Raw genomic sequence first — 230686 nt, 5'->3', positions numbered from 1 at the left:
CCAAAGCCTCACTGTCTTATCACGGCTCCCTGACGCTATAAGTCCACCGTCTGGTGAAAATCTCACGCTCAACACCCCATCACGATGCCCTCTAAGCGTACGTAACCCAATTCCGTGTTCCACGCTCCACAGCTTCACCGTCCCATCCATGCTCCCCGACGCCAGGAACTGACCTTCGGGCGGCGAAAAATCTACACTAGTCACCTCATCACTATGCCCTTCAAACATATATGGCAACACCTCTCCGGTTTCCACGTCCCACAGCTTCACGCTCCCATCCCATCCCCCCGCCGCCAGGAGCTCGCCATTTGGCGGTGAAAAACTCACACTGGTTACCGCCCAACTATGTCCTTTAAGCGTACGCAACTCATTTTGACTTCCCACGTTCCACAGCTTCACTGTCCCATCTCTGCTCCCTGACGCCAGGGTATTGTTGCCCTCTGGCAGTGAGAAATTCACGCTACTCACTTTGTCACTATGCCCGTCGTCAATCTTACGTAACCTTTCTCCGCTTTTCACTTTCCACAGCTCCAGTGTTTTGTCACGACACCCCGACACTAGAAATTCACCGTCTGCCGAAAAATTTACACTAAGTACCTCATTACTATGCCCTTTGAGCGTATGCAATACTTCCCTGTTTTCCACCCTCCATAGCTTCACGGTCTCATCTGTACTCCCCGACGCCAGGAGCTCGCCGTTTGGAGCCCAGAAATTCACACTCTTCACCCGACCACTATGCCCTTCAAGCGTATGCAACGCTTCTCCACCGTACACGCTCCACAGCCTCACCGTCTTATCATCACTCCCTGACGCTAGGAACTCGCCGTCTGTCGAAAAATCTACGCTCTTCACCCAACCACTATGCCCTTCAAGCGTATGCAACACTTCTCCACTTTCCACGCTCCATAGCTTCACGGTCCCATCCCCGCTCCCCGATGCCAAAAGCCCGCCCTTTGGCGAAAAGTTCACACTATTCACCCATCTACCATGCCCCTTAAACGTACGCGGCTCTTCTTCGCGTTCCACACTCCACAGCCTCACTGTTTTATCACGGCTCCCCGATGCTAGAAACTCACCGTTTGGCGAAAATTTCACACTCAACACCCCATCACTGTGCCCTACAAGCGTACGCCACGCTGTTTCACCTTCATCTCTATACTTCCACAGCTTCACCGTCCTATCCAGACTCCCCGACGCCAGGAATTGGCCTTCTGGCGGCGAAAAATCTACACTCGTCACCCAACTAATATGTCCGTTAAATATGCGCGGCTCTTCTTTGCATTCCACGCTCGACAGCCTCACTGTTTTATCACGACTCCCCGACGCTAGAAACTCACCGTTTGGCGAAAATCTCACACTCAACACCCCATCACTGTGCCCTCTAAGCGTATGTAACCCAATTCCGAGTTCCACGCTCCACAGCTTCACCGTCCCATCTAGGCTTCCCGACGCCAGGAACTGGCCTTCTGGCGGCGAAAAATCTACACTCGTCACTGTACGGCCATGCTGCATAGGCGTATGTATTTGCTCCAAAGTATCTGTTTGATAGAGCTTAACCTCACCACCGAACGTGCCAATAGCCAACTTGTGCCGATGACGTGAATAACAACAGTCATTAACCTCGCTAAGCACCTCTAAACTAGGCCGCTCACCAAAGTTAACCCCTCTCAGAATCGCCCCTCTCAAATTTGCCCCACGCAACCACGCACCTTGGAAGTTAACTTTCCTAAGATCAGCGCCCTGCAACTGCGCACGATCAAAGACCCCGAAACCGAGATCCGCTCTCGGCACTTGAATCTTTTTTAAATCAACACCATTAAATTGCACTCCAGCTTTAACCAAGATCGTGATTGCATTAGCTGCAGCTTTTTTAATTGCTTTGGTTGCAGCTTCCTGACCTGACTCGACCGCGCCTTTCCAAAAATCTGAATCAGTTTTCGAGTGCTCAATCAAAGCGCGGAGTTGTTCTCGGAACTTTGGCTCTGTCTGCGCTCGCTCGACTAAAAAATACAGGATCGATGGGTATTTGATCAGATTCTTGCGAGTTAAAAGGGAGTCATGCAGAGGGGTTTCAACTGCTAAATCCTCTTCTGACTCCGCTTGAGTGTCAATGCTAAGCTGAGAGCTGACTCGGCGAAGCTGGGGTGGTTTTGGTGTAGGCACCATCTCTGAACGACCCACAATATTTTGCGGTTCAAACACAGCACGAGCCACAAAATATTCCAGCAACGATGTATGGAGAAACTGATGCCGCTCTCCACTACGGTTTAATGGCCAGGCATCACGCAGCAGCCGCTTTTCATCTTCTAAGCCGAAAAACTCTTCTTTCCACGTTCCTTTGTCTTCAAAACGGACATACCTAACGATCGGGTTAACCCCCTGCCTTTCATAAAGCTGAACAGCTAGCCCCTTTACAAATGCAATGCCATTCCGAGTAAACCCTTCGTCAAGCAACTCTTCAAAAGCTTTCTTTTCTTGCTCCGAGAATTTTTTTTCATCTAAGAAGCGTTGTTTCGCACGCTCAAACCATTGTTCAACGAACTGGTCATAGAGAGCTACCCGTGTTAAGCGGACATCAGACAAATCTTTTTCCAGATTCACTAAACGCGGCAATACTTTTAGTGCAATCTGCAGCAGAAAAGGATTGCTCACTAATTCTTTTAAGCTGGGAATATTATCTAGCATGTATTTGTAGTGCGCGACTGACCAACCTAGTGGATTGGCTTTCACATAGGCCTCTCGATACGCTGTAATCTCTTTTTCTGCAAATGGCGCAATCACCACTTCCTCTAACAATTTTGGATCATCCGGTTCAAAGCGAGCTCGGTCATCGGCTCCCCAATACCCCGTGCGGCAGCTAATGATTACTTTGCCTTGCCATTGTCCCGCCTGATTGAATTTGTTGCCCTTATATAGATTTTGAGTCTGCTGGCCTTCATCGTAGCTATCTAGAATAAAGACAAATTTGCGATATGCTTTTAATTCTTGAACCTGCAGCTCGCTGAAACCTTCTCTACGCAAATGTTTATCGACCAGCTGATGCACTGGGTTATCAATATCAGGCAATGTAATCAATAGAGGAATACAATCGCCGCCTTTTTCCCATAACTGTGTTTCAAGGAAGCGGGTAAAGATTGATTTACCCCCTCCCGAATCACCTAACAACAATAACACTTGTTTTTTGCTTCCCAGAAATTCGTCAACCTTAGGCTTTAATTCGAAAGTATCGGTCGCGTAAAGACTGGCCTTGCCTTTGGGTGAGACATACAGCGCTTTATCCTCCGGCGGCCACGCTTCCAAGCGCCTTTTTTTCAATATGCGTAAACTAGGTTCAACTTCGGGCTTATGCTGAACACGATCAAGCAGAGTTGGAAAAACAGGTGGCAATGGCTCGGTAAAAAGCGGATAAGGGCTTAGGGGCGCATTTTTACACGCTTGAAAGAAAGCTTGTCTGTCCTCGTCATCTGAATTTTCTAACTGACCTAACAGCTCTTTTGCAGCCTTGTCCACTGGGGAAGCAGCAGCAGACAATTTTCTGATGATCTCAATAATCCGTTTCTTAACACTCGCCGACTTTCCCCATTTCTTATCGTTTTCATAAAGATCGCTCAGAAAATGTAAAGCTCCTTGCCGGGTTTCATCTTTCAAACGGGGATCAGCCGCCAATTGACCTAATCGTTCACTCAGGCCCCATTGAAAGGCTCTATCCTTGGAACAAGGCGCCCGCCGCACCAGTTGCTCAAACTCAGTCAATCGCTGCTGTTTCAGCATTTCATCCGCTCCACGCAGCACTTTATACCAGGCGCGTTTGCGCGTAAATTTTAAGCCCTCTTTAAGGCAATCCGCAAACTCCAGACTGCTATCATATAATTCTCTAAACTGTCCATAAACATTCTCAAATGCATCAAATACTTCACCAATGTCTCCAGCTATTTCTAAAATATCCCCACAGCTTGTTAAGAATTTGTCCAAATCAAAGCCTTTGACTGCGCTTACCAGGCCTGAGACTCCTTTGACGAGCACCCTCCCGCGGCGTATCACAGATTGACACGGGGTTTCATTATCCTCGACATACTTTAGGGCTTCACACGCGTAGGTGGCTTGATAAATCAAATGTGGGTCAACGTCACCTTTTAAACCTTTTAAATAAGCCATTAGGGGCTCACGAAGAGTCTCGCGGTCTAAGCCTTTTAAATTATTATCGGCCATGGCGTCTAACACGAGAGATACCACATAGGTCAAGCGATAAAGGTCCTCGGTACTTTTACCAAACGTTTTATTCAGGCGATCACTTAAGGCTACTAGGATGCTGACTAAATCGCCATTTTCTAAGAAATTTGGTGCTGCACTGCGGATCATCTGAGCTATACCGTCAAGTAAGTCGATCTCTAACAGCGTGCCCTCCCTAACTCCATCAATGAGCTCACCGAGCAATTTTCTAAAGATACCTTTTTTCAGGACAGGGGCTAACATTACGATTTCGGCTACGGTCGCTGCGTCTTTAAGTCTATCGCCATAAAACGCGTCGACAGCATCGATAGCAAGTCTGTATAACCGATCTGCCTCCTCTGTATTTACGGTGCCATCTGACCAGATCCGCTCGTCTGCGTTGAGGTCAAACTCTTGTGGCTCTTCGGCTAACTGTTCCGACGTATTGCACGGTAACACGGCCAGGCAATACGCTAGGTGCTGCATGTTGAGAACGCGGCCATCTACTTCAGGGAGTGGCGCCCTCACTGCCGGCGCAAGTACGGGTGAATTTTTGAGAAAAAATTGTAAGGGAAGGGTATTTATTTCCGCACTGGTACTGGTACTAGCAGTAATATGAGCAGCGGAAGGCTCGGATTGCCTAAGGTGTCCTACGCGGCGGCCCAACCAAGACTTCGTTTCACGTGGGAAAAAATCTTTCAAAATGTCCATGCGCTTCTGCGCATCAGGATGCCCCCAGTCCTCCGCTTTATGATAACTGGCCGACGCCTTGTCAGGTAAATTCGAATCTTTGAATGCATCCCCTCGTTCTAAATAGACGTCAGCAATTCGGGTCCGTAATGTTATATCCGCCTGACTCTCTGGGGCTCGAGCCCTTCTGAAAGCAGATTTCGCGCACGATAGTGTTGTTAGACTGCGCTCGCGGGCCATTTCTGTTAGTACTTCTTTCGCCCGCGTGTATAAATCCAGCGCCACTTCAAAATTCTTCCTCCTCCTTTGATCACGAGCCTGAATTAGATAGAACTCTCCGAGTTTAGATGCAACAGATTCTGGTAAGGACGGGCTCATTATTTTCCCCTACATATAAATCAGATCAGACCTGCATAAGCACGATTAGTATCGCGTTTTGCCACCAGCCATCGACAATGACGACTATGCAAATATTGAATCAGATTCTGCCCTAATACATCAGGCCAGACACAAACAAACTCATTTAAACGTTAGTGGACTGCTTGCCAGAAAGCAAGCAGATCCTTTTTCATTTTTATTGCTGGCTGTGGGGGACTTACCGGTGGATGTTTGCGATACGCAGAGGGACGGTTGCTCCTGCGCCATGGTAATTCATCGAAATTCCTAGAAAACGGCAAACTGTTGTGGTATTTCCGAGTCGTTGTGGATACCAGCTCTCAGCATCAGCAGTACTTCGTCGAGGAATTAGTAGAGAAGCTTTACGGAAAATTAGCCGAACAGCCTGTACTAAACTATCTTTTTTATTCCGCAAAAAAATTAAACTTAGGCCCCTTAAGGGCTTAAAGATCATGTTTATGAGACAATTGCGGAACGGATTTTGTAACTTCTCAATAACCCGGGGCGAACGTCGGCAAACTGCTTAAGCAGAAGCCGTGATGCGTTGTTCGACGAGATGAGGCAGAAAAGGAATTTGATCGCTGCATGAAATACGGTCGGTCAGGTAATCCCAGAACGAGATGCCCAGCTTGCGGCAGGTCTTCTTCAAACTAAAAAAGGTATCGCGACATTGCCGACCGAGTTCGCTTCGGGTACCGCCGCTGATCTTTTGCTTTTTCACATGATCGCGAATGTCGCGTTCACTGTCGTTGGTGTGGAGTGGAACCTCAGGGCGCTCTAACACTAGGCTTGAACCTCGGGCGCTTCTTTTCCCCCTAGAGTACCGCGACTTCATCTTTCAAGTGCGCCTCTTTCTCTAGCAAGTGATGGATGATTTCGACCAACCTCTCACTCCATGCAAGCACTTTCAACATCGTCGGCGTTCGGTCAACTTCGGCGACATACGGCACCACAAGTTCCTTCAACACAGCACTCGTCAAGTTATGGGCTCCTGGCTTTTTTGAGTCGTGCGGCTTTTTGCCTCAGTTGCTCATTTTTCTACTCCAAGCCATTCGCTATTTCTGCCAGCCGTTCAGCCCACGCGAGTACTCCTTGCTCTTTCGGCATGAGTCCTTCTCGTGGGATGTCGGGTAGCTTGAACTGGGTGGGGGAGAACATAAATACGTAGAAAATGAGAGCGATGCGAAAAAACTTAACATTGCCATCTAGCTTTTACAAGCAAAATTCGTTGCGCTCTCAGAGCAAGCTGCTTCACTGATTTTGACAAAGTGTACTGACTAAACCAGGCAACTTTGCATGGCAGTTGCCCCGGGTTATTGAGAAGTTACTAAATTCTTCGTTAATTTGTTGATATTTAAAGAAATTTTCTAGGACTGTTAATCCGCAGGTCCCAGGTTCGAGCCCTGGTCGGGGAGCCAGATTTTAAAAGGTCTACAGCGATGTAGGCCTTTTTTATTTGCTCCGAAATTCATGTTTTTCTAGGTTCCAACTGACACCTTTGCCACTATCTTTCGTCAAAGAACATTCAGTGCAGAAATGGCCCTATTTTGCCCTCCCCAAAAACTTACACTACAGCCATTTATCTTCCCCTTTTGTGTAGAAAAAATACATATACACAAAATAGCACCAGTAAGCTGAACTGGATAATTTCTACTAACACATAAAAACGCAGCGAGGCTTTAGCAATGATCAGATAACCAAACACATGAGCACTGACTTTGAGCACATCGCCGCCCAATTGCCACACCAAAAGATCACGCATCGGCTTAAAGTCAGCCGAAAATAATACACATAATTCATCTGATTTTTCTTTCTCTCAGTTGCCTGAAATATAATTGAAATCTCAGATTAAGTAATGACTAATACATCTAATTAGATCCCCTCTGATAGACACTCATTTAATTCACTAACAATTCCTTACTGTCTACGGCTCCCCTTTGCTTTAACAGCTTCTGATTTACTTCACTTATCCCTTCTATTCCTTCTATTAACGCCCCTCTCACTGTCAAAAAGCTATGCCCCGTACTCCAGTTAAAATATGCGCTATATTTCCCTTTCTCTTCTTTTAATTCCCACTGCCGAACTGACCTATCCTGACTACCTATGCCTAAATAGCCCTGACCATGCAAAACCTCTTTCCAGGCAAGGATTGTCACCGGCCCACTATCCTGAATGAGGATATGACATTCACCTGTTTGCGTCTTCCATAGCCTTACCGTACCGTCTATACTCCCCGACACTAGCTGATCTCCTCGCGGCAAATATATTACGCTATAAACTGAAGCGGTATGCCCTTCTAACTTCTGTAGCGGCGCTCCGCTTTCTACATCCCATAGCCGCACCGTCTTGTCCCAACTCCCCGACGCTAGCTGATCTCCTCGCGGCGAATACGCTATGCTTACGACTTCACTTGTATGCCCTTCTAACTTTTGCAGCAACGCTCCGCTCTTTGCGTCCCACAGCCGTACCGTCTTGTCAGCGCTCCCCGATGCTAGGTGATCTCCTCGCGGCGGATACACTACGCTGTTAACTCCAGCCGTATGTCCCTCTAACTTCTGCAGCGGCGCTCCGCTTTCCGCATCCCACAGGCGGACTGTCTTATCTAGACTTCCTGACGCTAGCTGATCTCCCCGCGGCGAATACGCTACGCTATAAACCATAGCCGTATGCCCCTCTAACTTCTGCAGTGGCGCACCGCTTTCCACATCCCACAGCCGCACCGTCTTGTCAGCACTCCCCGACGCTAGCTGATCTCCTTGCGGCGAATATACTACGCGCAAAACAAAATCTGTATGCCCTTCTAACTTTTGCAGCTGCGTTCCGCTTTTTACATCCCACAAACGCACCGTCTTATCTAAACTTCCCGACGCTAGCTGATCTCTTCGTGGCGAATACGTTACGCCAAAAACTCCAGCGGTATGCCCTTTTAACTTTTGTACCGGCACTCCGCTTCCCACATCCCAAAGGCGTACCGTCTTGTCCCACCCCCCCGAACTTAGCTGATCTCCTCGCGGAGAATACACTACACTATCAACTGCATTCGTATGCCCCTCTAGCTTCTGTTGTAGCGCTCCACTTTCTACATCCCACAGACACACCGTTTTGTCATCACTCCCCGACGCTAGTTGATCTCCTCGTGGGGAATACGCTACGCTAGAAACTCCAGAGACATGCCCTTCTAATTTCCGCAGCAGCGCTCCGCTTTCTACATCCCACAGCCGCACCGTCCAGTCATTACTCCCCGACACTAGCTGATCTCCTCTCGGAGAATACGCTACGCTATAAACCGCAGCCGTATGCCCTTCTAACTTCTGCTGCGGCACTCCGCTTTCTACATCCCACAGCCGCACCATCCTATCACGCCCCCCCGATGCTAGTTGATCTCCTCGCGGCGAATACGCTACGCTCAAAACAAAATCTGTATGCCCTTCTAACTTTTGCAGCAGCGCTCCGCTTTCTACATCCCACAACCGCACCGTCTTGTCAGCATTCCCCGACGCTAACTGATCTCCTCGTGGCGAATACACTACGCTCAGGACTCCATATGCACGAGCTTCTCCTTCTAACCTCTGCAACGGCGCTCCGCTCATTACATCCCACAACCGCACTGTCTCGTCCTCGCCCCCCGAAGCTAGCTGATTTCCTCGAGGCGAATACGCTACGCTCCAAACTGCATCTGTGTGCCCTTCCAAGGTATAAATTTTTTCCCAGTTCGAGGTCTTATATACGTTGACCTGACCGCTCCCAAGCCCTACAGCATAGGTTTGACCATCCGGCGCATAAGCGCAGGAACGCACTGGGCTCTCCTCTTGCAAATATGGCCATTCACCAAACTGCACCCCAGCCATCTGCGCTCCGCTTAAATTCGCTTCTCGCAACCAACTTTTGCGAAGTTTGACCTCACTTAAATCCGCCTTTTCCAACTGCGCTGAATCAAACATGCCATAGCTTAGATCTGCACCAGCGATCCGAATCCCCTTTAAGTCCATTCCCTTAAACGACACCCCTGCCTTAACCAGGACCGTGATTGCATTCGCCGCCCCTCTCTCAAATTGAGTATCTTCCTCCCCTTTAGATTGTTCAACTACGCTTAAAAGCCGGCTTTTTAATTGCGCCTCTTGCCATACACGTTCTGTTAAAAACTGCAATACTGCGGGATCGTTCACGATATTTAATCTATTTAGCCAAGCAATGGGATCCATTCGGCCGCTAGTGCCCAGTTCCTCCCATAGCACTCGCGCCACCAAATAATCCTGGACCGATTTATGGATAAACTCATATTGATCATCTCGGCAAATCAGCGGTGCATTAAAGCGTAATAATTTAATTTTTTCGTTATTGTCACTTAAAAATTTATCTCGCCAATCTTGTGTCACCGCATTAGATTCGTCATAAGAAAGCAGTTCCGAATACGTCACGTGCACCAATCCAGCCTGATACATCTCTATCGCCAAATCTTTGCTGAATTTTGTGCCATGCTTAATAAAAGCTTTATTTAGAAAATGAAATGCCTTCTGTTCTGCGTCAGTTAAGCGAATGCCGCTCAAACGATCTTGCGAACGCTCAAACCAGCTCTCCATAAATTGATCATATAATGCAAGCCGAGTAATATGTTGATTGCTATCCTTGTATTTCTCGGCCAAAGCTGGCAATTCGCTCAAGGACAACTTGAGTAAAAAAGGATTGCGTATCAGCTCTTTGACTTCAGATCGCTCTAAAATTTCTTCATACCCTGAGACTCTCTTTCCCAATTCTGGGTATGTGCTCTTATATTTGTTTACATATTCTTCAATCGATAAATCAGAGAATGGGGCGAGTTGATAAGTTTGAAGCAGATACGCCTGACCTTTTGGGTGAAACTGGCGTTCATATCGGTCGCCCAAATATTCTGGCCTACTAGTAACAATTACTTTGGCTTGCCATTCATCCAGTTCATTTTCAGCATAGAAAAGACGGGTTCGCTCTTTAATCTCATCGTAGCCATCTAGAATAAATATAAAGCGATAGTTCGCTTTTAAATCCATTATCTGGCCCTCTGTAAACCCCTCTTTTTTTAGGTACTCTGAAACAAGATTGGCATTCGGCTCCTTTAAGCTCGATAGCGAAATAAATAATGGGATCGGTGTCTGGCCAGATTTATTAGCTTCCTTGTTATAGGCCTCCCATAAGCTTCGCGCCAAATACCGGTTAAACGTTGATTTACCAGAGCCAGCCACACCCAACAAAAGCAGTACTTTCTTTTCTTTTGAAACTAAGAAATCTCTCACCCTCTCTTCCAGGCTAAAGCGCTCTCTTATATTCGTAATTGAGGTGCATTCTGGCGCAATGTACATTGCCAACGCATCTTTGATTTCTCTGTCTTTTTGCAGGCTTTCTAAATATTTTTTCTGCAACCCCTCAATACCTAAACTAGCTAGTGGTGCATTATTCGGTTGCATCGCCATACATTGCAGTGGCCTCAGGATTTCTCGTAATAATTCAGCATCTGAGCCCGTTGAGTGGTAATGCACTGTAATTTCGTTATGCGAACCAACGGTTGGAATATTAATCAAGCCATAGTTAACTTGCATGACGGATCCCGCTGGCTCATACAACCTATCCGTTGAATCGGTCCGTGCCGCATCCGCAAAAGCCGAAGAGATTTGAGAAAAATATGAAGATAAAGAAGGTTGAGTTTGGTTTGGATTAATCGGCAACATGCTAGTTATTTTCCTCTATAGCTCACATTCCTATCTGTGAGCACATTACTTACTATTGATTAAAGTCCCACTTTCACTGGATAAAGCCCATCCGCCACAAACTACGACAGGGTTAGCAATATCAAAAACTCTGAAAGCGATCTCGCTATTTTGACTTCTATTTAGATTCCCGAATTTGACCGAGAGCCCACCGGAATTGCGCTTGCTGAAATTGCCAAAGTCAACGCCTATAACACCAGCGTCTACTGGCATTGGCGCGAGCGGGTGTTTGGACTGAGAACGTTTTATCAGCAATTGCAGCAAGCTTCGCAATCAATGCTTCCACCAAGTCGTTATAGAGTCCGATCAGGCTTTAGGTGCGGACGTAGGCTCACTGACTTGTGTTGCTCCCTTTTGAATTAACAAGTGAATATTCTCTGAACTTAACCCCTGTACACCTCGAAGCAATAGATCGGTTACAGATAGTTGGTTTTGATGAGAGGTCCAGACTAAGCTGGCTGCCCAGTAATTTACTTTACGTTCTAGTTGAAAAATGCGAAGAACACTCTCGCCACCGATCAAGATTCTGGTCAAGCCTCCGTCTGTCTTTTGCCAAATGATTGAAAAAATAGATCCAACAAAACCTCGAGTTATCACTTGATATTCTGCTGTATCTAATGACTGCAGTTCCACTTTTTTATTCCACCCTCCATATGCTAACCATTTGTTATCTGGCGAGATTGATACACTTAATACTCCGTTCCTACGCGCTACCCCATCTTCTAGCGCTTCCCTATGCCGCCCACCAAATGTTTGACATAACTGCGCGCCTATTTTGTCTAATCCCCACAGTTTCACTGTTCCATCCCAACTACCGGTCGCTAACCACTTGCTATCTGAGGAGATTGACAAGCTCCACACTGGCCCACTGTGTCCAACAAGAGTTTGATACAAACGCAGACCTGTTTTACTTAACATCCACAGCTTCGCTGTTTTATCTTTACTCCCAGACGCTAACCACCTGCCATCTGGTGAGAAAGACATACTTCGCACCAAGTCCCTATGCTCATTAAGCGTTTGATGCAACTGCGCACCTGCACTGGATAATGTCCATAATTTTATTATTCCATCCCAACCACCAGTCGCTAGCCATTTATTATCTGGAGAAATCGATATACTTGACACTCCATCACTATGCGCATCAAGTGTCTGATGCAAACGCGTGCCTGTGCTTATTAGCTCCCATAGCTTAACTGTTTTATCTTCGCTCCCAGATGCTAACCACTTGCCGTCTGGTGAAATCAAAACACTTCGTACCGAATCACCATGATCATTAAACGTTTGATGCAACTGTGCACCTGTACTAGATAATGCCCACAGCTTCACTGTTTTATCCCAGCTACCGGTCGCTAACCATTTGCTATCTGAAGAGATCGACATACTCGACACCAGATCACTATGCCCATCACGCGGACTATGCCCCCTCCATTCCGTACCGGTTACTCTCCAAAATTTAACTGTCTTGTCATCACTCCCAGATACTATCCATCGACGATCTGATGACATTGAGATACACATCACTTTATCGCTATGCCATTCAAAGGTCTGATGCAATAGCGCACCTGTACTGACCAGCTTCCATAGCCTCACCTTATTATCGAAGGCACCGGTCACCAACCATTTACTCTCTGATGAAATTAATACACACTTCACTATACCGTCATGTTTAAGAGTTTGATGCAGCTGTGCTCCTGTGCTGGATAGTGTCCATAACTTTACTGTACTATCCACTCCTCCAGATGCTAGCCATTTGCCGTCTGACGAGAGTGATACACCCAATACTATCTCGCCAAACTCAAGCGTACACTCAAGTTTGGGCATTCGGACCGCCCATAATTTGATAGTTTGATCTTTGCTACCTGAGACAAGCCGTTGGCCATCCGGCGAAAATACAATACTCTGCACCATAGCGTTGTGCCCTTCAAATGTGTATTGAAGTGTGCCCGTATTGATTGACCATAATTTCACACTTTTATCAACACTGCCCGAGGCAAGTAACTGACCATCCGGCGAAAACTCAACACTTAAAACTTCATCGCTATGTCCGTTAAACTTGCGTTCCAACTGACCCGTGCTAACTGACCATAGTTTTACAAGTCCGTCACCGCTACCCGATACCATCCATTGACTATTTGGCGAAAACGCGATGCCGTTTATCCAACGGCGAGAACCAGTAAGCGGCCTCTTTAGGGTATAGCTGGGTTCTAGCGCTTGCGTATCATATAAATAAATGTCACCTCCTCTTGTACCGACCGCCAGCCAGCAATTATCTAGCGAGTAGCAACAAGCCCAAACAGCACTATCCATTTCTAAGGCTGGTTTTTCTCCAAATTCGATACCAGCCAAGTTTGCGTCGGACATATCGGCTCCGCGAAACCAAGCACTGTATGCCCTAACCCCTTTTAAATCCGCCCTTTGCAACTGTGCTGAATCAAATACACCATGACTCAAATCTGCCCCAGGTATCCGGATTCCATTTAAATTCATCTTCCAAAACTGTACCCATGCTCTGACCAGAACCGTCATCGCATTCGCTGCTCCTAAATTCACCGCATTAGAATCTTTAGAGGCTTCTATCCATGCATGGAGGTACGCCTTAAACTGCGGTTTTCCTTTAACCCGCTCAACCAGAAAATCCAAAATAACCGGCTCTTTAACCAACGAAAGCTGATTTAGTACATCTTCTGGATGAGGTTCTATCGCTTCAAAATCAGGCGCGCAAATAGCTCGAGCCACTAAATATTCCTGCATCGACTTATGCGAAAATTCATAGTGCTGCTTCTGCTTCATTTGGAATGGCGCGTTAAAACGCAGTAGTCGAGTCCTCGCCCCTCCCGTAAAAAAAACTTCGTGCACTTCTCGGTTTCGTTTTTTAAAATTGGGGTGATCCTGAGCCGAGGTCAGCCCCGCTTTAGTCAGCTCCACGGCGCAACTTTCTATATAAGTAAAGCCTTGCTGTATAAACCCGCCTTCGCATTCAGAAAGCTCTTGTTTGGCTTCTTCTTCATTCGGTGTTAATGCGATAGCCCCCAAGCGAGTCTGCCAGTTTCCCCACCATTTCTGAAAGTAGTGTTCATAAATCGCACCGAGCGTTAAGGCTTTCTGGTTTGGGTTCATTTCCCCCAGTTCAGGCAGGATTTGCAAGAGCATCCGCAACACAACAGGACGTTCTAGTTCCTTGCTTAAAGTGGTCAACTCGTTAAATGCCTGCTCATACTGTTCTACAGTCCACGGAGGATTGCTTTTGTTGACATAATTCTCAATGTAATTCGACCTTTGCTGGGCAGAGAATGGAGCCATCCTGGCTTCCCAAAGTGCATCAGGCGCTGCTTTTTTAGGGCGGAAATACGCTTGATAATTCGTATCCAGATACTCAGGTCGGCTGGTAATCACAAACTTGGCCTTTTCCCACTGCCATAATTCATTCAAATCATAAAAATTACGGTTCCTTTCCTTGATCTCATCATAGCCATCAAAAATAAAAATACAGCGTTGGTGTAGGTGAGTCCGTAATAATTCAATTTGCTCCGATGCAAAACCTTGGCCCTGCAAAAATTGTTCAATAACCTGCTTATTCGGATTCTCAATGCTTCTCAGTTCGATAAAAAAGACTAGAGGCGGATCGTTTTGGGTTTGGGACAGACGTTGATAATCCTCTAGCTTTTTGAGGGCTAAATGTCGATTAAAGGTCGATTTCCCTGTGCCCGCTACGCCCTGCAATAAAAATACCGTCGCCTCTGAAGCAAAGAATCGTTCTAATTCTGCTTCAAGCTCTACCGTCTCTTCTCCTTGTTGGCCTTTCTTTATACCCTGTACCGGAACATACATCGACAGCACATCCACTTCGCCGCTACGCTCTAAATGGCTTTTATACGTTTGCTTGAATCTATCGGCATCGACGCCGAGTTTGGCAAGAGGTTCGAGTATAGGTTGGAGCGCCTTCCTCTGATTTTCTTGGCTCTTTTCAAAGCTTTGCATTAAAGCTTCTACTACCTTAGGATCTAATGCCCTCGCGTCGAAATTCACTGTAGATTCATTATGCGCACCATAGACTGAGATATTAATCAAGCCATAGCTGTTTTGCGTTACTGATCGTGCCTCTGAAATAGGAAACATGTTGGTCGCTCCTCTCTAATAATTTGTTGATCTGCTGAATACCTCACTACCCACTAAGAATCCAACTTTCGCTGAATAAAACTTCCTGCTCAAAGCTGGCACATAAACAACGCCAAAACTTTCCAAAGTATTCGACTTTTATTCGAAGTTGGTGAGTAGACCGATGGAATTTCACCATCAGACCGGGTTGACCGGAGGCAGTCACTCGCCCCCGGTTCCCACAGAACGTAGCGTGCGGATTTCCCGCACTACGCTCTTTAGCAGTTGATTCACAGCACCGCGATAGCTTGCAGCGCCCGATAGGGAAGATGCAGCTTTGGTCGCATTAATAGAAATCGCTTCTTGATTTCCTGGAATACTTCCCAGGTAATGCCGCCTGCACGGCTCCGGCTGCTTAGCAGCTTACGCCAGTACCGCTCCACCGCTCTATGTACCTTTTAACGCCCGGAAGTTCCCGGTAATACCATAGTAGCCATAGTGGCCGCGTAATACCCGATTGAGCTTTTCAGCTTGTTCCCGAATCGATAAATGCCTCACTTGACGCATCAGGTCTTGCAAACTAACCAGACTACGACGGAGCGAAACTTTTCTGTGCGCATCTCTATCTTGAAATTGCCTTTCAGGTTACGCGTGCAGTACAGGGTGAAGCCCAGAAAGTAAATCGTCTCCGGACGCCGCTTCCCGTGATGGCTTGCGTACCGTTGGGCAAAACGACCAAAGGCAACGAGCTTGGTCTTGGTCGGTTCGAGCGCCAGACCAAATTTCTCCAATCGTTTGCGCAAGGCATTCTGCACACGAAGTGCATCAGACTGATTTTAAATAGTGTAAAAGTGTCCGTCAAAGGTAGTCAACACCACAATGGCGTGAGCAAGCACTTGGATTAAAGACTTTTTATAGACAGCTACAACAAGCGCAGCGCTATTCGCAGATCACGTCAAATATTACGGGTGCTATTCACTGATTTGCGCCTGCCCTGCGCCGCGCTCTCTTAGCAATGCAGCGTTTAAAGGGCTTAAATTGCGTGCATTTTCGATCAATGCATCTGTTACAGTCAGCGTGTCTTGCCTTGAAGTCCAATCTAACGTGATTTTGCCAATTTGGCCTGAGTTATAAAAGACCCGCCAAAGACGAACCGCCTGACCTCCCGTAGCAAGCATGGCTGTGCCATCTGGCGAAATTTGCCACGCAACTACATAGATAGATCCAAAGTCTTGCAGTATTGCTTGGCAATCGCTTGTGCGAACAGACCAGAGCCTTACTGTATTATCCAAACTTCCAGATGCTAACCACTGCCCATCGGCTGAAAACGCGACACTATTCACCGATTCCGTATGCCCAGTATATGTGTGCGCTACAGATCGATCGCCCGAAACAGGCCACGATTTCACCGTAGTATCATAACTCCCAGACGCTAACCACTGGCCATCGCTCGAAAACGCGACACTGTTCACCGCACCTGTATGGCCGGCATACGTATGCGCCAAAGATCTATCGCCTGAGACATGCCACAGCTTCACCGTAGTATCATAACTTCCAGACGCTAACCACAGCCCATCGCTCGAAAACGTGACACTCATTACCCCATGTTGATGCCCGCCATACGTATGCGCGAGAGCTCGAGCGCCGGATACGCCCCACAGCAAAACCGTATTATCGATTGTGCCAAGGGCGATCCATTGGCTGTCGCTCGAAAACGCGATATCAGTCACAAAACTCCAAATAAACTCGCCCGTGTAGGTGTTGGCATAGATGTGCGCGAGAGAGCACGCGCCGGATGTGCTCCATAGTTTCACTGTCTTATCATCACTACTAGACGCGACCCATTGGCCATTAGGCGAAACCGCGACTCTACTCCTCCCCTCATGCCCGACATATACGTGCGCGAGAGTCCGTGCGTTGGATATGCTCCACAGCTTCACCATATTATCTCCGCTATCAAATTGGCCGTCAGACGAAAACGCAACACTATTTATCCAATCTTTATGCCTGTGATACGTATGCACGATGGCTCGAGAGCCGGATAAGCCCCATAGCTTCACTGTCTTATCATCACTACCAGAAGCGATCCACTGGCTATCGTGTGAAAATGCGATACTCTTCACTCTATTTTTATGTCCAATATAGGTATGCACGAGATCTTTTGTGCCGCCTACGCTCCATAGCTTCACTGCCTCATCGTCACTACCAGAGACGACCCACTGACCATCGGGCGAAAATGCGACACTATTCACTCCCCGCTTATGCCCAGCATAGGTGTGCGCTAGAGCCCGGGCGTCGAATACGCTCCATAGCTTCACTGCCTCATCGTCACTACCAGAGGCGACCCACTGGCCATCGGGCGAAAATGCGATACTCTTCACTCTATTCTTATGCCCAGTATAGGTATGCACAAGATCCTTTGTGCCGCCTACACTCCACAGCTTCACCGTCTTATCCCAACTACCAGAGGCGAGCCACTGGCTATCGTGTGAAAACGCGATACTACTCACCCAATTCTTATGCCCAGCATAGGTGTGCTCGAGAGTCCGTGCGCCGGACACACCCCATAGCTTCACTGTCTTATCATCGCTACCGGAGGCGACCCACTGGCTATCGTGTGAAAATGCAACGCCCTTGACTCCGCCCTCATGTCCACGATAGATATGCGCGAGAGCTCGTGTGTCAGATACGCCCCACAGCGCCACAGTACTATCCTTACTGCCAGACGCGAGCCACTGGCCATCACAAGAAAATGCAACACTCATCACCCTCCGATCACCATACGTGTGCACTAGTTCCAAAGTCTCGGTCCCATAAAGGCCAATACCATCGGCATTCGCTACGGCAAGCCAACGACCATCCGGCGAATAACAACAAGCATAAACCTCCTTTTCTATTTTTAAAGTCGGCTTTTCACCCAATTCGATCCCAGCCAAATTCGCCCCATTCAAATTCACCCCTCGTAGCCAGGCACGGTACCAATTTGTCTCTTTTAAATCCGCACCTTTAAATTGCGTAAGGTCGAAGATCCCATAACTTAAATCCGCACCCCGTGCGCGTATCCCGTTGAAATCTTTGCCACTCAGATACACGCCACTTTTCACCAATATCGTCAGCGCATTAGCCGCTCCCACCTCAAGTTCAGGTTCTTCCTTAGAGCGCTCCACTACCTTTAAAAGCCGCTCTTTTAACTCCGTTTCCAGTTGCACCTGCTCCGCTAAGTATTGCAATACAGCAGGATCTTTCACTATATTTATTTGGTTGAACCAAGCTGACTGTTTAAGCTCAACATCTATGCCTAGCTCTTCCCACAGCGCCCGCGCTACAAAATAATCCCGTAAGGATTTATGGATAAACCGATATTCTTTACCTGAATCATCTGCCTTGTTTTGGCATATTAACGGCGCATTTAAGCGCATCAACATTGTCGTTGCATCTTCATTGCTCAGTAATCGCTTGTGCCAATCCGCCTCTGTAGAGGTATCATTTTTTTTCCATCTCGCATGGGTTACAGCCTGATAATGCGTTACCACTTCCCCAGCTTGGTACATTTCTAATGCAAGCTCTTGGCTATATTCCACCCCGAAATCAGCAAATCCTTCCCGCTCCAATTTTTTAAACTCTGCCCTTTCTTTTGAATTAAGCTCAAGTATCTGATCTAGCCTCTGTTGCGAACGGTCAAACCAGCTTTTTACAAATTGATCATAAATTGCAATTCGAGTTAAGCGCTGATTCTCTGTCTGGCCTCTTTGACTCAATTCAGGCAACACGTTCAAGGTTATTTTCAGCAAAAATGGATTACTGACTAACTCTTTTAAGCTTGGCTCTTCTAAGGCTTCTTTGTATCGCTCTGCGCTCCACACCGCGTTGGAATTAGTTTTGCTGTATCGATCAATATACCGCTTTATAGTTTCTTCCGAAAATGGTGCTAACCGATATTCCTGTAACGTGGTACGCTCACCTGGTGAATGAAATTTGTATTGATGGTTTGGCCCTAAGTATTCTGGACGACTGCTGATAATGATTTTTGAGCCTTTCCAGTCATCTAACTCATTATCTTTATAAAATATCTGCTGTCGATGCTCAATCTCGTCAAAACCATCCAGTATTAATACAAATCTATGTTTACTTTGTAATTCTTTGATCTGCTCTTTCGAGAACCCTTGCTTCTCAAAAAAAGCGCTCACTAGATTCCGAACAGGCCCTGACAAGCTAGATAACCCTATAAATACTGGAATTGGCATATTTTTTGACTTACCGCCCTGGAGATAGGCCTCCCACAAGCTAACCGCAAGATCACGGTTAAATGTCGATTTACCTGAACCCGCTTCGCCTAGCAAAAGTAAAACTTTTTTGTCCGAGCTCAAAAAATCTTGAACCTTTCTTTTTAAATCAAAACGAGTTGGATCGTGAAGCTCCATCCCTTCCGGCGCCACATAGTTCGACAACGCATCTTTGATTTCGTTATCTTCCTGTAGGCCTTCCAAATACCTTTTCTGTAACTTTTCAATAGCCGAATCCAGGTTGACCAACGGCTTAATACTAGGCTGCAAGGCAAAAATATGCTGCAGCATTAGCGTTTCTAACAACTTGGAATCTGAGGCGGCTAAATATATATGGTTATTCGCTGTATTATTTGTGCCAATAACTAAGTTATTCATTAAGCCATTACCGATTTGCACCATGCTCTCACTCGAGTCATAGTTTCGTGCTTGCGTACTAGAAAAATACGAAGCTAATTTGGAAAAATACGAAGATAAAGAAGGTTGAGTATTTTGGCTTGGATTAATCGGCAACATGCTGGCTACCCCTTTTTAATAATTTGTATTTAACCTATGTCTGAGTGATTCACCATCGGATAAGAATTCAGCTTTCACTGAATAAAATCTATCGCCCCCAAATTACGACAACATGGGCAATATCAGAAACTCTAAAAATGATCCCGCTGTTTTTACTTCTATCTGGATCCCCGAATTTGACCGAAAACTCGCCGAAATTTCGCTTGCTGAGATTGCCGAAATCAACGCCCATAACGCCAGCGTTTTCTGGCAATGGCGCGAGCAGGCGCTGGGACTTCGAGCCTTTTATCGGCAGTTACAGCAGACTCGACAGTCCATTACAGCGAAGAATTGATATTCCATGTCAGGCAATCAAATGGCCCGGTAAGCTAGGCACAGGTACCGACCTGTATCTGTATCCTTCTCACACTGGCGCAGCAGGCTCCCCAAGCGCACCCTTTTGCTTGAGCAAACGTGCATTCATTGGGCTTAAGTTCTGCGCGCCTTTAATAGACATATCACTTACGATCAGCTTGTTTTGAGAGGAGATCCAATCTAACCTGACTGTCCAATCATTATCTTTTTCGCGTTCTATTTGCAAAATATGAACCGTGCTGCCCTTGCTACCAGCCATTTTCATTTTAATACGCGCTTCTGAAAGCTCTTGCCAAGCTATTGAAGCGATCTTCCCACCACAATCTGAAAAACAACCTGCAGGCGTTAACTCAGGCATTTCCTCACGCTGGTCTGTGTTTATTGACCATATTTTTACTGCCCCATTACGATTTCCCAACGCCAAGAGCTTACCGTCTGGCGAAAAAGTTATACTCTTTATTGCCTTAGTATGCCCTTTCTTAATATGCCCTTCAAGCGTATACAACATTTCTGGGCTTTCTATGTTCCATAGCTTCACTGTATTGTTATTGTCCCCCGATGCCAGCAAATTTTTGTCTGTTGGAGAAAAACTCACACTCGTCACCCATTTGCCATGTTTAAGCGTAGTTTTAGGCTCTTTCTTAACCGGAGTATTCTGCAATTGCAATGTTTTTCTGTCTTCCAGTTCCCATAACTTTACCATCCCATCTTCGCTCCCCGATGCCAGCAAATTGCCATCTGCTGAAAAACTCACGCTCGACACCCATTTATCATGACTAAACTCATACAACTGTGTTTTGTCTTGCACGCGCCATAGCCTCACCGTATTATCATTCCCCCCTGATGCCAGCAAATTGTTGTCTGTTGGAGAAAAACTCACACACCACACCGGCTTTGTATGCCCGTAAAACCCAACCGACTGTGTAGGCGGCAAACCCTGTGTAGGCGACAAACCTTTTACGCTCCACAGCCGTACTGTATTATCATCACCTCCCGACGCCAGGATCTCACTGTCGGACGAAAAAGTCACACAATTCACATGACCCTTATGCCCTTTAAGCGTATCCAACATTTTTCCGTTTTCTACATTCCACAGCTTTATTGTCTTATCATAACTCCCCGATGCTAGGAAATTGCCGTTAGGCGAAAAAGCCACATTATCCACCTGACCATGATGCCCTCCAAGCGCAGGCGATTCTTGCCTACTTTCCACTCTCCACAGCCTTACTGTCCTATCAGCACTCCCTGACGCCAGGAACTGGCCATCTGGCAGTGAAAAAGCCACACTATCCACAAGACTGCCATGCCCTTCAAAGGTATACAATGTTTCTCCGCTTTTCACACTCCACAGCCTCACCGTTCGATCATTACTCCCCGATGCCAGCAAATTGCCGTCTGGCGAAAAACTCACACTCATTACTGCACTAGTATGCCCCTCCAGCTCATGTATACTATGTAACTGTCTTGTGGGTAACTCTTCTCCGCTTTCCTCCACACTCCACAGCCTCACCGTCATATCCTCACTCCCCGACGCCAGGAGGTTGCCCTTGGACGAAAAAGTCACACTACTCACCTTCCCCCCATGCAATTGCCGACACAACGTTAGCTCTTGTCCACGTTCCGTGTCCCACAGCCTCACCGTTTGGTCATCACTTCCCGATGCCAGCAAATTGCCGTCTGGCGAAAAACTCACACTCTTTACTGCATCAGTATGCCCGTCAAGCGTACTCAAACATTCTCCGCTTACGCTCCACAGCTTTATCTTCCCATCCCAGCTTCCCGATGCCAGGGTCTCGTTCTTTAGCGAGAAACTCACACTACTCACTATTCCTTTATGCCCTCGATCGCCGAGCTCCCCACGCTCATACTCCATTTGTTTTCTTTCTACGTTCCACCGCTTTACTGTCGTATCATTACTCCCCGACGCCAAGAACTGGCTGTTGGGCGAAAATTTCACGCTATTTACCCATTCACAGTTAGCTTTAAACAAAGGCCCCGGCTCCAACGTGTCAGTTTTATACAATCGGATCTCACCACCCTGCTTGTCAACTTCATCCCTCGTACCAATAGCCAACCAACGCCCATCTCCGGAATAACAACAGTCAGTAACCCATTTACCCACCTCTAAACTAGGCAGCTCACCAAAGTTAACTCCATTCAGCTTCGCTCTTTCGAAATTAGCCCCACGCAGCCATGTTCCTCGTAAATTAACTTTACGCAAATCAGCTCCTTGCAGTTGGGCATTATCAAAAATCCCGTAGCTTAAATCAGCCCCTGGTACTTTGATACCATTCAAATTTTCTTCCTTAAACTGCACACCCGCTTTGACTAATACTGTCATTGCATTAGCAGCAGCTTTCCAATAATTTTCTTCCGTTTTCGAACGCTCAATGAAAGCTTGTAACTGCTCTTCAAACTTTGGCTCTTTCTCCACTCTCTCGACTAAAAACCGGATAATCGAGTGGTCTTCGATTAACCTCTTTCGAGTTAATGAGGAGTCAGGCAAGGGTATTATTGGTAATGTTGAACACGCTTTAATTGCGTCAGTTTGGCTTTCAAAATTCAAGAAAACATCGAGGCTGTCATAGGAAGACTGAACTTGCGGAATAAGCGTCGCCCCCTGGCGATTCGCTGCGCTCTGCGGCCCAAACACCGCGCGCGCGACAAAATATTCTAGAATCGATTGATGCAAAAACCTATACTGTTGGCCGCTGCGGCGTAAAGGACAGTATTCAAGCAGCAGCCGCACTTCCTTATGCCGAAAGCCCTTTGTTTTGAAAAATGTTTCCCAAGCTCGTTTACTCTCGAAAGTTGTATGATCCATCACCCCTTGATGCAGAGGGTTTTCATACAACTCTACGGCAAGGCACTGGCTAAATTCAATTCCGTACCCTTCGAAATTTTCCCCCAACTCTTGAAAAATAAGTTGCTCACTCTCAGTTAAATGCCTTCGGTCTTCCAAGCGCGCTTTGGCACGGGCAAACCATTCTTGTATAAACAAATCGTATAAATCCAACCGAGTAATACCAGCACCCTGCTTCAGACGATTAACATCTTCCTTCTCCCAGAGCGGCATGATCTCCAAAGCTAACCTTAAAATAAAAGGGTTGTTCACTAATTCATTAAACTTGGGTATTGACTTAATTGTCTCGCCATAACGCTCAATTGACCACCCAAAAGGATGGTCAACCTCGACATACCTCTCAATGTACTGGTCAATTTGGTCTTTCGAAAATGGAGCAACGACCAACTCTTGAAATCCCTCAGGATCTGGTTTCTCATCCTGCCCACGAGGTTGAAATGTAGCTTGATAGTCCTGTCCTAAAGACTCAGTACGACAGCTAATAATGACTTTGGCTCGTGGCCACTCTTCTAAAAATTTATTCATGACATAGAGATTTTGTCGCTGTGAGATTTCATCGTAGCCATCTAAAATAAATACGAAATTTTGCTGTTCATTTTCCTTAAGAGCTTTAATCTGATCTCTTGAAAACCCCTGCCTGCTTAGATATTCGTGAACCAAGTTATACACTGGGTCTTTAATCAGCGGCAGTGAAATAAACAAAGCCATAAGTGGTAAATTTGCCTCACTCGCTTCCTTATGTTTCTCCCAAAACCCGCGCGCTAAATAACGGTTAAAAGTTGATTTTCCTGCACCGGAATCTCCTAGGAGCAATAACACTTTTTTATTCGAGTTCGGTTGTAAAAAATTTTCGACCTCCTTTCTTAGGTCGCCAAAGGGATGAATATCTTGTTGCTTATATTTGCCTTCTGGGGGCACGTAGTAGGAAAGCATCTGCTTGAGCTCTTTATCCTCGAGCTGTTTATTGCGCCACAACTCTAAGCTTTCTTTCGCGTCTAAGCCACCCAATCCCGTTCGTGTGAGCTTTTTAGCTAAGTCAACAAGTTCGGCGTTTAACTTGTTAAATTGCTCATTAATGCTCTTTTCTAAGTCTTCGATGGGTTTGTCTTGGACGGCATTTAAGAGATCTTTTGGAAAATCCTTCTCAACAACTTCAGACCTAGGCAATGCAGGTTCGCCCAACGATGAGAGCATATAGGCTTCATAAATGCTCTTCTTAGTAGGGTCTTTATCCTGGGCTAAATGGACCCAGCACGTACGAGCGGCTTCGCTCACTCTAGGTTGAGTATCACCGGCCAGACGCGCTATACTGCTTAAGACTCCTTGTTTAACACGCTCGCTTGACCCCCAACGCTCATCGTTGAGATAGATATCTTCTAACCAGGCAAACGCCCCCTTCCGAGCATCTTCGTACAAATCCTTCTCATCCTGCTTTGCACCCTCATCGGGCACGGTGCATGCTACCTGCTCCAACTGCAAACTTAGTCCAAACAAAAAATTCGGATTTTGACGAGTACCTACCGAAGCCTGTTGAACAAAAGCATTCAAACTCTGGAATTTTTGAGTTTGAATGAGAAATGCAGTGTGCCGGAGCGCGGTATACCATGGTTTCTTAAATCTAAAATCAAACCCTTCTCGGAAGCCTTCAGCCGCGCTTTTGCCTGCCTCACTCAAGGTCTTGACGGTTTCAACAACTTCTTGGGTTGTTTTAATGAGTTGCCCCAAGCCAGAAAATGCAATGCTAAATTGCTCACATGCATTAACCACATCTCCGGGATTACAAGTGTGCACTGCTTTAGCTAACGCCAAAGCCCCACCTGTAATCGCCATACTGCGCCGCCAAACACTTTGCCAAAGCTTTTCATCATCCGGCACATGCAGCAGAGCTTGACAAGCATAGGTTGCCTGGTAAGCTCGCCGGATATTTGAATCCTTACTCAAATCGTTCAAATATTGATATAAAGGTGTATGCAGCTGTTCACGGTTTAAGCCTTTGACGTTAGCATCGGCCATCGCATCTAACAAGGCGGCCAAAGCACGCAGCAAATTATCAATGTGGTCAGCTTCTTCTAACTCCAGCACGGGAATTGCTTTCTCTGCAGCTTTCTCTGCAGATTTGAGGTAATCCTTCCTCCAACAAGCAGGAAGGATTTTTTTCAAAGACTTGGCGACAGAATTTTTGTCTTTTTCTTCATCTTTTTCTTTGTGGAAAAGTTTTTTTCGCCAAGCGTCCAAGACGCCTAAGATTTGAACGCCATCGTCAGCATTTAATGTACCTGGCTTAGCTTGCTGCAAAATTTGAGCAAGCCCGTCGAGTAACTGGACCTGCAATAGGGTTTCCTTGTCAATGGCATTAATGAAGTGCCCCAACAAAGCTCGAAAAATATCGGCGTCTGACAACTCCGCTAAAGCGACCACTTCACGAACGATATTGGAGCTTCTATCCCCCCTTATAGCAAATTCATTGATAACTCCCCGCGCGCGCAGGAGTAGTAATTCCTTTTTGCGCTGTGTCTCCTCTTTGTCGGAGTGTTCGAGGAGTTCCTGCCACACTGCGACGAGATGGCGGGTGTCATTAAATTTTCCCTTTCCATCCCAATTCTCCTCACTCGGGCCAGCAGGCACTCCCTGTCGATCCTGAATAAAAAAGGAAAAATTGACCCTCCGTTCATCCGTTTTAGTGTGAATCTCGGTACTTGGAGTAAGAGAGAGAGAAATAGCCGAGCTTGAAGAGTTGGTAAGATCCCCCTGTAGTGATGGTACCCGATCCCTTAAGGCCTTTAACTGTTTATGAGCTTCATGCTGAACGTTAGTACTCCCATACTCTATTGCTCTCATATAGTCGCGCTCTGCTCCCTTCGGATCATTATTTGATAAATCCAATATCCTCCCACGCTTTAAAGAAATTGTGCCACGGTAGAATGTTACTTCTTGTTTTTTCTCCAATTGCTCAGTATCTTTGATCCTTTCACAGGCTTTTTCTGCATGGTCACATAAAGTCTTCGCCAACTCGTAATCTTTTTTGTGCTTTTGTGTACGAGCCTCGTTCAAATAAAAATTTACGAGATTAAATGTAGTAGCTGCCGGTAAGACTAGATCCATGATTTTTCCCCACGCCTATAATCAAATCGAAGCTGTGCGAGCGCAACCTGTATCACGTTTCCCCAGCGGCCATCGTCGATAAAGTCTATGTAAAGTTATAATCGGATGCTGCCCTAATACTATTAGGCAGGGCGCAAACAAACGTAACACATATTAAAATGCTAGTAATACTGCTGCTGGAAAACAAGGTTTTTCTTATTTTTATTGCTGGCTGTGAGCAGATGCTTGCGATACACAAAGAGGTTATTGCGCTTGCACCACGATGACCCACCAAAATCTCTGGGTTAACATGAATGGTAAGCTCTGAACACAAATATTACCTCGTCGAAGAAGTAGTGTTGTAGTTCCACGGAAAATTGGCAAAATAGCCTGTACTAAACTAACTTTGCTTGTTCCGCAAAAAAGAGGCTATTCAAGCCCATTAAGGACTAAAGATCATGTTTAAGGGGTAATTGCGGAATGAACTGCACCCTCAAATTTGGAGCGGCGTCCAACTTTTAGGATGCAGTTCACTTCAGGCTAGTAGAGTGAGTACGTAACGACTACCCAGCCGGCATATTTTCAGAAATAACTGGACTCGCCGAAGCTTGATTTCGGCGATTATTTAAATTATCTACGCTCCCTGTTCTGGATAGTGCACTAACAGCAGAGTCAACCGAGTCTCTAGGGCCAAGTTTTTCTACTATTTTTACCGCAGATCTCTCTATGGCTTGTTCCATGGTTGATGCAAGCTGATCTTGAGTGACAAAATTATCCATTTTATCGCTCATACCTTTCATAACTTCTGTGCTATCTATGGAGGGTATTGACAACACCTAACGCCATCCCCGCCGCCGCGAATGCAACCGCTCAAGTCGAATCGGAGGCTCCCGTTGTACTGTCCATATCTTAAACCTCGTGAAAGCAAGAGAGTTAATATCCACGGGTCGTAGAAAAACAAAACCCGCGCCACTGCCTCCCCCTCTTTAGCATTTTCTATGTTTGTAGCTTATATTTAGTTTTATGCGAGTATTGCTCGGTTACAAAACGCTGTGAAGTCTATTTTTTGAGCAGCATGACACCCGAATGAAAGAGGATATCTCAAACAATTACGATGTATGTAACGCACACAAATTAAAAATCATGCAATTAATTATCTACACCCTGTTTTACCCAATGATGGCGTTGCTCTCGCTAATCATCACAGTGTTTGCGCTATTAGCTGTTAACTGGTGGGCTCCTTTATTGGCGGACGACCAGGCAAACCTACCTCGCTGGTTAAAGTGGTTCCAGCCTTTCGATTCTTCGCTCGATGAAGGTTGGAAAGGCGGATATCTCGACCCTTCCTGGGGCGCCACGCCATTTAAGCGATATCTAGCGCGGGTGTATTGGCTCTATCGCAATCCTGCCTATGGCTTTGATTATTGGTTGTTTGGTTTGCCCTTCGAGGCTGCCGAGTGGCGCGTTATCCGCTACATCGAAACACCTACTTTGGTGTTGTTTATTGCTATTGGCAACGGTTTTAACGTCTATTATCATGGGCGCTTAGGTATGCTTAAATTAGGCTGGAAAGCGTGGAATTATTGGCAAGGTTATGGTTGGAGGGAAACACCTTGGGGACCCGTTTGGCGTGTACCGTTATGCTTCACGCTTAGCCCTTTTAAGCGACGCACCAGCGCTTAAGCCAATATAGATCATGACTACGCATGCCTTTGCTAAAATTGCTTGGGTAGCTTAAAAGATTTGTAGTTTGAGGGAGGCACTGAACACAAGGCCGCAACGCGACACTACGTGGGCATAATCAAAGTGAGTGACACGCTTGCGCTCGATTCTCGAAAAACGAATAAGCTATAATATAAAGCTTTCAAGCCAGAATTTTTTATCGCCATAAAGCGATTTTTAGCCAACAAATTTAATGACAACATTATGGAATAAAAAATCGATCGCGATGTTAGAGGCTGAAGCAGCCCTAAGCGACGATGGGAAAAAGAGTGGTACGCATTCCCCCAAGCGGGCCTTGTCTGGATTCGATTTAACCATGCTCGGAATTGGCTGCATTATTGGTGCGGGCATTTTTGTACTGACGGGTCATGCCGCGGCAGTGCATGCTGGGCCGGCGGTGATGCTGTCTTTTATTTTAGGGGCGGTCGTTTGCGCTTTTTCTGGTTTATGTTATGCAGAAATGGCTTCCACTGTACCCGTGGCGGGCAGTGCTTATACCTATGCCTATGCAACCATGGGCGAATTTATTGCCTGGCTTATCGGTTGGGATCTAATTCTTGAATATTGCTTAGGCGCAACGACTGTCGCCATTGGCTGGTCAGGATATGTGGTGGGCTTTTTGCATTCATTAGGCGTGCATATTCCTGATGTGTTAGCAAGAGCGCCACTGGCTTTCGATGCTGCGACCGGCTGGACACGCACGGGCGCACTGATTAATTTACCTGCAGTTCTCATCGTCGCGCTGATCACGCTTTTGCTTATTTTTGGCATTCGAGAGTCGGCGCGCATCAATAGTTTAATGGTGGTAGTGAAGGTCGCCATTATCTTGGCTTTTATCGTGGCAGGGTTTTCTCTGGTCGATACCACAAACTGGATAACGTCCGCTAACCCTAATGGCGACTTCATACCACCGAATAGTGGCCAAGCCGGAGAGTTCGGTTGGAGTGGCATGATACGTGGCGCAGCCGTTGTATTTTTTGCTTACATTGGTTTTGATTCAGTGTCCTGCGTAGCGCAGGAAACCAAAAATCCACGCCGTAATCTGCCGCTTGGATTGTTAACCTCGCTCGTCATCTGCACGACGCTCTATGTACTCGTCGCGTACGTCTTGACGGGAGTGGTTCGCTATGACCAATTAAGTGTACCGGATCCAATCGCCGTAGGGATTGATGCATTGGGTATGCCATGGTTATCGCCCCTGGTTAAACTTGGAGCGATTTTTGGTTTAACTTCAGTGCTCTTGGTCCTCCTTATGAGCCAGCCGCGCATTTTTCAGACGATAGCGAAAGATGGCTTATTGCCAGGCTTTGCTAAGAAAATCCATCCGCGCTTTCATACGCCTTATATCACGACGCTTATTACGGGCGCAGCAGTTATGACGTTAGCGGGTGTGATGCCGATTAACCTGGTCAGCGAATTAGTCAGCATTGGCACACTATTTGCTTTTTTAATCGTCTGCGTCGGCGTGCTCGTCTTGCGTATTACCCAACCGCAGCTTAAACGTGTATTTAAAACGCCAGCCGTTTATCTAGTCGCACCAGGCGGGGCATTATCAGCGCTATTTTTAATGTCCGGTTTGCCAGGCGATACTTGGATGCGGCTCTTTATTTGGATGGCGTTAGGGCTCATGATTTATTTTGGTTATGGCATCCGCCATAGCGTACTGCGCCGTAGCCTGGAAAATGAGCCTAACACAGCGGATTAAAATTAAGGCGATATAATGCGCGGCAGCTTTTTTAAAAGCTGCCGCAAAATACTGCGCTAAGGCTCTGCTATAGGAACGTCAGGAGCTGGAGTTTTATTGAAGCGTTTGAGAGCTTATACGTTACGTAGACCAGGCCAGCTTGGCGCTAGCGTTAGCTCAATGCCCAACAAATTTAATACCCGCCCAATCGTGTGATCCACCATTTCATCCAGCGTGGCGGGTTTATTGTAAAACGCCGGCAGCGGCGGAAAAATCACCCCGCCCATCTCAGTTACTGCCGTCATATTACGCAGGTGCGCCAAATTGAATGGTGTTTCGCGCACCAGCAATAAAAGGCGACGGCGCTCTTTCAGCGTAACATCCGCTGCGCGCGTAATTAAATTATCAGAAAATCCATGAGCAATGCTGGCTAAGGTTTTCATTGAGCATGGCGCAACCAGCATCCCTTCTGCCGCAAATGATCCGCTGGCGATACTGGCTCCTACATCACGTATATTATGGATAACATCGGCCAGCGCGTTTACTTCATGTTTGGTCAGTTCCAATTCATGCTGAATACTTAGCCAACCTGCGCTTGAGACAATCAAATGCGTTTGTATGCCGCCGATACGACGCAATGTTTGCAAAACACGCACGCCATAGAGCGCACCGGTAGCCCCTGTAATGGCAACGATTAGGCGACGCGGCATAGTATTAGAGGCTGGATTCGCCGGGAGGGTATTCATAAGCCTGCTGGTCAATTTTGCGCGCCGCCATGCAACTATCTAGCCTTATGCAGCAGCTATTAATTGCTGCAATTCGCCCGATTGATACATCTCCACCAGAATATCTGAACCGCCAATAAATTCACCCTTGATATAAAGTTGCGGAATGGTTGGCCAATCAGAATATTCTTTAATGCCTTGCCGAATAGCTTCATCGCGCAAAACATCGACCGTATGTAAACCATTGACGCCACATGCTTTAAGTATCTGCACTGCGCGGCCAGAGAAACCACACATTGGAAATTGTGCGCTGCCCTTCATAAAAAGAACCACCGGATGTTCGGTAACCAGTTGTTTGATGTGTTGCTGAGTGTCCATAACTTGAGGTACTGATAGATAAGTCTAGTAAACGCGTATGATAGCCGATTCTGCACAGATCAGCATGGATCGGGGTGGCCACCCGCCAGAGAAAGGTTGCCATGCTCGCGCAGAAAATCTTGCACCGTCGGGTAACGCAGTTGATAAGCCAATTCTGTTTTAAGCCGGGTATTCATTAACCTGCGTGACTCACGCGTAAAGGATAGCAGCGTTGGGTTCAGTAAATCCAGCGCTTGGGTACGCGTGATGCGCTTAGGCCGCGGCAAGCCATACGCGTCTGCAATTAGATCAAAGTAATCCGCCAATTTCATTTGCGTATCATCCACTGCATGCACGATACGCTGGGGGCAACCTAGCCGCTTTATACGCAACAAAATCAGCGCAAGATCATCCGCCTGAATGTGATTCGTATATATATCCTCGGCGGGGTTCAAGGCAAACATGCCTGCTTGCAAGCGGGCCAGTGGTAGCCGGTTAGAGGCATAGATGCCAGGAATGCGGACAATCCGTAGGGATAATAGAGCGCGCGCGCCAGCAGCGCGCAATTGACTCTCGGCCGAAAGACGCCTGAGCGAACGCTCATTTGCCGGTCGCACTAGGCGGGTTTCGTCCACCAACGCTCCGGCGCAATCACCATAAACGCCGGTCGTGCTGGCATAAATCCACATCGGTGACGCTTTGGAACGACTTAACGCCGCAAGCAAAAAGCGCGTACGTTGATCCTCACTGCCGTGCGCCGCCGGCGGCGCTAAATGCAACACGGTATCGGCCAGGCCAACCAGGCGCTTTAGACTCGAGCGTCGATCCAGGTCGCCCACTACAGGCACAACACCGAGCGTCCGCAGACTCACGCAACGCTCAGCTTGACGGGTAAGCGCCAACACACGATAGCGTGGCAGAAGTAATTTCGCGCAACGCAAACCAATATCGCCACAGCCGACAATCAGAATTCGCTTACGTCTAAGTTTGCGGGTTGGAATCATTGTGGCATCATTATATCTTCAGGTTTTGGCGGCCTTGGTCGTATTCGGTTTTTTATGACATTTAATATTACTCTTCGGCCCAGCGGCCGGCAATTTCAAGTAGAAACTAATGAATCTGTGCTGGCGGCAGCTCTACGGCAAGGCATTGGCTTGCCGTATGGTTGTAAAAACGGCGCCTGCGGTTCGTGTAAAGGCGCCGTGCTGTCTGGTGCCATCGAACAAGCTGCGCATTCAGCTTCGGCTTTATCTAATGATGAAAAATTACAGGGGATGGCGCTTTTTTGCTGCGCTACGCCCACCTCTGACCTTGAACTTAAAGTGCGTGAAGTGGCGGGCGCAACCGATATGCCGGCTAGAAAACTCCCCTGCCGCATCCATGCGCTTGAACGCGTAGCAGATGATGTGATGGTCATGCGTTTGCAATTACCAGCCCATCAAAAATTACAGTATTTTGCTGGCCAGTATATCGAGTTTATTTTAAAAGATGGCAAACGCCGCAGCTACTCAATCGCAACCCCCCCACATCATGACGGACCGCTTGAATTACATATTCGCCATATGCCCGGTGGAGTATTTACCGATCATGTCTTCAGCGCCATGAAAGAGCGCGATATGCTCCGCTTTGAGGGACCGCTAGGGACTTTCTTTTTACGTGAAGAGAGCACGCGCCCCATCGTATTATTAGCCTCAGGGACAGGCTTTGCACCGCTTAAAGCCATCGTTGAGCATATGATATTTAAGCAGATTGAGCGCCCTATTTCACTGTATTGGGGCGCGCGCCGTGGCAAAGATCTGTATATGGCGGAACTAGCGCAACAGTGGGCTCAGGCGCTACCGCATTTTTCTTTTGTGCCGGTGCTGTCCGAGCCAGCGCCAGAAGATAATTGGCAGGGGCGCACTGGCTTTGTGCACCAAGTTGTAGTGGCGGATCTGCCTGATTTATCTGCCTATGAAGTCTATGCGTGCGGCGCGCCCGTCATGGTCGAGGCCGCTTTGCGTGATTTCACCGGACAGCATAATTTGCCACCCGAGAATTTTTATGCGGATGCGTTTACTAGTGAAGTCGATTTAGCCAATTCGCTCACGTAACTTAGTCTTTGACGGAATTTGAAAATGCATTTTAGTGACTATCCAATCCCAGCGCTGATGACCATCGCCAAGCGGCCTGAACTTGTCTTTACGCGCGGCCAAGGTGCTTGGTTATATGATAGCGAGAATAAGCGTTATCTTGATTTCATCCAGGGTTGGGCGGTTAACTGCTTAGGCCATTGCCATGCAACCATGATTAACGCGTTGACGACTCAAGCTCAGCGCTTAATCAACCCAGGTCCCGCATTTTATAACGCCCCCATGGCCGAGCTTGCCAGTCTACTTACGCGCTTGAGCTGCTTCCAGAAAGTATTTTTTGCAAATAGTGGCGCCGAGGCAAATGAAGGCGCGATCAAACTGGCGCGCAAATGGGGCCGTAAATTCAAAAACGGCGCACATGAAATTATTACCTTTAATCATAGCTTTCATGGGCGCACGCTGGCTACCATGTCGGCCAGTGGGAAAGCGGGCTGGGATACGATGTATGCGCCTCAAGTAGCAGGCTTCCCCAAAGCTGAACTCAATGATATTGCATCGGTTGAACGTTGCATTCATAGCAAGACCGTCGCAGTAATGCTAGAACCCATACAGGGCGAAGCCGGCGTACTCGGTGCAACGCGAGAGTTTATGCAGCAATTGCGCGCGCTCACCCAAAAACACAATCTGCTCTTGATAGTGGATGAGGTACAGACCGGCTGTGGCCGCACCGGCCAACTGTTTGCCTATCAATGGTCAGAGATTGAACCCGATATCATGACATTAGGCAAAGGCATTGGCGGCGGCGTGCCGCTTGCCGCATTGCTCGCGCGTGATGAAGTTGCTTGCTTTGAAGCGGGTGAACAAGGTGGCACTTATAATGGCAACCCGCTTATGTGCGCCGTAGGCGTCGCTGTTTTGGAACATATCTCTAAAGCAGAGTTTCTCGCTAGCGTGCGTGAACGCGCCACTTATTTTAGTCATGTCTTACTCAAAGTATCTAATGACTATGGCCTAGCCGGCGAGCGTGGCGCAGGTCTACTGCGCGCTTTATTGCTCAGTAAAGAAATCGGCCATGAAATCGTTGAAACAGCGCGTGAATTGAACCCAGAAGGTCTGTTGCTCAATGCAGCGCGGCCTAACCTGCTACGCTTTATGCCAGCGCTGAATGTTAGTGAAGATGAAATTGACTTGATGCTGGCAATGCTACGCAAGGTACTGGATAAGCTTGCTTGAAACCTGATTCTTGAGCGTTATTACGCCGATCTACTAAACTTTAAGCATAGAAGACCGGCGCAATGATTGTAAATGTGGCCTTTGGGCGCCTCGCCAAATGAGGTCCACATTTACGCAACCTACAGACTCAAGCTTAGTGCAGAATCTTCGCTAAGAATTCCTTAGCGCGCTCTGACTTTGGATTTTCAAAAAATTCATCTTTAGGCACATCTTCAATAATTGCGCCCTTATCCATAAAGATCACGCGATGCGCGACTTTTTTCGCGAACCCCATCTCGTGCGTCACGCACATCATGGTCATTCCTTCACGCGCAAGCTCGACCATCACATCCAGCACCTCATTAATCATCTCTGGATCAAGGGCGGAAGTCGGTTCATCAAATAACATTGCGATCGGGTCCATTGACAGTGCGCGAGCAATCGCTACACGCTGTTGCTGACCGCCTGATAACTGTCCAGGATATTTATCTGCATGGGTACGCAAGCCAACGCGTTGCAGCAATTTCATGCCTTTCGCCCGCGCCTCTTCTGCACTGCGGCCAAGTACTTTAACTTGCGCTAAGGTTAGGTTCTCGGTGATCGACAAATGAGGAAATAACTCAAAATGCTGAAAAACCATGCCGACTTTAGCCCGCAGTTTAGACAAATCGGTGCCTTTGGCTCCGACTGACTGGCCATCAAGCAGGATCTCGCCTTGCTGGAACGGCTCAAGTCCATTGACGGTTTTAATCAACGTCGATTTACCCGAGCCAGATGGCCCACATACCACCACGACCTCGCCTTTATTCACTTCAGTACTACAATCAGCAAGGACCTGAAATGGACCATACCATTTAGAAACGTCTTTAAGAGAAATCATCTTGAATACCTTTTTTGAAAGCGTCTGACGAGAGTGGAGGCAAACAAGCAGATAACAAAGTAGCATGCCCCGGCAAAAAGCACCATTTCAACTAGCTGCCCGTCGCGTTCGCCAATATTGGTCGCCGTGCGAAAGAAGTCTGCCAGACCAATCACATAGACTAAGGCCGTATCCTGAAAGAGCACAATGCCCTGCGTCAACAATAACGGCACCATGGCGCGAAAAGCTTGCGGCAAAACCACTAAACGCATCGATTGCATATACGTCATGCCAAGCGCATTGGCAGCATAGACCTGTCCACGCGGCACACTCTGAATCCCCGCGCGAATAATTTCCGAATAGTAAGCGGCCTCAAACAAAGAAAATGCAATGATTGCTGAAACGAAGCGGATGTCTATATCAGGCGGTAGATCAAGCAAAGATTTGAGCAGCTGCGGCACCAATAAGAAAAACCACAAAAGCACCATGACCAGCGGAATCGAACGAAAAATCGTCACGTAGCATTTGGCAAACCAAGCCAGCGGCTTGATCGGCGACAGCCTCAATAGCGCTAGAATGGTTCCCCAAATAATGCCAACAATGACCGCGGCAGCCGTAATTTGCACGGTAATGAGCATACCCTGCGCTAAGGTGGGCAAAGAAGATGTAATGCCGCTCCAATTAAACTGATACATTATTTCCCTCCGATTTGACCGGGTAACCTGGAGGTTCGCTCAACCCAGCGCATGAAAAGCATCACCACCGCATTAATCAACGCATAACAGGCGGTTACTATAATGAAAGACTCGTAGGTATGCGCTGTATAGTCGCTGAGTTGGCGCGCTTGAGCAGAAAGCTCAAGTAAACCAATGGTGGAGGCTACGGCTGAGTTCTTAAAAATATTCAAGAACTCAGAGGTTAAAGGCGGCACAATAATGCGATACGCATTAGGCAGTAAAACGTAACGGTAGGTTTGCGGCAACGTAAATCCAAGCGCGAGCGCAGCATTTTTTTGACCTGGCGGCAACGCAAGAATGCCGGTCCTCACCTGTTCACAAATCCGCGCGCCGGTAAATAAGCCTAGGCAAACCACGGCTGAAGAAAAAAATTGAATCAGTGGCGGCAATCCTTTAAACCATGCACCCAATGACGGGGGCACGAGCTCCGGCAGCACAAAATACCAGATAAAAAATTGCACAATCAACGGGATATTGCGAAACACCGCGACGTAAACTGCACCGAGACCGGACAACCATTTATTCGGCAGCGTACGCAATATGCCAAATAAGGAACCGGCGATAAGCGCGATGATCCAAGCCGCTAATGAAAGCGTAACAGTGGCCTTCAGGCCATCCATGAACCAACCCAGGTACGTCGTTGGTTCGCCGGTGGACACCGCACTTAGCAAAATGCCCCAATTCCATTGATAACTCATAACCCTAAATTGCTATTAATATTAAGCCAGTGCCTTACGCACAGTTCTTTTCCTGTTTTAATCTCAGGCATCACTTTCCCAGCTGCGTCCGAGGCCCTCTCGAACGCAGCGTCACCATTGCTGGTAAAGCTTATAACGGGTAGGGCAGTTATGGTTGCCAGCCCCTACACGAATAAACTGGCTTAACCTTTTGCCTGATCATTCGGACTCTTAAACAATGCTTTGAGTTCTTCGCTTGGCGGGAAGTTCAAATTTAGATTGCGAGGAGGGATGGGTTTTTGAAACCATTTTTGATAGATCTTGCTACCTTCGCCTGAGGTTTGAAGCTTAGCAATGGTGTCATCAACCAATTTTTTGAATGCTGGGTCATTTTTGCGCAACATACAACCATAGGCTTCTTGTGATTGCGGCGTACCCACGATGACAAATTTGCTAGGGTCTTTTGCTTTAGCACGCTCTCCGGCAAGTAACGCATCATCCATCATAAACGCTACTGAACGCCCGGTTTCTAGCATCAAGAACGCTTCGCTATGATCTTTCGCGCTAATGATATTCATGCCGAGCTTCTTGTCTTGATTCATCGCGCGCAAAATCCGCTCAGATGTAGTCCCCGCTGTGGTCGCTACGGTCTTGCCCTTCAAATCAGCAAAATCCTTGACGCCTGAATCAACCCGCGTGAGCAAGCGTGTGCTTACGACAAAAATCGTGTTGGAAAATGCAACTTGCTGCTGCCGCTCAAGATTGTTTGTGGTGGAACCGCATTCAAGATCAATCGTACCGTTTTGAATCAATGGAATCCGGTTTTGGGACGTGATCGGTGTAAGTTTCACCTCTAGCTGCGGTTTGTTGAGCTCTTTCTCAATCGCCTTAACAATTTGCATCGCATATTCATGCGAATAACCTACCACCTGTTGATTGTCAGCATAATAAGAAAAGGGGATCGACGACTCTCGATGTCCTAGTGAAATCGTGCCGGTATCTTTGATTTTTTGCAAAGTGCTAGTACCCGCCTGCTGCGCCTGCGCGTAAGAGAAGGTTAGCGTACCCGCTGCCATCAATGCCACCACTATCTTTTTTAGTTTCATTCGAAGTTCTCCTCATTAAAAAGTGAATTATATACCCCAAATAGTTAATTTATCAACTATAGGTTAATATACATCATGGATACAACCCGCGCATCTCCCTTGCCATTAAAATTCGTGTACATGCAACAATATAAGCGGCTGTGCGCACCGAGACCTTGTGTTCAAGCGCAACTTGCCATACAGATGCGAATGCTTCGCGCATAACTCGCTCAAGACGGTGATTAATTTCATCTTCACTCCAGAAGAAACTGGAAAAATCCTGCACCCATTCGAAGTATGAAACGGTCACACCACCCGCATTGGCGATCACATCAGGAATCACAAGAATGCCATGTTCGTTCAAAATATCGTCAGCCGATGGCGTAGTTGGGCCATTCGCACCCTCAACGACAATCTTAGTCCGAATCCGTGGCGCATTTTTTTCAGTGATTTGTCCCTCTAGCGCAGCCGGAATCAGAATATCGGATTCAATCCCCCAAAATTCATCGTTCGCCAGCGACTCAGCGCCGGTGAAACCGGCAATCCCCCCAGTTTGGGCGACATGCTCAAGCAATTTATGCGCATCAATACCGGCCGGCCGGTAAAGGGTGCCGGTATGATCTTGTATGGCTATGATCTTTGCGCCCGCTTCAGAAAAAAGGCGGGCGGCAATCCCACCCACATTGCCAAAACCTTGGATGGCAATGCGTGCTCCAGCAATCTCTAAACCGATTTGGCGCGCACCTTCGCAAGCGACCACAAATGCGCCGCGGGCGGTGGCTTCCTTACGCCCAAGACTACCGCCTAGCGCAATCGGTTTGCCGGTTACTACTCCGGTTGCGGTACGTCCCTGATTCATCGAATACGTATCCATCATCCATGCCATCACCTGCTCGTTGGTGTTGACATCGGGCGCCGGGATATCCGTGTTAGGGCCGATGATAAAATTGATTTCACTGGTGTAGCGGCGCGTCATGCGTTCTAATTCCCCGCGTGACAGCTTGCGTGGATCAACGCGGATACCCCCTTTTGCGCCACCATAAGGTACATTCACCGCAGCATTTTTGATCGACATCCAAGCCGACAGCGCCATCACTTCCGATAACGTCACATCTTGATGGTAACGTAAACCGCCCTTGCCAGGACCGCGCGAAGTATTGTGCTGCACTCGATACCCTTCAAAGTGAGCGACAGTGCCATTATCCAGCTCAATCGGCACATCAACAATTAACGCGCGTTTAGGGCGCTTAAGGGTTTCGATCCAACGTGATAACGAACCTAGATAGGGTGTTACGCGGTCAATTTGTTGTAGATAAGTACCCCACGGACCCAGTTCATCTGGCCGAAGGTACGACGGTATTACATGATGTTGCGACATAAATTCCCTCAATCCCCGGAAAAAAGTTGCGCTATGGTTAAAAAAACAGTTATAAACCTTACGCTTTAACTGCAATTTACGCTCAAAGTTTCAATATTGTCTCAGAATGGTTGACTATTTTTCCGAAGTACGCGAAAACTAAGCCCGAAAACTGAAACATTAGTGTAAATAACAACGGAATAATCTATGCATTCACTCTCTCATCTCCCGCATGACAAAACTCTGGCTTTACGCGCAGTGCCTCAGCCCTCCAATGCAAATATGCATGGCGACGTATTCGGCGGCTGGATTATGGCGCAAGTGGATATCGCCGGTTCTATTCCAGCCACGCGTCGAGCGCATGGCCGAGTCGTGACAGTGGCCGTTAACTCCTTGGTCTTTAAGCAGCCCGTGTTTGTTGGCGATTTGCTTAGCTTTTATGCAGACATCGCCAAAGTTGGCAACACCTCGGTTGCCGTCTCGGTTGAAGTGTACGCGCAGCGACTCAATTTTGCGGAGCAAATTTTCAAAGTAGCAGAGGCGACGCTGACCTATGTCGCCACAGACAACGATCGCCGCCCGCGCGCATTGCCCGCAGAAGGTTGAGGGCATCACAGAATAAGTCGAGCCAATTTGCACTCTAGTTAAACCCGCTCAATGATGCCCGCAGCTCCCATGCCTGCGCCGACGCACATGGTGACCATGCCGTACTTCAATGCATGGCGGCGCAGCGCATGAACTACCGTAGCAGCGCGAATCGCGCCGGTGGCGCCGAGTGGGTGGCCTAGGGCAATCGCGCCGCCCAGTGGGTTCACTTTTTTGGGATCAAGTTTAAGCTCCTCTATCACCGCCAACGATTGCGCAGCGAAAGCCTCATTCAACTCAATCCAATCGAGCTGGTCTTGCTTCAACCCGGCCGCTTTTAAGGCCGCGGGAATAGCCTCTTTCGGGCCTATCCCCATAATCTCGGGCGGCACTCCGCGCACCGCAAAACTGACAAACCGCGCCAACGGGGTGAGATTAAATTGTTTCAGCGCTTTTTCCGAAACCACTAACAGCGCCGCTGCACCATCAGACATCTGCGAGCTATTGCCAGCCGTGACCGAACCGCCCTGTGCAAATACCGGTTTGAGCTTGCTTAACGCCGCCAGCGAGGTGTCAGCGCGAGGCCCTTCATCCTGCGCGGTGAGCTGCTGACTTACGTCAATCTGGCCTCGCTGAAGGTCTGGCGAACGCGTGGTCACGTCAAACGGCGCAATTTCATCATTGAATTCGCCTGTAGCTTGCGCCTTCAAGGCTTTTTGGTGAGATTCAAAGGAAAAAAGATCCTGCGCTTCCCGCTTGACCGACCAACGCTGCGCAACTTTTTCTGCGGTTAACCCCATGCCGTACGCAAGACCAAGATGTTCATCTTGCTCAAAGATATGCGGAGAAACGGATGGGGTATTGCCCATCATCGGCACCATACTCATCGATTCCACACCGCCAGCCAGTATGACATCCGCCTCGCCCACGCGGATGCGATCTGCCGCCATCGCCAAAGCCGTCACGCCAGAAGCACAGTAACGGTTTACTGTCACGCCGCCGACCGTGACGGGCAACCCGGCTAATAATGCGCTCACACGCGCAATATTGAGTCCTTGTTCCGCCTCTGGAAACGCACAGCCAATGATCACATCTTCAATGGCCTGCGGATCAAGTCCTGGTACGCGCGCCAGCGTCGCTTGAATGACGTGCATCAATAATTCTTCTGGGCGGGTATTTTTAAATGCCCCACGTGGCGCTTTGCCAATTGGCGCGCGGTTAGCGGCAACGATATAGGCGTCTTGCACTTGTTTGCTCATCTTTTTTCGCTCCATTAATTACGCACAGGCTTACCCGTTTGCAACATGCCGATAATCCGTTCTTGGGTTTTCTTCATGTCTAGTAATTCGACAAAGGCGGCACGCTCAAGTTTAAGTAGCCACGCTTCATCAACCAAACTCCCCATTTCAACAGCTCCGCCACATAATACTTCAGCGATCCGGCTGCCAATTAAAAAGTCATGCTCTGAAATGAAACCTCCATCTCGCATATTGACCAGTTGCGCTTTAATTGTGGCAATTCCAGCACGCCCCGCCACAGCAATGGCGCGGGACGGCAAAGGCGCGCGCCAGCCAAGCGCAGCCAACCCACGCGCCTCGCTAAGAGCCGTCGCCAACAGTTCATGCATATTAAATACAATCGTATCTGACGGCAACAGATAGCCAAACTCAATAGCTTCATGCGCTGAGCTAGAGACCTTTGCCAGCGCAATTTTTTCAAAGGGTTTAGCCAGAAATTCCACTAAATTTCTCTGGCCTAAGCGCTGTGCAGTCGCGGCAGCGCGCAATGCAGTTTCTTTTAAGCCACCACCGGCCGGTAGCAAGCCAACCCCCGCTTCAACTAGACCCATATAACTTTCAAGATGAGCAACCCGCTTTGCGCCGTGCATAGCGAGTTCACAGCCCCCTCCCAGCGCAATGCCTGCCACGGCAGGCACAACTGGCACAGCTGCATATTTCATACGTTGCATGGTTTGCTGGAACTGGGCCACGAAAGGCTCAACTTTTTTTGCGCCGCCGGCCATCAAGGCGGGCATTACGCCCTCCAAATTTGCCCCGGCTGAGAATGGCCCCGCTTGCAACGAAGAAGGCTGCCAAACTACTAGACCGCGATGGTTTTGTTCAGCGAGCTCGACGGCTTGCACTAAGCCATCTAGCACCGCCGGGCTGATCGTATTCATTTTGGTTTTAAATGAAACAATCACAATATCGTCTTGACCAGCGCGCGCATCAACCCAGATGCGCACCGCTTCATTTTCGCTTAGCGTTTTACCCTCTGTGCGCGGATCTGCTTTACCCTCTCCATTTAGGGACGCACGAAAGATCTGTTTGTCATATGCTGCAAGTGTGCTCCGCGGCACAAAAGTGCGCGTCTTGGGCGACCATGAACCAGCCGCCGTATGCACACCGCCCTGTGCGGCCACCGGCCCATCGAATACCCAGGCTGGCAGTGGCGCTTTCGATAACGCCTCTCCTGCGTCAATATCCGCCTGCACCCATTCCGCCAATTGGCGCCAGCCGGCTGCCTGCCAAATCTCAAACGGCCCCTCACTCCAACCAAAACCCCAACGCACGGCAAAATCCAGCTCACGCGCATTATCCGCAATGTGCTCTAGATGCAACGCACTATAATGAAACACATCGCGGAAAATCGCCCACAGAAAGCGTGCTTGAGGATGCGTGGATTCACGCAATAGTTTAAAACGCTCGGCCGGAGGGCGCTTTAAGATACGCTCAACCAAAGCATCCGCCCGTGCGCCACTGTCAATATATGCGCCCCGCTGAGGGTCCAGCACTTTAATTGTTTTACCTTCTTTTTTATAAAATCCAACCCCGCTTTTTTGCCCAAGCGCGCCTTGCGCTAGCAATGCGCTAAGCACTGGTGGTTCGCTATAAATTGGAAAAAATGGATCATCCGCTAGATTGTCTCGCATGGTTTTAATCACATGCGTCAGTGTATCGAGACCCACTACGTCGGCCGTGCGAAAAGTCGCTGACTTGGCGCGGCCAAGCCGGCGACCGGTCAGATCATCGACCAAATCAAAACCTAACTCGAATTTTTCCGCTTCTTTAATCGTCGCGAGCACAGAAAAAACCCCGACTCGATTAGCGATGAAATTAGGCGTATCTTTTGCCCGCACAACGCCCTTGCCTAAAGTACTGGTTAGAAAGCTTTCCAGTCCATCGAGAATCTCAGCGCGCGTATGCTGAGCTGGGATCAGCTCAACCAAATGCATATAACGAGGGGGATTAAAAAAATGTACGCCGCAAAACCGGGATTTCAGTTCAGCATCCAATTTTTCAGCGAGCGTGTTAATCGATAGCCCCGAAGTATTCGAGGCAAAAATTGCATCAGAACGAATTGCCGGCGCGATTTTTTTGTATAAATCATGCTTCCAATCAATGCGCTCAGCAATCGCTTCGATGATTAAATCACATTCGTTGAGCCGATCAAGATCGTCCTCGTAGTTAGCCGGCTCAATATAAACAGCAGCATCGCTCACGCCAAGAGGGGCTGGATTCAGTTTGCGCAAATGGTCGAGCGCCTTTAGGGCAATCGCATTTTTAGGCCCGGGTTGAGCAGGTAAGTCAAAAAGCATTACCGGTACTTTTGCATTGATTAAGTGGGCGGCAATCTGGGCGCCCATTACGCCCGCGCCAAGCACAGCGACTTTTCGAATGCTTAAATGACTCACGTTCTTCCTCCGAAAGGGTTATATAGTTTTTGCAACTCTTTATTCATCAGTCAAAAAATGGCTCCGCTAGCCAGTTTAACTCAACCTCGAGTCCTTTCTTTTTTACGCTAGCTTATGCTGCGCCCGTCAAACAAATGACTCATTAGCCTATGGATGACCTTGAGAAGGCCAGATTTTACCGCTTCACTTGCGCATTCGCAGCTTTTAGCATTCGAGACTTTAACCTAAATCGATGGCGAGGCGCTCACCTGCCGCCAACCGCATCCCTACTTATAGCTCTTTACTCATCTAGCCTGGCATCAGGCTATAACTTTTGGCATGATGGTTGCAGCGCACCTTGCTGCGTTGCAAACGCGGACTGACCCGAACGCGCGTTACCGGCATAAATATCGGTTAACGCGCTTTCTTTACGAAAAAGGCATGGCGCGCGAAAGCATACTCAACCTTTATCGGTTTATTGATGCCGTCTTAACCTTGCCCAAAGAGTTTGAAATTATCTATAATAGTTCAATTAAACAATTTGAGAAGGAGTCTGAAATGGAATATGAATATATTACGAGTGCTGAGCGTATCGGTATGGAGCAAGGACTTAAAGAAGGGGTTAAAGAAGGACTTGAAAAAGGCCGACAAGCATTGCTTGCTCTATTGGAAAGCCTTCTAAAAGGTAAATTTGGCGTTTTAGCTGAAAAATATCAGCAGCAATTAGACGCAGCGGATGTAGATACTTTACGTCAGTGGGGCGAACGTATTTTTATGGCTAAAACGCCTGATGAGGTCTTTTGAGGCGATTGCACGCAACAAAGCGCGCTAGCCTCAATTCGCGACAAGCAATCCACGCGCTAACAAACTAAACGGCCCATACCAGAATACTCCGATAAGGCTTTGCAGCTCTATCGGATGTACCCGTGGCAAAAGTCAGATAGATTAAAACAATGCTTCGTCTAACTCCATCAACGACTTTGCCCCTGCGCGCGCCGAACGAATTTGCCAAGCTGTTTCTGGCAGTAGTTTGGCAAAATAAAAACGCGCCGTAACAAGTTTAGCCTGATAGAACGGATCGCCAGTCGCTTGCTTATCCAGCGCAACCCGCGCACTACGCGCCCAAAAGTAGGCAAAAATCAAATGGCCTACGACACGTAGATAAGGGGTGGCGGCAGCACCTACTTCATCGCGATCACCCATTGCCTTCATGCCAATTTCCATCGTGAGCTTTTGCACCTTATCGCCGAGCTCCGCCAATGGATTGACGAACTCTTGCATTTCAGGCTTAACCCCTTCTTGCTCAATAAAATCCCGCACCAACGCACCGAATTTCTTGAGCTTTGCGCCCATATCCCCTAATACTTTTCGGCCCAACAAATCAAGCGATTGAATCGTATTGGTGCCTTCATAAATTGTGCCAATCCGTGCATCGCGCACATATTGCTCGACGCCCCATTCGCTGATGTAGCCATGCCCACCTAATACCTGCATCCCTAAATTAGTCGCTTCGCAAGCATTATCGGTTAAAAACGCCTTAACGATTGGCGTCAGCAATGCCACCCATTCCGCACACTCGGCCCGCACTTTTTCATCTTGATGCGAACGCTCTTTATCGATTAAAAGCGCAATCCAATATGCAAAAGCACGCCCCCCTTCAGCATAGGCTTTTTGCGTCAGTAGCATACGACGTACATCAGGGTGAACGATAATCGGATCAGCCGCTTTATCCGGCGCTTTAGCGCCATTTAACGCCCGCATTTGCAAACGCTGCCGCGCATAAGCCAGTGAATTTTGATAAGCTACTTCAGTTAAGCCAAGGCCCTGCATACCCACGCCAAGTCGTGCGGCATTCATCATTACAAACATCGCATTAAGCCCTTTGTGCGGCTCTCCAACCAACCAGCCATGCGCGTTATCAAGATTGATGACACAGGTTGCATTCGCATGAATCCCCATTTTATGCTCAATTGAAGCGCAACTCACGCCATTACGTTCGCCGATTTCACCCTCGGCGTTCGGCACAAATTTGGGGACGACAAATAGAGAAATGCCTTTAGTGCCGGCTGGCGCACCGGGTAAGCGCGCTAACACCAAATGAATAATGTTTTCAGCAAGATCGTGCTCACCGCTGGAAATAAAAATTTTCGTCCCGTTGATCCGATAGGAGCCATCGTCTTGAACTTCTGCTTTGGTGCGTAGCAGGCCAAGATCTGTGCCGCAGTGCGGCTCCGTCAGACACATCGTACCGGTCCATACGCCGGCAACGAGTTTAGGTAGGTAGATTTTTTTGTGCTCTGGCGTACCATGCGCATGTAAACACTCGTAAGCGCCATGCGAGAGCCCCGGATACATTGTCCAGGCTTGATTAGCCGAGTTCAACATTTCGTAAAGCGCATTATTCACAAACACAGGCAAACCTTGCCCACCCTGTTCTGGGTCACAAGCCAGCGCCGGCCAACCCGCTTTGATGTAATCTTGGTAAGCTGCTTTAAAACCCACTGGCGTAGTGACAACGCCATTGCTATAGCTACATCCTTGTTGATCGCCACTCTGGTTTAACGGAAATAACACTTCCTCACAAAATTTTCCAGCCTCAGCCAGCACCTGGTCGATGGTCTCAGTATCCAGCCCAGCATGTACCGGCAAATGCGCCAGTTCAGTTTGCACATCAAGCAACTCGTGTAAAACAAACTGCATATCACGCAACGGTGCGGTGTACTGTCCCATTTTTTTCTCCTGTATGAAGTACTGAGTTATTTAAGCGTTATCTGGAAATTCTTGGCGTCATACGTGCCGGTAGCTGCAAAATAGCCGCCCGATTCGACGGCGAAAAACAGCGCGCTGCCGCCTCAACGTACGGCAGCCAAATATAAGCGGTATGCTCGCGCGGCGCGAGCGTGATTTCAATCTCGCGCGGCACTAGAAGTCCAAACCAATGCTCGGTGTTACGCGTCACTCCTAGCGCATAACGATGGCGCCAAATCGGGTAAATTTCATAGGCCACCTGCCAATCCCAATCACTGAGCGCCGCACGCGGCACTTGCGCACTCCCAATCACAATCCCGGTTTCTTCCTGCACCTCGCGCCGAGCCGTTTCCTCCAGGGCTTCGGATGGGTCATCTTTAGAGCCCGTCACTGATTGCCAGAAACCCGGATGATCCACGCGCTCAATCAGGAGTACTTCAAGCTCAGCGGTATGAATAACCACCAGTGCAGATTCCGGTAGCTTATAGGCATCCATCCTGAACGTGCGCTTTTCGCTTTAGGCTTTGAGCGCCTCCGTTGCCCGCAAGCGGATATGCAGCTCGCGTAATTGACGTTCATCCACTTCACTTGGCGCTTGTGTCAGCAGACATTGAGCGCGTTGCGTTTTGGGAAAAGCGATCACATCTCGAATTGAATCGGAGCCAGTCAGCATGGTTACAATCCGGTCCAAGCCAAAGGCAATGCCACCATGTGGCGGCGCGCCATATTGCAATGCCTCAAGCAAGAAACCGAATTTTTGTTGCGCCTCATGCGCGTCGATTGCCAAGGCCTCAAAAACTTTGCGCTGAACTTCTTCGCGATGAATCCGCACTGAGCCGCCACCGAGCTCCCAGCCATTCAGCACCATATCGTAAGCTTTCGCAAGACAACGACCAGGATCCGTCACCAATAAATCCAGGTGCTCGTCTTTGGGACTCGTGAAGGGATGATGGCAAGCCACCCAGCGCGCGGCCTCTTCGTCATAGTCGAACATCGGAAAATCAACCACCCACAAGGGTTGCCAGCCAGGCTCAAAGAAACCTTGCTCGGCGCCAAACGGTGCGTGACCGATTTTTAAGCGCAGCGCGCCCAAACTATCATTGACAATTTTTTCACGATCAGCGCCAAAGAAAATTAAATCGCCGTCTTGCGCGCCGGTGCGTTTGAGAATTTCCGCCAACGCCGCATCATGGAGATTTTTTACAATCGGGCTTTGCAAGCCTTCACGACCTTTAGCGGCTTCATTGACTTTAATCCAAGCGAGCCCTTTGGCGCCATAAATGCGCACAAATTCAGTATAACCATCAATTTCGCCGCGCGATAATTGTCCGCCTTGCGGCACGCAGAGAGCGGCCACGCGGCCACCTTGCGCATTGGCAGGGGCACTGAAAACTTTAAAGTCAACGTCTTGCATTACATCCGTCAACTCAGTAAATTCAAGTTTAACCCGCAAATCAGGTTTATCCGAGCCGAAGCGCCGCATGGCTTCAGCGTAGCTCATCACGGGGAAGGGCTGAGCCAGGTCAACCCCAATTGCATTTTGAAACACCTTGCGGATCATCGCTTCAAATAAATCACGAATTTCCTGCTCGCTGAGAAACGAGGTTTCGCAATCAATTTGGGTGAATTCGGGTTGACGATCGGCTCTTAAATCTTCATCGCGAAAGCATTTAACAATCTGATAGTAACGATCAAAGCCGGCCACCATAAGCAACTGCTTAAAAAGTTGGGGCGATTGAGGTAGCGCGAAAAAATGGCTAGGATGCACCCGCGATGGAACTAAGTAATCCCGCGCCCCTTCAGGCGTACTTTTAGTCAACATTGGCGTTTCAATATCGATAAAGCCCTGCTCATCAAGGTAGCGGCGCACTTCCATGGCGACGCGATAGCGCAACTTTAAGTTATGTTGCATCTGCGGGCGTCGCAAATCTAGCACGCGATGGGTCAGACGAGTGGTTTCCGAGAGCGTATCGTCATCGAGCTGAAAAGGCGGTGTGACCGAAGCATTGAGCACCGTCAATTGCTCACAAACCACTTCGATTTTGCCACTGATAAGGGCCTCATTTTCGGCTCCTTCGGGCCGTGCCCGCACTACGCCATGCACCTGCACACAGTATTCGTTCCGAATGCTCTCAGCGATTTCAAACATCGCCTGACGATCGGGATCGCAAACCACTTGCACGAGACCTTCCCGATCACGTAAATCGATAAAAATCACCCCACCATGATCGCGCCGACGCTGCACCCAGCCACAAAGTGAAACGGTTTTACCCAACCAAGCCTCGGTTATCAAACCGCAATATTCAGTTCTCATCAACAGGAAATATTAAAAATAAAAAAACGTAAACAAAAAATCGGTTAGACCAAATCATCTAACCCCTCTCTGCCGCCTCGAAAAGATTTAGATTTATATCAATCTTTGAAATGCTTAGCGTACACTCAAAGACGATCGGCTCTATAGCGTTGGCTTAATCTGCGGGCGCAGTGGCGGCGCCGAGGGTGCCACGACGCCCATTGAGACGATGTATTTCAATGCTGCGTCAACCGTCATATCAAGTTCAATCACATCCGCGCGCGGTACTATAAGAAAAAAGCCAGAAGTCGGATTAGGCGTAGTCGGCACATATACACTTGCGTATTCACCCTTAAGATGATTAACAATATCACCGCCTGGGACGCCCGTCAGAAAAGCGATGGTAAACATCCCTTTACGCGGATATTCGATCAACAACGTTTTACGAAATGCGTTGCCATTGCTGGACAGAAGCGTATCAGAGACCTGCTTAACACTCGCATAGAGCGGCCCCACCACCGGGATATGGCGCAGCAACCCTTCCCACCAGAGAACTAAAGTCTGACCAATAAAATTTTGCGTGAATACGCCCACAAGCAAAATAAAGCCGAGCGTCAAAACCGCTCCTATCCCAGGCAGATAAAACCCCAGCAAACGCTCAGGCCGCCAGGCTTCAGGCAGTAAAGTCAGCGTCTGATCTAAGGTGCCAATTACTAAACCCAGCAGCCATAAAGTAATGGCGAGCGGAACTAAAACCAGTAACCCGGTTAAAAAATAAGTTTTCAGAGCAGTTTTTTTAAGCGTCATGATGGATCTGCAGCTGCAGGAGCGCGCTGAGTTGTTTGGCCTGCAATTGTAGCGCTTTCAGCGGCTGGTTTGGCTGCGCTTTCGGCCGCGTCGCCCGCGGCCTTAACGACTTCATTCGATCCGCTGCTGGGCTTGGCTTCAGAAGTTTTATTGCTATTGCGAAAATCCGTCGCATACCAGCCCGACCCTTTTAATTGAAAACCAGCCGCAGTTAACTGTTTACGTAATGTAGCTTGCCCACAAGCAGGACATTCAGTTAAGGGTAAATCAGTCAGTTTTTGCAAGGCTTCGTGCGGCTGATGACACGACTCACAAAGGTAAGCGTAAATAGGCATAATATAAATTCCAGATTTGAATGAGAGATTATAGCCAAAAGCATGCAGCCAGGCCCACTACTCCTGTCAGCAGCACCATCCATAACAAGCGATTCGTGCGCTTTTGTTCAATCAGCAGTCGCCGCATAAGCACATGTTGCTGCGTATCTTGCGGCGCCTTAGCGGCTGAGGTTAAGGCTTGATGCACCAGACGCGGAACCTGTGGCAAGGTTTTACTCCATTGCGGCATTTCATATTTAAGCCGCTCAAGCCAACCCTGCCAGCCGATTTGCTCCTTCATCCAACGCTCTAGATAGGGTTTAGCGGTCTGCCATAAATCAAGCTCTGGATCGAGCTCGCGCCCAAGTCCTTCGACGTTTAATAAGGTTTTTTGCAACAATACCAGTTGCGGCTGTATTTCTACATGAAAGCGCCGCGAGGTCTGAAACAGGCGCAACAAAACTTGCCCTAGCGAGAGATCTTTTAACGGCCGATCAAAATAAGGTTCACATACTGCGCGAATCGCCCCTTCGAGTTCCTCTACGCGCGTTGCTGGCGGGACCCAACCGGATTCTAGATGAAGCATGGCTACCCGATGATAATCACGCTTAAAAAATGCCAGCAAATTTTGCGCAAAGTAATTTTTGTCAAAATCAGACAACGCGCCCACGATACCGAAGTCTAGCGCAATATAGCGTCCGAAATCCGCTGGATCGAGGCTAACCTGAATATTGCCCGGATGCATATCTGCGTGAAAAAACCCGTCACGAAAAACTTGAGTAAAGAAAATCTCAACGCCCTCCCGCGCCAGCTTCGGAATATCGACCCCCGCAGCACGCAATTTCTCAACCTGACTAATTGGCACCCCGGTCATTCGCTCCATCACCAGCACATTTGAGCGGCAAAAATCCCAATACATTTCTGGCACCAGCAATAAGCCACTGCCTGCAAAATTGCGCCGTAACTGGCTTGCATTGGCGGCTTCTCGCATCAAGTCAAACTCATCGTGCAAGTTTTTATCGAGTTCTGCAACCACTTCGCGCGGCTTAAGTCGTTTGCCATCAGTCCATAAACGCTCGATCCAGCGAGCCAGTTTATTTAACAATGCAAGGTCGCTTTCTATAACCGTTAACATACCGGGCCGTAGCACCTTTACAGCAACTTCCTGGCCCGCATATTTACCGGTTTTCAGCTTGGCAAAATGGACTTGAGCAATAGATGCGCTCGCCACTGGCACATGCTCAAATTGATCAAATACAACCTCGATGGATTGGCCGAGCGCTTTCTCGATAAGCTCGATTGCAAGCTGTGAATCAAAGGGCGGCACCTGGTCTTGCAATTTAGCCAGTTCAAAAGCAATGTCGGGTGCGAGTAAATCGCGCCGCGTCGATAAAATTTGTCCAAATTTAACAAAAATTGGGCCCAGAGCCTCAAGCGTAAGTCGCAAGCGCACGCCACGCGGCAGATCAAATTTACGTCCTAAAGTCAGAACCCGCAGCGTAAGCTTGACCCACCGATATTTAAAATGCGACAACGCAACTTGGTCTAAGCCAAAGCGCAAGCAAGTGAAAATAATTTTCCAAGAACGCAACAGTTGCATTAGCTAGAAACCATATGAGGTGACCTATCGATTAGCCTTCGTACTTTCATTTTTTGCTCAATTTGGATTACACGTTTTTCAAGATGAGCCACAGCGTCATTCAAGTTAACCATATCCATGGCTAAATTACTGAGCAGTGTAGTACGCACCAGCGTGGGGTCTTCATCAAGCAGATATTCAGTTGCCGTTTCAAATAAATTGCGCCCGCTATTCCGTAACTGTTGATGAAACATCCGTGTCGTTCGCATCAGGCGATATGCAGGAGCATCGCCAATCAGTTGCGCTAAGGTTTCTTCTGGTTCCCAACGCAGATGCTGGGCAAGCTCTGCCAAGAGCGCAGCAAATTCCGCGTCGCCCTTGATTATCACTTGTTTCATCACGGTAGCGCGCCCTCCAAACAAAGCCGCAAAAAGCGCAGCAGACGGCACAGTAATAGAAACATCGCAGGGGGGCGCAGTGAGGGCTATTTGCGGGTTGATTTCATCTACGATAATTCCGCCCTCTTCTTGCACCGTCATAACCATTAACAGCGGCGGCATAGCCACACAAGCTTTACGGCCAGCATAAGGAATTAGGCGCGCACGCGCCCATGCCTGATGGCTTAGCAAGTAATTAATGGCAGTAGCGGCAGAATGTGCAACGATAGACATAAAGAAAAAAGCGATATAACAAACCTTAGAACGCACTCTGAGGCAGTATTGTAGCCCATGGCTAGGAGATACTCATGAAGTTAACGATGGCAAACCTCTGTTTAATTTTAAAGCACCTAGATAAACTTCATTCATTAAATCGATATTTTGTTTAAGTTTTGAAAATCGAAGGCTTGCGGCAAGGTGTTATTCGAGCGCTAGGCCCAACCTGTTAAAGCAGAGATTGTTTTGTATTGGTAGGTGCAAGAGTGAGGGGGGTGCAGGTGTGATAGATGGGATGAGGACAGTAAAACAAAAAAGCCCCCATATTGGGGGCTTTTTGCTCAAGAGAGAAGCCTGACGATGCCCTACTTTCACACGGGAATCCGCACTATCATCGGCGCGGTGTTGTTTCACGGTCCTGTTCGAGATGGGAAGGGGTGGTACCAACACGCTATGGTCATCAGGCGTAAGGGGTAGAGAAATTGAGTTTAAGTCAATTTTTCAAAAGGGGTTGGAAGAAGAATGGGGTAATAGAGTAAGACACACAAGTTATAGGGTCAAGCCACACGGGCGATTAGTACTGGTTAGCTAAACGCATTACTGCGCGTACACACCCAGCCTATCGACGTCCTGGTCTCGAACGACCCTTTAGGGGAATCAAGTTCCCGGGAAGTCTCATCTTGAGGCGAGTTTCCCGCTTAGATGCTTTCAGCGGTTATCTCTTCCGAACATAGCTACCCGGCGATGCCACTGGCGTGACAACCGGTACACCAGAGGTTCGTCCACTCCGGTCCTCTCGTACTAGGAGCAGGTCCTCTCAAACTTCCAGCGCCCACGGCAGATAGGGACCAAACTGTCTCACGACGTTTTAAACCCAGCTCACGTACCTCTTTAAATGGCGAACAGCCATACCCTTGGGACCGGCTACAGCCCCAGGATGAGATGAGCCGACATCGAGGTGCCAAACACCGCCGTCGATATGAACTCTTGGGCGGTATCAGCCTGTTATCCCCAGAGTACCTTTTATCCGTTGAGCGATGGCCCTTCCATACAGAACCACCGGATCACTATGACCTGCTTTCGCACCTGTTCGACGTGTCAGTCTCACAGTTAAGCACGCTTATGCCATTGCACTATCGATACGATTTCCGACCGTACCTAGCGTACCTTCGTACTCCTCCGTTACGCTTTGGGAGGAGACCGCCCCAGTCAAACTGCCCACCATGCACTGTTCCCGACCCGGATTACGGGCCAAGGTTAGAACCGCAAACAAACCAGGGTGGTATTTCAAGGTTGGCTCCACGCGAACTAGCGTTCACGCTTCAAAGCCTCCCACCTATCCTACACAGACCGGTTCACAGTTCAATACAAAGCTACAGTAAAGGTTCATGGGGTCTTTCCGTCTAGCCGCGGGTAGATTGCATCATCACAACCATTTCAACTTCGCTGAGTCTCGGGAGGAGACAGTGTGGCCATCGTTACGCCATTCGTGCAGGTCGGAACTTACCCGACAAGGAATTTCGCTACCTTAGGACCGTTATAGTTACGGCCGCCGTTTACCGGGACTTCAATCAAGAGCTTGCACCCCATCATTTAATCTTCCGGCACCGGGCAGGCGTCACACTCTATACGTCCACTTTCGTGTTTGCAGAGTGCTGTGTTTTTATTAAACAGTCGCAGCCACCAATTTTTTGCAACCCTTTCTCCCTTCTGGCGCAGGCCAGTCAAGATACTAGGGCGTACCTTATCCCGAAGTTACGGTACCAATTTGCCGAGTTCCTTCTCCCGAGTTCTCTCAAGCGCCTTAGAATACTCATCTCGCCCACCTGTGTCGGTTTGCGGTACGGTCTCGTTAGACTGAAGCTTAGAGGCTTTTCTTGGAACCACTTCCAATTGCTTCGCAAACTTACGTTTGCTCGCCCCACACCCTTGAATTCCGCGCCCGGATTTGCCTAAGCGCCTTCTATAGTGCAGGGACCGGGACATCCAACACCCGGACAACCTTTAGCGATCCGTCCCCCCATCGCATCTAACGACGGTGCAGGAATATTAACCTGCTTCCCATCAGCTACGCATCTCTGCCTCGCCTTAGGGGCCGACTCACCCTACGTCGATGAACGTTGCGTAGGAAACCTTGGGCTTTCGGCGAGGGGGCTTTTCACCCCCTTTATCGCTACTCATGTCAGCATTCGCACTTCTGATACCTCCAGCATACCTTTCGATACACCTTCACAGGCTTACAGAACGCTCTCCTACCATGCATATTACTATGCATCCGCAGCTTCGGTGACTGGCTTGAGCCCCGTTACATCTTCCGCGCAGGACGACTCGATCAGTGAGCTATTACGCTTTCTTTAAAGGATGGCTGCTTCTAAGCCAACCTCCTGACTGTTTTAGCCTTCCCACTTCGTTTCCCACTTAGCCAATCTTGGGGACCTTAGCTGGCGGTCTGGGTTGTTTCCCTCTTGACGTCGGACGTTAGCACCCGGCGTCTGTCTCCCGTGATTGCACTCTTCGGTATTCGGAGTTTGCTATGGCGAGGTAATCCGCGATGGACCCCTCTACCATGACAGTGCTCTACCCCCGAAGGTGATACACGAGGCACTACCTAAATAGTTTTCGGAGAGAACCAGCTATTTCCGGATTTGTTTAGCCTTTCACCCCTATCCACAGCTCATCCCCTAATTTTTCAACATTAGTGGGTTCGGACCTCCAGTACGTGTTACCGCACCTTCATCCTGGCCATGGATAGATCATCCGGTTTCGGGTCTACACCCAGCAACTATCGCTCTATTCGAACTCGCTTTCGCTACGCCTGCCCTAATCGGTTAAGCTCGCTACTGAATGTAAGTCGCTGACCCATTATACAAAAGGTACGCAGTCACCCCTTTCGAGGCTCCTACTGTTTGTATGCATGCGGTTTCAGGATCTATTTCACTCCCCTTCCGGGGTTCTTTTCGCCTTTCCCTCACGGTACTGGTTCACTATCGGTCGATCACGAGTATTTAGCCTTGGAGGATGGTCCCCCCATCTTCAAACAGGATTTCACGTGTCCCGCCCTACTTTTCGTATCCTTAGTTCCACACACGAGTTTTCGCATACAGGGCTATCACCTTCTATGGCCGGACTTTCCATTCCGCTTTGCTAACTCATTTGCTAAAAAATACAGGCTCTTCCCATTTCGCTCGCCACTACTCTGGGAATCTCGGTTGATTTCTTTTCCTGCGGCTACTTAGATGTTTCAGTTCACCGCGTTCGCTTCTCTTGACCTATGTATTCAGTCAAGGATGACCCATTCGGGCCGGGTTTCCCCATTCGGATATCTTCGGATCAAAGCTTGTTTGCCAGCTCCCCGAAGCTTTTCGCAGGCTACCACGTCCTTCTTCGCCTGTGATCGCCAAGGCATCCACCACATGCACTTAATTCACTTGACCCTATAACTAGGGTGTCTCTAAGTACTGGTTGCCTTATCTCAACGGCTGACTTCCGTCTCGATAAGTCGATACAATCTATTACCCATGTACACTTCCACGTTCCATCTCAAGAACGCTTCTATGTACTTCTTCTTCCAATTTGTTAAAGAACGTGATCATCTTGCGACAATCTTTATCCGGTAAAATTCCTCAACAGAAACTCTACCGGATAACGATTGGTGGAGGCAGACGGGATCGAACCGACGACCCCCTGCTTGCAAAGCAGGTGCTCTCCCAGCTGAGCTATGCCCCCTGATTCTTCCTTCTACTCCAGGTCTGCGCTTTTGGTGGGTCTGGTAGGACTTGAACCTACGACCCCACGCTTATCAAGCGTGTGCTCTAACCACCTGAGCTACAGACCCGATTAACAGTCGATAAGTGTGGACACTTGAATCCAGCTTACTCTTGAAAGGAGGTGATCCAGCCGCACCTTCCGATACGGCTACCTTGTTACGACTTCACCCCAGTCATGAATCCTACCGTGGTGACCGCCCTCCTTACGGTTAGACTAGCCACTTCTGGTAAAACCCACTCCCATGGTGTGACGGGCGGTGTGTACAAGACCCGGGAACGTATTCACCGCGGCATGCTGATCCGCGATTACTAGCGATTCCAACTTCATGCAGTCGAGTTGCAGACTGCAATCCGGACTACGATCGGCTTTCTGAGATTGGCTCCCCCTCGCGGGTTTGCAGCCCTCTGTACCGACCATTGTATGACGTGTGAAGCCCTACCCATAAGGGCCATGAGGACTTGACATCATCCCCACCTTCCTCCGGTTTGTCACCGGCAGTCTCCTTAGAGTGCCCTTGCGTAGCAACTAAGGATAAGGGTTGCGCTCGTTGCGGGACTTAACCCAACATCTCACGACACGAGCTGACGACAGCCATGCAGCACCTGTGTTACATCTCTCTTTCGAGCACTCTGACCTCTCAGCCAGATTATGTACATGTCAAGGGTAGGTAAGGTTTTTCGCGTTGCATCGAATTAATCCACATCATCCACCGCTTGTGCGGGTCCCCGTCAATTCCTTTGAGTTTTAATCTTGCGATCGTACTCCCCAGGCGGTCAACTTCACGCGTTAGCTTCGTTACTAAGGATAGCTATCCCCAACAACCAGTTGACATCGTTTAGGGCGTGGACTACCAGGGTATCTAATCCTGTTTGCTCCCCACGCTTTCGTGCCTCAGCGTCAGTATTGGCCCAGGAGGCTGCCTTCGCCATCGGTGTTCCTCCACATATCTACGCATTTCACTGCTACACGTGGAATTCCACCTCCCTCTGCCATACTCTAGTCTGCCAGTCACGTATGCAGTTCCCAGGTTGAGCCCAGGGATTTCACATCCGTCTTAACAAACCGCCTACGCACCCTTTACGCCCAATAATTCCGATTAACGCTTGCACCCTACGTATTACCGCGGCTGCTGGCACGTAGTTAGCCGGTGCTTATTCTTTCGGTACCGTCATACATTAAGATTATTTACCCTAACGCTTTCTTCCCGAACAAAAGTGCTTTACAACCCGAAGGCCTTCTTCACACACGCGGCATTGCTGGATCAGGGTTGCCCCCATTGTCCAAAATTCCCCACTGCTGCCTCCCGTAGGAGTCTGGGCCGTGTCTCAGTCCCAGTGTGGCTGGTCGTCCTCTCAGACCAGCTACGGATCGTCGCCTTGGTAGGCCTTTACCCCACCAACTAGCTAATCCGACATCGGCCGCCCCTATAGCGCGAGGCCCGAAGGTCCCCCGCTTTCATCCGTAGATCGTATGCGGTATTAATCCGGCTTTCGCCGGGCTATCCCCCTCTACAGGACACGTTCCGATGCATTACTCACCCGTTCGCCACTCGCCGCCAGGCCGAAACCCGCGCTGCCGTTCGACTTGCATGTGTAAAGCATGCCGCCAGCGTTCAATCTGAGCCAGGATCAAACTCTTCTGTTTAATTCCTGTTTGCTCGCTCAAAGGTGTGACAGGTCGCAAATTTCTTTACTTCCTATCTAATTCTGAGTGAGACTTGATTTCTTCGTTTGCCCTACCCAGATTTTCATCCAAGTAGGGCCGCTTTCATCAAGTGCCCACTCTTATCGACTGTTCATTTTTAAAGATCATTTACACTCCCCTTTCGGTAACTTCCCTTCCGGTTCGTGTCTCACTGCCGCAGCAGCAGAGGAACGAGATTATGCAATCCTTCACACAACCTGTCAACCCCTTTTCACCTAAATTTATTTTATTTAGCAAAAACGGCCAGATAGATAGTTAGTCCTCTACTTTATTAGGCAACAAAATCCACATTCTTCCTGGAGCTTTCATGGTTCCGGCCAACATTCCAGCCTTCTCTCCCGAGCCCCAGAAGTAGTCTGCCCTTACCGCTCCTTTAACCGCTGCACCTACATCTTGTGCAAAAACCAAACGCTTAAGAGGTCCGCCCTTTGGCCAACGCGTGGATAAGAAAACCGGCATCCCCAACGCAACCCAACTGGGGTCCACCGCGATTGAACGCCCAGGGGTTAAACGTACGCCTAAAGCGCCGATAGGTCCATCTGCGCGGTTACGCGCCGCCCCCTCATCCGCCCGCGCCGGCATTTCTTTGAAAAAAACAAAACGCGGATTAACCCCAAGCACCTCCTCCAGACGTGCCGGATTCGCCCGCGCCCAGGCTTTGATACCCTGCATCGTCGCCTGAGCAGGAGTTAGCTCACCGCGGTCGATTAACCAACGCCCAATTGAATGATAAGGTTTGCCATTACTACCGCTATAGCCGACCCGCACGACTTGGCCATTCTCCATCACGATGCGGCCCGAACCCTGTACTTGCAGAAAAAAGGCTTCAATCGGGTCATCCACGTAGACCAGTTCCGCACCTTTTAATACCTCGCTTTTTAACAACTGTGCGCGCTCAGATAATAAGGCATTCTTCGGCACGCCCTTCGGCCAGCGGTAAAGTGGGTAGTTATAAGGATCGCGGCGTACGCGCGAACCACGCAGTAAGGGTTCATAGTAACCCGTGATCAGACCCTCAACACTGCCATCTTTATTCGCTAATTGAAACGGCGTGAAATATCGTTCAAAAAACGCCCGCGCCTTTTCAGGGTCAAGTTCATCAAGCTGTTCCGCCGCGGCGCACACTCTCGTCCAATCTGAGAGCCGTTTGACGCGTAGGCAATTTTCTCGCAGTGCAGTTGTTGCGCCGATGAGCGAATCTTCTTGCCAGCCATCCACCTCTTCCCAAACTACTTGATTCAGCCGCTTGGGTACGAGAATGCGAGGCGCAGATAAGAGCTCCGCAGATAGCTGTTTATCTGGAGCAGTTGCCGGTGGGGCAGACGCGCAAGAGACAACGCCCCCAACAATTAGGGCAAGCGTCGCGAATCTGGCAAACCTTAATAAACACATAGAAACCATATAAAAAGAGGATAAAAAGAGACGCAACGCCTAATACTCAATGTAACGTGCGCGGCATATGCAAAACGAATTCTGGAATAGGCGCATCAAAACGAGTTCCATCTTCCGCCACACAAAAATATGCGCCCCGCATCGTACCGACTGGCGTTGCAATGATGGCCCAACTCGTATACTGAAATTGCTCACCGGGTTGCAGAAGCGGCTGATGCCCCACCACGCCTAGGCCCTTAATTTCTTGCGTATGATTTTCACTATCGACAATTAACCAATGACGCGCAATCAACTGTGCTGCCACTTGCCCCGCATTAAGAATGGTGATTGTGTAAGCAAAAGCGAACTGCTGCTGCTCAGGCTCTGATTGTTCTGGTAAATAATTAGCCTGCACTGAAATACTGAATTCATATTGACTCATCGGTTTTGCTCAGATTGTGGACGCAAGGAAAATTTTAATTGTGCTTGAAGCGGAGTTTAGCTGCAACCTTTGCTAAACCCGGCAAGTTTCTAGATGAAACTTCAAGAGGGAGTGAGGTAAGGAGCGTCGTAGACATCCCTCAACCCTGATTCTCAAGGTTATCTGCGCTCTTTTAGAATTGTTATCGGCCAAGGCAGGTAGAATACTGAGTGTTGTTTTTCTGGCTGACCCATCTTTGACCCACACTCATATTGTATGAAGCACTACCGAATTGCCCCAAGCATCTTATCTGCCGACTTTGCCCGCCTTGGCGAAGAGGTACGCCAAGTCGTGGACGCTGGCGCTGATTGGATTCATTTCGATGTCATGGATAACCGCTATGTGCCTAATTTAACCGTCGGCCCTATGGTATGTGCAGCCATCCGGCCCCATACTGAGGTACCGATTGACGTTCATTTAATGGTGCGTCCAACGGATCGGATGGCGTCTGATTTTGCTAAAGCAGGCGCTAATATTATTAGCTTTCATCCGGAAGCTTCGGAACATATTGATCGCACCCTCACCCTGATCCGAGACCATGGCTGCCAAGCTGGGCTTGCCTTTAATCCGGCAACCCCGCTGCATTATCTGGATCACTTGATGGATCGACTCGATTTGATTTTGATTATGTCAGTCAACCCCGGTTTTGGCGGACAATCTTTTATTCCCGAAGCCATCAATAAATTAAAGGCCGCGCGGGCTCGGATTGACGCCTATACGGCTCAAACTGGACGCGAAATTCGACTCCAAGTAGATGGTGGGGTGAAGCTTGATAACCTGGCGGCGATTGCCGCAGCAGGAGCAGATACCTTTGTCGCTGGCTCGGCGATTTTCGGGCAACCCGATTATCGAGCCACGATCAACGCGATGCGTAATCAGTTATTAAAATGACCGAAATTGAATTTCAATCTCTTGCCGCGCAAGGCTACAACCGGATTCCGTTAATTGCCGAGGCACTCGCCGACCTGGAAACGCCGCTTTCTCTTTATTTAAAGCTGGCGCACACCGAGCGCTGTGGCACGCACTCTTTTTTACTTGAATCGGTAGTCGGGGGTGAACGGTTTGGCCGTTATTCGTTTATTGGTTTGCCTGCCCATACACTGGTGCGCGCTTTCGGTGAGCGTTGCGAAATTGTGCAAGACGGCGTGGTCAGAGAAAGTCATGAAGGTGATCCACTGGCTTTTATTGCGGCTTTTCAAAAACGCTTTAAAGTAGCTCAACGGGCTGGGCTACCGCGCTTTTGTGGTGGGCTAGCCGGTTATTTTGGTTATGACGCGGTACGCTATATTGAGAAAAAGCTCAAACATACTGCGCCGCCAGACGAACTTGGCTTACCTGATATTCAACTACTATTGACCGAAGAACTCGCGGTTATCGACAACCTGGCCGGCAAACTTTATTTAATCGTCTACGCAAATCCAGCTATGCCAGAAGCGTATACCCAAGCCAAACAACGCTTGCGCGAATTACGCACACGCCTCAACACAGCCGTCCAATTGCCCATTACATCGTCCAGTGTGCGCACCGAGATCTACCGCCAGTTTAAAAAAGAAGAGTATCTTCAGGCCGTGCGTACCGCCAAGGAATGCATCGCGGCGGGTGAGCTAATGCAAGTGCAAATTAGCCAACGTCTGGTCAAACCCTATCGCGATAGCCCACTATCGCTCTATCGCGCGTTGCGCTCGCTGAATCCGTCGCCTTATATGTATTTTTATAATTTCGGGGCGTTTCAAGTGGTCGGCGCTTCGCCCGAAATTTTAGTGCGGCGCGAACAACAAGGTAACGCACACAAAGTCACGATTCGTCCGCTTGCTGGCACACGACCTCGCGGCAGCACGCCAGAGCAAGACGCTCAGCTTGCGGCTGAATTACTCAATGATCCCAAGGAAATTGCAGAACATGTCATGCTCATCGATCTTGCGCGCAATGATCTTGGGCGCATCGCGCAAACCGGCTCAGTCAGAGTGACCGAACAAATGACCATCGAAAAATACTCACATGTGCAACATATTGTCAGTTCAGTCGAAGGCGATTTAAAACCAGAGCTGGATAATTTCGATATTCTGCGCGCCAGTTTTCCTGCCGGCACCTTATCAGGAGCCCCCAAAGTCCGTGCGCTCGAGCTCATCGATGAGCTCGAGCCGGTGAAGCGCGGCCTATATGGCGGTGCGGTCGGCTATATGTCATTTTCCGGCGAAATGGATCTCGCTATCGCGATTCGAACAGGCTTAATCCATAATGGAAATTTATATGTCCAAGCCGCCGCCGGGATTGTTGCCGATTCAGCGCCAGAAGCCGAATGGCAAGAAACCGAAAACAAAGCGCGCGCAGTATTGCGCGCAGCTGAACAAGTGCAAGATGGACTAGACCTAGGATTTTAATATGTTGCTGATGATCGACAATTATGATTCCTTTACATACAACCTCGTGCAATATTTTAGTGAGTTAGGCGCAGAGGTTCTCACCGTGCGCAACGATGAAATCACGCTTGCCGAAATCGCTGCTTTGCAGCCTAATTATCTTTGTTTGTCGCCCGGCCCAAGCGATCCGCAACACGCAGGAATCACGCTCGCCGCACTGCGCGAATTTACCGGGAAGCTGCCGATTCTTGGCGTTTGCCTCGGACATCAAGCGATTGGCGCGGCCTTCGGCGGCCAGGTGATCCGCGCCCAAACCATCATGCATGGCAAAACCAGCGAGATTGAAACCGATGGCAAAGGCGTCTTTACGCATTTACCCAGATCTTTTAAGGTGACGCGCTACCATTCGCTTGCCTTGGAACGGGCAACCTTGCCCGCTTGCTTAGAAATCACAGCGACCACAGCGGATGGAGAAATTATGGGTATTAGGCATAAAACACTGCCCCTAGAAGGCGTACAGTTTCATCCCGAATCAATTTTGACGGAACATGGACACGCCCTATTAAAAAATTTTTTGGAAAGCGCTGCAACGCACTAATTGATCATGTGTATTACCCCACAAGAAGCCCTGCAACGCACGATTGAACACCGCGAAATCTTCCACGACGAGATGTTGCATCTAATGCGCTTGATTATGCGTGGCGAAGTTTCACCTTTGATGACTGCCGCCATCTTGGCCGGCCTGCGCACCAAAAAAGAAACCATAGGCGAAATCACCGCCGCCGCAATGGTCATGCGAGAATTCGCCGCCCATGTCGAGATCGCTGACTCTACCCATTTTGTTGATATTGTAGGCACTGGCGGCGACGGCTTACACACCTTTAATATTTCTACCGCTGCCATGTTCGTGGTCGCCGCTGCTGGCGCGAAAGTCGCCAAACACGGCAATCGCGGCGTTTCAAGTAAATCCGGTAGCGCCGATGTACTCGAAGCGCTCGGCGTCAATCTCGCGCTTAAGCCAGACCAAGTCTCTGCTTGTATTGCCGAAACCGGCATTGGCTTTATGTACGCGCCCAACCACCATCCCGCCATGAGCAAAGTGGCGCAACTACGCCGTGAAATGAAGGTGCGCACAATCTTCAATATTCTAGGCCCGCTCACCAATCCGGCCCACGCCCCCAATCAGTTAATGGGCGTCTTTCATCCTGATTTAGTAGGGATCCAAGTTAGAGTCATGCAACGCCTTGGCGCACAACATGTATTGGTGGTTTGCGGGCGCGACAATATGGATGAAATCTCATTATGCGCGCCCACTTTAGTAGGCGAGTTACACAACGGGTCTATCCGCGAGTACGAAATCCAGCCAGAGGACTTCGGTTTACAGCTAGCATCAAGCCAAGCTCTCAAGGTGACCGATATTGAATCCTCAAAGGCCATGTTGCTTGCAGCACTCGACAATCAGCCAGGCGCTGCTCGCAACATCGTGATCTTAAATGCTGGCGCGGCGCTTTATACCGCGAATATAGCTCCCTCAATTGGCGCAGGCATTGACCTTGCGCGCGAAACGCTGGTCAGCGGCGCGGCGCAGGCAAAGATTACCGAACTGGTCCGCTACACACAGCAATTTAAATCTTAAAAGTAATGAATGACATCCTGCAGCAAATCGTTGCCGCCAAACGTAAAGAAGTCGCCCTAGCAAAGAGCCAAACTCCAATTGCAAGCCTACATGCTAAAGCACAAATCACAGATGCGCCGCGCGACTTTATCAAGGCGTTGCAGGTGCGGCATACCGCCGGTGAAGCGGCAGTCATTGCCGAAATTAAGCGCGCAAGCCCTTCCAAAGGCGTCTTGCGCGAGCCATTTGACCCGGCTGATATTGCGTCTCTTTATGCCCAGCACGGCGCCGCCTGCCTCTCCGTACTCACCGATAAATTATTTTTCCAAGGTAGCACAGCTGATCTGCAAGCCGCACGCAATACCTGCGCTTTGCCGGTTTTACGCAAAGATTTCATGATTGATCCTTATCAGCTATATGAAACACGCGCATTGGGCGCAGACTGTGTTTTGCTGATCGCCGCTATACTTGAGACCCATCAAATGCAAGATCTTGAGGCGTTAGCCGGTGAGTTAGGGCTTGCCGTACTGGTCGAAGTGCATAATCCTGAAGAGCTCGCCAACGCGCTTACGCTCAACACGCCTTTAATTGGGGTTAACAACCGTAATTTGCGCACTTTTGAAGTAACGCTCGATACTACGCTCAATCTGCTAACGCATATTCCAGCCGATAAAATAGTGGTCGCTGAGTCGGGCATTACATCCACTACTGACGTAACTCGCCTGCGCGCCGCCAATGTACAAACCTTCCTTACAGGTGAAGCATTAATGCGCGCACCCAATCCCGGACTCGCCCTTAAACAGTTATTTTTTTAAGGCGGGTTGACTTCTAAACTTTCTTCTATGAACGTCAAACTTGAAACCGGATTAGCGGCCCAATTTTCCGCACTGCCCCCTGCCTGGCGCACTTGTCTGGCGCCATTTATCGTCAGCCCAAGCTATCCGGCACTATGTCGTTTTGTGGATGGCGAACGCGCACAAGGCAAGACGATTTATCCAAACGATGTGTTTCATGCACTAACTTTGACCGCGCCCAACGAGGTAAAAGTAGTTATCATCGGCCAAGATCCATATCATGGCGAAGAAAACAGCATTCCTCAGGCGCATGGCTTAGCATTTTCAGTGCCGCCTGGCGTCCGCCCTCCTCCATCATTACGCAATATTTTCAAAGAAATCAAAGCTGAATTTGGCCACCCAATACCATCGCATGGTTGCCTAGAGAGTTGGGCACGTCAGGGCGTACTCTTATTAAATACCGTTTTAACCGTAGAACGTGGCCGCGCGGGCAGTCATGCAAAACAGGGATGGGAGTCCTGTACAAATATCCTAATCCAACAGCTTGCTGCTCAGCATGAGAGCTTGATTTTCCTACTTTGGGGCGCACACGCGCAAGCCAAACGTGCACTGCTAGATCCAAGCAAACATAAAATCCTCGAAGCCGCTCATCCGTCGCCACTCTCTGCGCATCGAGGTTTTCTCGGCTGCCAGCATTTTAAGCTCGCCAACGAATTTTTAGTCAATACTCAGCGGCCCGCAATCAATTGGCAGCTGCCCGCAACTGCAGATTCGTCCTATTAGTCTGAATTGCCCTAAACTGCGGCGCCAGACTAAATATTACCCGGCAAAAATTTCAATATACCGATAATCAAACCAACCTGCGCAATAGAGATTCCCACAAACCATTTTAGAAGCTCAAACTTATTATTAGATGCTTCCTCTCGCAGGCTAGATATTTCGCCTCGAAGGCCATCACGCAGACCAGATATTTCACCTCGAAGAGCAGATGTTGTTTGCTCAAACTTGAGGTCCATATCTTTACGTAAATCACTAATCTCATGCCGCAGCTCCTCTTTAACTGCATGCAAATCTTTTTTGGTTGGCAACTCTTGCAAATTGACGGCAAATATCTCCGACAAAACCTCTGCTTCAGCCTCTGCTTGAGCACTTGGAACGCCCGCTTCTTTTAAGCGTTTAGAAAATTTTAAAGTATCAAATATTGCCATTGCCATCACCAAGTTCCTTAGTTCTTTCAAATTGAGCGCATGCGCCATTTTTCCCTCTCACAGGATAATCCAATTGGTTTAATTATTAACCAAATTTAAGGGGTATGCAAGTCAATTTAAGTACGCTCATTCATATAACCATGCATCACGCCATTTACGCGCCTCACTGCACGACTCCGAGGAATGTAACCGGTAACTTGCAACCTCTGGCGGGTCCAGTGTGAGCTGCACGCAACGCAATTCATCACGCCGGAAAATATGCACGTCAAACTGATCCGCTACTTGGTAGCGCGCCAGCAGCGCATCGAGATTACTGCCGCTCACGCGCAAGCCATCAAGCGCGACTAACCTATCTCCTGCTGACAAGCCAGCTCGTTGCGCCGCACCACCCTCATATGCAACCTCAACCCACACACCTTCGCGCACGCGCATACCAAGCGAAGGCAAGTTATTCGCCATATCAGCCTCAAGCGTCACCTCGAATGGCGCCAATAGCTCTGCTAGGGGCAAATCATTTGTCCCATACACCGCTTCCTGATACAACTCTGAGAGATCAACACCCGTGGCTTCATGTAATAGAGCCTGTATTTCATCGTCAGCAATGCCCACCGGTTTGTGCTGATAAAAATCCCGACCATAGCGCTGCCATAGCAACCGCATCACGTCGTCCAGCGATTGAGTCGATTCAGTCTGAGCTCGGATGGCAAGATCAAAAGCCAGCGCAATCAACGCTCCTTTTTGGTAGTAACTTACAATCGCATTAGATGCATTTTCATCTTGCATATAATATTTAGTCCAAGCGTCGAATGAGCTCTCAGCAACGCTTTGCTTAAACCTGCCACTCCCACGCAACACCCTTGCCAGGGTCTTACCGAGCAGAGCGAAATAATCCTTCATGGTCATAAGCCCACTGCGTACCAACATTAAATCATCATAATAAGAAGTGAATCCTTCAAATAACCAGAGTAATGTCGTGTAATTTTCGTGGGCAAGATCATAGGGCGCAAATGTAGCTGGCTTGATCCGTTTAACATTCCAGCTATGAAAATATTCGTGACTACACAAACTAAGGTAAGTGCGATACCCATCTGTCAGCTTGCCTGGCGCCCACCCGATAGCTGGCAAGTCACTACGCTTACAAATCAAAGCTGATGAGGCCCGATGTTCAAGGCCACCGAACCCGTCCGTCAGCGCCATGGTCATAAACATATAACGCTTAAATGGCGCACATTTTGTTTGTGGCTCAAAAAACGCGATCTGGGTTTCGCAGATACGCTTCAAATCCTGGGTTAAACGCGCCAAATCAAGCGCTGGAACCTTTCCACCAATGACGACTTCATGCGCTACCTGATGCGCGTTAAAACGCGCTAGCGCGAACTCACCCAACATGACTGGATGATCAATCAATTCATCGTAATTAGCTGCGCGATATTCACCAAAACCATGGCGGCGGGTAACTGCTGCTTCAGCCAACGTAGTCGCCACCCGCCAGTTTTGATATATAGCTCCAATCGGCGGTTTTATTTCAACCTGACAAGGCGCGGCTTGCTGGCCAAGCACCGCTAAAAAAACACTGGTGCCGTTAAAAAAACCAATTGTGTCGTCAAGATGGGCAGCACGTACCGACATCTCCCATGCATACACCTCATACGTCAGTATCAACGCCCCTTTGAGCGGCGCTGCTTGCCAGTTATGCTTATCAATTTTCTGCAGCGGAACCTGGCGCCCGGTGGCTACCGAGTGCGCCTTTAATCTTACGATATGTCGCGCGAATTCACGCACCTTATAACTGCCTGGAATCCACACGGGCAGCATAAAACGCTGCCCTGCCGGGTCAGGGTCAAACACCGTGAGCGTCACCTCAAAAAGATGCGCGGTGGGATGTTTAGGAATAATCGTATAGTGGATTGGCTTCATAAACCCAGTGCAGAGGCAACCAATTTGCGCTTGATAAAAGATTGCTGGTTGAGTAACGTCAGGCCGGCGTTGCGTATTCCGCGCACAAACCCGCCCGGCCATGAGAAAAGCCGATGCAAGCTATCCGTTGCAAGCGACAATTTACGAATATCCTCGCGCCGAGAACGCTCATAACGGCGTAATAGCATCATGTCTCCCAAATCCCGAAAGGGCTCTTTGCCCGAGAGAACCCGAGCTAATTCCGCCACATCGCGTAAACCAAGGTTCATCCCTTGGCCCGCCAGAGGATGAATCAAATGCGCGGCGTCCCCGACTAACGCAACGCGTGGCGCAATCAGGCGCTCAACTTTTTGCAAACTGAGAGGAAAACCTTGCCTCTGAGACACACAGTTAAGCGCGCCAAGCCGGTTTCCTACGACCGCTTCAAGCTCAGCCGAAAAAGCTATTTCATCGAGTGCAAGTAAGGCTTGAGCATGCTGTTCCTGCGCTGACCAGACCAGCGATACATGATTCTCCGGCAATGGCAATAAAGCCATAATTTCACCCTTATGAAACCATTGGTAAGCCGTTTCACGGTGTGGCTTTTCAGTCTTGAGGTTAGCAACAATGCCTATTTGCTGATAAGCGCGCCGCTCAAGTTTCACCCCCATTTGAGTACGCACCCACGACTGAGCGCCATCCGCGCCAACCACAAGTTGGGTCTTCAGCACTTGACCATCATCTAATTCAAGCAAAGCTCGCTCAGGTAAAACTGACAAATGATGTGCGCGCCTATCTAACCAAACCAAATTCGGCTGAAACCGTAGCGCCACATCCAATGCGGACTCAAGCAACGAGGCGTCAATAATCCAGGCCAACTGCGGCACATGCGCCTGAAAAGCGGAAAAATGCAATTCCGCCAACGCATCGCCATAGATGCGCATATCATAGACGGGGGTCAAGCGCGCAGGATCAAGGGCCTGCCAGATCCGTAATTGCTCAAATAAAACTTGAGCACTTGCAGAAAGCGCATACACACGGGAATTAAAAGCCGCCTGCGCACTCACTGCCGGAGCCAGCAAAGCGACCCGCAACCCCAATTGCGCACATGCAAGAGCTGCGGTTTTACCCACCAGCCCTCCCCCCACTACAGCTATCTGAAAATTTTGAGATTCGATCATCCTGCTATTATAGCCATCCATTTTATTTATTCTTGTTGCTGGCCGGTAAAACCGGCCCTATCTCTGAAAGGATGTCATGAGTCTCAAATGCGGCATCGTTGGTTTGCCTAACGTCGGCAAATCAACCCTTTTTAACGCCCTGACCAAAGCCGGCATTGCCGCCGAAAACTACCCATTTTGCACTATCGAAGCCAACGTGGGAGTAGTCGAAGTACCCGATGAACGGCTGGTGGCCCTCGCCGATATTGTCAAACCAGAGCGTACAGTACCGGCGATTGTTGAATTTGTGGATATTGCAGGCTTAGTTGCAGGCGCCTCAAAAGGCGAAGGACTCGGCAATAAATTTCTCGCCAATATTCGTGAAACTGACGCTATCGCCCATGTTGTGCGCTGCTTTGAGGACCCGAATGTGGTGCATGTGGCCGGTCAAATTAATCCACTAGCAGATATTGAAGTGATTAATACTGAGCTTGCGCTAGCGGATTTAGGCACAGTTGAAAAAGCGCTGTCACGTTATGCAAAAGCCGCAAAATCAGGTAGCGATAAGGAAGCCGCAAAGTATGTCATTTTGCTCGAGAAAGTGCAAAAACAGCTGGACGCTGTAAAACCTGTGCGCGCACTTGATTTATCGGACGATGAACACGTCTTACTCAAAACCTTATGCCTAATCACAGCTAAGCCAACGATGTATATCGCCAATGTGAAAGAGGATGGCTTTGCTAACAATCCCTTGTTTGACATGGTCAAACAGCATGCGGAATCAGAGAAAGCACCAGTCGTTGCAGTATGTGCAGCAATTGAAGCAGAAATTTCTGAGCTGCCTGACGAAGATAAAGCCCTCTTCTTAGCTGATATGGGGATGGATGAACCAGGACTCAACCGGGTGATTCGCGCCGGCTTCAAACTACTTGGATTACAAACCTATTTTACCGCAGGCGTTAAAGAAGTCCGTGCTTGGACCATCCGTATAGGGGATACCGCACCTCAAGCAGCCGGAGTGATTCACACTGATTTTGAGCGTGGCTTTATTCGTGCGCAAACGATCTCGCTTGATGATTTCATTGCGTATAAGGGGGAGCAAGGTGCAAAAGAAGCGGGCAAAATGCGGGCTGAGGGGAAAGATTACAAGGTGCAGGATGGGGATGTGATGAATTTTTTGTTTAATGTATAAATAGTTTACGCATTTATATTGTCGAAAGGTGCGACTACATTCAGAAGGTATTGCTAAATACTAGTTTAAATGCAGTCGCACTATATAATTCCATTACTAAGTTAATTAGATAAAAAATTTAGAAAATCTTTTTCTCTAAAATTTCTTTGATAACCCATTCATCAAATCTGTCAAGACACGCCAATTTTGATAAGCACGAGAATAAATATCTTCCGGCTGAGACCTCCCTAATTTATAGAATGTATCCTCTGCATTCAACATAAGATCCCAGTAATTCTCCTTGGATTGTAATTTTTCGCTCAATACATTATAAGCAGAATACCTATTAGCACAAAGTTGAACAAGTTTATTAATCTCCTCTGATGAAATAGGGCGCCTCATATTCTCTAATGAAGAGTGAAGTTCCGATAGCTCATTTATTGCGTGACTTTCGCTCTTCTTACCCAAAAAATCCTTATTTTTTAAAGATTTTATACTCCGACCAAGCTCGGACTTAAATTTGTCAAACTCCTTATAATTTCTAGGCTCTGCTGATAAATTATTGGATAAATTATTTAATCGATTAATTACATCACTATACGCAAGATTAATATTTCCAATAGCGCGAGATGCGCTATTGCGCGTTTCGCTGCATGATTGCTCATACCAATCCTGTGCTTTCTGCGAGCTTTTTAAGAAATTTTTCATTTCTTCAGGCCGTACGTTTTCCTGCTTGCTCAGGATATGCAGTGGAAGTCTCCAATCTTCGTGATCTTGTTGAAGCTTAGCTGCTACCTTCTGACGCGTCTCATAGCACTTATCTGATTCACAAAAAAACGAACTCAGAGAACGAAAAAGTCTCTTAAATTTTGTTTTACATCCGTTTTTTACACTTTCTTCACCCTGAACTTGAGATGCTTTTAATTTCTTCATCCATGAACGATAACGATGGGCTTTTTTATCATTCAGTGTCTTATTTACACGTTTAACCAATGTATCACGAGGGACATCAGATTTCTCATTTAAGGCAGAAATATTAAGCCTAAATATTACGGAATCAACGTTTCTCCGCAGAGCTTTTTTTAGATCATTTTTTCTGGATTTATTTTCAGAGTTAAGAGAATTGAATCTATTTTTCAACTCAGGAAATGTATCGTTATTAACAAAACCATCTCTTCCTACCCGAGGTTTATTTATTAGTACATCGATAGCATATATTAGGGAAAGCACCTCTTGGTTTGGCCTACCACGCTCCACAAGAAAATTAAGTCTATAGTCCAAAATTGAATTAAGTGATTTTAATTCGACGCCTTGAGATAGAGAATTAACCAGCTTACTCAAAAAAATAGTTTCAGATTCATGCAAAGACTCAGCCCCAAAGTTACTTAAAAAAGCAGCCTCAGGATTGATAACAGGAGATACATTAAAACCATATCCTGGAAATTGACTGGCGTTATTCCCAGCTATATTATGTGCTTGTCTTCGATTTACGTTAGGATAATTCTGAGCCTGTGAGCCAGGACCTACAGACGAAAACGTACGGTGCATTTCGTGGTTATTTTGCCTATTATTGGGTTGAGCTAAACTATCTGTGCTTGAATACTGGGGAGGACTTCGAAATTGGCTATTTTGTACACCGAGCATTAAATTCTCCTTCCTAAAAAAATAACAAGTTAAATATTATTTAGCTCGGACCCAATCAAAAATAAGAAATTCCCTATAAAAAAACGAAGCAATCAGATAATAAATGCGTCTTTTTGTATAGAATTTGTACACCTGGGGCGTAATTTTGGCAAAAACAGCGAAGAAAATATTGAGGTCGGAGAAATCGTCGAACTTAAGAAAAAATAGAGCTGGATTGGCCCAACCCACCTTGATGCGTTTAAATACATTGAACAAAAGCAGATCACTCTGCTACAAACCCATCCCGATAACCTCAAGCGAGGCTTACTAATTGATGCTTCATACTGGCTTACGCATCAAGATACGATTTTTGAACGTTTTAACGAGTGGAGGCTAGGTCACCCCAATGCTTAGTGTGATGTCGCCTAACCTAAAAAAGTTTTAACGACTGAGCTAAGTGCCGGCTAATATCACCGTCTAGTGTCGGAGCAAACCTTTTATTTAAATGGAATTTATCGCCAAAGAGATGCATTCCGTGATGAGAATATTGATCCCTTAACTATTGAAGAACAAAAAGCGTTTTTAGCAAAGCTGCCCGATCAAACACGCAACTTGATTCAATTCGCGTTTTGGAGAGGTTTGCGCACAAGTGAACCCATAACAGTTGATTGGACAGATATGGTTTTTGTGGGGATAAGTTCAGGTACGCAAAGCCAATGCTGGCGGAATGCTGTCATTCTGATTTGAAATCAAGGGTAAAACACGCTTTTTCTAAAAACGTAATCCCCTGATTTATAAGAATTTTATGGTGCCGGCTGCAGGACTCGAACCCGCCACCTGATGATTACAAATCAACTGCTCTACCAGATGAGCTAAGCCGGCAAGGCCCGTAGTATAACGCATCGCAAACAATTTTGGAGATTAATTTGTTCCGCAAAATTGCGTTTGTTCCGCAATTCTGCTCTACCTCGTAGGCGTCACTAGTTTCCCTTTACGGTGTCGGACGTATCTTTGCGTCATCTTTTCGTCAGAATGTCCCAGTTGATCTTTAGCTGCCGCCATACCATATCTTTCCTCTTTATCAGTACCCGCCTTAGCCCGCAAATCTCGAAATTGAAAATCTTGCTTAGACACACCAGCCGCCTCTCGTGCAGCATCGAATCGGAACCTTAAAGCATCAGCAGTCAAACGCTCGCCATTTTCATTTAAGATTAAAAACGGACTAATCACTTTATATCCTCTTCTGCGCACACGAATACGATCAATTACCCCAGCTAAATCACCTTGCACTGTAAAACAGCGTGCAAAACTTACCAGTTTATTAGAGGAAACAGCGTCCAAAAGTTTCCATCCTATTTATGCAAAGATCCGGCGAATTTGCCGGGGAAATTGGAGTGTTTTACATGGAAATGATTTACGAGATAAGACGTCGATACAAAGTACAAAAGCAGAGCATCAGCGCGATAGCACGAGAGATGGGTCTATCGCGTCCGACAGTGCGCAAACATATTGAGACGGTAAAGGAACCCAAGTACGATCGAACACAACCGATACGGCCCCAATTGGGTGCTTATGAAGGACAACTAGAGCAGTGGTTAGAACAGGAAGCCAAGTTTCCCCGTGGCCGCCGTCGTACTGCTCGTCGACTGTTTGAAGGGTTACAAGAAATAGGATACCCGGGCGCTTATGACAGCGTGCAACGCTTTGTTAAGGATTGGAAACTAAAGGCTCAAGGACCGCGAGTCACACAAGTTTTTGTACCCCTCGTCTTTGAGACTGCTGATGCTTGCCAATTTGATTGGAGCCATGAGCATGTCGAATTAGGGGGCGTGGGACAAACAGTTAAGGTGGCCCATTTTCGGCTGGCGTATAGCCGTCAGCTCTTTGTTATAGCCTATCTGCGCGAAACCCAAGAGAGGGTATTCGATGCACATAGACAGGCTTTTGCTTTTCTGGGTGGCGTGCCCAACCGAATCATCTACGATAATCTCAAGACGGTGGTGGATACCATTTTAGTCGGTAAGGAGCGTCAATTTAATCGGCGTTTTCTGACTCTAGCCAATCATTACTGATTCGAGCCAGTCGCCTGTACACCAGCCACAGGCTGGGAGAAAGGGCAAATTGAGAATCAGGTGGGCAATGTACGGGAATGGTTATTCACGCCGCTTGCGCGCTTTTCTAATCTGGTCGAACTCAATGACTGGCTGGCTATACGCTGCCGAGAACTCGCTCAACGCAAACCCCCCTTGATGTTGCCCCCTTCTCACGGACAGTAAAGGGTTTCCATAAATCAATTGGAAACAGAGATGAAATTGTTTTGTAAGTCGGCATGAATACTAGGTAAAACAGAATCCATTGTGCCCAGTATCAGACCCCCTGACTCGTATAGAGAGTCATCAGGCTGAATGTCGTTTTTTTGCAAATGTTTCCTTTCAAAATGAATCGGTGAAACGTAATCAAGAGAGGAATGCCTACGTTTAGGGTTATACCAAGCCTCAATCCACGTAAATACAGCTAAGCGAGCGTCAGACTTACTTTTAAAGCTACGCCGATCCAGCAATTCGCACTCAAGACTGGCAAAGAAGCTCTCTGCCATCGCATTGTCGTAGGCATCACCAACGCTGCCCATAGACAGTTTCACGCCCGCTGCCTTGCAGCGATTGCTAAAGGCAAAACTGGTGTATTGACAGCCCTGGTCGCTATGATGAATCACATTCTCAGGCTGACGTTGTTCAAGTGCCATATTCAAAGCGTCGAGCATCAGCTCTGTAACGAGAGACTCGCCAATGGCCCAGCCCACGACACGTCGACTCCACACATCCAAGACAATGGCCAGATAGATAAAGCCAGCTCCAGTCGGCACAAACGTAGCATCCGCCACCCATAGCTGATTCGGCTCATCAGCAACAAATTGACGCTTCACCAGATCAGGTGCGGGCGGCTGCCGTAAGTCACGCCGAGTGGTCACTTGATAGCGACGACGGCACACGCCACGTAGGCCCTGAAGGCGCATCAGCCTTGCTACTCGGCGACGGCTAACGGCCCAGCCTTGCTCCATCAGCTCAGCTCGAATACGGGGCATTCCATACGTCGCATCTGACTCAGCATGAATGATGCGAATCTCTTCTATCAGCTGCGTATTTTCTTGTTGACGAGCACTCGGTTTACGCTGACTCCAAGCGTAATACGCACTACGCGAAACTTTTAACACTCGGCACAGCACCTGCACGGGGAATTCGGCCTGATTCGCCATCATGAGCTCGAAGAGGGGGTAGATATCTTCTCGCCTTTTGCGGCAAACCAGGCCGTAGCCTTTGCCAAGATATCGCGCTCCATTTGAAGCTGTCGTACTTGACGCCGTAAGCGACTGAGCTCTTCTCCCTCTGCCGTAGTTAGGCCCACCTTGATCGATGATTTAGGGGCTTGAGCTATTGAGGCTTGGGCGACCCAACTCAAGATTGTTTTAGTGCAGCATCCGAACTCTTTAGATAGCTCTTTAGCGCTCTTACCTGCTTGCACAAGCTCTACGATTTGTTGACGAAAGGCCGATGGATATGGCGCTTTGCTTTTACGCATTACAGACTCCTTTTTGATAGTTTAAGGGTGTCCGTGAAAAGTGGTCAACATCACCTGCCATAGTGGACGCACTATTAACGAATGTTTCCAAGAAGAACAACGCTTGTTACGTCCAATCATCGCCCCGTTTGAGGGTTACGTTGAACAGATGATGCGCGTCTCAAACACCAGCTTGGTGCACGTGGATAGATGGAATGGTCGCTCCCCTCACTTCGTAGAAATGACTGGATACACTAACCCACTAAGGAAAGATGATGCGTATGCAAGGTGGTGGATTTGTGAACGATGCGCACCGCGCACCGGCCGGCGCGGTGGACAACGCTAACAGGTTGCCCACCGCGTCGTCCTTCGCCCACAAGCTTCACCGCCTTCTATCTAATTTGCAGTATTTTCTGTTTTTAAAAAAGACTCTAATCCCGCCATCGTTTACCCAGTTTAGAGGGGAGCCTCCAGATCCGGACGGCATCTATGTGCCAAAGTGGAAAAGTATTTCTACCACTGTAAGACAGGAGGTCCCCAAATGAATGCTATACCAATTTATGGCTTAGATATAGCCAAGCGTGTGTTTCAGTTGTACTGGGTTGAAGTGGAAACGGGAGAAATAATAAACCGACGGTTTGGCCGAGACGAATTGATCGAATTTTTAGCCCAGCGGCCGGCAGGTCGCATAGCGCTAGAAGCCTGTGGAAGTAGTCATTGGTGGGCCCGTAAGTTGACGAGTCTAGGTCATGAAGTGGTATTGCTACATGCAAAATTTATCCGCCCCTTTGTCCAGAATAACAAAACAGATGCGTCCGATGCGCGAGCCATTTGGACAGCCGTGCAGCAGCCTGGGATACGAACCGTAGCGGCGAAAACAGAGGAGCAGCAGGCGATGCTAGGACTGCACCGGATGCGACAGCTCCTAGTAAAGTTTCGCACGATGCAAGTCAATCAGGTGCGAGGTTTACTCTATGAATTTGGCGCGACCTTCAAAACAGGTCGTCAAGCAGGCTTGGCGGAAATTCGGGAACGCATGGCCGAGTTGGAGCAAATCACCCCAGGTATGCTGCTGACACCGATTCAAGATCAGCTCAAGCGTATTGATGGGATCAACGATGAAATCGAAGCTTTAGAGCAGCGCATAGGTCAGTGGCAAAAACAAGAAGTGGCGTGCCAAGTGTTAACTCAAATCCCAGGTATTGGTAGACTGACAGCAACCGCCTTAGTTGCGACGATGGGCAATCCAAAAACTTTTATGTCTGGACGAGAGTTCGCATCGTTTCTTGGTCTGGTGCCGCGGCAAAAGGGTACCGGCGGGAAAGTTTGGTTATTGGGTATCAGCAAGCGGGGAGATTGTTATCTACGCACGTTGTTGATTCATGGGGCTAGAGCGGTCTTATTCAAGGCGCGGGAGAAAGGTCCATGGATTGAAGCCCTTCGTCAACGCCGTCCAACTAATGTGACTGCGGTGGCGCTGGCCAACAAGATGGCGCGCACGGCATGGGCGCTACTTGCTCATGATCGGGTTTATAAGCGGGGCTATGTGAGCATTAAGCCTGCATAGATTGATTGACTCTCTTTGAATAGGATCAAAACTTACTTGTAGGTTGCTTAGGTAGACATGAAGTGATGGCAAGACAGGTTAAACCTCAAGAGCTTAAGCCTGAATAACTTTTAGCGCTCACAGCGCGATGGATAGATGAGGAAGCTCTTGGCGTATTCCATCAGGGCCCGCAGGCTTTAGCCTGCTTCTCAAGGCCGGATATTAAGACTGCAACCCTTTCTAAACCTTCACTGAATTATCTCCTTGCAAAATGGGGAGTGACCATATAAGAAATCGTTATAGCGTTCCGGTTCGCTTTGCCAGACAAGCCGTGTCTGTACATATAAGCGCCAACCAAATCCAGGTGGTGGCCCAGGCTCAGGTCGTTGCGACTCACCAGCGAGTCTTTGGGCGTGACCAACTCATCTGCGATCCTTGGCATTATCTGCCTGTGCTAGAGAGGAAACCCGGTGCCTTACGCAATGGTGTGCCTTTTGTTGAGTGGGATTTACCGCTTCCCATTCAAGCGGTACGGAAATACCTTCTGAAGCGCCCTAAAGGGGATCGTGCCTTTGTCGAACTGCTCCTGTTGGCTGAGAAAGTCGGCCTGGAGGCTTTAACCGTGGCGTGTGAATGTGCTTTAGAAGCCGGTACAGTGACGGCCCCCATCATTATGAACGAAATGCGCAGACTGACCGACCCGGGTCCGCCCACTTCGCTTGAATGGCCCGATGGTATTGTTTTAACGCTAGAACCCCTAGCAGATTGCCAGCGCTATGACCACCTGCTCGGAGAAACCCATGCCCACTGACATTCACGCCACTCTCACCGCATTGCAACTACATGGCATGGCCACGGCCTGGAGCGAGTTACAAGCCGAAAAGCCAAAACTCATTCATCGCCCTGAAATTTGGATAGAACACCTGATCGCCGCTGAGCAAACAGATCGAGCATTACGCCGTTTACGCTATCAGCTTAAAGCTGCACGCTTTCCTATCCATCGAGATTTACTCAGCTTTAATTGGCAAGAAACGTCTCTGTCACAAGCCGTCATCGAGCAACTCGCCACGGCCGACTTCACCGATGCCGCACATAACTTGATCCTAGTCGGCGGGTGTGGAACGGGCAAAACTCATCTTGCCACGGCGCTGGGCGTGGCCACCATTCATGCCGGAAAACGGGTCCGTTTCTTCAACGGTGTCGAATTGGTCAACGCGCTCGAACACGAAAAGCAATTCGGTAAAACAGGCAGCCTAGCCAAACGTCTTATACAGATTGATGCCCTCATCATTGACGAACTTGGCTATTTGCCTTTCCCGGCTTCCAGTGGCGCACTGCTATTCCAGCTTATCGGACAGCTTTATGAGAAAACTTCTTTAATCATCACTACCAATCTCTCATTTAGCGAATGGGTACAGGTCTTCGGCGACGCAAAAATGACCACCGCTCTCTTAGACCGCATTACTCACCATTGCCACATCCTTGAAACGGGCAATCAATCTTACCGTTTCAAACACCGAAACATCCCTTCAAATTGAGTCCCTTAACTGGAAATTTTTCGGCGCTGTTTACTGGCAAATTTTGGGCGCTGTTTGACAAAGTTGTCATACAAACTGAAATTCAATACCGTGATCGCATCAAAATCGTCAAAGAAAAAGGCGATACGATCATTAAGGAGGTTCCTATCTATGTTAATCAAGCTGATACTAACCACTTTGGCGTTAACGTTGGCTTCGTGCGCCACTACAACGCAGCTTTTGCCGGCGAGCCTACCGGACTTGCCACCGAGCCTGACCGAAGATCCGCCAGCATTTCGCTTGCTGAAATTGCCAAAGTCAATGCATTTAATGCCGGCGTCTGCTGGCAATGGCGTGAGCAAACGCTTGGATTAAAAGCATTTTATCGGCAGCTACAGCACATGCACCAATAAATTTCAGGGGGCTTTTTAAATTAAAAAAATCAACCGACCCTCTTGATGAAATTTTATCATCTCTCTGCATCTCATTCGCTGATAACAGTTGGCTATTGCTTTTCATTATCTGTTCTTAAACCAAAATTTCATCATTCTATTAAGAAGCACTCTACCTTACCGGCCAACAGGTAGAGTGAGCTAGACTCTTCCATAATAGATTATTCAACCAAATTATTTAACTATCGCTCCGCGCTGCTTTAACAGCTTTATATTCCTTTCACTTAACCCTTTCACTCCATCAACCACGCTATCTTTCACTTTCAGCTCTCCATGCGGTGACATCCAGCTCAGGTGCTCATTATATCCAGCTCCCTCTGCTACAACCTGCCACTGCCGAACTAAATTATCTCCACTGCCAGTCAACAGATAGGCACCATCGCACGTCTTTTTCCAGGCTACACTATTGACACCTCCGCTAAAACCTTCAATCACTCTTAGACACTTACCCGAGGCGACTTCCCACAGCCGCACCGTATTGTCATGACTGCCCGAGGCGATCTGCTCTCCATTCGGCGAATACACCACGCTATTAACTGTCCGGGTATGTCCTTCTAAGGTATGCACGCGGGTGCCGCTTTGCGCGTCCCACAGTCGCACCGTCTTGTCCCAACTGCCCGAAGCGATCTGCTCTCCATTCGGCGAATACACCACGCTCAAAACACCGTCGGTATGTCCTTTTAAGACGTGTCCACGGGCGCCACTTTCCGCGTCCCACAACCGTATCATATTGTCCTTACTGCCCGAAGCAATCTGCGCTCCACTCGGCGAATACGCCACGCTACTAACATACTCGGTATGTCCTTTTAAGACGTGTCCACGGGCGCCACTTTCCGCGTCCCACAGCCGCACCGTCTTGTCCCAACTGCCCGAAGCAAGCTGCGGCCTGCTCAGCGAATACACCACGCTAGTAACAGAGTCGGTATGGCCTTCTAAGGTGCGCACCGCCGCGCCGCTTTTCGCGTCCCACAGACGAACTGTCCAGTCCTCACTGCCCGAAGCGATCTGCGCTACGCTCGGCGAATACACCACGCTCCTAATAGCGCGGGTATGGCCACCTAAGGTGTGCACTGCCGCGCCGCTTTCCGCATCCCACAGCCGCACCATCAAGTCCTTACTGCCCGAGACGATCTGCTCTCCGCTCGGCGAATACACCACGCTAGTAACATCTCGAGTATGGCCGTCTAAGATGTGCCCCGCCGCAACGCTGTGCGCGTCCCACAGCCGCACCGTCCAGTCATTACTGCCCGAGACGATCTGCTCTCCGCTCGGCGAATACACCACGCTAGTAACAGAGTCGGTATGGCCTTCTAAGGTGCGCACCGCCGCGCCGCTTTGCGTGTCCCACAGCCGCACCGTCCAGTCATTACTGCCCGAGACGATCTGCTCTCCGCTCGGCGAATACACCACGCTAGTAATAGAGGCGGTATGGCCTTCTAAGGTATGCACCGCCGCGCCGCTTTGCGTGTCCCATAGCCGCACCGTCCAGTCCAAACCGACCGAGGCGATCTGCAACCCGCTCGGCGAATACACCACGCCAGTAACAGGGTCGGTATGGCCTTCTAAGGTGCGCACCGCCGCGCCGCTTTCCGCGTCCCATAGTCGTACCGTCTTGTCATTACTACACGATGCGAGCTGCCCTCCGCTCGGCGAATACACCAGACTCATAACATAGCCGGTATGGCCCGCTAAGGTGCGCACCGCCGCGCCGCTTTCCGCGTCCCACAGACGTACCGTACGGTCACAACTGCCCGAGGCGATCTGCGCGCCGCTCGGCGAATACACCACGCTAAAAACAGAGTTTTTATGTCCGCGTAAGGTGTGCACCGCCGCGCCGCTCTGCGCGTCCCACAGCCGCACCATATGCTCATCAAATATTGCCTCACCAATCGAGGCAATCTGCGAGCCGCTCGGCGAATACACCACGCTAGTAACAGAGGCGGTATGTCCTTTTAAGACGTGTCCACAGGCGCCACTTTCCGCGTCCCACAGCCGCACCGTCCTGTCCGAACTCCCCGAGGCGATCTGCTTGCCGCTCGGCGAATACACCACGCTAGTAAGAAAGTCGGCATGGCCATTCAAGGTGTGGCTTTTTTCCCAATCCGAAGTCCCATACACACTGATCTTACCGTTACTAAGACCCAACGCGCAGCTTTCTCCATCGGGCGAATACGCGCAAAATTTCACCAGGCGCTCTGCCTTGAGATAAGCCCATTCGCCAAACTGCACTCCTGCCATCCGTGCTCCGCTTAAATTCGCCTGACGCAGCCAACTCGCTCTAAGATTGGCATTACTCAAATCCGACCCTTGCAACTGCACTGAATCAAATACTCCATAACTCAAATCCGATCCAGGTACCTGAATCCCTCTTAAATCACATCCATTAAACTGCAATCCCGCTTTCACCAATACCGTCAATGCATTCGACGCACCTCTTTTTACGTCCCCTCGGCTCTTCGACGCTTTCACCCACGATAAAAGTACATTCAGAAATTCTCTATCCTCTTGCACGCGCTCTACTAAAAAACTCTGTACCGCCGGATCTTCTACTACATTCAATTCGTTGAATCGCGCCGATGGCTCAAATTCAAATCCATCTCCTAAGCCTTCCCATAACGGACGTACATTTCTTATCACACCTAGTTTCTTGGGTAGTTCTACACCATCACTCTTAACGCCCCCTCTCAACTCTTCCCACACCGCTCGCGCCACAAAATAATCTCGCAAGGACTTATGGATAAACCGATACTCTTTGCCCAAATCATTTGATCGGTCCTGGCAGATTAATGGCGAATTTAAGCGCATCAGCACTGTGCTAGTTTCCTCATCGCTTAATAAGCGTCTGCGCCAATCTCCCCCTGTAACCACATTATTTTTTTTCCATTTCGCATAAATACTAGCCTTATAATGCGTTATCACTTCTCCAGCTTGGTACATTTCCAAGGCTAGCTCTTGGCTAAATTCCACTCCGAAATTAGCAAAGCCTCCTCGCTCGATTTTTTTAAACTCATCTCTTTCTTTTGAATTAAGCTCAAGTATCTGATCTAACCTCTGTTGCGAACGGTCAAACCAGCTTTTTACAAACTGATCATAAATTGTAATTCGTGTAAAGCGATGATTCTCTGCTTGGCGTTTCTGGCTCAATTCAGGCAACACGCTTAAGGTTATTTTTAGCAAAAATGGATTACTCACCAACTCTTTTAAGCTCGGCTCTTCCAACTCTTTTTTATATTTCTCGGTACTCCACAAAGCATGTGGATGCTTTTCACTATACCGATCAATATACCGCTTTATCGTTTCATCCGAAAACGGCGCTAACCGATATTCCTGTAACGCGATACGCTCGCCTGACGGATGAAATTTGTATTGATAGTTTGGTCCTAAATATTCTGGGCGACTACTGATTATAATTTTCGAGCCTTTCCAGTCATCTAACTCATTATCTTTATAAAATACCTGCTGACGATGCTCGATCTCGTCAAATCCATCTAAAATTAATACAAATCGATGTTTACTTTGTAACTCTTTGATCTGCTCTTTCGAAAACCCTTGCTTCTCAAAAAAAGCACTCACTAGATTCCGGTCTGGCCCCGACAAGCTCGATAATCCTATAAATACCGGAATTGGCATATTACCTGACTTACCGCCTTGGATATAGGCTTCCCACAAGCTCACCGCGAGATCTCGGTTAAAAGTCGACTTACCTGAACCCGCTTCACCTAGTAGGAGTAAGACTTTTTTGTTGGAGTTCAAAAAATCTTGAACCTTGCTTTTTAAATCGAAGCGGGTTGAATCGTGAAGCTCCATCCCTTCCGGCTCCACGTAGTTCGACAATGCATCTTTAACTTCGTTGTCTTCCTGTAGTCCTTTTAAATACCTTTTCTGCAACGCCTCAATAGCCGAATTTAAGTTGACCAACGGCTTAATATTAGGTTGCAAGGCAAAAATATGTTGCAACATCAGGGTTTCTATCAACTTCGAATCTGCCGCCGCTAAATGTATATGGTTATTCGCTGTATTGTTATTGCCAATGGTTAAATTATTTATGAAACCATTACCGATTTGCACTTTACTTTCACTTGAGTCATCGGTTTTTTCTTGCGTATTAGAGAAAGCCGAAGTGATCTGAGGGAAATATGAAGCCAGAGAAGGGAGAGTGCGTTGACCTGGATTAATCGACGACATACTAGCTACTACCCCTTTTTAATAATTCGTATTTAACATATATCTGAATTATCCAATATCGGATAAAAATTCAACTTTCATTGAATAAAACCCCCTTGCCTAAAGTTACGACAGCATAGGCCATGGGCAGTATCATAAACTCTGAAAACGATCTCGCTATTACCGAGCCTCCCGAATTCAACCGAGAACCCGCTCCGACCTATTTTTCTATCGGCAATTTAAACTCTACCAACGAGCCTCAAAACGCTTCGGACGGAGATATTAAAACTCTGTCAACAGATAGCTCCACTCATTACAAACAAGCGCTTACGCGCCTATACACCCTACGCCAACAAAGCGCCTCTCTGAGTTAATAGCTTTTGATTTATCTCGCTTAAACCCTCTACTCCTTTAAGCAACATATCTTTTACATTTAACCTTTCATGCCCCGAACTCCAGCTCAGTTTCAAATCATAAACTTCTGGCTCTTTGAGAATCTCCCATTGCCGCACCGAATGATCAACGCTACCTGTCACCAAATACTGCTCTCCATCCAACACTGTCCAAGCTACACTATAAACTGAACCACTCAACATCTGAATCTCTCTGAGACACGCACCCGAGATAACCTCCCCCAGTCGTATCGTACCATCCCAACTGCCCAAGGCAATCTGCTCTTTGCTCGGCGAATACACCACACTATTAACTGGCCCAGTATGACCCTTCAAGGTGGCGCCGGGCGACCCGCTTTTCACATCCCACAGACGGACCGTATTGTCATAACTACCCGATGCGATCTGCAAGCCGCTCGGCGAATACACCACGCTCCTAACAAAGTCGGTATGGCCCTTCAAGGTGACGCCGGGCGACCCGCTTTTCACATCCCACAGTCGTACCGTACTATCCCAACTGCCCGAGGCAATCTGCTCTCCGCTCGGCGAATACACCACGCTCTTAACAGGGTCGGTATGGCCCTTCAAGGTGTGGATTTTTGTCCAGCTTGACGTGTCATATACGCGAATCTCGCCACTCTCAAGGCCCATCGCACAGGTTTTCCCATCCGGAGAATAGGCACACGAGTACACTCCACTCTCCTCTTCCAGATACGCCCATTCACCAAACTGCACCCCCGACATCTGCGCGCCACTTAAATTCGCCTGGCGTAGCCAGCTTGTGCGAAACTTCACACCGCTTAAATCCGACCCTTGCAATTGCGCTGAATCAAATACTCCACAACTCAAGTCTGCTCCAGGTATCCGAATTCCCCTCAAATCCGCTCTATTAAACTGCGCACCTGCTCTGACCAATATCGTGACCGCATTCGCAGCACCCACCGTCACAGCGGCATCAGGATCTTTAGAGGCTTCTATCCAAGCATGCAAATGTGCCTTAAAGCTAAGGTGCTGCTTGATGTCAGCAGCGGATATAAACTGATACACATCAGCGCTTGAAAATTGATACGCCGATTTGAGAAGCTAGTGGCATTTATTGGTGCTGCGTTGATAAGCCAAGAGGCGTATGTGGAAATAAAGGTGTTAAGAAGGCATGGCAAGAGTTTGCGTGAGATCGCTAAGGAAGTGGGCTGTTCGGTGAATACAGTGCGGCGCCATTTAGAGGTTTCGGAGAAGCCGAGATATGAGCGTCAGGTGAAGCGAGAGCGCAAGCTAGCGGTGTATGAGAGCTACCTTCGATTGCGGCAGGAGTCGGCCAAGCCGTTATGGATACCCGCAACGGTATTGTATCGGGAGATAAAAGCAAGAGGCTATATGGGAGGGATGAGCCAACTCAGAGGATTTCTCCGGAGCTTAAAGCCGAGTCAAACAGAGGAGCCCGTGATTAGATATGAGACGATGGCTGGAGATCAAATGCAGGTGGACTGGGTCGAGTTTCGTAAAGTGAAGGATCCGCTCTATGCTTTTTGCGCAACACTGGGATACAGCCGAGCGAGTTATGTCGAGTTTGTAAGCGATATGAAGATCGAGACGCTGATTAGATGCCACCAGAATGCATTTGAAGCATTGGGTGGAGTGGTGAAGCAGGTCCTGTACGACAACATGAAGACTGTAGTGATCGAGCGGGATGCTTATGGTGTATTAGTCGCGATCTGATCTGACAGTTACCCGGTTTGACGAGAGCAGTTGTCAGGTCAAATTCAGTTGTTCAGTATTGAGATTTTATCTCGCCAAGCCTCCTTTCCGTCAATTAATGTTTGAATCGGTGTTCGACCGCAGCACATTTTTCCTTGATGTGTACGATCGTTGTTGTAATACGCCAGCCAATCTTCGAGATCATTTTGCAGTTGTTCGATTGAAGAATAGATTTTACGGCGGAATGTGACCTGATAAAACTCTTGCAGGATAGTTTTATGAAATCGCTCGCAAATTCCATTCGTCTTCGGATGTCGAACCTTGGTCTTAGTGTGCTCAATGTCATTGAGGGCCAAATAGAGCTGGTAATCATGGGTTTCCGGCCTGCCACAATACTCAGTACCCCGGTCGGTCAGTATGCGGACCAGCCCCATTTCCTGCTCTTCTAAGAACGGTAACACTCGATCGTTCAAAAGATCTGCTGCAGTAATGGGCGTTTTGGTTGTGTAAAGCTTAGCTGCCGCCCACTTCGAGTAGGTATCCACGAAGGTTTGCTGGTAGATTCGGCCTACACCCTTGATCGTGCCAACATAAAATGTATCCTGGCTGCCAAGATAACCAGGATGAGCTGTTTCGATCTCACCGTGCGCTACGTCGTCTTCCTGCTTTTTTTCGAGCGCAACAACCTGTGCTTCAGTCAGAACACGACCTGTTGTGCGTATTTCAGCGATCGTGACCGGTCCTTTCAGAATTATCGTGACCGATAAATTCGGGCAAGCGAAGGAGTTTAGATTGTACATAAATCGGTCACGATGAGTATCAAATTCGAATGAACACTCTCTATTTTTTTGCTCAATCACAGACCTCATACTTTGCTTTTTAGTATCAAGAATGCGTTACGCAGTAACGGAAATAGGTTGAGATTCCGAATTGAGCGAGAGTGTAAAAAGCTCTGATTTGAGGCGCAGTCGTCCGCCATAATAGTCACTCACACGACTTTTTACGATACCGTCGTCTGCCTGCTCTCGCCTGATTCTTCTGATCACCTCTATCTCAGTCTGAAGCAGTAGTTTCTCAATGATGGTTCGTTGCGTGACACCGTAACATTTAGCCAATAGCTCGAGCGTCCATTTTGAATCGGGCTCAATAATGATGTTGAGCCGCTTGGCTAGACCCTCACGGAGGTGGCGATCTCGATATGTTCGTTGACGTTGAGCCGTGTTATTGACTGTCATTTTTTGATCCTAGTAGGTTACGCAGTAGCCATAAGAGTAAATTTAGGCACACAGAAACGTTTGCCCTAAAGAGGATGCGATAAGCGCCATGGCTAAAGTGAAGGCTGTAGGTCTGATCGTTGTGACGGTGCCGCGTACTCGGAACGAACTTCCTGTTTGCGCAACGATTCGCCTTTGAGCTTAAGCTTGTGGCTCTGATGCACAATGCGATCGAGGATGGCATCAGCGAGAGTCGGATCGTTCAAATATTCATGCCAATGCTCAATCGGTAATTGACTGGTAATCAGGGTTGAGCGCGAGGAGACCCGGTCATCAATGATTTCTAATAGATCAGCGCGTTGGTCCTGGTTGAGTGGGTGTAGGCCCCAATCGTCCAATATGAGCAAATCGGTTTTAGCGATAGCCTGCAATTTGCGAGTAAAACTGCCGTCACCATGGGCAATACGCAGCTCTTCAAATAGCCGGGGTATACGCACATACAGCACCGAGAAGCCACAGCGACACGCCTGTTGCCCCAATGCACAAGCCAGCCAGGTTTTGCCGACGCCAGTGGGACCGGTGAGTAAGATGCTTTGTGCGCGCCGGATCCAATCACAAGATGCGAAGCTGGCGATTTGCCGCCTTTCCAAGCCTCGCCCAGTACGGTAGTCGATATCTTCCAAGCAAGCCGAGGACACTTTTAGGCGTGCTTGCTTGAGTAAGCGCGCGATGCGACGGTTGTCACGATGCGAGCATTCGCGGTCCACCAACATACCGAAACGCTCTTCAAACGATAAATCATCGGTCGCGCGCAAAGCAAATTGCTCGCTCAATGCGATGGCCATGCCATCGAGCTTGAGAGCCTTCAGTTGGTTGAGGGTGTGCTGATTTAACATGAATTTCCTTTGAGGTGAGTGAGGGTATTAGTGGTAGTAGCGCGGTCCACGCACGTTGTCATGCGTGGTGAAGCGAGGTTCGGTTTGGGCGGCGGGTGTAACCGGTGGCGATGACTCGATACGGTCCAAGCCGGATTTAAGGATGTTGGAGACGCTTTTATAGGTCATGGCACGTAAGGCGGCGGCGCGGGCGCACGCTGCTTCTAAGCGTTCTTTTCCGTAGGTGCGCGACAACTGCATTAAGCCTAGGCAGGAGCGATAGCCCATTTCAGGATGAGGCTTAGAGTCCAAGAGATGTTGCACGATCTGATGGGTGGCCTCTCCGATCGATTCGCCCCAATTCAACAATCGTCCGGGCGACCATTGCCGGTGAGCTTGGTGTGATTTAGGCATGTGCTCGGCCAAGGTCGTGTGATGATTGTTCACGCTGGGTATCAGGTGACTGGCTACGTTAGGGTGAGAGGCCACCCTCTTGCCTTGATGGAAGCATTCAATGATGCCCGCCGTGATACGCACTTCGACCTCATGGCCCACCCATTGGTGAGGCACGCTGTAATAATGACGATCAACTTCAATATGGTAATCAATTGACACTCTCGCTTTTTTCCAGTGCGCGAGTTCAAATGGCTGTAACGGCAGCGGCCGCAGTACCGGACGGTCGATTGCCTCGAACGCTTGGATACGATTGCCAGGCAACTTCTTAAATGGCCGGGCGTTGAGATCGATCAGCAAAGTCGCGATTGCATGGTTTAATTCGGGCAAACTGAAGAAACGCCGGTTACGCAAGCGTGCGAGAATCCAGCGTTCAGCGATTTGCACGCCGACCTCTACTTTGCCTTTGTCCTGCGGCTTATAAGGTCGTGCAGGAAGTACGGCGCAACCATAATGGGCAGCAAACTCAGCATACAGGCGCCCCACCTGAGGCTCATACCGATCAGGGTGAGCAATCAAGGCTCGGGCATTGTCACAAACGATCAGCTCAGGGCAGCCTCCGATATAGATGAGTGCTTGGATGTGTGCGTTAATCCAGTCCGCTGCAGTTTGAGTCCCCGTGGCTATGGCAAATGTATAGTTAGAGGCGCCAAGTACTGCTACAAACAGTTGGGCTTGACGGATTTCACCAGTATGCGGGTTAGACACTGCAATCGTCTGGCCTGCGTAATCGACAAATAGCTTCTCGCCAGCTCGATGAACCTGACGCATCGAGCGCTTGAGTGTCTTGGCCCAAGCGCGGTAATGTACGCACAAGCTTGTATAGCTGTAGGGCCGACCCGGACATTGCGCGCAATACTCCTCCCACAGCAGTTGCAGCGTGACGCCTTTGCGTTTGAGTTCTTGATGAATCCAAGCATAATCCGGCGGCATGAACTGAGACGCACGCACCACAGAGGCCTCAGATGGGGGCTTCAGTCTGGATGACAGCGCTGTTTCGTCTAGCGCTTGCGCCTCTTCCCAGGCCAAACCCGCTTGGCTAGCAAGCTTAATGTACTTGGCGACAACACCTTTAGAGAGCGATAGGACCCGGGCTATCGCCTCTAGCGACAAGCGGCATTCATACCGCAGCCTTAATACTTCTTTAACTTTGCGCATGGTAATTCGTCGACTTGGCATCGCATACCTAAAAAGCGCACACGATACCGGGTTGTTCAAATTACCTTCGCCTGCCTATAGGCTTATCAAATCGCCGATCATTTCTAGCTTTCCGATTTCAAAAATCTTACCTAAAATCGGTCACGAAAATTCTGAAATCAGCGGTCACGATAAATCTGAAATGACCGGTCACGCTTCTGAAATGGACGGTCACGATAGGCTGAAATACGCACCTGTTGCAGCAATGTGTTTCTCCAGCGCTGAAAGGCGCTTTTTAAATGACTCTAAATCGCGCCGTAGCCAAACTGACCGTACTCCCGATGGGGAAACAAAAATACCCCGCTTACGTAGTTCGTTGGAGACTCGGACTTGGCCAAAAGCAGGTTGTTCCAAAGCAAAGTCAGCTACCGCTATTTCGGTGGCTTCTTCAACACAATTTCTAAGGTTGGGCTTTCTACGATTGGCATCGATCAGAGCATCCACTCCGCCTGTTTCTACCGCCGTTTGATACCGATAAAATGTATCGCGGGAAAATCCCATCACCTTACAGGCGCGAGACACGTTACCAAGTTCTGTTGCCAAATTGAGCAAGCCGACCTTGTGTTTAATGATATTTTGATGAACACTATACATGGGGTTATTCCTACGCGCTTACGCGCTGGTTTAATAAAGATTCGCACCTCTATCAAACCGGATAACCCCACCATTTGGCAAGGCCTTACTGTACGATCAAGTCGGAACTAATACACTTATGGTGAGGGCGAACATCGCTACCATGCTGCATTTTTAGATTACGCCAAGCATAGCGGATTTGTCATCAGGCTATGTCGGCCATACCGTGCAAAAACCAAGGGCAAGGTAGAACGCTTCAATGGTTATTTACGGCGCTCGTTTTATATCCCATTGGTCAGCCAACTCAGCCAGGCGGGATTGAAGTTGGATGTGCTAACGGCCAATATTGAAGTCAGGCACTGGCTTGAAGAGGTTGCGCATGAACGTATTCACGGTACAACCCAAGTCAAACCTAGAGAACGTCTTGAAGAAGAACGTCCATACTTGCAAGCGCTCCCCACACCATGGCGAGGAGAGATCGCGGCAGCCCGGCCACAAGGTAAAAAAGTTATCCCGCAAAGTGTTAAGCGACCCGCAGCGGTGATAGAGCAGCTCGCTCAGAATGTGCCTGAGCAGCATGCGTTGAGCGTGTATGAGCGCTTACTACAACAGGTTGAGCAGGGAGTTGCTGCATGAATTTACAGTATGAAAGGATTACCAACCTATGTGGTGCGTTGAATCTGCCATTCGTGGCCCAGGGCTATGGCGCTGCGGTACAAAACGCCGCCAAGCAGGAAGTTGCCTACAGCGATTTCTTGGAGGAGCTGCTTAAGACGGAAATGGCTGGACGTAAAGTTAGGCAACAAAACACGCTGACTAAGATGGCAGGCTTCCCAGCCATTAAGACGCTTGAGGATTTTAATTACAACTTTGCCAAGGGAGTCAAAAAGGCCCAGATAGAAGAATTGGCAGGATTAGGATTTGTGCCGCGCACTGAGAACATCGTGTTGGTGGGCCCCAGTGGCGTTGGCAAGACCCATTTGGCCATTGCATTGGGCTATCGAGCTGCACAAGCCGGTATTAAAACCCGTTTTACGACGGCTGCAGATCTCATGCTACTGCTGACAACCGCCTATCGCCAAAATAATATGAAGGCGACTTTGCATCGGGCAATCAAAGCTTACCGTTTAATGATTATTGATGAGGTGGGCTATGTGCCAATGAACCGGGAGCAAGCCAACCTGTTCTTCCAGGTGATTGCCACGTTGTACGAGAAAAGTAGTGTCATCGTGACAAGCAATTTACCCTTTGGCCAATGGGATACGACATTTGCACAGGATACAACGCTCACAGCAGCATTGCTGGATCGGTTGCTACATCACGCGCATGTTGTGCCAATCGCGGGTGAAAGCTACAGGCTCAAGCATCAACGCCAGGCTGGGTTAATTCATCCTGTCATCCGGGAGCAGATGTAAAAAGCGTAGTCAGTACAGTGGGGTGTATCAGTTTTAAATCGCTGTTGACAACAGGCTCTTGGATTAAAAGCGTTTGAGCCTGTCATTATTTTTGTGTGCGATGAAGCCTCACCAAGAAATTACAGTCTCATGCTAAAGAAACAGTAAATCGGTCGCCAAATAAGATGGCAAATTGAATTTTAGCTGCTCGCCATATAATCGGAGGCATTTTCCACTCCTTAGAGATATTGCGCAAGGCTAAATAAATTAATTTAATAGCGGCTTGGTCGTTAGGGAAATGGCCTCGATTTTTAATCACCTTACGCACGCGCATATGCAGACTTTCAATGGCATTCGTTGTATAGATGATTTTACGAACCTCCAGGGGGTAGGCAAAAAACGTAATAACTTCTTGCCAATGACGTTGCCAAATTGAAGCAATGGGCGGATATTTGAGGCCCCATGGGCCATTGGCAAAGGCTTCAAGCGCTTGAGCCGCTTCCTCTTCGGTCGTGGCTCGATAAATCGTTTTCAATTCTGCCGCCACCGCTTTGCGGTCTTTCCAGCTCACAAACTCCAAGCTATTCCGTATTAAATGGACAATACAGGTCTGAATTTGCGTTTGCGGGAAAGCGGCTGTGATCGCTTCTGGAAACCCCTTGAGCCCATCTATTACAGCAATCAAGATATCCGTCACGCCCCGATTTTTGAGTTCTGTCATCACCCTAAGCCAGAATTTTGCCCCTTCAGTCTGCTCTACCCAGATGCCTAAAATTTCTTTCAGGCCATCGGGTCTTACACCTAGCGCCAGGTAAACCGCTTTATTCTTTACGCTGCCTTCATCCCGTATCTTCACTCGCAGTGCATCAAAAAATACCAACGGATACACGGACTCCAACGGACGATTCTGCCATTCAGTCACCTCATCCATTACGCTTGAGGTCACCTTTGAGATTAGGTCTGGCGAGACTTCTAGACCATAAAGTTCCGTCAGATGCCCTTGGATCTCTCTTACCGGTAAACCCCTTGCGTACAGGGAAATCACCTTATCATCGAACCCAGGTAAGCGTCTTTGGTGCTTCGCTATCAATTGTGGATCAAAATTCCCCTCCCGATCTCGAGGTATATTCAACTCTATCTTGTCCTGAGACGCTAATACTGTCTTCTTGCTACTCCCATTCTTATAGTTACTTTTTATTTCTCCCGCATTCCGCTCTTGAGCAAGATGATGGTCTAATTCCGCTTGCAGCATTCTCTCTGCTAATGCTTTTTTTAGCTGACCAAATAACCCGGCCTCTGTAAATAGCGATTGCGGATTCGACGGATCTACTCCTTCTAAGATTTTATCTAATAGTCCTTCGTCTAACTTTGTCATAGGATTCCTTTTTTATTACTTCTATTATCAGATGAATTCCTCTGCACACAAATCTATGGTCCCCCCGTTTTTTGCAAGACTGATTTTTGATGCTGTGGTGGCTTGCCTAAATCTATTCGGAGTCATTGTAGGGAGAAATCTCCCTGCTCCACGATGAGAGCCGCGCCCAGTGATCCTAAAAAATTTCTCAGTCTTAGTGACTTATTGTGTGAACAGGTTCTTCACCGGGCCTCTGTGCCGTTTACGTCATCAAATTTCAGCGTTCGCAAAACCAGTGGGTGGGTGTTAATAAATTGTTAAAAAAACATGCTTAAGCAGGCATGACAAAAGCCTTTTCTTCAAACACTTTATGGCGAGCAACAACTGCCCATGCGATTCTTGCCAGCTTATTGGCGAGTGCACAGGCGACGACATTCGAGTGTCGTCGTGTCAGCATGATTTGTATCCAGAGGCTAAGCTGATCGACACGTTTATCAGCGTTTTTCATAATGGAACGAGCACATTGCACAAGGAGCCGGCGGATATTTTTATCGCCACGTTTACTAATCCCCAGCAAGTTGGCTCTACCGCCCGTACTATATTGGCGCGGCACAAGCCCGATAGATGCGGCAAAATCTCGGCTACAACCATATTGTTTCCCATCGCCCATATCTGCCGCAAGCACGCTCGCTGTAATCGGGCCAATACCTGGAATGGTCATGAGCCGCTGGGCAATCTCGTCATCGGCCAATTGCGTGTGCAATTCCTTCTCGATATCGCTTACTTGTTCAGCGAGATACTTATAGTGCGCGTGCAACCGTTCTAGCATGGCCACTAACCGGGGTGGCAGTGGGTGTTCAGCTAATAGGGCAGGCAAACGCTTAATAACCGCGTGTCCAACCGGCAAACTCACACCAAATTCGAGCAGAAAACCATGAATCTGATTGATTGTGCTAGTTCTATCCTTAATCAACGCTTCGCGTACTCGGTGCAGAGCAGATAATGCGAGTTGCGATTCTGTCTTTGGCGTCACAAATCTCATTGAAGGCCTTGAGGCCGCTTCACAAATCGCTTCGGCATCTGCAAAGTCATTCTTGTTGCTCTTGACGAATGGGCGCACAAATTGCGGAGAAATGAGTTTAACCTGATGCCCGAATTCCTTCAGCTTGCGAGCCATATGGTGGGCTCCAGCGCACGCTTCCATGACCACTGTGATTTAATGAAAGTTGCTGAAAAACGTCAGCAATTGCTTGCGCGTCACTTTCTTGCGAAACATCATCCTTCCTGCTTTGTCTTGTCCATGAAGATGAAAGGATGTCTTACCTAAATCGATTCCTATTAGCGTTACCTTATCCATTGATGGCCTCCGTAAAATTCCCCACTAACTTAAACAGTTTAGACAGTGGGGGGACCATCTCATTAGTTTCTGACACGCTCAAGCGTTTTATAAGCAACTACAGCATACATACAACGCTATGCCATAGCCCCTCTCGCAATTAAGTGAAATTTACAACTGTACACATACCGTAAAGATGCAAATACATACGCATATAACTGCGCACTTATAGACTTTACGCTAACGCAGCTCCTCTCTGTTTTAACAGTTTCTTATTCATTTCGCTTAACCCTACTACTCCTTCCAATAATGTGTCCCTCACCATCAGTACTCCATGCCACGTACTCCAGCACAGCATCGCCTTATACTCTCCTCCATCCTTTTTCAACTCCCACGCACGCAATGAATTATCAGCACTCCCACTCAATAAATAGGCCTCGTTATGCCTCCATTTCCACGCTACGCTATTGACCTCCCCTGTAAACTCTTGAATCACCTTTAGACAAGCACCCGAATACACTTCCCACACACGTATGGTCTTGTCAGAACTCCCCGAGGCAAGCTCAGATCCTCTCGGCGAATACACCACGCTACTAACAAAGTCGGTATGTCCTTTTAAGGTGTGCACAAGGGTTCCGCTTTGCACCTCCCACAGACGCACTGTATTGTCAGCACTGCCCGAGGCGAACTGCATTCCGCTCGGCGAATACACCACACTAATAACACCGAGGGTATGTCCGCGTAAGGTGTGCACAAGGATTCCGCTTTGCGCCTCCCACAGACGTACCGTACAGTCATAACTGCCCGAGGCGACCTGCGTTCCGCTCGGCGAATACACCACGCTATTAACATAGGAGGTATGTCCGCGTAAGGTGTGCACAAGGGTTCCGCTTTGCGCCTCCCACAGACGTACCATCTTGTCACCACTGCCAGAGGCGAGCTGCATTCCGCTCGGCGAATACGTCACGCTACTAACAGCTTCTGTATGTCCACGTAAGGTGTGACCAAGGGCGCCGCTTTGAGCGTCCCACAGATGAACCGTATTGTCATCACTCCCCGAGGCGACCTGCGTTCCGCTCGGCGAATACACCACGCTATTAACATAGGAGGTATGTCCGCGTAAGGTGTGCACAAGGGCTCCGCTTTGCGCCTCCCACAGACGTACCGTCTTATCATAACTCCCCGAGGCGAGCTGCATTCCGCTCGGCGAATACGTCACGCTACTAACAGCTTCTGTATGTCCACGTAAGGTGTGACCAAGGGCACCGATTTGCGCCTCCCACAGATGCATCGTACCGCCCCAACTGCCCGAGGCGATCTGAGAACCGCTCGGCGAATACGCCACGCTATAAACATGGGAGGTATGTCCTGCTAAGGTGTGAGCAAGGGCGCCACTTTCCGCGTCCCACAGACGTACCGTCCGGTCATGACTCCCCGAGGCGACCTGCGTTCCGCTCGGTGAATACGCCACGCTATTAACCCAGTTTGTATGTCCTTCTAAGGTGTGACTAAGGGCGCCGCTTTCCGCGTCCCACAGACGTACCGTCTTGTCATAACTCCCCGAGGCGAGCTGCAAACCGCTCGGCGAATACGCCACGCTAATAACATTGGAGGTATGTCCTGCTAAGGTGTGAGCAAGGGCGCCACTTTCCACGTCCCACAGACGTACCGTCTGGTCATGACTCCCCGAGGCGACCTGCATTCCGCTCGGTGAATACGCCACGCTATTAACCCGGTTGGTATGTCCTTCTAAGGTGTGACTAAGGGCGCCGCTTTCCGCGTCCCACAGACGTACCGTACAGTCATAACTGCCCGAGGCGAGCTGCAAACCGCTCGGCGAATACGCCACGCTAGTAACATTGGAGGTATGTCCTGCTAAGGTGTGACTAAGGGCGCCGCTTTCCGCGTCCCACAGACGTACCGTACAGTCATAACTGCCCGAGGCGAGCTGCAAACCGCTCGGCGAATACGCTACGCTCAGAACACTATTCGTATGCCCGCGCAAGCTCGGCGAATACACCACGCCCCTAACAGAGAAAGTATGTCCACGTAAGGTGTGGATTTTTTCCCAATTCGACGTCGCATACACACGGATCGTACCGTTACCAAGACCCATCGCGCATATTTTCCCATCGGGCGAATACGCGCACGAATTCACCACGCCCTCTTCTTTCAGATAAGGCCATTCTCCAAACTGCACTCCTGACATCTGCGAGCCGTTTAAATTCGCCTCACGCAGCCAGATCGCACGAAGATTTGCTCCACTCAAATCCGACCCTTGCAACTGCGCTGAATCAAATACTCCATTACTCAGATCAGATCCAGGTACCTGGATTCCTCTTAAATCACATCCATTAAACTGAACTCCCGCTTTCACTAAGACCGTCAGTGCATTCGACGCGCCTCTTTTAACATCCTCTCGGCTCTTAGACACTTTCACCCACGCTAAAAGAGCCTTCAGTAAAACTCTATCCTCTTGCACTCGCTCTACTAAAAAACTCTGCACTGCTGGGTCTTCTACTACATTCAGTGCGTTGAATTGCACAGATGACTCAAACTCAAATCCTTCGCCTAGACTTTCCCATACTGGACGTACATTTCTTATCACACCCAGTTTCTTAGATAGCTCTACTTCATGACTCTTAGCACCACTTCCCAGCTCTTCCCACAACGCTCTCGCCACAAAATAATCTCGCAGGGATTTATGGATAAACCGGTATTGGTTTCCTTTCCTCGATAAAGGCGCATTAAAGCGTAAGAGCCGTGTCTTTTCGTCATCATTGCTTAAAAAATGGCCCCACTCTTGCCCTTCGCTGGCTTGCCCTGTCGAATACGTCGCAACCAAAACCTGTTTTTTATACAACGCAAGCGCAAACTCTTGGCTAAAATGAATCCCATGCTCAACAAAATCTTCTTCGGCTAAACGGTTAAAGGTTTTTTGCTCTTCTCTAGTTAACTGAATCCCTTGTAACCGACTCTGCGAGCGTCCAAACCAGTTTTTCGCAAACTGCTCATAGAGTGCGCCTCGAGTATAGGAATTCCGATTAGAAGAGCCTTCTTTTGAGCCCAACGAAGGCAACACCTCTAGCACAACCTTAAGTAAAAATGGATTGCCTATCAGCGCCTGTAAGTCTGGATGCGATAAAGCGCTTTGATACTGCTCCACATTCCATTTGGATTTTGCATGTCTGACATGGCTTTCTATATAGCCTCTAATTGCAGCCTTAGAAAATTGGGCTAGCTCACATTCTTCAAATACTCTCGCTTGACCGGACGGATAAAACTTGCTTTGATAACTTGGCCCTAAATATTCTGGGCGGCTACTGATTATCACTTTAGCATCCCACTTATCGAGCTTGTTATCCGTATAAAAAACCCGTTGACGATGCTTAATCTCGTCATAGCCATCCAGAATAAAGATAAACCGCCGGCTTTGCCGTAGCTGTTGGATTTGCTCTTTTGAAAAACCTTCCTCAGTAAAATATTCAGTGAGCAGGTTTTCATTCGGATCTTTTAGTGTCGTGAGCTGGATGAATACTGGAATACGCTCATCCTCTTTTTTATCAGCCAGTTCATAGTTTGCCCATAGCTGGCGTGCTAAATAGCGATTAAACGTCGATTTTCCTGAACCAGCCTCTCCTAGCAGTAAAAAGACTTTCTTATCTGATTCTAAAAACGCATTGAGCTTGTGTCTTAAATCAAAACGCTCACCCGATTCTACGCTGCCCACCGCCTTACCTTCAGGTCCAACATAAAGACTCAGTGCATCTCTTATCGTTTCGTCAACCTGTAGAACCGATAAATAATTCTGTCGCATCGTTTCAATGCTCTCACCCAAATTAGCTAGGGGGACAGTATTAGGTTGCAAGGCGAAGTTTTGCTGACGTATTAGAGTTTCTAGAAGCGTGAGATCTAAACCTGTTCCATGGTAATGCACTTCAACCTGGTGATTCGAACCACTCACTGGGATACTTACTAAGCCTATGCTAGTTTGTGTGACAGATTGCATCTCTGCATCATAAGCCTCATGCATTGAATCAGGTCGTGCTCGTTTATTCGAAAAAGATGAATCTATTTGAGGAAAATATGAAGCTAACGAAGGTTGAGTATTTTGGCTTGGATTAATCGGTGACATGCTGGCTACCCATTTTTAATAATTCGTATTTAACCTATATCTGGATGATTCACCATCGGATAAAAACTCAGCCTTTTTTGAATAAAACTTATTTGCCCCAAGTCACGACAACATGGGACAGTGCCAGAAACTTTGAAAAGATGCCGCTAATTTCGGCGTTAACGTTGGCTTCGTGCGCCACTACAACGCATCATTTGCCGGCGGGCCTGCCGGAGCTCCCGCCGGGTTTGACCGAGAACCCGCCAGCGTTTCGATTGCTGAAATTGCCGAAGTCAACGCTTTCAACGCCAATGTCTGTTGGCAATGGCGCGAGCAAGCGCTTGGATTAAGAGCGTTCTATCGGCAGTTGCAGCAAACCCAGCAGCATGATCACTTAGTTGCTTTTTAACTGCTACCTATCGACAAACGGGCTATTCTCATGTTTAATTTTTAGGAGTGCCTTTGGCGCCACGCTCAATTAGCAAGGCGGTATTATTCGATCCTAAATACTCCGCGTTGTCAATAGAAGCATCCACCGCGGTCAATACCGTTTGATGTGAGGCCCAACTCAACCGAACCTCACGGATGATGATACTGCCTTTCCTTTCTTCCATTATCACCCGCCACAGGCGAACTACGCCATCCCCCCCTCCTGTTGCTAGTAGTCGCGCATTGCCATCAAGCAAATCTCGCCAGGCCGAGGAGTAAACATAACCAGCAAAGCCTCCTATCTCTGAAAAACATACTTTTGAGGCGAATGAAATCACATATACTAACCGGATAGCATTCGCCATCGCCAGCCACTCGCCATCGGGCGAAAATGCTATACTACTTACCCAGGCAGGAGACTCTGCAAACACGCATTGGCACTCAAGCCTGTTATCTTCCACTGACCATAGCTTGACCGCCCCATCATAACTGGCAGAGAGCAGTAACTCGCCATTTGGCGAAAACGTCACACTCGTCAGAGGGGTACGATGCGTTCCAGATGTATCTGGCAACGCGAACAAGTCCGTTTTAGTCGACCACAATCTGACCGTATAATCATAACTGCCCGAGGCCAGCAATTCCTCGTTCTTTGGCGAAAACGTCACACTTGTCACCGGATTCTCGTGACCCGTAAACGTATGCTTTAACTCGAGCTCGTTACCTTGCACCGACCATAGCTTGATAGTCTTGTCATCACTACCCGAGGCCAGCCACTCGCCGCTTCGCGAAAATGTCACACTCGTCACCGCATGAGTATGCCAGTTAGATTTGTCCGGGGACACGGACGAACCGGTTCTCACCGACCATAGCCTAATCGAACGGTCACTACTGCCCGAGGCCAGCCACACGCTCTCCGTCTTCGGCGAGAACGTCACACTCGTCACTGAATCAGTATGCCCTTCAAGCGTTCGCTGGAGCTTGCACCCGTCAGCGTCAGGCCCCACCGACCACAGCTTGATCGTCTTGTCATTACTGCCCGAGGCCAGCCATATGCTGTTTGGCGAAAAAGCTACACTATTCACTGTATTAGCATGTCTTTCAAACGTGTGCTGGAGCTCACGCTCGATATCTCCCACCGCCGATTGCCTGACCGTCCAGTCCTCACTGCTCGAGGCCAACCACTGGCTGTCCCGCGAAAACGACACACTCGTCACCGCATGAGTATGCCCTTCAAACGTTCGCTGGAGCCTGCGCCCGTCAGCGTCAAGCTCCACCGACCACAGCTTGATCATCTTGTCCTCACCGCCCGAGGCCAGCCACACGCTATTTGGCGAAAACGCCACACTATTCACCCACCCTCCATGCTCCCCGAGCGTGCACTGGAACTTGAGCGTGTTATCTTGCACCAACCACAGCTTGACCGTCTTGTCATCACTGCCCGAGGCCAGCCATTTGCTTTCTGACTCGTTGTCTTCTGCTGGCGAAAACATCACACTACTCACCCCAAACACATGCCCTTTAGACATATACTGGAACTTCCGGCGAGTGGGATAACGATACCTCTCATTCTCTTCATTATGATACCCTTCAAACGTGTCCTCACCAATTCCCTTCAACTTGATCGGCTTGTCCTCACTGCTTGAGGCTGACCGCTGATCGCCTGGCAGAAACGCCTCACTCTCCACCCCATCAGGTTTCACCGACCACAGTTTGATCGACTTATCATAACTGCCCGAAGCCAGCCACTTACCCTTTGGAGAAGAAAATGCCACGCTTTTCACCGAATGAGTATGCCCTTTAAACGTAAACCCTAACCTGAAGCCTTCAGCGTCAGGTTCCACCGACCACAGCTTGACCGTATGATCGGCACTACCCGAGGCCAGCCACTTGTTGTTTGGCGAAAACGCCACGCTTAACACCCAATCCTCATGCCCGATAAACTTAAACGCGGAACTGGAACCTTTAGCGTCAGGTTTCACCGACCAAAGCCTAACGGCACAATCCGTACCACCCGAGGCTAGCCACTGTCCGTTTCGCGAAAACGCCACACTCGTCACCACCGTATCACCACGATGCTCCCTAACAATGGGCTGAAGCTCTAAAGTCTCCGTACAATACAGCTGAACTCTGTTGTTTGTGGCAATAGCCAACCAGGCCCCATCAGGCGAATAACAGCACGCTTTAACTATGACGCCGGGTTGTAATCTCGGCTTTTCTCCAAAGTTAACACCGGCAAGGTCCGCTCCCGCAAGATTAACCTTTCGCAACCACGCGCCTCGTAATTGCACTTCACTTAAATCTGCCCTTTCGAATTTGGTATGGTCAAATACTCCATAACTTAAATCTGCTCCACGTGCATGAATCGCATTGAAATCTCTTCCGCTCAACTGCACTTCCGCTCTGACTAAAATAGTTAGTGCATTAGCCGCCGCGATATGAAATTCGTCACCCGACTTATCATCCGACTTCGAGAGATTAATCAAATCGACTAACAGATCTATCAATGCTGGCTTCTGTTGAACTCGCTCAGCTAAAAAGTCAAGTACTCCTGGATCTTTGACAAGGTTCAGCTGGTTGAATAGTGGCTCCATTTCCGTTGCTTGTAAAACGCAACTTTCCCACAAAGCTTCGGCCACAAAATAATCTAGAAAAGATTTATGTTTAAACTGATACTGTTCATATTGATAAGTTTCGAGAAGGCCTTCCTCCTGAATTATTTGATGATTTAGTGGAATACTACGGCGCAATAGCGAATTTTTTACGTCATCTGGGTTTAAAAAATTCTTGCACCAAGATGGTGGCTCTTTCACTGTCGAATATTTGACCACCCCCTGTGTCTCTTTTTTCTCTTTATATATACCTATTGCAAAATCTTGAGCAGAGGTCTTGACACGCTTACTGAAATTTTTGAATAAATTCTTTATAAAGAAATCCCGTTCTTTTAAATTTGGATTATTTCCTAAGCTTTTGCATTCGCGGTCAAACCAATACTCCATAAACTTATCGTATAAGCCAATCCGGGTTATAGTATTGTCGATGGACTCGGGTGTCTTGAAGACAGTCAAGGCCATGTTGAGTAACAAGGGATTGCTTATAAGCTTTTTTAATTCTGGCGAGCCATTCAGTAATTTTTCTTTGTACTGCTCGATTAGTGAGGCGTCTTGCTTTGACTTAGTTACATAATTTTCGATATAACGCTCAATCATTTCATCTGAAAATGGCGCTAGATGAAATTCTTTCAAAAATTGGTCGGACGGTCGTTGAGATTCGTAAGTTGATGGTGGCAGGAAAGAGTCCCGATAGTTATCAGTACCCAAATATTCTCGTCGGCTACTAATGATGATTTTTGCATGCGTCCACTGCCCCAGTTCATTATCAGCATAGAATGTGGGCGAGAAACTGGCGAACTCGTCATAGCCATCCAGAATAAAAACAAAACGCCTCTCATCTTTCCGCAGGTCTTTAAACTGTGCTTCCAATCCCTGATTTGTTAGATATGTGGAGATAAAATTCCCCGGTGAAACGCTTGAGTTTGGGTTCAGCTTTGGTAGGTCAATAAATAAGGGTATAGGGCGAGAATAATCATCCTGTTCAATCGCAGCACTATATTCGTCCCATAAGCGACGAGCGAGGTGCCGGCCAAACTGAGTTTTGCCAGAGCCTGTCCCACCTAACAGTAATAAGACTCGCGCTTCCGGTGAAGTGAGGAAGCTGTTGATTTCGCCTATTTTGTCATCTTTGCTTTCTAAAGCAAGGCGCTGATTTTGATTGATGAGAGTACAGTCCGGTTTTTCATAAAGCTCATCTTTGGCTACAATAGTATTATCTTTGGCTATGATAATATCTTCCGTGGTCTGTAAAAACGCTTTTCTCAACTCTTGGAGTTTGGGCCCTAAAGTGAGTTCAGCGCTTTCGCCCAATTGTTTCTTTAAGAGTTCGGTAGGAGGTGTATACCAGTCGGCATGCCAGGCCGGCGTAACTTCAGCCTTTTGGACTGATGCGCCGTCATCAGCAGTGCGTACTTGCTTTAAAATCTCTGGGAGCTCTTCTAGCAGCTCAGGAAGTTCAGCTTTTAAGCGCTTTAAGGTATTTAAAGTCGCTTGCTGCACGACGCGATTATTCTTGGGCAACATGAAATCGCTTAAAAATTTAGTAGCTTGCTGCGCGACTTTCTTTACCTGCTGAGCCCGGTCACGAGCCTCTGATGCCAGAGGTGCCAAGAGTTGAGTGCGATTCTCTAAAAATTGTGCCCGCTTTTCTAAACGTTGTGCTTCACTGTATTGGCGCCCAACGATGTACTCTAAGCGTTGACACAGACCCTGTAGAAAATTCTCATCATCGACATTCAGATACTCATGAAAAAAGCTCTCGAACTCGAAGAGCCAGCCTTGTTCCAAAAAGCACACATCGATAAATTGCAGAGCGGTATACCAGGGTCGCGCTACGGTTCGATTTCTCAGCGCCTGACGCATGTTCGTACCGATTTCTTTCAAAATTGGCAAAGCGGTTTTCGCGTCGGCGGCATTGAAAGACGTGAGCGCCGCGACTGCATTGGGAATGTCACCAGCCTTTGAAGCATTCTCAACGGCATAATGAAATGCAACGCCATTTTTGGCGACGCTTGCGATAATGGCTTTAATACTTAAGGCTGTTATTAATGCGTCATAGGCGCGAGTTGCCGCTTCCTTCAAAGCGCTTTCATCATTAGGAATGCGCTCCAAGGCTTGGCGCGCATAATCGACTTGGAAAGTCAGCTCCGGGTCTGTCGAGTATTTTCCGCGTAAATCAGCCAAGCTCTTATTCAGAGAATCTCGTAATCCCTTGCGACTGATACCGAATTTGATGCCGACCCGGAAGATCGTATCCAACAGCTGCGAGGTAGTTTGCAACAATACTTGAAGTGATTCAGTACTTCCCCAGGGGTTGCTCTTGAAAATTCCGTTTAGAGTTTCTAATAGCCTTACCAGACTCATTTCGACCTGCTGAGCGTTAAGCCACGATAACGGAAGGTTGCGTAATATAACTTCTAGGCCTCGCAGCGCCGGTTGATTCAGCATGCCTTTCCCAGACAAAGCTGTAATCATGATGTTTGTCCACCTATCATAAATTTTTTTATCAGGAATCGCTGCTAACGGCGCTATTTCTTGCGAGTGTCCCAAATTGTCGCTGCCAGTTAGATTATTGGCCGCCGTGAGTATCTTCAACGCTAACGCACATAAAGTTTCTTTTTGCTCGTCAGAAGTGTGTGAATGCCAACAATAAGCTAAATGGCGAGTATTTTTGATTTCGTGCTGCTGCTTTACGACAGCATCCTCAACGGAGGTGAGTGGCAGTTCATTTGTAAAGTAACGTGAAGTAATGACTTCCGCCTGACGGAACTGGATATCTTTCAATATAGCAGTGGCCTCGTCTGATCCGTATTGCTCGGCCTTTTCAAAGTCTTTACGCGCTAGACATCTTAAATACGATAAATTTCTCTCATTTGGAATGTTCTCTCCAAGCTTAAAATAGGCTTGAATTAATTGAGATTGGATATTTTCTAGCTTGGATGGATCAAACGTTGATACAATTTCCCCACGCTTCAAATAAGCTCTAGCTAATCCAGCTTGGATATCTTTTGCACCAGCCTCAGAAGCGCTGTTAAAAGCGTTTATCGCCGCTGTATAGCTTATCCACACCTCATCGATCTGGCTCCTCTGGCACCTATCGGCATCTTCTAAAGCCTGCCAAGCAGCGTTAACCTCTCTTGATGCGGACGCATGCCCTTGCGACTGCAATGTCGAGGAAAGGGGTACTGACGGAGAATGAATGGAGCAAATAGGAGGTAACATACTTTTATGTGGGCACCTTTCGGTTTGCTTCGTGAGCCCATCTCCTTAAATATTAGTGCCCTTGCACCTTGAATCAACAATATACTTATGTAGCTTATACGGGTATTTTTCGGTCTGCTATAGGATTTCTTCAGTGAGGCTCTCCAGGAGATAGACTAAATTTATGCCGCTCACTGCGATGTGAATAGTTTTGTGTTGCAATTCAATTCTTGACGTATGCTTAAATATCGAGAAAGTGCAAAAATGGAGCAAGTTACTTATCTACTCTCACTGGAAACGTTTTTGCTCGCAAACAAGACCGGCGTACTGGCAGACCATCAGCGATACATTGTTGAAGAATTGATGACGCAGTTTTACGGAAAGTTGCTGGAAGAGCTAATATGTTAAATTAAGGAGTGGGGGAGGTAACTGAGCAAATTTTTGTCAATGGCATCTCGCAAAGTCTTATAAATACTAGGTAGGTTTCTACCAAACTGTTGACAATTATTTTCTATAGTTCTTTGATTTATAAGGAAAAAATGCATTTTCCGTCTCGGATTGTGATTTCAATCGTCTTGGGTCTGGGTTAAAAAGTTACCGTATTGGTATCTACAACTACCAACGCCCCATCGTAGCGAAGAGTAGCCTAGCGGTTTTTGTTCTACAAAACTTCCAAAAAACTCCCTGAATACTTGTAATATATACTTAGTTTTTTTGTATTTGTAGAACACAATATAGCTTAACTTAATGATATTTAAAGAAATTTATCAGGGCTTTTAATCCGTTGAGCAGAAACTCAGCCCATGCACAGCCTACCGATAATCAACCTGAAAATAATGTAATGGTGGCTTGCTTTTCGATTGAATCTCATTCATGAGTCCAAATTAGACAAATCAGATTGCTCAACAAAGATATTTTCTGCCTAAAATTGGAGTTAATTTTTAAGTTATTTTTATCTTTATGAGGATTAAGGCTAAGGTACAAAATTGTAAAATTTCAAAATCCGTTGTAAAGTTTGGATTCAAAATCCCGCAAACCCTTATGTGGTGGGGTGACCGACGGGACTTGAACCCGCGACAACTGGAATCACAATCCGAGACGGAAAATGTATTTTTTCCTTATAAATCAATAGATTAGAGAAAATAATTGTCAACAGTTTGGCAGAAACCCATCTAGTATTTATAAGGATTTGCGAGTTGCCGTTGACAAAATTTTACTTGTCTTTCTTTCTATAAAACTATCTATATAAGTTGGCCCGAATCAAATAAACAGGGATCATATCAAGATAAATATAACTTACATTAGATAAAAATCTCGGAATGATTTTAGTTAAATCCAACATTCACACTGTAGTGAAAGGCTCTCACGGGCCTTTCACTACGCCCTGTTAACACCCTACGTTAATTCAGTCTATCTCAAGCTAAATCTGACAATACAACTCCATCATTGGCGCCCCTCTGCGTCAACAGCGCTCGATTTACCTCACTTAAGCCTTCCACGCCTTCTATTAATGCACCCTCCACTGTTAACCCAGCATGCGGTGACATCCAGATCAGACGAACCCACTCTTCATCCCCCTCTCTTATTGACCACTGACGAACTATCTTATCGCCACTGCCAGTCAACAGATAGGAACCCTCCGGCATCGCTTTCCAGGCTACGCTATAGACAGTCCCTCTAAACTCTTGAATCACCCTTAGACAATCACCTGAAGCAACCTCCCACAGACGCACCGTATCGTCCCAACTTCCCGAAGCGATCTGTAAACCGCTCGGCGAATACACCACGCTAGTAACAAAGTGAGTATGTCCTTCTAAAATGTGGCCAGACACTCCGCTTTCCACGTCCCACAGACGTACCGTACTATCCCATCCCCCCGAGGCAAGCTGCGAGCCGCCCGGCGAATACACCACGCTAGTAACAGAAGCGATATGTCCTTCTAAGGTGTGCACTGCCATTCCGCTTTCCGCGCTCCACAGACGCACTGTATTGTCAAAACTCCCCGAGGCGATCTGCGAACCGCTCGGCGAATACGCCACACTAGTAACGCCCTTGGTATGTCCTTCTAAGGTGTGACCAGCTAATCCGCTTTCCGTATCCCACAGACGCACCATCTTGTCATTACTCGCCGATGCGATCTGCGAGCCGCCCGGCGAATACGCCACACTAGTAACGCCCTTGGTATGTCCTTCTAAGGTGTGCGCTGCCACTCCGCTTTCCGCGCTCCATAGACGCACTGTAGTGTCCTCACTCCCTGAAGCGATCTGCGAGCCGCTCGGCGAATACACCACGCTCGTAACAGGGGCGGTATGTCCGCCTAAGGTGTGGACAGACGCGCTGCTTTCCGTGTCCCACAGACGCACCGTCTTGTCCCAACTCCCCGAGGCAAGCTGCAAGCCGCTCGGCGAATACACCACGCTCGTAACCCAGTCGGTATGCCCCTCTAAGGTATGACCAGCTGCGCCGCTTGGCGTACCCCACAGACGCACCGTTTTGTCCCTACTGCTCGAGGCGACCTGCAAGCCATTTGGCGAATACATCACGCTAGTAACCCAGTCGGTATGTCCTTTTAAGGTATGCACTGCCGCGCCGCTTTCCGTGTCCCACAGGCGCACCGTTTTGTCCGCACTCCCCGAGGCGATCTGCGAACCGCTCAGCGAATACACAACACTAGTAACACCTAAGGTATGTCCCTCTAAGGTGTACGCAACTACCCCACTTTGCGCATTCCACAGTCGCACCGTCTTGTCATCACTTCCCGAGGCGATCTGCGAGCCGTTCGGCGAATACATTACGCTCCTGACAGAGTCTATATGCCCTTCTAAGGTGTAGATTTTTTCCCAATTCGAGGTCAAATAGATGCTGATTGTGCCGTTATAAAGCCCTACCGCACAGTTGTTCCCATCCGGAGAATACGCGCAGGAAATCGCTTCGCTCTCTTCCTGGAGATAAGCCCATTCGCCAAACTGCACCCCAGCCATCTTGGCTGCGCTTAAATCCGCATCGCGAAGCCAACTATTCCTAAAATTGACCTGCCTTAAATCCGCCCCTTGCAACTGCGCTGAATCGAATACCCCAAAGCTCAGATCTGCCCCGGGTATCTGGACGCCTTTTAAATCCGCTTCATGGAACTGCACTCCAGCTTTAATCAGGATCGTGATTGCATTCGCCGCAGCCATACTCACGCTATTCTGGCGCGTTGACGCTTTGATCCACGCCAGCAGCGGTTTCAGCAACCCTCCATTTTGTTGCACTCGCTCGACCAAAAACCGCTGGATTGCTAAATCCTCCACAACATTGAAGGTATTCAATAAGGCCGTAGCATCCACTTGAACAGAAGGGCTGAGCCCTTCCCATAACACCCGCACCTGTTCTACCCAGTTTAATGGCGTAGAACGATTCGATGACTCCGATCCCGGGAAGTTTTCTAGCTCTTCCCATATCGCACGCGCCACTAAATAATCCTGGATTGATTTATGAATAAAGCGATATTGCTGTTGCTGGCGAGTCAACAAAGCGCTAAAACGCAGTAAATTCTTTGCCTCATCCTTATTGCTCAGAAATGTCTTATATCGTTTATCCTGCAGCTTCCCTAGGCTAGCAATCGGGGAATATTCCGCTACCGTGGTTTGGGCCTTTGACATCTCCAGCGCAAACTGAGTATTAAATGTTTGGCTATGCTCAATAAAGCCTTCATCTTTTAAACCGCGGAAAGCCTTCTGCTCCGTCTCCATCAATTTAGACTGAATCGCATCTAAACGCGCTAACGAACGCTCAAACCACGTTTGCACAAACTGCTCATAGAGTTTGATTCGGGTTAAAGCCCTTTGAGCGGGCCGAGGTTTTTCTAATGTAGGCAACACGCTTAAGGCCATTTTGAGTAAAAAGGGCGTGCCCAATAATTCTTTCACATTTGGAATCTGCGCCAATCTGTCTTGATAGTCTTCAGCGCTCCATTGAGCTTGCGTATGCTTAACATATTGATGAATATAGGTTTCGACCGACTGTTCTGAAAACGGTGCGAGCTGATACTCCAGCAGCACACGGGAACGACCTCGCGGTTGCAGATGGTTTTTATAGCCGTCCGTTAAATACTCAGGCCGACAACTCAGTAAGATTTTTGCTTGCCATTGATCTAGTTTTTCATCCGCGTATAAATTTCGTTGTTCCGCAGGAATTTCATCATAGCCATCTAAGATTAAAATAAAGCTTTGACTTGCCCGCAACGCGTCGATCTGCTCTGGCGAAAAACCGCATTTATCCGATAAATACTGGCCGATCAAGTTCTTGTTGGGCCTATCTATAGTCGGCAAAGAGATATACAGTGGGATCGGTCGCTCGCCTGAAGCTTTACTATAGTCTTGCCATAAGCGGCGTGCTAAATGGCGATTAAAAGTCGATTTACCTGACCCCGCTTCACCGCACAACAACAGCACCTGAGTTTTCTGTCCAGAATCATTACCTTGCGTTAAAAAGGCCGTTACCGCTTCGTCTAAATCGAAAAGGGTGTCTTTATCTGTGAGGGTCGTCGCCTGTGGCGCGACATACATCGCCAGCCCGTCCTGAATTTCTCCAGGTTCTTCCCATGCGGTGAAATATTCTTCTTCGATATTGCGGCCTAAGATGGCCAACGGTTCTTTCTTCCAGCGTAGCTCTAGCGCTTGCTGCTCTTTAAAACGATCTAGATAGGCGGTTTTTAATTCGCCAACAGCGGTATGCATTTCTTGGATTTGAGGCAGAAGCTCTTTATCCGGTGAGTAATAATGCACGTTGACCGTGTTATTCTTGCCATGGACTGGAGCATTAATCGTACCTTGGCAGTTTTGTACGACAATCTTTCCTTCGAGATTATCCGCTTGAGCCGTTTGTCCCTCAGCACGTAAAAATTGGCTGCGCTGAGAATTAACAGTCCTCAACAAATCTTGCGCTTTGGGATGCTTCGGCTCTAACTTATGGGCTTCATCCGCGTATTCTTGGGCTTGCTGATAGGCATCTTTAGCCTCAGTGGTGCGATGCTGCCTTTCCAGCAAGTCAGCATAATCAAGAGTAATAACCGCCAAGGTTCGATATACTTTTGATTTTTTAGGGTTGATCCGCTGTGCTTCTTGGCCCATCGCCAGCGCTTGCCGGAATTGCTCTTCCGCTTTAGTCTCATTCCCTTGCTTTTGATACGCTAGCGCTTGCTGATGATAATCATCGGCCACTTTTCGGGTCGCTGTGGTACTCCTAAATGTGTTCCCGAGCGCACGTCCTATGTGTTCCATTTCTTTTCCTTAGCTTATTTTTCTTAGGCGGGAGTGTAGCAAAAGTCTTTTTGCGCTAAGTGTCATCTTGAGTGCAGTGTAGTGAAACGCCCACCCGCTGAGGCGGGCTAGCTTTTTTTTCACCATGCATAAAATTGCAGGTTGACACGTTTTCAGTTGCAGGGTGTTACAGCTCTATGGCATTTCTTTGTATGAATGCTGTAGCTGCCTATAAAAATCTTTCAATCCAAGCGCCTGTTCACGCCATTGCCAGCAGACACTGGCGTTATAGACATTGACTTCGGCCAGTTCAGCAATCGAAATGCCGGTGGGTCTTCGGTCAAGCTCGGGAAGCCTGTCGCCGGATTAAGCGTCTTGGATTGTGATTCCAATCGTCTTGGGTCTGGGTTAAAAAGTTACCGTATTGGCATCTACAACTACCAACGCCCCATCGTGGCGAAGAGTAGCCTAGCGGTTTTTGTTCTACAAAACTTCCAAAAAACTCCCTGAATATTTGTAATATATACTTGGTTTTTTTGTATTTGTAAAACACGATATAGCTTAACTTAATAATATTTAAAGAAATTTATCAGGGCTTTTAATCCGTTGAACAGAAACTCGGCCCATGCATAGCCTACCGATAATCGACCTGAAAATAATGGTGGCTTGCTTTTCGATTGAATCTCATTAATGAGTCCAACTTGGACAAATCAGATTTGCCCAACAAAACTATTTGCCGCATAAAATTTCAGTTGATTTTTAAATTGTTTTTATCTTAGTGAAGAGGTATGCTGAGCGACTATCCAGCCCACGTGACTGTGGCCAAAAAACTACTAATCCACCTGAAATGAAGAAGACTAGCCATTATTTTCTGTTCCGCAAACCCAGATGACATCAAGGCGAAATAAGGGTTTGCAGATTATATTTTTCTCTTGATTGCGGAACAGATTTTTGAATAAGTAGCTGATATTTATAGATTTACCGACAGATTACAAATCAACTGCTCTACCAGATGAGCTAAGCCGGCAAGGCCCGTAGTATAACGCATCGCAGACAATTTGGGAGATTAATTTGTTCCGCAATTCTGCTCTACCTCGTAGGCGTCACTAGCTTACCTTTACGGTGCCGAACATATCTTTGCGTCATGAGCCTATCCGAATTTTTATGTGCAGACGCACCACATCATTTAGCGTTGCCCATTCTCAAGCTAAGCTAAATGATGCGTCTTGGTTTGCATCAGTCCGACCGATTACAAACCTTCGAATTATTTCTTTTCAATTTCTTGGGTTGCTGAGTCAGATACCGGCCTTAAAAAGGAACTCGAACCAAAGACAGTCGTGCTTTTGTTATTATTACCCGTTATCACACTATTGGCAGCCCCCCCCGAAAACTGAAACACAAATTTCCCCCCTCTTTGAGAGAGCGGGCCAATTGCAGACAAAGCAGCAGCTAGATCCTGAGAGGTCTGCTGTTGGCTTGCTGCAAATAATTGCGGATCTAAGATTTCAGGGTTGAGATGCACGACGCTCGTATTATCTGAGCCTCCTACCAGTGCATTGGCCACGCCGCCTGCTATTTGCATCAGCGTTCCCTCATTTTCCTCTGGCGGTAATTGCGTGCGCTGCCTCATTTCAAGCTCAAACAGCTGTGGCAAGATGCTGTGCTTCATCTCTGCAAGCTGCTCAGAAATTTGCCGAACCCTCTCATTAGAGACAAAAAATACCGTCGCTATATCATCTAAACCAAAATACTTGTTCCCAACCGATGCCGCTTGCCCGTGCATTGCTTTATACATCGCAAGCGCGCCCTTTATTTCCCCGGTTTCTTCTAGACTCTTTAGATACTGCTCTTTCTGCTCTTTCAGATCCGTCGGCAAAGTGGTTAATGATGCAAGGTCAGGTAACGGTTCTTGTGCCTGTTGCTGCTCTAAAATGCTTAGTATTTGCTGCATTTTCCGCTCCAACACGCTTTGCGTTTGCTGCATCTGCTTTTCTAATATATCTTGCATTTTCTGCTCTAGACCAGGCAGATACTCTAACATCTGGCTAATCCCTTCTAACTTAACGGGCACCTGTTTCTGACGAGCGTTCTCTCGTACTTCATCTAACAATTGCGTCCCGAGCGGTTCCCGCCAGAGTGGCAACCAAGCCGGTATGTAATCTTGCCCGCCGATTGACTGAGCTTGGTCTAAGTGCTGCAAACTCAACTGCGCCATCTGCATAACGCGCTCGTGCTTGCCCCACTGCGGATCTTGTGTGAGACTTTCTAAAAATTGTTTAGCCTCTTTTTGCACTTCGCCCTCGCTCGTGCGCGCGACCCGTTCTAACCGTTGGCATAAACCTTGTAAGAATTTTTCATTGTGACTGTAGCGAGGCAGATGTGCCAGCTTCTCCAGTGCCACAAATTGATTTTCCTCCAGCAATAAATCTGCAAAGCGCAGTGCCGCATACCAGCCGTGCGGACGATTGAGTTGTTGCAATCCTGAACTGACTGATTCATATTCCTTCTGCAAGGCTTCAACGGTGATTTTAGCTGCATCGCCGAGTTGGGCCAGTGACAGCGCAGCCTCGCGCACGCCAATAAAGGCTTCTTCAAACCGGCTAAATGAGCTTTCCAATTTTTCAACGTCCAGACTCTTAACTGCAGACGCGATATTTAGAACTCCCCTTCCTACATTAAAGGTGTGGCGCAGTATGCATTCCCATATCGCCTCATTGTTTGGAATATGGACTAACGCCTGGCGCGCATAGCGCGCTTGCCAAGCCAGCTCCGGATCAGAATGACCGATTAATCCATCCAGCGTGGCATAAAGCGGCGCCTGAACTCCTTCCCTATCAATTCCACTCACACCTAAGTATGTCATTGCATCAAGTAGTTGCGAAACCCCACACAGCAAGGTTTGACATTGGAGCAGATTATTTTCTTTATGAACTTTATCCAAACGTGCGTGAAGCAATTTGAGCACGTCCACCAAATCACCCGATCGGACGTGATTGAATAAGGCTGTTGGGCGGTCCCGAATAATTACCGCCAGTCCTTGGGCAACCGATACATCCAGTAAAATCGCTTGATTTGCAGAAAGCGCGTTCACCATTTGGCTGAGTAACTGCTGGTATAGCTCTGGATCAGCAATCGCGGCAAGCGGGACGATTTCTCGGATTAAGTCAAAGTAACCTTTTGCATTGGTCCGGGAAAATGCTTCTAATATATCGCGGGCGAGCTGTTTAAACTGTTTTTCTTGCGCCTCAGAAAGATAGCCTTCTTGTAAACACCAGGCTAAGTGTCGGGTATCGATCAGCTGAGCGACTTCGGTAATAGGAGGATAAACTTGGCCAGGTGCAGGCTTAGATGAGTTCTGAACTGGCTTAAAAAAGCTCGTAATGGATTGCGGCTGGGATGAAAACCGTTGTTTGATCGCTTCATTGACTCTTACGGCTGCGCGCCAAGGACTTGGTGTCTCCGGCAACTTTAACTCGGCTATTTTCTCCCGCGCTTCATTCTCACGTGCATTGTAAGGCTCGAGAGTCGCTTTTTTATAACTTGCATGGGCTCGCTTGAATAAAGTGTGGGCGCATGCAAGATCTTCTCTCATAGAGAGCCGACCACGCTCTTGATGAAGATCTCCTCGCTCCAGGTAAACGGTCGCAATCGCGGCTTCAATTGCTTGATTAGTTGGGGCTGCTTTCTTCAATTCACTTTTGGCTAAATTGAACTGATTAAGCGCGAGATCAAACTCTTGCTTCTCCCGATGCTCACGAGCGGCTTTTAGATAATGTTCGCCTCTTTGCAAAGCAACCGTAGACTCAACCTTCCCCCAACCAATCATTTTATTACCCCTATACTTAAATTATTTAATATCCCTTTGTCACTTCTTTGGGACGGGCAGCAGTGCCCTCAGTCCCTCACTACCCTAAATTAGTAGGATTCGCGCCGGGAGTTGTGTCAGAAACATTACTCCGACCCCATATCGTCGTAGTCTTATTATTTTCGCCAGATGTTGTAATATTCGCGGCGCCAGTTGAAAATTGGACCACCGTTCTGCCTCCTTTCCCAGCACGTACCTTAGGCAGCGCTGCCATTATCATCTCCAAAGTGGGCTGTTGTTTTATAGTCTCCGCTAACAACTGATGATCCCTTTCTGTTGGGTTGAAATGCAGATGGGTTTCATGCCCCGAACCATCTACTGTTTGGCCAGCCAAGCCAGCTGCAACTTGGATCACTACTTCATCTCGCTCTACGCCCACATTTTGCAAGGATGATAATTTTTGCTCCGCCTCAAGCGCTCCATATTGCAAAGCGGCTTCATAATTAGTGCGCGCCTCATCAACTCTACGCAGATTGCATAAAATATCGCCACTCACTAAATATGCTTGAGCAAGTTGAGCTTTAATCTGATGTTCTTCGGCGGAAGGACGTACTTTATTCTGAGTAAGCGCATCGCCAAAACTTTTTTTCATCACATCCAATGAACGCAGCGCATTTTCATAATCTCCGCTTTTTAGGCAATTCTGCGCAATATTGAAGGCCTGCCTGCCATTCGCGATAGGATCCAAGATCGTGCTGACCTGGCTTTGAGTCGTTGCGGTGGCTACTCTTGATGTAGGATACATAGTATAAATTTCCTTATCTTTGTTAATTAATTATAAAAGTACATTTAACTTGCCTCTAAAGACCTTTTAGAAACAGATTTTACTTATCAACATTCTTACTTTACTGCGCCTTAGAGCCTCAACATCATACCGCCAAAGTTGAGTCCGCACAATTACTCAAAATTTGCTTAGGAAAATCCATGCTTAGCGCGTTTTATAAGCCTTAGAAGCTCATAATTTGGTGATTATTCGGCAGCAAAAAACAGCCTATCATTTTCAATTGATGTGCACGACGGACAAATGCGCCTTACTTAACAAGCTTAAGGTGTGGCCGCCCGCTTTTCTTCTTGCCACTGCTCTCCCTTGGTTTTTCCTGAACTAAACTTGCACCGGGTGGTAGTTCGTTCGACACAACGGATAAATCAGCACTTCCCGTACTAGGCGCACCGGCTGTCTGCTCCGCTGAGGACGCCTCTAGCGGGAAAGCCATGCCCTGGCCATTTTCCAATGCGTAAATCGCCAGCACATTATCAACGGGTATTTCTATCTTATGCGCACGGCCGGAGAAGCGAGCGTTGAACTCAATCCAATCATTGCGCATGAGCAAGCCTTCTGTTGCGCTAAAACTGATATTGAGCACAATTTTACCGTCACGGACAAATTCACGCGGAACCTGAACGTGATTATCCACGCTCACCACGACATGCGGCGTGTAACTATTGTCGGTGCACCACTCATACAGGGCACGCAGTAGATAAGGTTTCGTTGATATAGCTTGCTGCATTTAACATCCTTGAAATCGTCAGTGCGTCTGCTCTAGCAAAACGCACTGGGACTATATACATACGCTGTAATACTATCGCTGGATTAACGACGCATTACCTTTTCAGAAGGGGTCAAGGCTTCAATAAAGGCGGGGCGACTAAAAATCCGCTCAGCGTACTTCATTAGTGGCGCTGTATTCTTTGAGAGCTCAATGCCAAAATAATCAAGCCGCCATAGCAATGGCGCAATTGCTACGTCCAACATTGAAAACTCTTCGCCTAGCATGTATTTGTTTTTAACAAAAATCGGCGCTAATTGGGTCAACCGATCACGAATGGCATGACGTGCTTTTTCATGAATTTTTTCGGTTGAGCGGCCTTTAGCGGTCTCAAGCGTGATCACATGCACGAACAATTCTTTTTCAAAGTTGAATAGAAAAAGACGAGCGCGCGCGCGCTGTGCTGGATCCGATGGCATAAGCTGCGGGTGCGGGAACCGCTCATCAATATATTCATTGATGATATTTGATTCATATAAAATCAGGTCACGTTCCACTAAAATTGGAACTTGGCCGTATGGATTCATTACTGCAATATCTTCCGGTTTATTGAAAAGATCAACATCACGGATTTCAAAATCCATTCCTTTTTCAAATAAAACCACCCGGCAACGCTGGGAAAACGGACACGTCGCGCCGGAATATAAAATCATCATTTTTTACTTTCCTTAAAAAACCAAAGGGCGGCACTGCTACCCATTTACGTCACTTTTCGCCCCTGCGAAAAGTTTAAACCATACAACTTGATTATGACTATTTTAAGTCATGATAAATTCACTTTGAGCCAGCGTAAGTTGATCACGCAATGGCTATTTAACGTCTTTCCAATAGTTTACATTCAAGCGCCAAGCGAAAAGGCTGAGCACGCTCAAAAACAATATAACCCATACGCCAAGCCGCCTACGCTGCTGTTGCACAGGCTCCGCCATCCAACTTAAATAGGCGACCAAATCAGCCACGGCTGAATCATAATCGATGGCAGATAAAGTGCCCGAGGTGAGTTGCCGATAACCAGAAAACTCTAAGATAGTATCAGGTACGCTACTTTCCTCTTGGCTTTGCAGTACGCGCTGGCCTTGTAGCCGCCACAATACATGCGGCATCGCAACGTTCTCAAAGAGCCGATTGTTCCAGCCCGTAGGCCGACTATCATCCCGGTAAAAATTTCTTAAATAGGTATATAGCCAATCACGCCCACGCGCACGAGCGATCAAGGATAAGTCCGGCGCATCCGTGCCAAACCACGCTTTAGCATCGTCTACACGCATGGCGATATGCATCATATTGCCCACTTTATCCGTGGTGAAGAGTAAATTGCTTTCAACCTCTGGTGCGGAAATACCAATATCCCGCAACCGACTATAGCGCATTTGGTTCGCACTATGGCAATTTAAGCAGTAGTTGACAAAAAGCCGAGCGCCACGCTGTAAAGCCGCTAGGTCCCGGGTGCGATCTGGGGCTCGATCAAGCGGGATGGTTTGCTCATTTGCCATAACTGAAGTCACGGCAATCACAGCCAATACCAATATTGAGACCAATGTTTTCATTTAAATTTGCCTTTTTTAACGACTTACTCACGCTTTACGTGAAAAAGTGACACGCTCTGGCACAGGTTTAAATACACCACGCTGGCTCCAATAAGGCATGCTGAAGAAAAAGGCAAAATACAGCAGCGTACAGATTTGCGAAGTCACGTTGGCCACTGGCGACGGCGGCTTAGTGCCAAGCACTGCCAAGATTAAAAATACAAAGACAAATAGCGTATACAAAATTTTATGGAAAAACGGCCGATAGCGGATCGACCTTGCCGGACTACGGTCTAGCCAGGGCAAAAAGAACAGGGTAATCACTGCTCCACCCATGATGACCACCCCCCAAAACTTCGCTTCCGTTATCCTCATGGCGGCAATCACCAGCGCTGAGGCAACTGCTGATATTGCTCTATATTTGAGTGTACGAGCCCGCAACACGCCGCATACCCCAATTAGGCCAAGCACGATCATTAAGATTAATTTGAAATCGTCTGTGGTAGCGCGCAGCATTGAATAAAATGCGGTGAAATACCAAACTGGGGCGATTTCAGTCGGCGTTTTTAATGAATCAGCCGGTATAAAATTATTGGCTTCAAGAAAATAGCCGCCCATTTCCGGCGCGAAGAAAACAATCGCGCTAAAAATCATCAAAAAGATCGACACGCCCATTAAATCATGGACTGTGTAGTATGGATGAAACGGCACTCCATCCAGCGGCACGCCATGCTCATCTTTCTTGTCTTTGATTTCAATGCCGTCTGGGTTATTCGAACCCACTTGGTGCAACGCCACCAAATGCAAAGCAACCAGCAGCAACAGCACGAGTGGAATCGCGATCACATGAAAAGCGAAGAAGCGATTCAACGTTGCATCACTCACCACATAATCGCCGCGAATCCACAGCGCCAGATCGGGGCCGATCCATGGAATCGCCGAAAAAAGGTTCACAATAACCTGTGCCCCCCAATACGACATCTGTCCCCACGGCAAAAGATAGCCAAAAAACGCTTCAGCCATCAAACATAAAAAGATCAGACAACCCAAAATCCAAACTAATTCGCGCGGCTTACGGTATGAGCCATATAAAAGCCCGCGAAACATATGCAAATAAAGTACAACAAAAAACATCGATGCACCCGTCGAGTGCATATAGCGAATCAACCAACCCCATGGCACTTCGCGCATAATGTATTCAACTGAAGTAAATGCAAGCTCGGCGGCCGGCTTGTAATTCATCGTCAAAAAGATGCCGGTCACGATCTGGATCACCAACACCAGCAACGCGAGCGAGCCAAAGAAATACCAAAAGTTAAAATTCTTTGGCGCGTAGTATTCCGATAAGTGATTTTTCCAAAGAGCTGTCAACGGAAAACGACGGTCGATCCAACCTAAGAGGCCACTGCCTTCGCCTGAAGTTTCAGAAGTGGATTGGACTGCTTGCTTGGAATCATGCTTGGTCATTTAGGCTTCTCCTTTTTCGTCTTTCCCAATCACAATGCGAGACTCTGAGAGAAACATATAAGGAGGCACATCCAGGTTTTGCGGAGCGGGTTTGTTTTTAAACACGCGGCCCGCAAGATCAAAAGTGGAGCCATGGCAAGGACAGAACCAGCCACCGGGCCAGTCGTGAGGCAGGCTGGGCTGCGGCCCGGTTTGAAAACGCGGCACCGGAGAGCATCCCAAGTGCGTGCAGATACCAATTAAAACCAGGATATTAGGATGCTCAACTCGCGCTCTATATTTATTTTTGCAGTAATCGGGCAGGGGTATTGAGAAAGGGTTGTGCGTGTCAGGGTCGGCAATCATCGCGTCAGCTTTATCCACATCCGCCAACATCTCATCGCTACGATTGATAATCCATACCGGTTTGCCACGCCAAGCGACCGTCATCACTTCACCCGTTTGCAAGTGACTAATATCCGCCTCGACCGGCGCTCCAGCCGCTTTAGCCCGCTCAGAGGGCGCCAAGGACCCCACCAAAGGCGCCACCGCCGTTATTCCCCCTATGCCGCCTACGACTGAAGTCGCAATCAGCCAATGTCGGCGACTGCTATCCACCGTCTTTTGTTGTTTGTCTCGCATGATGTACCCCCGTTTTTTAGGCCGGATTCTGCTTCTTCTTTTATTATACCAATCAGCTTAAGCAAGAACATGCCGAATATGGCTGTGCTTAAACTGGATTATCAATATCTATGAAAAAATGTTCAAGCTTAAAAACGCTCGCCAAATGCGTGCCCAGTGCTTGCACGCCATAACGTTCTGTCGCGTGATGGCCCGCCGCTAAATAGGCAACGCCGCTTTCGCGTGCTAAATGCGTGGTGGACTCAGAGACTTCGCCACTCAAATATAGATCGGCGCCAGCCTCAATCGCATCGTTAAACAAACCCTGCGCCGCTCCCGTGCACCACGCCACGCGGCTTACCTTCTGCTGGGCCTCGCCCAACGCCAGTGGTGGGCGGCCGAGCTGATGGTCGACCTGCGCCGTAATCTCCGCCAAAGTAAGGGGGGTTGGCAAAGTCGCCAGCCAGCCTAACTCATTGGCCCCAAAATGCCCATCTGCCACCCAACCTAAGCGAGCCCCTAACTGAGCATTGTTGCCTAGCTCACGATGGGCATCAAGCGGTAGATGATAAGCCAATAGATTAATGTCATGGGCCAATAGCAAACGCAAGCGCCGGTATTTCCAACCCGTGATCGGCAATGCTTCATTTTTCCAGAAAAACCCATGATGCACCAAAACTGCATCCGCGCCCCAAGCCAGTGCGGCCTCAAGTAAAGCCAACGAGGCCGTAACGCCGGTAGCCAGCTTGTTAATCTGTTGGCGGCCTTCAATCTGCAACCCATTCGGGCAGTAATCTTGAAAACCATCGACCGCCAATAGCCGCTTCAAGTACAATTCAAGTTCAATTCTATCCATATTAGCCCTAATTTCTGCCCATGCTTAAACGTTTCTGGCTTCTCTTTGCGCAAGCAGTGACTCTGCTTTTGGCGCTGTTGTTTATTGTCGCCACCTTAAAGCCAGAATGGCTACAAAGGCAAGGGGCATTTAGCCCAACGCCAGCCTCGTCGATTGTCGCCTTGCGTGAAACTGCGCCCACCGGTCGTCCCCGTGACAAATCGGAGTGGTCTTATGCGGATGCTGCACAAAAAGCCATGCCAGCCGTGGTGAATATCTTTTCAAGCGCAGACACGTCTCCCACTAAAGACCCACGCATGGAAGATCCGCTGTTTCGTTATTTTTTCGGCGATAATGGCGGCCGGCGGCCCCAAGAACAACCCGCCTCGACTTTAGGCTCAGGCGTTATTGTCAGCTCAGAAGGGTATATTCTAACCAATGATCATGTGGTCGATGGCGCAGATGAAATCGAAATTGCGCTGGCGGATGGCCGTAATGCTCCAGCCAAAGTGATTGGCACGGATCCAGAAACCGACCTTGCCGTCTTAAAAGTTAATTTAGCGAATCTTCCAGCAATCACGCTGGGCCGGATGGAAGAAGCACGAGTGGGCGATGTGGTACTCGCCATTGGCAACCCCTTCGCAGTCGGACAAACTGTCACGATGGGAATTATTAGCGCGCTCGGGCGCAACCACCTGGGCATTAATACTTTTGAAAATTTCATTCAAACCGATGCGCCAATTAATCCGGGCAATTCTGGCGGCGCATTAGTCGATGCCAATGGTTATTTAATTGGCATTAATACTGCGATTTACTCAGCCTCGCGTAGCGGTGGTTCTTTGGGCATTGGTTTTGCAATTCCCGTCTCGACCGCGCGCAGTGTGCTTGAAAGCATTATTGCCACAGGCTCCGTGACGCGCGGCTGGATCGGCATCGAACCCCAAGATATTACGCCAGAAATTGCTGAATCATTTGATTTAGAGCGTAAATCCGGTGCCATTGTCGCGGGTGTGCTGCAAGGCGGCCCAGCCCATAAAGCTAATATCCGCCCAGGTGATATTCTGGTGAGCGTAAATAACACGCCGATAGAGGACACGACTCAATTGCTAGATGTCATTGCGCAGATTAAACCCGGCACTGAGGCAAAACTGCATATTGTGCGTAAAAACAAGCCATTAGATATTACGGTAGAAATTGGCAAGCGGCCTCTGCCACCTAAAAACGAACACGCCACGCAATAATCAGAGGAGCTCAGCCGCGGGCTTTTTTGCAACGACCAAGAAGCGCGCGGCGAGCAAGCCTATTTCGTAAAGGACAATGAGTGGCACCGCCAATAGAAATTGCGAAAGCACATCTGGCGGGGTCACAATAGCCGCAATAATAAAAGCGCCAACAATAATATAAGGCCTAATTTGCTTAAGCTTGCTTAAAGTCAGCACGCCCATGCGCACCAGCAGCACCACTACGATGGGTACTTCAAACGCGATGCCAAACGCTAAAAACAGGTTAAGCGCAAAACTTAGGTAATGGTCAATATCAGTTGCCATTTGCACCCCAAGCGGCTCGTTATAATGCGCCATGAGCCGAAAAATGGCTGGGAATACAAAGAAATACGCTAACGCCATCCCGCTTAAAAATAAGGCGTAACTACTCCCTACCAGCGGCATAACCAGCCTTTTCTCGTGCTGATATAGCCCAGGCGCGATAAACGCCCATAATTGGTAAAGCACAAACGGCAATGCGATAAGCAACGCAACCAACAACGTCACTTTAATCGGCACAAAAAATGAACCGGTCACATCTAGCACAATCATTTTGCCGTCTTCAGGCAGGTTAACCAGTAACGGGCGCACCAACAGTCGGAAAATATCCGGCGCCCAGTAAACCAGCCCAATAAATACAATGAATACCGCGGCCCCAGCCCGCATCACCCGACTGCGCAATTCGACCAGATGAGAAATAAATGTATCTTCGCCTGCTGGCGTCGGTTCAGGAGCGTTCACGCAAGTGTCAACCAAAAGGGGGGCGTTAGAAAGAGCGAGATAAATTTTTGGGTTTGTAACGCACCATACGCGCCGCAGCCGATTGCAGATGTGCTCGTTTACGGGCCGCGCGCTTGTACCAAACTGGCAAAACCGCTTGTTTAATGCGCCAGTTACTCCGTTTAGGCGAGGTTGCTGGCCGCCAACTAGAGGTAGAGGGCGAAATATTTTCTTCAATCGGGTTTTGCGCGGGAGATGACGTCACTGCATCATAGATAGCCTGCTCCTCCTGATGCACGCTATGCGCCAAATCAGCGTGCATTTTGCGCAGTTCTTCGACTTCAAGCTCTCGACTCACTTCGGCCTTTACATCGCTCATATAGCGCTGAGCACGCCCAAGCAAAGTCCCCACTGTGCGCGCAACCCGCGGCAGACGTTGCGGCCCAAGCACAATCAGCGCAACCACGCCGATGAGGGCTAACTTTGCCAGACCAAGATCGAACATATAAAATAAAGAGCCGCTTTACTTATCAATATAAATCGCGTTCTAGAGGCTTACTTTTTGCGTCAGATGGAGGGCTGTCAAGACCAGGTAAATTTTGTTGTTGGCTCTTAGCCGAAGCCTGTTCGCCGTTACGCATACCCTCTTTGAAACCCTTAATTGCGCTCCCCAGATCATGGCCGATATTGCGTAACTTTTTAGTACCAAAAACCAGCACAATAATCAAAAGGACAATAAACCAATGCAAAGGACTACCTAAACCTGTAAACATAATCATTTTCCTCTTACGTCGGTATGCTGCGCACAATCTGCGGATTTAACCCATACGCGACCATGGCCCAGGCCCACCAAGAATGTGTGCATGCAGATGATATACCTCTTGTCCCCCGCCTGGACCGGTATTAATCACCGTACGAAAACCGGTATCATCTCCAGTATAGCCAACTCCGAGCTGCGCCGCGAGCTGCGGCAATAATGTCATCATTCTACCGAGCAGCGGCGCTTCTTGCGGACCGCAAGCAGACAACGTTTCAATATGCTGACGCGGAATCACCAACACATGCACCGGCGCGGCCGGCCGGATATCATGGAAAGCATAAAACTCATTATCTTCATACACTTTATGACTGGGTATTTTACCGGCGGCAATTTTGCAAAAAAGACAATCGTCGTGACTCATAGCTTCCTAGAGTAAATCATACGTGTGTGAATACAGGATGGTCTTATCGGACTGAATTTTAGACAGGCTTACGATCATTTAAACGGAGCCAGCCTTTAATAAGCCGGTACACCACCCACAGCATACTACCCCACAGAATTAATTTGCCAATGAATATGCCATTAAATAACAGGCTCAGTATCAACAAACCCAAAGACCACCAAAAAGTGCGAATTTGCCAACTAAAATGACTGGCGTAGAAAGTACCGTTTGTATCGCTACGCTTAATGTAATTAATAATCACAGCAATCGCACCCGTCACGCCGATTACCAAGGAAAACGCATACAGCCCATACAGGACATGCGTCAAAGTCCGTAAACGGCGTTCCTGCTCCTGCGAGAGCACGCCACTTCCCGTAAACGCTAGCTCATTTCCAAATTGATCTTGACTCATGGTTCAGTTTTCCAAAGTTTGTAAATTTCCGCTACGAAAGCCAACAATTCAACATTAACCGTTACTCAGTATAGAAATTTATGCGTTATCGCTAGCCCGTGCAAGCGCTTTACGCAACGCTTTTTCGTCAAGCCCAGAGATTCCTTCACGACGCTCTAATTCAGCTAGCACCGCCGCTGGGCTCAAGCCAAAATGGGCGAGCATGACCAAACAATGGAACCATAAATCAGCCACTTCACCGATCAATTTTGCCGGCGCAGCGCCGTGCCGCTGATCTTTTGCCGCCATTACGACTTCCGTGGCTTCTTCGCCAATTTTTTTTAGGATCGCATCGTCGCCTTGCTGAAACAGACGGGCGATATAAGAGTGTTCTGCAGAGCTGGTTTTGCGTGTATTGATCAGGGCCGCTAAACGCGGCAAAACATCATTGGATTTGATCGCGTCGTTTTCAGACATTTAAACTTTTCTCCGGGGTCTTTAGCACAGGCTCAACCATCGACCAAACATAGTCATTTTGCGTCGCCTCTAATTTTTGAAAGAAGCACGAGTGGCGGCCTGTATGGCAGGCAATGCCTGCGACTTGTTCAACCTTAAGCAACAGCGCATCTTGATCGCAATCGAGCCGTAATTCGCGTACATATTGTATATGGCCCGACTCCTCTCCTTTCAGCCAGAGCTGCCCGCGTGAGCGCGACCAATAGACAGCACGGCCGGTTTCAGCAGTTTGCAGCAATGCCGTACGGTTCATCCAGGCAAACATCAGAATGTCATTACTGCCAATTTCCTGCACAATGACCGGCGCTAAACCACGCGCGTCCCATTTCACTGCTTCAAGCCAAGCCGCTTCCATTCATCGCCTTAAGGGGGTTATTCGCAGTCAGCCAAGCTCGCAACTTCAAGTTGGCGCTCATGATTTATTTAATGCTTAGATTCTTACCGAAATACCTTGGTCAGCCATAAAGCGCTTGGCGGCGCCAACGGTGGCTTGACCATAATGAAAAATACTGGCAGCCAGCACTGCGTCCGCATGACCCTGCGCGATGCCATCCACCAGATGTTGCAAACTCCCTACGCCACCTGAAGCAATCACCGGCACTGACACCGCATCGGAAATAGCGCGCGTAAGTTCAAGATCAAACCCAGCTTGGGTACCATCACGATCCATGCTGGTTAATAAAATTTCACCCGCACCCAGCTCGGCCATTTTACATGCCCAAGCTAACGCCTCGAATCCCGTTGCGCGACGACCACCATGCGTAAAGACCTCCCACCGGGGCGGTGCATTATCATCTGATACGCGTTTCGCATCGATCGCCACCACAATACACTGCGCACCATATTTTGCGCTCGCTTGCGCAACCAGTTGAGGATTCGCAATGGCGGCCGAATTAATGCTGACTTTATCCGCTCCGGCATTTAATAAGCGACGTATATCGGCCACCGTACGCACGCCGCCACCCACGGTTAACGGAATAAAAATCTGCTCGGCCACCGCTTCAATCACAGGCAAAATTAGGTCGCGCTCATCTGAGCTTGCGGTAATGTCTAAAAAAGTCAACTCATCTGCGCCCGCAGCGTCATAGCGACGGGCAATTTCAATCGGATCGCCGGCATCGCGCAAGGCCGCAAAATTAACCCCTTTAACTACACGGCCCGCGTTTACATCAAGGCATGGAATAATACGCTTAGGTAAAGCCATAGTAGAAAATTCAGCCTGTTAGTTTATCCGCCCGACTTTGTGCTGCCGCGAAATCTAGCTCACCGGTATAGATTGCGCGGCCGCAAATGACGCCTTCAATACCTTGATCTGCAACTGTGCACAGAGCTTCAATATCCGCTAAGCTCGCTAACCCGCCACTGGCGATCACTGGGATCTTGACCTTCTGCGCAATTTGCACCGTGGCCTCGAGATTGATCCCTTGCAACATACCATCCCGACCAATGTCTGTATAGATCAAAGCCTCGCAGCCATAATCCTCAAATTTGCGCGCCAGATCAAGGGCTTCGTGACCACTGAGTTTACTCCACCCATCGGTGGCCACTTTGCCGGCTTTTGCATCCAGACCAGCAATGATGTGACCATTAAATGCGCTGCATGCTTCGCGTAAAAAACCAGGGTTTTTAACTGCCGCGGTGCCAATAATCACATACGATAACCCGTCATCCAGATAGCGCTCGATAGTCCCAAGGTCGCGAATTCCGCCCCCTAGCTGAAGTGGGATCTCTTTACCCACTTCACGGATAATGGCCCGAATCGCCGCTTCATTCTTTGGCTTGCCCGCGAAAGCACCATTTAAATCAACCAAATGCAGACGGCGCGCACCTTGATCGACCCAATGGCGGGCCATTTTTGCCGGCTCGGTAGAAAACACCGTGGTTTGTTTCATATCGCCTTGTTTTAGGCGCACACACTGTCCGTCTTGCAGGTCGATGGCGGGGATCAATAACATAGCAATCTTAAGCAGATAAGGGTTTATGGGTTCCAATGAAGAAAATTGTAGTATAGCTGTAGCCCTGCAGCAGCACTTTTTTCTGGGTGAAATTGGGTAGCAAAAATATTATCACGCGCAACTGCAGAGGTAAAAGGCGCGCCGTAAATCGTTTCACCGATGGTGCACATTGGTTCAGCGGGCGCAACATAATAGCTATGAACAAAATAAAAAAAACTATGATCTGCAATGCCATTCCATAGCGGATGGGGCAAGGTCTGGCGCACTCGGTTCCAGCCCATATGGGGTACTTTAAAGCGCGAACCATCATCTTGTAAATCGCCGTCAAGCGCAAAGCGTACGACCTGACCGGGAAATAAGCCAAGGCCACGCGCATTGCCTTCCGCGCTCCAATCGAACAACATCTGCTCGCCGACGCAAATACCCAGCAGCGGTTTAGAGCCAGCAGCTTCTAACACGGCCTCAGTCAAGCCCGCCGCATGCAGGGCGTGCATACAATCAGGCATGGCGCCTTGGCCTGGTAGCACAATCCGATCCGCTGCGCGCACGGCTTCTGGCCGCGTCACGATCTCGACTTGAGCTTCCGGCGCGGCTTGCTTTAACGCTTGCGACACTGAGCGCAAATTGCCCATACCATAATCAATAATGGCGACGGAAGTTTTCATGACAAAACACACACGGCGTGTAAAAAATAACTCAAATTTTGGCCACCGTTTCAGTCAGGCTACCTTTGGTAGAGGGAATTTGCCCAGCCGCGCGGTGATCAAGCTCAGTCGCCATTCTCAGCGCGCGGCCGAACGCTTTAAATACAGTTTCAATCTGATGATGCGCGTTGATGCCTCGCAAATTATCGATATGCAGCGTTACGGCGGCATGATTAACGAAGCCACGGAAAAATTCAATGGTTAAATCCACATCAAAATTTCCTACGCGCGCACGTGTAAATGGCACATGAAACTCAAGTCCGGGGCGTCCAGAAAAATCTATTGCGACGCGTGATAAAGCCTCATCGAGCGGCACATAGGCGTGTCCATAGCGACGAATCCCGGCTTTATCGCCAACTGCGCGCGCCACGGCTTGGCCCAATGCAATGCCAATATCTTCCACCGTGTGATGATCATCGATATGCACATCGCCCTGCGCTTCAACCTCTAGATCAAGTAAGCCGTGACGAGCAATTTGATCTAGCATATGGTCAAGAAACGGCACGCCAGTATTCAATTTCTGCCGACCCGTGCCATCCAAATTAAGTTTCACACAAATATGTGTTTCGCTAGTATGACGAATAATTTCTGCGTGACGCATTTTGCTTTCTTTAGTCTCTATAGAATCAAATTCAGATGTGAGTCAATCTCAATTCCAGCACATCCTTAAGCTTCAACCAGTGCCGTCTTCAGGGCGGCCAAAAGTTGTTCATTCTCGAACGGCGTGCCAACGGTTAAACGTAAGCAATGCAAGAGGAGCGGATGCATTTTACTCAGGTTTTTGACTAATATTCGCTGCGCCAATAGGTGATCGAACACGCGCTGCGCATCTGGCGTACGCACCAATAAAAAATTGCCGGCGCTCGGGTAGACCGTTAACTCAGGCAACTGCGCCAGTAGCGTGGCGAGCCGCGCACGCTCAGCGCGCAACAGCGCTGCTTGCTTGTCGAATAATGTCAAATGGTCCAACAAAAATTCAGCCGCCGCTTGCGTCAAAACATTTGTGTTGTAAGGTGGGCGCACTTTGTCAATCTGCGCCAACCAAGCCGGGGCGCCCACTAAATATCCTAGGCGAATTCCGGCCAGCCCCAGCTTAGAAAAGGTGCGCATCACCAGCACATTTTTAAATTCGGTAAGGCGCTTCATCCAAGAATGCTCAGCAAATGGCTGATACGCTTCATCGATCACCACCAAACTCGCATGCGCCGCACCAATGATTTGCTCAAGCGCGTCCGTGTCGAATAAATTGCCAGTTGGGTTATTGGGATACGCCAAATAAACCAGCGCTGGCTGATGACGCTCTAGCGCTAATGACATCGCTTGTGTATCCAGCGTAAAATCGTCTTTTAGCGGCACACCAATAAATTCAAGTTGGGCCAAGCGCGCCGTTTGCTCATACATGACAAAACTAGGCACCGGCGTTAAGACCTTCGCCCCAGGTCGAGCACAGGCAACTGCCAGCATGCTGATAATTTCATCAGAACCATTGCCGAGCAGCACATCACAGCCGGACGGCACGTCCATCATGCGTTTGAGTTTTTCAATTAAGGCGCTTGGATGCGGCGCAGGATAGCGATTTAAGGCGAGTTGACTCAGCCGTTGACCCAGCTCATGAGCCAGCGGCTCAGGTAGCGGAAACGGATTTTCCATCGCATCAAGCTTAATTAGGCCGTCCGCATCCGTAACGGCGTAACGCGTCATCGCGAGTACCTCAGGGCGAATCAAATTCTCAGGGTTGAGCATAGGGTATAGGGCGTAACACACCCCCTAAAGCAGATATTTTTTAGCGCCAGCATAGGATAAACGGAATCTAGACGCATCACCTTATCCGCCCACGCGCACTTTGCGCATGAGCTTGCAACCCTTCGCCTTCAGCCAGTTCAGCAGCAATCCTGCCAAGCGTTTGAGCGCCTTGTTCACTCACTTCAATCAGGCTCGAGCGCTTAATAAAATCATATACGCCTAACGGCGAGGAAAAGCGTGCAGTACGCGCAGTAGGCAACACATGATTAGGTCCAGCGCAATAGTCACCTAAACTTTCGCTACTATAAGGCCCCAGAAAAATCGCCCCTGCATGACGAATCTGCGGCAGCCAACGGCGTGGTTCAAGCGCGGAGATTTCCAAATGCTCAGGTGCGATCTCGTTAGCCAGCGAACATGCCTCAGCCATATCGCGCACTTTGATCAAAGCGCCACGCTTTTCAAGCGATTGTTTAATCACGGCTTGGCGCGGCAGCCCAGCCAATAAACGATTCATCGCCTGCGCTACCTGTTCAATAAATTCTGCTTGCGGGCATAACAAAATAGCTTGCGCCAGCTCATCATGCTCAGCTTGAGAAAACAGATCAAGCGCCACCCAATTAGGATCTGTCGTACCATCGCAAAGAATAAGAATTTCCGATGGTCCAGCAATCATATCAATCCCTACTGTGCCAAACACACGGCGCTTAGCTGCGGCTACATACGCATTGCCCGGCCCAACAATTTTATCTACGGCAGGCACCGTTTCAGTCCCATAAGCCAGCGCCGCAATCGCTTGCGCCCCGCCTATGGTCCAGATGCGCGAGACTCCACTTAAATGCGCTGCCGCCATCACCAGAGGATTTTGGACCCCATCCGGGGTAGGTACGACCATCATAATCTCACGCACCCCCGCCACTTGGGCGGCCAGCGCATTCATTAACACCGACGAAGGATACGCCGCCTTGCCGCCCGGCACATAAATACCCACTCGCTCAAGCGGCAATACTTGTTGACCTAATACCGTGCCATCCGCTTCGACGTACTGCCAACTGTGGCTGCCTGATTCAATTTTTTGTTTTTCATGATAAGCGCGAATACGTCGCGCCGCCGCTTCAAGCGCAGCGCGTGGTTTTGGTTCAAGCCCGAGCAAAAAATGTTCAAGCTGCGTTGCGTCAATTTCAAGTGCACTGAGATGCGCCGCTTCAAGCCGATCGAAGCGCTTGGTGTAGTCCAACACTGCGGCGTCGCCACGGTGTTTAACATCAGCCAAAATATCCGCCACCGCCCGCTCAATCGCCTCATCTTCGTCTGCCTGAAAAGCCAGCAATGCACGCAGCGCGACTTTAAAATCACTCGCGTGGGTATCCAGCCGACGCAGCTTTAAAGACATTTTCCCTCACCTATCTAAAAAATTAATTTGCTACGCGTTCAAATGCATCTAATAACGGTTGCAACGCTGCGCGTTTTAATTTGAGCGCTGCCTGATTGACAATTAAACGTGATGAGATTGACTTGATCTGCTCTACTTCAACTAAACGATTGGCGCGCAAGGTACTGCCTGAGCTGACTAAATCTACAATCGCATCCGCTAGGCCCACCAAAGGCGCAAGCTCCATCGAACCATATAATTTGATTAAATCAACGTGCACGCCTTTGGCTGCAAAATGTTCACGCGCCGTCTGCAGATATTTGGTGGCAACGCGCAAGCGCGCGCCTTGGCGCACTGCATTCGCATAATCAAAGTCCTCTGGCGCAGCCACGGATATACGGCAATTTGCAATTTTGAGATCGATCGGTTGATACAAGCCTTCGCCACCATGCTCAAGCAATACATCCGCACCCGCTACCCCAAAATCAGCCGCACCATACTGCACGTAGGTCGGTACATCGGTGGCACGCACTACAATCACTCGCAAATTCGGTTGCGTAGTCGGCAAAATCAAGCGCCGTGAGGTTTCTGGGTCACCGTCAACGGCAATCCCCACTTCCGCCAAAAAAGGCTTCGTTTCATCAAAGATACGACCTTTAGATAAGGCTAGAGTGAGAGGCGCAGAGATTATCTGCGAGGGTTGCGCTACGGTTTGAGTCTTCATTACGTGGACTGCGCCACCGCCGCAGTTTCTGTAATACGGCTGACCTGTGCCCCCAAGGCGGACAATTTCTTTTCCATCTGGTCATAGCCACGATCAAGGTGATAAATCCGCTCAATCAGCGTTTCACCCTCCGCGGCCAGCCCTGCAATGGCAAGACAAGCTGAAGCGCGCAGATCGGTCGCCATCACCGTCGCGCCAGAGAGATGCGCAACCCCAGTCACAAATGCAGTACTGCCATCCACCATCACATTCGCGCCTAACCGGTTAAGCTCTTGCACATGCATAAAACGATTTTCAAAAATCGTTTCGACAATCTGAGCCGCCCCCACCGCAATGCAATTCAGCGCCATAAATTGCGCCTGCATATCTGTCGGAAAGGCCGGATATTCTGAAGTACGGAAACTCACTGCCGTCGGACGCTGATGCATCGAAGCGCGAATCCAATTAGACCCTGACTCAATCCGAACACCTGCTGCGCTGAGTTTCTTTAAAACCGCATCCAACAAATGAGGCTCTATCTGCCGCAACGTAACCTCGCCGCCCACTGCGGCGACCGCGCACAGAAAAGTGCCGGCTTCAATCCGATCAGGAATCACTTGGTGGCGCGCACCATGGAGCTGCTCTACCCCTTGAATCGTAAGCTGATCCGTGCCAATGCCGTCAATTTTTGCCCCCATCGCTACCAGGAGATGCGCCAAATCAGCCACTTCCGGCTCACGCGCTGCATTCTCCAGTACAGTTTCACCTTCGGCCAGGGTCGCCGCCATAAGCAGGTTTTCTGTGCCCGTCACAGTGATCATGTCAAACATGATACGACTGCCTTTGAGCCGCATACCTTGCTTGATGCGCGCATTAATATATCCATGCTCCAGTTCGATCTGCGCGCCCATCGCCTGTAGGCCTTTAATATGCTGATCAACCGGCCGCGCGCCAATGGTGCAGCCGCCTGGCAGCGAGACCCGCGCTTCGCCCAAGCGCGCGAGCAGCGGCCCCAAGACTAAAATTGAAGCGCGCATTGTCTTGACTAACTCATAAGGAGCTAGCGGCTTATCGACCCAACGGCCATCCAGGCTGATTGCATGACCAGAAACTTCGGCGCGCACCCCCATTTGCGCGAGCAATGCAAGCATGGTGCGCACATCCTGTAGATTAGGCACATTTCCTAAATCAAGCTGCCCGGCACTCAATAAACTGGCGCACAAAATCGGCAAAGCCGCATTTTTAGCACCCGCAACATTAACTTCACCGACTAAACGCTGGCCACCTTGAATCAGCAATTTATCCATAATTTTTCGCCTAGCGCTTCAATGGCGCAATTTATAACCGCTCACTAACAGGCGCATCGCCAAGCCAGCAAGTACAATAAAAAATCCCAAGGTGATCATCAGACTCTTAAGCGGGGCAATATCCGACACCCCAAAAAAGCCATAGCGAAAACCATCAATCATATAAAAAAACGGATTCAGTCTAGAGACGAGCTTCCAGAACCCCGGCAGGGCTTCTGTCGAATAAAACACACCCGCTAAGAAAGTCAAAGGAACAATTAAAAAACTTTGAAAAGCTGCCAATTGGTCAAACTTTTCTGAGTAAATACCTGCCACTAACCCCATTGTGCCCAGAATAGCTGCCCCCAATACCGCAAATGCGAAGATATAGAATGGCACTGCGAAACTAACGGGAACAAACCAAACCGTCGCCAACCATACGCCCACCCCTACGCAGACTCCACGCACAATCGAAGCCAGCACATACGCGCTAAATATTTCACGCGGGCCTAATGGCGACAACAGCATAAACACCAGGTTGCCCGTCACCCTCGATTGGATCAACGAGGATGAACTATTGGCGAAAGCGTTTTGCAGTATGCTCATCATCACCAAACCGGGGATCAAAAAACTCTTATATTCCACTCCTGGATATACCTGGACATGATTTTGCAAGGCTTGACCAAAAATCACCAGATACAGAAAAGCCGTAATAACCGGCGCGGTAATCGTCTGCAAGCTGACTTTCCAAAAACGCAGAACTTCTTTATAAAACAGGGTATAAAAACCAATCATCATGCGTTCCTCTTAATTTTTTCAGCCGCTGATGAGCCCTTCATGACCTGGATAAACACATCTTCAAGATCCGCTTTACGAATTTCAATTTCTTCAATCTCACACCCCGCCGCACGGCATTGCGCAAGAATCGACTCGACTTCAGCATAAGAGTTAAGCCGTAGCGCATATTGATTAACATCGATCTGCTGCTCTATGGCAAGCCCTTGCAAGCTGGCGGGTAATCCACCTTGTGCCAAACGCAGCAATAGCTGAGCGCTAGAAAACCGTTGCAGCATGGCGTGCTTATTATCAAGCGCAACCACTTCGCCTCTTCTAAGCATTGCGATACGGTCACACAATTGCTCCGCCTCTTCGAGATAATGCGTCGTTAAGACAACGGTATGCCCTTCCCGATTTAAGCGCGCAATAAATTTCCATAGACCCTGGCGCAACTCAACATCCACCCCCGCAGTTGGCTCGTCTAATACAATTACGGGCGGCCGATGCACTAATGCCTGCGCCACCAGCAAACGGCGTTTCATGCCGCCGGACAGAGCGCGGGTATTCACATTCGCCTTCTCGGTTAAATCAAGGTTAGCCATCACCTCATCAATCCAATCATCATTACGTTTCAGCCCGTAATAACCTGATTGAATTTGCAACGTTTCGCGTACCGTAAAAAAAGGATCGAACACCAACTCTTGCGGCACCACGCCTAATACTTGGCGCGCCGCACGAAAGTCCGTCACTACGTTATGTCCAAGCACGAACGCTTCACCTTCATCCGCGCGCGCCAGACCGGCAAGAATGCTAATTAAAGTGGTTTTGCCAGCTCCATTAGGGCCAAGCAAGCCAAAAAACTCACCCTCTTCAATCGACAAATCGATGCCTTTGAGAGCTTGGAGCGTTTTGTAGCGTTTTTTGATGTTACGGATTTCTATGGCTGGCATTGGAATATAAGAAAAGTCGACAATCTCGAAATTGGACGGTTCAGTTACTGAATCCTTGATTATAGGCGAAATGCGCGTCAACCCGCAGTGATGGCTCGAGCGCGGCGCATAAAAACTCAGCTATGTCTAATTCATCTCAAGCAACCGCTCGCAACGCAACAGACTACTTTTACAGCTTCAATAACTCATCTACGCCATAAGCACGCGCTAAATGAGCGAGTTTGGTTGGCGCATGTAGCACTTCAAGCGCCTTGCCTTGAGCATGCGCAGCACGCAACCAAGCCAGCAAAATCGCCAGCGCAGACGAATCGAACTGCGCCAACGAGGCACAGTCAATCCGCACCACTTCGGCTGAACTCTTGGCGATATAGTCTAAACCCGCCTCAAGCTCAGTCATTGCGCTTACATGTGTAAGTGTTACCCCTGTCGAAAACACTGCCATTAATGCGGCCCATTAGCGAGTTTCTGGTTGCGCTGCTTTAAAAATTCAAGCAAACCACTCACTCCACGTTGCGAAATAAGCTCACTGAATTGCTGCTGGTAGGTTTGCACCAACCAAGCGCCGCCTACGTTGAGATCGTAGACTTTCCATTCATCCCCTTTTTTCTCTAGGCGATAATCAAGTCCGATAATCTGCCCTTGGTTAATGACCTTGGTGCGCACCACGACATCAGATGCATCCGGCACCATGCGGAAAGGTAAGTACTCAATCTTCTGATCACGAATTTGCGATACGGCACCTGAATAGGTATAAAACAATAAATCTTTAAATTGGATGACTAATTCTGCTTGTTGCTGTGGCGTGGCTGTCCGCCAGTGGCGTCCCATCACTAAACGCGTGGTACGCTCAATATCTGCATGCGGTAGAATTTTTTGATCCACCAACTGAGAAATTTTGCTGATGTCGCCCTTTTGAAAATTATCAGGATTTTTCTTGATGGTATCTAGCACTTCAGAGGTGATGGTTTTAACCAAGCCGTCAGGCGTACTCGCGGTGACGCTGGCCTCGGCAACTTGCGCGATACCACTCCCACAAAATAAGCACAACACCGCGTATACGAGTGAGAAAATTGGCCGTAAATTTTTTTCTTTCATATGCCCTACCCTTAAAAAGACGATCATCTAAATTTATTCAATTCATTGCTTGCTTTAACCATACCATCCGGTCGTTGTTTGGCCTGATCAATCTCCTACGGCAAACGCAGACTTGGAAAAGTCCTCAGAGGTGGCAAACCTTGTGAAGCAGGTATGGATTTGTTTGCTTCTGCTGGCGTTTCTTTTTCATCAAGCAGCTCAACCCTCGCCCCTTGCGGTGCCAGTTCCTCTTTTTCCGCTACTTCCGGCTGAGCCGTATGCGGCACCGCCGATTCTGCTTCAGTATCATATCCAGGGACATCGTCGTCAGCATCCTCATATTCTGGCGGTGGCGGATTGCCATCATAGATTAGATATTGACGACGTTGAAGATAAGCCTGGCGCACAAATGAATATTTATCGAGCGCCGCATCTTCGAGTAAATCATTCGCATCTAATAAAGACGCGCGCACATTAACCACACGCAAACCGTATGCCTGATTGCGCAGCGCCACTGGATCAATATAGGTCATAGGATCCACCTCCCGCCCCACCAATAAGCCCGTCATATCCCGGAGCGTGCTTGGACCAAAGATCGGCAAGACTAGATATGGGCCGGACGCGACACCGTAATGGCCTAACGTCAGCCCCAAATCGGCTTGGTGTTTAGGCAACCCAGCGGCGCTTGCGACATCAAATAAACCACCAATGCCAAACAGGGTATTGATCGAAATGCGCATCAAATCTTCTGTGCCCGCAGTAATTTTGCCCTGCAGCAGGTTATTCGCCATGACCGAAACATCACCCAGGTTGGAGAAGAAATTAGCCACGCTCGTACGCACGCCTTTAGGGAGCGTCCGGTTATAGGCTTTCGCCACCGGTTTAAGCGCAAAACGATCGACCGCATCATTAAACTCAAAGATCGTGCGATTCATGCTTTCAAACGGATCAGATTTTGTCGGCGCCTGCACGCTAGCACAAGCAGCAAGCCCTAAGACTAACGAGCATAGCGCGATCCGGCGTAACGACAAACCGACGGACATAGTAACCTTTGACAGTGCTTTCATTATTGGCCTTCAGGCGTTGCGCCAGCCGCATCCGGCGCAGCAACCGGACTAGGTTTACTTGCACCCGCGTCCGCAGCTTTACCATAAATAAATTGACCGATGAGCTTTTCCAGCACGACCGCCGATTGCGTCATCGTAATCGTATCGCCCGCTTGCAGCACCTGTTCATCACCACCTGGCTCAAGGCCAATGTATTGCTCACCTAACAACCCAGCCGTCAAAATTTGCGCTGAGCTGTCCTTGGGAAATTGGTATTGTCTTTGCAGATCAAGCGTAACCACGGCCTGGTAAGTCGTGCTATCAAAATCAATCTGGGCCACGCGGCCGACGATTACGCCAGCGCTTTTAACTGCGGCGCGCGGCTTCAAACCACCGATATTATCGAAGGTCGATTTAATAGGATAGGTCTCTTGAAAGGAGAACGCGCTCATATTGCCCGCTTTGAGAGCCAAAAAAAGTAACGCCAAAGCGCCGAGCACAACGAATAAGCCAACCCAATAATCAAGCGTGTTTTTTTTCATCATTTTGATCCGTTTTAATTGCTAAACATCAATGCCGTTAACAAGAAGTCAAGTCCTAGCACAGCCAGCGACGCAAACACTACGGTGCGCGTGGTAGCCCGCGCTACACCTTCAGGCGTGGGCTTAGCTTCATAGCCCTGATATAAGGCAATAAAGGTCACCGCCAAACCGAAGACGAAGCTTTTCACCACGCCATTACCAATATCACGCCACACATCGACGCCGCTTTGCATCTGTGACCAAAAGGCTCCGCTATCGACACCAATCATTAAGACACCAACGCAATAACCACCCAGAATGCCGACTGCGCTAAAAATCGCCGCCAAAATCGGCATGGCGATGACCCCGGCCCAGAAGCGCGGCGCAACCACAAACGAGAATGGATCGACCGCCATCATTTGCATTGCAGTTAATTGCTCACCCGCTTTCATTAAACCAATTTCAGCAGTCAATGCGGTTCCCGCTCGCCCGGCGAATAACAATGCCGTCACCACTGGCCCCAGCTCACGCACCAGCGACAACGCCACCAGTAGGCCCAATGCCTCTGCCGAACCATAGCGGCTTAACGTGTAATAGCCTTGCAAACCCAGCACAAACCCGACGAAAAGACCTGAAATTGCAATAATAACCAGCGAATAATTGCCAACAAAATGAATCTGCTGCGTAACCAAGCGTGGCCGCCGCAATAAACGCCAACCCTCGCCTACCAGCCGCAGCCACATCCGCGTGCCATAGCCCGTGCGGTTTAGTCCATTTAGTACAGCACGCCCAAGTGCGCGAATCATAAGCGTGCTCCCGCAGTGTCCGCCATCAGTCCAAAATCAGCGGCCAGCGGCGCACCCGGATAATGAAAACTGAACGGCCCCTCAGTCTCCCCATCCAGAAACTGACGCACCGTCGGATCAGTTGAAGCCTGCAACTGCTGCGGACTACCTTCAGCATGCAGAGCGCCATTCACAATAAAATAGACATAATCGGCAATCGCAAATGATTCGGGAACATCATGCGTTACTAAAATGGAGGTTGCGCCGAGTGCTTGATTTAAAGTGCGGATCAGATTCGCCGTAATACCGAGTGAAATCGGATCAAGACCTGCAAACGGCTCATCGTACATAATGAGTGTGGGGTCAAGCGCAATAGTGCGGGCCAACGCGACCCGCCGCGCCATACCACCGGAAATCTCAGCCGGCATCAAATCACGCGCGCCGCGCAAACCGACTGCATTTAATTTCATCAATACTAGATCTTGCAGCATACTTTCTGACAATTGCGTATGTTCGCGCAAAGCGAAAGCGACATTATCAAATACCGACATATCGGTAAAAAGCGCGCCGAATTGAAAAAGCATCCCCATTTTACGGCGCACGGCATAAAGCTCGGTTGAATTAAGCGGGCCAATATCCGTATCCTCAAACAGCACTTGCCCACGTCGCGCGCGCTCCAACCCGCCAATTAGGCGCAAAATGGTTGTTTTACCGCAACCCGAGCCGCCCATCACAGCCACGACTTGGCCACGCTTAAAACACATGTTTAAATTTTTAAGCACAAGCCGCTCGCCATAACCAAAATCGACGCCGCGCAGCTCAAGCAAATTATCTGAGTGGATATGAGACACAGAATCGCCCGAATTTTAAGTCCAGATTAAAGAACCGTAGATTATAAAGGAAGGTGATTTGTTCTTACCCTTCGTTTGTAAATTCTTTATTTCGCGCATTGAAAAGGCTTGACAAAAGCGCAGTTGATATATTTAGAGTCCCTTCTCTATAGGAACATTCTTTAGGATATTTATGTTTTCGCGTTACTCTGTAAGTTCCCCTCTAACTTCTGCTACCGCTAGCTCACCTTCACCCAGTAAAGATTTATCTGGAGAAACGCTTGTCTCCTCTCAATCTAGCAGAACCTCATCCAGCCAGACGCTCACCGCTTTTTCCAGACGTTTATCCGACAGCCCATCAAATTCCTCACGGGACATAGCACATCCGCAATCTTTTGGTACCCACGAGCAGTCTAAACCGCGTCCGAAAGTGCTTTTCGAACGGAGATTTAACAACGACCGTCGAAATTGGGATGTGGATACTTTGCACTTTAGATCAATTGACGAATTCAATGCAGACCCAGAAGAAGCATACAAATTCGAAGAAAAATATGAGGCTTTTACTCAAAGAAGTATAGAAAATTGGGCTCGACTCAAACAGCCATTCCCTTTTAAAGAAAATCCTCCTTCACCTACACCATTCAGCCGAAGTAGCCCATATCTCTTAAATAGCTTTTTGAAAAGCGTACCTGAAAACGGAGCCGAACCAGATACCACAATCCAATCCAGCCCATGCAATTCGTTTGTTTCCATCCCAGATTCCAACTCAGCATATTTTACGGCAAGTAATAGCATGGCCAATCTAACCCAAAATTAATAGCGTTAAGCACCCTCAAAATGCCTCTATAGCTAAGCCAAAGATAAAAAGATACGACATATCGGCAGTAGTAAAAAATCATTATCCTGGTCAATTTGATATATAAAGACGAATTGGTTACACTCCTGCCACTGCTTATCAAGCAGGGGCAGGTATCGAAAAATTATTGACCAAGGAGGGAAAATGAAATTGATTCGTATTTTTGCGGCCTGTGCCGCTTTATTGGGCGCGGCCGCCGCTCATGCTCAAACGGCCGGTAGCTTTATACTTGGCACGGGCTGGCTGCATTTGAATACGCACGACAGCAGCGACCCGATGCGGATGACTTCACCGAAATACCAGATTCATAACAATACTGGCTCTTCGGTCAATAACGCGAATACACTCGGCCTGTCTGGCAACTATTTCTTTACCGATAACATCGCGGGTGAATTCGTAGTAGGCATTCCACCTCGTTTCAGTTTGAATGGTGAAGGTGAATATGCACAATATGGAGAACTCGGCTCGGTACGGCAATGGAGCCCTGCGCTTCTGCTAAAGTATTATTTCTGCAATGCACAAACAAAATTTCGCCCTTATGCTGGACTTGGTATTAGCCGGGTCTGGTTTACTGATGCAAAACTCACTAATGACCGCTTTACGCGCGAAAAACTACTTAGCAATTCAGCGGAGGTTTCAGCCGAGAACCGCTGGTCACCTGTGTTCAATGCCGGTTTTTCTTATCAGTTAACTGAGCGCTGGTACGCTGGCTTATCCGTCTCGTATTTACCTTTGCGCACAACCGCCAAGATAAATTCGACCGTCAAAACGCCCGAAGGACCTATAAGAGTAACAAATGAAGCAAAGATCAGAATAAACCCAATCATTACTTATCTTAATATTGGCTATCGCTTTTAGTCATTCCGCTCTTTAATTGATTTAATTCACGCCGCCGTACTATAAAGTTTGGCGGCGTTTTACTGTGTATGTCCTCAATAATTTTAGAGCGGAATTTTTGACAATCTCTCTTCAACCTTCATCCACAACAAAAAGACGGCGATACTCTTTAAGCGCGTACCGATCCGTCATCCCCGCAATATAATGCGCAATTAATCGAGGCTGAAGCTCAGGCTGTTGACTCTGGTATTGAGGCGGCAACAATCGATGATCATGTTTGAATGCATCAAAAAGCCCCGTAATAACGCGCTGCGCTTTGTTCGTCATTCGCATGACTTGATAATGACGGTATAAATTTTTAAATAAAAACTGTTTGAGCTGGCGCGCTTGCGCGGCCATGTTTGCGCTGTGTCCAACTAGTGCAGGCGCACGCCGCACAGCATCGGGCGACGCTAGCGCATGATCTTGTAATTGGAGGGTGGTGGCTGCGATCAAATCAACAATCAGGGCGTTAATGATGCGCCGGATTGTCTCGTGCACCAAACGACGTCCACTTAAATTCGGCCAATGCGCTAGGACTTGACGGTGATGTATCCGCCACAGCTCAAGTTCATCTAATTGCTCCACCGCCAGCAAACCGGAACGCACGCCATCATCAATATCGTGATTGTTATAAGCGATTTCATCGGCAAAATTCGCAATTTGCGCTTCTAGCGTTGGCTGTTCAGCGCGCAGAAAGCGCTCGCCGACCTCTCCCAAGCGCTGCGCATTTTCGCGAGAGCAATGCTTAAGTATGCCTTCACGTGTTTCAAACGTGAGATTGAGGCCATTAAATCCCGCATAACATTCTTCTAACTCATCGACTACCGCAAGACTTTGCAGATTGTGTTCAAATCCGCCATAAGCGCGCATGCATTCGTTAAGTGCGTCTTGTCCTGCATGGCCAAAGGGAGTATGACCCAGATCATGCGCCAGCGAGATCGCCTCAACCAGATCTTCATTCACCCGCAAATTACGTGCAATCGAGCGCCCAATTTGGGCGACTTCTAAGCTATGCGTTAAGCGCGTGCGAAAGAGGTCTCCCTCATGATTCACAAAGACTTGGGTTTTATATTCAAGCCGCCGAAACGCGGCAGAATGGATAATGCGGTCACGATCACGTTGAAACGCCGTGCGAGCCTCAGGCGCAGGCTCCACGTAACGGCGACCACGCGAAGCAGACGCACGCGCAGCATAAGGTGCAAGGTGAGCTTCAAGTGCCGTTAAATCAATCAAATTCATGGCGCTCCAGATTCATCAAAAAGCCATTGCATAAAAGCCGAGCGGACCTCCGCTTGAGCCTCACTCCGATTATGCGTTAGGTTTTACCACGGCATCAGGCTGGACTGAAGCGGTTAACGCCGCGCATAAATTATGGTCTGCCACGCGTTCAACCAGCGCTGCCCCCAAACGCTTTAATAAAATACAGTTGATCTGCCCAGCCTCAGCTTTTTTATCAACGCGCATTAAATCTAGATAACGTTCATTGCCTAATGGAGGCGCTTGCGTAGGCAAATGCGCGGCCGCAATAAGTTGCTTAAGGCGTGCTTGCGTTACGCTATCGATCAAGCCAAGCTGTTGCGATAACGTCGCCGCCATCACCATGCCGCACCCTACCGCCTCGCCATGCAGCCATGCGCCATAACCTAACCCAGCCTCAATCGCATGGCCAAAGGTATGACCAAAATTAAGAAGTGCGCGCACGCCTTGCTCACGCTCGTCAGCGGCGACCACCTGTGCTTTAATTCCGCAAGCGCGGTGCACGGCTTCCGCGGTTGCAGCTTCATCGCCACGGTTCAGTGCATCTATGTTCGTTTCAATCCAGTCAAAAAATCCGGCGTCGGCAATCGCCCCCGCTTTAATGATCTCTGCTAACCCCGCAGCCAGCTCGCGCAACGGCAACGTACGCAATAATGCTGTATCGGCAATCACCACCTGCGGTTGATGAAAAGCGCCAATCATATTTTTGCCCAGCGGATGATTAATGCCGGTTTTTCCACCCACCGATGAATCAACTTGCGCCAGCAATGTAGTGGGTACTTGGATAAAGGGTACGCCACGCATATAACAAGCCGCAGCAAAACCCGTTATATCGCCGACTACACCACCGCCCAGTGCAATCAGCGTGGTTTTGCGATCAGCATGAGCCTCTAACAGTTTAGTAAAAATAAAATTCAGGGTTTCCCAATTTTTATACGCCTCGCCGTCCGGCAATACGATCTGGATCAGCTCCTTGCCAAGCGGCGCGAGAGCGGCTTTAAGCCGCGCCGCATAAAGCGGTTCAAGCGTCGCATTTGTAATCAGCGCAACCGATGAACCCTTGAGGTACGGCGCAAACAGCTCTGTGCGATCAAGCAAACCAGCGCCGATGTGAATGGGATAAGCGTGTGAAACAAAATTGACGTTAACTGTCAGCATGATTAAAGATAAAGCAGAGTTAAAGCAGTTCGAGCTGAGCCAGTACCGTATGCACTAGCCGACTAGCCGCCGGACGGCCCGTCTCAATCACAAAGTGCGCGCATTCACGGTATAAGGGGTCACGCATTGCATATAAATTTTCCAGTTGCGCGCGCGGATTATCCGTTTGCAATAATGGCCGATTTTTGCTGCCGCGCGTGCGTAACCATAAATCATGCGGGTGTGCATGTAAATAGATCACGGTGCCCCGCTCTCGTAAGCACTGCCGACTTTGAGCATTTAATACCGCGCCGCCGCCCGTTGCCAATACGATCCCGGTCTGCTGCGTGAGCTCACTGATAATTTGCGCTTCTCTTTGTCTGAAACCTATTTCACCTTCGTGTTCAAAAATGACCGGGATGCGAACGCCCGTGCGCGCTTCAAGCTCGTGATCAGAATCAAAAAAAGGTTGATGCAGTTGCTTTGCTACCGCTCGCCCAATCGTAGTCTTGCCTGCACCCATCAGGCCAATAAAAAAAAGGTTACCGTGGGCTTTGGGGTCTTGCAAAGTCATCTCTCATCTTAGTTAAATTCCTTCATAGTTTGGCACAGGTGGCTGCGGCACCACATTCGGCGTAATAAAAACCAGTAATTCGCTCTTGCGTTTATTCTGCGTGCTATGACGAAACAATACGCCTAATAGCGGAATCTCGCCTAGCCAGGGAACGCGCGCCACATCAGTGCGCTCATCCTGAATAAAAATACCCCCCATGGCTACCGTACCACCGTTTTCAACTTGCACCTGTGTGCGTAGATGTTTCGTATTCACGGCTGGGCCCGATTGGGTCTGCATCCCAACGCTATCTTTAGAAACATCGACATCCAGTACGACATGACCATCCGGCGTGATATGGGGCGTCACCTCAAGTTTAAGGCTCGCTCGGCGAAACTGTACACCGGAAATTCCCTTGCCTACTTTAGCCTGATAAGGCAGCTCCGTGCCTTGTTCAATTAGAGCACGCACGCGATCCGCCGTCACCACCCGCGGGCTGGATAAAATTTTGCCATACCCATCCGCTTCAAGCGCGCTTAATTCTAGAGCAAGCAGCCGGTTAGCTCCGGCTTTAAACAGGGTGAAGCCTGCACTCATCGCGTCAAACCCAGCCAGAGGGCCGGCTGGCAATTCATAAATCGGGCCATTTTTAGCGGCGGATAATTCTTTTGGCTCAGTGCCGCGCACAGTCTCTCCTAAGCGCGCTAACCGTGCCCCTAGTTCGCGTGAAAAACCTTCTTCGGCTTCGACAATACGCACCTCAATCGCAACTTGGCGTAAGGGCCGGTCAATCGCTTTTAGCAATGCCTGAATTTGCTCGATAGATTCTGCCAGATCCGTCACCAACAGTTGATTGGTTTTGGCGTCCGCTATGGCGGTTCCGCGTTTTGATAAAACGCGTTGCGCACCTGCTCCATGTAGAAGTTTACCGATCTCATCAGCCCGCTGATAATGCAATTCAAAGGTATGGCTGATTAATGGCTCAAGCTCAGTGGCGCGCGCATGAGCGTCAACACGCTGCCGCTCTCGGTCGGCCCACTCTGCTGCCGTAGCGACCCAAATAATGTTGCCACGCTTTTGCGCGACTAACCCATGCATCTCCATTAGCATATCAAATGCACCACACCAGGGCACTCCGTCAAGTCGCAAGGATACCGTGCCCCGCACCTGCTCGCTCGCAATAATATTCAAACCGGTGAAGTCCGCAAAGGCTTTTAACACGGCGGATAATTCAGCCTGCTGAAATTCGATTGTGAGCGGCGCACTCGCGTCACTTTGCTCTTGCTTGACATCAGTTTGTGCATGGCACTTAGCGCTTAATCCCACCAGCAGCCATAGCAGAGGTAGTGTCCAGCGCAGCGCGCGCTGCATCAGAATCATTAGTGAGCCTCGCGTAGCGAAAGAGTGCGCGCCAAACCGGTTCCGTTTGACAATAATAATGAAGCAACGTCAATCCGCGTCACCACCTCACCATTTAATTCATCGCCAATGCGCAGCAAAACCGAGCCCGCCGGCGAGCGCACAAGCGCCGCCCGCGTCTGCCCGCGTTCAAATAAACCGATCAACTGCAATGCCACATTGGCTGGCGGCGGTTGGCGTTGCGTTAAAATGAGCGGATTGCGTGGCTGATTTGTAGCGGCTTCAGTTGGCCGTGCAACAAACATGGATTCCTGCGCCAGTGAGTTTAATAAAGCAGGAGCAATATGCAATTCCGGTCGGGTTTGTATTACATCACTTAAGATAAAAATCGCTAACGCTGCCGACAACAGGCCGTACTTACGGTATTGACGTAAACCACGGGCGCGCATATATCGATAGGGCAATAAATTAAAACCACCTATCGCAAAATTCTGATCTGCGATGCGGCACTTCAACCAACGACAGGCCTCTAGCCAGCTCATATGGCTCAATAATTTCATACCATCCAGCGCAACGCTAGGCCAAAGGCAACCGCAAAAGACATTGCAACTCCGCATGCCAAGCTAGCCTGGTTTCGTTTCTCCAACTCTCCCTGCACACTACTGCACTTGCGAGGGTTTCCGCTGCAACACGCTAGCGGATCAAATTCAATCACTGGACAGCGTAACACCGAGCTCAGCTCATCCACCGTGCGACCCGCCAGCGGCAACTTATCTACCTCCCCGGCGAAAAATACAGATACCGGCTGAGCTGAACTGACTAATTCATGCAGCCTAGCCATCAAGGTCGGCGTGGCCAAATCAGCACGTGAAAATTTGAGTTCCCGTTCAACTGAATGCCCGTATATCAACCAGATACGTCCACTCTCCGCGCTTAACCAAAGTGCGCCGTAACGCCGATCCGCCTGACCCGCTTGCATTACGGCAAAACGGCAGGAGCGCAAAGCGGCAGCGTCTGCGCCATCTATTGCATGTAGCATAATCCCCGCTTGAGCAGCCGCTTCAAGCCGCGCTTCTACATAGCGCCGCGGGGTGGCGATAATCGTCAATTGATCTGGCGCTCCAGTTGGATCGAGGCGGAACCAATCCACGGCTAACGCAGTGGCTTCTATCCCCGCCAAATGCTCTGCCTGCGCCAACACGGCTGACTCAAGCACATCCAGCGCCGTATCAGATTGCATCATCGCCCCATGCTGCGGCGCGAGCTGCGCGATTGATACTTGTTGCTCCAAGGTTGCCGAAGCAGGCACAGCCATGGCGGCACGAGAGGCGGCTAAGGCTTTTTTACAGCGACACGCTAGCAGGGCTTTGCTCAGTGCTGCGGCAATCGCCTCTGGATCGATAAAATCCGCGCCCACCACCGCGCCCACAGGTAACGCACAAACCCCCATATGCTCGATTCGGATTGCGGCTGACGCAATGAACCGACGGCTGAGTACAATGGCCCGCAATTGATTAGAATTCACATCAATGCCCAGAGCAAAACGGCGCGTAACATTAGCCATAGAAATGCGCATCAAGCATCCTTAAGTTTGCAAATAAAAATCTGCTCTTTATTGATTGGCTGTATTTTGTCAATCAATAAACCAGAAAAACACTCAGCTAAATGGCTAATTTAGCGACTGCTTGATGCACGCCAGCCACAGGTCCGACGCCTGACTGGGAATAAATTTGAGAATAAAGTGACGGAATCATGGTATTAACCAGGTTAAGATCATTTGAAAAGTACACGCAACATGATGGCGGGTAGCTATAATTCACTGTCCATCTCTTAACATTTTTATGGCTGCAAACTCTCCTCCCACCCCGCGCTCACGCGCCACCCCTCCCCGTTCGCCTTGGCTCGTTCTGCTACTTTGGCTAAGCGGAGCAGCGGCTGCGATAGCTGCCATCGGCACTCTGCTGATTGCCTATATGCTAATTGTGATGCTGCCTAAGCTCCCTTCACTTGAAGCGCTTACGGATTATCAACCTAAGGTGCCGTTGCGCGTCTATACTGCCGATCATGTTCTGATTGGTGAATTCGGCGCCGAGCGGCGCCATCCAGTACGCTTCGAAGAAATTCCTGAGGTCATGAAAAAAGCCGTATTAGCGATTGAAGATTTTCGCTTTTACGACCATAGCGGGGTAGATTACATCAGTATTTTACGCGCCGGTCTCGCCGATATTATGCATGGCAGCGCCGCCCAAGGCGCGAGTACGATTACGATGCAAGTTGCCCGTAATTTCTTCTTATCCAGCGAAAAAACTTATACGCGTAAACTCTACGAGATGCTGCTTGCCTATCGGATTGAGGCAACCCTGACGAAAGATCAGATCCTTGAAGTGTATATGAATCAGATTTTTCTGGGACAACGTGCTTACGGATTTGCCGCCGCCGCACGCATTTATTTCGGCAAAGATCTTAAAAATATCACCCTGGCCGAGGCGGCCATGTTGGCGGGTCTGCCCAAAGCTCCTTCCGCTTATAACCCGATTGTTAATCCGAAACGCGCAAAAATCCGGCAAACTTATATTTTAAAACGCATGCATGATTTACATTATATCGATGCTGCGCAATATAAAGCCGCGCTAGCAGAAACCTTGCGCGTTAAAGGTTCCGGCAAAGAATTTAGCGTTCATGCGGAATATGTCGCAGAAATGGTGCGTCAAATGATGTACGCGCAATACCAGGATGAAATATATACGCGCGGGCTGAACGTCGTGACCACGATTGATTCAGCCGAGCAAGATGCCGCGTACCGGGCTGTCCGCAAAGGCGTGCTAGCTTATGAACGGCGGCACGGCTATCGCGGGCCAGAAACATATATTAATTTACCGGCTGAGTCCGAAGCACGCGATCAAGTCATTGCCAACACCTTACTCAATGAACCGGATAATGGAGAACTCCGAGCCGCCGTGGTGATCGCCGCCAACGCCAAGGAAGTCCAAGCCGAATTATTAAGCGGAGACACCATCACCATTAAGGGCGATGGTTTGGCATTTGCCGCTTCGGCACTGACTGCGCAAGCGTCAAATGCTAAGCGTATCAAGCCTGGGGCGGTGATTCGGGTGACTCAAGCGGCACAGGGTGCTTGGTCAATTACGCAGCTTCCCCAATTAGAAGGCGCTTTGGTAGCGCTTACACCGCAAAATGGCGCACTCCGCGCCTTAGTCGGAGGGTTTGATTTTAATAAAAATAAATTTAACCATGTCACGCAAGCTTGGCGCCAGCCCGGCTCTAGCTTTAAACCTTTTATTTATTCCGCGGCACTGGATAAAGGCTTAGGACCTGCGACACTGATTAATGATGCGCCACTTTATTTTGCGGCACAGCAAACCGGCGGCCAGCCTTGGGAGCCTAAAAATTACGGCGGCCGTTATGATGGCCCGATTACCTTACGCACCGCTTTAGAAAAGTCAAAAAACCTGGTCTCAATTCGCATCCTAGACTACATTGGCCCTAGATATGCGCAAGAGTACATTACGCGCTTTGGCTTTGAGGCTGACAAACATCCCGCTTACTTACCCATGGCGCTAGGCGCTGGACTCGTCACACCGCTGCAGATGGCGACCGGCTATGCCGTATTTGCGAATGGCGGCTACCGCATTAATCCGTATTTGATCGCCACCGTCACCGATCAACGCGGGATCGTTATTTCGCAAGCGCAGCCATTGGTGGCTGAAGTCAACGCGCCACGCACCATCAGCGCTCGCAATGCTTACTTAATGACCAATTTATTACATTCTACTGTGCAACGGGGCACCGGTGCGCGTAGCAATGTGCTGCGGCGCCCTGACCTGGCGGGCAAGACGGGGACAACGAACGACTCCCACGACGCTTGGTTTGGCGGTTTCCAACATGAACTGGTCGCCATTTCTTGGCTAGGCTATGATCACCCTAAGAGCCTAGGTGACCGAGAAACTGGCGGCGGTTTAGCTCTGCCCATTTGGATCGACTATATGAGCCGCGCCTTGCCCCGCCTTGCCGTATATGCATGGCCCCAACCCAGTAGCGGTCTAACTCAAATCGATGGCGAGTTTTTTTATGATGATTTTTTGCCTAGGCATGGTTTTGTCGCCCAAATCGATACTGACCAAACTCTCCTCAGCGGTGCCGGGGGGGCAATCTCTGGCGCAAACATTGGCGTGAGCGAAACGGAAAAACGGGATATTTTAGATTTGTTTAAAGGACAATAAAGTCTGAGCTTGGGGCGGCAACCGCCCATTTCTCAATCCTTAGACAGTTTTAGACAATTCAATCGCACTGCCCGCTTGCTCAGTTGCACAGCGCGATAAGGCTGCGAATAATTCAGCGCCATCGCGCGTATCGCGCCAGGCTCCATCCCGATATCGGTAATGAAAACCGCCGGCTTTTGCGGCCATCCAGATCTCTTGCATAGCCGTTTGCAAATTAACAATGATCTTGCTGCCGTCGGCAAACTCTAGGGTTAATACATTGTCATTGCGTTCATATTCAATTTCAGCGCTATTTGCATCGAGCGCGGATTCGATTGCATCTAGCGTTGCTTCAGCAAGCGCAAGATACTCTTTTTGATTGGTCATGCTACACTTCCCCGCTTCAATTTTCCGAGTTTAACCATGCAGATTATTTGCAAAGCCGGTGCCATTGTAACGCTTCTCGCTGCATTAGCTGCTTGTGGGCAACGTGGCTCGCTCTACTTGCCAACTGTGCCACCCTTACCCGAGTCTGCCGCCAGGCCACAGCCTAGCCCTCCAGAAAATCGGCCAAGCCCAGCGCCAGTCAAAACCACGCCCGCGTCCTCCAGTGGCCATTAAATGTTTGATACCCCTTTTCAATATATTAACGACACATTGCACGTAGAGGATGTGCCGCTGACAACGCTTGCCGAACAGTTTGGCACGCCGCTTTACGTTTACTCACGCGCAGCGCTTACTAGTGCATATCAAGCCTACGCGCACGCATGCGCGGGGTACCAGGCAAAGATTTATTATGCCGTTAAAGCAAACAGCAACCTTGCTGTGCTCGATGTCTTCGCGCGCTTAGGCGCGGGCTTTGACATCGTATCAGGCGGTGAGTTAGCGCGCGTACTCAAGATTGGCGCGCGCGCCGATAAAATTGTTTTTTCCGGCGTTGGCAAAAGCGCAGCGGAAATGCAAGCAGCATTGAATGCTGGCGTCAAATGTTTCAATATCGAATCGCTGGCTGAATTACACCGTTTGCATGATATTGCAGCCCATGCCAACCAAACAGCGCGAGTGTCATTGCGCGTCAACCCGGATGTAGATGCAAAAACGCATCCTTATATTTCGACCGGACTTAAATCGAATAAATTTGGCATTGCTTTTGATGAGGCGCGAGCAGCGTACCGCACAGCAGCCGCCATGAAACATCTTGAAATCGTCGGAATTGACTGCCATATCGGCTCGCAAATTACAGAAATCGCGCCTTATCTCGACGCGTTGGATAAAATACTTGAGCTGATTGAAGCACTTGAAGCTGATGGCATCCAAATTTCTCATCTCGATATGGGAGGAGGACTCGGCATTCGCTATGACGCCGAAACCCCGCCTGCCATCAGCACTTTTGTGCATACTCTGCTCACTCATCTCGCTGAGCGAGGCCATGGCAGTCGTGAAATTTTATTTGAGCCAGGCCGTTCATTAGTGGGCAACGCCGGCATATTGCTAACAAAAGTCGAATATTTGAAACCTGGCGCAGACAAGAATTTTGCGATTGTCGATGCCGGCATGAATGATCTCGCCCGGCCCGCAATGTATCAAGCCTATCATGACTTAGCGCCGGTTCTAAAACACCGTAATCCCCCCCCCGCTGCACTCTACGATGTGGTTGGTCCGGTTTGCGAGAGTGGCGATTGGCTGGGCCGCGATAGAACTTTGGCGCTCAAGCCTGGAGATTTACTCGCCGCACACTCAGCCGGTGCTTACAGTTTTACGATGAGTTCTAATTACAATACGCGGCCACGCGCAGCGGAAGTGATGGTAGAAGGAAAACAAGCCCATTTAGTGCGTGCGCGCGAAACAGTTGAGCAATTATTCGCGGCTGAAATGAAACTGCCGGATTAACGTACCCTACTCAGTAGCCGCCCATATGTATTCGCCTAACTATTGCATCTTTCGCATCATAAGAAAAATTATGATCGGTGTTTAATATATTGGAAACGTCTAATATAAATTATGTAGTGCAGCCGCCGAATCACGATTAACGCGCTAGGAGTAATTTCATGCTACGCCGCACTCCGCCTTCCACGTCCAGGCCCGCAACTGCAGGAGAGGCTCCGGCAAACGAGGGTAATGCATCCCACCAGCTCCCTCGTTCAGAAAACACGACTAGATCGTCAAATAGCTTACTGACGGGTCTCAAGGATCTCAAGGCAGGTATCAAAAAATTCTTCCAGCCTAGTGAAGAAATACAAAAAGGTCGAGCCTTGCGCGCGGCGGTAAGGCAGCGTGATGCCGAAAGCGTGACAAGGTTGCTAGCTAATGGCGCAAATCCAAACCTCCTGAGCCGCGCACATGGGAATGGCGCTTTACATCTTGCCGCTACGAGCGGAGATCCAGCGCTTCTAAGTATAGTGGCAAATCACCCTAGAACGAATGTGCTGCGCCCTAACCTGAGGAACCAAACAGCGGCAACTTTAGTAAACGCTAGCGGAAATCAAGAGATGATTGAGGCGTTGATTGGAAGCTCGAGCTATCTGGCTTTCGATCCCTCTCCAGAATATGAAGAAGGCGAAGGTAGAACAGAGAATGGGATCCCACTCTATATCGCTGATCGTAGCGCTGATCCTGGCATTGAGCAGTTAATAGAAGAGGCGCCAGCCTCATCAACACTCCCACAAGAAACAGCCACCCATACTCCCTCAGTAACGAAGGCCTCAAGCTCAAGGAGTTAAATTTACCCTTGAGTAGCTAGCTTCAGAAGCGCTTTTTGGAATGTTACAGTTTGTATGGTTCTCTAACGTAAAGCGCCGCGCAAATGTCCATGGATAACCTAGCCGCTATCGCAACTACTACAGATCACAACTGCCCATAACTATGCAAACCCGACAAAAACATATTCACCCCCAAAAAAGCAAACAGCGTCACCAGTAAACCAATCAGTGCCCACCAGGCCGCCAAAACACCGCGCAAACCTTTAATCAGCCGCATATGCAGCCAGGCCGCATAATTTAACCAAACAATCAATGCCCAGGTTTCTTTAGGATCCCAACTCCAATACCCCCCCCATGCATCAGCCGCCCATAGTGCGCCAAGGATGGTTGCAAGGGTAAAAAATGCAAACCCCACCGCAATGGATTTATACATCAGGTCATCTAGCACCACTAAAGCTGGTAAGCGATCAGCCCAGATTCCATAGCGTTTAAGCAACGCCGCAACAGCAACCATTGCGGCTAAAGAAAAACCGGCATAACCGATGAAATTCGCTGGCACATGAATTTTCATCCACCAGCTCTGTAATGGAGCAACCAGAGGCTGAATTTGTTGCGCCTCGCGCGCAACGGCGTACCACATTAAAAAGCCCACTGCCGAACTGATCACAAGCAGCACAAAAGCGCCTAGTGCGCGCGTTTGGTAATGCATTTCATAGTACAAGTAAAAAAGTGCGGTCAATAGGCAAAACAATACAAAAACTTCGTAGAGGTTTGAAATTGGGATATGCCCAATATCTGCGCCGATCAAATAAGATTCATACCAACGCACCATCATGCCGACGAAGCCTAATAATACCGCGGCCCAACACAACCATGAACCCAGCCTAGCGGCAACGGTTGAGCGCGCCAGCAAGCCTCCCCAATAAAATACCGTCGCCAGTAAAAAAAGCGTGCTCATCCACAAAATCGCGGATTGGCTGGATAAGAAGTATTTTAAGAAAAAAACTTGCTCGGCTCGTGCAAGCTCACCGTGATAGAGAAAAATAGCAGCGCAGGATAAAAGTGCCAGCAGCGCAACCAACGCACGCACAGGCTTCCAATACCAACCTAATACCCCAATCACTGGCACAGCCCCAAGCAGAATAGCTTGCTCGTAGTAGTCCATATGCTGACGATAATGCATGAGCGCAAAAATCGCGCCGGCAAATAAAGCTCCCAGATACAGCCAATCAACCAATGTAAGCCGATTTAGTCGTGTTTGAACAGGTAAAGGATCCGCCGGCCTAATCAGACCCGTTTCGAGAGACGGTTTAGTGGAAGATAAATGTTCCATAATTTAACGTTAAAGAGTATCCGTTATATGATTCAGAGTAATGCCAACTTGATAACGCAGTTGAACGAATTCGTTTTCAAAATCCAGCGTTCTACGAGCGGCGGACATGGCCATTAATACATCTGTAGCGGCGCTGTTTTCACTTTCTTTTAGCCAAAACCATACCCGCCGTTCACGCAAATAGAACATCGCGAATACACCTAACACGAGTAACAAACTGCCGAAGTAAACAATTTTTTTACCCGGCGCGCGCGTCACCTGAAACACTGAAGCCTTCACTTCATCAAATGAATCAAGTTGCAAAAGCAGAGGAGCGTGATACAAAAAACTATCCGATAGAGCATTGATAGATGATTGCACAAAACGACCGTTAACCTCACTCTCTACATTAGGGGCTAGCCCAGACCGCTCGCGCACGATTTGCCAAAGGTCCCAAACCACCCCTTCCAATGTACGCAATAACAACTCTACGGCTTTAGCTTGCTCGGCTTTAGGCACAGAGAATTCAATAAAGTTTGCTAATGCCGCAAACCCTCCTAACGAATCTGGAGCACCATTTGGCGCAACCTGAACGGGAGTATGATTCCCAGCAAAAAGCTCCAGTACATGCGTTGCACTTTGCTCCAGTTGCGCTTGTAGCGGCGTGCCCGGCTTCGCTAAACGTAGTGCAAAACGCTTAGCGGCGGCTGTGCGCAACAATGGATTTTGTAATGCTGCGCGCAATTGTATCCAAGTTTTTACGGTATGCTCCGCGTCGGCTGGAACGCGCAGATAGCGAAAAGGCTGTTGTGGACTCTCACGCATCCCAGCTAAAAACATCCACTCGCCATCAATTTCAACGGGCAGCATGTAATGACTGAATTCACATGCTTGGCCTGCTGCATCCCTTATTTTATAGTGCACTGAAGGGCCTATATTACGCAGTGTTTGCGGCTTAGAAGTTTTTGCGCCTGAGCCGAGCCGCTCAGCAAAAACTTCTTTTAATGGGCGGCGTGTAACGCCACGTACGTCTGTTTTCCCATTAGCATCGGAGATATTTTCAACATTAATCGCGCGAAAATCAGTCCACTCAATGGTTGCATCCCCGCTAGCTAATGGCAGAGACTGATTAATTTGCCCTTTTAATGGAAAAGACCGCGCGGCTGAACCCGTCATTGGATAGGCTGTGAACTGCATGCGCGACCCGCCATCTTCAAAACTAGATTGATAAACGGCAATACCGCGATGAATAAAGGGTTTGTTTACTTCAACCTGGGTCTTAATACGCTGCTGGCTCAGATGGTCCAGCACGACAATATCGCTGACAAAGCGCTTAGGCATCCCAGTTGAATAGTATTCAACACTAAATTGATTTAGTTGGATGGTGAAGGGTAAATCTTGAATCAGTACACCATCTCCTTGATTCAGAATCGTAGTAGACACATGCTGACCTTCGGCTACCCACGTTTGACCACGAAAAGTTGGATTCGACGCGCTTAGCCTATGCTTAGGCGCAATCTCAGCAAGCACTGCATTGCCTTGCAGTGGGGTTTTGTCAAATAGCCACATTTGTAAACGCACCGGCACATTACTATCGAGTAATCCACCCAGGCAAATTACCACAATCGCCAGATGGGCAAAAATATAGCCCAATTTGCTCAAGGTGCCCCGCTTGGCGGCAATCAACAGCCCAGCGTCTTTGGAGTTTATTTTATAGCGATAGCCTTGCGCTTTAAGCAACGCTTGCAGCCGTTCAGCGGTTTCAGTACGCGTATAAGCCGTTTTAAAATCAGCTCGATGTCCAAATGCGCGTAAGTTATTTTCATGTACGCGATCTTTCCAGTTACGCATCTCAGCAATCATAGACGGGCCGTTGCGCCATAAGCACAACGAAAGCGAAACGACGAGAAATAAAAGAATTGCAATAAACCACCAAGAACTATAGACACTGTAAATGCCTAGCGCATGAAAAATTTCAGCCCAAAACGGACCAAACTGCGCAACATAGTTGGAGTAAGGCTCTTGTTGTTTAAGTACCGTACCGATCACACTTGCCAGCGCGAGTACGACCAACAAGGCAATCGCAAAACGCATTGAACTCAGTAATTCAACTGCGCTGCGCGATGAGGAGCGCTTTTTACTTGTTTTATTTGACCCCAACTTCACAGACCGACCTCATTTGCTACGCATAAAGCTTTTACTTGCCACTGCGCTGAATAAAGAACTTCGCTTAATTTAATTTGACTTTTGTGCATCACAATACAATTCGTTTTTATGACCTGAGTCATCAATAAATATGACTTTCAATTAATGAGGATAAGCAAAAGCGCGCCCATTTCCGTGATTTTGCGCCCGCTTTTGCGGCAGAAAACATGAAACGCGCCCGTTTTTGAGATTTCGCGCTCATTTCCGATGAAAACTCGATGAACCATTACGATAAATCAACCCAGCAGCCAGCAGGCTATACCTGGCTAGTCGAAACATATCGACTGGAAACTCGCCCCCATTGGTGCCAGTCTTTCATTAAAAGGAATATTAAGTCACGCGAAACCGCACAATATACCAGTCATATACAGCAAAATTTTCGTAAAGATTACGCGCCACAGAACACTATTTTAGGCCATCTTGAGTTTGCTTTGCGATATGAAGGGATCAATCTTGAGATCTTAAGCCGCCTTTTTACCCAAGACGGCAAAGCACAACTAGAAGCCGCTCTACAAAATTCACCTAAATCGCGTATTCTAAGACGACTCGGTTTCTTATATGAAGGGCTGATCGGGGTACAACTGAGCGTGCCGGATATAGACAAAAAAAGTACCTATATTAAACTTGCCGATGACAAATTTTATGTGACTCATAGCCAATCTACCCGCAGCGAGCGATTCCGGATTGAGAACAACCTGATAAGCACTTTTAAGTTTTGTCCTGTTGTGCGACGCACACCTACTATCCAAGCATTTCTAGAGCAAGATTTAGCTGGGGCTATCAACCGTGCATTAGTGCGCTACAACCCGCATAGACTTGAGCGAGCCGCCGCTTGGCTCTATTTGAAAGAAACCCAATACTCATTTGACATCGAGCGCGAAAAACCAAGCGGCAACAAGACCGAACGTTTCATGCAAGCATTGCGTGAAGCAAGCGATCCTCAACCAGTGACACAGGAACGTTTGTGTTTATTGCAAAATATCGTAGTTGATGCGCGTTTTCGAGAGGTCGGTTATCGTAACCACCAAAACTACGTCGGACGGGAGCTCAATAACGAGCTACATCGTGTCGACTTTCTGCCGCCGCGCCCTGAAGATATTCATTCTCTAATGCAGGACTGGATCGATTGGAGCAATCATTTAGCCGAAGAGGATAGAGTATCAGCACCTATTGCCGCTGCATTAGCCGCTTTCGCTTTTGTTTTTCTGCATCCATTTATGGATGGCAATGGCCGCATTCACCGCTTCTTGGTACATGAGGTATTAACGCGCCGTGGCTTTACTCCACGTGGTTTTATTTTACCGGTATCAGCCGTGATGAAAGCACGGCTTGATGAATATATCCATGCATTAGAAGCATTCTCAAAACCATTGAAACGCTTAACGGAATATTATCCAATCACGCCTAATATCCCGGCACAAGGAAATGACGCACTATTGTATCGGTATTTCGATGCAACCCCACAAGTTGAATTTTTATTGTTATGTTTAAAACAAGTTATCGAGAAAGATCTTGCGCAGGAACTGCAATTTTTACTTAACCGCGATGCGCTCTACGAACAACTTAATGAAGAATTTGATTGGCCTGGAACGGCGCTGGATAAATTTATTATTTTTGTCCACCAAAATGGCGGTAAATTGTCAAAAGTTAAGCGTGATAAGTATTTTTCCTACTTAACAGATGCTGAAATTTCTAGCTTTGAAATAACCTATAAGGAAGTTTTCAAAACCGCGCATGCGAACGCTTAGCGTAGACCGGCGATGTAATCCGCTAAAGCTTTAATTTCTTTATCTGACAAACGTTCTGCGATGGCCTGCATAGGGGCATTATTCGCACGCTCTCCCTGCTGAAAGGCCTGCAACTGCGCAATTGTGTAATCTTGCCATTGGCCCGCTAAACGAGGATACTGTACGGGCATTCCGGCACCCGCTGGGCCATGGCATGCAGCGCATGCTGGCACGCCTTTTTCTGCAACTCCACCGCGCCAGATCTTTTGACCCAGCTCAGCCATTTCTTTATTGTGCGCAACCGCCAGCCTTTCTGGCAAAGCGGCAAAATAAGCGGAAACATCCCACATGTCTTGCTCAGATAACACCGAGGCAAAACTTGCCATAATCGGATTATTGCGTGTGGGCGCTTTAGCACCAGGTTTGGCTTTGTAATCGATCAACTGTTTATATAGATAGCCAATGTGCTGGCCAGCAAGGTTAGGCGCGAGACCCGTAGCCCCGCTACCCTCTGCGCCGTGGCAAGAGATACAAACTTGGGTTGCAATGGCTTTGCCACGAGCAAGATCTAGCTTTACTGAAATACTTTGTGACCAGACCGCAGTAGAATATACGGCTAAACTCACCCCAATCAGTCGCCAGAATTTAGATGCTCGGCTCATAGAACCCCTTGTCTCGTCTTGTTGTTGTCTCTCAAAGCCTATCCAACGGCCTTTTTACTTAATTTTTGTATTATACAATAGTGCTTTTTCCCCAAGGTTCATGGACCACCGCAATAAGTTTATGTAGGTTTAATTAGACCTTTATGCGACAGCGAATGTCAACTTTGCGATTGCCTCCGAGATACGTTTATGTCCTTTTTGCTTCACCAAGCGCGCTTTCTTACTACAGTCAATCATTTACGTGATTTGCCGGCCTCGCCATTACCCGAAGTCGCTTTTGCCGGCCGTTCTAATGCCGGCAAATCAACTGCAATTAACGTACTTTGCAATCAAAAGCGCCTGGCTTTTGCTAGCAAAACACCCGGACGCACACAACATATTAATTATTTTTCGGTCGGCCCAGCCCAGCAACCTGCTGGCCATTTGATCGATTTACCCGGCTATGGCTACGCTGAAGTCCCGTTTAGCGTACAAGTGCATTGGGAGCAATTATTAGGAGGCTACCTCCAAACCCGCGCCCAGTTATGTGGTTTAATTTTAATGATGGATGCGCGCCGCCCGTGCACCGAGCTTGATTGTCAGATGATCGAATGGTTTACGTCAACTGGCAAGCCGATTCATGTGTTACTCACTAAGGCGGATAAATTGACCCGACAAGCCAGCCTCAATACGCTACGCGCTGTGCAACAGAAGCTCGCTCAAGATACAGAAAGATTAGGCGCGCCCAATCAATGCACCGTGCAGCTCTTCTCCGCTTTAAAGCGCACCGGCCTTGACGATGCGCATCGCGCGATTGAAGCATGGTTAAAGCCTAACGCTCATCCATAAAGAAATAATCTTGCGAATCACTTGCATAATTTATCCATATTTGTTTATATTCAAACCAATACGGATGTTTAGTGGGGAGTGGAATGATAAATGCACCACATTTGAATACATTTCAGAGATTTGCAATGGCCATGGCTTTATTTGATACTTTAAAATTTGTTAAGCGCATGCAAGCAGCAAGCATGCCTAGCGCTCAGGCTGAAGCTGAGGCCGAATTTTTGTCAGAAATTTTTGCATCTAACTTGCAAGAATTAGCGACTAAAGAAGATTTGAACCATGCAATCGGCGATTTGCGTAAGGATACAGACGCTAAGTATGAAATCTTGCGCAAAGATATAGACGCCCTGCGTAAAGAAGTCGACTTTAAAATTGAACGCTCAACTTTTTCAGTCCAACAGAAAATGGACACCCACAAATTCGCTCTTATTAAATGGATGATTGGCCTGGCTATTGCCCAGCTGGGGTTAGTCATTGGCGCATTAAATTTCTTTGCGATGAAATTCGCTGGTTAAGCGGATCCTGCGAATAGATGAATAAAAAATGGCAAAAAAAATCCGCCGTCGAAGCGGCGGTGAAAAGCCTGGCTTTTACACTACAGGCTCCCGCTCAGGGAGGAGAAGCGGGGAGCTTATGCATTAAAGTATAAAGCTCGGTTCCGATAATATACCAACTTCCCCAAAAAATTCAGAGTTTATCTTCCAATTTATCTTATGAGTACTTACCCTGTTTATCGCTCACGCCGGATGCGTGCTGACGAATTTTCTCGCCGCTTATTGCGGGAGCATGTTTTGACCACTAATGATCTAATTTATCCGGTTTTTATTGTTGATGGTCATCAAGTGCGACAACCTGTACCGTCAATGCCAGGGGTTGAACGGCTATCGCTTGATTTATTGCTACCCGTTGCGCAGCAATGCGTCGAGTTGCGCATACCCGTGCTGGCGCTTTTTCCAATGATTGAACCGTCTTTGAAAACGCCTGATGGCTTAGCTGCAACGCGGGCCGATGGCTTGATTCCGCGAGCCGTGCGTGAGTTGAAACGCAATTTTCCGGAATTAGGCGTGATGACCGATGTTGCACTGGATACTTACACCAGCCATGGGCAGGATGGCACGATCGATGAAACCGGCGTTATTCTCAACGATGAAACCATTGAAATTTTAGTCAAACAAGCCGCTGCGCACGCTGAAGCAGGCGCTGACATCATTGCGCCATCGGATATGATGGATGGCCGAATTGGCGCGATTCGCACGATGCTCGAGAGCCATCGATACCGCCACACAAAAATTATGGCGTATGCTGCCAAATATGCTTCCGCCTTTTATGGCCCTTTCCGGGAAGCTGTAGGGTCAGCGCTTCAGCTCGGTCAAAGCAATAAAATGACTTATCAAATGGATCCAGCCAATAGTGATGAAGCATTGCGTGAAGTCGCTATGGATATAGCAGAAGGCGCTGATATGGTGATGGTTAAACCAGGCATGCCTTACCTTGATATTGTGCGGCGCGTAAAAGATGAGTTTCACTTCCCAACTTATGCTTACCAAGTAAGCGGTGAATATGCGATGCTCAAAGCAGCCGCTCAGAATGGTTGGCTTCAGCATGATCAAGTCATGCTGGAGTCGTTATTAGCTTTTAAACGAGCAGGAGCGGATGGTGTATTAACTTATTTTGCCTTAGATGCGGCAAAATGTCTGCGCTCCATTGCCTAAACACAAGCCTCTCTGAAACGCTTTATGGAGCCGTATAAATGGATTCGATTTTTTTCAGAAAAAGGCTAGGCGATTGATACCCAATCATCCGTAACGCACTGATTTCATGACCATTTTCATCAAAAAAAAGGAGTGCAGGAGGTCCGTATAAACTGAACTGCTTAAGCAATGCGCGGTGCTCGAGGTTATTCTTCGTCACATCAGCGCGCAATAAATTAAAGTGCTTTAATTGTGCCTGCACTCGACTATCGGTAAAAGTGATTTTTTCCATTTCTCGACAATTGGCGCACCAGTCGGCGTAAAACTCGAGCATACTTGGCCGCCCATTCGCTCTAATTTGATGCTGGAGTTCACTCTTTGACTGAATCAATGTAAAGCCTGCTGACCCAGGCTGTAGTTGTTTGGGTGCTACGGCTGCGGATTCAGTAGCGGTTGGCATACGGGTTGCACGCCAAGTCATGCCTACATTTTGCCAATTCAGCGCTGCCGCTAGCAACGGAAAAACTAGCCAGAGCGCAACGGCGGCAAGCAGTAGTCCAAATACCCGCTTAATTCCGTTCATCCAAACGCCGGCGCGAGGCAATATATTACCCGCGCCAATACCGACCAGCAGCAGTGGCGCTCCCATACCTAGCGCCATCAAGAAAAGCGCACTACCGCCTAATATTAGATTACCTGTATGGGCAATAAACGTCAGCACACCAAATAGCGGCGCCGTCATGCACGCACCAATAATCAATGCCGATAAAGCCCCCATCGTAAATACAGCAAGCCATTTACCACCCTTTAATTGACGCCCTAATAACACCGAATTAATGCGGTTTTGCCAAGATTGTGGCAACTGCAACTCGTAGCAACCGAATAAGGAAAGGGCAAAGGCAAATAACAACAGCGCAAAAACACCACGCACCCATGGGTTTTGTAGGTCTGGGCCGAGACTATAGCCCGCTGAAGCGGCCACCATGCCAAACACCGTATAGACTAGCGCCATCCCGAGCACATAGATCACAGATAGCATTAAACTGCGCCAGCGCGTGAGCTGCGTTCCTTCCCCCACGATCAACGCCGATAAAATCGGGATCATTGGCAAGGAGCACGGGAATAAGCTTAATGCGACGCCCAATACAAAGAAAATCATCAACGTGGTGATGAAATCATGTCCTTCAAGCACCGCTTCCGCATATTGAAAACTATAAAGATGAGCCAGAGAGTCAGTCAGGTAGCGCATACCTAAACGCTCCCCCAGCGTAGGTGGCCCCGTATTTACACCTTCCGGCCTAGTCTCTGCCTTTAACTTCTGTAACCCAGCACCCTTGATAGATATAAAATGCATCATGGGTGGATAGCATAGACCTTGATCGGCACAGCCCTGAGTGCGGACAGTCAGCTCAAAGGGACCCTCCACATGCGTCACAGGAAGATAAATGTCGACTTCGTTGCGGTAGGTTTCAAAATTCTTCTGCAGCGCAGTATCGAATTTAATTTGGCCTGGCGGCAACACCGGCTCACCTAGCGTCGCCACCCCGCGCCCAACACTAAACCCAAAATGCTCACGATACATAGCATAGCCATGCGCAATCGAAAAATGGACTTCAATGCCACCAGGCCGCTCTAGTGCGCGCATTTTGAAAGCTGCTTTGGCATCAAGAAAGGGCCCGTTGGCTAATGCCAGTGCGCTATAAAACAGCGCCCACATCAGCAAAATGCTCTTCCCGATGAACTGCGAACGCTGGATAGAATCACTCAACATAACGAATCTTTTTCTGCTTTAGCTGCACCGCAAATAGAAAACCAGGCACTTGGCCTGGTTTTCATCTTTCGCATCTTGCACTTTTAAGTGTTTTTCTTTACGTATTTTATTCCTGCTCTGCAACCACGCTATCCAGCGTAGCTTCGTCGTTTACAGGACGGTCAACCAATTCGACAAATGCCATAGGGGCGTTATCACCATTACGGAAACCGCACTTTAGAATACGCAAATAACCACCTGGTCGATTAGCATAACGGGGACCCAACACCTCAAATAATTTGGTCACCACAGCGCGATCACGTAGACGATTAAATACCAACCGATGGTTGGCGAGGGTTGGTTTTTTACCGATTGTGATCAACTTTTGGACCACTCTGCTCAGTGCTTTCGCTTTAGGCACAGTGGTTTTAATAATTTCATGCTCAATCAACGAGACCGACATATTTTTCAGCATAGCCAAGCGATGGCTGCTAGTGCGGTTCAGTTTGCGCAAACCATGACGATGACGCATATTTAAATCCTTACATTAAAAGTTTTATTCCAGCTCTTTTTGAAATCCAAATGGATAACGGGCCGGTAATTAGAGCTTAAATCCTACAACTAAAACTTACTCAGAGCACGCCGCAAAGACTAAAATCCTTTACGGCGTGAGCGTGTTTATCTATCAAGATTGACTGGTGGCCAATTTTCAAGTTTCACACCCAGCGCAAGGCCACGCGTGGCAAGCACTTCTTTGATCTCATTAAGCGATTTTCTACCGAGGTTCGGCGTTTTCAGCAACTCATTTTCAGTACGCTGAATCAAATCGCCAATGTAGTAAATATTTTCAGCTTTCAAGCAGTTCAAGGAGCGCACTGTCAACTCCAGATCTTCCACCGAACGCAGCAGAATCGGGTCAATTTGCGGCGCGCGTGAAGGAAGTTCGGCACTGACTTCCGAGCCTTCTAACGCAGCGAATACCGATAATTGATCAACTAAAATTCCGGCTGCCTGACGAATCGCCTCTTCCGGTGACAGCGCGCCATTTGTCTCAATGTTCATGACTAACTTATCGAGATCAGTACGCTGCTCAACCCGTGCGCTTTCGACCGTATAACTTACTCGCCTCACGGGGGAAAATGAAGCGTCTAGTACAATCCGACCGATCGAGCGAGTCGCTTCTTCGCCATATTGGCGAACATTGCCTGGTACATAGCCACGACCTTTTTCGACTTTAATCTGAAGGTCAAGCTTGCCCCCTTTGGACAGATGCGCGATTACATACTCTGGGTTAATAACCTCGCAATCATGCGGCAGTTCAATATCGCCAGCGGTAACAATGCCTTCGCCTTCTTTACGCAATGAAACGGTGACTTCATCGCGATTATGCAAGAGAAAGACAACCCCTTTTAAATTCAACAACAAATTAATCACATCTTCCTGCACGCCATCCATAGTTGAATATTCGTGCACGACCCCGCCAATAGCGACCTCAGTGGGGGCATAGCCAGTCATTGAAGACAACAACACGCGCCTTAGTGCGTTGCCTAAAGTATGGCCATAGCCACGCTCAAAAGGTTCCATGACCACTTTTGCATGGTTGCCGCCCATCATCTCAACTGCAATTATCCTGGGCTTCAACAGATTGTTCTGCATAGGTTTTCCTTTTAATGCCCGCAGCTCATTATGTCTGTAGGGCTGACAGGTGATAACCTGAAAAACTCAGCCGCAGCGCTCCATCATCAAAGCGCACCGGCTTTGATTCAATTACCGTGAATACAATTCAACAATCAAACTTTCATTAATATCGCCCGCAATCTCATTACGTTCAGGCGCTTGCTTGAAAGTCCCTTCTAATTTTTTAGCATCGACTGTAACCCAAGCTGGAAAGCCAATTTGCCCAGCCAATCCTACAGCTTCTTGAATGCGAGTTTGCTGTTTCGCTTTTTCACGCACAGCGATCAGATCACCAGCTTTCACCTGCAAAGACGGAATATTAGCCACTTGACCATTGACCGTAATTGCACAGTGGCTCACCAACTGCCGCGCCTCAGCGCGAGTTGAGCCATAGCCCATACGATAAACTACGTTATCCAGTCTAGATTCAAGTAATTGCAAAAGCAGTTCGCCGGTATTACCTTTGCGACGGTCTGCCTCGGTGAAGTAGCGGCGGAACTGACGCTCAAGCACACCGTAAACACGTTTGACTTTTTGCTTTTCACGCAACTGATTACCATAATCAGAAGCACGATTATTGCCAGAAGATGACCGGCCATGTTGACCAGGTTTGCTGTCGAGCTTGCATTTATCTGCAAGTGCGCGACGCGTGCTTTTTAGGAAAAGATCAGTTCCTTCCCGGCGGGATAATTTAGCTTTAGGGCCTATATAGCGTGCCACTTTTCATTCCTTTTTAAATAAATCACACGAACAGAGTTCGCGCTAGTCTTGCCTAATGGCTAGACGGTGGGCTTATGGCGATGAATAAAAATTTCGATTTTTAAATGCGCCGGCGCTTTGGCGGACGGCAACCATTATGTGGAATCGGCGTGACATCAGAAATTTCGGTGACTTTAATGCCAAGACCATGCAATGCTCGCACAGCTGATTCACGACCTGGGCCAGGACCTTTAATTCTAACTTCGACCGTTTTCAAGCCATATTCAAGTGCTGTCCGGCCTGCCGATTCAGCCGCAATCTGAGCCGCATAGGGGGTTGATTTACGTGAACCTTTAAACCCCTGACCGCCTGAAGTCGCCCAGACAAAAGCATTGCCTTGACGATCGGTGAAGACAATAATCGTGTTATTGAATGATGCATGAACATGCACCACGCCTTCAGTAATATTTCTTTTAACTTTTTTGCGAGCGCGTTGCGTCGCAGCGTTATTTGAAGCCTTAGCCATTTCCTGTCCTGTACTTAACTATCTAAGCTTATTTCTTGAGAGAAGCCGCAGCGCGCCGTGGACCTTTGCGAGTACGCGCATTTGTCCGAGTACGCTGGCCTCTGACTGGCAATCCCTTACGATGCCGCATTCCGCGGTAACAACCAAGATCCATCAGACGCTTAATGCTCATTGAAACTTCACGACGCAAATCGCCTTCAACGTCGTATTTACCAACTTGCTCGCGCAATTTCTCAAGATCTTTATCGTCAAGATCTTTAACTTTTTTCGTAATTGGTACACCAGACTCCTGACAAATCGTCAGTGCACGCGTACGGCCAATACCGTAGATAGCAGTCAGTCCAATTACGATGTGCTTATGATTCGGGATATTTACCCCAGCAATACGAGCCATTGTTATTCCTTATCAACCTTGACGTTGCTTATGGCGCTGATCGGAGCTGCAAATCACACGCACAACGCCTTTGCGTCTGATAATTTTACAATTACGACAAATACATTTAACTGATGCCATGACTTTCATATAAGTCCTCTTTAATCATTTCGCTCGGAATATAATCCGCGCACGAGACAAGTCATAAGGGGTTAATTCCACCGTCACTTTGTCACCTGGTAAAATCCGAATATAATGCATCCGCATTTTTCCAGAAATATGTCCCAATACAATATGACCATTTTCCAATTTAACCCGGAAAGTGGCATTAGGAAGGTTCTCAAGCACTTCCCCTTGCATTTGAATTACATCATCTTTGGCCATAAACCCCTAATTCAGAAATCTCTTTTAGACCCTTATTCTAACGGATCGGGAGATTGCCGCCCTTAAAATTGGCCTTACGAAGCAACGACTCGTATTGTTGCGACATCAAATACGATCGGACTTGCTCCATAAAATCCATTGTCACTACAACGATAATAAGTAATGACGTTCCGCCAAAATAAAACGGCACATTCCAGCGCAATACTAAAAATTCAGGTAGTAAGCACACGAATACAATATAAACAGCACCAGCCAAGGTCAGACGCGTCAGAATTTTATCGATATAACGCGCGGTTTGATCTCCTGGTCGGATACCTGGCACGAAAGCACCGCTTTTCTTTAAGTTATCAGCCGTTTCTTTGCTATTAAATACCAACGCAGTATAAAAGAAGCAAAAGAACATAATTGCCAATGCATAAAGTGTTACATACACCGGTTGTCCTGGCGCTAACATAGCAGCCACGTCGTGTAGCCAACGCAACTTTGAATCCGCGCCAGAACTAAACCAACTTGCAATAGTGGCTGGGAATAAAATGATCGACGACGCAAAGATCGGCGGAATCACGCCAGCCATATTCAGCTTGAGAGGCAAGTGCGAAGCTTGTCCACCATACAGCTTATTCCCGACCTGGCGTTTAGCGTAATTGACCAAAATTTTGCGCTGGCCTCGCTCAACAAATACCACGAAATACGTTACCGCAGCAATCAGTGCAATCACGATCAAAGCCGAAATAATGCTCATTGCATTCGTGCGGACCAATTCAAAGAGGCCACCAATTGCATTCGGCAAGCCCGCAGCAATCCCGGCGAAAATGATAATTGAAATCCCATTACCCAACCCACGCTCGGTAATTTGCTCCCCCAGCCACATCAAAAACAGCGTTCCCGTGACTAAGGTCACGACCGTGGTCAAGCGGAACATAAAGCTTGGATCAAGCACCAGACCCACCTGACTTTCTAGCGCAAGCGCGATGCTAAATGCCTGAAAAGTAGCAAGGAAGACCGTAAAGTACCGTGTGTACTGCGTAATTTTACGCTGACCAGCCTGCCCTTCTTTTTTAAGCGCTTCTAATTGCGGCGAGATAATTGCCAGCAACTGCATGATAATCGACGCCGAAATATACGGCATAATCCCTAGCGCAAATATCGTAAAACGCGATAACGCGCCGCCTGAGAACATATTAAACATGCCCAAAATCCCGCCCTGTTGGCTCTGAAAGAGCTTAGCCAACTGATCAGGATCTATGCCAGGCACAGGGATATGCGCGCCAATCCGATAAACCACCAATGCTAACAGCAAAAATAGGGCGCGCTTAAATAAGTCGCCATATTTCGCCGTTGGTTTACTGTTTTTCGCAAGATTTGGGCGCTTAGCCAAAAAACTTCTCCGATGCTACGAATTGATTCATCAATGAGGGTCTATTTAAACCACCGAACCATCTGCTGCTTCGATTGCGCGCCGCGCGCCGGCAGTTGCGGCGATCCCTTGCAAAGTCACCTTACGCGTCAATTCACCTGACGCTATGACCTTAACGCGAGACACCAACTCACCGATCAAGCCGGCCTGTTTCAAGACCAATGGATCAATTTCATCGACTGGCAGTTTCTGCAATTCAGAAAGCGTAATTTGAGCACACAGTTTTTTTGTCAGCGACTTAAAACCACGCTTTGGCAAACGCCGCTGCAATGGCATTTGGCCACCTTCAAAGCCAACTTTGTGAAAGCCGCCTGAACGTGATTTTTGCCCTTTATGACCCCGGCCGGCAGTTTTGCCTAAGCCGGAACCCATGCCGCGGCCCACTCGCCGCTTCGCATGCTTAGCGCCAGCGGCAGGTTTAAGTTGATTCAATTCCATTAGAACTCCTTGGACCTTCGCTTAGTTCATGACTTTAACAAGGTAAGACACCTTGTTAATCATGCCGCGTACCGCGGGGGTATCTTGTAACTCACTGATCGAGTTAACACGCCTCAGACCTAACCCGCGAATTGTTGCGCGATGTGACTCGCGGGTACCGATTAGGCTCTTGATAAGCTGAATTTTGACAGTTTGATTTGACATTTTGGTACGATCTCTGCAGGTCTCTTAATTCAAAATTTGCTCAATCGTTTTACCACGCTTGGCGGCAATATCCGCCGGCGTAGACTGCTTGCGCAAACCATCGAGTGCTGCTCGCACAACATTGTACGAATTGGTTGAACCGTAAATTTTTGCCATCACATTGCGCACGCCAATCACATGAAACACTGCGCGCATCGGACCACCGCTCTTAATTCCCTTACCTTCTTTAGCAGGGGCCATCAAAACGGTAGTGGCGCCATGTTTACCAGGCACCTCATGCTGCAACGTTCCGTTATGCAACTGAACTTTAAACATATTGCGACGAGCTTGCTCCATGGCTTTTTGGACCGCGACCGGCACTTCTTTGGCCTTGCCCTTGCCCATGCCAATGCGCCCATCACCGTCACCAACCACGGTTAGAACAGCAAAGCCTAAAATACGACCGCCTTTAACAACTTTAGTGACGCGTTTGACAGAGACCATCTTTTCGCGAAGGCCATCGTCTCGTTCTTCAAGCTGAGCTTTCGCTTGCATTTTTGCCATGACGAATTTTTCCCTTAAAACTTAAGACCAGCTTCGCGCGCCGCTTCGGCAAGCGCTTTAACACGGCCGTGGTAGCGAAAACCCGAACGATCAAAGGCAACGGTTTCAATACCAGCCACCTTCGCTTTTTGCGCAATCCGCTGCCCAATAATTGTAGCCGCAGCCGTATTAGCGCCCTTCCCGCTTTTATCTGCAAGCTGCTGACGAACTTCTGCTTCAATCGTCGACGCGCTCGCCAGTACTGTGGTGCCACAGGGCGAAAATACTTGTGCGTAAATATGCGTATTAGTGCGATGCACAGCTAGCCGATGAACTTTTAATTCAGCGATTTTGCTGCGCGTCTGACAGGCACGGCGAATACGAGATTGTTTTTTATCCATAACGAGCAACCTTATTTTTTCTTGGTTTCTTTGAGGATCACAACCTCATCGGCATAACGTACACCTTTGCCTTTATAAGGTTCAGGTGGACGATAAGCACGCACCTCGGCAGCAACCTGCCCGACTTTTTGTTTGTCGATCCCTTTAATCAGGATCTCAGTCTGGGCTGGCGTTTCCACTTTAATGCCCACTGGCATTTGGTGCACAACCGGATGCGAATAACCCACTGATAAATTCAATTTATCGCCTTGAGCTTGCGCACGATAACCAACGCCGACCAAAGTAAGCTTACGCTCAAATCCCTTGGAAACGCCGTGCACCATATTAGCGACAAGCGCGCGCATGGTACCTGACATAGCGTTGGCTTCACGGCTTTCATTAGCCGGCTCAAAAATTATCTGGCCATTAACATGTTGAACCTTAACTAACTGATTCTCAGCTAACGAGATTGAACCCAATGGCCCTTTACTAGTGATCATGCCGCCATCTAACGACACATCTACGCCCGCTGGCAATTCAACGGGACTCTTACCTACTCGAGACATCCTTGTTTCTCCTTAGCGGCGGTCTCAAAAATTATGCGACGTAACACAGAACTTCACCGCCGACTCCAGCCGCACGCGCTTTACGATCCGTCATCACGCCTTTAGTGGTGGAAACAATCGCTACGCCAAGGCCATTCATGACTTTTGGAATATCGTGTCGTCCTTTATATACGGGACAACCGGGACGCGAAACACGTTCTATACGCTCAATCACCGGGCGGCCAGCATAATACTTTAGCCCAAGATTTAGCTCTGCTTTACCGCCTTCCGATTTAACTGCAAAATCTTCAATATAACCTTCGTCCCGCAATACCTGCGCAATCGCAACTTTGATTTTTGAAGACGGCATCGCAACACATAATTTGTTGACCATCTGCGCATTGCGAACGCGAGTCAGCATATCGGCGATAGGATCACTCATGCTCATTTAGATTACTCCTCACCAGCTCGCTTTTATCAGACCTGGAATTTCACCACGAAAGGCGATTTCACGAATCTTGCCACGGGCAAGACCAAATTTCCTAAACGTACCACGCGGGCGTCCCGTCAAGGCGCAACGATTACGCTTACGAGTTGGATTCGCATTACGCGGCAATTGCTGCAACTGCAAACGTGCTTCATAACGATCTTCATCTGATCTTTTTGCATCATCGATGATCGCTTTTAAAGCCGCCCGCTTACCAGCGTATTTTTGCGCCAAATGCGCCCGTTTTTTCTCGCGTTCAATTAATGCTAACTTAGCCACGGCAACCTCAGTTTTTGAACGGAAATTTAAAGCAAGTAAGCAACGCTTTTGCTTCTTCATCATTTTTTGCAGTGGTGTTAATACTAATATTTAACCCACGCAATGCATCTATTTTGTCGTATTCAATTTCAGGAAACATAATTTGCTCCTTGACTCCGAGATTGTAATTGCCACGACCGTCAAACGCACGACCCGATACGCCGCGAAAATCTCGCACACGAGGTAGCGCTAAATTCACTAAACGATCTAAAAACTCGAACATCATGCGGCCACGCAACGTAACCATCACACCGACTGGATAACCTTCGCGAATTTTGAAGCCTGCAATTGCCTTACGCGCCAAAGTAATAACCGGCTTCTGGCCAGCAATTTTTGTCAAATCGCCTACTGCGTGTTCGATCACTTTCTTATCAGCCACCGCTTCACCCACACCCATATTCAGAGTAATTTTGGTGAAACGAGGCACTTCCATCACAGATTTGTAACCGAATTTTTGCATTAATTCGGGAACTGCTTTCTGCTTATAAAATTCCTGCAAACGAGCCATTTCTTTAATCACTCCGTCAAACGCTAAGTACCGCACCGGTCGTTTTCAGAAAGCGAACTTTCTCGCCATTCTCAACCCTGATACCCACCCGCGATGGTTTTCCATTCGCGTCAAGCAAAGCCAGATTTGATCTGTCGATGGGCATCGTTTTGCTTTCTCTGCCGCCAGCCGTTCCTTTCATTGGATTGGGCTTAACATGCTTAGTCACCAAATTTAACCCTTCAACCGTGATCTTCTCACCCGCGACTGCAAGCACTACACCCTGCTTGCCTTTATCTTTACCAGTGATGGCAATCACTTGATCACCTTTGCGAATCTTTTGCATTTTGCGTACCCCTTACAACACTTCTGGAGCAAGTGAAACAATCTTCATGAAACGCTCACGCAATTCACGCGTAACCGGCCCAAAAATGCGAGTGCCAATTGGTTCGTTTTTATTGTTGAGCAAGACAACAGCATTGTTGTCAAACTTAATCAACGAACCATCTGGACGACGCATGCCTTTTGCAGTACGCACGACCACGGCATTAAAAATCTCGCCTTTTTTCACGCGACCACGCGGCACTGCTTCTTTGACCGTCACTTTAATGACGTCACCAATATTTGCATAACGACGCTTTGAACCGCCTAGCACCTTAATGCACAAAACTTCCCGCGCGCCTGTATTATCCGCGCTTTGAAGCCGAGTTTCGTTCTGAATCATAATTTCTCTTTCCCAACTTAATCCGGTTACGCTATTCGTTAACAAAAACTGTAACGCCTTCCGGTCAGTTTTGGTCCCGCCGACCATAGGCCACTTGGGTTAAGAATAAGGACAAAATGTCCGTTAAAAAGAAGAACGGATGATTATAGCAAAAAATCTAAAAATTGCAATCTATTCATCGCCATTTTTAGCTTTATTCACTTAAATAACCCGCACTGCCTCCATTAAGCGCGATACCGCCCAAGCTTTTGTCTTTGAAAGCGGACGGGTCTCTTGAATTTCGACCAAATCGCCTTCGTTGTAAGTATTAGCATCGTCATGCGCATGATATTTCTTAGAACGCACAACAAACTTACCATAAAGTGGATGCTTGACACGGCGCTCGATGAGCACTGTCACGGTTTTATCCATTTTATTGCTAATAACCCTACCGATCAGAGTTCGCTTGAGCGAAGTTTTAACATCGTTCATTTTTGGCTTGCCTTTTCGGTCAATATAGTACGCACGCGCGCAATATCGCGCCGCATTTTCTTTAATAGACTGCTGTTGTTCAATTGCTGGGTCGCTAGCTGTAAGCGTACGCTAAAAGACGCTTTTAGTAGCTCAGACAATTCTTTATGCAAGTCAGTCCGGTCTTTTACTCTCAATTCTGAGGCTTTCATTCATCTCTCCATCAAACGCCAATCTGACGCGCGACAAATGCTGTTTTCATAGGCAATTTTGCCGCCGCCAGACGGAATGCGGCACGCGCCAACATTTCATCTACGCCATCCATCTCATACAGCATTTTACCTGGCTGAATTTCAGCTACATAATACTCAGGATTCCCTTTACCATTCCCCATCCGAACTTCGGCTGGTTTTTGAGAAATGGGTTTATCTGGGAAAATACGAATCCAAATTCGGCCACCACGTTTTATATGACGCGTCATCGCACGGCGCGCAGACTCAATTTGACGGGCGGTCAAACGACCACGGCCAATCGCTTTTAAGCCAAACTCACCAAACGATACGGCATTACCGCGCGTCGCAATACCAGTATTGCGACCCTTTTGCTCTTTACGGTACTTTCTGCGTTTTGGTTGCAGCATGTCTATTCTCCAGTCTTAGCATCGCCATCAGGTTTGGCGGCTCCCGCACGCCGTGAACGTCCCCAACGCGAGCCTGGCTTATCGCCACCGCCCTCATTGCGACCACGACGCTCGCCTCCAGGACGCGCATTACGGCGCGCGCGTTTTTCCTCAGGCGCTTCCTCAACTGCCGGCGCTTCATGACGACCTAATATATCGCCCTTATAAACCCATACTTTAATACCGATAATGCCGTAAGTCGTTTGCGCTTCAGACGTTGCGTAATCAATATCGGCACGCAATGTATGCAAGGGCACACGGCCTTCGCGATACCACTCGGTACGCGCAATTTCAATTCCATTGAGCCGGCCCGCACTCATGATCTTGATGCCTTGCGCGCCAAGGCGCATCGCATTTTGCATCGCGCGCTTCATCGCGCGGCGGAACATAATCCGGCGCTCAAGCTGTTGCGAGATCGAATCTGCGATTAACTGCGCATCAATTTCTGGCTTCCGAATTTCTTCGATATTGACATGCACCGGCACTCCCATGCGGCGCTGCAATTCGGTTTTCAAGAGCTCAATATCCTCGCCCTTTTTACCGATCACAATACCTGGACGCGAGCTGTGAATGGTAATGCGCGCGTTTTTCGCAGGCCGCTCAATCACCACCTTGCCGACAGACGCGTTCTTGAGTTTTTTCTTCAAATACTCTCGAACACTAATGTCTTCTTGCAACATTTTTGCAAATTGGGAATTGTTCGCGTACCAACGCGAAACCCAATTACGACGAACGGCCAGCCGAAAGCCGGTCGGATGTATTTTTTGTCCCATCGTGTGTGGCCCTTTAATTTCCAACCGTCACGGTGATGTGACAGGATTGCTTTTCGATCGGATTACTACGGCCTTTAGCGCGTGCAATAATTCGTTTTAACGAAGTCGCTTTATCAACATAAATGCTAGTCACCTTTAACTCGTCAATATCCACGCCCACATTATGCTCTGCGTTTGCAATTGCCGATTGGACGACTTTCTTGATAATGCCAGCAGGTTTTTGCTTTGGCGAAAAAGTCAATAAATCCAATGCTTTACCAACTGCTAGGCCACGAATCTGATCCGCAACCAGGCGGGTTTTTTGCGCCGAAATCCGGGCGCCACGGTGAATTGCTTTGGCTACCATCTGCTTGCCCCTTATCTCTTAGCCTTTTTATCGGCTGCATGACCTTTGAATGTGCGAGTCAAGGCAAATTCACCGAGTTTATGGCCGACCATGTTTTCCGAAATATAAATCGGGACATGTTGACGGCCATTATGCACCGCAATGGTCAAACCAATACACTCCGGCAGAATTGTCGACCGGCGTGACCAAGTTTTGATTGGCTTGCGGTCGCGTGTAGCGATAGCCGCCTGAACCTTTCGCCGCAAGTGGGCCTCACAATATGGGCCTTTTTTGATAGAACGTGCCATTTATCTACACTCTCTTAACGTTTGTTGCGACGCTGCACGATCATCTTGTCCGTGCGAGTTTTGCGACGAGTCCGACCGCCCTTAGCTGGGACGCCGGTTGGACTGACTGGATGACGACCAGCAGCAGTTTTGCCCTCGCCCCCACCATGCGGGTGATCTACCGGGTTCATTGCCACACCGCGTACGGTCGGACGAATGTTGCGCCAACGAGCTGCACCCGCTTTACCCAGTTTACGCAGACCATGTTCACCATTGCCCACTTCACCGATGGTCGCACGGCACTCGATATGCACGCGGCGAATCTCGCCAGAGCGCAAGCGAATCTGCGCGTAGCTGCCTTCACGCGCCAACAACATCGCTAAAGCGCCGGCTGAACGAGCAATCTGCGCACCTTTGCCAGGCTGCATTTCGATACAATGAATCGTGGTCCCGACCGGAATATTGCGAATTGGCAATGTATTGCCTGCGCGAATCGGCGCTTGCGCACCTGATAGGAGCTGATGACCTACTGCCAGACCTTTTGGCGCAATAATGTAGCGTCGCTCACCATCCGCATAGCATAACAATGCAATGTGCGCGCTACGATTCGGGTCGTACTCCAAGCGCTCAACTTTCGCCGGCACATCATCTTTATTACGGCGAAAGTCAACCATCCGATAGTGCTGCTTGTGACCACCGCCGCGATGACGCGTAGTGATATGGCCGTTATTGTTACGACCCGCAGTATTACTTTGTTTTTCTAAGAGTGGCGCATGAGGTTTGCCTTTATGCAAATCCTTATTCACCACCTTAATCATTCCCCGACGACCCGGGGAAGTCGGCTTGATTTTAACGAGTGCCATGATTATCTGGCCTCCGCTTCAAAATTAATTTCATGCCCTGACTTTAAGCATACATAGGCTTTTTTCACATTCTTACGACGTCCGCTGATGCGGCCAGAACGTTTAGCCTTACCTTTTTGATTCAAAATTTGCACAGAAGTCACTTCAACCTTAAACATCAATTCAACGGCAGCTTTAACTTCTTGCTTAGTCGAATCCGGCATCACGGCAAACACGTTCTGATTGCTCTTGTCCGCAACTTGCGTCGCTTTCTCGGAAACCCAAGGCTCAATCAAAATTTTCAGTAAACGATGGTCATTTTTACGGGCGTCGATCATGACAACAACTCCTCAATCTGGGCGAGCCCGGCTTTTGTAACCAAGATTTTCTTGAAATGGATCAGCGATAATGGATCGGCATAACGCGGCTCAACAATAGCTACATTAGGCAAGTTACGCGATGCGAGATAAAGATTTTCATCCACATTATCTGTAATCACCAATACTGACTCAAGGCCCATCGACTGAAATTTACGGGCTAGCAATTTTGTTTTTGGCGCTTCAAGCTTAATTTCTTCGACTAATGAAAGCCGACCTTCGCGGACCAACTGAGAAAAAATTGAGCACAGCCCAGCACGAAACATCTTTTTATTGACTTTATGCGAGAAGTTTTCTTCTGGCGAATTAGGGAAAATTCGACCACCCCCCCGCCACAGCGGACTTGAAGTCATCCCTGCACGCGCCCGGCCGGTGCCTTTTTGACGCCACGGCTTTCTAGTTGAATGCTTAACTTGCTCACGATCTTTTTGCGCGCGATTGCCACTGCGCGCATTCGCTTGATACGCTACGACGACCTGATGAATCAAAGCCTCGTTGTAAGCGCGACCAAATACTGCATCAGATGCATTGATGCCAGTTGCGTCCTGTCCCGTTTCATTTAGGAGCTTAATTTCCATTATTTTGCTCCTTTTTTGGCAGGCGTCTTAACTGCTGGCGTGATTGCTACGATTCCCTCTTTGGGACCTGGAATTGCGCCATTTACAAACAACAATTGACGCTCCACATCAATCCGCACAATCTTCAAATTCTGCGTGGTGACCCTGCTGTCGCCCATATGTCCCGTCATGCGCTTACCCGGAAAGACACGCCCTGGATCTTGCGCCATCCCAATTGAACCAGGCACATTATGCGAGCGAGAATTACCGTGCGAAGCCCGACCCGAGCTAAAATTGTGGCGTTTGATCGTGCCTGTGTAGCCATGACCAATCGAGTCCCCACAAACATCAATTTTTTGTCCGACTTCAAATAACTCGGTACCCAGCACCTTGCCAATAGACAATGCAGCTGCTTGAGTTTCATCGGTACGAAATTCCCCAAGGAATTGACCAGCTTCGACACCTGCTTTAGCAAAGTGCCCTTGCAAAGGCTTAGTCACGCGTGTAGCGCGCCGCTCGCCAAAGGTAAGTTGCACGGCGGTATAACCGTCAGATACAACGGTCTTGATCTGTGTCACACGATTGCTTGATACGTCTACAACTGTCACCGGAATTGAAACGCCTTCCGGTGTAAAAACACGCATCATCGCAACCTTGCGACCCCAAAGTCCAAGGCTCATTATTTTCTCCATTCCCAGCTACGATTGGCCAGGATTAAATCACTAGATAATTAAACCGATGTTCGCTGCGCGATAAACCTATCACAACGAACTTAATATTACGCAAGAGTGCGAAAAGCCCTCAATTATAACCGGGCCTTTTGCTTCCCGCAATAAAGATTGTCTTGTTTACTGCAATTTGATCTCGACATCCACCCCTGCCGATAGATCAAGTCTCATTAAAGCATCAACTGTCTTATCCGTCGGATCAACAATGTCAATCAGACGCAAATGAGTCCGAATTTCAAGCTGATCACGCGAAGTTTTATTGACATGAGGCGAACGCAGAATATCGAAGCGCTGAATCGAGGTCGGCAATGGCACTGGCCCACATACAATCGCGCCCGTTTGTTTCGCGGTATCCACAATTTCAGCCGATGCCACGTCGATTAGCCGACTATCAACCGCCTTTAGGCGAATACGGATCTTCTGTTCTTTTGACATCATCTTCCTTTAAAGAGCGAGGCGGCTCACACCGCCGGATTAAATTACTTACCTTTGGCACTCATCACAGCTTCCGCAACATTGCGCGGAGCATCAGAATAGTGCTTAAATTCCATCGTATAGGTCGCACGACCTTGCGTGAGCGAACGCAGCGAAGTGGAATAACCAAACATTTCCGCAAGCGGCACTTCGGCACGCACCTGCTTGCCACCGCCGACCATATCTTCCATACCTTGGACAATCCCACGGCGTGATGACAGATCACCCATCACATTACCCATAAACTCTTCCGGCGTTTCAACTTCAACCGCCATCATTGGCTCCAGTAGAACTGGGCTAGCACGCCGCATCCCTTCTTTGAAGCCCATTGAACCGGCCATCTTGAAGGCATTTTCGTTCGAATCCACATCATGATAGGAGCCAAAAAACAGCGTGACTTTAATATCTACGACTGGATAACCAGCCAATACGCCTGCCTTAAGGGTTTCTTGAATGCCTTTGTCTACCGCAGGAATATATTCACGCGGCACGACCCCACCTTTAATTGCATCGACAAATTCATAGCCTTTGCCCTGCTCTTGTGGCTCAAGCTTCAACACCACATGACCGTACTGACCACGACCACCAGACTGTTTAACAAACTTGCCTTCAACTTCATTACAGGTAGCGCGAATCGTCTCTCGATAAGCCACTTGTGGCTTACCAACAGTTGCCTCTACACCAAACTCGCGGCGCATCCGATCAACCAAAATCTCCAAATGCAGCTCGCCCATACCCGAGATGATTGTTTGCCCGGATTCTTCATCGGTCTGCACCCGAAATGATGGATCTTCCTGCGCCAGACGGTTCAGTGCAAGCCCCATTTTTTCTTGGTCAGCCTTAGTTTTAGGCTCCACCGCCTGAGAAATGACAGGCTCGGGGAATTCCATGCGCTCAAGCAGAATCACCTGGCTCGGGTCACACAATGTATCGCCCGTTGTCGCCTCTTTCAAACCAACCGCTGCCGCAATATCGCCAGCACGTACTTCCTTAATTTCTTCACGCTGGTTTGCATGCATTTGCAGAATACGACCAAGGCGCTCTTTCTTGCCTTTTACAGGGTTGTAAATGGTATCACCCGAATTCACCACCCCAGAATAGACACGGAAGAAAATCAATTGGCCGACAAACGGATCCGTCATGATCTTAAAGGCCAGCGCGGAGAATTTTTCATCATCCGCAGCACGGCGTTCAGTTACCCCACCGTCTTCAAGTTCACCCTCAACCGGCGGAATATCGACTGGCGATGGCAAATAATCAATCACGGCGTCCAACATCGCTTGCACGCCCTTATTCTTAAAGGCCGTACCGCACAACATTGGGACGATCTCACCCGCAATCGTGCGTGCGCGCAGCGCATCCATGATTTCTTTTTCGCTCAGCGTCTCGCCATTGAGGTATTTATCCATCAATACTTCAGATGACTCAGCTGCTGCCTCGACCATCTTTTCGCGCCATTCTTGAGCAACGTCAGCAAGCTCAGCAGGAATGTCTTGATATTCAAATTTAATACCTTGACTCGCCTCATCCCAGACAACCGCCTTCATTTTGACGAGATCAATCACCCCTTTGAAGTTTTCTTCCGCCCCAATCGGCACCTGGATTGGAATCGGGTTCGCTTTCAGACGCGAACGCATTTGATCATGCACTTTAAAGAAGTTAGCGCCGGTACGGTCCATCTTATTGACGAACGCAAGTCGCGGCACGCCATATTTATTTGCTTGCCGCCACACAGTCTCAGACTGAGGCTGAACGCCACCCACGGCACAATACACCATGCATGCGCCATCTAACACGCGCATTGAACGCTCGACCTCAATCGTGAAGTCGACGTGTCCTGGCGTATCAATGATATTAATACGGTGTTCCGGGTAATTACCCGCCATGCCTTTCCAGAAGGCCGTGGTTGCCGCCGATGTAATCGTGATGCCGCGCTCTTGCTCTTGCTCCATCCAATCCATCGTTGCAGCACCATCGTGCACTTCACCGATTTTATGGTTGACGCCCGTATAAAACAGAATGCGCTCAGTCGTCGTTGTTTTACCAGCATCAATGTGGGCGCTAATGCCAATATTGCGATAGCGCTCGATAGGTGTCTTGCGAGCCACTTTAAACCTCTGTCTTAATGAGCCACTGGAGAAGCGTGCAGCTTGTGATATTGATATTTAGACTAAACCGCGGTTACGCGGCTTAGCTATACTTAAAAACGGAAATGCGAAAATGCTTTATTGGCTTCTGCCATGCGATGCACTTCATCGCGCTTTTTCATTGCGCCACCACGGCCCTCGAAAGCCTCAAGTAACTCAGCAGCCAAACGCAATGCCATGGATTTTTCGCTGCGCTTTTTCGCCGCTTCGCACAACCAACGCATTGCCAGCGCTGCGCGACGTGCTGGCCGCACCTCGACTGGTACTTGGTAGTTTGCACCGCCTACGCGACGCCCTTTAACCTCAACCACTGGCTTAACGTTATTCAGCGCGCCGTTAAATAATTCTAAAGGCTCTTTGCCGTTTTTTTCTTGAACATGTTTGAAGGCGCCATAGACGATACGCTCAGCAACAGACTTCTTGCCAGACAACATCAGCACATTCATGAATTTTGCGACTTCTACATTACCAAATTTAGGATCTGGCAGTATTTCCCGCTTGGGAACTTCGCGACGACGTGGCATTTCTCTTCCTTTACTGTTTCAGCTGGGGTGAATCCCCTCGACCACCAACTACGCTTATTAAAAATAATTTTTTAATAACGTCGAGTGGCCGCTTACTCGATAGTCACCAGCTATTTGATGCTACCGCACTCAAAACTATTTCAACCACTCCAACAACACTGGAGCGGTTTTTCAATTACGCTTTTTTCGCGCGCTTTGCACCGTATTTGGAACGTGCTTGCTTGCGATCTTTCACGCCTTGCGTATCAAGTGAACCACGCACAATGTGATAGCGCACACCAGGCAAATCCTTAACCCGACCACCGCGAATCAGCACCACCGAGTGCTCCTGCAGATTATGGCCTTCACCACCGATATAAGGAATTACTTCAAAGCCGTTAGTTAAACGCACTTTGGCTACTTTACGCAGCGCTGAATTTGGCTTCTTAGGCGTTGTAGTATACACACGAGTGCACACACCGCGCCGCTGTGGGCTGTTCTCTAAAGCCGGACTCTTGCTCTTCAATTGAGCCGAGACACGCCCTTTACGAACCAGCTGATTAATAGTTGGCATTATTTAATCCTGCAAAAAATGATCCGGGCTCAATGAACAAAGCAGGCAAATGGCCTCCAAAACCGGAACCCCGTATAGTAAAGCCTAAGCTTAGGTATAGTCAATAGGGAAGATGGCGGAGTTTGGCTACTACCACACCGCCCCTAATCGCCACGCTTGCGGCAATGGACTCGTATAGACGTATCGCTGCTGACAACTCTATATAATAGAATTTGATTTACTGAGACTTACATAGACAAATCTAGGCCCACACATCGATAGCTCGATTTAAAATAAAAAAACGCGAATGATGGTAGTCGCGTACAGTTCAATTGAACCTTATTACGGGGAAATTGCCTCACCAAGCGATGTATCCTAGCTATTACTTAACCCTCCCCCGCAACCACTTCCAGTAGCTGCCTCCCAAAGCGCTCTAATTTAAGCGCACCTACTCCCGATACTGCACGTAACTCGCCGATTGTTGAGGGCGCAAGTTGAGCAACTTCAGCTAAGGTATTATCGTGAAAAATAATGTAAGCCGGCACGCCTTCGGTTTTGGCCGTTTTGCTGCGCCAAGTACGTAACCTCTCCCAGCGTTCACGCGCAGAGGCGGATAATTCTTTGACTAAGTTCGCCCGCTGTTTAACTGGTGCATTAAGCGTGCGAGCTGACTTGACTTCACGGCGCAGCGTCACTTTTTGTTCGCCTTTGAGCACGGCGCGGCTGGCTGGGGTTAGAGTCAGCGCGCCATGCAGATTATGGTCAACCGTTAACAAACCATAGGCGATGAGTTGGCGAAAAATTGTGCGCCATTGGGCTTCTGTGAGCGTAGCGCCAATGCCGAAAGTTGAAAGCTGCTCGTGTCCACGGTGTTTAACACGTTCAGTCAAATTACCCCGCAAAATGTCGATCAAATGGCCTGCGCCAAAATAAAAACCGCTCATGCGCTCTACCCGATAGACGCAAGACAGCGCCATTTGCGCTTCGCGTGTGCCATCCCAAGTTGCCGGTGCTTCAAGACAGGTATCACAATTGCCGCAAGGCTGACTGGTTTCGCCAAAGTAAGCCAATAACTGTACGCGCCGGCAGCTCGCCGTTTCGCATAACCCCAGTAATGCATCCAATTTGCTTGTGACCATCCGCTTATGGGCATCATCCGCTTCAGATTCTTCAATCATTTTGCGTTGTTGCACCACATCGCCTAAGCCATAGGCCATCCATGCATTCGCGGCAAGTCCATCGCGCCCAGCCCGGCCGGTTTCCTGATAATACCCTTCAACGCTCTTCGGTAAATCTAGATGCGCCACAAAACGGACATCTGGTTTATCAATGCCCATCCCGAAAGCAATCGTAGCGACCATCACAACGCCTTCTTCTTGCTGAAAAATTTGCTGATGCCGACGCCGTATATCAGCCTCCATGCCAGCATGATAGGGCAGCGCTCGCAAGCCCTGGCTTTGCAGCCACTGCGCCGTTTCATCGACCTTACGACGGGATAGGCAATAAATAATCCCAGAGTCACAGCGCTGGCTACCGCTTTTGCCACTCGAGTCTGACTCCATATGCTCAGCGCGGATAAAATCAAGCAACTGGTTGCGCGCATTGGCTTTTTCGACAATCCGGTAATGAATATTGGGCCGATCAAAACTTGAAATAAAGATGCGGGCGCTATCTAGCGCAAGGCGATGAATGATCTCAGCCCGCGTGAGCTCATCAGCCGTGGCGGTGAGCGCCACCCGTGGCACGCTTGGAAAGCGCTCGTGTAAAACGCTTAGCTGGATGTATTCCGGGCGAAAATCATGACCCCACTGCGAAACGCAATGTGCTTCGTCAATGGCAAACAGACCGACTTGAATACTCTCGAGCAGATCAAGAAAACGGGGCGTCATCAACCTTTCTGGCGCAACATAAAGCAGATCGAGTTGGCCGTTGCGTAATGCTCGCTCGGTTGCCGCAGCCTCACTGCCCGACAGTGCGGAATTCAGATAGGCAGCGCGCACACCACATTCCGTCAGCGCCGCCACCTGGTCTTGCATAAGCGCGATTAACGGCGAGACGACAACACCTACCCCTAAGCCTGCGCCGCGGCGCACCAGTGCTGGGATTTGATAGCATAAGGATTTGCCGCCACCCGTGGGCATTAAGACTAAACAATCTCCGCCGGCCGCGATATGCTCAACGATCTCTCCTTGCTGGGCGCGAAAGGTAGGATAGCCGAAAATTTCATTCAGAATAGCAAGGCAAGGCGACATAGCATTCCGCACGGGACAAAGAGGAGACGGTAAAACATAGATTATAAAAGCAATGACTGAAATACGCTTTATGACTTTTGTTATATTGAAATATAAAACCAGCAGCAGCAACGTTAGCTTATCAATTGGCGCTATTCAGACTTTTTTGTAGCCCGACTTCCTATCCAGCAATCTAAGCATACAAACACTTGCGCACTCTTTAATATTGGTTTATATTTAATCCAATTAAGATAATTAATAGTGGTAATTTCTACATTCATTGAGAATGACATGGCAGCTAAGTTAGATTGGAAGGAGCTGGAGAAAGCTAGGATGGTAATGGCATTATTCGATACGTTACGCTTTGCTAAGCGCTTAAAAAATGCGGGGGTTTCAAACGCTCATGCCGAGGCTGAGGCAGAAGCCTTAGCTGAAGTTTTTACTCTCTATGCGCAGGAATTATCAACCAAAGAAGACCTACGTCTAGTCAAAGAAGAGCTCTGCCATGAAATGAGCGATATGCGTAAAGACATGGATATCAGACTAGCTAACGTAAAATTTGATCTTCTCAAATGGATCATTGGATTGGCGATTGCACAGACAGGATTGGTGGTAGGCGCATTGACTTTCTTTGCGACCAAATTACCCGCTTAAATCGCCCAATCTACTCTTGCCCTGCTCTCTGACTTATAGCCTGTGCATTACTTCGACTTCAAGTTCATGCCCCTGGTAAACACGCCATAAAAAAACGGCCCCGCATAGATACTGCGGGGCCGTTTATATACACTTTAATGTGTATTAGATACTAAGCAGCCGGTGGCCCAAACCCAAATGTTTCGGATTCAGCTTCAGCTATTTGGTCGAATCGTTTGCGATCAGAGGCTTCTTTATTTTTGCGTGCCTTATGAAACGCCAGACCCGTACCGGCCGGGATCAGACGACCGATAATCACGTTTTCTTTTAGACCACTCAAGTCGTCGCGTTTGCCCATGATTGCCGCTTCGGTTAAGACGCGGGTTGTTTCTTGGAACGACGCAGCCGAGATGAAAGAGTCCGTCGACAACGATGCCTTCGTAATACCCAGTAAGATATTATCGTAATTCGCAGGGCGTTTATCGTCGGCTTCCATTTGATCGTTTTCGTTCAGCATATCGGAACGCTCAACCTGTTCGCCTGGAATAAAGCGTGTCTCGCCCGCATCAGTAATTTGCACCCGACGCAACATCTGGCGCACGATTACTTCAATATGCTTGTCGTTGATCTTCACGCCTTGTAGACGATACACATCTTGCACTTCATCAACGATGTAGCCCGCTAGCGCTTCAACGCCCTGTAAACGCAAGATGTCATGAGGATCGGCTGGGCCGTCGACAATCATCTCACCTTTATTCACAACTTGACCATCATGCACTAATACCTGTTTGTCTTTCGGAATCAGGAATTCGTTTTGATTGCCATCAAGGTCGGTGATCACTAGACGCTGTTTACCCTTAGTGTCCTTACCGAAGGAAACCGTACCCGTCACTTCGGCCAAAACACCGGCATCTTTTGGCGAGCGCGCTTCAAACAATTCAGCGACACGCGGCAGACCCCCAGTAATATCTCGAGTTTTCTGCGATTCGGTTGGGATCCGTGCCAACACCTCACCCACTTGCACCGCTTGCCCGTCTTTAACCGTAATCAAAGCGCCCACCTGGAAACCAATCATTACCGCATGGTCAGTTCCTGGGATTTTGACTTCGGCGCCCTTTGCATCCAGCAATTTGACTTGCGGACGCACACTTTTAGCGGCTTGTGAACCGCGCCGCTTTGGATCGATTACAACCAGCGTCGATAAGCCCGTTACATCATCAATCTGACGCGCAACCGTCACACCCTCTTCAACGTTCTCAAATTTCGCCGTACCGCCATATTCAGCGATGATTGGGCGCGTGAGCGGATCCCACATCGCTAATTGCACGCCGGCCTTGATTTGCGCTCCATCCGTTTGCAACAATGTAGCGCCGTAAGGCACTTTATGGCGCTCACGCTCACGACCATGATCATCCGTAATGATCACTTCGCCTGAACGTGAAATAGCGACTGCTTCACCTTTTGCGTTCATCACGTAGCGCATTGCTGCGGTAAAACGCACGGTGCCATTCGATTTAGCTTCTATGCTTGAAGCGACTGCCGCACGCGATGCCGCACCCCCAATATGGAAGGTCCGCATCGTCAGCTGCGTGCCTGGCTCACCAATCGACTGCGCGGCAATCACGCCGACCGCCTCGCCAACGTTTACCAAGACGCCACGACCCAAGTCGCGACCATAGCAGCGCGCGCATAAACCATAGCGGGTTTCGCAATTAAGCGGCGTACGCACCCGCACTTCATCAACCCCCAAGCGCTCAATTTCTTCAACCGCCATTTCATCCAGCAAGGTGCCGTTTTCATAAACGGTTTCTTGGGTTTCTGGATTCACGACATCGGCAATCGTTACGCGCCCAAGGATCCGGTCACGCAGCGCTTCTACCACTTCCCCGCCTTCAACCAGCGCCTTCATCGCGACACCATTGACCGTTCCGCAGTCATCTTCAACCACCACCAAATCTTGCGTCACATCGACCAGACGGCGCGTCAGATACCCTGAATTCGCTGTCTTCAACGCGGTATCAGCCAGACCTTTACGCGCGCCGTGGGTTGAGATGAAGTACTGCAACACATTCAGCCCTTCACGGAAATTCGCCGTAATCGGCGTCTCAATGATCGAGCCATCTGGTTTCGCCATCAAACCGCGCATTCCTGCCAACTGACGAATTTGCACAGCCGAACCCCGCGCTCCAGAATCCGCCATCATATAAATCGAATTGAACGACTCTTGCTTAACGGTTTTGCCTTCGCGATCGATCACATTCTCAGTGGAAAGCTGTTCCATCATCGCCTTGCCTACGGCTTCTGAAGTAGCAGACCAAATATCCACAACATTGTTATAACGTTCCTGCGCAGTCACTAAACCAGACATATATTGCCGGTCATATTCTTTAACTTTTTGCGCTGAATCGTTGACGATCTTTTCTTTTTGCGGCGGCACCAACATATCGTCGACGCAAATCGAAATACCCGCCCGCGTCGCAAGTTTGAAACCCTGCTGCATCAATTGATCGGCGAAAATCACGGTTTCCCGCAACCCACAGCGACAAAATGCCATATTAATCAAACGGGAGATTTCTTTCTTTTTGAGGGGCTTATTCATGACCGAAAAAGATAAGCCTGCTGGCAAAATTTCCGACAAGATAGCCCGACCCACCGTAGTTTTATAGAGTGTCAACTTTGACTCTAACTCTTTTGTGCCAACTGGCCCATTAGATTTAAACAATTGTTCGGCAATTCGCACCTGAATCCGTGCACTCAATTCAACTTGATTGTTTTCATACGCCCGAATCGCTTCGCTGACATTAGAGAAGATCATGCCTTCGCCTTTGCCATTGACGCGTTCACGCGTCACATAATAAAGGCCGAGCACAATATCTTGCGAAGGCACAATCGATGGTTCGCCGTTGGCCGGGAATAAAATATTATTTGAAGCCAACATTAACGTCCGCGCTTCAAGCTGCGCTTCGAGCGAAAGCGGCACATGCACCGCCATTTGGTCACCATCGAAGTCAGCATTAAATGCCGCACACACCAGCGGATGCAGTTGGATTGCTTTACCTTCAATCAAGACCGGCTCAAATGCCTGAATTCCAAGACGATGCAGCGTTGGCGCGCGGTTTAGCATCACTGGATGTTCACGGATAACCTCTTCAAGAATATCCCAGACCACCGGCGTTTGGTTCTCAACTTCTTTTTTAGCCGCCTTAATGGTGGTCGCAATCCCCATCACTTCAAGTTTATGGAAGATGAAAGGTTTAAATAACTCGAGCGCCATCAATTTTGGCAAACCGCATTGATGCAGTTTGAGGGTAGGCCCCACCACAATCACCGAGCGACCAGAGTAATCGACGCGCTTACCCAATAAGTTCTGGCGGAAACGTCCGCCTTTACCCTTGAGCATATCGGCCACCGATTTCAGAGGACGTTTATTGGCGCCAGTCATCGCTTTACCGCGACGGCCATTGTCAAGCAGTGAATCAACCGCCTCTTGCAACATGCGCTTTTCATTGCGCACGATAATTTCAGGCGCTTTGAGTTCAAGCAAACGTTTCAACCGATTGTTGCGGTTAATCACCCGGCGGTACAAATCATTCAAATCTGAAGTCGCGAAGCGGCCGCCATCGAGCGGCACTAATGGCCGCAATTCGGGAGGCAAAACTGGCAATACTTCGAAGATCATCCATTCAGGTTTGATCCCGGAACGCTGAAAAGCTTCCAATACTTTAAGGCGCTTAGAAAATTTCTTTAATTTCGCCTCTGAGCCGGTGACTTTTAATTCGCTACGCAGTATTTCAGCTTGAGCATCAATATCGATTGAGCGCAATAATTCGCGCACGCCTTCCGCGCCCATTTCAGCGCGAAACTCATCGCCGTATTCTTCGACCTTGCTGTAATAATCTTCTTCAGTCATGATCTGGCCCCGCTTTAACGGGGTCATGCCAGCTTCAATCACCACATAGGCTTCAAAATAAAGCACGCGTTCGATATCACGTAACGTCATATCGAGCACCATGCCTAAGCGCGATGGCAGCGATTTTAAGAACCAAATATGCGCCACCGGTGAAGCCAGCTCAATATGCGCCATACGTTCACGGCGCACTTTGGTCAACGTGACTTCAACCCCGCATTTTTCACAAATCACACCGCGGTGTTTAAGACGCTTATATTTGCCACACAGGCATTCATAATCTTTGATCGGCCCAAAAATCTTAGCGCAGAACAAACCATCGCGTTCCGGCTTAAAGGTGCGATAGTTGATCGTCTCAGGTTTTTTGACTTCACCAAACGACCACGAGCGGATTTTGTCTGGCGAGGCTAGACCAATCTTAATTGCATCAAATACTTCATTTTGCTGAACTTGCTTGAATAGATCGAGCAAAGCTTTCATGGCTTTTCTCCGTAAGTCGGCTTAATTCCGATCAAGGTCAATGTCAATCCCGAGCGAGCGAATTTCTTTCACTAGCACGTTAAAGGATTCAGGCATACCTGCATCAATCACATGTTCGCCCTTAACCAGGTTTTCATAAATCTTGGTGCGGCCAGTTACATCGTCTGATTTCACTGTCAACATTTCTTGCAACACATAGGCTGCGCCGTAGGCCTCGAGCGCCCATACCTCCATCTCACCAAAACGCTGACCACCAAACTGGGCTTTACCGCCCAACGGCTGTTGCGTAACGAGTGAGTAAGGACCAGTTGAGCGAGCATGCATCTTGTCATCGACCAGATGGTGCAATTTCAACATATGCATATAGCCTACGGTGACTGGACGATCAAACGCATCGCCTGTGCGCCCATCATATAACGTGACTTGATTCTTTGATTTCGTCATGCCCAATTGCTGCGCAATCGGGTCCGGCCAAGCCAATTCAAGCGCCCGAGCGATTTCGTCCTCACTAGCTCCATCGAAAACCGAGGTAGCAAACGGCACGCCTTCTTTCAGATTAGAGGCCAGTTCTAACACCTCTTTATCGCTTAGGTCCTCTAATGCTTCGCGCCGACCACTTTCATTGTAGATGGTATGCAAGAACTCGCGCAGCTCGGCTACTTTGGTTTGCGCACGCAACATATCACCGATGCGATGCCCTAACCCTTTCGCAGCCCAGCCAAGATGGGTTTCAAGAATCTGCCCAACGTTCATGCGCGATGGCACGCCTAATGGATTCAATACGATATCGGCGGGGGTACCATCGGCCATATACGGCATATCCTCAACCGGCACAATTTTTGAAACCACACCTTTGTTACCGTGACGACCCGCCATTTTGTCACCCGGCTGCAAGCGACGCTTAACTGCAAGGTAGACTTTGACCATTTTCAGAACGCCTGGCGGCAATTCATCACCCTGGGTTAGTTTTTTGCGCTTTTCTTCAAAGGCCAGATCAAACTGATGGCGTTTTTGCGCAATTGACTCTTTAATCGCCTCAAGTTGCGCCGCCGCGTCTTCATCCGCTAAACGCAAATCAAACCAGTGATAGTGGTCCAGATCGGCTAAATATTCGGCCGTGATTTTCGCTCCTTTGGCGAGCTTTTTAGGACCACCATTGACGACCCGACCCACAAGCATTTTTTCTAAACGCTGAAACGCATCCCCTTCAACAATGCGCAGTTGGTCATTCAAATCAAGGCGATAGCGTTTAAGCTCATCGTCAATAATTTGTTGCGCGCGCTTGTCGCGTTCAATGCCTTCTCGCGTGAACACTTGTACATCAATCACCGTACCGTTCATCCCTGAGGGTACGCGCAGCGACGTATCTTTCACATCAGAGGCTTTCTCGCCAAAAATCGCGCGCAGCAATTTTTCTTCTGGCGTGAGCTGAGTTTCACCCTTTGGCGTGACTTTACCGACTAATACATCGCCTGCTTCAACTTCAGCGCCGATATAAATAATCCCCGAGTCGTCCAATCGACCCAACTGGGTTTCAGCTAAGTTCGAAATGTCGCATGTGATTTCTTCTGAACCTAGTTTGGTGTCACGCGCCACTACATTCAACTCTTCAATATGAATTGAGGTATAGCGATCATCCGCAACCACTTTCTCAGAAATCAAAATCGAATCTTCAAAGTTGTAACCATTCCAAGGCATAAACGCAACCAGCATATTCTGCCCTAGCGCAAGCTCACCAATATCCGTTGAAGCGCCATCAGCCAGCACATCCCCGCGCACAATCCGATCTCCAACTTTTACAATCGGGCGCTGATTGATATTCGTGTTTTGGTTCGAACGGGTGTATTTAATGAGGTTATAAATATCCACCCCGGTATCGCCTGAGACAGCTTCGTCATCATTGACCCGAATGACAATCCGGCCCGCATCGACGTAATCTACCACCCCACCGCGAAACGCTTGCACGGTCGTGCCAGAATCCACCGCCACCGTGCGCTCAATCCCCGTGCCCACCAAGGCTTTTTCAGGGCGCAAGCAAGGCACAGCCTGCCGTTGCATATTCGATCCCATTAACGCGCGATTCGCATCATCGTGTTCAAGAAATGGAATCAGCGAAGCCGCCACGGAGACAATCTGAGAAGGCGCAACGTCCATATATTGCACACGCTCTGGGGTGACCATTAAGGTCTCGCCCGCTTCACGCGCAGACACCAACTCATCAGTCAGCGTGCCATCGTCCGACACCGCGGCATTTGCTTGCGCGATCACATAACGACCTTCCTCAATCGCCGATAGATAGTCGATTGTGTTCGTTACTTTACCCGCATCGACCTTACGATAAGGCGTTTCTAGAAAGCCATATTCATTCAGGTGAGCATACAGCGCAAGCGAATTAATCAGACCAATATTCGGGCCTTCCGGCGTTTCGATCGGGCAGACACGGCCATAGTGCGTAGGATGCACATCGCGCACTTCAAACCCAGCTCGCTCGCGCGTCAAACCGCCAGGCCCCAGCGCGGAGACACGGCGTTTGTGCGTGATTTCAGACAACGGATTGGTTTGATCCATAAACTGCGAGAGCTGCGAGGATCCAAAAAACTCGCGAATGGCCGATGAAATAGGCTTCGAGTTAATCAAATCATGCGGCATCAGATTTTCACTTTCGGCCTGCCCCAATCTTTCTTTAACCGCGCGCTCAACCCGTACTAAACCCGTGCGGAATTGATTCTCCGCCAGTTCGCCAACACAACGTACGCGGCGATTGCCAAGGTGATCAATATCGTCAACTTCGCCTTTACCATTCCGCAATTCAACAAGAATTTTAATCGTGGCGAGGATATCGTCGTTATCGAGTGTCATGGCACCGGTGATTTCTTCACCGCCCACACGACGATTAAACTTCATACGACCTACTTTCGATAGATCATAAGTATCTTCGCTGAAGAAAAGCCGGGTAAATAACGCTTCAACGGCTTCTTCGGTAGGCGGTTCGCCCGGACGCATCATGCGGTAAATAGCGATGCGCGCCGCAGTTTGGTCTGCCGTTTCGTCAATGCGCAGCGTTTGAGAAATATACGGACCTTGATCTAAATCATTCGTGTATAGCGTTTGAATTTCTTTGATTTCGGCTTCACGCAATTTCGCTAGCAGCGTATCAGTGATTTCTTCGTTAGCTTCCGCCAATACTTCGCCGGTTTGCGCATCTACAACCGCTTTGGCAAGTACCCGGCCCAGCAAATAATCTTCCGGCACGGAGATTGTTTCAGTCTTTGCGCTCTCAAGATCACGGATATGTTTTGCATTAACCCGTTTATCTTTTTGCACAATGACTTTGCCATTTTGATCAAGAATGTCAAAGCGCGCGACTTCCCCGCGCAACCGTTCAGGGACAAATTTAATCTGTGCGCCTTCGTTCATCAATTTGAATTGGTCAAACATAAAGAAATGCGCGAGGATTTCCTCGGCATTTAAACCAATCGCTTTGAGAAGAATCGTCACCGGCATTTTGCGACGACGGTCTACACGGAAATATAAAGAATCTTTTGGATCAAACTCAAAATCTAGCCATGAACCGCGATACGGGATAATCCGTGCAGAAAAAAGTAATTTACCGGAGCTATGTGTTTTGCCTTTATCGTGCTCGAAGAAAACCCCGGGCGAGCGATGCAGCTGGGACACAATAACCCGTTCTGTGCCATTGATGACAAAAGAGCCGGTCGGTGTCATCAGCGGCATTTCGCCCATGTACACTTCCTGCTCTTTCACCTCTTTGATGACCGGCTTACTTGGCGACTCTTTGTCAAGTAACACCAAACGCACTTTAGCGCGCAATGCCGAGCAGAAAGTCAAGCCACGTTGTTGGCACTCTTTAACATCAAAAGCAGGTGGCGACAAACTATAGTTGACGAATTCAAGACGCGCGAAACCATTATGCGAGACGATTGGAAAAACCGACATAAATGCCGCTTGCAACCCCTCAGGTTTGCGCTTCCCAGGTGCGCTATCCGCTTGCAAAAAATCGCTAAAGGACTCAAGTTGAGTCGCTAATAAGAATGGGATTTGGTGAACATTTAAGCGCTTCGCAAAACTTTTCCGAATGCGCTTTTTTTCCGTGAAAGAATATTGCATACGATACGATCCGCCCTCAAGACAGCCAACAAATGACGAAATAATCGCTTGGTGATTGGCCACTACCAACCGCTAGCTGACGACGGCGGATTTACCCGCTGCCCGACCAAACTTATTTTTAACGCAATTTTTTAGCTTGAAAAATTAAAGAAAAATACCGTGTTTAAACTGACCACGTTACTTTAATTTAATTTCTTAAAAATCCTCACCACGGACAAAAAGGCCGGCGGAATCGACCGCCAGCCTCTAGATCACTCTTTAACAATCTTTTCCGCTCAAGCAGAAAAGCTGAAAAGAGGATGATTACTTAACTTCAGCTTTAGCGCCAGCTGCTTCAAGTTTCTGCTTGGCTTCTTCGGCTTGAGCTTTAGGCACATTTTCCTTCACAGGCTTAGGTGCTCCATCGACCAAATCTTTAGCTTCTTTCAAGCCTAAACCAGTGATTTCACGCACTGCTTTAATCACGGAAACTTTATTCGCGCCAACTTCAGTCAGTGTTACCGTAAATTCAGTTTGCTCTTCTGCAGCAGCAGCCGCGCCACCGCCTGCTGGGCCAGCAACCGCCAAGGCTGCAGCAGATACGCCAAACTTCTCTTCAAATGCCTTAACCAGCTCATTTAACTCTAAAACAGACATTGCGCCAACGGCTTCAAGAATGTCTTCTTTTACTATTGCCATTTTAAAATACTCCTAAATTGAAATCAGCTTTGGCTACTTATATAGCCCGACTTAGGCCGGCTCGCTTTGAGCTTCGCTTTGTTTTTTCTCGCTTAATGCAGCCAAGGCGCGTGCAAAGCCGGAAATCGGCGCTTGCATAACCCCTAACAGCTTAGCGAGTAGCTCTTCGCGGCTTGGGATGGTGGCTAGCGCTTGCACTGCCGCCTGATCCATCACCTTACCTTCATAAATGCCCGAGCGAATCACCAGCTTATCGTTGCTTTTAGCAAAGGTATGTAAAACCTTTGCAGCAGCAATAGCATCCTCAGAAATACCGTAAATTAACGGACCTGTCATCTGCTCAGTTAACGAGGCAAATGGCGTATCTGCAACAGCACGGCGCACCAGCGTATTTTTTAAAACACGCAGATACACCTGTTGCTCACGCGCTTGCGCCCTTAACCGAGTGAGATCACCTACCGTAATTCCACGATATTCAGCCAAGACCATCGTCTGAGCTTGCGCAACTTTCGCTGCGACCTCAGCTACGACTGCTTGCTTATCTTCTCTATTGAGTGGCACGGTTAAACTCCAAATTGAATGCACAATATCTGAAATATTGCACATCACGTTAAATCGGCGTCCGAGGTTAGGCGTTAATGCCACCGGTTTCAATGTTAAGAAACTTTTTCGGGTTCGCCATCTGCGTTGGCTAAAAAATTAAGGATTTGTTTGACTACAACTTACCCACCAACGGTCTTTGATAACCAGCGCGACACTCAATCCTTGCCGTAGCGCGCTGCCCAAAGTCTGGAAACAGGATAATGCTCTGCATTGAAGCATTTCATATGCAGCACATTACCTGAGAAAATTTCGCCCTAACGCTTAAGCAGCTAATAATGTATTTTGATCAACTCGCACGCCAGCGCCCATCGTGCTTGATAAAGCAATCTTACGCAGATAAATCCCTTTACTGGTGGCTGGCTTAGCTTTTTGCAAGGCTTCAATTAACGCCAACAGATTGGTGCGCAAAGCTGACGGTTCAAATGACGCGCGGCCAATCGTTGCATGGATCAGTCCGGCTTTATCAACACGGAATTGAATCTGCCCGGCTTTCGCATTTTTAACTGCGGTTGCAACATCTGGCGTTACGGTACCAACTTTCGGGTTTGGCATCAGGCCACGCGGACCCAGTATAGTTCCTAGCGCGCCAACCACACGCATCGTATCTGGCGATGCAATCACCACATCGAAATTCAAGTTGCCGGCTTTAATTTGCTCAGCAAGGTCTTCCATGCCCACAATATCAGCCCCAGCAGCACGTGCTTGCTCGGCTTTCTCGCCTTGAGCGAAAACGGCAACGCGAGTTACTTTACCGGTACCAGCTGGCAATACCACGGAGCCGCGCACAACTTGATCAGATTTCTTCGCATCAACACCTAATCGAACCGCAATATCGATCGATTCATCAAATTTGGCGGTAGCGCAGATTTTGACTAGATTCAGCGCTTCATCGACGGAATAGAGTTTTGACCGATCGACTTTGCCGACTAATGCACGTAGACGTTTTGAAAGCTTTGCCATTTATAGACCCTCCACCGTTATGCCCATTGACCGAGCGCTGCCGGCAATGCTTCTTACTGCAGCTGCTAAATCAGCAGCGGTGAGATCAGGCATTTTGGCCTTAGCAATTTCTTCAGCTTGAGCCAATGTGATTTGACCCACTTTATCTGTATGCGGCTTAGGCGAACCTTTATCCACTTTAGCGGCTTTTTTGATTAATACAGTCGCGGGCGGCGTTTTTAGAACAAAAGTGAAGCTTTTGTCAGCAAAAGCGGTGATCACCACCGGCACTGGCAAACCTGGCTCCATGCCTTGCGTTTGCGCGTTAAACGCTTTGCAAAACTCCATGATATTTAAGCCGCGCTGACCTAAAGCTGGACCAACCGGAGGCGATGGATTCGCTTTCCCGGCAGGAATTTGTAATTTAATAAAGCCGATGATTTTTTTGGCCATTTTAACACCTCAGTAAAACTCAAAAATCGCTATCGCTGCAACACGCGCAAACACTTCGCTGCCGTATCATCAAGCCTGCAACTTCTGAGCTGAACGCCAAAGCGTTCGGTGAGTCATAACGCATTTCGATAACGGCCAATCTGGCGCCCTCTCTCATGCTCCTCTTCAGTCATTATGCAGACTGTACGCAAAAACCCCTACAATTTCTCAACTTGTCCAAACTCAAGCTCAACCGGCGTGGCACGACCAAAAATGGTGACCGACACGCGCAGACGAGATTTCTCGTAGTTGACTTCTTCAATGCTGCCATTGAAATCAGTGAACGGACCTTCTTTGATCCGCACCAACTCGCCTGCCTCAAACAGTGTTTTGGGCCGAGGCTTTTCAACGCCTTCTTGCATTTGAGACATGATTTTGTCAACTTCTTTCTGCGAGATCGGACTTGGACGATTACGCACACCTCCCACAAAACCTGTTACCTTCGCCGTATTTTTGACGAGATGCCAAGTTTCATCGGTCATGTCCATTTCAACCAACACATATCCCGGAAAGAAACGCCGTTCCGTGACAGTTTTCTGGCCAGCGCGAATTTCAATGACTTCTTCAGTCGGAACCAGAATCTGGCCGAATTTGTCTTGCATGCCAGCCCGGTCAATACGTTCTTGCAATGCACGCTGCACGCTCTTTTCCATTCCAGAATAGGCGTGCACGACATACCAACGTTTACTGCCGGCAGAAGATACCGTGGTATCGCTCATATATTATTTCCAGCCCAAAATCAGCGAAAAAACCGCCCATTCAATTATTTTGTCGCCAATCCACAGATAGACCGCCATCAGCAATACAAATACAAACACAATGAGCGTAGTCTGCCCAGCCTCTTTACGCGTTGGCCAGACTACTTTTCTAATTTCACGCCAGGCTTCTTTTGTGAAGCCGATAAAATTTTTGCCAGCCGATGAAAACAGCGCAACCACGCTGCCCATAACCAGGCCACTTAACAGCAACGCGCCACGAATATACCATGGCTGATTGCCGTAGAAATAAAAGGCGGCGCCTCCGGCGACCGCCAACAACACTGCTAACGCAAGCATCCATTTGCTCTGCGCCGGATTGACGTTATCAACGGAAGGATTTGCCATCACAGCCAGAAAAGTAAATAAATCACGAGATCATTACAAAATAATCAAGCAGCGATTTAAGTCTGCTGATTTTTTTGCCTTCTCTCAAATTGGCAGGGGCAGAGGGCATCGAACCCCCAACCTTCGGTTTTGGAGACCGACGCTCTGCCAATTGAGCTATACCCCTAAACAGAAAGTCCGAGGCTTGGCTAGTTAAGCAACTTAGCCTAAGCCTCGCAAACCTTGCGGCAAAATGCCCGCTTAGTTTATCACTATTTTACGCAATAATTTTGCTTACGACACCCGCACCGACGGTACGACCACCTTCACGAATAGCAAACCGCAATCCTTCTTCCATAGCGATTGGGGCAATCAATTTCACTGTGATGGTCACATTGTCGCCAGGCATCACCATCTCTTTACCTTCTGGCAATGAGATTGAACCTGTTACGTCTGTCGTACGGAAGTAAAACTGGGGCCGGTAATTGCTGAAGAATGGCGTATGACGGCCGCCTTCATCTTTGCTCAGCACATAAATTTCAGCCGTAAATTCCGTATGCGGCGTAATCGACTTTGGTTTAGCCAACACTTGACCACGCTCTACATCTTCACGTGCGGTACCGCGCAACAAAATCCCAACATTATCGCCAGCCTGACCTTGATCCAACAACTTGCGGAACATTTCAACGCCCGTGCAAATCGTTTTTGCGGTGTCTTTAATACCAACAATTTCAAGCTCTTCGCCAACTTTAACCACACCACGCTCGACCCGGCCAGTGACCACGGTACCGCGCCCGGAGATTGAGAACACATCTTCAATTGGCATCAAAAATGCGCCATCAACCGCCCGCTCAGGGGTTGGGATATACGAATCTAGCGCGGCTGCCAATTTCAGTACTGCTGGCACACCATATTCGCTCGCCTCATCGCCCTCGAGCGCCAACTTGGCCGAACCACAAATGATCGGCACATCGTCGCCTGGGAAATCATACTTGGAGAGCAATTCGCGCACTTCCATTTCAACCAATTCGAGCAACTCAGCGTCATCAACCATATCGCATTTATTTAAAAATACGACGATGAAAGGCACGCCTACTTGACGCGCGAGCAAAATGTGCTCACGGGTTTGTGGCATTGGGCCATCAGCGGCCGAACATACTAGAATAGCGCCATCCATTTGGGCTGCGCCAGTGATCATGTTTTTTACATAATCAGCATGCCCTGGGCAATCAACGTGCGCGTAGTGGCGAGCTTCCGTCTCATATTCCACGTGTGCTGTATTGATCGTAATCCCGCGTGCCTTTTCTTCTGGCGCCGCATCAATTTGATCATACGCTTTGGCTTCGCCGCCAAATTTTCTTGACAACACAGTGGTAATTGCCGCTGTTAAAGTTGTCTTGCCATGGTCCACGTGACCGATCGTTCCTACGTTCACGTGCGGCTTGCTTCGTTCAAACTTACTTTTGGCCATTCCTTAACTCCTAAATAGGATTTCCATTCATTGCGCCGCGCGCAAATCGTATCAATACAACAATTACTAAATCGACTGGTGCCCATGGGCAGGATCGAACTGCCGACCTCTCCCTTACCAAGGGAGTGCTCTACCACTGAGCCACATGGGCTCGCTTAGCCCAACTAACTTGGAGCGGGTGAAGGGAATCGAACCCTCGTTTTAAGCTTGGAAGGCTTCTGCTCTACCATTGAGCTACACCCGCCTAACTCAGCAGACTCTATAACTAACCTGGTGGAGGAGGTTGGATTCGAACCAACGTAGGCGTAAGCCAACAGATTTACAGTCTGCCCCCTTTAGCCACTCGGGCACCCCTCCACGGAGAATTGGGCATTATCAAGTAGAGCCTTCGTATTGTCAACTGCTGTATACTAAAAAATACTGTAGCCACACTCGTTTTCACCCTTATATTTATAACCGTGTCATTGCTACATTTCCTGATTCCCTGGGAGCCATCTGCACTCCTAGTTGCGTTTTTTGTCATCACCAGCGCGCTTTACTTGCGCGGTGCGCGGCGCGCACGCGTGAGTATGGTTCGGCAGAGCGCCTTTTGGTCCGGGTTAGTCTTATTTTATGTTGCTCTGCATACGCGCGTGGATTACTACGCGGAGCATGAATTTTTCGCGCACCGGCTGCAACACCTTGTATTACATCATCTTGCGCCATTATTAGTCATGGCAGCTTATCCGGGTAGCGCACTGCGCGCTGGCTTACCGATACCCTGGCGCACCCGCTTACGCGCTGTTGCTAAACACTCCATGGTGCGCGCGCTTGCCAAGGTCTGCTTGCAGCCAACCCTAATCTCGTTACTTTTTGTCGCCTCGGTACTCATCTGGTTAATTCCATCTGTACAGTTTATCTCGATGATTAACTGGCGCCTGTATTTGTTCATGAATTGGTCAGTCGCCGTCACCGGGCTTCTATACTGGTGGCTTTTATTGGACCACCGCCCCGCCCCGCCGGCGCGCTTAGGGGCGGGCTTGCGCGTTTTGTCGCCGCTTCTGACCATGACTCCGCAAATTCTCGCCGGCGCCATTATTGCTTTTACGCAACGTGACCTATATCCAATTTTTGATCTGTGCGGCCGCGCCTTTGGCTTACCCGCTTTGACGGATCAGAGTATTGGGGGGTTAATTATGTGGGTGCCCGCCTCATTCTTAGAAGGAATTGGCGGCCTGCTTGCTTTACGGCACTGGACTCGACTGTCGCAAAAAGCCCGCCCAGGTTAAGATTGACCTTTATAATCCGTAGCGGTTCACATTCGTTTTATAATCGCACATTATCTATTTTTATTTTTTGCCTGCGTTGACTACCGCCGCCCCCTCTTTAAATAGCTCAAGCATTCTCGCGCCAATCGCCAGCGATATGCAACAGCTCAATCATGTGATTCGACAGCACCTGGCTTCTGAAGTAGTGCTCATTAACCAGATTGCCGAACATTTAATTAACGCCGGCGGCAAACGACTGCGGCCAGCGCTTTTATTGCTTGTAGCTAACGCGCTAGGTGCGCACGGTGAATCCTCTCACAAACTCGCCGCCATCATTGAATTTATCCATACCGCGACCCTTTTACACGATGATGTGGTGGATGAATCTGATTTGCGACGCGGCAGAAAAACCGCAAATGCGCTGTTTGGCAATGCCGCAAGCGTATTGGTTGGGGATTTCTTATATTCTCGCGCGTTCCAAATGATGGTGGAAGTTGACGATGCACGCGTGATGCAGATTTTGTCAAATGCAACAAATGTCATCGCAGAAGGAGAAGTGCTGCAATTATTGAATATGCATGACTCCGAAGTCGACGAGACCCGCTATATGCAAGTGATTTGCTATAAAACCGCAAAACTTTTTGAAGCTTCGGCGCAGCTTGGCGCAATTTTGGCGCAGGCTCCAGCACCGCTTGAAGCAGCAATCATTGAATTCGGCCAGCGCATCGGAACCGCCTTCCAACTGATGGATGACTGGCTCGATTATGCCGGCTATGTTGGATCAATGGGCAAAAATGCCGGCTGCGATTTATCCGAAGGCAAACCCACCCTGCCCCTCATTTACCTGATCGAACATGGAACCGCCGAGCAAAAAGCCTTGGCCCGCGCAGCCATTGAGGAAGGCGGCACCGATCACGCCGCACCGATTCTCGCAGCCATGCAGACCTCAGGCGCGCTCGACTACGCTCTAGCTTGCGCTGAACGCGAAGCCAACGCAGCAGCCAAGGCATTACACTCGTTACCAAGCTCTATTTATAAAGACAGTTTGCTAGAATTATGCGCCTATTCAACGGCGCGCCGAGCTTAACCTTATTTTGCTAGGTTTCTCTAAAATTCGCGCTTGTCTTGGCGATTCTGCTATAGTTAATGCAATCAAAGATTAAGTAGAATTTTTAACCACATTTAAACTAATTCCAAGTGGAATCATTTCCTTTATGGGCGCAGCTTAGCTTAATTGCTTTCCTGTTGCTGCTGTCTGGCTTTTTTTCGATCTCCGAAGCTTCTATGCTGGCGCTTAATCGCCACCGGCTCAAACATCTTATTAAAAAAGGTACGCTCGGCGCACGCACCACGCATCGATTATTGACGCATACAGAAAAATTATTGAGCGTGATTCTGATTGGCAATAACCTGATCAACACCATCATTCCGGTGCTCACTACGGCGATTGCATTACGCACTTTTGGCACCAACAATTTAGCTTTATCGATTACCACAGGTGGCGTTGCGTTTCTCATCATCATATTTAGCGAAATTACGCCCAAAATCATTGGCGCCGCTTGGCCCGAGAAAATTGCATTGCCCGCGAGCTTGGCGCTTAGCCCCTTAATGCGCATCACCCGCCCACTCGTCTGGTTTGTTAATTTATTTGTTTCAGCGCTACTGCGCATCTTGCGTCTCGATACCCGCAAGGCCAAAGAACATCGTCTGTCGATGGACGAACTGCGCACGATCGTACTTGAATCGGCTAATTTTGCACCGCATAAACACCGCAGCATATTGCTTAACTTATTTGATCTCGAAGACCTTACAGTCGATGACGTGATGGTGCCCCGTACACGCATTGAAGCGCTTGACCTTGACGCACCGCTTGAGACGATGCTCCAGCAGCTCGATACTTGTTATCATAATAAATTACCGGTTTATCAAGGCGACACAGATCACATTCTTGGTGTGCTGCAAGTACGTAAAGCATTGGCTGCCAGGCATGGCCACACCCTCAAACACGACACCCTGCGCGAATTACTCACTGAGCCTTACTTCGTACCGAGCGGCACACCCGTCTTTCAGCAACTCCAATATTTCCAAGAAAACCAACAAAGAATGGGCCTCATCGTCAACGAATATGGTGAAGTGCTAGGATTGGTAACGCCAGAAGACATTATTGAGGAATTAATTGGCGAATTCACCACCACCATGCCACGCACTAGCGGCACCTGCACAGACTGGAATGCTAAAGGCGAATGCATTGTCGCCGGCAGTATGCCATTGCGCGAGCTAAACCGCTTACTTAATCTACAGTTACCGGTACAAGGACCTAAAACGCTAAATGGTCTAATCCTTGAAGTACTGCGCGAAATTCCCGATGGAGATGTAAGCGTGCAAATCAACGGCTGCCGCATGGAAGTCATGCAAATTGATCATCAAACAGTAAAAACCATCAAATTATTCCGCCCTGCACAAAATAGCGCAAATGAAATGAGTCTCTGATTCTTTAAGATCAGAGACTCATTTCAGGCAAACTAACAAAACCGTGGGGCGCGCTAACCAGCAGCATAACCATAAAAATAATACTCTGGCGAGAATTAACCAAATGGCTGAATTGCAACTTTGAGCGGCGTGAGCGACGATGAATTTTTTAATTAAAAACAACGCCGCGACCCAGCGCTAAATTTTTTAGTCATGACCACTCATCCAGGCCAAATTCCGCTGCGAACAACGGATATACATCCACCTCGGAATTCAGCAACTACAGCGCCCGCTCAGCCTTCTCTTACAACGAGCTTGACCCCATCCATTCAAGCAGCTCCTGCAGTGGCGCCAAGCGCGCTCTTATCTGAAACAGAGAATAACGCTCCAGCCGTACGCCTATTGCACGAAATTTTGCGGGAGGCTGCCACCCGTCGCGCCTCTGATATACATATTGAATCAAACGAGCATGATTGGCGCATTCGACTGCGCATCGATGGGGTACTGCATGAAACCATGCGGCCACCTCCCTATCTAAGAGATCCGCTTATCTGTTGCGTGAAAGTACTCGCTCGCCTCGACATTGCCGAGCGCCGCATCCCTCTAGACGGGCGCCTCAAACTACGCGTCACAGCAGAAAAATTTGAAGAATTCCGCGTGAATACGCTGCCCACTTTATGGGGCGAAAAACTCGTCTTGCGGCGACTGGATAAGCTCCCAGCCGCGCTGACTTTCACTGACCTCGGCTTTAACCCAGAGCAACAGGCTAAACTTGAAGCCGCTATTCATGCCCCGCACGGCATGGTGCTGGTGACTGGCCCAACCGGCAGCGGCAAAACTTTAACTCTCTATTGTTTTTTACAACGCTTAAATCGAGAGTCCCTAAATATCTGCTCCGTCGAAGACCCTGTAGAAATACAATTAGTCGGTATTAATCAGGTCAGCGTGCGCGAAAAAGCCGGCCTCACTTTCGCCGTCGCGCTGCGCGCCTTTTTACGACAAGATCCCGATGTCATTATGGTTGGAGAAATTCGCGATGCTGAAACCGCTAGCGTTGCGCTACAAGCTGCACAAACTGGCCATCTTGTCTTTTCTACGCTGCATACGAATAATGCTCCCGCCACCCTCGCGCGCTTGCTCGATATTGGTATCGCGCCTTTCAACTTGGCGTGCGCGATACGCTTAATTATCGCGCAAAGGCTCATCAGGAAGCTTTGCTTAGCCTGCCGTTCCCCCATGCCCCGCAATGCAACGACTGATGCGATGCTGCATAAAGCTGGCTTTGATAAGGCAACCCTGGCAAAAGCTTGGCAACCGTATCAAGCCGTTGGCTGCGCGGCATGTCATAGCACAGGTTATCATGGCCGCATCGGCATCCAGCAAGTTATGCCTGTTACGGCGGCTATCCGCGCGCTTATCCTCGCCCAAGGCAGCGCGGATGCGATTGCCCAACAAGCTCAGTGCGACGGCGTTAAAACCTTGCGCGAAGCTGGCTTAGAACAGGTCCGCGCTGGCGCCACCAGCGTTGAAGAAATCTTAGCCGTAACCGACGCCAGTGCGGCTACCGGCTAAAATAAAATTTATGACCCAATCAGGTCCGCCAACGACAGCTCATCGGGTGCAAGAATTCCGCTTTAAATGGCAAGGGATCAACTCGACAGGTTGTCTTAAGAGTGGCGTATTAATCGCCACTGAAATGAGCGCCGCGCGCGCGGCGCTCAAGCAACAGAGAATTACCCCAATTAAAATTATTAACCAGGGACGCGCTAAACCTGCTGCGCTGCGCGCAACAGATGTAACTACCTTCTCACGCCAACTCGCTAGCCTCTTACAGGCAGGCTTGCCACTTTTAGCCGCCTTAGAGGTAATCGCCAGTAGCCATCCACGACCCCCATTAAGCCGCGTCATACATGCGCTAGCACGCGCTGTTGCCCAAGGCCAACACTTATCAACCGCGCTGGCTGACTACCCACAATTTGGTCCAATGTATTGTCAATTAGTGGCGGTTGGCGAAGCCTCAAGCGCCCTCGCCCCCTTGCTTGCGCAGCTTGCCAAGCACCGCGAGCAAGCCGCTGTGCAACGAGCGAAATTGCGCAGCGCGCTCAGCTACCCAAGCGGTGTATTAATATTATCTTTGTTGATTACAACCGCCTTAATGGTTTGGGTCGTGCCAACTTTTAAACAAATCTTCGAGAGTTTTGGCGCCCCGCTTCCTGCCCCAACCCAGATGGTTTTATCTCTTTCAAGCGTAATTGCGCATGGCATTGCTCCGGTCACTTTAGTGCTTGGCAGCGGAATTTTTATAGCTGCTCTCGGCTTACGCCGCTCAACGGCGCTGCGCACCGCCTATGACCATCTACTCTTAAACCTACCCATGATTGGCCCGCTACTACGGCAGCTCGCCATAGCACGCTGGAACCGCGCCCTCGGCACTCTATTAAAAGCTGGAACGCCCCTGGCCGATGCCTTCAATAGCATGGCGAAAATCACCAACAATGCGGTATTCGATCAGGCAACATACAATATTTTGCAGCGCGTGCAACGCGGCGAGCGCCTGGCCCATGCAATGCGCGCCACGGGCTGCTTTCCGTTAACTGTCTTGCAACCGATCGCGATTGCCGAAGAATCCGGCTCCCTTGACACAATGCTTAACGACCTCGCCACGCTTAACGAACAGCAAGTCGATATGCGCATTGCCACCTTAGCAAATAGCGCTGAGCCGCTTATTATGATTGTACTTGGCCTCTTGGTTGGCGGTCTGGTGGTCGCCATGTACCTACCCATTATTCAGCTCGGCAATATTATCTAAAGGCAATCTAACATAAACTTCATGGCTTAGTATTTTGCGCAGCTTTTCCAAATATCTTTCACGGCCTTTTCCCTATGCCCCCTAGCTCCGCTATATTCAATAACTGGATAGCGAATTTTGCTGCTTTGCCAATCGGCTTTCAGTATATTTGCGCCCTACTATTTGGCCTCGTTATCGGCAGCTTTCTAAGCGTTGTTGTCCATCGCTTACCCAGCATGCTGCAAATGGCCTGGCAAGAAGAATGGAATCACTTTGCTGCTGACGCAAACCAAATTGCTACGCCCCCCTCCCTCCTTTCAAGCAAAATGGAAGAACCCGCCCCTACGCAAGCAATGACAGGTAAAAATTCTTTAGGCAAACCTATCTATAATCTTTGCCTACCACGCTCTCATTGCCCATCCTGCAAGCACACGCTCACCCTATTTGAGAATTTACCCTTAGTGGGCTATCTTCTATGCCGCGGCCGCTGTTCTGCATGCCACACTCCAATTAGCCTACGTTATCCGGCCCTTGAATTATTCAGTGCCGGCTTAGCCGTCGGCACGCTATGGCACTTTGGCGCAAGTTGGCAAGCTCTCGCCGCCTTCGGGTTTGCCGCTACTTTATTAGCGCTTGCCTTGATTGATATTGATACGCATTTGCTTCCTGATACGCTCACACTCCCCCTAATTTGGGCCGGGCTTTTGGTGAATCTCAACGCTAGCTTTACGTCATTGCACAGCGCAGTGATCGGCACTATCGCCGGTTATCTGTTGTTGTGGCTAGTCTATTGGGGATTTCGCTTGCTGCGCGGCAAGGAAGGAATGGGCTATGGTGATTTCAAGCTACTGGCGGCACTTGGCGCCTGGCTTGGATGGCTCGCTCTACCTCAAATCGTGCTCTTGGCTTCCGCGAGTGGGGCATTATTTGGCCTGATCGCTCTGATGAGCGGCCATCTAAAAAGAGAACAACCTTTGCCATTTGGCCCATTTCTTGTTGCAGCCGGCTTGATTACGCTATTTTGGCGCGCGCCATTTTTTGTTGGCTAACCCCATTCTAAAAAAGCAAAACCCACGTACACCATTCCGTTACGCCATGGACCACCACGAACCAGCAGTAACTGCCAATTGAGCTTGCCCCGTTTTAGCCTCGCACAAAAAGAGTCTGAGATTCAGACTAAACAGAGCGAGAAACGCTAAAATATTAGTTAGGTTGCCATGCTTGCTTGGTAAGCGGGTTGACCGAACGAGCAAATAGCACATATTCAATTACTCTGACACCATTTAGGCCAAACTTAGATGGTGACAAAGGATTCAAGGCAGTGGCAGGGGTAATTTTCAAAAACGATGCATCAAAACAAATTTAATTTATTCTCCGTTGGCTTAACCGGCGGCATCGGGTGTGGCAAAACGGCCGTTGCAAACCGCTTTGCCGAGCACGGTGTTGCGGTTATCGATACGGACCAGATCGCACATAAACTCACTGCAAGTGGCGGAATAGCTATACCACTTATTGCAGAACATTTCGGCCCAGACTTTATCGCCTCAGACGGCTCGCTTCAACGCGCGAAAATGCGCGCGGAAATTTTTAGTGACAAGCAAGCCAAACTTCGCCTCGAAGCTATTCTGCACCCGCTCATCCGGCTTGAATGCGAAGCTGCTGCGCGGGTTGCAACAGGTCCATATTTAATCTTTGTTGTACCTTTATTAATTGAATCTGGCAGTTGGAAAGACCGCGTCGACCGGACCCTGGTGGTTGATTGTTCACCTGCTACGCAAATCAAACGTGTGATGCAGCGCAACGGCTTGACATACGAGCAAGCGCAAACAATTATCGTCCATCAAGCAACCCGCGCAACACGCCTAGCTTATGCGGATGAGGTTATTTCTAATCAAGAGGATACGCCGCTAATTTGTCTATATAATAAGGTTGATGCATTGCATCAATATTATCTCAAGTTAGCATAGATACAGCGCACGCTGGCTAAAGCGATTATTTCCGCAAAGTGAACCATTGATTGAGTTACGGGCAATTTCGCACGGATGCATACGGTTAATTCTGGCCAAGATTGCAGCGCGTAAATATGCGGATTAGAATAGACTGTGTTTATTCGCCATTTTGCTTCTTTTAATAGGCATTAAGTTTGACCCTCCTTTACGAGTACCCGTTTAACGAACGTATCCGAACGCTGCTGCGGTTTGAAGATCTTTTTAATCGTTTTACGTTCTTTTTGTCTCGCGAAAACGCCGAGGAGCACCATGTCGCGTTGATGACGCTATTTGAAATCGCCGACGTAGCCGGCCGTGCAGATCTCAAATCTGATCTTAGCAAAGAACTCGAGCGACAGCGTCAAACGCTCATTTCGTACCGGGATAACCCCGGGATTGATCAAACCATGCTAGAGTCAATATTAGTAGAAATCACACAAACTCTAACGCATCTCAATCAAATGCACGGCAAAGCCGGGCAGCATCTGGCTGATAATGAATGGCTCAGCAGTATCCGCAGCCGCTCAGCCATCCCCGGCGGCACTTGCCGTTTTGATTTGCCATCTTACTATGCCTGGCAACAGGGTTCGCTCGAGCAACGTCGGCATGATATTGCGCAGTGGGCAATCCCATTGCTGCCACTACGCGATGCGATGGCTATTGTATTAAAATTCGCCCGCGAATCTAGTCAGATCACTAAAGTCATCGCCATCCAAGGCCGCTATCAGCAAATGCTATCTGGCCGCACCTGCCAGTTAATGCAAATACGCGTCCCCGCCGAGCTGAATGTAATTCCTGAGGCCAGCGCCAATAAATACATGCTATGGGTGCGTTTCACCACGCAAGACGGCGATATGCGTCCAAGGCCAGTGGATGCGGATATTCCCTTCCAACTCACATTATGTAATTTATAATCTATCTTTGTTGGCTCCTGATTCTCACTTGATTATATGAATATTGTCGTCAATTGCCCCATCTGTGACAGCACCGTCGAATGGAAGCCAGAAAACCAATATCGCCCCTTTTGCTCAGAACGCTGCAAAAAAATTGATCTAGGCACCTGGGCAGCTGACAATTATGTGATTAGCGGCGCCCAAGAAACGCCCTCCGAGGCCCATCCCGGGGATGACTCGGATTAAAGTCGAGTGCTTTTTTGTTTTAATCAAGCAACACCGTAGAAGATCCCGCATCCGCCTGCAACCAATCTAGCACTGGCACCGTTGCTGGGAGCACAGGGGCGACCTCGACCGGTATTTTCTGCCAAGCCAGCGCTTGCCCTTCGCGTCCAGTCGGCTCACCGCGCCACGCGGTTACCTTGCAAAAGAATAAACGTACGTAAGCATGAGGATAATCATGCTCCAGCACCCGCCAACGCTGGCAGGTTTCAATTGTCACGCCAAGTTCTTCATGCAGCTCTCGCGCTAATGCGGCCTCTACCGATTCATTCCCTTCTAACTTACCACCAGGAAATTCCCAGTAGCCTGCATAAGGTTTGCCAGCAGGGCGCTGCGCAAGCAAAAAAGAGCCATCAGCGCGCACCAACACCCCCACCGCTACTTGGGTAACCAGCCGCTCCTGCGGCACATGCTTGGCCTGTGATTGAGTCACCATAAACTATGTACTAACCCACCTGTTTATTACTCTGCCGGCCCGACCAATCGCGCGCAAATTGCCATGCCACGCGCCCGGAGCGCGAACCACGCTCAAGCGCCCAAGTCAAAGCCTCACTACGCGCCTGCGCGCAATCCGCATCACTACACCCAAAATGTTTGAGCCAGTGCCGGATAATCGCAAGATAGTCATCTTGTTTAAACGGATAGAAGCTGACCCATAAGCCAAAGCGTTCGGAGAGCGAAATTTTTTCTTCAACGACCTCGCCCGGATGAATTTCACCCTCGCTGGTAGGACGGTAGCTTTCATTGTCGCTCATGTATTCCGGCAATAAATGGCGGCGATTTGAGGTCGCATAAATGAGTAGATTGTCTGACGGCGCGGCAATTGAGCCATCGAGGGCGACTTTCAGAGCTTTATAGCCAGGCTCACCCTCTTCAAAAGATAAATCGTCGCAAAACACAATAAAACGTTCAGGACGTTGCGCAACCAATTCAATAATATCGCCTAATTCGTGCAAGTCATCTTTGTCGACCTCAATCAGCCGTAAACCGTCTGCGGCAAAATGATTTAAACATGCTTTGATTAAGGAGGATTTACCCGTGCCCCGCGCCCCTGTTAACAATACATTGTTAGCGGGCAGTTTTTGCACAAACTGACGCGTATTGGCTTCGATTAATTGCTTTTGTCGGTCAACGTTTTGTAAATCATCAAGGGTGATCGCCGATATTTGCGGCACAGGTTGCAAATATCCCTGACCTTGGCGTACCCGCCAGCGAAACGCCACCGACAGATCCCAATCGATAGCAGCAGCCGGCTGTGGCAGCAATGTTTCTAGTCGGTCGAGCAAGCCCTCAGCACGGCTTAGGAAACGCTCTAGTTTATCCATCTAACTAACCCGTTCATCTAGCAGTATTCATCAGAGTTTAAGAGCGGTAATCTGCATTAATACTCACATATTCATGCGACAAATCACTCGTCCAAATTACCGCTTTGGCGTGACCACGCTTCAATACAACGCGTACCGTGATCTCAGGTTTTTGCATTACGCGCTGCCCCTCTTCCTCAAGATAGCTAGGATGACGGCCGCCTTCTTTCACCACCCAAACATCATCCAGATATAAATCAATTTGGTTGACTTCAAGGTTAGCAATCTCCGCATAACCGATAGCGCATAAAATGCGCCCAAGGTTTGGATCAGAGGCAAAAAAAGCCGTTTTGACGAGCGGCGAATGGCCAATCGCATAGGCAATCTGCCGACATTCCGCGAGCGTCGCCCCCCCTTCAACCTGAAGCGTAATAAATTTTGTGGCGCCTTCGGCATCGCGCACAATCAACTGCGCGAGCGTTTGAGCCAATTCGGTGATCGCATCGCGCAGCACAATATAGGCTGGATCCTCCATCGAAGTGATCAACGGTAGATCAGCTTGGCCGGTTGCAATAATAACGAAGGAATCATTCGTCGAAGTGTCGCCATCGACCGTAATGCAATTAAATGAACGATCCGCAGCATGTTTAGTCAGGCTATCAAGCACGGGCTGGGTGAACCCGGCATCCGTTGCAATAAAACTAAGCATGGTTGCCATATTAGGCCGAATCATGCCAGCACCCTTGCTGATGCCAGTGAGGGTGATTTGCTCAGTACCGATTACGACACGCCGCGAAGCCGCCTTGGCGCGAGTATCAGTTGTCATAATCGCTTCGGCAGCATCAAACCACTGCGCCGGCGCGCGCGTGGCCCACGCTGCGGGTAGCGCTGCACTCAAACGCTCGACCGGAAGCGGTTCAAGGATCACGCCGGTTGAAAAGGGCAATACCTGCTGCGCAGTGACTCCGGCCAGTTGCGCCAATCTAGAACACACCTCATGCGCATGAGCCAGGCCCTCTTCACCCGTGCCAGCATTCGCATTACCTGTATTGACCACCAGCGCGCGCACACCCATCCCACCACTACGCACATGCGCCAAATGCTCGCGGCTTACGATCACTGGGGCCGCGCAGAAACGATTGGTTGTAAATACAGCCGATACCGTTGCGCCTTCATCCAACGCCAGTACTAGCAAATCTTTACGATTAGGCTTGCGAATATTTGCTTTAGCCCAACCCAGCGTAACTCCAGCCACAGGATAGAGCTGCTCAGGACAAATTAGAGGAAAATTGACGGCCATTTAAAACCCGATTTACCAAAGCACCAGACAGATATTTATGTTTACAGAGAACGCGTCACGCCAACTGACCGTGACATTGCTTATATTTTTTACCACTACCACAAGGGCATGGACTATTCCGACCGACTTTAGGTGCTATTTCACGTAGCGGCGAATGGCTGGCAGGCGCATTGTGCTCCAGCTCAGAGCCAGATTGATTAGCGATTGCTCCAGCAAACTCAGCGTGTTGAAAATGCATATTATCGTGCTGAGCGGCTTTTTCCTCAAACTGCTCAGTCGCTTGTTCGATCTGTTCAACCGACTGAATGCGCACATTCATAACAATCCGTATTGCCTCTAACTTGATTGCATCAAGTAACTGCGCAAAAAGTTCAAAAGCTTCACGTTTATATTCTTGTTTGGGGTTTTTCTGCGCATAACCGCGCAGATGAATGCCTTGCCGCAAATGGTCTAATGCCGCCAGATGCTCACGCCAACGCGCATCGAGCGTTTGCAGCATAATCGAGCGCTCAAATCCGTTAAACGCTTCACGCCCAATCTGCGCCACCTTGCTTTGATAGGATTGATGCACCACAGTCAACACATACTGCAAAATGTCTGCATCAGACACTACATCAGCATCCTTAACAGCCTGCTCAAAATTGAGCACAAGCTGCCAATCATCGTGCAAAACTTGTGCCAAACTTGGCAGATCCCACTGCTCTTCAATACTACCTGGCGGTGCAAAAGTATGCACCAGCACTGTAAACACGCTCTCGCTCATAGCCGCGATCGTCTCCGAAATATCGGTCGCTTCGAGCAATTCATTACGCTGCTGGTAAATCACGCGGCGTTGATCGTTGGCGACATCATCATATTCCAGTAGTTGCTTACGCACATCAAAATTACGCGCCTCCACCCGACGCTGCGCCGACTCAATGGAGCGCGTGACGATGCTCGCCTCAATCGCCTCGCCATCGGGCATTTTAAGACGCTCCATAATCGCGCGCACACGGTCACCGGCGAAGATGCGCAATAATGGATCTTCGAGCGAGAGATAAAAACGCGAAGAGCCAGGATCCCCTTGCCGTCCAGCTCGACCGCGTAATTGATTATCGATGCGGCGCGCTTCATGCCGCTCAGTGCCGATAATATGCAAACCGCCCGCCACTTTAACCGCATCATGTAAAGCCTGCCATTCATCATGCAAATGCTGGATCCGGCGCGCTTTTTCATCAGCAGCTAAGGTTTCATTCGCCTCAATGAAACTCGCTTGCTTCTCAACATTCCCACCCAATACAATGTCCGTCCCCCGGCCAGCCATATTCGTGGCAATGGTCACCATTTTAGGACGGCCTGCTTGCGCGATGATTTCCGCCTCGCGCGCATGCTGCTTAGCATTCAGGACTTGGTGCGGCAACTTCGCGTGCGTCAATAATGACGCTAGCAACTCTGAGTTTTCAATTGATGTAGTCCCCACCAATACTGGCTGTCCCCGCTCATAGCAAGCGCGAATATCAGCGATCACCGCTTCATAGCGTTCGCGCGCACTTTTATAAATTTGATCCTGATAGTCAGTCCGCTGGCTAACTCGGTTAGTCGGGATGATGACGGTTTCAAGCCCATAAATTTGCTGAAATTCGTGCGCTTCCGTATCCGCCGTTCCGGTCATCCCAGCCAGCGTGGCGTACATCCGAAAATAATTCTGAAAAGTGATAGACGCGAGCGTTTGATTTTCGTGTTGAATATGTACGCCTTCTTTCGCCTCAACCGCTTGATGCAAACCATCCGACCAACGACGGCCAGCCATTAAACGGCCAGTGAATTCGTCCACAATCATCACTTCAGCATTTTGCACGACGTAATGCTGATCGCGGTGAAATAACGTATGCGCCCGCAGCGCGGCATACACATGATGCATTAACGTAATGTTTTGCGGCGCATACAAACTTTCCCCAGCGCCAATCAACCCCCATTGGGCCAACAAATTTTCTGCTTTTTCATGACCGAGTTCAGTCAAAAAGACTTGGCGCGCTTTTTCATCAAGGGTGTAATCGCCTGGCTTTTCAACCCCGCTCCCGTCCGCTTTTTCTTCACCAAGTTGGCGCTCAAGCAGTGGCGGCAGCGCATTCATCCTTAAATATAATTCCGTATGATCTTCTGCTTGGCCTGAAATAATTAGCGGCGTACGCGCTTCATCAATCAGAATTGAATCGACTTCATCGACAATCGCGAAATTAAGTTCACGTTGCACCCGCGCACCAACTTCATACACCATGTTATCGCGCAAATAATCGAAACCAAATTCATTATTGGTGCCATACGTAATATCAGCCGCATACGCCTCACGTTTAGCCTCAGGCTCCATCTGCGACAAATTAACACCAACTGACAAACCCAGAAAATGGTAAAGACGACCCATCCACTCAGCATCACGCTGCGCCAGGTAATCATTCACCGTCACCACATGCACGCCGCGACCCGCTAACGCATTGAGATAAGCGGCCAGGGTTGCCACCAGCGTTTTACCTTCGCCGGTGCGCATCTCAGCAATCTTGCCATAATGCAACGCCATGCCGCCGATAAGCTGCGTATCAAAGTGGCGCATTTTAAGCACGCGCCGGCTCGCTTCGCGGCACACCGCAAACGCTTCTGGCAAGAGCTGCTCAAGCGATTCGCCAGCTGCGACTCGTTGTCTAAAGAGTGCTGTGCACGCTTGCAATTGTTCGTCAGTCAGTTTCTCGAACTGCGCCTCAAGCGCATTGATCGCAACGACAGTTTTTTGGTATTGCTTAAGCAACCGCTGGTTACGGCTGCCAAAAATCTTTTTGAGAAGTCCTGCAATCATCGCTTATAAGGTTATAACTGCTAACGCTATGGAATAAAGAGTAGAGTTTATCATGCTACTCTGCCCTGCAATACAGGGAAAACATAGCGCTAACGTATAACTTCAAGCAAACAGCTTGCGCCCATCAGCCTTTAGATAGGAAGGTTGTACCTTGTTCCAGGAAAAACAATATCCAGGTTTCCCTTTACAACCTGTAGGCCAAATATTTCCGGCATGAAACCGTTAACTGTTTTTTTAAAAACAAAGGGAAGCCCTCGAATATTGCATTTAAATTTCGCTGTTTCTACGGCGAATCTCCAATCTGTCAAGTAACCTGTAGGGCCACAAATATAACCAAAATTAATTCCTTGACTGTTAAGCGCGCCTTTAAACTTATACAGAAAACTTTCTTCTTTTCCCTTTCCAACATTGCAAGATTGTAATTTGAGAATACCTACCTCACTCAATCCAGCGTTCTTGAGAGCGTATGCTAATTCTTCTGCCGGCATACCTGAGAAAAATTTTTCATTACCATGACCATGTATATCCAAACGGTCAGTTAACCTAACCTTTTGTAGCAATTTACTCTCAGGAGAAATAGAGGTGCCGAATTCGTTTTTATATAAAGTTCCGCTTTTATTTATAGTGCGAACATGATCCTGGTCTATCATAATTTGCGTATCAAAATAAAAACATTTTTTCCTTGAAATTTTATGATCTATTGCGTGGGCCCTAGCGTTACACCGGATTGTGAAATCCTCTTCCGTAGACAGTGCATACCTTTTTTGAGCGTCAGGTTTTTTTATAACTTGCGGAGAAGACTCTGTAGATTTTTGACGACCTCTTCCATTTTTATTTTTTAACCCAACTAAATTCCCTAACGAAAAGAATCTCGATTGAGGCTCAGTCTTGCTTTCTTGAACGTGCTGCTCGTCAGAAACAGTAGTAACTGGGATAAGTGGAATTTCTTCACAGGAAAAAGAGTTTTTCATAGGCTTCTCATCGTTTATTAGGTGCTGAGATATAAAAATCTTCCCTTATAAAGAAAAGCCTCACGTAAAAACTCGCGAAATATACAGGTACTTAGCGAACACAAAATATAGCTAAGTTGATGTAAGATCAAGCCAACTATGAGCTTCCAAAACTTTAAAAAAGCGCCCCCCCCGGCCAACGCATCACCCGTCGTCAAATTGCTGGAGCGCAATGAAACTTTCGCCCAACTACGCGCCGGCATTGAACAAATTTCAGCCCTAAAACAGGATTTAGCCACCGCTTTACCAAATTATCTAGCGCCCAACATTTCCGTTGGGCCAATCAAAAATGGCCTACTTACTCTGCTCACCGCACATAATGCACTCGCTGCACGCTTACGCCATTTAGAGCCGAGTTTATTGCAAGCGTTACAACAACGTGGCTGGTCTGTAGACACGATTAAAATCCGCGTGCAATCACCTCAAACAAAACCCACCCTCGCAGCCAAAGAAGCACATTTATCAAAGACTGGCTTAGCTTGTTTGCAGGACTTATGCCAAAAAATTGCACCTTCGCCACTGCAAAACGCCATAACGCAGATGATCGAGCATCAAACAAAAATTTCTTGAGAAAAAATATAAAAAATCTAATACCCTTATAAGCAATATTAATACCTTATTTTTTCTGTTTTTTTTAATTTTTTAAGATCATTCTTATATGAGTAGAGAGTGAAACACTGCATCATGTTCGACACAAAACAATCTTGCATTCATTTTCTGTTTGCGTCAAAACACTCACTCACTTTAAAGTATGAATCAACTGCAAGCCATGCGTGTTTTCCTGCAAGTTGCCGAAAGCGGCAGCTTCGGGCGAGCGGCCACCAAACTTAAATTGTCAAACGCAGTCATCACGCGTTATGTAGCGCTGCTCGAAGCACATTTAAATACTCAGCTACTACAGCGGACAACTCGCTGTCTATCGTTAACTGAAGCGGGTCGCGCTTATGCAGATGGATGCCGCCATATCCTAATGCAAATTGAGGCGATCGAAGCCAACGCAACCCAAATGTCCAGCGTGCCTTGCGGAACTTTAAAAATTTTCGCGTCAGCCGCTCTCTCACTGGCTAATTTAACCCCCCTGCTTAGCACCTACCGCACACGCTACCCAGAGGTAAAATTACAACTCACGCTCGGGCACAGACCGGTAGATTTAATCGAAAACGGCTTTGACGCCAGTCTCGTCGCTACGGGTTCAATCACTAGTGCAAGCATGACTCAACACCCACTGTTAACAATTGAATCAGCCATTGTGGCGGCTCCAAGCTACCTTGCTCAGCAAGGCGGTGCGCCCCATTCTCTCAACGCACTCGCGCAGCATACCTTTGCCGGGCCGACACAACGCACCTCCAACTCCACTTGGACCTTTGTCAGTCCACGCGAAAGCCGTCAAATAGCCATTGAACCCTCTTACGTAGTCAATGATTTGGCGAAATTACGCGAAGCGGCGCTCGCGGGCATTGGCATCGCAATTTTGCCGCAGACTATGGTGGATAAAGATTTAGCAAAAGGTAAGCTAAAAAGGATTCTGCCTGAATATAGCGTACCGGAGGCAAACGAACAAATTTCGCTAGTCTACTCAAGCCAACGCCACTTACCCGCTAAGACACGAGCATTTGTCGAACTCGCAACGCAACTCTTAGCGCGTGATGATTCCCATGCAAGATAGAAACGGGCCGCTTTAGCGCGCCCCGCTCCTCCCCGCAAACCAACCTACTGACTCTTGCCTTCGAGATTTGCCATACGCACCCTAGCCGTAGCATTATCAATATGCGTTATGGCCGCTCGCCGCGCTGCATCTGGATCTGCCCGTGCAATCGCCTCTATAATCGCTTGATGCTCCGCGTGTAACGAAAAATCCATGCGGCTAACCTGATTTGCGCGACTCGCTTTAATCGATGCGTAAATAAAGTGATTCAGAAAATCTAACAAGGATGCATAAAGCGCATTGCCCGTGGCTAAGGCAATAATTTTATGTAACGCAAAATCTTCATCAACAGCGTCACAGCCCCTTTTCACCGCCCCATCAATTGCTGCCAGCGCCTGTTTGATTTGCACCAATTGCTCAGGCGTGCAGCGCTGCGCTGCGAGCGCCGCGGCTTCGCCCTCAATGCTACGCCGCAATTCAAATACCTGAAATACAGTTTGCAATGAATCTGTTGCGCCAACATCAATCCTAAACACAGTCGCCGCATCTGGCCGCAAAACCACGGTCCCCAACCCTTGGCGCGCCTCCACCAGGCCGTCTGATTTTAAACGCGAAATAGCCTCTCGGATAACGGTACGGCTTACGCCAAAACGTTTCGCCATGATATGTTCCGTGAGCCGCGAATCAGGACGTAACTCTTGGCTTTTTATTTTTTGAGCGAGTACTTGGGTTACACGATCAGCTAACGTACCGACTGACTTGATCTGAAAAGCATTCGTATCTTGAATATTCTGCGACACTGCCATATTTAACTCTTCCTTGTTTAATAACCTAAATCCCCGCCTCTACTTATTTAATTTTATTTTTTGAATTATTCATTTAGCCAAAAAAACAGCCTATGGCATTTGAATAATTGATAAACAATCACCTTTTCCCATCAATCAATGATTAATTTAAAAACATATTTTTCATTATTAATCAAATAGGGTCATATTGAATAAATTAACCTATTTAGAGAGCTAAAGTCAAACATAGACATTGGTACAGGCACAACAGCTTCGTTGCTTTTTCTCGCTGCACGCTTATCCCAAGAATAAGGGTTATTAGCAGAATATAAATTGTTTAATTCATCGACAGCATTTCCGTATGGTTAAATAAAAATTTAACCATAGCAGCTCTCAAATAATAAATTTGTCCAAAACACAAAAAATACGAGCGCTGATATATGGCTCTACTTCCTAGCCTTGGCATTTTGACCACCACTTTACTTGTTCTTAATATTTCAGACAAACCCATTAAAATTTAAAATAAAATGCTAGCCAGTCTAATAAAAAATTTGATATTTTTTGAAATTCTGCTAAAACTAAAACAACGATAAAACTATCAATCATGAATTTTCTAATTTTCGCAACAGTTTATTTGATAATAAAAGATTCTATAACTCTCACCAGAGCGTGTCATGCAAATTGAAAACTGTCTCCGAACCGTCCAATCAGTCCCTTCTCAACCCAATCGGCCAGACGAGATCGATAGAAATTCCTCAGAGGAGAGTGCATTTAATCAGCCGATAAATATTCCCCAGGATGCGCCTCAGCCTTTGGATCAGCACCGCGTCAACTCTGTAGAAAATATAGATCACAGCCAACAGGTCGACCAAGCGACTCAACAGGTGGAACAGACAAAAAGTAGCATTTTTAACCACCTAGCCTCAATTTCAGAAAGCGTCAATCGAATTACTGCGAAATTCCGTCAGCTAGAACCAAAGTTCTTGTACCTAGCCCCTCTTCCTGTATGCGCTTTTGCTGCACTCTATCGTCTCTATACTGTTAACTTTTTGGAACAGAAATTTGATAACCAATCTGCACAGATGCCTGATGGACTTCTTAAGCAGGTGGAACAAATTATGTTGCCATCTAAGCTAATAGACGGCCATACCCTTAACCCTTTAGACTTGGCTAAAACTTTATTCAATCGAATTCCCGAACAGATCAATCAGTTAGAACCTAAAGTTTTACAGCTAATATCTCCTGCACATACAGCTTATTTGAACTTTGCTGTCGCCATCAGCGCAAGCCTTTTTATATGGAGTCAATTTAAAAACCAATCTAAGCAAATTAAAAATCTAGAGGTTAAAGAAAAAGAGCATTTCGAGTTAACTCAAAATTTACGTCAACAAATTGAAATTTTGAAAGATGAACTTGAAACAAGGACAGAAAAAGAAATTTTAGATAATGCACTTAAAGAAAATATAGATGTAGCCCATCACTACGCCGCTACCCTTAAGCGCCTCAGACCACTTATTATGAACACAAAAAGTAAGACTGATGCGCTTGAGAAGGGCATCAGTGAATTAAGCGCGAACTTGCAAAATTCTCAAGCCACACAATCTCAAAGAATTGAAAATCTTGAAAGGGAATCGACTCTACGTAAAGACGAAATTTCTCAATTAACAGATGGTTTGAGAGAGAGTAGCAGCGAAATTGAAAAAATTAGGGCTGCTGAAGCTGAAATTTTGATGCAATCTGAAGAGATCAATGATCTTCAAAAGCTATGCCAATTGATGGGAGGAATAGTGCAAAATTTGATAACGCACCAGCAGGAGGAGAGCGAAGCTGCCCCAATTGTGCAGAACATGTCCAATGTAACGGACGCGCGGTGGCTCAGCGAGCTAGTGGAAAGAATGTCATCGCTACGCCAAAAATCGGATTGGGGATCATGGGACGGATCGCAACAATCATCAAGCAGCCGAGGATCTCCGACTGGATCGCCGCCGCCCAGCCAATAATTATATTTAGCGTCAGTTCGGGTTAAGCGAGAGCATTGTGGCAATGCTGCAAATGGAGTTTAGGCTTATTGGGCATAAGGCAGTAAGCGATGATGCCGCCGAGTAAGTTGACGGCAAAATTAATAGGAGGCCGATGTCGAGTATGCTCATTCAGTTCATCAAAAACGGTTTCGATAATCGAGCGGCGGGACAATAAGGCTTGACCGAAAGCGGATAGAGCCATGCGCGAGGGTGTCAGGAATTTTGTGTGAAAAGTGCCTATGATCGACATCTGTATAAAGCGCGCTATTTGATCGAGAATTTCTTTTGTAAACTCGAACAATTCCGCGCTGTTGCTACCCGATATGACAAAACTGCTCGACATTTCCTCTCCGCATTTATCTCGCTTCCGCATCTATTTTGCTTAATTGAGGACACGCCCTAGTATGTCCTTGTTACCGTGCCGTTGCTTCCACTCCGCCGAGGTGAGATAGCCGTGTCGGTTAGGTTTCGACTATTCATGCTGCCTTCGCCCACCATTTGTATGCTCGGCCCTCGGTCCTCTGACCTTTCGAAGCCACTTTGCATTCACTTTTGTTACGGCCCGGCAACTCGCGCACTTCCTACGAAGCGCCTGTCAATAGGTTTCAACACTTTGGTTTCCCTACGCGCTGCTATCCAAGCTACGGGACTCCTAACTCTTGCCCCGGCAGGCTTAACTCCTGCTAAACATACCAGCCTTTGCTGGACGCACAAATGACCGGTCACGATGGGCTGAAATATGCAGTTGCCTTTTCTCGCTGTGCGCTTACTAAAAAATGAAAGTCATTAACACAGAAAATTTTTTACAGAAATGAAGTGAGTTTCGAATTTTACAAGGCAGAATTAATAATTTATATAAAAAATCGGCGCTGATAAATTTAGATTAAAAATTCAAACCTATATTTTGCACCTTATTTTTGCAAAAAGATTTTTTCAATTTTTAATCAAGTTAAGCTTGAGCTCTCAAATCAACGTACACAAACCAGGACCAAACTCAGCTTTGAGCTAAGAAATAAATCAGTGTATGATGAGAAAAATTGAAAATCTGCTAATATTTGAAATATGCGGTATTTACCCCGCCGAATTTGCAAATAAATATTTTGACAATTATTCGCTTCCGGCGAGTTTTAGTGTTTGTTCGCTGTTTTCTCATATGACAGTGAGGATTGAATTGTTTTCTACCCCTCAGGCAGTCAAAGCAATTCGAGCTCATCCAACCAGGATTTAATACCGTTAGTCACGAAGCTCAGCCTCTTTATTAGAGTTTCTTATATTGCTATAACTTTTCCTTCTTTTTGCTGGAGCCAATAATGCAAATTCCGTCATCTCTTACCTCTCTAATTTCTTCGTGGCTTCCTAACCTTTGGGATACGGAAACAAAAGCTAAAAATAAACAAATACCAGACTTATGCGGTCTTTCTTTAGATCAAGTTTTGCATATTTATAAGGATGAAGGGTTTTGCCCCGCTAGGACGGTGAGTGAGGGTCCACCTTCTCCTTTTATTAGAGAGCTAGAACAAAATTCTTTTCAACAAAAGCAACTGACGAGCAGTATTTTTAATTATATGGGTTCGACGACAGCAAATTTGAATCGAATTTCTGCGCGACTTGATAAGTTAGAGCCCATAGTGCTTGAAAAAGTGCTTCCTATATGTGTACTTTTTCTCCTCTTCTCGGTTAGTGCAAATCTTTTTCTATTGAGAAAAATGAATGGGATGCAAGCTAAGCAGGCTCAGAAATCAAAAGGGGATTTAAAAAACCTTGAAGAGAATTTAGAATCTAAATTTAAAAAAGATCTAGACGAGCTCAAGGCCAATTTAGAAAAGAGTTTAAACGAAAAAACCGATAACTTGCAAAGCACTCTTTCTGAGCTAAAAACGAGTCAAAGCACCCAAAATGCAACGCTCACCACATCTATAGAAACCGTATCAAATTTTACTGAGGTTAATCGCGGTAACATTTCTGTTCAAAATGGACGAATTGATGGAGTAATTTTACAAATCAAGGGAGTACAAAATGACCTTACTAAGACTGAAAATAGAATTTCTAGCATTGAAGGTAGGCTTCCTAAACCAAATTCTGACTTAGAAAAGGCTCAAGCCACTCAGTTTATACAACAAACTACAGAAATTTCAGAACTGCGAGGCAAGCTTACTGCTCTTGAAGACAATCAGAAAGAATTTTCAATAACAGCGGCAGAGGTCGATAATGCAACAGGTGGAGAAATCGATAAACTTAAAGAGATATGCAAAACGCTAGGAAGGTTAGTGCAAAATATACTAAACTCCCAGCGGGAGAGAAACCAAGCTATTCCAATATTACAGGAAACAGGCGATAACCAACTAACAGACGAACAATGGTTGAATAATATGATAGAAGAAATATCGCTACCACGAAGTCGACGGTCGAGTTGGGGATCATGGAGCGGATCACAACAATCACTAACTCCGCCCAGTCAATAATTGTATTTAAACCATCATTAGCCTCGGCTATGTTACCGTGCCTGCTAACGAAGGCTCAAATGGACAACATAATCGGGGCTATATTGCGTTGTGCCTTAATCTAACGTCAGTTCAGACTAAGTCTTAACTCATACAACTATACAACCAATGCCATCGAAAGCCTGTATATGCAGGTGCGTAAGGTGATTAAGAATCGAGGCCATTTCCCCAATGGCCAAGCTGCCATTAAGCTTATTTATTTGGCTTTGCGAAATATCACTAAAGATTGGAAAATGCCACCTATCTCACATGGCGGACTGCAAAAATTCAATTTGCTATCTTATTTGGCGAACGTTTTACAGCTTCACTATAAGAAGCTGTAAAATTTAACCGTGGCTTCGGACACACAAAATATCTGACAGGCTCGCATCGGGTAGTCTGCTCAGCTTTACCCGTCAGATGAAAAAACTCCCGGCTTTTTGCGCGAGAACTCGACTTATGATCAGGGCAGTGAAATGGCTTGCCATGTTAAGCTCGCCCAGCGCTTAAACATCAATATCTGGTTTGCCAACTCCCCATTCCCCTTGGCAGCGGGGCAGTAACGAAAATCCCAACGGCTTACCGCGCCAGTTCTTGCCTAAAGGCATCGACCTTTTCCGCCTCAGTCAAACCTACCTTAATGACATCGCCAGATTCTAGGATGGCTCTCGCTAGACCAACCGTTTAGCTCAGAAATTGGAAAATGTAGGATTGGCAAATCGGTTGCGCTTAATGCTTGAGGCCGCCCCTTCCCACTTCTCTTCATTAATCTATAATCCTATTAATTCTTGAGTTAATTGAGCATCCAGTCCGGATGTTTTTAGCACCCTTTGTTTAAGTGCATTCGCGTCAAAGTGTATAAAGCTGCGCACACCTATATCACTCTCCAGCCACTCATCAACATTAATAACGTTTTCACCATCTAAAACTAAAGGCTCCCAATCACTGCTGCCATTATCGGAGCTAATTTGATACCATCCTTCTTTATTTTCTTCGCTATTGCCATTGCCGCTAAAAATTTCGTCATTGTATTCCTTATAGCGCAGGCATTTAACAATGTAAGAATAAGATCCGTCGCTGGCAATTTTTTTGTATAAAACTATCAACCGTTTAGCCAATCTAAGTTTCTGTTTCTCTCCTTCGTTGTTAAACTCTTTGAGAGTCCGAAAATCCTTCGAAGGCTGTTCTGTGTTCAAAGGAAGCAACGCTCCATTTTCATTCAGTCTATATATAATTTCATGGACAGTAAACTGCGTAGTGCCAAAACGCATAGCTTCATTAGAATCAGAAAAAGAAAAACCTTTTGCCCTTTTTTCTTGGGAAAAACTCCTTTTTATCTGTTCACGCTTCTTTGCAAGAATTTTATCCGTTCCCGCCATTGCAGCAGCTACTTTCGACTTTATCTCTTCTCGGGAAATAAGGTACTGATCAAAATCAAAAAGCCTTGCTATGACCACTCCTGTAGCACTAGGAGTTTGTTTGGACGAAGCACTGAATCCACTACTACTAGCATCTGCTACATCCGCACCTACCTGTCCTAAAGTTAACTCGGGATCAGAACCCTCCCCTACAACACTCGCATCTTCCCTCAAAGGTTCCTCGGACAGAGTCTTTACTTCGGCTTCAGTCCCTCCTATAGAGCTATTAGGTGGAGATGTATTAGCAGGACCTGACAATGCAGAGCTTTGAAATAATTCGCCACCATCTCCATCGCCCCCACCCCCGCATGCAGCCATGCTTAGGACGATTACCCCTGCCAAAATACATCGTTTCATTTATTTCCCCGTTAATCTTAATTTCTGACCAGATTTTACTTCACAGCAAAACCGGCAATGTTTAGTTTAACTTTCTCTCAAATATAGAGCACAGAATACCATTCCGCCGTACTCAGCACAATTTCTAGTATTAATGAATGCTCCAACCGTAACCAGTTTATTCATGACGAATAATTGCTATCTATACTTATTCTTAATTGTTGAGTTACCCCTCTTCATCCAACTCCAACATTGCAATCCTCAACACTTCAGCCACCGGCTCAAATAATTTATCAGGGATATAATCCCCGATCTTAGTCTCCGCCATCAATTGTCGTGCAAGCGCAACATTCGCCACGACCGGCACTTTATAAATCTGCGCTAATTCAAGCACTTGCAATGCTTTACGTCCTTCGCCTTTTTCCGTGACGATTGGTAATGGCGTTTCGCCTTGTTTGTAGTATATACATATTGCAAGATGCGTAGGGTTTTTGATTACGGCACTAGCTTGTTCAACTCGGCCAGACATATCGCTGTTTTGCATTTCTTCATGTAGTTGACGAATGTGTCCTTTAATGTGCGGGTTGCCTTCTGTATCTTTGAATTCGCGTTTAATGTCTTCTTTTGACATGCGCAATTGCTTGATAAGCTGGTGGCGCTCAAATAAATAGTCAGTGATCGCAAATATAATATAGAAAGCCAGCACACAGCCAATCAGCCAGCTACATAACTTAGCTACAATTGGTATCGCGCACTGCACACCGCATTCTGGCAAATAAATTAAAGATTTACCGTAGCGGCCTAAGATATAAGCGAAAACACAACCCAGCAGGATGACTTTAAATACAGTGCGTAGTAAGGTGTAAAGCTTTTTAAGCGAAAAAAGATTCTTCGCATTTTGCAGAATACTAATCGTACTCAGTTTGGGTTTGAGTCTTTTCGGGGCAAAGAGAAAACCTGTTTGCGCAAGTCCGGTTATGATGGTGGTGAGGAGGAGTACCGCCGCTAATGAGCTGGTAAAGCGCACTAATACTTGCGCACAAGCTAGAAAAGTTTTTAACAGCGCTTGTTCAAATGGCAATGCCATGTATTGAATCGCCTGACCAAATGTATCTTGCAGCGCAGCAATCAACTTTGGTCCTTCTAGCCAAAACCAGAGCGCGGCTATCAGCAATTGCATCCCTTGGATAATTTCAACGCTTTTTGCAACCTGCCCGTCTTTACGCGCGTCTCTAAGTTTCTTGGGCGTGGGCTGCTCGGTTTTCTCAGCCATTTTATGCGGTCTTTGCGGTTATGCTAAGGTCCAGTAATCGACGCACGATTAGCCAAATTTCGTCAAATCGATCTAGGTAATGGTCAAGCCCTAGACGGAGCCCAAAAATCAACGCTAAGCAGGCAAAAATTGATTTGATTGGCATCGCAATAAAAAATACGTCGAGTTGGCCAGCGGTGCGGTTAATCAAACCAAACGAAAAATCGACCAGCAGCATCAAGGCCACGGCCGGGAGCGCGAAGCCAACGCCTAACTCAAGCACGAGACGCCATTGGTGAATCATAAAAAGAGCGGTGTCTTGATTCATTAACAGCGCTTGCCCAAGCGGCAATTTAGTATAGGATTGGTAAATCGCCGCCAGCAGTAGATTAAAACCGCCTCCCACAAAAAATAGCGCCGCTAATAATTGTAGGAAAAGGAGTGAGAATAATGAAACTTCTTCGCCCAGCGCCGGGTTTAAAATTTCAGCTAGCCCAGCGCCGCGTGCAGTGTCGATAAACTCACCCGCAACCGCTACCGCCCAGAATGGGATAGCGGCCAAAAGGCCAATATATAAGCCCACTGAAAATTCGCTTAGAATCATGCCGGCAAAAGCAAAACCTTCCGGCGGCGCAGTGTTTTTTGCCCAGGTAAGAGCTGCCGGCATAACGGGCAAAGCGATTAACAGCGCGAGTGCGTTTCTGATGAATGCGCCGCCCAACATACGAGTGCTGGTTACAGAAAGCAGCGCCATAACGCCGAGCGGGCGCATCATGCAAAGCGCCAGCACTTTTAACAGGGGCGCCCAGGCGGCCCAGGCCGTCATATTCAACGCCTCATATCAGACAGTTGTTGAAACACCATATCGCTGTAATTCAGTAAAGTGAGGCCAATCCAGCGATATGTCACGAGCAAAGTCAGCGCGGCCGTTAGCAATTTGAAAATAAATTGCACGGTTTGATCTTGTAGTTGAGTCAACGTTTGCATTAAGCTCACTGCTAGACTAACAATCGCTACAGCAACCACGACAGGCAACGCCAGCAGTAGGACGACCCACAGTAATTGCGTCGTCATATGGATCAGGATGGAGTCACTCATGAGTAAGAAAGCATTAATTGTGACAAGAGTTTCTCCCAGCCGCCCATGAGCACAAATAACAGGAGCTTGAAAGGTAAGGCAATGGTGAGCGGTGACACCATCATCATGCCAAGAGAAAGCAAAAGAATTGAAACGATTAGATCAATCGCGATAAAGGGTAGAAAAATCAGCAAACCCATTTTAAACGCTTCAATTAATTGACCAATTGCAAACGCTGGCATAAGGACTAATAAAGAATTGACATCGAGTCGCTCCTTATATTGCTCCGGCCAAGTGCGCTGTCCAATATCGACAAAAAAATGCGTTTGCCGCGGCGGCGTATGGCGTTTTAGAAACGCTCGATAGGGAGCGAGCACGCTGTCATCGATTTGGCTCACTGATTCAGGCGAGCTAAACTCCACGGGATGAGCTTTGAGCGCATCGCTGACCTGTAAACCAACAGGCGTCATCACATAGGCTGTCAGCACGAGCGAGATCGCGTAAAGTGCGATATTCGGCGGCACATGCTGAATACCCAAGGCATTGCGTAATAGCGCCAGCACAATCGAAATTTTTAGGAACGAGGTGCCAAGCACAATCAACAAAGGCAAAATCGACAGCAGAAAAAGAAAAACGATCAGTTGCAGCGGGTGATCGAGCAAATTCATTTTGTTTCTTCCGGCGCCATTAGGCGGGTAATTTTAGCGCCTAAGCGCTCGCCAATGCGCACTAAGCTCGCCGTTGCAATTAAACGGCCCTGGGTGCGAATGCCAATTTCCGGTGTAGTTTTAAAATTAGCTTCCAGCACATCCCCCTCTTTGAGTTGAGAAAGCGCTGCAAGCGACACTGTCATTTGTCCAATTTCAAAAAGTAGGGTCAGCGGTAACCCTGCGGCAACCTTTTCGAGGGTTAGATCGTCTTCGGCTGCGGGCTGAACTTCCTCTGCGGGAGAAACTTCAGCCGTGGCTTCAGCAGGGTTCGTAATAAAATGATTTTCTTCGTCCAATGGCTGAACCTCTGCAACGAGAGGGGCTTCAGCCGCAGCTTCGGCAGTGTCAGTCATAAAATGGTTTTCTTCGCCTAATGGCTCCATAATGCGCTCAATTTGAAAATGATTTTCATCCAACCGACATATTTGCACGAACAGTCGGTCCAATACTAATAACAGGCTTGCGTCTTTAAGCGGAGCTTGCCAGTTAGCCATAACCACATCGCCCACTTTTAATGCAGTCAGTTGGGCGACAGATAAATGCGCAAAAGCCGCACAACCTGGGATTACAGCACGATGTTCCGTCGGCTCATACGGACTGGCGGTCATAGATTTTGCCAATGCACTCAACCAGGTTAATGGGAATGCATCGAGATGCAAATCAAGCCAACGATGATCTTCAGAGGAAATCAAAGTTAAAACCATATCAGCCGCATATTCTCGCTGGTCAGATCGAGCGGGAGGCGGCGCTAACGCGCCCAGCGCTTTAATCGACGGGGGCGTTAGTCCATGCTGCACACACCAATCCAGCCATGGCGCTAAGGCCCAGGCCGCCGCGGCTTCGCGCAAACCCTCATCGAGCACTGAAAAATCTGGCGTGGGTAGAATCGGCTCCAGCCATTCCAGAAACGCGGCTTCATCGAACCAAATCCATACTGATTGGCCGTTAAGCGATAATTCAAGCGGCAACATCACGCGTTGCTGATGGTTCGAAGTTTGCGCACGTTGGGTCAATTGTAGCGAAAGCCCCTCGGCTTCACTTTGCCGCCCGCCCCCAATTACTTGCTGCAAATGCGCGTCTGCGGCTGTCCACTCCGGCGCCTCAAAAAAAGCTTGCTCAGTCATGCTGCTGTTCAATTAAAATTTTCTCCATTGGATACATTGAAGAGATTTGGTTTTGGAGTTTGTGTTGAATGGATTCAAGTGCTTTACGCTGTTTTTCATTGGCTGCGCGCAGTGTCATCTTGAGCCGACCTTGGACCTGGGCAACCAGCATTTCAGCACCGGTGAGCACCCCTGATAATACGGTTATGCGTAATGCGCTTGCTGTGTTTTGCACCTTTAATGAAGCCGGCATCAAGAGGCTTTCGGCCAATGTACGTAATGCTGCCTGTGCTGAGCTTAAGCAACCAGAAGTTTTTGGTGCCTGGCCAAAAGCTTCTAGCAACAATGACGACGGCACTGGCACACCTAGCGCTTTTGGTTTCCGCTTTTTTTTAAGCAAATCCGCGAACTGCTGCGCCTGTTCTTGTGATGGTTGTGGCGGCGAGTCTGACTGTGATTCCCTACTGCCTACATCGTGGCGGTTATCTGTTTTTAAAATTTGCATTATCTTGGCTGTTTTTCAATGAGCTTTAATTTTTCCTGCTTCGCAATACATTGCCGAAGCAATGTATTGTGTTCCTTAAGTTGCTGCTGCAAGCCTTCAATTTTCTCGTCAAGCTGCCGACTTTCTTGCTCAAAATTTGTAGCAGTAAGGTTGTAGTGGCTCAGTTCTTGCAATAATTCCTCTATGCCATTCGGCCGGCGCACTGAAGTTTGCGCACTCAGCGCTTGCCATTGCTGCATGACTTTCAAGCGTTGCTCATCGAGCTTTGCGCGAGCGGTTTTTAATTCGCTCATTTGCATTTCAACCTGGTGTATTGCAATCCGTAAACGTTCTTCTCGGCGGCGCTTAACTGCGATTAATTTTGACCACATGGCATAGGGTCTCTGAGTTAATGCATCCACTCATTCTGGTCTGACCTAGTAGACTGACGCTCGGTAAGCGCTTGCCTCAGCGCCATTTCAGTTTCAGCCAGCCCTCCCCTTTGCGCTGCGCTTTGGCGCAAAAAACTCTCGATTGCAGAGCGCCGCTCAAGCGCTTCATCAGCTTCCGCATCTTGGCCACGCTGATATTCGCCAACCCGTACCAGTAAATCTATCTCATCGTAACGAGCCAGCAAACGCCGCAATTTGGCAGCGTGCTTTTTCAGCTCAGAAGGGGCAACCTGGTTCATCACTCGGCTGACGCTACGCAATACGTCGATCGCGGGATAATGATTACGCTCGGCCAAGGCCCGCGACAAAACAATATGCCCATCCAAAATCGAGCGAGTTTCATCGGCCACTGGCTCGTTCATATTGTCGCCTTCTACGAGCACAGTGTAGACACCCGTTATCACGCCATGCGCGGCTGGCCCCGCGCGCTCTAATAGGCGCGGCAACGCAGCAAAAACGCTCGGGGGATAACCATTAGCCGCCATCGGCTCGCCGGCCGCCACGCCAAGCTGACGCGCCGCGCGCGCATAACGCGTGACAGAGTCAACTAACAGCAATACATTTTTGCCTTGATCACGAAAATATTCAGCGATGGTGGTTGCGGTATACGCTGCTTTACAGCGCTCAAGCGCTGGCCGATCAGAAGTTGCAATCACAATCACGGCGCGCCGCCGCATTTCATCGTCAAATACACGATCGATAAATTCTCGCACTTCTCGACCACGCTCCCCTACCAATGCGAGAACCACAATATCGGCCAGATTGCCATGCATCATCATGCCTAACAAGGCGCTTTTGCCAACGCCTGCCGCCGCAAAAATTCCGACCCGTTGTCCTTTGCCACAGGTCAACAAGCCATCAATTGCGCGGATCCCGAGCGCCAAAGGTTCTTCGACTAAAGGACGCGACAACGCACTTGGCGGGTCCGCGCAAATCGGCCGCGACTGGCTCAACGTCCCTGGCGCGCGCGTTCTTTGCACTTTTAACGGCCGACCAAACCCATCTAATACAGCACCAATTAAGTGATCCCCTACTTCAATTTCAAGTTGCCGCCCCAGCCGTTCAACATCAGCTCCACAAGCGATTCCTAGAGGTTCATCAAACGGCGACAAAATTGCGGTTTCTTCGCTTAAACCCACGACTTCCGCGATCAAACCGCGTGTACCAATACGGCATAGTTCGCCCAATTGGGCGCCCGGCAAAGAAGCGTGCAGAACGGTTGAACCCACGCGGCGAACCGTACCAATCACGCGCGCAAGCGACAGCGGAACGTTGGCTTGCAGCCTTTCATCCAGGCGCTGTGCGACCACTTCAACTTCAGGCCAATGCATGGCGACGGTCCTCATCAAATAACTCTAGGCTACCCAGCACATTCACCTCAAGATCTTCCATTAATTCCTGCGTCGATAATACTGGGGTGGAGAAAAATTCTCGTTCGATCATCTTGCGTAAATAACGACGCACATCCATTGCCGTCAAGAGTACCGGGTATTCTGCACGGGCCTGATAGCTATTAATATGACGACGCAAGAGTTCAAGAATCGCGCTAGTTTTATCCGCATCTAATGCTGCATAAGTCCCAGCGGAGGTTTCGCGGATTGAATCGCGGATCATATTTTCAATGCGTTCGCCAATTAAGAGTACTGAAATACGGCGTTGCGGACCACCAAAAACATGGCAGATCTGCCGGCGCAAAGTGATGCGCACATATTCGGTTAATAAAACAATATCTTTTTCTTTATTTGCCCAATCCGCTAATGCCTCGCATACTGAGCGCAGGTCGCGAATTGGCACGCCTTCGGAGACCAGGCGCCGCATAATTTCAGAAATTTTTTGCAAAGTCATCGCGCGCAACAGTTCGCGCAACAGTTCAGGGTAGTTTTTTTCTATGCTGTTTAGGAGGGCACGGGTTTCTTGCAAACCAACAAAATCTTCCGCATAACGTGCCACCACCGCACCTAGCAGTGCGCTGATACGCTCCTCATGACTATATGTAGTTAAGCCGAGACTGGTTACTATATCTTTATGTTCTTGCGGCAGCCAAGAGAGCGTTACGCCCCATGGCAGAGAATATTCTTGCGCATCGATATGCAAAGCTTGCGCTTTTGCCCAGACTAGATCGACCGCTTCCGGCATAGTTAGTGTAACTACCGGAACCAAATATAGCTGAATTTCAACTTGATACGGTGGCAGCTCTGGAGCTTCTACAATAATCGGCAGCGGGAGCGGCAAGCCAAGCTCGTCGAATTTTTCTCGGCGAAATTGCTCCAGCACGGTGGCGAGCCGATCGCGCTGGGCGGCTTTAGGTCCAAGCCGCACCAATAGCGCAGGCGCCGGGGCAGTTTTGAGCTCATCCTTGGCCGCATCCACTTCCTGCGATCCGCGTGCCGCCGCAGCCCTGGTGCGTCGAATATACAAGCCAAAACCTATGGCTAGAGCAGCCAGTCCACCAAAGATGAAGGGGGGAAAGCCGGGAATCAGCGCAAAAATAGCCATGACGCCCCCCGCCATGAGCAACGCCCAGGGCTGTCCCGTCAATTGGCTCGTCATTTGAGTGGCGAGGTTTTGCTGCTCCGCATTTGGGATGCGAGTCACGATCAGACCCGCGGTAATTGAAATCAATAATGCTGGAATCTGTGCGATTAGACCGTCGCCTACTGACAAGATCGCGTAGGTGCCGACAGCTTGGCTTGCGCTCATATTATGCTGCATGACGCCAATCGCAATCCCGCCAATGATATTCACCAAGACTACGATAATGCTGGCAATGGCGTCGCCTTTGACAAATTTCATCGCGCCATCCATTGCCCCAAATAGACGGCTTTCTTTTTGCAACAATTCGCGCTCACTTTTCGCCTCTTCCGCGCTCAACACGCCGGCCCGCATATCGCCATCGATACTCATTTGCCGCCCAGGCATTCCATCTAAAGAGAATCGCGCGCTGACCTCAGCCACTCGCTCGGCGCCTTTGGTAATGACAATAAATTGCACGACGGTGATGATCGTAAAAATAATAATTCCGACCGCAACATTGCCGGCTACGACAAAATTACCAAAGGCATAGACAATCTCGCCTGCATCATGCTGCAGCAAAACCAAACGGCTGGTCGTGATCGTCAGCGCTAGCCGGTACAAGGTGGTGATCAGCAAAAGTGCTGGGAAGGCTGAAAATTCAAGCGGATTACGAATATAAATTGCAATCGTTAGCGCCGTCACTGACAACATGATGTTGATTGCGATTAATATATCGACCAGTACAGTTGGCAGTGGCAGGATCATCATAAACACTGCCGTTACCACAATCGCGACTAGAACAATATCTTGCCGTTTGGAAGCAGCGATTAAAATAGAGTTCAGCCGGTTGATAACGGGAGTCAGCCTGTTCATGAATTAATCTTTTAAATTTAGTCTATTTAAGAATGCTTTTACCACGCCGACTCAATTTGCGGCGCTAATGTCTCAAGTACGGGTTCGTCAGTATGTGTAGTGACTACAGATGCGCTTGAAGTTTCACCCCGCAGCGCAGCCAAAACTTGCGCCCAATGCCGCGTTAAATCAAATTCGATACGCAAAAATTCCATGTCTATAATGGCTTGGCCGGCCGTCAGCGCAGCATCCGCAAGGCAGTGAACCTCGGCTAAATCTGGACTCTGCGCTAACTGCGCCGCCACCGACTCGCATTCAGTTGGGTGCAGGCGGATCTGATAGGGGCGCTGCCGCGCGCGCACCCGTACTTGCGCCGCTAGCTGGCGCGCAAGCTGCGCAATCTGGTCTTGCCCCTCTAACCATTCTTGCAATACGCTGGCCATGGTGCTGCGTACGCGCGCTTCTAGTTGGTCGATAATGCTGGCTTCTAATTGCGCCTCATCAGCTAGCCAACGCAACCCTTGCGTTACCGTTTGATCACGCGCTTCGTCCTGAGTTTGGCAAATCAATGCAGCTTTCTCTTCTGCGCCAAGTTCACTCGCCGTCGCGCGAATTTGCACCGCCTCTTGCTCAGCCTCATGCCGCATCAGATCCGCTTGCGTTTGCGCCTGCTCAAGCGCCGCTTGCGCTTGCTCTAAGAGGTCGAAGGCAGCCGCTGGCAGCACCGCTTCTGACGGCTCTGGCTCAGCAAACAATTTAATTTCAAGGTTAAAAGGATTGGCTTCGGTATTCACGGTAACGGCTAGATCCAAATTTATAAAAAACGGGCCAAACGGAATAACGTATCCAGCCCATAAGATGCGGCAGGCTCAAGCAGCGGCTCGCCGTCAAAGCTACCTGGCGCTAGCAAAATTTCAAGCGCTCGCAATACGGCGCTACCCGCGAAAGCCCCGGTTAGCGCTGCCGCTCCATAGGGGCATGCATGCTCAATCAGTTGCTCAGGCTCGACTAATGATACTTGCACTTTGAATCCAGGCGGCGTCACGGCTGCTGCAAATACGGCTAATTGAGAACAGGCCACTGCGTCTAAATGCGGATTAAGTACTTCGATATAGGGTTTAAGCATCCAATATTCCGGTTGCCCAAGTCGCAATAAGCCCAACGCCAATAATAGAGCAGGTAATTTGTCTGCTAAACCCAGTACGCGCCGCTCGAGCAAGGTTAATTTAGGCAGCGCGGTGCTAGCCTTGGGCACGCCGCGGCGTGCCGCAATCGCCTGTTCAATCCAGCGTCGGCTACGTGCACAGGTTTCATATACGGGCTCCCATGCATCAAGCGCCAGCGCCGGCCACCAATGCCGGTGCATCGCTGCGCCTGGCCGCCAGAGCAATGCGTATAAACGCGCCTCTAGCGGATCCACTATGAGGTTCGACGCGTTTGCCATATAGAGAAACCAACGGCAGAACCTAGCATCGCCACAAACAGCAACACCATGCCACCAAACAATATCGGATTTTGCAATAAACGCACCCACCATGAGGGCAGCGCTTTCGGTTGCAATGGCGTATAACGATGGGTCGCGGGGACCATCACTACGCTAATGCTGTCATCTTGAATTCCAGGCACGCCTTGACGCACAAGGTCGCGAATTTGCCCTTGCCAAGTCGATAAATTCGTGGCCGGAGAATATTTTACAAACACCGAGATTGTCGGCTTAATCGTCTCGAGGCCCAAATTGTCAGGCGGCACGCTACCGATTGATACGCGCGCCACAATCACGCCATCAATATTCATCAGCATGGCTTCGATTTGTTGCTCTTTCAGAAAATTCATCTTCGCCCGTTCTTGCTCCGGCGATGTAATTAACTGATTGGATGGAAAAACATCCATCACTGACGCGTATTTAGAACGTGGGTAGCCATTTTGGCGCAAAATTTCAACGGCTTGAACGAATTGCGATTTTTTGATCTGCAAGGTCAAACCGCCTGCTTTATCTTTTTGCTTAGCGGCATCGATTTGATTCGCCATTAATAGCGCTAGCATTTGATTCGCTTCATATTCAGATAAATCTGAATACAGCGTTACATGGCAACCCGCTAACAATACGCTAAACGCCAATAAGCAACCCGCAACAAAATTCTTGCTCATGACATTGACGTGAGTTTGTTGATTCCATCGGCACCGGCTTTTGCAACTCTTGCGGCTAAATCAAGTTCCAATACAGTTTTGACTAAATCGTGCTGCACCTTGAGCATTGCCGTAGGATCATCAACCGCTTTATCCACTGCTGGCGCTAGGCGCTGGGCAGCACGTTCACCTTGCATCTGCATGGCCTTAAGTAACCCTTCTTCATGCTTAGGTATCGCATTAGATTGCAATAATTTGGCGAATCCTTCCGCTTGCTCGATAGAAGGCTGCGGCTGAACCATGCCATTGGATCCGTGCGCGGCTGGCGCTAACATCGAAGGTGGAATCGATTGGATATCGATGGACATAAAAAATAGTTCTCCAAAAGAAAAAGTGGTTCACCCAAGGCAAATAAATAACCTGCGCTAACTTAGCGCGTGTTTTTACGCGCTAAGTCATCCGTGTAATTTGCGATCATCTGACGTAAATCTTGCGCACAACTATCGTCAAGATTTTTTATGGTCTCTAATGCAGTACGCGGCTGGCGCAAGCCAAAATGCACCATGGCAGCTGCAAGCGCTTGAGTTTCACCCTCTAGCCCTAGTGCTGGCAGTACCTCAAGTAGCCCTTGCGCTTGCGCAACCAAACCGTGATTGGGTGCAGCAATAGCGGCTTCGACCAATAGCCGTTTGATATCTCGCGCCAGCTCGGTCATTAGATACGTTGAATAATGACTTGGTTGATTTTTTTGTAAACGTCTAAAATCGCACTTTGCAAACCAATCGTACTATAGAGTTGGTGCGTAAAATACTGGACTTGAGCCATGATGCTTGGATCCGCTACATCAGGGCGAGTAACTGTATTTTGCAGTTGCGTCATTAAATCTTTCGCTTTGTGGCCCATAATCTGGCTGATTTGGTCAGTTGCAATACTCATATTTACCCCACCTTACAAAATTAAATTTTTGCATTGATGCCGTAGCAACAAACATCAAACATTCGTTCTAGCTTTTAAGCACGCAATTATTGCGCAATTTCGGTTGCCACCGAGCCTTCATCTGCAAGACTTTTCGATAACTTGGCAAGCGCGGGTTGCGGCCCAATGGGTTGCGGCTCCGCTTTGATTAGAAAGAGCCGTACTACACTATGCGCCGTACCGTTTTTATTTCGAAACAGATTCCCCAAAATCGGCACTCCACCTAATAACGGCACCTTACTTTCACCTTGCATCTGCTGGTCTTGCACAAAGCCCCCCAATAATAAACTCTGACCTGGCAATAAGGTAGCCTGAGTCGCAATTTCAGCATTCGTAATCTGCGGCAATTGCTCATGGTTGCCAGGAATTGGTTCAGCTTGCCGCCCATCTTGAATATTCAGCGTGAGCATGATCTGATCATAGCTACCATTTTTAATTAAACGCGGGGTAACGCGCAATAGCGAACCCGCGGAAACGGATTCTAGTTTAGCCACATTCTCCCCCTCCAATTTGGTGTAAAAAGTGATGCTACGATCCAACACCGCTTGCACATTGTTAAGGGTGACCACGGATGGCCGCGAGAGAATTTTTGCTTGGGAGTGCTGCTCAAGCGCATTGAGCCGCACCATAAAACCGGTTGTATCATTCAATACGCTACTAAGTGTAGCGTTTGAACCTTGTGGCAACCCGGCATTAAAACTCACGCCAAATTCGCCTATGTTGGCAGTACCTGACCAGTTGACCCCGAGCGCGCTGAGATTCGCCGCATTCACATCGATAATCGCCACCGATATTTCGATTTGGACTGGCTGTGTGTCAAGCTGCTTAATCAATTTCGCGTAGATCGGCATATTAACCTGCCGATCGCGCACGACAACCGCATTTTGTCGTGAATCAGCCGAAAACGCGGGTAATGTTTCCAGGGGAAAACTCCCCTTAGCATTGGTCAGCGGAACCCCCTCTCCAAGCGGCGAACGGCCCTGAATCATTTCGCGCAAGACGCTCACGACACCTGGCACCCGAACTTCTTGCTTGCGATAGTTATAAATGTTGTCATCAGCAGAGGCAAAGCGCAGTGGAAAAACCTTTACGGTTTCTTGGTTTTGCGCCTGGTCCAATACTTTTTCGTCTAGATTTTTCGCCAGCTCGCTCACCCGCTCGACACACATGGGCACGCCAAACACTTCAAGCGCATT

The 230686-nt window shown here is 48.5% G+C and carries 199 protein-coding genes, 7 tRNA genes, 3 rRNA genes and 9 pseudogenes (2 of these 218 cut by a window edge); 54 read left to right on the top strand and 164 right to left on the bottom strand.

Annotated features, from left to right (window positions below):
- The 7 genes from MCB1EB_RS02000 to MCB1EB_RS01970 form a co-directional block, all read right to left on the bottom strand.
- Nucleotides 1–5277, bottom strand: the 5' portion of a protein-coding gene (locus tag MCB1EB_RS02000) for an NACHT and WD40 repeat domain-containing protein (RefSeq protein WP_081953517.1). Its footprint begins 348 nt before the window's first position; the window shows 5277 of its 5625 coding nt (coding positions 1–5277); its start codon is at nucleotides 5275–5277; its stop codon lies beyond the left edge, outside the window.
- A 541-nt stretch (nucleotides 5278–5818) separates the two neighbouring features.
- Nucleotides 5819–6079, bottom strand: coding sequence for a hypothetical protein (locus tag MCB1EB_RS01995; protein ID WP_045363272.1), 261 nt, complete (start codon nucleotides 6077–6079; stop codon nucleotides 5819–5821).
- Nucleotides 6080–6110: 31 nt separating this feature from the next.
- Nucleotides 6111–6275 (bottom strand): hypothetical protein, encoded by a 165-nt coding sequence (locus MCB1EB_RS11950; protein WP_161566162.1) that lies wholly within the window; start codon nucleotides 6273–6275, stop codon nucleotides 6111–6113.
- 918 nt (nucleotides 6276–7193) lie between these two features.
- Entirely contained in the window at nucleotides 7194–10994 is a 3801-nt protein-coding gene (locus tag MCB1EB_RS01985; RefSeq protein ID WP_052393825.1) for a WD40 domain-containing protein, read from the bottom strand.
- 345 nt (nucleotides 10995–11339) lie between these two features.
- Nucleotides 11340–15149: an NACHT domain-containing protein gene (locus MCB1EB_RS01980; RefSeq protein ID WP_052393826.1), complete on the bottom strand. Its 3810-nt coding sequence runs from the start codon at nucleotides 15147–15149 to the stop codon at nucleotides 11340–11342.
- A gap of 545 nt (nucleotides 15150–15694) precedes the next feature.
- Entirely contained in the window at nucleotides 15695–15943 is a 249-nt protein-coding gene (locus tag MCB1EB_RS01975) for a hypothetical protein (RefSeq protein ID WP_052393827.1), read from the bottom strand.
- A 156-nt stretch (nucleotides 15944–16099) separates the two neighbouring features.
- Nucleotides 16100–19927 (bottom strand): NACHT domain-containing protein, encoded by a 3828-nt coding sequence (locus tag MCB1EB_RS01970; RefSeq protein WP_052393829.1) that lies wholly within the window; start codon nucleotides 19925–19927, stop codon nucleotides 16100–16102.
- A 112-nt stretch (nucleotides 19928–20039) separates the two neighbouring features.
- On the opposite strand from MCB1EB_RS01970, the gene MCB1EB_RS01965 reads away from it, so the two are divergent.
- Nucleotides 20040–20261 (top strand): hypothetical protein, encoded by a 222-nt coding sequence (locus tag MCB1EB_RS01965; RefSeq protein WP_045363276.1) that lies wholly within the window; start codon nucleotides 20040–20042, stop codon nucleotides 20259–20261.
- 69 nt (nucleotides 20262–20330) lie between these two features.
- On the opposite strand, the gene MCB1EB_RS01960 is transcribed toward MCB1EB_RS01965, so the two are convergent.
- Together MCB1EB_RS01960 and MCB1EB_RS01955 are read right to left on the bottom strand one after the other, a co-directional pair.
- Nucleotides 20331–26246 carry a WD40 domain-containing protein gene (locus MCB1EB_RS01960; protein WP_052393832.1) on the bottom strand — a complete coding sequence of 1972 codons (5916 nt, stop codon included), beginning with the start codon at nucleotides 26244–26246 and terminating at the stop codon, nucleotides 20331–20333.
- A 542-nt stretch (nucleotides 26247–26788) separates the two neighbouring features.
- Entirely contained in the window at nucleotides 26789–27025 is a 237-nt protein-coding gene (locus MCB1EB_RS01955; RefSeq protein WP_045363278.1) for a hypothetical protein, read from the bottom strand.
- Between the two features lie 343 nt (nucleotides 27026–27368).
- Here MCB1EB_RS01955 and MCB1EB_RS01950 point away from each other — a divergent pair, with 343 nt between their 5' ends.
- Both MCB1EB_RS01950 and MCB1EB_RS01945 read left to right on the top strand, forming a co-directional pair.
- Nucleotides 27369–27908 carry a DUF7338 family protein gene (locus MCB1EB_RS01950; RefSeq protein WP_126353826.1) on the top strand — a complete coding sequence of 180 codons (540 nt, stop codon included), beginning with the start codon at nucleotides 27369–27371 and terminating at the stop codon, nucleotides 27906–27908.
- Between the two features lie 232 nt (nucleotides 27909–28140).
- Nucleotides 28141–29652 carry an amino acid permease gene (locus MCB1EB_RS01945; protein ID WP_045363282.1) on the top strand — a complete coding sequence of 504 codons (1512 nt, stop codon included), beginning with the start codon at nucleotides 28141–28143 and terminating at the stop codon, nucleotides 29650–29652.
- 113 nt (nucleotides 29653–29765) lie between these two features.
- On the opposite strand, the gene MCB1EB_RS01940 is transcribed toward MCB1EB_RS01945, so the two are convergent.
- Genes MCB1EB_RS01940 through MCB1EB_RS01930 form a run of 3 tightly spaced genes read right to left on the bottom strand, consistent with a single transcriptional unit; the run spans nucleotide 29766 to nucleotide 31717 of the window.
- Nucleotides 29766–30377, bottom strand: coding sequence for a UbiX family flavin prenyltransferase (locus tag MCB1EB_RS01940; RefSeq protein ID WP_232034135.1), 612 nt, complete (start codon nucleotides 30375–30377; stop codon nucleotides 29766–29768).
- A 45-nt stretch (nucleotides 30378–30422) separates the two neighbouring features.
- Nucleotides 30423–30734 (bottom strand): Grx4 family monothiol glutaredoxin, encoded by a 312-nt coding sequence (gene grxD, locus MCB1EB_RS01935; RefSeq protein ID WP_026921127.1) that lies wholly within the window; start codon nucleotides 30732–30734, stop codon nucleotides 30423–30425.
- Nucleotides 30735–30793: 59 nt separating this feature from the next.
- Nucleotides 30794–31717, bottom strand: coding sequence for an NAD-dependent epimerase/dehydratase family protein (locus MCB1EB_RS01930; RefSeq protein WP_045363284.1), 924 nt, complete (start codon nucleotides 31715–31717; stop codon nucleotides 30794–30796).
- A 54-nt stretch (nucleotides 31718–31771) separates the two neighbouring features.
- On the opposite strand from MCB1EB_RS01930, the gene MCB1EB_RS01925 reads away from it, so the two are divergent.
- Entirely contained in the window at nucleotides 31772–32806 is a 1035-nt protein-coding gene (locus MCB1EB_RS01925; RefSeq protein ID WP_026921129.1) for a CDP-6-deoxy-delta-3,4-glucoseen reductase, read from the top strand.
- Between the two features lie 24 nt (nucleotides 32807–32830).
- Entirely contained in the window at nucleotides 32831–34018 is a 1188-nt protein-coding gene (locus MCB1EB_RS01920) for an acetylornithine transaminase (RefSeq protein ID WP_045363286.1), read from the top strand.
- 133 nt (nucleotides 34019–34151) lie between these two features.
- Here MCB1EB_RS01920 and MCB1EB_RS01915 read toward each other — a convergent pair whose 3' ends face one another.
- The 5 genes from MCB1EB_RS01915 to MCB1EB_RS01895 all read right to left on the bottom strand — a co-directional run bounded on the left by MCB1EB_RS01915 (nucleotide 34152) and on the right by MCB1EB_RS01895 (nucleotide 38733).
- Nucleotides 34152–34877, bottom strand: a complete 726-nt coding sequence (locus MCB1EB_RS01915) for an amino acid ABC transporter ATP-binding protein (RefSeq protein ID WP_026921131.1) — start codon at nucleotides 34875–34877, stop codon at nucleotides 34152–34154.
- On the bottom strand, nucleotides 34874–35551 hold the full coding sequence (gene gltK / locus MCB1EB_RS01910; RefSeq protein ID WP_045363288.1) for a glutamate/aspartate ABC transporter permease GltK: 678 nt from the start codon (nucleotides 35549–35551) through the stop codon (nucleotides 34874–34876). The genes MCB1EB_RS01915 and gltK overlap by 4 nt, the downstream gene beginning before the upstream one ends.
- Nucleotides 35551–36291 carry an amino acid ABC transporter permease gene (locus MCB1EB_RS01905; protein ID WP_045363290.1) on the bottom strand — a complete coding sequence of 247 codons (741 nt, stop codon included), beginning with the start codon at nucleotides 36289–36291 and terminating at the stop codon, nucleotides 35551–35553. The genes gltK and MCB1EB_RS01905 overlap by 1 nt, the downstream gene beginning before the upstream one ends.
- A gap of 182 nt (nucleotides 36292–36473) precedes the next feature.
- Nucleotides 36474–37376 carry a glutamate/aspartate ABC transporter substrate-binding protein gene (locus MCB1EB_RS01900; protein WP_045363292.1) on the bottom strand — a complete coding sequence of 301 codons (903 nt, stop codon included), beginning with the start codon at nucleotides 37374–37376 and terminating at the stop codon, nucleotides 36474–36476.
- Nucleotides 37377–37449: 73 nt separating this feature from the next.
- Nucleotides 37450–38733 (bottom strand): Glu/Leu/Phe/Val family dehydrogenase, encoded by a 1284-nt coding sequence (locus MCB1EB_RS01895; protein WP_034956462.1) that lies wholly within the window; start codon nucleotides 38731–38733, stop codon nucleotides 37450–37452.
- Between the two features lie 186 nt (nucleotides 38734–38919).
- Between MCB1EB_RS01895 and MCB1EB_RS01890 the strand changes: the two genes are divergently transcribed.
- Entirely contained in the window at nucleotides 38920–39318 is a 399-nt protein-coding gene (locus MCB1EB_RS01890; RefSeq protein ID WP_045363294.1) for an acyl-CoA thioesterase, read from the top strand.
- Nucleotides 39319–39356: 38 nt separating this feature from the next.
- Here MCB1EB_RS01890 and MCB1EB_RS01885 read toward each other — a convergent pair whose 3' ends face one another.
- On the bottom strand, nucleotides 39357–40556 hold the full coding sequence (locus MCB1EB_RS01885; RefSeq protein ID WP_045365956.1) for an acetyl-CoA C-acyltransferase: 1200 nt from the start codon (nucleotides 40554–40556) through the stop codon (nucleotides 39357–39359).
- Nucleotides 40557–40570: 14 nt separating this feature from the next.
- Complete coding sequence (locus MCB1EB_RS01880) at nucleotides 40571–42991, bottom strand: 3-hydroxyacyl-CoA dehydrogenase NAD-binding domain-containing protein (RefSeq protein WP_045363296.1); 2421 nt, start codon at nucleotides 42989–42991, stop codon at nucleotides 40571–40573.
- Nucleotides 42992–43309: 318 nt separating this feature from the next.
- Here MCB1EB_RS01880 and MCB1EB_RS01875 point away from each other — a divergent pair, with 318 nt between their 5' ends.
- The gene (locus MCB1EB_RS01875; protein WP_126353825.1) at nucleotides 43310–43774 is read left to right on the top strand and encodes an RpnC/YadD family protein; all 465 of its coding nucleotides are present in this window, start codon (nucleotides 43310–43312) and stop codon (nucleotides 43772–43774) included.
- A gap of 141 nt (nucleotides 43775–43915) precedes the next feature.
- Here the strand turns inward: MCB1EB_RS01875 and MCB1EB_RS01870 are convergent, their stop codons facing one another.
- From MCB1EB_RS01870 to apaG, 14 genes are all read right to left on the bottom strand, one after another.
- Nucleotides 43916–45700 (bottom strand): acyl-CoA dehydrogenase C-terminal domain-containing protein, encoded by a 1785-nt coding sequence (locus MCB1EB_RS01870; RefSeq protein WP_045363300.1) that lies wholly within the window; start codon nucleotides 45698–45700, stop codon nucleotides 43916–43918.
- Nucleotides 45701–45737: 37 nt separating this feature from the next.
- Nucleotides 45738–46214 (bottom strand): dihydroneopterin triphosphate diphosphatase, encoded by a 477-nt coding sequence (gene nudB / locus MCB1EB_RS01865; protein WP_045363303.1) that lies wholly within the window; start codon nucleotides 46212–46214, stop codon nucleotides 45738–45740.
- Nucleotides 46215–46235: 21 nt separating this feature from the next.
- Complete coding sequence (gene aspS / locus MCB1EB_RS01860) at nucleotides 46236–48038, bottom strand: aspartate--tRNA ligase (protein WP_045363305.1); 1803 nt, start codon at nucleotides 48036–48038, stop codon at nucleotides 46236–46238.
- Between the two features lie 135 nt (nucleotides 48039–48173).
- Nucleotides 48174–48818 carry a DUF502 domain-containing protein gene (locus MCB1EB_RS01855; RefSeq protein WP_045363307.1) on the bottom strand — a complete coding sequence of 215 codons (645 nt, stop codon included), beginning with the start codon at nucleotides 48816–48818 and terminating at the stop codon, nucleotides 48174–48176.
- Nucleotides 48815–49153 carry an FmdB family zinc ribbon protein gene (locus MCB1EB_RS01850; RefSeq protein WP_026921143.1) on the bottom strand — a complete coding sequence of 113 codons (339 nt, stop codon included), beginning with the start codon at nucleotides 49151–49153 and terminating at the stop codon, nucleotides 48815–48817. The genes MCB1EB_RS01855 and MCB1EB_RS01850 overlap by 4 nt, the downstream gene beginning before the upstream one ends.
- 28 nt (nucleotides 49154–49181) lie before the next feature.
- A complete protein-coding gene (gene ubiB, locus MCB1EB_RS01845; protein ID WP_045363309.1) occupies nucleotides 49182–50732 on the bottom strand; it encodes a ubiquinone biosynthesis regulatory protein kinase UbiB in 1551 nt (516 codons plus the stop codon).
- Nucleotides 50732–51382, bottom strand: a complete 651-nt coding sequence (locus MCB1EB_RS01840) for a ubiquinone biosynthesis accessory factor UbiJ (RefSeq protein ID WP_045363311.1) — start codon at nucleotides 51380–51382, stop codon at nucleotides 50732–50734. Before MCB1EB_RS01840 ends, ubiB begins: the two co-directional genes overlap by 1 nt.
- A gap of 334 nt (nucleotides 51383–51716) precedes the next feature.
- Nucleotides 51717–51829 (bottom strand): 5S ribosomal RNA (gene rrf / locus MCB1EB_RS01835).
- Nucleotides 51830–51917: 88 nt separating this feature from the next.
- A 23S ribosomal RNA gene (locus MCB1EB_RS01830) occupies nucleotides 51918–54798 on the bottom strand.
- A 216-nt stretch (nucleotides 54799–55014) separates the two neighbouring features.
- A tRNA-Ala gene (locus tag MCB1EB_RS01825) sits at nucleotides 55015–55090 on the bottom strand.
- A gap of 32 nt (nucleotides 55091–55122) precedes the next feature.
- A tRNA-Ile gene (locus tag MCB1EB_RS01820) sits at nucleotides 55123–55199 on the bottom strand.
- Nucleotides 55200–55245: 46 nt separating this feature from the next.
- A 16S ribosomal RNA gene (locus MCB1EB_RS01815) occupies nucleotides 55246–56776 on the bottom strand.
- The 16S, 23S and 5S rRNA genes sit together here with 2 tRNA genes alongside, the layout of an rRNA operon.
- Nucleotides 56777–57091: 315 nt before the next feature.
- Nucleotides 57092–58228 carry a murein transglycosylase A gene (gene mltA, locus MCB1EB_RS01810; RefSeq protein ID WP_045365959.1) on the bottom strand — a complete coding sequence of 379 codons (1137 nt, stop codon included), beginning with the start codon at nucleotides 58226–58228 and terminating at the stop codon, nucleotides 57092–57094.
- A gap of 46 nt (nucleotides 58229–58274) precedes the next feature.
- Entirely contained in the window at nucleotides 58275–58649 is a 375-nt protein-coding gene (gene apaG / locus MCB1EB_RS01805; protein WP_026921983.1) for a Co2+/Mg2+ efflux facilitator ApaG/CorD, read from the bottom strand.
- Between the two features lie 255 nt (nucleotides 58650–58904).
- Here apaG and rpe point away from each other — a divergent pair, with 255 nt between their 5' ends.
- From rpe to MCB1EB_RS01775, 6 genes are read left to right on the top strand one after another with little or no spacing between them, the layout of a single operon-like run.
- A complete protein-coding gene (gene rpe, locus MCB1EB_RS01800) occupies nucleotides 58905–59579 on the top strand; it encodes a ribulose-phosphate 3-epimerase (protein WP_045363313.1) in 675 nt (224 codons plus the stop codon).
- Nucleotides 59576–61069, top strand: a complete 1494-nt coding sequence (trpE, locus tag MCB1EB_RS01795; protein WP_045363315.1) for an anthranilate synthase component I — start codon at nucleotides 59576–59578, stop codon at nucleotides 61067–61069. The genes rpe and trpE overlap by 4 nt, the downstream gene beginning before the upstream one ends.
- A 1-nt stretch (nucleotide 61070) precedes the next feature.
- On the top strand, nucleotides 61071–61646 hold the full coding sequence (locus MCB1EB_RS01790) for an anthranilate synthase component II (RefSeq protein ID WP_045363317.1): 576 nt from the start codon (nucleotides 61071–61073) through the stop codon (nucleotides 61644–61646).
- 6 nt (nucleotides 61647–61652) lie between these two features.
- The gene (trpD, locus tag MCB1EB_RS01785; protein WP_045363322.1) at nucleotides 61653–62684 is read left to right on the top strand and encodes an anthranilate phosphoribosyltransferase; all 1032 of its coding nucleotides are present in this window, start codon (nucleotides 61653–61655) and stop codon (nucleotides 62682–62684) included.
- A 5-nt stretch (nucleotides 62685–62689) separates the two neighbouring features.
- Entirely contained in the window at nucleotides 62690–63478 is a 789-nt protein-coding gene (gene trpC, locus MCB1EB_RS01780) for an indole-3-glycerol phosphate synthase TrpC (RefSeq protein ID WP_045363324.1), read from the top strand.
- Nucleotides 63479–63505: 27 nt separating this feature from the next.
- Entirely contained in the window at nucleotides 63506–64240 is a 735-nt protein-coding gene (locus tag MCB1EB_RS01775) for a uracil-DNA glycosylase (protein WP_045363326.1), read from the top strand.
- 29 nt (nucleotides 64241–64269) lie between these two features.
- On the opposite strand, the gene MCB1EB_RS01770 is transcribed toward MCB1EB_RS01775, so the two are convergent.
- The 3 genes from MCB1EB_RS01770 to MCB1EB_RS01760 all read right to left on the bottom strand — a co-directional run bounded on the left by MCB1EB_RS01770 (nucleotide 64270) and on the right by MCB1EB_RS01760 (nucleotide 67742).
- The gene (locus MCB1EB_RS01770; RefSeq protein ID WP_045363328.1) at nucleotides 64270–64713 is read right to left on the bottom strand and encodes a coiled-coil domain-containing protein; all 444 of its coding nucleotides are present in this window, start codon (nucleotides 64711–64713) and stop codon (nucleotides 64270–64272) included.
- A 78-nt stretch (nucleotides 64714–64791) separates the two neighbouring features.
- A complete protein-coding gene (locus MCB1EB_RS01765; protein WP_045363330.1) occupies nucleotides 64792–66582 on the bottom strand; it encodes a M61 family metallopeptidase in 1791 nt (596 codons plus the stop codon).
- Nucleotides 66579–67742, bottom strand: a complete 1164-nt coding sequence (locus MCB1EB_RS01760; protein WP_126353823.1) for a UbiH/UbiF family hydroxylase — start codon at nucleotides 67740–67742, stop codon at nucleotides 66579–66581. The genes MCB1EB_RS01765 and MCB1EB_RS01760 overlap by 4 nt, the downstream gene beginning before the upstream one ends.
- Before the next feature lie 76 nt (nucleotides 67743–67818).
- Here MCB1EB_RS01760 and ychF point away from each other — a divergent pair, with 76 nt between their 5' ends.
- Nucleotides 67819–68913: a redox-regulated ATPase YchF gene (gene ychF / locus MCB1EB_RS01755; protein ID WP_045363334.1), complete on the top strand. Its 1095-nt coding sequence runs from the start codon at nucleotides 67819–67821 to the stop codon at nucleotides 68911–68913.
- Nucleotides 68914–69048: 135 nt separating this feature from the next.
- On the opposite strand, the gene MCB1EB_RS01750 is transcribed toward ychF, so the two are convergent.
- Nucleotides 69049–70536, bottom strand: coding sequence for a hypothetical protein (locus tag MCB1EB_RS01750; protein ID WP_045363336.1), 1488 nt, complete (start codon nucleotides 70534–70536; stop codon nucleotides 69049–69051).
- A 459-nt stretch (nucleotides 70537–70995) separates the two neighbouring features.
- Here MCB1EB_RS01750 and MCB1EB_RS11895 point away from each other — a divergent pair, with 459 nt between their 5' ends.
- On the top strand, nucleotides 70996–71262 hold the full coding sequence (locus MCB1EB_RS11895; protein ID WP_045363339.1) for a hypothetical protein: 267 nt from the start codon (nucleotides 70996–70998) through the stop codon (nucleotides 71260–71262).
- Nucleotides 71263–71321: 59 nt separating this feature from the next.
- Here the strand turns inward: MCB1EB_RS11895 and MCB1EB_RS01745 are convergent.
- A tRNA-Thr gene (locus MCB1EB_RS01745) sits at nucleotides 71322–71397 on the bottom strand.
- An 81-nt stretch (nucleotides 71398–71478) separates the two neighbouring features.
- The gene (locus MCB1EB_RS01740) at nucleotides 71479–71745 is read right to left on the bottom strand and encodes a tyrosine-type recombinase/integrase (protein WP_232034134.1); all 267 of its coding nucleotides are present in this window, start codon (nucleotides 71743–71745) and stop codon (nucleotides 71479–71481) included.
- A 173-nt stretch (nucleotides 71746–71918) separates the two neighbouring features.
- Here MCB1EB_RS01740 and istA (MCB1EB_RS01735) point away from each other — a divergent pair, with 173 nt between their 5' ends.
- Together istA (MCB1EB_RS01735) and MCB1EB_RS11945 are read left to right on the top strand one after the other, a co-directional pair.
- Nucleotides 71919–72587: an IS21 family transposase gene (gene istA, locus MCB1EB_RS01735; RefSeq protein WP_161566161.1), complete on the top strand. Its 669-nt coding sequence runs from the start codon at nucleotides 71919–71921 to the stop codon at nucleotides 72585–72587.
- 60 nt (nucleotides 72588–72647) lie between these two features.
- Entirely contained in the window at nucleotides 72648–72791 is a 144-nt protein-coding gene (locus MCB1EB_RS11945) for a hypothetical protein (RefSeq protein ID WP_161566160.1), read from the top strand.
- 149 nt (nucleotides 72792–72940) lie between these two features.
- Here the strand turns inward: MCB1EB_RS11945 and MCB1EB_RS01730 are convergent.
- A pseudogene (locus MCB1EB_RS01730) lies at nucleotides 72941–74091 on the bottom strand (IS3 family transposase); the annotation flags it as partial.
- Between the two features lie 40 nt (nucleotides 74092–74131).
- Here MCB1EB_RS01730 and MCB1EB_RS01725 point away from each other — a divergent pair.
- The 5 genes from MCB1EB_RS01725 to MCB1EB_RS01705 all read left to right on the top strand — a co-directional run bounded on the left by MCB1EB_RS01725 (nucleotide 74132) and on the right by MCB1EB_RS01705 (nucleotide 77546).
- Complete coding sequence (locus tag MCB1EB_RS01725; protein WP_126353822.1) at nucleotides 74132–74416, top strand: hypothetical protein; 285 nt, start codon at nucleotides 74132–74134, stop codon at nucleotides 74414–74416.
- 195 nt (nucleotides 74417–74611) lie between these two features.
- Nucleotides 74612–75637, top strand: coding sequence for an IS110 family RNA-guided transposase (locus MCB1EB_RS01720; protein WP_045363343.1), 1026 nt, complete (start codon nucleotides 74612–74614; stop codon nucleotides 75635–75637).
- A gap of 250 nt (nucleotides 75638–75887) precedes the next feature.
- The gene (locus MCB1EB_RS01715; protein ID WP_126353821.1) at nucleotides 75888–76427 is read left to right on the top strand and encodes a Mu transposase domain-containing protein; all 540 of its coding nucleotides are present in this window, start codon (nucleotides 75888–75890) and stop codon (nucleotides 76425–76427) included.
- Nucleotides 76417–77154, top strand: coding sequence for an IS21-like element helper ATPase IstB (gene istB / locus MCB1EB_RS01710; protein WP_045363345.1), 738 nt, complete (start codon nucleotides 76417–76419; stop codon nucleotides 77152–77154). Before MCB1EB_RS01715 ends, istB (MCB1EB_RS01710) begins: the two co-directional genes overlap by 11 nt.
- The gene (locus MCB1EB_RS01705; RefSeq protein WP_052393845.1) at nucleotides 77151–77546 is read left to right on the top strand and encodes a hypothetical protein; all 396 of its coding nucleotides are present in this window, start codon (nucleotides 77151–77153) and stop codon (nucleotides 77544–77546) included. The genes istB (MCB1EB_RS01710) and MCB1EB_RS01705 overlap by 4 nt, the downstream gene beginning before the upstream one ends.
- A gap of 213 nt (nucleotides 77547–77759) precedes the next feature.
- On the opposite strand, the gene MCB1EB_RS01700 is transcribed toward MCB1EB_RS01705, so the two are convergent.
- Both MCB1EB_RS01700 and MCB1EB_RS01695 read right to left on the bottom strand, forming a co-directional pair.
- Nucleotides 77760–81770, bottom strand: a complete 4011-nt coding sequence (locus tag MCB1EB_RS01700) for a WD40 domain-containing protein (protein WP_126353820.1) — start codon at nucleotides 81768–81770, stop codon at nucleotides 77760–77762.
- 323 nt (nucleotides 81771–82093) lie between these two features.
- Complete coding sequence (locus MCB1EB_RS01695) at nucleotides 82094–83188, bottom strand: WD40 repeat domain-containing protein (protein ID WP_045363349.1); 1095 nt, start codon at nucleotides 83186–83188, stop codon at nucleotides 82094–82096.
- A gap of 60 nt (nucleotides 83189–83248) precedes the next feature.
- On the opposite strand from MCB1EB_RS01695, the pseudogene istA (MCB1EB_RS01690) reads away from it, so the two are divergent.
- Nucleotides 83249–83839 (top strand): annotated as a pseudogene (istA, locus tag MCB1EB_RS01690) (IS21 family transposase); the annotation flags it as partial.
- Between the two features lie 62 nt (nucleotides 83840–83901).
- Here istA (MCB1EB_RS01690) and MCB1EB_RS01685 read toward each other — a convergent pair.
- From MCB1EB_RS01685 to MCB1EB_RS01665, 5 genes and pseudogenes are all read right to left on the bottom strand, one after another.
- Nucleotides 83902–84546 (bottom strand): annotated as a pseudogene (locus MCB1EB_RS01685) (integrase core domain-containing protein); the annotation flags it as partial.
- A gap of 186 nt (nucleotides 84547–84732) precedes the next feature.
- Complete coding sequence (locus MCB1EB_RS01680; protein WP_052394129.1) at nucleotides 84733–85071, bottom strand: RepB family protein; 339 nt, start codon at nucleotides 85069–85071, stop codon at nucleotides 84733–84735.
- 92 nt (nucleotides 85072–85163) lie between these two features.
- Entirely contained in the window at nucleotides 85164–85946 is a 783-nt protein-coding gene (gene istB, locus MCB1EB_RS01675) for an IS21-like element helper ATPase IstB (protein ID WP_045366608.1), read from the bottom strand.
- Between the two features lie 27 nt (nucleotides 85947–85973).
- A complete protein-coding gene (istA, locus tag MCB1EB_RS01670; protein ID WP_045366611.1) occupies nucleotides 85974–87557 on the bottom strand; it encodes an IS21 family transposase in 1584 nt (527 codons plus the stop codon).
- Nucleotides 87558–87767: 210 nt separating this feature from the next.
- Nucleotides 87768–88169: pseudogene (locus MCB1EB_RS01665) on the bottom strand (helix-turn-helix domain-containing protein); the annotation flags it as partial.
- A 120-nt stretch (nucleotides 88170–88289) separates the two neighbouring features.
- On the opposite strand from MCB1EB_RS01665, the pseudogene MCB1EB_RS01660 reads away from it, so the two are divergent.
- Nucleotides 88290–88784, top strand: a pseudogene (locus tag MCB1EB_RS01660) (IS21 family transposase); the annotation flags it as partial.
- Nucleotides 88781–89563: an IS21-like element helper ATPase IstB gene (istB, locus tag MCB1EB_RS01655; RefSeq protein WP_126353819.1), complete on the top strand. Its 783-nt coding sequence runs from the start codon at nucleotides 88781–88783 to the stop codon at nucleotides 89561–89563. The pseudogene MCB1EB_RS01660 and the gene istB (MCB1EB_RS01655), both read left to right, overlap by 4 nt.
- A gap of 127 nt (nucleotides 89564–89690) precedes the next feature.
- Here the strand turns inward: istB (MCB1EB_RS01655) and MCB1EB_RS01650 are convergent, their stop codons facing one another.
- From MCB1EB_RS01650 to MCB1EB_RS01640, 3 genes and pseudogenes are all read right to left on the bottom strand, one after another.
- Nucleotides 89691–90917, bottom strand: coding sequence for an IS256 family transposase (locus MCB1EB_RS01650; RefSeq protein ID WP_126353818.1), 1227 nt, complete (start codon nucleotides 90915–90917; stop codon nucleotides 89691–89693).
- A gap of 310 nt (nucleotides 90918–91227) precedes the next feature.
- A pseudogene (locus MCB1EB_RS01645) lies at nucleotides 91228–92253 on the bottom strand (IS110 family RNA-guided transposase).
- Nucleotides 92254–92467: 214 nt separating this feature from the next.
- Entirely contained in the window at nucleotides 92468–96367 is a 3900-nt protein-coding gene (locus MCB1EB_RS01640) for a pentapeptide repeat-containing protein (protein ID WP_126353817.1), read from the bottom strand.
- A 172-nt stretch (nucleotides 96368–96539) separates the two neighbouring features.
- Here MCB1EB_RS01640 and MCB1EB_RS01635 point away from each other — a divergent pair, with 172 nt between their 5' ends.
- A complete protein-coding gene (locus tag MCB1EB_RS01635) occupies nucleotides 96540–96755 on the top strand; it encodes a hypothetical protein (protein ID WP_045363351.1) in 216 nt (71 codons plus the stop codon).
- A gap of 34 nt (nucleotides 96756–96789) precedes the next feature.
- Here the strand turns inward: MCB1EB_RS01635 and MCB1EB_RS01630 are convergent, their stop codons facing one another.
- Entirely contained in the window at nucleotides 96790–102606 is a 5817-nt protein-coding gene (locus MCB1EB_RS01630; RefSeq protein ID WP_081953518.1) for an NACHT domain-containing protein, read from the bottom strand.
- Nucleotides 102607–102849: 243 nt separating this feature from the next.
- Between MCB1EB_RS01630 and MCB1EB_RS11940 the strand changes: the two genes are divergently transcribed.
- Nucleotides 102850–102993 carry a hypothetical protein gene (locus tag MCB1EB_RS11940; protein ID WP_161566159.1) on the top strand — a complete coding sequence of 48 codons (144 nt, stop codon included), beginning with the start codon at nucleotides 102850–102852 and terminating at the stop codon, nucleotides 102991–102993.
- 1007 nt (nucleotides 102994–104000) lie between these two features.
- Here the strand turns inward: MCB1EB_RS11940 and MCB1EB_RS01625 are convergent.
- From MCB1EB_RS01625 to MCB1EB_RS01585, 9 genes are all read right to left on the bottom strand, one after another.
- The gene (locus MCB1EB_RS01625) at nucleotides 104001–107849 is read right to left on the bottom strand and encodes a WD40 domain-containing protein (RefSeq protein ID WP_052393847.1); all 3849 of its coding nucleotides are present in this window, start codon (nucleotides 107847–107849) and stop codon (nucleotides 104001–104003) included.
- Between the two features lie 1243 nt (nucleotides 107850–109092).
- Nucleotides 109093–111654 (bottom strand): hypothetical protein, encoded by a 2562-nt coding sequence (locus tag MCB1EB_RS01620; protein WP_045363357.1) that lies wholly within the window; start codon nucleotides 111652–111654, stop codon nucleotides 109093–109095.
- 79 nt (nucleotides 111655–111733) lie between these two features.
- Nucleotides 111734–112438, bottom strand: a complete 705-nt coding sequence (locus MCB1EB_RS01615; protein WP_045363360.1) for a hypothetical protein — start codon at nucleotides 112436–112438, stop codon at nucleotides 111734–111736.
- 286 nt (nucleotides 112439–112724) lie between these two features.
- A complete protein-coding gene (locus tag MCB1EB_RS01610; protein WP_026921999.1) occupies nucleotides 112725–113201 on the bottom strand; it encodes a ClpXP protease specificity-enhancing factor in 477 nt (158 codons plus the stop codon).
- Between the two features lie 83 nt (nucleotides 113202–113284).
- Nucleotides 113285–113896 carry a glutathione S-transferase N-terminal domain-containing protein gene (locus MCB1EB_RS01605; RefSeq protein WP_045363363.1) on the bottom strand — a complete coding sequence of 204 codons (612 nt, stop codon included), beginning with the start codon at nucleotides 113894–113896 and terminating at the stop codon, nucleotides 113285–113287.
- 153 nt (nucleotides 113897–114049) lie between these two features.
- Nucleotides 114050–114787 carry a cytochrome c1 gene (locus tag MCB1EB_RS01600; RefSeq protein ID WP_045363366.1) on the bottom strand — a complete coding sequence of 246 codons (738 nt, stop codon included), beginning with the start codon at nucleotides 114785–114787 and terminating at the stop codon, nucleotides 114050–114052.
- Between the two features lie 27 nt (nucleotides 114788–114814).
- Nucleotides 114815–116233, bottom strand: a complete 1419-nt coding sequence (locus MCB1EB_RS01595; protein WP_045363369.1) for a cytochrome b — start codon at nucleotides 116231–116233, stop codon at nucleotides 114815–114817.
- Entirely contained in the window at nucleotides 116234–116854 is a 621-nt protein-coding gene (gene petA / locus MCB1EB_RS01590) for a ubiquinol-cytochrome c reductase iron-sulfur subunit (protein ID WP_045363371.1), read from the bottom strand.
- 88 nt (nucleotides 116855–116942) lie between these two features.
- Nucleotides 116943–117689: a Nif3-like dinuclear metal center hexameric protein gene (locus MCB1EB_RS01585; protein ID WP_045363372.1), complete on the bottom strand. Its 747-nt coding sequence runs from the start codon at nucleotides 117687–117689 to the stop codon at nucleotides 116943–116945.
- A gap of 20 nt (nucleotides 117690–117709) precedes the next feature.
- On the opposite strand from MCB1EB_RS01585, the gene MCB1EB_RS01580 reads away from it, so the two are divergent.
- Nucleotides 117710–118909 (top strand): Do family serine endopeptidase, encoded by a 1200-nt coding sequence (locus tag MCB1EB_RS01580; RefSeq protein WP_045363374.1) that lies wholly within the window; start codon nucleotides 117710–117712, stop codon nucleotides 118907–118909.
- Here the strand turns inward: MCB1EB_RS01580 and tatC are convergent, their stop codons facing one another.
- The 23 genes from tatC to MCB1EB_RS01465 all read right to left on the bottom strand — a co-directional run bounded on the left by tatC (nucleotide 118910) and on the right by MCB1EB_RS01465 (nucleotide 135514).
- Nucleotides 118910–119671 (bottom strand): twin-arginine translocase subunit TatC, encoded by a 762-nt coding sequence (gene tatC, locus MCB1EB_RS01575; RefSeq protein ID WP_045363377.1) that lies wholly within the window; start codon nucleotides 119669–119671, stop codon nucleotides 118910–118912.
- Nucleotides 119672–119696: 25 nt separating this feature from the next.
- Nucleotides 119697–120155, bottom strand: coding sequence for a Sec-independent protein translocase protein TatB (gene tatB, locus MCB1EB_RS01570; protein WP_045363380.1), 459 nt, complete (start codon nucleotides 120153–120155; stop codon nucleotides 119697–119699).
- Nucleotides 120156–120180: 25 nt separating this feature from the next.
- A complete protein-coding gene (tatA, locus tag MCB1EB_RS01565; protein ID WP_045363383.1) occupies nucleotides 120181–120423 on the bottom strand; it encodes a Sec-independent protein translocase subunit TatA in 243 nt (80 codons plus the stop codon).
- A 45-nt stretch (nucleotides 120424–120468) separates the two neighbouring features.
- Entirely contained in the window at nucleotides 120469–120831 is a 363-nt protein-coding gene (locus MCB1EB_RS01560) for a histidine triad nucleotide-binding protein (protein ID WP_026922009.1), read from the bottom strand.
- 58 nt (nucleotides 120832–120889) lie between these two features.
- Nucleotides 120890–121264 carry a DUF4870 family protein gene (locus MCB1EB_RS01555; RefSeq protein ID WP_045363386.1) on the bottom strand — a complete coding sequence of 125 codons (375 nt, stop codon included), beginning with the start codon at nucleotides 121262–121264 and terminating at the stop codon, nucleotides 120890–120892.
- A gap of 78 nt (nucleotides 121265–121342) precedes the next feature.
- Nucleotides 121343–121720, bottom strand: coding sequence for a phosphoribosyl-ATP diphosphatase (locus MCB1EB_RS01550; protein ID WP_026922011.1), 378 nt, complete (start codon nucleotides 121718–121720; stop codon nucleotides 121343–121345).
- Entirely contained in the window at nucleotides 121713–122114 is a 402-nt protein-coding gene (gene hisI, locus MCB1EB_RS01545; RefSeq protein WP_045363389.1) for a phosphoribosyl-AMP cyclohydrolase, read from the bottom strand. The genes MCB1EB_RS01550 and hisI overlap by 8 nt, the downstream gene beginning before the upstream one ends.
- Before the next feature lie 75 nt (nucleotides 122115–122189).
- On the bottom strand, nucleotides 122190–122963 hold the full coding sequence (gene hisF, locus MCB1EB_RS01540; RefSeq protein ID WP_026922013.1) for an imidazole glycerol phosphate synthase subunit HisF: 774 nt from the start codon (nucleotides 122961–122963) through the stop codon (nucleotides 122190–122192).
- A 10-nt stretch (nucleotides 122964–122973) separates the two neighbouring features.
- Nucleotides 122974–123714 (bottom strand): 1-(5-phosphoribosyl)-5-[(5-phosphoribosylamino)methylideneamino]imidazole-4-carboxamide isomerase, encoded by a 741-nt coding sequence (hisA, locus tag MCB1EB_RS01535; protein WP_045363392.1) that lies wholly within the window; start codon nucleotides 123712–123714, stop codon nucleotides 122974–122976.
- Between the two features lie 23 nt (nucleotides 123715–123737).
- Entirely contained in the window at nucleotides 123738–124379 is a 642-nt protein-coding gene (hisH, locus tag MCB1EB_RS01530) for an imidazole glycerol phosphate synthase subunit HisH (protein ID WP_026922015.1), read from the bottom strand.
- A 31-nt stretch (nucleotides 124380–124410) separates the two neighbouring features.
- Nucleotides 124411–125019 carry an imidazoleglycerol-phosphate dehydratase HisB gene (gene hisB, locus MCB1EB_RS01525; protein ID WP_045363395.1) on the bottom strand — a complete coding sequence of 203 codons (609 nt, stop codon included), beginning with the start codon at nucleotides 125017–125019 and terminating at the stop codon, nucleotides 124411–124413.
- Nucleotides 125020–125084: 65 nt separating this feature from the next.
- Nucleotides 125085–126161 (bottom strand): histidinol-phosphate transaminase, encoded by a 1077-nt coding sequence (gene hisC / locus MCB1EB_RS01520; RefSeq protein WP_045363398.1) that lies wholly within the window; start codon nucleotides 126159–126161, stop codon nucleotides 125085–125087.
- 76 nt (nucleotides 126162–126237) lie between these two features.
- Nucleotides 126238–127551: a histidinol dehydrogenase gene (gene hisD, locus MCB1EB_RS01515; protein WP_026922018.1), complete on the bottom strand. Its 1314-nt coding sequence runs from the start codon at nucleotides 127549–127551 to the stop codon at nucleotides 126238–126240.
- A 22-nt stretch (nucleotides 127552–127573) separates the two neighbouring features.
- Complete coding sequence (gene hisG, locus MCB1EB_RS01510) at nucleotides 127574–128218, bottom strand: ATP phosphoribosyltransferase (protein WP_026922019.1); 645 nt, start codon at nucleotides 128216–128218, stop codon at nucleotides 127574–127576.
- 35 nt (nucleotides 128219–128253) lie between these two features.
- The gene (gene murA, locus MCB1EB_RS01505; protein WP_045363401.1) at nucleotides 128254–129540 is read right to left on the bottom strand and encodes a UDP-N-acetylglucosamine 1-carboxyvinyltransferase; all 1287 of its coding nucleotides are present in this window, start codon (nucleotides 129538–129540) and stop codon (nucleotides 128254–128256) included.
- An 18-nt stretch (nucleotides 129541–129558) separates the two neighbouring features.
- Nucleotides 129559–130314, bottom strand: coding sequence for an ABC transporter permease (locus MCB1EB_RS01500; protein WP_026922021.1), 756 nt, complete (start codon nucleotides 130312–130314; stop codon nucleotides 129559–129561).
- On the bottom strand, nucleotides 130314–131246 hold the full coding sequence (locus MCB1EB_RS01495) for an ABC transporter ATP-binding protein (RefSeq protein WP_045365987.1): 933 nt from the start codon (nucleotides 131244–131246) through the stop codon (nucleotides 130314–130316). The genes MCB1EB_RS01500 and MCB1EB_RS01495 overlap by 1 nt, the downstream gene beginning before the upstream one ends.
- Nucleotides 131247–131415: 169 nt before the next feature.
- Nucleotides 131416–131688: an STAS domain-containing protein gene (locus MCB1EB_RS01490; RefSeq protein ID WP_026922023.1), complete on the bottom strand. Its 273-nt coding sequence runs from the start codon at nucleotides 131686–131688 to the stop codon at nucleotides 131416–131418.
- Nucleotides 131688–132341: an MlaC/ttg2D family ABC transporter substrate-binding protein gene (locus tag MCB1EB_RS01485; protein ID WP_045363404.1), complete on the bottom strand. Its 654-nt coding sequence runs from the start codon at nucleotides 132339–132341 to the stop codon at nucleotides 131688–131690. The genes MCB1EB_RS01490 and MCB1EB_RS01485 overlap by 1 nt, the downstream gene beginning before the upstream one ends.
- Before the next feature lie 95 nt (nucleotides 132342–132436).
- Complete coding sequence (locus tag MCB1EB_RS01480) at nucleotides 132437–133387, bottom strand: MlaA family lipoprotein (protein ID WP_232034133.1); 951 nt, start codon at nucleotides 133385–133387, stop codon at nucleotides 132437–132439.
- The gene (gene mlaD, locus MCB1EB_RS01475; RefSeq protein WP_045365992.1) at nucleotides 133387–133908 is read right to left on the bottom strand and encodes an outer membrane lipid asymmetry maintenance protein MlaD; all 522 of its coding nucleotides are present in this window, start codon (nucleotides 133906–133908) and stop codon (nucleotides 133387–133389) included. The genes MCB1EB_RS01480 and mlaD overlap by 1 nt, the downstream gene beginning before the upstream one ends.
- Nucleotides 133909–133922: 14 nt before the next feature.
- Nucleotides 133923–134693, bottom strand: a complete 771-nt coding sequence (gene mlaE / locus MCB1EB_RS01470; protein WP_026922027.1) for a lipid asymmetry maintenance ABC transporter permease subunit MlaE — start codon at nucleotides 134691–134693, stop codon at nucleotides 133923–133925.
- Nucleotides 134690–135514: an ABC transporter ATP-binding protein gene (locus MCB1EB_RS01465; protein ID WP_045365995.1), complete on the bottom strand. Its 825-nt coding sequence runs from the start codon at nucleotides 135512–135514 to the stop codon at nucleotides 134690–134692. The genes mlaE and MCB1EB_RS01465 overlap by 4 nt, the downstream gene beginning before the upstream one ends.
- Before the next feature lie 181 nt (nucleotides 135515–135695).
- Here MCB1EB_RS01465 and MCB1EB_RS01460 point away from each other — a divergent pair, with 181 nt between their 5' ends.
- Both MCB1EB_RS01460 and MCB1EB_RS01455 read left to right on the top strand, forming a co-directional pair.
- Nucleotides 135696–136319, top strand: a complete 624-nt coding sequence (locus MCB1EB_RS01460) for a hypothetical protein (RefSeq protein ID WP_126353816.1) — start codon at nucleotides 135696–135698, stop codon at nucleotides 136317–136319.
- 183 nt (nucleotides 136320–136502) lie between these two features.
- Nucleotides 136503–137216 (top strand): OmpW/AlkL family protein, encoded by a 714-nt coding sequence (locus MCB1EB_RS01455; protein WP_045363407.1) that lies wholly within the window; start codon nucleotides 136503–136505, stop codon nucleotides 137214–137216.
- Between the two features lie 111 nt (nucleotides 137217–137327).
- Here MCB1EB_RS01455 and MCB1EB_RS01450 read toward each other — a convergent pair.
- The 6 genes and pseudogenes from MCB1EB_RS01450 to pilM all read right to left on the bottom strand — a co-directional run.
- A pseudogene (locus MCB1EB_RS01450) lies at nucleotides 137328–138455 on the bottom strand (deoxyguanosinetriphosphate triphosphohydrolase); the annotation flags it as partial.
- 90 nt (nucleotides 138456–138545) lie between these two features.
- Entirely contained in the window at nucleotides 138546–139652 is a 1107-nt protein-coding gene (aroB, locus tag MCB1EB_RS01445) for a 3-dehydroquinate synthase (protein WP_045363413.1), read from the bottom strand.
- Between the two features lie 19 nt (nucleotides 139653–139671).
- Nucleotides 139672–140205, bottom strand: coding sequence for a shikimate kinase (locus MCB1EB_RS01440; protein WP_045363416.1), 534 nt, complete (start codon nucleotides 140203–140205; stop codon nucleotides 139672–139674).
- Nucleotides 140206–140217: 12 nt separating this feature from the next.
- Complete coding sequence (locus MCB1EB_RS01435; protein WP_052393848.1) at nucleotides 140218–141564, bottom strand: type IV pilus secretin PilQ; 1347 nt, start codon at nucleotides 141562–141564, stop codon at nucleotides 140218–140220.
- Complete coding sequence (locus MCB1EB_RS01430) at nucleotides 141564–142103, bottom strand: hypothetical protein (RefSeq protein ID WP_045363419.1); 540 nt, start codon at nucleotides 142101–142103, stop codon at nucleotides 141564–141566. The genes MCB1EB_RS01435 and MCB1EB_RS01430 overlap by 1 nt, the downstream gene beginning before the upstream one ends.
- Nucleotides 142100–143119 carry a pilus assembly protein PilM gene (gene pilM / locus MCB1EB_RS01425; protein ID WP_052393849.1) on the bottom strand — a complete coding sequence of 340 codons (1020 nt, stop codon included), beginning with the start codon at nucleotides 143117–143119 and terminating at the stop codon, nucleotides 142100–142102. The genes MCB1EB_RS01430 and pilM overlap by 4 nt, the downstream gene beginning before the upstream one ends.
- Nucleotides 143120–143384: 265 nt before the next feature.
- On the opposite strand from pilM, the gene MCB1EB_RS01420 reads away from it, so the two are divergent.
- A complete protein-coding gene (locus MCB1EB_RS01420) occupies nucleotides 143385–145781 on the top strand; it encodes a penicillin-binding protein 1A (RefSeq protein WP_045363421.1) in 2397 nt (798 codons plus the stop codon).
- 39 nt (nucleotides 145782–145820) lie between these two features.
- Here the strand turns inward: MCB1EB_RS01420 and cyaY are convergent, their stop codons facing one another.
- Entirely contained in the window at nucleotides 145821–146147 is a 327-nt protein-coding gene (cyaY, locus tag MCB1EB_RS01415; RefSeq protein WP_045363424.1) for an iron donor protein CyaY, read from the bottom strand.
- Between the two features lie 36 nt (nucleotides 146148–146183).
- On the opposite strand from cyaY, the gene lptM reads away from it, so the two are divergent.
- From lptM to MCB1EB_RS01400, 3 genes are all read left to right on the top strand, one after another.
- On the top strand, nucleotides 146184–146381 hold the full coding sequence (lptM, locus tag MCB1EB_RS01410) for an LPS translocon maturation chaperone LptM (protein WP_081953589.1): 198 nt from the start codon (nucleotides 146184–146186) through the stop codon (nucleotides 146379–146381).
- Entirely contained in the window at nucleotides 146382–147650 is a 1269-nt protein-coding gene (lysA, locus tag MCB1EB_RS01405; RefSeq protein WP_045363430.1) for a diaminopimelate decarboxylase, read from the top strand.
- Nucleotides 147651–147808: 158 nt separating this feature from the next.
- Nucleotides 147809–148480 (top strand): ankyrin repeat domain-containing protein, encoded by a 672-nt coding sequence (locus tag MCB1EB_RS01400; protein ID WP_045363433.1) that lies wholly within the window; start codon nucleotides 147809–147811, stop codon nucleotides 148478–148480.
- Nucleotides 148481–148604: 124 nt separating this feature from the next.
- Here MCB1EB_RS01400 and ccsB read toward each other — a convergent pair whose 3' ends face one another.
- Together ccsB and MCB1EB_RS01390 are read right to left on the bottom strand one after the other, a co-directional pair.
- Entirely contained in the window at nucleotides 148605–149792 is a 1188-nt protein-coding gene (gene ccsB / locus MCB1EB_RS01395; RefSeq protein ID WP_045363436.1) for a c-type cytochrome biogenesis protein CcsB, read from the bottom strand.
- A 9-nt stretch (nucleotides 149793–149801) separates the two neighbouring features.
- Nucleotides 149802–151865, bottom strand: a complete 2064-nt coding sequence (locus MCB1EB_RS01390) for a cytochrome c biogenesis protein ResB (RefSeq protein WP_081953590.1) — start codon at nucleotides 151863–151865, stop codon at nucleotides 149802–149804.
- Nucleotides 151866–152194: 329 nt separating this feature from the next.
- Between MCB1EB_RS01390 and MCB1EB_RS01385 the strand changes: the two genes are divergently transcribed.
- Complete coding sequence (locus tag MCB1EB_RS01385; RefSeq protein ID WP_045363442.1) at nucleotides 152195–153724, top strand: Fic family protein; 1530 nt, start codon at nucleotides 152195–152197, stop codon at nucleotides 153722–153724.
- Here MCB1EB_RS01385 and MCB1EB_RS01380 read toward each other — a convergent pair.
- Nucleotides 153721–154365 (bottom strand): c-type cytochrome, encoded by a 645-nt coding sequence (locus MCB1EB_RS01380; RefSeq protein WP_045363445.1) that lies wholly within the window; start codon nucleotides 154363–154365, stop codon nucleotides 153721–153723. The genes MCB1EB_RS01385 and MCB1EB_RS01380 overlap by 4 nt on opposite strands.
- A gap of 189 nt (nucleotides 154366–154554) precedes the next feature.
- Between MCB1EB_RS01380 and yihA the strand changes: the two genes are divergently transcribed.
- From yihA to hemB, 3 genes are all read left to right on the top strand, one after another.
- Nucleotides 154555–155193 carry a ribosome biogenesis GTP-binding protein YihA/YsxC gene (yihA, locus tag MCB1EB_RS01375; protein ID WP_045363448.1) on the top strand — a complete coding sequence of 213 codons (639 nt, stop codon included), beginning with the start codon at nucleotides 154555–154557 and terminating at the stop codon, nucleotides 155191–155193.
- A 131-nt stretch (nucleotides 155194–155324) separates the two neighbouring features.
- Nucleotides 155325–155705, top strand: a complete 381-nt coding sequence (locus tag MCB1EB_RS01370) for a CCDC90 family protein (RefSeq protein ID WP_126353815.1) — start codon at nucleotides 155325–155327, stop codon at nucleotides 155703–155705.
- 198 nt (nucleotides 155706–155903) lie between these two features.
- A complete protein-coding gene (hemB, locus tag MCB1EB_RS01365; protein WP_045363454.1) occupies nucleotides 155904–156902 on the top strand; it encodes a porphobilinogen synthase in 999 nt (332 codons plus the stop codon).
- Between the two features lie 22 nt (nucleotides 156903–156924).
- On the opposite strand, the gene dsbD is transcribed toward hemB, so the two are convergent.
- The 34 genes from dsbD to recQ form a co-directional block, all read right to left on the bottom strand.
- Nucleotides 156925–158652: a protein-disulfide reductase DsbD gene (gene dsbD, locus MCB1EB_RS01360; RefSeq protein ID WP_045363457.1), complete on the bottom strand. Its 1728-nt coding sequence runs from the start codon at nucleotides 158650–158652 to the stop codon at nucleotides 156925–156927.
- A gap of 106 nt (nucleotides 158653–158758) precedes the next feature.
- Nucleotides 158759–159163 carry a 50S ribosomal protein L17 gene (gene rplQ, locus MCB1EB_RS01355; protein ID WP_045363460.1) on the bottom strand — a complete coding sequence of 135 codons (405 nt, stop codon included), beginning with the start codon at nucleotides 159161–159163 and terminating at the stop codon, nucleotides 158759–158761.
- 146 nt (nucleotides 159164–159309) lie between these two features.
- Nucleotides 159310–160287 carry a DNA-directed RNA polymerase subunit alpha gene (locus MCB1EB_RS01350; RefSeq protein WP_026922046.1) on the bottom strand — a complete coding sequence of 326 codons (978 nt, stop codon included), beginning with the start codon at nucleotides 160285–160287 and terminating at the stop codon, nucleotides 159310–159312.
- Between the two features lie 111 nt (nucleotides 160288–160398).
- Nucleotides 160399–161028 carry a 30S ribosomal protein S4 gene (rpsD, locus tag MCB1EB_RS01345; RefSeq protein WP_045363465.1) on the bottom strand — a complete coding sequence of 210 codons (630 nt, stop codon included), beginning with the start codon at nucleotides 161026–161028 and terminating at the stop codon, nucleotides 160399–160401.
- 100 nt (nucleotides 161029–161128) lie between these two features.
- Nucleotides 161129–161533, bottom strand: coding sequence for a 30S ribosomal protein S11 (gene rpsK / locus MCB1EB_RS01340; protein ID WP_026922048.1), 405 nt, complete (start codon nucleotides 161531–161533; stop codon nucleotides 161129–161131).
- A gap of 28 nt (nucleotides 161534–161561) precedes the next feature.
- A complete protein-coding gene (gene rpsM, locus MCB1EB_RS01335) occupies nucleotides 161562–161927 on the bottom strand; it encodes a 30S ribosomal protein S13 (protein WP_026922049.1) in 366 nt (121 codons plus the stop codon).
- 12 nt (nucleotides 161928–161939) lie between these two features.
- Nucleotides 161940–162056 carry a 50S ribosomal protein L36 gene (gene rpmJ / locus MCB1EB_RS01330; protein ID WP_081678073.1) on the bottom strand — a complete coding sequence of 39 codons (117 nt, stop codon included), beginning with the start codon at nucleotides 162054–162056 and terminating at the stop codon, nucleotides 161940–161942.
- 15 nt (nucleotides 162057–162071) lie between these two features.
- The gene (infA, locus tag MCB1EB_RS01325; protein WP_026922050.1) at nucleotides 162072–162290 is read right to left on the bottom strand and encodes a translation initiation factor IF-1; all 219 of its coding nucleotides are present in this window, start codon (nucleotides 162288–162290) and stop codon (nucleotides 162072–162074) included.
- 37 nt (nucleotides 162291–162327) lie between these two features.
- The gene (gene secY / locus MCB1EB_RS01320; RefSeq protein WP_026922051.1) at nucleotides 162328–163668 is read right to left on the bottom strand and encodes a preprotein translocase subunit SecY; all 1341 of its coding nucleotides are present in this window, start codon (nucleotides 163666–163668) and stop codon (nucleotides 162328–162330) included.
- A 45-nt stretch (nucleotides 163669–163713) separates the two neighbouring features.
- A complete protein-coding gene (gene rplO / locus MCB1EB_RS01315) occupies nucleotides 163714–164145 on the bottom strand; it encodes a 50S ribosomal protein L15 (protein ID WP_045363467.1) in 432 nt (143 codons plus the stop codon).
- 21 nt (nucleotides 164146–164166) lie between these two features.
- The gene (gene rpmD, locus MCB1EB_RS01310; RefSeq protein ID WP_081678074.1) at nucleotides 164167–164349 is read right to left on the bottom strand and encodes a 50S ribosomal protein L30; all 183 of its coding nucleotides are present in this window, start codon (nucleotides 164347–164349) and stop codon (nucleotides 164167–164169) included.
- A gap of 24 nt (nucleotides 164350–164373) precedes the next feature.
- Entirely contained in the window at nucleotides 164374–164892 is a 519-nt protein-coding gene (gene rpsE / locus MCB1EB_RS01305) for a 30S ribosomal protein S5 (protein WP_026922053.1), read from the bottom strand.
- Nucleotides 164893–164906: 14 nt separating this feature from the next.
- Nucleotides 164907–165272: a 50S ribosomal protein L18 gene (rplR, locus tag MCB1EB_RS01300; protein ID WP_026922054.1), complete on the bottom strand. Its 366-nt coding sequence runs from the start codon at nucleotides 165270–165272 to the stop codon at nucleotides 164907–164909.
- Nucleotides 165273–165283: 11 nt separating this feature from the next.
- Nucleotides 165284–165817, bottom strand: coding sequence for a 50S ribosomal protein L6 (gene rplF / locus MCB1EB_RS01295; RefSeq protein WP_026922055.1), 534 nt, complete (start codon nucleotides 165815–165817; stop codon nucleotides 165284–165286).
- Nucleotides 165818–165848: 31 nt separating this feature from the next.
- Nucleotides 165849–166244 (bottom strand): 30S ribosomal protein S8, encoded by a 396-nt coding sequence (rpsH, locus tag MCB1EB_RS01290; RefSeq protein ID WP_026922056.1) that lies wholly within the window; start codon nucleotides 166242–166244, stop codon nucleotides 165849–165851.
- 12 nt (nucleotides 166245–166256) lie between these two features.
- Complete coding sequence (gene rpsN / locus MCB1EB_RS01285; RefSeq protein WP_045366004.1) at nucleotides 166257–166562, bottom strand: 30S ribosomal protein S14; 306 nt, start codon at nucleotides 166560–166562, stop codon at nucleotides 166257–166259.
- 7 nt (nucleotides 166563–166569) lie between these two features.
- A complete protein-coding gene (rplE, locus tag MCB1EB_RS01280) occupies nucleotides 166570–167109 on the bottom strand; it encodes a 50S ribosomal protein L5 (RefSeq protein ID WP_026922058.1) in 540 nt (179 codons plus the stop codon).
- A 16-nt stretch (nucleotides 167110–167125) separates the two neighbouring features.
- Nucleotides 167126–167434, bottom strand: coding sequence for a 50S ribosomal protein L24 (gene rplX, locus MCB1EB_RS01275; protein ID WP_045363469.1), 309 nt, complete (start codon nucleotides 167432–167434; stop codon nucleotides 167126–167128).
- A gap of 12 nt (nucleotides 167435–167446) precedes the next feature.
- Nucleotides 167447–167812: a 50S ribosomal protein L14 gene (rplN, locus tag MCB1EB_RS01270; RefSeq protein WP_026922060.1), complete on the bottom strand. Its 366-nt coding sequence runs from the start codon at nucleotides 167810–167812 to the stop codon at nucleotides 167447–167449.
- Between the two features lie 201 nt (nucleotides 167813–168013).
- Nucleotides 168014–168283, bottom strand: coding sequence for a 30S ribosomal protein S17 (rpsQ, locus tag MCB1EB_RS01265; RefSeq protein ID WP_026922061.1), 270 nt, complete (start codon nucleotides 168281–168283; stop codon nucleotides 168014–168016).
- Nucleotides 168280–168474, bottom strand: a complete 195-nt coding sequence (rpmC, locus tag MCB1EB_RS01260) for a 50S ribosomal protein L29 (protein ID WP_026922062.1) — start codon at nucleotides 168472–168474, stop codon at nucleotides 168280–168282. Before rpmC ends, rpsQ begins: the two co-directional genes overlap by 4 nt.
- Nucleotides 168475–168485: 11 nt before the next feature.
- Nucleotides 168486–168902 carry a 50S ribosomal protein L16 gene (gene rplP, locus MCB1EB_RS01255; protein ID WP_045363471.1) on the bottom strand — a complete coding sequence of 139 codons (417 nt, stop codon included), beginning with the start codon at nucleotides 168900–168902 and terminating at the stop codon, nucleotides 168486–168488.
- A gap of 2 nt (nucleotides 168903–168904) precedes the next feature.
- The gene (gene rpsC, locus MCB1EB_RS01250) at nucleotides 168905–169714 is read right to left on the bottom strand and encodes a 30S ribosomal protein S3 (protein ID WP_026922064.1); all 810 of its coding nucleotides are present in this window, start codon (nucleotides 169712–169714) and stop codon (nucleotides 168905–168907) included.
- Between the two features lie 13 nt (nucleotides 169715–169727).
- Complete coding sequence (rplV, locus tag MCB1EB_RS01245) at nucleotides 169728–170060, bottom strand: 50S ribosomal protein L22 (RefSeq protein ID WP_026922065.1); 333 nt, start codon at nucleotides 170058–170060, stop codon at nucleotides 169728–169730.
- 11 nt (nucleotides 170061–170071) lie between these two features.
- A complete protein-coding gene (rpsS, locus tag MCB1EB_RS01240; protein ID WP_045363473.1) occupies nucleotides 170072–170347 on the bottom strand; it encodes a 30S ribosomal protein S19 in 276 nt (91 codons plus the stop codon).
- Between the two features lie 14 nt (nucleotides 170348–170361).
- Nucleotides 170362–171189, bottom strand: a complete 828-nt coding sequence (gene rplB / locus MCB1EB_RS01235; protein ID WP_045363476.1) for a 50S ribosomal protein L2 — start codon at nucleotides 171187–171189, stop codon at nucleotides 170362–170364.
- A 2-nt stretch (nucleotides 171190–171191) separates the two neighbouring features.
- Complete coding sequence (rplW, locus tag MCB1EB_RS01230) at nucleotides 171192–171506, bottom strand: 50S ribosomal protein L23 (protein WP_045363479.1); 315 nt, start codon at nucleotides 171504–171506, stop codon at nucleotides 171192–171194.
- A complete protein-coding gene (rplD, locus tag MCB1EB_RS01225) occupies nucleotides 171503–172123 on the bottom strand; it encodes a 50S ribosomal protein L4 (RefSeq protein ID WP_045363482.1) in 621 nt (206 codons plus the stop codon). The genes rplW and rplD overlap by 4 nt, the downstream gene beginning before the upstream one ends.
- On the bottom strand, nucleotides 172123–172782 hold the full coding sequence (rplC, locus tag MCB1EB_RS01220) for a 50S ribosomal protein L3 (protein ID WP_045363485.1): 660 nt from the start codon (nucleotides 172780–172782) through the stop codon (nucleotides 172123–172125). Before rplC ends, rplD begins: the two co-directional genes overlap by 1 nt.
- 168 nt (nucleotides 172783–172950) lie before the next feature.
- A complete protein-coding gene (rpsJ, locus tag MCB1EB_RS01215) occupies nucleotides 172951–173265 on the bottom strand; it encodes a 30S ribosomal protein S10 (RefSeq protein WP_026922071.1) in 315 nt (104 codons plus the stop codon).
- A 44-nt stretch (nucleotides 173266–173309) separates the two neighbouring features.
- On the bottom strand, nucleotides 173310–175412 hold the full coding sequence (gene fusA, locus MCB1EB_RS01210) for an elongation factor G (protein WP_026922072.1): 2103 nt from the start codon (nucleotides 175410–175412) through the stop codon (nucleotides 173310–173312).
- A gap of 92 nt (nucleotides 175413–175504) precedes the next feature.
- Nucleotides 175505–175975 carry a 30S ribosomal protein S7 gene (rpsG, locus tag MCB1EB_RS01205; RefSeq protein ID WP_026922073.1) on the bottom strand — a complete coding sequence of 157 codons (471 nt, stop codon included), beginning with the start codon at nucleotides 175973–175975 and terminating at the stop codon, nucleotides 175505–175507.
- A 175-nt stretch (nucleotides 175976–176150) separates the two neighbouring features.
- Nucleotides 176151–176528, bottom strand: a complete 378-nt coding sequence (rpsL, locus tag MCB1EB_RS01200) for a 30S ribosomal protein S12 (RefSeq protein WP_026922074.1) — start codon at nucleotides 176526–176528, stop codon at nucleotides 176151–176153.
- Between the two features lie 365 nt (nucleotides 176529–176893).
- Complete coding sequence (gene recQ / locus MCB1EB_RS01195) at nucleotides 176894–178759, bottom strand: DNA helicase RecQ (RefSeq protein WP_045363488.1); 1866 nt, start codon at nucleotides 178757–178759, stop codon at nucleotides 176894–176896.
- A gap of 270 nt (nucleotides 178760–179029) precedes the next feature.
- Here recQ and MCB1EB_RS01190 point away from each other — a divergent pair, with 270 nt between their 5' ends.
- The gene (locus MCB1EB_RS01190) at nucleotides 179030–179392 is read left to right on the top strand and encodes a hypothetical protein (RefSeq protein WP_197721981.1); all 363 of its coding nucleotides are present in this window, start codon (nucleotides 179030–179032) and stop codon (nucleotides 179390–179392) included.
- A 151-nt stretch (nucleotides 179393–179543) separates the two neighbouring features.
- Here the strand turns inward: MCB1EB_RS01190 and rpoC are convergent, their stop codons facing one another.
- From rpoC to MCB1EB_RS01125, 13 genes are all read right to left on the bottom strand, one after another.
- Entirely contained in the window at nucleotides 179544–183758 is a 4215-nt protein-coding gene (gene rpoC, locus MCB1EB_RS01185; RefSeq protein WP_045363494.1) for a DNA-directed RNA polymerase subunit beta', read from the bottom strand.
- Between the two features lie 21 nt (nucleotides 183759–183779).
- Nucleotides 183780–187886, bottom strand: coding sequence for a DNA-directed RNA polymerase subunit beta (gene rpoB, locus MCB1EB_RS01180; protein ID WP_045366007.1), 4107 nt, complete (start codon nucleotides 187884–187886; stop codon nucleotides 183780–183782).
- A 303-nt stretch (nucleotides 187887–188189) separates the two neighbouring features.
- Nucleotides 188190–188564 (bottom strand): 50S ribosomal protein L7/L12, encoded by a 375-nt coding sequence (rplL, locus tag MCB1EB_RS01175; RefSeq protein WP_026922078.1) that lies wholly within the window; start codon nucleotides 188562–188564, stop codon nucleotides 188190–188192.
- Nucleotides 188565–188615: 51 nt separating this feature from the next.
- Nucleotides 188616–189125, bottom strand: a complete 510-nt coding sequence (gene rplJ, locus MCB1EB_RS01170; RefSeq protein WP_026922079.1) for a 50S ribosomal protein L10 — start codon at nucleotides 189123–189125, stop codon at nucleotides 188616–188618.
- A 303-nt stretch (nucleotides 189126–189428) separates the two neighbouring features.
- Nucleotides 189429–190127: a 50S ribosomal protein L1 gene (gene rplA / locus MCB1EB_RS01165; protein ID WP_026922080.1), complete on the bottom strand. Its 699-nt coding sequence runs from the start codon at nucleotides 190125–190127 to the stop codon at nucleotides 189429–189431.
- The gene (rplK, locus tag MCB1EB_RS01160; RefSeq protein WP_026922081.1) at nucleotides 190128–190559 is read right to left on the bottom strand and encodes a 50S ribosomal protein L11; all 432 of its coding nucleotides are present in this window, start codon (nucleotides 190557–190559) and stop codon (nucleotides 190128–190130) included.
- 197 nt (nucleotides 190560–190756) lie between these two features.
- Nucleotides 190757–191317: a transcription termination/antitermination protein NusG gene (nusG, locus tag MCB1EB_RS01155; RefSeq protein WP_045363497.1), complete on the bottom strand. Its 561-nt coding sequence runs from the start codon at nucleotides 191315–191317 to the stop codon at nucleotides 190757–190759.
- Between the two features lie 3 nt (nucleotides 191318–191320).
- Nucleotides 191321–191701, bottom strand: a complete 381-nt coding sequence (gene secE, locus MCB1EB_RS01150; RefSeq protein ID WP_026922083.1) for a preprotein translocase subunit SecE — start codon at nucleotides 191699–191701, stop codon at nucleotides 191321–191323.
- 90 nt (nucleotides 191702–191791) lie between these two features.
- Nucleotides 191792–191867, bottom strand: a tRNA-Trp gene (locus MCB1EB_RS01145).
- A gap of 90 nt (nucleotides 191868–191957) precedes the next feature.
- Complete coding sequence (tuf, locus tag MCB1EB_RS01140; protein ID WP_026922084.1) at nucleotides 191958–193151, bottom strand: elongation factor Tu; 1194 nt, start codon at nucleotides 193149–193151, stop codon at nucleotides 191958–191960.
- A 76-nt stretch (nucleotides 193152–193227) separates the two neighbouring features.
- Nucleotides 193228–193302, bottom strand: a tRNA-Thr gene (locus tag MCB1EB_RS01135).
- Between the two features lie 19 nt (nucleotides 193303–193321).
- Nucleotides 193322–193395: transfer RNA gene (locus tag MCB1EB_RS01130), tRNA-Gly, on the bottom strand.
- 27 nt (nucleotides 193396–193422) lie between these two features.
- Nucleotides 193423–193508: transfer RNA gene (locus tag MCB1EB_RS01125), tRNA-Tyr, on the bottom strand.
- Between the two features lie 101 nt (nucleotides 193509–193609).
- Between MCB1EB_RS01125 and MCB1EB_RS01120 the strand changes: the two genes are divergently transcribed.
- From MCB1EB_RS01120 to MCB1EB_RS01080, 9 genes are all read left to right on the top strand, one after another.
- Nucleotides 193610–194419 (top strand): cytochrome c oxidase assembly protein, encoded by an 810-nt coding sequence (locus MCB1EB_RS01120; protein ID WP_232034132.1) that lies wholly within the window; start codon nucleotides 193610–193612, stop codon nucleotides 194417–194419.
- A gap of 67 nt (nucleotides 194420–194486) precedes the next feature.
- Nucleotides 194487–195485, top strand: a complete 999-nt coding sequence (locus MCB1EB_RS01115) for a polyprenyl synthetase family protein (RefSeq protein WP_232034131.1) — start codon at nucleotides 194487–194489, stop codon at nucleotides 195483–195485.
- A gap of 110 nt (nucleotides 195486–195595) precedes the next feature.
- Nucleotides 195596–196888: an HlyC/CorC family transporter gene (locus tag MCB1EB_RS01110; protein ID WP_045363503.1), complete on the top strand. Its 1293-nt coding sequence runs from the start codon at nucleotides 195596–195598 to the stop codon at nucleotides 196886–196888.
- Between the two features lie 192 nt (nucleotides 196889–197080).
- Entirely contained in the window at nucleotides 197081–198439 is a 1359-nt protein-coding gene (locus tag MCB1EB_RS01105; RefSeq protein WP_081953521.1) for a GspE/PulE family protein, read from the top strand.
- A gap of 10 nt (nucleotides 198440–198449) precedes the next feature.
- Nucleotides 198450–199676, top strand: coding sequence for a type II secretion system F family protein (locus MCB1EB_RS01100; RefSeq protein ID WP_045363506.1), 1227 nt, complete (start codon nucleotides 198450–198452; stop codon nucleotides 199674–199676).
- Between the two features lie 74 nt (nucleotides 199677–199750).
- Entirely contained in the window at nucleotides 199751–200704 is a 954-nt protein-coding gene (locus tag MCB1EB_RS01095; RefSeq protein ID WP_045363509.1) for a prepilin peptidase, read from the top strand.
- Nucleotides 200705–201001: 297 nt separating this feature from the next.
- Complete coding sequence (gene coaE / locus MCB1EB_RS01090; RefSeq protein WP_045363512.1) at nucleotides 201002–201622, top strand: dephospho-CoA kinase; 621 nt, start codon at nucleotides 201002–201004, stop codon at nucleotides 201620–201622.
- A gap of 176 nt (nucleotides 201623–201798) precedes the next feature.
- The gene (gene zapD, locus MCB1EB_RS01085) at nucleotides 201799–202557 is read left to right on the top strand and encodes a cell division protein ZapD (RefSeq protein ID WP_045363515.1); all 759 of its coding nucleotides are present in this window, start codon (nucleotides 201799–201801) and stop codon (nucleotides 202555–202557) included.
- A 36-nt stretch (nucleotides 202558–202593) separates the two neighbouring features.
- A complete protein-coding gene (locus tag MCB1EB_RS01080; RefSeq protein WP_045363518.1) occupies nucleotides 202594–202782 on the top strand; it encodes a DNA gyrase inhibitor YacG in 189 nt (62 codons plus the stop codon).
- 19 nt (nucleotides 202783–202801) lie between these two features.
- On the opposite strand, the gene MCB1EB_RS01075 is transcribed toward MCB1EB_RS01080, so the two are convergent.
- The 5 genes from MCB1EB_RS01075 to MCB1EB_RS01055 all read right to left on the bottom strand — a co-directional run bounded on the left by MCB1EB_RS01075 (nucleotide 202802) and on the right by MCB1EB_RS01055 (nucleotide 209220).
- Nucleotides 202802–203254 carry an NUDIX domain-containing protein gene (locus MCB1EB_RS01075; RefSeq protein ID WP_126353814.1) on the bottom strand — a complete coding sequence of 151 codons (453 nt, stop codon included), beginning with the start codon at nucleotides 203252–203254 and terminating at the stop codon, nucleotides 202802–202804.
- Nucleotides 203255–203264: 10 nt separating this feature from the next.
- Nucleotides 203265–204143, bottom strand: a complete 879-nt coding sequence (locus MCB1EB_RS01070; protein ID WP_045363521.1) for an ATP-binding protein — start codon at nucleotides 204141–204143, stop codon at nucleotides 203265–203267.
- Between the two features lie 37 nt (nucleotides 204144–204180).
- The gene (argJ, locus tag MCB1EB_RS01065; protein ID WP_026922095.1) at nucleotides 204181–205422 is read right to left on the bottom strand and encodes a bifunctional glutamate N-acetyltransferase/amino-acid acetyltransferase ArgJ; all 1242 of its coding nucleotides are present in this window, start codon (nucleotides 205420–205422) and stop codon (nucleotides 204181–204183) included.
- Nucleotides 205423–205477: 55 nt separating this feature from the next.
- Complete coding sequence (gene secA, locus MCB1EB_RS01060) at nucleotides 205478–208249, bottom strand: preprotein translocase subunit SecA (protein ID WP_045363524.1); 2772 nt, start codon at nucleotides 208247–208249, stop codon at nucleotides 205478–205480.
- A gap of 131 nt (nucleotides 208250–208380) precedes the next feature.
- Entirely contained in the window at nucleotides 208381–209220 is an 840-nt protein-coding gene (locus MCB1EB_RS01055) for a hypothetical protein (RefSeq protein ID WP_045363527.1), read from the bottom strand.
- A gap of 138 nt (nucleotides 209221–209358) precedes the next feature.
- On the opposite strand from MCB1EB_RS01055, the gene MCB1EB_RS01050 reads away from it, so the two are divergent.
- Entirely contained in the window at nucleotides 209359–209829 is a 471-nt protein-coding gene (locus MCB1EB_RS01050; RefSeq protein WP_045363530.1) for a DciA family protein, read from the top strand.
- Between the two features lie 181 nt (nucleotides 209830–210010).
- Entirely contained in the window at nucleotides 210011–210925 is a 915-nt protein-coding gene (locus tag MCB1EB_RS01045; protein ID WP_026922098.1) for a LysR family transcriptional regulator, read from the top strand.
- Nucleotides 210926–210969: 44 nt separating this feature from the next.
- Here the strand turns inward: MCB1EB_RS01045 and MCB1EB_RS01040 are convergent, their stop codons facing one another.
- Entirely contained in the window at nucleotides 210970–211710 is a 741-nt protein-coding gene (locus tag MCB1EB_RS01040; RefSeq protein WP_045363533.1) for a FadR/GntR family transcriptional regulator, read from the bottom strand.
- A 653-nt stretch (nucleotides 211711–212363) separates the two neighbouring features.
- On the opposite strand from MCB1EB_RS01040, the gene MCB1EB_RS01035 reads away from it, so the two are divergent.
- Entirely contained in the window at nucleotides 212364–213689 is a 1326-nt protein-coding gene (locus MCB1EB_RS01035) for a hypothetical protein (protein WP_045363536.1), read from the top strand.
- Between the two features lie 22 nt (nucleotides 213690–213711).
- On the opposite strand, the gene MCB1EB_RS12685 is transcribed toward MCB1EB_RS01035, so the two are convergent.
- On the bottom strand, nucleotides 213712–214053 hold the full coding sequence (locus tag MCB1EB_RS12685; RefSeq protein ID WP_431311517.1) for a hypothetical protein: 342 nt from the start codon (nucleotides 214051–214053) through the stop codon (nucleotides 213712–213714).
- A gap of 967 nt (nucleotides 214054–215020) precedes the next feature.
- Here MCB1EB_RS12685 and MCB1EB_RS01020 point away from each other — a divergent pair.
- The 3 genes and pseudogenes from MCB1EB_RS01020 to MCB1EB_RS12280 form a co-directional block, all read left to right on the top strand.
- Nucleotides 215021–216172: a hypothetical protein gene (locus tag MCB1EB_RS01020; protein WP_045363542.1), complete on the top strand. Its 1152-nt coding sequence runs from the start codon at nucleotides 215021–215023 to the stop codon at nucleotides 216170–216172.
- 137 nt (nucleotides 216173–216309) lie between these two features.
- A pseudogene (locus tag MCB1EB_RS12285) lies at nucleotides 216310–216524 on the top strand (transposase); the annotation flags it as partial.
- A gap of 65 nt (nucleotides 216525–216589) precedes the next feature.
- Nucleotides 216590–216844 (top strand): annotated as a pseudogene (locus MCB1EB_RS12280) (IS30 family transposase); the annotation flags it as partial.
- A gap of 116 nt (nucleotides 216845–216960) precedes the next feature.
- Here the strand turns inward: MCB1EB_RS12280 and MCB1EB_RS01005 are convergent.
- The 17 genes from MCB1EB_RS01005 to MCB1EB_RS00925 form a co-directional block, all read right to left on the bottom strand.
- On the bottom strand, nucleotides 216961–217965 hold the full coding sequence (locus MCB1EB_RS01005; RefSeq protein WP_045363547.1) for a hypothetical protein: 1005 nt from the start codon (nucleotides 217963–217965) through the stop codon (nucleotides 216961–216963).
- A gap of 205 nt (nucleotides 217966–218170) precedes the next feature.
- A complete protein-coding gene (locus tag MCB1EB_RS01000) occupies nucleotides 218171–219217 on the bottom strand; it encodes an EscU/YscU/HrcU family type III secretion system export apparatus switch protein (protein ID WP_045363550.1) in 1047 nt (348 codons plus the stop codon).
- A gap of 1 nt (nucleotide 219218) precedes the next feature.
- Nucleotides 219219–220022 carry a type III secretion system export apparatus subunit SctT gene (gene sctT / locus MCB1EB_RS00995; RefSeq protein WP_045363553.1) on the bottom strand — a complete coding sequence of 268 codons (804 nt, stop codon included), beginning with the start codon at nucleotides 220020–220022 and terminating at the stop codon, nucleotides 219219–219221.
- Nucleotides 220023–220024: 2 nt separating this feature from the next.
- Complete coding sequence (gene sctS, locus MCB1EB_RS00990; RefSeq protein ID WP_026922104.1) at nucleotides 220025–220294, bottom strand: type III secretion system export apparatus subunit SctS; 270 nt, start codon at nucleotides 220292–220294, stop codon at nucleotides 220025–220027.
- Nucleotides 220291–220941, bottom strand: a complete 651-nt coding sequence (gene sctR, locus MCB1EB_RS00985) for a type III secretion system export apparatus subunit SctR (protein ID WP_026922105.1) — start codon at nucleotides 220939–220941, stop codon at nucleotides 220291–220293. Before sctR ends, sctS begins: the two co-directional genes overlap by 4 nt.
- On the bottom strand, nucleotides 220938–222107 hold the full coding sequence (locus MCB1EB_RS00980) for a type III secretion system protein SepQ (protein ID WP_045363556.1): 1170 nt from the start codon (nucleotides 222105–222107) through the stop codon (nucleotides 220938–220940). Before MCB1EB_RS00980 ends, sctR begins: the two co-directional genes overlap by 4 nt.
- Nucleotides 222100–222591, bottom strand: a complete 492-nt coding sequence (locus tag MCB1EB_RS00975; RefSeq protein WP_045363559.1) for a hypothetical protein — start codon at nucleotides 222589–222591, stop codon at nucleotides 222100–222102. Before MCB1EB_RS00975 ends, MCB1EB_RS00980 begins: the two co-directional genes overlap by 8 nt.
- The gene (locus tag MCB1EB_RS00970) at nucleotides 222591–222962 is read right to left on the bottom strand and encodes a hypothetical protein (protein WP_026922108.1); all 372 of its coding nucleotides are present in this window, start codon (nucleotides 222960–222962) and stop codon (nucleotides 222591–222593) included. The genes MCB1EB_RS00975 and MCB1EB_RS00970 overlap by 1 nt, the downstream gene beginning before the upstream one ends.
- 17 nt (nucleotides 222963–222979) lie before the next feature.
- Nucleotides 222980–224353, bottom strand: coding sequence for a FliI/YscN family ATPase (locus MCB1EB_RS00965; RefSeq protein WP_045363562.1), 1374 nt, complete (start codon nucleotides 224351–224353; stop codon nucleotides 222980–222982).
- The gene (gene sctV, locus MCB1EB_RS00960; protein WP_045363566.1) at nucleotides 224340–226409 is read right to left on the bottom strand and encodes a type III secretion system export apparatus subunit SctV; all 2070 of its coding nucleotides are present in this window, start codon (nucleotides 226407–226409) and stop codon (nucleotides 224340–224342) included. Before sctV ends, MCB1EB_RS00965 begins: the two co-directional genes overlap by 14 nt.
- 38 nt (nucleotides 226410–226447) lie before the next feature.
- Nucleotides 226448–227182, bottom strand: coding sequence for a FliH/SctL family protein (locus MCB1EB_RS00955; protein WP_045363570.1), 735 nt, complete (start codon nucleotides 227180–227182; stop codon nucleotides 226448–226450).
- A 20-nt stretch (nucleotides 227183–227202) separates the two neighbouring features.
- Nucleotides 227203–227808: a type III secretion system domain-containing protein gene (locus MCB1EB_RS00950; RefSeq protein ID WP_045363572.1), complete on the bottom strand. Its 606-nt coding sequence runs from the start codon at nucleotides 227806–227808 to the stop codon at nucleotides 227203–227205.
- Nucleotides 227808–228536: a type III secretion system inner membrane ring lipoprotein SctJ gene (gene sctJ, locus MCB1EB_RS00945; protein WP_045363575.1), complete on the bottom strand. Its 729-nt coding sequence runs from the start codon at nucleotides 228534–228536 to the stop codon at nucleotides 227808–227810. Before sctJ ends, MCB1EB_RS00950 begins: the two co-directional genes overlap by 1 nt.
- Nucleotides 228533–228883: a type III secretion system inner rod subunit SctI gene (gene sctI / locus MCB1EB_RS00940; RefSeq protein ID WP_045363578.1), complete on the bottom strand. Its 351-nt coding sequence runs from the start codon at nucleotides 228881–228883 to the stop codon at nucleotides 228533–228535. The genes sctJ and sctI overlap by 4 nt, the downstream gene beginning before the upstream one ends.
- A gap of 62 nt (nucleotides 228884–228945) precedes the next feature.
- On the bottom strand, nucleotides 228946–229230 hold the full coding sequence (locus tag MCB1EB_RS00935) for a DUF1039 domain-containing protein (RefSeq protein ID WP_045363581.1): 285 nt from the start codon (nucleotides 229228–229230) through the stop codon (nucleotides 228946–228948).
- Nucleotides 229230–229451, bottom strand: coding sequence for a hypothetical protein (locus tag MCB1EB_RS00930; protein ID WP_045363584.1), 222 nt, complete (start codon nucleotides 229449–229451; stop codon nucleotides 229230–229232). The genes MCB1EB_RS00935 and MCB1EB_RS00930 overlap by 1 nt, the downstream gene beginning before the upstream one ends.
- Before the next feature lie 86 nt (nucleotides 229452–229537).
- Nucleotides 229538–230686, bottom strand: the 3' portion of a protein-coding gene (locus tag MCB1EB_RS00925) for an EscC/YscC/HrcC family type III secretion system outer membrane ring protein (RefSeq protein ID WP_232034130.1). It continues 417 nt past the right edge of the window; the window shows 1149 of its 1566 coding nt (coding positions 418–1566); the start codon falls outside the window, past its right edge — the gene reads right to left on this strand; its stop codon occupies nucleotides 229538–229540.

It is taken from the genome of Mycoavidus cysteinexigens (genome assembly GCF_003966915.1).
GTDB lineage: Bacteria > Pseudomonadota > Gammaproteobacteria > Burkholderiales > Burkholderiaceae > Mycoavidus > Mycoavidus cysteinexigens.
This window is presented reverse-complemented; position numbering and strand designations above follow the sequence as displayed.

Bases quoted from the DNA above. Each gene is read 5' to 3' on its own strand.
- MCB1EB_RS01985 (WP_052393825.1), bottom strand. From the start codon at position 10,994: ATGTTGCCGATTAATCCAAACCAAACTCAACCTTCTTTATCTTCATAT.
- MCB1EB_RS01980 (WP_052393826.1), bottom strand. From the start codon at position 15,149: ATGTTTCCTATTTCAGAGGCACGATCAGTAACGCAAAACAGCTATGGC.
- MCB1EB_RS01970 (WP_052393829.1), bottom strand. From the start codon at position 19,927: ATGTTGCCGATTAATCCAAGCCAAAATACTCAACCTTCTTTATCTTCG.
- MCB1EB_RS01965 (WP_045363276.1), top strand. From the start codon at position 20,040: ATGGGCAATATCAGAAACTCTAAAAATGATCCCGCTGTTTTTACTTCT.
- MCB1EB_RS01960 (WP_052393832.1), bottom strand. From the start codon at position 26,246: ATGGATCTAGTCTTACCGGCAGCTACTACATTTAATCTCGTAAATTTT.
- MCB1EB_RS01955 (WP_045363278.1), bottom strand. From the start codon at position 27,025: ATGAAAGGTATGAGCGATAAAATGGATAATTTTGTCACTCAAGATCAG.
- MCB1EB_RS01950 (WP_126353826.1), top strand. From the start codon at position 27,369: ATGCAATTAATTATCTACACCCTGTTTTACCCAATGATGGCGTTGCTC.
- MCB1EB_RS01945 (WP_045363282.1), top strand. From the start codon at position 28,141: ATGACAACATTATGGAATAAAAAATCGATCGCGATGTTAGAGGCTGAA.
- MCB1EB_RS01940 (WP_232034135.1), bottom strand. From the start codon at position 30,377: ATGAATACCCTCCCGGCGAATCCAGCCTCTAATACTATGCCGCGTCGC.
- grxD (WP_026921127.1), bottom strand. From the start codon at position 30,734: ATGGACACTCAGCAACACATCAAACAACTGGTTACCGAACATCCGGTG.
- MCB1EB_RS01930 (WP_045363284.1), bottom strand. From the start codon at position 31,717: ATGATTCCAACCCGCAAACTTAGACGTAAGCGAATTCTGATTGTCGGC.
- MCB1EB_RS01925 (WP_026921129.1), top strand. From the start codon at position 31,772: ATGACATTTAATATTACTCTTCGGCCCAGCGGCCGGCAATTTCAAGTA.
- MCB1EB_RS01920 (WP_045363286.1), top strand. From the start codon at position 32,831: ATGCATTTTAGTGACTATCCAATCCCAGCGCTGATGACCATCGCCAAG.
- MCB1EB_RS01915 (WP_026921131.1), bottom strand. From the start codon at position 34,877: ATGATTTCTCTTAAAGACGTTTCTAAATGGTATGGTCCATTTCAGGTC.
- gltK (WP_045363288.1), bottom strand. From the start codon at position 35,551: ATGTATCAGTTTAATTGGAGCGGCATTACATCTTCTTTGCCCACCTTA.
- MCB1EB_RS01905 (WP_045363290.1), bottom strand. From the start codon at position 36,291: ATGAGTTATCAATGGAATTGGGGCATTTTGCTAAGTGCGGTGTCCACC.
- MCB1EB_RS01900 (WP_045363292.1), bottom strand. From the start codon at position 37,376: ATGAAACTAAAAAAGATAGTGGTGGCATTGATGGCAGCGGGTACGCTA.
- MCB1EB_RS01895 (WP_034956462.1), bottom strand. From the start codon at position 38,733: ATGTCGCAACATCATGTAATACCGTCGTACCTTCGGCCAGATGAACTG.
- MCB1EB_RS01890 (WP_045363294.1), top strand. From the start codon at position 38,920: ATGCATTCACTCTCTCATCTCCCGCATGACAAAACTCTGGCTTTACGC.
- MCB1EB_RS01885 (WP_045365956.1), bottom strand. From the start codon at position 40,556: ATGAGCAAACAAGTGCAAGACGCCTATATCGTTGCCGCTAACCGCGCG.
- MCB1EB_RS01875 (WP_126353825.1), top strand. From the start codon at position 43,310: ATGATGGTTGCAGCGCACCTTGCTGCGTTGCAAACGCGGACTGACCCG.
- MCB1EB_RS01870 (WP_045363300.1), bottom strand. From the start codon at position 45,700: ATGGGACAGTACACCGCACCGTTGCGTGATATGCAGTTTGTTTTACAC.
- nudB (WP_045363303.1), bottom strand. From the start codon at position 46,214: ATGGATGCCTATAAGCTACCGGAATCTGCACTGGTGGTTATTCATACC.
- MCB1EB_RS01855 (WP_045363307.1), bottom strand. From the start codon at position 48,818: ATGACGCTTAAAAAAACTGCTCTGAAAACTTATTTTTTAACCGGGTTA.
- MCB1EB_RS01850 (WP_026921143.1), bottom strand. From the start codon at position 49,153: ATGCCTATTTACGCTTACCTTTGTGAGTCGTGTCATCAGCCGCACGAA.
- ubiB (WP_045363309.1), bottom strand. From the start codon at position 50,732: ATGCAACTGTTGCGTTCTTGGAAAATTATTTTCACTTGCTTGCGCTTT.
- MCB1EB_RS01840 (WP_045363311.1), bottom strand. From the start codon at position 51,382: ATGTCTATCGTTGCACATTCTGCCGCTACTGCCATTAATTACTTGCTA.
- mltA (WP_045365959.1), bottom strand. From the start codon at position 58,228: ATGTGTTTATTAAGGTTTGCCAGATTCGCGACGCTTGCCCTAATTGTT.
- apaG (WP_026921983.1), bottom strand. From the start codon at position 58,649: ATGAGTCAATATGAATTCAGTATTTCAGTGCAGGCTAATTATTTACCA.
- rpe (WP_045363313.1), top strand. From the start codon at position 58,905: ATGAAGCACTACCGAATTGCCCCAAGCATCTTATCTGCCGACTTTGCC.
- trpE (WP_045363315.1), top strand. From the start codon at position 59,576: ATGACCGAAATTGAATTTCAATCTCTTGCCGCGCAAGGCTACAACCGG.
- MCB1EB_RS01790 (WP_045363317.1), top strand. From the start codon at position 61,071: ATGTTGCTGATGATCGACAATTATGATTCCTTTACATACAACCTCGTG.
- trpD (WP_045363322.1), top strand. From the start codon at position 61,653: ATGTGTATTACCCCACAAGAAGCCCTGCAACGCACGATTGAACACCGC.
- trpC (WP_045363324.1), top strand. From the start codon at position 62,690: ATGAATGACATCCTGCAGCAAATCGTTGCCGCCAAACGTAAAGAAGTC.
- MCB1EB_RS01775 (WP_045363326.1), top strand. From the start codon at position 63,506: ATGAACGTCAAACTTGAAACCGGATTAGCGGCCCAATTTTCCGCACTG.
- MCB1EB_RS01770 (WP_045363328.1), bottom strand. From the start codon at position 64,713: ATGGCGCATGCGCTCAATTTGAAAGAACTAAGGAACTTGGTGATGGCA.
- MCB1EB_RS01765 (WP_045363330.1), bottom strand. From the start codon at position 66,582: ATGAAGCCAATCCACTATACGATTATTCCTAAACATCCCACCGCGCAT.
- MCB1EB_RS01760 (WP_126353823.1), bottom strand. From the start codon at position 67,742: ATGATCGAATCTCAAAATTTTCAGATAGCTGTAGTGGGGGGAGGGCTG.
- ychF (WP_045363334.1), top strand. From the start codon at position 67,819: ATGAGTCTCAAATGCGGCATCGTTGGTTTGCCTAACGTCGGCAAATCA.
- MCB1EB_RS01750 (WP_045363336.1), bottom strand. From the start codon at position 70,536: ATGCTCGGTGTACAAAATAGCCAATTTCGAAGTCCTCCCCAGTATTCA.
- istA (WP_161566161.1), top strand. From the start codon at position 71,919: ATGGAAATGATTTACGAGATAAGACGTCGATACAAAGTACAAAAGCAG.
- MCB1EB_RS01720 (WP_045363343.1), top strand. From the start codon at position 74,612: ATGAATGCTATACCAATTTATGGCTTAGATATAGCCAAGCGTGTGTTT.
- MCB1EB_RS01715 (WP_126353821.1), top strand. From the start codon at position 75,888: ATGGGGAGTGACCATATAAGAAATCGTTATAGCGTTCCGGTTCGCTTT.
- istB (WP_045363345.1), top strand. From the start codon at position 76,417: ATGCCCACTGACATTCACGCCACTCTCACCGCATTGCAACTACATGGC.
- MCB1EB_RS01700 (WP_126353820.1), bottom strand. From the start codon at position 81,770: ATGTCGTCGATTAATCCAGGTCAACGCACTCTCCCTTCTCTGGCTTCA.
- MCB1EB_RS01680 (WP_052394129.1), bottom strand. From the start codon at position 85,071: ATGACAGTCAATAACACGGCTCAACGTCAACGAACATATCGAGATCGC.
- istB (WP_045366608.1), bottom strand. From the start codon at position 85,946: ATGTTAAATCAGCACACCCTCAACCAACTGAAGGCTCTCAAGCTCGAT.
- istA (WP_045366611.1), bottom strand. From the start codon at position 87,557: ATGCCAAGTCGACGAATTACCATGCGCAAAGTTAAAGAAGTATTAAGG.
- istB (WP_126353819.1), top strand. From the start codon at position 88,781: ATGAATTTACAGTATGAAAGGATTACCAACCTATGTGGTGCGTTGAAT.
- MCB1EB_RS01650 (WP_126353818.1), bottom strand. From the start codon at position 90,917: ATGACAAAGTTAGACGAAGGACTATTAGATAAAATCTTAGAAGGAGTA.
- MCB1EB_RS01640 (WP_126353817.1), bottom strand. From the start codon at position 96,367: ATGTCACCGATTAATCCAAGCCAAAATACTCAACCTTCGTTAGCTTCA.
- MCB1EB_RS01630 (WP_081953518.1), bottom strand. From the start codon at position 102,606: ATGTTACCTCCTATTTGCTCCATTCATTCTCCGTCAGTACCCCTTTCC.
- MCB1EB_RS11940 (WP_161566159.1), top strand. From the start codon at position 102,850: ATGGAGCAAGTTACTTATCTACTCTCACTGGAAACGTTTTTGCTCGCA.
- MCB1EB_RS01625 (WP_052393847.1), bottom strand. From the start codon at position 107,849: ATGGAACACATAGGACGTGCGCTCGGGAACACATTTAGGAGTACCACA.
- MCB1EB_RS01620 (WP_045363357.1), bottom strand. From the start codon at position 111,654: ATGATTGGTTGGGGGAAGGTTGAGTCTACGGTTGCTTTGCAAAGAGGC.
- MCB1EB_RS01615 (WP_045363360.1), bottom strand. From the start codon at position 112,438: ATGTATCCTACATCAAGAGTAGCCACCGCAACGACTCAAAGCCAGGTC.
- MCB1EB_RS01610 (WP_026921999.1), bottom strand. From the start codon at position 113,201: ATGCAGCAAGCTATATCAACGAAACCTTATCTACTGCGTGCCCTGTAT.
- MCB1EB_RS01605 (WP_045363363.1), bottom strand. From the start codon at position 113,896: ATGATGATTTTATATTCCGGCGCGACGTGTCCGTTTTCCCAGCGTTGC.
- MCB1EB_RS01600 (WP_045363366.1), bottom strand. From the start codon at position 114,787: ATGAAAACATTGGTCTCAATATTGGTATTGGCTGTGATTGCCGTGACT.
- MCB1EB_RS01595 (WP_045363369.1), bottom strand. From the start codon at position 116,233: ATGACCAAGCATGATTCCAAGCAAGCAGTCCAATCCACTTCTGAAACT.
- petA (WP_045363371.1), bottom strand. From the start codon at position 116,854: ATGCGAGACAAACAACAAAAGACGGTGGATAGCAGTCGCCGACATTGG.
- MCB1EB_RS01585 (WP_045363372.1), bottom strand. From the start codon at position 117,689: ATGGATAGAATTGAACTTGAATTGTACTTGAAGCGGCTATTGGCGGTC.
- MCB1EB_RS01580 (WP_045363374.1), top strand. From the start codon at position 117,710: ATGCTTAAACGTTTCTGGCTTCTCTTTGCGCAAGCAGTGACTCTGCTT.
- tatB (WP_045363380.1), bottom strand. From the start codon at position 120,155: ATGTTCGATCTTGGTCTGGCAAAGTTAGCCCTCATCGGCGTGGTTGCG.
- tatA (WP_045363383.1), bottom strand. From the start codon at position 120,423: ATGTTTACAGGTTTAGGTAGTCCTTTGCATTGGTTTATTGTCCTTTTG.
- MCB1EB_RS01560 (WP_026922009.1), bottom strand. From the start codon at position 120,831: ATGAGTCACGACGATTGTCTTTTTTGCAAAATTGCCGCCGGTAAAATA.
- MCB1EB_RS01555 (WP_045363386.1), bottom strand. From the start codon at position 121,264: ATGAGTCAAGATCAATTTGGAAATGAGCTAGCGTTTACGGGAAGTGGC.
- MCB1EB_RS01550 (WP_026922011.1), bottom strand. From the start codon at position 121,720: ATGTCTGAAAACGACGCGATCAAATCCAATGATGTTTTGCCGCGTTTA.
- hisI (WP_045363389.1), bottom strand. From the start codon at position 122,114: ATGGAAGCGGCTTGGCTTGAAGCAGTGAAATGGGACGCGCGTGGTTTA.
- hisF (WP_026922013.1), bottom strand. From the start codon at position 122,963: ATGGCTTTACCTAAGCGTATTATTCCATGCCTTGATGTAAACGCGGGC.
- hisA (WP_045363392.1), bottom strand. From the start codon at position 123,714: ATGTTATTGATCCCCGCCATCGACCTGCAAGACGGACAGTGTGTGCGC.
- hisH (WP_026922015.1), bottom strand. From the start codon at position 124,379: ATGAAAACTTCCGTCGCCATTATTGATTATGGTATGGGCAATTTGCGC.
- hisB (WP_045363395.1), bottom strand. From the start codon at position 125,019: ATGCGTCACGCAGAAATTATTCGTCATACTAGCGAAACACATATTTGT.
- hisC (WP_045363398.1), bottom strand. From the start codon at position 126,161: ATGCTCAACCCTGAGAATTTGATTCGCCCTGAGGTACTCGCGATGACG.
- hisD (WP_026922018.1), bottom strand. From the start codon at position 127,551: ATGTCTTTAAAGCTGCGTCGGCTGGATACCCACGCGAGTGATTTTAAA.
- murA (WP_045363401.1), bottom strand. From the start codon at position 129,540: ATGGATAAATTGCTGATTCAAGGTGGCCAGCGTTTAGTCGGTGAAGTT.
- MCB1EB_RS01500 (WP_026922021.1), bottom strand. From the start codon at position 130,314: ATGATTGGTTTTTATACCCTGTTTTATAAAGAAGTTCTGCGTTTTTGG.
- MCB1EB_RS01495 (WP_045365987.1), bottom strand. From the start codon at position 131,246: ATGCCAGCCATAGAAATCCGTAACATCAAAAAACGCTACAAAACGCTC.
- MCB1EB_RS01490 (WP_026922023.1), bottom strand. From the start codon at position 131,688: ATGGCAGTGTTTTCGACAGGGGTAACACTTACACATGTAAGCGCAATG.
- MCB1EB_RS01485 (WP_045363404.1), bottom strand. From the start codon at position 132,341: ATGAAAGAAAAAAATTTACGGCCAATTTTCTCACTCGTATACGCGGTG.
- MCB1EB_RS01480 (WP_232034133.1), bottom strand. From the start codon at position 133,387: ATGAAAGCACTGTCAAAGGTTACTATGTCCGTCGGTTTGTCGTTACGC.
- mlaD (WP_045365992.1), bottom strand. From the start codon at position 133,908: ATGAAAAAAAACACGCTTGATTATTGGGTTGGCTTATTCGTTGTGCTC.
- mlaE (WP_026922027.1), bottom strand. From the start codon at position 134,693: ATGATTCGCGCACTTGGGCGTGCTGTACTAAATGGACTAAACCGCACG.
- MCB1EB_RS01460 (WP_126353816.1), top strand. From the start codon at position 135,696: ATGTTTTCGCGTTACTCTGTAAGTTCCCCTCTAACTTCTGCTACCGCT.
- MCB1EB_RS01455 (WP_045363407.1), top strand. From the start codon at position 136,503: ATGAAATTGATTCGTATTTTTGCGGCCTGTGCCGCTTTATTGGGCGCG.
- aroB (WP_045363413.1), bottom strand. From the start codon at position 139,652: ATGCTGACAGTTAACGTCAATTTTGTTTCACACGCTTATCCCATTCAC.
- MCB1EB_RS01440 (WP_045363416.1), bottom strand. From the start codon at position 140,205: ATGACTTTGCAAGACCCCAAAGCCCACGGTAACCTTTTTTTTATTGGC.
- MCB1EB_RS01435 (WP_052393848.1), bottom strand. From the start codon at position 141,564: ATGATTCTGATGCAGCGCGCGCTGCGCTGGACACTACCTCTGCTATGG.
- MCB1EB_RS01430 (WP_045363419.1), bottom strand. From the start codon at position 142,103: ATGAAATTATTGAGCCATATGAGCTGGCTAGAGGCCTGTCGTTGGTTG.
- pilM (WP_052393849.1), bottom strand. From the start codon at position 143,119: ATGCGCATTTCTATGGCTAATGTTACGCGCCGTTTTGCTCTGGGCATT.
- MCB1EB_RS01420 (WP_045363421.1), top strand. From the start codon at position 143,385: ATGGCTGCAAACTCTCCTCCCACCCCGCGCTCACGCGCCACCCCTCCC.
- cyaY (WP_045363424.1), bottom strand. From the start codon at position 146,147: ATGACCAATCAAAAAGAGTATCTTGCGCTTGCTGAAGCAACGCTAGAT.
- lptM (WP_081953589.1), top strand. From the start codon at position 146,184: ATGCAGATTATTTGCAAAGCCGGTGCCATTGTAACGCTTCTCGCTGCA.
- lysA (WP_045363430.1), top strand. From the start codon at position 146,382: ATGTTTGATACCCCTTTTCAATATATTAACGACACATTGCACGTAGAG.
- MCB1EB_RS01400 (WP_045363433.1), top strand. From the start codon at position 147,809: ATGCTACGCCGCACTCCGCCTTCCACGTCCAGGCCCGCAACTGCAGGA.
- ccsB (WP_045363436.1), bottom strand. From the start codon at position 149,792: ATGGAACATTTATCTTCCACTAAACCGTCTCTCGAAACGGGTCTGATT.
- MCB1EB_RS01390 (WP_081953590.1), bottom strand. From the start codon at position 151,865: ATGCGTTTTGCGATTGCCTTGTTGGTCGTACTCGCGCTGGCAAGTGTG.
- MCB1EB_RS01385 (WP_045363442.1), top strand. From the start codon at position 152,195: ATGAACCATTACGATAAATCAACCCAGCAGCCAGCAGGCTATACCTGG.
- MCB1EB_RS01380 (WP_045363445.1), bottom strand. From the start codon at position 154,365: ATGAGCCGAGCATCTAAATTCTGGCGACTGATTGGGGTGAGTTTAGCC.
- yihA (WP_045363448.1), top strand. From the start codon at position 154,555: ATGTCCTTTTTGCTTCACCAAGCGCGCTTTCTTACTACAGTCAATCAT.
- MCB1EB_RS01370 (WP_126353815.1), top strand. From the start codon at position 155,325: ATGGCTTTATTTGATACTTTAAAATTTGTTAAGCGCATGCAAGCAGCA.
- hemB (WP_045363454.1), top strand. From the start codon at position 155,904: ATGAGTACTTACCCTGTTTATCGCTCACGCCGGATGCGTGCTGACGAA.
- dsbD (WP_045363457.1), bottom strand. From the start codon at position 158,652: ATGTTGAGTGATTCTATCCAGCGTTCGCAGTTCATCGGGAAGAGCATT.
- rplQ (WP_045363460.1), bottom strand. From the start codon at position 159,163: ATGCGTCATCGTCATGGTTTGCGCAAACTGAACCGCACTAGCAGCCAT.
- MCB1EB_RS01350 (WP_026922046.1), bottom strand. From the start codon at position 160,287: ATGCAGAACAATCTGTTGAAGCCCAGGATAATTGCAGTTGAGATGATG.
- rpsK (WP_026922048.1), bottom strand. From the start codon at position 161,533: ATGGCTAAGGCTTCAAATAACGCTGCGACGCAACGCGCTCGCAAAAAA.
- rpsM (WP_026922049.1), bottom strand. From the start codon at position 161,927: ATGGCTCGTATTGCTGGGGTAAATATCCCGAATCATAAGCACATCGTA.
- rpmJ (WP_081678073.1), bottom strand. From the start codon at position 162,056: ATGAAAGTCATGGCATCAGTTAAATGTATTTGTCGTAATTGTAAAATT.
- infA (WP_026922050.1), bottom strand. From the start codon at position 162,290: ATGGCCAAAGATGATGTAATTCAAATGCAAGGGGAAGTGCTTGAGAAC.
- rplO (WP_045363467.1), bottom strand. From the start codon at position 164,145: ATGGAATTGAATCAACTTAAACCTGCCGCTGGCGCTAAGCATGCGAAG.
- rpmD (WP_081678074.1), bottom strand. From the start codon at position 164,349: ATGTCAAATCAAACTGTCAAAATTCAGCTTATCAAGAGCCTAATCGGT.
- rpsE (WP_026922053.1), bottom strand. From the start codon at position 164,892: ATGGCAAAAATGCAAGCGAAAGCTCAGCTTGAAGAACGAGACGATGGC.
- rplR (WP_026922054.1), bottom strand. From the start codon at position 165,272: ATGGATAAAAAACAATCTCGTATTCGCCGTGCCTGTCAGACGCGCAGC.
- rplF (WP_026922055.1), bottom strand. From the start codon at position 165,817: ATGTCTCGAGTAGGTAAGAGTCCCGTTGAATTGCCAGCGGGCGTAGAT.
- rpsH (WP_026922056.1), bottom strand. From the start codon at position 166,244: ATGAGCATGAGTGATCCTATCGCCGATATGCTGACTCGCGTTCGCAAT.
- rplE (WP_026922058.1), bottom strand. From the start codon at position 167,109: ATGGCTCGTTTGCAGGAATTTTATAAGCAGAAAGCAGTTCCCGAATTA.
- rplX (WP_045363469.1), bottom strand. From the start codon at position 167,434: ATGCAAAAGATTCGCAAAGGTGATCAAGTGATTGCCATCACTGGTAAA.
- rplN (WP_026922060.1), bottom strand. From the start codon at position 167,812: ATGATTCAGAACGAAACTCGGCTTCAAAGCGCGGATAATACAGGCGCG.
- rpsQ (WP_026922061.1), bottom strand. From the start codon at position 168,283: ATGAACGATGTTAAAACTTCGCTCAAGCGAACTCTGATCGGTAGGGTT.
- rpmC (WP_026922062.1), bottom strand. From the start codon at position 168,474: ATGAAAGCCTCAGAATTGAGAGTAAAAGACCGGACTGACTTGCATAAA.
- rplP (WP_045363471.1), bottom strand. From the start codon at position 168,902: ATGCTGCAACCAAAACGCAGAAAGTACCGTAAAGAGCAAAAGGGTCGC.
- rpsC (WP_026922064.1), bottom strand. From the start codon at position 169,714: ATGGGACAAAAAATACATCCGACCGGCTTTCGGCTGGCCGTTCGTCGT.
- rplV (WP_026922065.1), bottom strand. From the start codon at position 170,060: ATGGTAGCCAAAGCAATTCACCGTGGCGCCCGGATTTCGGCGCAAAAA.
- rpsS (WP_045363473.1), bottom strand. From the start codon at position 170,347: ATGGCACGTTCTATCAAAAAAGGCCCATATTGTGAGGCCCACTTGCGG.
- rplB (WP_045363476.1), bottom strand. From the start codon at position 171,189: ATGGCACTCGTTAAAATCAAGCCGACTTCCCCGGGTCGTCGGGGAATG.
- rplW (WP_045363479.1), bottom strand. From the start codon at position 171,506: ATGATCGACGCCCGTAAAAATGACCATCGTTTACTGAAAATTTTGATT.
- rplD (WP_045363482.1), bottom strand. From the start codon at position 172,123: ATGGAAATTAAGCTCCTAAATGAAACGGGACAGGACGCAACTGGCATC.
- rplC (WP_045363485.1), bottom strand. From the start codon at position 172,782: ATGAGCCTTGGACTTTGGGGTCGCAAGGTTGCGATGATGCGTGTTTTT.
- rpsJ (WP_026922071.1), bottom strand. From the start codon at position 173,265: ATGTCAAAAGAACAGAAGATCCGTATTCGCCTAAAGGCGGTTGATAGT.
- rpsG (WP_026922073.1), bottom strand. From the start codon at position 175,975: ATGCCACGTCGTCGCGAAGTTCCCAAGCGGGAAATACTGCCAGATCCT.
- rpsL (WP_026922074.1), bottom strand. From the start codon at position 176,528: ATGCCAACTATTAATCAGCTGGTTCGTAAAGGGCGTGTCTCGGCTCAA.
- recQ (WP_045363488.1), bottom strand. From the start codon at position 178,759: ATGTCGCCTTGCCTTGCTATTCTGAATGAAATTTTCGGCTATCCTACC.
- MCB1EB_RS01190 (WP_197721981.1), top strand. From the start codon at position 179,030: ATGGCAGCTAAGTTAGATTGGAAGGAGCTGGAGAAAGCTAGGATGGTA.
- rpoC (WP_045363494.1), bottom strand. From the start codon at position 183,758: ATGAAAGCTTTGCTCGATCTATTCAAGCAAGTTCAGCAAAATGAAGTA.
- rpoB (WP_045366007.1), bottom strand. From the start codon at position 187,886: ATGCAATATTCTTTCACGGAAAAAAAGCGCATTCGGAAAAGTTTTGCG.
- rplL (WP_026922078.1), bottom strand. From the start codon at position 188,564: ATGGCAATAGTAAAAGAAGACATTCTTGAAGCCGTTGGCGCAATGTCT.
- rplA (WP_026922080.1), bottom strand. From the start codon at position 190,127: ATGGCAAAGCTTTCAAAACGTCTACGTGCATTAGTCGGCAAAGTCGAT.
- rplK (WP_026922081.1), bottom strand. From the start codon at position 190,559: ATGGCCAAAAAAATCATCGGCTTTATTAAATTACAAATTCCTGCCGGG.
- nusG (WP_045363497.1), bottom strand. From the start codon at position 191,317: ATGAGCGATACCACGGTATCTTCTGCCGGCAGTAAACGTTGGTATGTC.
- secE (WP_026922083.1), bottom strand. From the start codon at position 191,701: ATGGCAAATCCTTCCGTTGATAACGTCAATCCGGCGCAGAGCAAATGG.
- tuf (WP_026922084.1), bottom strand. From the start codon at position 193,151: ATGGCCAAAAGTAAGTTTGAACGAAGCAAGCCGCACGTGAACGTAGGA.
- MCB1EB_RS01105 (WP_081953521.1), top strand. From the start codon at position 197,081: ATGACCACTCATCCAGGCCAAATTCCGCTGCGAACAACGGATATACAT.
- MCB1EB_RS01100 (WP_045363506.1), top strand. From the start codon at position 198,450: ATGACCCAATCAGGTCCGCCAACGACAGCTCATCGGGTGCAAGAATTC.
- MCB1EB_RS01095 (WP_045363509.1), top strand. From the start codon at position 199,751: ATGCCCCCTAGCTCCGCTATATTCAATAACTGGATAGCGAATTTTGCT.
- coaE (WP_045363512.1), top strand. From the start codon at position 201,002: ATGCATCAAAACAAATTTAATTTATTCTCCGTTGGCTTAACCGGCGGC.
- MCB1EB_RS01080 (WP_045363518.1), top strand. From the start codon at position 202,594: ATGAATATTGTCGTCAATTGCCCCATCTGTGACAGCACCGTCGAATGG.
- MCB1EB_RS01075 (WP_126353814.1), bottom strand. From the start codon at position 203,254: ATGGTGACTCAATCACAGGCCAAGCATGTGCCGCAGGAGCGGCTGGTT.
- MCB1EB_RS01070 (WP_045363521.1), bottom strand. From the start codon at position 204,143: ATGGATAAACTAGAGCGTTTCCTAAGCCGTGCTGAGGGCTTGCTCGAC.
- argJ (WP_026922095.1), bottom strand. From the start codon at position 205,422: ATGGCCGTCAATTTTCCTCTAATTTGTCCTGAGCAGCTCTATCCTGTG.
- secA (WP_045363524.1), bottom strand. From the start codon at position 208,249: ATGATTGCAGGACTTCTCAAAAAGATTTTTGGCAGCCGTAACCAGCGG.
- MCB1EB_RS01055 (WP_045363527.1), bottom strand. From the start codon at position 209,220: ATGAAAAACTCTTTTTCCTGTGAAGAAATTCCACTTATCCCAGTTACT.
- MCB1EB_RS01050 (WP_045363530.1), top strand. From the start codon at position 209,359: ATGAGCTTCCAAAACTTTAAAAAAGCGCCCCCCCCGGCCAACGCATCA.
- MCB1EB_RS01045 (WP_026922098.1), top strand. From the start codon at position 210,011: ATGAATCAACTGCAAGCCATGCGTGTTTTCCTGCAAGTTGCCGAAAGC.
- MCB1EB_RS01040 (WP_045363533.1), bottom strand. From the start codon at position 211,710: ATGGCAGTGTCGCAGAATATTCAAGATACGAATGCTTTTCAGATCAAG.
- MCB1EB_RS01035 (WP_045363536.1), top strand. From the start codon at position 212,364: ATGCAAATTGAAAACTGTCTCCGAACCGTCCAATCAGTCCCTTCTCAA.
- MCB1EB_RS12685 (WP_431311517.1), bottom strand. From the start codon at position 214,053: ATGTCGAGCAGTTTTGTCATATCGGGTAGCAACAGCGCGGAATTGTTC.
- MCB1EB_RS01020 (WP_045363542.1), top strand. From the start codon at position 215,021: ATGCAAATTCCGTCATCTCTTACCTCTCTAATTTCTTCGTGGCTTCCT.
- MCB1EB_RS01005 (WP_045363547.1), bottom strand. From the start codon at position 217,965: ATGAAACGATGTATTTTGGCAGGGGTAATCGTCCTAAGCATGGCTGCA.
- MCB1EB_RS01000 (WP_045363550.1), bottom strand. From the start codon at position 219,217: ATGGCTGAGAAAACCGAGCAGCCCACGCCCAAGAAACTTAGAGACGCG.
- sctT (WP_045363553.1), bottom strand. From the start codon at position 220,022: ATGACGGCCTGGGCCGCCTGGGCGCCCCTGTTAAAAGTGCTGGCGCTT.
- sctS (WP_026922104.1), bottom strand. From the start codon at position 220,294: ATGAGTGACTCCATCCTGATCCATATGACGACGCAATTACTGTGGGTC.
- sctR (WP_026922105.1), bottom strand. From the start codon at position 220,941: ATGAATTTGCTCGATCACCCGCTGCAACTGATCGTTTTTCTTTTTCTG.
- MCB1EB_RS00980 (WP_045363556.1), bottom strand. From the start codon at position 222,107: ATGACTGAGCAAGCTTTTTTTGAGGCGCCGGAGTGGACAGCCGCAGAC.
- MCB1EB_RS00975 (WP_045363559.1), bottom strand. From the start codon at position 222,591: ATGCAAATTTTAAAAACAGATAACCGCCACGATGTAGGCAGTAGGGAA.
- MCB1EB_RS00970 (WP_026922108.1), bottom strand. From the start codon at position 222,962: ATGTGGTCAAAATTAATCGCAGTTAAGCGCCGCCGAGAAGAACGTTTA.
- MCB1EB_RS00965 (WP_045363562.1), bottom strand. From the start codon at position 224,353: ATGCATTGGCCTGAAGTTGAAGTGGTCGCACAGCGCCTGGATGAAAGG.
- sctV (WP_045363566.1), bottom strand. From the start codon at position 226,409: ATGAACAGGCTGACTCCCGTTATCAACCGGCTGAACTCTATTTTAATC.
- sctJ (WP_045363575.1), bottom strand. From the start codon at position 228,536: ATGAGCAAGAATTTTGTTGCGGGTTGCTTATTGGCGTTTAGCGTATTG.
- sctI (WP_045363578.1), bottom strand. From the start codon at position 228,883: ATGTCCATCGATATCCAATCGATTCCACCTTCGATGTTAGCGCCAGCC.
- MCB1EB_RS00935 (WP_045363581.1), bottom strand. From the start codon at position 229,230: ATGACCGAGCTGGCGCGAGATATCAAACGGCTATTGGTCGAAGCCGCT.
- MCB1EB_RS00930 (WP_045363584.1), bottom strand. From the start codon at position 229,451: ATGAGTATTGCAACTGACCAAATCAGCCAGATTATGGGCCACAAAGCG.